Raw genomic sequence first — 230,686 nt, forward strand, 5'->3', positions numbered from 1 at the left:
TGTTTAATGCTTTGTGGAAGAATGTCCCAAGCACGCCATGAATTTTAGCTATAGTACTTATTAAAGGTAAGATTTACAGGTACGATCAACGCTATAATCATGGTAAGCACACCTATTCCAATAATATTGCCATATACATGATCCCTTTGGGCTATAAATGTCATGTTTTGGCTTGAAAGTAGAGGTATACACCGTGATCGACCCCGATGGCTTCCGCCCCAATGTTGGCATTATCATTGCCAATCCCGGCGGCCAGCTGCTCTGGGCAAGACGGTTGGGGCAAGACTCCTGGCAGTTTCCTCAAGGGGGAATAAACTCTGGAGAAACGCCACAGCAGGCTCTCTATCGTGAATTGGAAGAAGAGATAGGGCTTTGCGCTCAGGATGTCAGTCTCGTGGCGAGTACGCGTGGCTGGCTGAGGTACCGGTTACCCAAGCGAATGATACGCACTCATTCAAGGCCTTTGTGTATCGGTCAGAAACAGAAGTGGTTTCTACTTCAGATGCGTTGTAATGAAAAACGTATCTGTTTTGACTCCACCCCAAAACCGGAGTTTGATGGCTGGCGTTGGGTGAGTTATTGGTATCCGCTCGGGCAAGTGGTATCGTTCAAGCGTGAGGTATACAGAAAAGCCTTGCAAGAGCTGGCTCCACGTTTGCAGCAGCTGTCCAAATAAAAAGGCTGAGCGGCAATGTATGCCGTCTATTTTGGCCTTCTTGAATCGTACCAGGGATAAACGCGAGTCAGGCACCTCGTCACTCGAGGCGGGGATGTCTGCTTGTGTACAATTTTGCTCTATCGTCCTGCTTTTAACGGGTCGTGATTCATCCTGTGTGCAGATTGCCTTTTTCATGTTGGCACATCGCTTTATCCCCTTCCTGAAGTCAAAATATACCTCCCTGCACTTTCGACGCTCGCCAACACGATTGAACCCTCGTAGAATAGAGTTGCCGCCATTTTAATAGAAGTGCTTTGGTCAGGTTTACATTCGGATTCGGATTTGGATTTGATCAAGGAAGTAACTTTTGGCACTTCGAAAAGCGTCTGTATTCCATGTGTAAAGGCATGCAGAGCAGGAAGGAGATCCACAGCGTATGTTGCATTACCCCCATTTTGATCCGGTACTCGTCCGAATCGGCCCATTGGCAGTACATTGGTATGGCATTATGTACATGATCGGCTTCGTGGGCGCCTGGTTTCTAGCGAGGCACCGCGCTTATCGCATCGGATTATCCCGCGATGATGTAGGCGACATGATATTTTATGGCGCACTGGGCGTCGTGTTGGGGGGGCGCATAGGGTACGTTCTCTTTTACGGTGAGAGCTTCTTTGACCGTAATCCGCTTTGGGTCTTCAAGGTATGGGACGGAGGCATGAGCTTCCACGGAGGCCTGATTGGTGTACTGGTCGCTGCCTATGTTTTTGCTCGTCGACACAAGTTGCAATGGGTGCGCTTATTGGACTTTATCGCCCCCATCGTACCCATTGGATTGGGCGCCGGGCGTATCGGTAACTTTATCAATCAGGAACTCCCCGGGCGTATCAGCCACTTGCCATGGGCCATTGATTATCCCAAATACGGACCCGAGCCACGTCATCCTTCCGCTATCTATCAGTTCTTGACCGAAGGTGTTCTTCTTTTCACCATCCTGTGGATTGTCTCGCTTAAACCGCGCAAGCGTGGCTTGATATCAGGCCTCTTCATGCTGCTGTACGGTTGTTTTCGCTTTTTCACTGAATTCTTCCGTGAGCCGGACCCACAGTTGGGGTTCGTCGCCTTCGGATGGATGACGATGGGGCAGGTGTTATGTATTCCGATGATTATTATTGGAGCAGCGATCATTGCGTGGTCACGCAAGCAGCCTGTCGAATATCCCGTCGTCTCCGCGGCTGAATTATCCTCCACGCAGGCTACCCGGTAAGCGGTGCGTACGCCATACATTTGAGTAACGGAATTTTATCATGAGACCCTATCTTGATCTTCTCCAGACAGTACTGGACAAGGGGACAACCAAAACGGATAGAACCGGTGTAGGGACGCGTAGTATTTTTGGTCATCAGATGCGCTTTGATTTATCGGAAGGATTTCCGCTGGTAACCACGAAAAAGCTGCATTTACGTTCAATCATCCACGAACTCTTGTGGTTCCTGAAAGGGGATACCAATATCGCCTATTTGAAGGAAAATGGTGTTCGTATCTGGGATGAATGGGCAGACGAAAACGGCGATTTAGGTCCAGTGTATGGCTATCAGTGGCGCAGTTGGCCGGCACCTGACGGAAGCCATGTGGACCAGATCAGCAAGGTTGTTGAATCGATCCAGAAAACGCCGGATTCACGTCGTCTGATCGTCTCTGCATGGAACCCTGCGCTTGTCGATGAGATGGCTCTCCCTCCGTGCCACGCTCTTTTCCAGTTTTATGTGGCAGATGGCAAGCTTTCCTGTCAGCTTTATCAGCGCAGTGCCGATATTTTCCTTGGCGTTCCTTTCAATATTGCGAGCTATGCGTTGCTGACGCATATGGTGGCGCAAGTCTGTGATCTTGAAGTAGGGGATTTCGTCCACTCTCTTGGTGATGCGCATCTTTACCTGAACCACCTTGAACAGGCGGAAGAGCAACTCAAGCGTGAACCTCGCCCGCTACCGCGTTTGGTCCTCAACCCGGAAGTCAAAAATCTGTTCGATTTTCGTTTCGAAGATATCGCGATCGAAGGGTATGATCCTCACCCGCATATCAAGGCCCCTGTGGCTGTTTAATTCCGGAGCTTCAGACCATGGCTGTCAGTATTTCAATGATTGCTGCTCTTTCCACCAATCGTGTCATAGGTGTAGAGGGCAAGTTGCCCTGGTATCTGCCCGAAGATCTTAAATTCTTCAAAACGGTTACCAGTCACAAGCCTGTTATCATGGGGCGTGCGACCTTTGATTCGATCGGGAAACCGTTGCCCAATCGTTTTAACATCGTCATTACTCGTAACCCGGATTTTTCACATCCGGGCGTGCGTATCAGCCCCTCACTTCCCGAAGCGCTTGAAATGGCTAAGGGGCATGCCGAAATCGACGGTATCGATGAGGTCATGGTAATCGGAGGTGGGCAGATTTATGCTGCGGCAATGCCCTACGCGGATCATCTTTATCTGACACGCGTTGATGTCGACATTGAGGGAGATACTTTTTTCCCCGAGTTCAATACGAATGAATGGTCACTGGCTGAATCCATTCAGGGATCGCCGACAGAGCATCAACCCTCATATCGATTTGAGCGCTATGATCGTGTGGGCAAGCGGCATCAAGGCACGGTCGAATAAGCCGGGTTTTCATGCATTTGCAGCCACACCGCATGTGCATAGAAGCATATAAACACCGCCTGGAAAGGGCATTTTGGTGTTGAATGCTTGAGCACAGGGGAATCGACATTTATCCTATGTCTATAGGATCAAGCGTTCGGAATATTCTATGCTTGTAAAATCCGCATCCTGTAAAATGCCATTATGCGGAAAATAATCTGTATTTGCTCAAGGTCGTTATGTAGGCGGCCTGACAGGCACTACTGAACCCATTCGTTAATGATTAATGATTGGTGATGAGGTTCAGAGTCCATTTTGATAAAGGAGCGCAATATTGGCATTTCGTTTCCTTTATCTGTAAGTGTTCATTACGCGTTGTGATCAGTCTTGCTGTTTTCGACCAAGTGTATTCAGTGAGGTGCATAACCTGATGCGCTTTGTACAAACGCTATATTCGTAAAAGTGTGCTAACAAAACGTATGGGGTTGTGCGTTGATAATAAATAAACCATTTGCAGTAACCGGGGGCAGTCAAGGTGGCTGATCTGCTTGAAACGCTGATCGAATCTCTCGATCGTAACTCTGAGCGTGTCCTGAGCCAACTGGCGCAGGCAACGCAGCATATTCACTCCTTGCAGGAAGAGAACGCTGCTCTTCGTCAACAACTGCAACAGTTACAATCTCGTCAGGCAGCAGGTACATACACTGCGGCGGAACCTCGGCGTGTGGATACAGTAAGCTCTGTTGCCCATGCGGTAGAGGATACAGATGCGTCCAGTTGTTCACCTGATCATCTGCCAACGACACAGAATCTGTCGGCCTCCCCGCAGGTGCAGTCTGAACATAAGGGCTATTCAGATAATGCCCTTTCCCGAGAGAGAACTTCAACATCCATGGGTGAAGGGGAAGGTTCCCGATTACCCTCAGAACAAGAACATTCTGAAGATATGAGCGAAATTAGCGATCCGGCAACTATCCCGTCTGAAGAAGCTCCTGCATCGGGAGCTTCCATTTCGAAAGAACAACCTCCTTCACCACAGGCATTGCTCAAAGAGTGGTACAAGCGTTACCCCAACGCTTTCTTCAAAGCCCATACGCATCCGTTAAAAGTCGGGATTCACAAGGATTTGATCGAACGTGAACCCTGGTCTTCCAAGCTGATTCGTAGGGCACTGGCCAATTATGTGAATCTTCCTCGTTATCTGAAATCCGTACGGGTTGGGGTGACGCGGGTCGATCTCGACGGTCAGCCTGCTGGCGATATCGGCGAAGATGATGTTCGGCATGCGCGAGAACAGCTTGATCTGTTGCAAAAAAGGCGCGCCGAGCGCGAAGAACGTCACGCTGCCGAGCGGATGAACCGCAAGCTTGCACAATTGAACGAGCGCCTCGGCCACTAAATATGGCATAATGGCCGGGAAATAGTTGTCCTGCTAACTTTCTGGCGTGCCAAGCTCACGTGTCTGTGCATCCCGATAGGCAATTTATCCCATGTTTAGCTATAGTCATGTTTATCTATAGTTAGCCATGTTGAGGCACTGAGGGCTGAAGGGCTACTGGTCCTCGTACTTGATGAAGCTGGCGGAACCCTTGCATACGGCACTCTAAATCGCTGTCTTTTATCGTATTCAATCAAGGTTGAGCGAGCCGTTTGCTCTCGTGGACGGGTTATTGGCAATCTGCCCAGGCTAACTCCAAGGCTGAAAAGGGCTTCCTTCAGAGCCTGGCTCGGCAACGCTTGATAAAAAGCCGTGCCTGAAACTGGCAAAGGGAAATGCTCTAACGGCTGCACGAATGTGGGGAGCTGTAGAGCTATACTGGGCAATGTAACGCACCCTTGTCCAATGGCTTCGCCCGAACAGCGGAGGGAGTTCTTCAAATTATGTCCCATGAAGAATGATTGTCATTGCCCAATGTTTTTGGGCGGCGTGGGAAATTTACCCGATATTTTTGCATGGGCAGTTGGCTGTTAAGGAGTTTTCTTCTGCATGTACCTTCATGAATTGTCCTGGAACGGTGTCTATTTCAGCCCGATGATTGTTTACGCCATCATCAGCCTGGTTATTTCCCTTGCTCTTCGAATATTGATTTACAAGCTGCCTATTGGTCGTTTTATTCTTCAGGAAGCGTGGTTTGATGTGGCTCTTTTCATGTGTGTGTTGGTGGGAATTAATTATTTGGCGATCTATACCCCTTCCTTTTTGTCCTGAATACGGTGATTTTTGATGCGAACTCTAGCTCGACTGATTTTTACCTTTATCATGCTGGCGATTGCTGTCACCGCAGGTATCTGGATCTGGAAATACTATCAATACACTCCATGGACACGTGATGGCCGTGTTCGAGCTGATGTCATTACCATCGCACCTGATGTGTCTGGTTGGATTACGCAATTGAATGTGGCTGATAACACCTGGGTAAATACAGGTGATGTTATTTTCAGGATAGACTCCGCGCGTTACAAGGCGGCATTGGATCAGGCAAAAGCACAGGCAATGGAAGCCAAAATTACCTGGCAGCGGAGTCAGTCCGATTACCAACGCCGCCTGCAGCTTTCAAGCCAGTCGATTTCCCGTGAAGCTCTTGAAACCTATCAATTGAATGCCGCTGCTGCATACGCGACTTATCAAGCGGATCAGGCTGCTGTCGAAACCGCTCAAATCAACCTGGATCGTACAGTGTATCGTGCACCCTATTCGGGCTATGTCGTGAACCTGGCATTGCGACAGGGTGATTATGTCTCCAAAGGAGTGGCTGATCTATCCCTCATTCGCGCCGATTCATTCTATGTTACCGGTTACTTTGAAGAGACAAAAATTCCCAGTATTCGTCCGGGCATGAAAGCCGATATCTGGCTGATGAGTGGCAACAAGCGCTTGCAAGGGCATGTGGTCAGTATTGGACGGGGTATCTCGAATGATGATGCTTCTGCAGGGAATGAGCACCTGCCCAATGTGGCCCCGAGCTTCACGTGGGTACGCCTGGCGCAACGTATCCCTGTCGATGTTGTGTTTGATGCGGTGCCCAAAGATGTCATCCTGAGTTCAGGGATGACAGCAACGGTGCGTATCGTGCAACCGAAGCAACATCGAAACCAGTATTATAACAGCAATGTAACGCGGGGTACTTCCAGTAAAGATGCGACCCCTGAAGAAACCGTTGCTCCATCTACCACCACACACAATACTTCTGATGGTGTCAATCAGGGGGGTGGAAGTGGTCAGTCACCTTATCGTGTTGTGAACCCAAATAATTCCACCGGTTCGCCATCAGCCAACAGCGATGCCATTCAGCCAGCTACTCAAGGCTAAGGCATCATGTTTGATGTTATATTCAGTTCGATACTGACGGTCACTGGGGCGATGTATCTGCTTCAGATGCTTCTCCTGCCATTTAGTCCTGGATACTCGCAGGGCAGCTCTTTTCGCCATCTCTCTCAGCGGGGGGTAGGAATGATATCTACCACCTGCCCAAGGCGAGGGCCATTCTGGTGTATTTCGAAAAATCTTTCTGAAGTACCAATGTATCTGTCTGAAGTACCAATGTATCCGATAGAAGGGGAGATATTGCATTGATAATATTATCGGCCCTTTTACCGTTGAATAGCCATATGTTGTTTACATGCTTTCATGGCATGTTTGAGCCAGTAGTGTCGATTAACTTCGGGAGTAAGTGGAAATGACAGCCTCCACGTTCAAACTGAATCCGAAACTGGCTACTTTTCTGACCCCATCGCCCTTCGCTGTACAGTTCATGATCAAGGGCATAGTGGCCATGGCAGCCGCCCTCTATATCACAATCCTGCTTGATTATGATCGCCCATACTGGTCTCTGATTTCAGCCATTTTCCTGCAAATTCGCCCCGAAAGTGGTCAGGTGATCGAGAAAGGTATTTGTCAGCTAATCGGTAATCTTGGCGGTGGTGTTTTGGGGTTGACCATTATCGCTTTTTTTGTACAAGCCCCTCCGCTGGCCTTCGCCATGATGGCTATCATTGTCTTCATATTATCGATGCTCTCATCCATGACATCGAACATGAATGTGACGTATCTCTGCGCAATGGCTGCCATTGTAATGGTATTGGTGGTGGCAATTTCCGTTTCTTCAAATGTCACTAGCGACCATATCTTTGAAATTGCAATACAACGTGTCAGCGAGATCAGTATCGGTGCCATCTGTGCCACGCTTTCAAGCATGCTATTGTGGCCGCAACGAGTCCACCTGCAAATGGCCGGGCATGCGCGCACTCTTTTTGAGCAGACGCTGGATAGTATGCAAATTTACCTTGATCCGCAGGACAAGGCGAAGGAACGCCATGAGTCCCTGCTGTCGGTGATCAATGCTCTGCTTTTGCTTGAGTCCGATGCCAATCCCGTAGTATTTGAGGGGCCAGCTGGCCCCGGACGGGCCAGAGCCGCACACCTGTTGTCGCAACGAACCCTTAGCCTGATTGCTGAAATGCAGGTGTTGGGGCATTTTATCCGAGACCATCCGGATTGGATGGACGAAATGCTGCTGGAGACGTTCGAAGCATTAAGACAAGTCGTGAGCAAGGTAAGACAAGAGTCTGATCCCGGCTTGCGTCGGCAGTATATGGACGATTTTAGGAAATGGCTCAAAACCCAGGGCGCAGGTGAGCAACACACAGCTCTCCAACATAGAGCCATTCAAGCTGTTTCCGATGTGGCCCAACTGATTATCGTAATGGATGAAGCGGTGCAAGCTGTTGTATCGCCGCGTAACCGCAAGCTCAAGGCTGCGCGTCTTTCACGTTATCACGATGTCCTCTCGTGCATGATCATTGGCTTGCGTTCAACCATCATGTTTGGATTGGGGGTTTTGCTATGGATAGGAACGGGCTGGTCAGTTGCCTTTCTTTTGATGATACTGCCCGTGGTATTCAGCATCATGTTTGCGAATATGCCTACCATCATGATGCTCAAGAATTTGCTCAAAGGCATGACGTTGAGCATACCCGTTTATCTCTTGATCAATGGTTTGATCTTGAGTGCGGCGCCCAGTTTCTATGAAATCTTTATACTGGTTTTCTGTGCCCCTATGGTGGTTATATTGTTCGGGTTCACCTACCGACCCACCCTGGCGATCAGTCTTGGTTTTTGCCTGACCGCAATTATCATGACGATGCCCGGGAACCACATGAATTTCAATATTGCGAGTGCGCTCGAACGCGGGATAGCAATGTTGTTGGGTGTCTCCATCCTTTATCCGCTTTTTCTGTTAATCAAGAATCCCAGTTCTCTGATCATGCGTCGGCGGTTGATCAGCTCAACATCGAGTGATCTTGCTGTATTGAGCCTGAGAAGCGGGGACAATGCGCTTTCATGGTTCAATGGCCGAATGGTGACTCGAATCCAGCACATGGCGACATTTGAAGATAATGCCCCCGGGCAGCGTAATCTTATCGAACAGGGTTTGTTGGGACTTAACCTCGGGCACGTCATTATCAAGCAGGCGCATCAGCTGATGACGATCAGTCGCAATCCGCAGTTACCGGGTATGATGCGGCGCTGGCAGGAAGCCTTGGCCGTCGCTTACCGTTCAAGTGCATGGGGATTAAATGATGATCGTGAGTTTCTTGAGCTTAGCAGCGATATTTATCACTTGATGCGTCATGACAGGCACATGGATGAAACGCGTCTCAAGCGATTTGAAGGGTTATGTTATCGCATCGCAATCTCGCTCAGACGTAATGCCGGGGCGAGCGAATCTCAAATCGATCAGCTTCAGAAAGTGATGATTCACAAAGGCATTGATACGAATGATCCTGAAGTAGAAGCAGAAGCGACAGCCGCGACCACGGAGGAGGTTCACTCCAAATCGGATACCAAGGACGGTAGCCTGGGTAATGATCTAAACTCCGATCAAGCGAATTCGGCTGAGGAATCGCAAAATGAAAAGGCTTCTGAAGGGGAGTCCAGCCGCATGGATTCTCACAAGAACAATGTTGACGAAAATAAACAGCCGTCCAACAAAGAGGATAGCTCAAAGGATAACTCGGATGATGCGCCTTCCAGTGAGGGAGACGCATCTGATGATGAGCCACCCAATCGTCCACACTAGGCTGTGCCTTGCTGACGGACCCTTGGCTTCCCTGTCACCTGTAAACCATTATTATGTGGAAGCGGCTTACCCTCATCCATCAAACATTTCATGAATGTAATAAATCAATGGCGAATTCCCGAAAGGGGTTCGCCATTGATCATGTTTTATCAAAATGTAGTAATGCTTTGATGCTTATATCATTGGCGCGAACACAATGCCGCTGACCCATTAGCCAAGGCTAGCGTCTAATACCGCCAACTGAGCCTCTCAAGCGTAGGCGCTCAGTTGAGAGACTTCGGTGACGGCTTGCCAGGGCGCGAATTAGAGGATTGCCCTCGCGTGTGAATTCGAGCCGCTGTACATCTTCACTACTTAGCCATTTACGTTGCTGTGACATATCGATTCCTCCTCAGATTGAACGATACCGAACGTCTCTTTCCGCGGCTTTTCCCTGCTGTCTTTTTCACATATTTTGGCGGTGTGAGCCTACTATTTGGCCAATTCGATTTTTTGTCTGCCAAGTGTAATGTTAGCGTATAAATATTGCGTTATCTTGACGCTTACCAGACAATTTTCTTTCATCGTGTAGCGTTAGATGTTTTTTTGAAATGTTTTGCTCAATAACTAGGTCAGAGACACAGATACTCCTATACTGGTTATTTTGGGGCTGGAGTTGTTACTGATGAATGCATACAAGCTGTTAAGCCATATTGCTATTGGTGCCGCTCTGATCATGGATGGGTGCTGTACGACGTATGCTGCCAATGAGACAGTAAATGTACATTCACTCTCCTCGTTGGCAAATCGTGTTGATGCCGTTCAGCCAGCCGCTTCAACGGATCATGAGACAACTTCATCAGATGTGGACCATACGCAAGGGCAAGAGGGGAATACGTCTTCGTCTGTTGCTCGCTCGGTAGTTATGCCTACAGTAGTAGTGCCGAATGCAGCGGTGGCTAGAGCACTTATGGCATCACCCTCAGCACCAGTATCTGCGGAGCAAAGTCATGGCGTTGCATCTTCGTCTTCTGAAGGAGAGAAAGCGGATGCCTCCAGTTCGCAGGAAGCCCAGAGCCATTCATCCCCGCAGGAAAATACGCCATCTCACCCGGACCTGACGCCTACAGGGTATATTGAAGCGCTGATTGCACCTTTGAGTGTTGCGAGAGACCTTGGCAAAAATTGCCAGCAAGTACTCTCGTCCAATACGGGAAATCAGGATATTTGCGATCAGTTTGATCGCGCTGTGGATAACCTGGCTCAGGACCAGGCCAAAATTGAAAAAACAACACCACGGCCCAAGGACACAAAGAGCGTGGCGCCCGAGCTAATGAGTCATTTCAATCAGCTCTCGCAGCAACTGAATCAGGAGGTTCAATATCTGCGGGCTTATCGCGCTACCCAGAAGTAATCGGTAACTTTCGTTGCGATGGCTGGCCATTGCCTATCGATACGTGACATCGATGGTTGCCGTCGCGTTAAAAGGGCCCGCCTTAGGGGAGTTACTCAGCCATTTCAGCCCAGCCGTAAAGGTGTTTTTTACCTGAGTACCATTAACTATTCCAAGAGCAACGGGGTTGTTCATCTTGACCGCGCTGTTATTGTTGGCCGGGAAAATCTGTATACCAAAGCCACTGTTACTTTCCGGTAGAATAGTGTCTTCATCCTGCACGGGGTTATTGGTCGAAAAAGTGGCCTGGAGCGTTTCTCCCCGGCAGGCTTGGCCGCTCTCTGGTGAATCAAGGCTGGCAACAACACTGAAGGGACGCTCTTTGGCGATTGTCCCTGCCTGTGTGTTTCTATCAGCGGTAATCATCCCGAAATCTACCGTATTACCATCATTTCCCTCAATCGAGATTTGTGGGTTACAGGAGACAAACCTGACATTATTCAACCCACTGATATACGCGGTGTAATTTGAATCACTTGTAGTATGTAGTCCCGAGTTTCCGTCCACACGAAAGAGGCTGTAAGTGCCGGTATTGTTAACTTGGCTGGTGGCCGAAGGGGCGTTGCCGGTGGCTTCTATAAAAATGCTGTAGGTAATGGTCAGGGTCTGTGGCTGTGCGCAGCGAGGCGCAAAAATATTCCACCATTGCCCTGGTGCACTCCCTGGACCACGACAGGCATTAACCGAGGCGGGTGGAAGAGTGGCATAACCCAAGTCTGTGCGTGTCATGTTTTTAGGGATGATATCAATGCTCTGATAATTGACACCTACGGCAATGGAGTTATTAATGGTCCCGAGTTGATCGCCTGGGTTCCAGTAAAGATACGCGTCCTCACCGAAGGGAGAGTTATTGGTATCGTAACAGGTGACATTAACGCTATATGTGGGTGAACGCCAAAGAATCGTTCCCTGTTTTGCGTTGGCCGGTACGGTGATCTGATGATCCAGTATAGTGATATGGCGTGTGACTCCACCGTAATCACCTGCATAGCAGGACAACCCCCAACTGCTGGCAGGAAACAGGCATGGGAGCAGGCAAGTCAACAGTGTAGTCAGAAGGGGAAGTAGGTAACGGCTATTCATGGTTGTCGTCCAACGTTGGAGTACACTCAAGCGTAAGCGTGTCATAGCCCAATGAAGCCTTGTCAACAGGCGGTAGTCCCTTCACAGGTATCACACAAGATTGATCTGGGGCTTCTCCCCAACTCACTTTCAATGTTTGACCATTTTCGACACCCGTGACATAGGCTTGGCCATTTGGCCCAACGACACCCTGTGCCTGGTGGTCAGTACTGATGATATTTCCGCCCAGAGGTAGCGGGGAGCCATCCTGCAATTGTGATTGGATGAGTACATTTTGCCCGGACTGTGTCGCAAAATTCGCGCGTACGATAGCACCTCGTGTGGGTACGACCTGATCGGAGGTATCAGAAATATTCAAGCCCGGGGGAATATCCTGCAGGTTGAGTGCAATCTGATTTCTTCGGTAGGCACTCGCGCCACCAATAATGGCATATCCTGCATGATTCAGATGTACGCCCTGTTGATTGACAACACCCACGCCGTCCGCATTTTTTGCATGTACCAACACGGTGGTTGATTGCAATTGGCGTCCGAATGTAATGCCGCCGCCATGGATAATTGCGCCCCCCGAGAATCCCAGGGACGTTTGTGAATAATGTGCGCCTCTTGAGTATCCGGCATTAATATCACCATCTGCTCCCATATAGTCGCCACTTAAAGAGCCATTGGTTTCATTCGAACCGCTGTGACCGACTTGTGCGCTATAGTTCAAGCGATTGTCTGATAAGGCAGAGCCGCTGATGCCTGTTTGTACGGAGTTGTCACCCGGCGATTCATGCGTGGCACTTGCTGTCACGTAAGTCGGTGATGAAGAAGAGCCCAGCGGCATCGATATATTGAAGCCGAGTTCGCGCTGACTTCCACTGAAGCGGTTCAGCGTATATTGGACAAACACACCATAGCTGGCTCCTAGCGCATGACCGTTGTAACCGAGTTGCCAACTTCGTTGGGGGCGGCCATCGTGCCAATAATTCTGATTGCTCAGGTTAATGAACACCTGGTCACCGTTCCAGAGAGTTTGGGTCAGTGATAAATTCAACTGTGAACGCTTATTGTAGTAATCAGTAGAGTAGGTAGAGCGCCTTCTTGTCTTCGTCCAGTCAGGTACACCAATGTAGTCGTTTGGATCCGTATCGGTATAGTCATAGCGATAGTAGCCATTGTGCCATTGTGCACGTTGCGAAACGGCGTCAGATAAATCGTAATATCCGGGGGTCGAATAACGATACCCGATGATGTTGAACTGAGTGCCCCAGCTATTCAATGATTTTGAATAGAGAAATCGAAGGCTGCCTCCCGTACTGCTTTTACCGGTTGCAATATGGGTGTTGGCCACCGTGTAGTCCACGGATACGGCTCCCCACCGTCCAAGCCCTGAGCCTATGCCTATATTTGCGGCTTTATACCCCTTGGCGACGAGTATGCCACCAAAAGGGGTCAGATTACTGCTCATGCCACGCCCAGCGGTTAACTGAATAAAGGCAGGATGATAGTTGTCCTGAAAGCCGCCATTACGATAATGTCCTGCAGAAAACTGATATCGCCATAGCCCCTCGCGCAGCATATTGGGTACGGCTGAATATGATTGATCAAACTGATGGACCGAGCCATTGGATTCAATGACCCTCACATGCAGCGTGCCACTCAAACTGCTGGGGGTTATATCGTGGAGTGCAAAGGGCCCTGGAGAAACATTGGTGCTGTAGAGGGTATAACCATTTTGGATGATTTCGACTCGTGCATTGGTGGCCGCTGTTCCTCTAACAACAGGTGCATACATTTGCAGGCTGGCAGGTAATTGATCCTGGTCGCTGGAAAGTTGAATACCACGAAATCTCACACTGTCGAAGGTATCGTTTCCAGTGTAAGTATCGCCAATTTGAAGATCCGATCGCCAGTGGGGCAAGTCACGCTCAATCAGGTTTGACTGTGTCTGCCAGTGGGTTTTGCTGCCTGTATAGCTCGTTAGAATGCCACGATTACGATAACGCCATGCTCCGATATTGAAGCCACTGGTGAGCCCCATATAAAAATAGTTTTGACTGTGTTGCCCACTGTACTCGTTATGGGTTGCCGTCACGTCATAACTGAGCAGTCCTGCGGTGATACCTTCATCCCATAACCGATGAGGGACATTTCCACTGGGGATCTGGGTGAGATGAATTTGTGCAACGTCAATATCCAATTGCTGGCTACCCGAATCGTATGAGACCTGAGTATCAGCGAGCTCCTTCTCTAATGGATAGCACTGTGCGGTAAGGGCCGAGTTTTTGGGGAGACGAATGCCGTAACTCGTCAAGGTAGCGGCGGTCAGGCAGGGGACAACCCCTTTGTGGCTGTTGCGAACAAAAAGGACCGGACGCTGATCAACCTGATTGCCATTCAGGAAAACATTGAAATCATAAGTTCCGGGTAAAAGATTATCACCATCTTCCACCGAGGCGAGTGTTGCAGCGCTCGAGCCTGTCTGAAGAAATGCCGTGTTGAAGTGCTCATCAGCCAACACACCATCAGGCATGATGGCGATGCTGATCAATACAATTCCCAAATGACGTTTTTGAGCGCTGAGGGCCATTTGGCGTCTTCCGTTACTGTCCTGATGCGACGGCTGAATACGTGATTACTGCGTAGATGCCTCTACCTGTGCGTTGACATGGTCATAGCCGCCATAGTCATTGATATATTCAAATCCAAACGCATGATTTGTCGCCAGCGCTTTTGCCAATGCACCATGAAGAACTTCGGCGGTTTGCCCTGGATTGATCATGTCAGTATCGAAATTGGCCGTATGTTGTCCATCTTTGGCTGTTAAAGAAGCAAAAGTGATATGTAGGGGCGATGGGTTGCTGACATAAAGAGCATTGCCCTTCAATGTCCATTTGAGAGATTTTGAGGCATTATCCAGACTGGAATCGATCCCTGCTGGACGATAAAACAGCTTGATTCGTGTCCTGATCGCAATCTGGAGAACATTGGCCTGCTTCGCTTCAGGCGGAATTTCCTGAACGTTTACCCAAAACAGAGATTCCTTGTCACCTGGAAGCCCATGCCCCGAATAAATAAAGCGTAATGATGCATGGCGGCCTGGGGCCAGTTTCAGAAGAGGCGGAGTGACTATCATTGGAAGCCCTTTGGGGATTTGGGTTTGATCCCCCGTGTCCAACCAGCTCTGTACCATGTAAGGCTGCTTTGCGTTATTGACCAAATCCAATGTGGCGGCATTCGAATCGCCGGAATAAACGACTCGTGTTGAAAGTACCTGAATGGCCGCGTTTGCCGGTGTATAGGCAGTTATACATGACAGTAATAACGCTGAAGCTGTCAGGCTTTTTCGCAATGGTATCATTTATATTTCCCCCCTTAAGCAAGAAGTGCCGGAGGCTTTCCTCCGGCGATTTTACTTAACGATACTGGATGGCAAAGGTTGCATCCGCATTGGCATCACCTGCGCCAACGGTATCAGCATAAGACTCATACTGAGCCTTGAGGTTAGCCGTAGCTGTCTTGTCAGAACCGGCAGAGATAACTGATAGCCCAGAGGTGGGGGACTCCTCACTAATAGGATAAACGTTACCGCTTTCGTCAGTGATTTTAATGCCAACACCGGTAGCACCACCGGTCACCGCTAGAAGATCCGGATGTCCAGAAGGGTTGTTGCCATCAAAACGGACGGTGTAATTACCTGAATCACAGTTTTCAAATTTCAGCGTGAATGCTTTTGCAGGTGTTGTATCACCTGACTGCTGAAATTGGCTGCTGGGCCATCTTCCCAGATCAACGGTTTGATTGTTGGTATCAGAAGTTACGTCACAGCTTGATTTAACGATTTCACCCTTGAAGTGAACCGTTCCCGTTGCTGCCATGGATGGGGCAGAGGCTGCAGCACCTGCCAAAGCCAAGGAGATGAGAGAGTATTTAATCAGTTTCATTATTCAATCCCAGTGCATTATCCATAAGGATAAAAAGCCTGTTTATATATAACCCGGGTTTCCCCGAATTGGTATTCATTGAGAATGATATTTATCACTCATTACATTAAAGAATTAGTTTTAAATATGTCATGCCCGAATGAAGAAGGCGGTTATTATAGTGCAATTGAATAAAAAAATTCAATCCATACAAGTTTTGTTATATAAGTCTTATATTGGCAATATTTCTCCTTAAAGGGTCAGTAAGTTATCATTTTTCTTTTATTCGGCATGAATTGACTGTCTGTTCATGCACTTACGCGATTGTGTATGAGTGTATGACGTATGTAACATATTTTTATAAAAGAATATTATAACACTCATATTGATCGACATTTATTTTATATTCTTTGTCCAATAGATTATGTTTAGCACTTCAACCAAGCTCTCGCTATCAACTTTCGAGGAAGTCTTATTTTTTGCTTAATTTATTTGTTAAGAAAATATTATTTTTTAAGGTGTAGAAAAGGTTTTGATATCAACAATAAAAAGGCACTCTCTTGTTATAGAGAGTGCCTTGATTTTTATAAAGACATTAAAACGCTTACTGATTAATCTTGTATGGTGTGGGAATTAGTCTGATAGGGTGTGCGGGGTCGCATGGGTTCCTTCAAGTTGTGACAGGACAATCACGCGTGGATGGAAAGGCATCAGTGTATTCTTGTGTGCAATACTGACGAGTGTTGTTCCTGGCATACGCTCCTTGAGAAGCTGATAAAGTGATTGCTCTGCCGAGAGATCGAGGGCTGCAGTCGCTTCATCCAAAAATAGCCATTGCGGCCGACGTAATAGTGCACGTGCAAAAGAGATACGCTGTTTCTCGCCGGGGGAGAGTATTCTTTCCCAATGCGCTCGTGTTTCAAGTTCTTTTATCAATTGAGGCAAGCCTGCATCCCAAAGGACCTCTTCAAGCCTATCATCATTGTAATGATCAGCCATGGATGGATAGGCCAGTACCTCTTTCAGACTTCCTATCGGCAAATAGGGAGCTTGTGGAATAAAAAAAGTGGAGGTCGGCATGGTAACTTTGCCTTGCCAGAACGGCCAATTACCGCTCAATAACCCAAACAGAAGACTTTTGCCCGCACCCGAAGGGGCTTCAATCAGTGTATTTTCGCCCTTATTGAGAACCAGGTCATCAATTGTCAGTTTTGAGGTGCCATCCGGAAGCTTCAGTTCAAGACTGGATAACTCGGGCCTTGCGTTTTCTTCTTGCCTGAATAGTTGACCGGGGCGCTGGGTCGGCTCCGGTAATTTGTCCAGTGCATCATTAAAATTATCCAGACGCTCGATAACGGTTCGCCAATTGGCTAAACTCGAATAACTACTAACAAACCAACTAAGTGATGACTGTACATTGCCGAATGCCATACTGATTTGGCTCAAATTGCCCAAGGTAATCTGTTTGGCAAAGTATTGCGGAGCAGCGGCAAAGAGGGGAAAGATACTGGCCAAATTGGAAAAACCGCTATTATAACCAAGCAATCGTTTGTTGTATTTAATGAGTGCGCGTGTTGCCTCCCAGATAGCATGAAATCCTGTTTTTATTTGTTCACGTTCGGTGCTGTCACCCTTCATTTGTGCAATGGCTCTACCATTTTCACGCAAGCGCACCAGACCAAAGCGGAGGTTGGCCTCGACTTTCTGCTTATAATAGTTAATGGAAATCAGCTTGCGTCCGATAACATGGGCCAGCCAGTTACCCACAAAACTGTAAATAATAGCCACCCATACCATGTAATGGGTAATAACAACGGTATGCCCTCCCAGCGAGAATGTCAGGTTCCCGGAAATGTGCCACAGCATGCCGATAAAGCTGGCGAGTGTCAGAATAGAGCTGAACAATCCAATAAAGAGAGAAAGGCTCAGGTGGGTATAAGCGTCTATATCCTCGGTAATACGCTGGTCAGGGTTATCCGAGTAGTGGTGGTCCAATTCAAGTTGATAATAGCGTGAATGATTGACCCATTTATCGATGTAATGGAATGTGAGCCATCGCCGCCAACGCAATTGCAACAGGCTCTGAATGAAGTACTGAAATATCGCAATGGAAATAAATACGATCAGATAAATGAGAAAATAGAGAACCAATCTGGGGAACACACCGTCATCAAAGTTTTGCAATGCATTGAAAAGCTGACGATTCCAGTATGAGATGTAAACATTCAAACCCACCATTGCGACCGCCATCAGAAGTATGGCAATCATCATGGCGAGTGCACTCCATCTTTCTTCTGATGTCCAGTAGGGTTTGGTTAACTGCCATGATCTGCGTAGGAAGTGGGGGCGTATCATTACCCCACATATAGGCTGGATTTTTTTATTTTCCGTTTCCATTGTCTCTCTCCGACCACCGATATCCTTGTAGCTTTCTTCTTCACAAGAATATATAGCATGCAGGAAGGAGGGGAGATAGGGAAAAGTGGCGTTTGGGCGAGCACTCAAGTTTCACTTAAAAAAGAGTCATGAATGCTCGCCCTCTTCAATGAGACATCGGGAGGTGCTCCCTTGAGGAGCAATAGCCTATTTGGCATTCGCGGCCTGACGATGGCCCACCAGTGTCACCGTTCGTGGGTGGAAATGCGCCAATGTGTTTTTATGCGCGATACTGATAATGGTGGTATTCGGAAGACGCTCGATCAGCAACTGATAGAGCGATTGTTCAGCCGAGAGGTCCAAAGCGGCAGTGGCTTCATCCATAAACAACCATTGCGGTTTTTTAAGAAGCACGCGTGCGAAGGAGATACGCTGTTTTTCACCCGGTGACAAACGCCGCTCCCAGTGAGCTCGTTCATCCAGTTCATTGACAAGATGGGGCAACCCGACGCTACGAAGGACATCTTCCAACTGTTCACGTTGATATGCTTTGGTCTCTCCCGGATATGCGAGCACTTCAGAGAGCGTGCCTATAGGCAAATAAGGCGTTTGTGGGACGAAGAAAGTGGATGTTGGCATTCTCACCCGGCCTTTCCAGAAAGGCCAATTACCGGCCATGACGCCAAATAAAAGACTCTTGCCTGAACCGGAAGGTGCTTCTATAAGGGTATGCTCGCCTTTGTTAAGTATTAGCTCATCAACAGATAACATTGATGTTCCTTGAGGCAATGCAAGTTCAAGGTCATTGAGTTCCGGCCGTGTATTTTCACTGCTTTCATAGGATTGCCCTGGACGATGCATGGGCTCTGGAAGTTCATCAAGCGCAAGGTTGAAATTGTCCAGACGCTCAATTACCGCGCGCCAGCTGGTTAAATCCTGATAGCTGTTCACGAACCAGCTAAGAGAGGACTGTACATTGGTGAATGCAGATGAGGTCTGCATCAACGTGCCCAAGGTAATTTGTTTGGTGAAATACTGTGGCGCTGCGGCGAAAAGAGGAAAGACATTCCCCAGATTGAGAACACCGGTGGAATATCCCGTTAGCCTTTTTGTATAGGTAATCAATGCACGAGTGGCATACCAGATATCCTTGAAGCGGTCGGCAATTTGTGCTTTTTCAACCTCACCTCCATCCATTTGTGCTATAGCCCGCCCATTTTCACGCAGGCGAATCAATCCGAAGCGTAGATTGGCTTCCACTTTTTCTTTGTAATAGTTGATCGAAATAAGTTTTCTGCCGACCAGATGAGCAAGCCAGTTGGCGAGCATGCTATAAATGAAGGCCACCACAATCATATAGTGTGGAATTGAGAAATGGTGCCCGAACAGAGTGAAATCGAGGCTTCCTGATATGTGCCACAACATGATCAGGTAACTGACCAGAGTGATCACTGAACCGAATAATCCGATGAAAAGAGAGAGGCTCAAGTTCGTCAGGTTGTCGATGTCTTCTGTGATACGCTGGTCTGGGTTATCCGAGTATTGGGAGTTCAATTCCAGCTGGTAGTATCGGGAATGATTAATCCATTTACTTGAAAAGGCGTATGTTAACCATCGACGCCACCGCAGCTGTAAAAGGCTTTGGAAATAGTAGCCGAGCATGACCAACGCGATAAAAAAAGCCAATCCGATAAAAAAGGTTATGACCAGCCGGGGAAAGGCGCTGATATTATATTGTTGCAATGCATTATAAAAACGGCCATTCCAATTGGTCAGATAAACCTGGACTCCCACCACTGCCGCGTTCATTAATAATGTAGCAACCAATAGTAATAAGGCACTCCATCGTTCTTCCGATGTGAAATAGGGTTTTAGAAGATGCCAAGCGCGACGTATAAAATGGCGTCGTATTACTTTATTTGTAGAATCAATAGGTTGCATTGTTTCTCTCAGTATCGAACGTGATTTTATTTTGTTTGTAATGGTGTTGGAGCGCATTGAGTTGATTCTTTTTTGAAATTTTTTGTTGAATCACTCTCAGTTTCTCACGATTGGACGACACGTTATACATAATCCTTGGAAAAGTGTGTGTCACGTGTACCTTTTGGTTTGTCATTGTATTTCCACGAATGCCCAAGTAAATAACAGTGACTAGATGATTTTTCAATAATCTCATTACTGATGGCATATGTCCGGTGCAAACTTGACTTATTGTGGTTATAACACCATATCCTTTATATAACCGGTGTTCAGTCATCAACCAGCATGTAAGAGGGCGGCTTAACTTGGTAGTAAGGAGAGGACTATGGCAGGCGGATGGTCAAGAGATGGTGCAGTTCAGGATCAGATTGACAGCACAGTAGAAGATGCCGTGAGTGAAGCGCGCAGCCGTATGCAAAAAGGGCCGAGTCTTCAGTGGTGTGAAGAGTGTGGAGAGGAAATTCCCCAAGCACGCCGTGAGGCGGTTCCCGGTGTCAGGCTCTGTATTGAATGTCAGGCTGAGTGGGATCGCGCTCATCCGCATTCAACGGGTTTCAATCGGCGAGGCAGTAAAGACAGTCAATTGCGGTGATAGCCATTGTGTGCTCATTTTCGCTTTAGCATTGTGATAAACTATAGTCAGTGAAAACCACAGCCAATGAATAACGAAGCAAACTTTTGACCTCTTGTCATCTTTGCTCCTTTGTTTCAGGGGCACGATTGCTTTGCGACTGTCGCAATCGTTTCTACCGCTTTTTATCTCATATTTTCCATGAGGTGTTCCATGTCTTCTCACTTTCCTCAAGTGCGTATGCGTCGTTTGCGTCGTACACCACAAATGCGCCATACCTTCCGCGAAACACGGCTTGCTCCCGAACAGCTGGTTTACCCTATTTTTGTTGATGAAGGCACCGATGAGTTCAAGCCTATAGAGGGTATGCCGGGCCAATACCGAATTCCCGAGTCCCAACTGGCTAAAGAGGCTGAACGATTGGCCAAATTAGGCCTGACATCTATCATGCCATTCGGTATTTCCCACCATAAGGATGACATCGGTGGCGATGCATTGAAATCAGATGGTCTGGTTTCCCGGATGGTCTCCACGATTAAAGATGCCGTACCGGAAATGACGGTTATCCCTGATATCTGTTTCTGTGAATATACATCTCATGGACATTGTGGGGTAATCGCGCACGATACGGTTGATAATGATGCGACTATTGTGAATCTTGGCAAACAGTCTGTCATTGCGGCTCAAGCCGGCGCCGATATCATTGCACCGTCCGCAGCAATGGATGGGCAGATAGAAGCCATTCGCCTGGCATTGGATGAAGCTGGCTATTCGCACATACCGATCATGTCATATTCCACTAAAATGGCATCCGCACTTTATGGCCCATTCCGTGAAGCAGCGGGTAGTGAGCTTAAAGGCGATCGCAAACAGTATCAGATGGACCCGATGAATCGCCGTGAAGCACTTCGCGAATCATTGCTGGATCAGAATGAAGGTGCTGATATTTTGATGGTCAAGCCCGCGTTGGCTTACCTCGACATGATCGCGGATATTCGTCGTGAGAGCCTGTTGCCGTTGGCGGCGTATCAGGTGAGTGGTGAATATGCGATGATCCGCTTCGCTGGGCAGGCTGGTGTAATCAATGAAGAAGCTGTCATTCGTGAAACTCTGGGTTCGATTCGCCGTGCGGGTGCTGACCTTATCATGACTTACTTTGCGCCCGAGCTATTGGAGAAAGGCCTCTAAGAGTGTTCATTGTTCGCAGAACAGGCACTCACTGCATGATGTTTGGATGACATGCTAATCAGTTTATAGGGCATTAACGGACGAGCTATTAACAGAAAGACGTTAACAGAAAAAATGTTAACGGAAAGCCTTATGACAAGCATGATCCCGGTATAGAAGTATTTAACCGTTTTTAACGGGACACGAAAGCCGCCTCCTGGTAATCAACGGGGCGGTTTTTTGCGTGTGTGCCTCCGGCGACAAGGTAGACCGTACCGCCAGCCAGGTCATGTTCTGTCGCTGGATCAGGCATCCTTTGTCAACGGCTCTTTTTCCCATTCATGGGTAAGTAGCCCCATGATCATCGTATCCCAGCGCTGGTTTCCTACTTGGGCTGAAGAACGTCTAATACCTTCTTCCCTAAAACCGAGCCGGCGATAAGTTTTAACGGCTGCGCTGTTTTGAGGATAAACATTCAGCTCAACTCTTTTCAACCCATCCCGAACAAAGGCATGCTCCAATACCTGTTTGACCATGTGGCTTGCATAGCCCTTGCCCCGGTGGTCGGGTGCCACAATGACACGTGCGAGCCGGCCTACCTGGTTTTCCCAATCCAGTACCAGTTCCAAGTGCCCGATCAATTGACCATCGCTATCTTCCGCCATCCAGCAATGGCGCACGGGAAGCTGAGCCCTGCTTTCATCCAAAGTCTCTTTTAACACGGCATGCGTAAGAGGGTAGGGGACCAATGGGCCTGTCCAGAACACATGGGCTTCCCTGGATGTAATCCAGGACATCAGAAGATCAAAGTGGTGCTCTTCGAAAGGCAGTAAACGAATAGGCGATAACATTTTGGGCATCCGTTTTTTGGCATTGGTTTCTTGGTATAGACTTTTAGTATCGAATCGTTGGCGTTGGTTTTCTGGCATCAGGCATATCAACTTGGGCTTTCATCTACATTATGTATCAAAATGGCATTGAGGACCTGATCTTTAACTGATGTTGCCTATCGTCCTGGGCGTCAGTGGGGTAAGCTATCGGTACAAGAAAGATCATTACTCAAAAGGAGTCCTGTTATGAAAAATCGTGCGCTGGGAACCACGGGGTTGGAAGTGTCACCGCTGGTATTTGGTGGCAATGTGTTCGGTTGGACGGCAGACGAAAAAAAATCCTTTGACTTGCTGGATGCATGGCTAGAGGCCGGGTTCAATACCATCGATACCGCGGATGTCTATTCAGCATGGGCACCTGGTAATGAAGCGGGCACCTCCGAAGCCGTTATTGGCCGTTGGTTCAAGGCTCGCCCGGGAGCACGTGAAAAAGTCGTGTTGATTACCAAGGTAGGCGCAGAGCTTGCGCCGGACAAAAAGGGGCTATCCGCGCAATGGATTTCCAAAGCGGTAGATGATTCGCTACGTCGCTTGCAGACGGATTACATTGACCTTTATCTCTCACATTGGCCTGACCCCAACACGCCTTATGAGGAAACCCTGAGCGCCTATCAGAAGCTGTTGGATGCAGGCAAAATACGCTCAATCGGGGCCTCCAATTTAAATGCGGTTCAGTTGCAGGAATCACTGGATGTTGCCAAGCGTGAAGGATTACCCCGTTACGATGTTCTTCAGCCCGAATACAACCTTTACGATAGAAGTGGCTTTGAAGGTGCTTTGAGCGACTTGTGTATTCGTGAAAATATTGGTGTCATCACCTATTTCAGCCTGGCTTCCGGCTTTTTGTCAGGGAAGTATAAAAGCAAGGACGATATTGCGGGTACATCACGCGAGCAGTTCCTCGGCAAATATTTCGATGAGCGTGGTGTCAGCATCCTGACAGCATTGAAAGATGTGGCTGAGCGCAACCATGCAACGCCGGCAGAGGTCTCGTTGGCCTGGTTGATTTCACGCCCCGGTGTTACTGCGCCGATTGCAAGCGCCACGTCACTGGAGCAGTTGGCAAGTCTTGAAAAAGCGGCGCGTCTGGAGCTTTCTTCTGATGACATTGCTGCACTGACAGCTGCCAGCGCTTATTGATCATTCGATGTCGTTACTTGCATCCGACTCTCTCTCATCCGACTCTCCCTTCCAAGGGTAGCAGCCAGCTGATGGGCGGAGCTCGGGTGTAAAAATTGATGAAGGTGCAAGTCGCGTTTGAGTAATATGATTTTCATGTGTGCCTATTGTTCTCTTATTATCCGTTACAGGGAGCCTTCATTTGAAACAGTATCAGGAAACACTGCATAAAGATTATGGGCAGTGTCTGGATGTTGATGAGTTGATCTATGATGGTCGCTCCGACCACCAGGATCTGGTTATCTTTCATAACCCTTTCTTTGGCCGTGTCCTTGCCCTTGATGGTGCTATTCAGACAACGGAAAAGGATGAATTCATTTATCATGAAATGCTTACCCACGTTCCTGTGCTCGCTCACGGCAAGGTAAAAAAAGCATTGGTCGTTGGAGTAGGGGATGGCGGAATCATCCGTGAACTCACTCGGCATGCTGGTATTGATGAAATTGTTGCCGTCGAGATTGATCAGGCCGTGATTGACATGTGCCTGAAATACTTGCCGAATCATTCTGCGGGAAGTCTGGACGATCCACGCGTACGTCTGATTATTGATGATGGGCTCAGGTTTTTGGAAGAAACGGATGAAACGTTTGACGTGATCATTACGGACTCCACTGATCCCATCGGGCCTGCGGAGACGCTCTTTACCGAACGATTTTATGAGTTATGCAGGAACCGCCTCAACGAAGGAGGTATTCTTGCTACTCAGAATGGAGTGCCTTTCCTCCAGCCCGAGGAATTGAGCAATACCGCTAAACGGTTGGCACCGCATTTTCCCGGTTGGCATTTTTATCATGCAGCAATACCGACCTATGTCGGCGGCAGTATGAGTTTTGGTTGGGGGGCTTTGGACCCTGAATCGCGACGGGTACCCCTTGAAGAACTGGAACGTCGGTTTGCCGAGAGCGGCCTGAAAACACGTTACTATACCCCTGAAGTACATCAGGCAGCCTTTGCATTACCTCGCTACATGCTGGATCTGATCGGTCGCTAACGCCAATTGGTGCCTCTTGTCGTCGCCATATGTTGGATCCGGTTTCTGCGCAGTTCAGTACCCAGTTATCCGAACTTTTACGTACCGGAGAGGCCGTTGCCCTCCGGTACGATGACTGTTATTTGCCACTTGGGTAAACATGGATAATCAGGTACCGATATTATGCGCCAGCCACGCTTCCCGGCTGATCTCCCAACGCTCAACAGGAAGCGTGCCCCCTACCAGTGACATTTCCTCTGTACTAACCCAATGCATCCCTTCATTGATGGAAATGCGGCGTGATCCTTCGTTTTCTACTGCTTTGGTGATCGTCAAATGCGGTTGTTCGAGCGTGGTAAACCAGAAATAAGTGACAGCCTTGCAGGCTTCCGACATGTAGCCGTTGCGCCGCCATTGTGGGTCAAGCCAAAAACCACGGTTTTCCGTCTCGGATATACGAACAACGATCTCCCCTATAAAGGTATCTGGCGCTTCCTTGCGGTAAATTCCCCAATTCCACGAGTTGCCTTTGTTCATGGCCGGTATGGCGATGTTTTCGATATAGTCACGGGCACCCTCTTCAGGATAAGGCCAGGGTATATGACTGCCCAAATAACGTACAATGTCCCATTGGGGGAAAAGGTGCTGCATTTGCTCTGCTACTGCGGAGGATAACGGCTTCAGCAATAGGCGTTTGGTTTCAAGTACAGGTACATTCATATGGTGACGCTTGTCAGCTCCTTTATTATTGTCAGGTTAGTGGCAATTTCTTCATCACAGAGCACTCCTTATTCACTGCTGACAAGATGCTCGATTTGGGTAAGCAGTTCACCTTCCATTGGCAGCGCTTTTTCAGCCTTTAGGTTTATACAGCAATAGGTGACTTCTGCCTGCGCAATCAGTGTTTCATCGCGGTATATTGCATGCGTAAGCTTCCCGCTTTTCTTTCCTTGTGTGACGGGATGAAATGTCGATTCAACAACGAGTCGGTCATTCATATAAGCAGCCGTACGATAACTGATATTAATGTTAACGACGACAAAGGCAATGCCACGTTCGGTCATCCAGTGAAGAAATCCGCTATTGTCAAAAAGCTCCCACTGTGCGGTCTCGGTAAATTGTAGATAGCTCGCATTATTGACATGTTGATAGACGTCAATGTGATAGCCACGGACGGTCAACGGAAATCGATAAGCCACGGGAACTCCTGAAGGGGTGTATTTGATGAAAAAGAGAGCGATACCGGCTTTTGACCATCATGAGTCTATACCGGGCTAATGGGGAGTGCCATAGGTAAGCCTGGCAGTGTGACTAAGGCATAGTGTCAGGAATGAAAAGTCCGTGGGGGAGAAGACGGAGCTTCGCTGAATTTTGAGAAGCAAGGTAGGAAAAGAACAGAATGACCGTTATAGAATAAAATAAAAATAGAGCAAAAGGAAAGAAGGTCGATACCTGTTGGGCAACGACCCTTTCTGGACAGATGTAACATTAGCCCATTTGCTTTCAATGTTCCTTGTTTCTTATGTTCTCTGCTTTCTACGCTGAGCAAACTCAAGCGGGGATATCCCCCTAAGTTCGCAATACTCTTTGAGAGGGCCACGAATCAACAGGTCAGTCTGTTTGAGTGCATCAATGGAGGCGGCACCGACCATCGTCATTAATAATCGAATCTGTTTTTTCCAGTCTTCTAGTGTGGCAATCACACTTTCGGTGCCATGAGTGAGCAATTCATGCAGCACAAATCCGGATACCCCTACAGCCTTGGCGCCCAGCGCCAGTGCTTTAACGACATCAAGCGGCGTTCTGACCCCACCAGAGGCCAATAAAATAGTCTCCCCGCTCGGCGTATATGCAGACGTGCCTGCAACGAGACTGGCCTCCAGCAAGGAAGCCACTGCGGATTGCCCCCATCCCTCCAGATAGCCAAGTTCTCGCGCTTCACGACGCTGATTTTCTATCGCGATAAAGTTAGTCCCGCCGCGCCCACTGACATCAATAAGGGAAATACCCCTTGCCTGTAACGCTTGAATGGTTGCTTCGCTCATGCCAAAACCTACCTCTTTGGCGATGACAGGAACACTGACATGGCGTTTGATTTCGGCGATATTATCCAGCCAATGGGTAAAATCGCGGTCTCCCTCAGGCATGACCAGTTCCTGCGGCGCATTAATATGCACTTGTAGTGCATCGGCCTGGAGCATCTCAACAGCTTTTCTTGCGGCATCAGGTGCAGTACCCGCACCGACATTACCCATAATGAAACCGTCGGGATTCTGTTCCCTTAGAATACTAAAGGTGGGAGCCAGTTCGGGCTTTTTGAGCGCCGCACTTTGTGATCCTGTGGCAATGGCGACACCGGTTGCCCGCGCAACCTCACCCAGCGCCTGATTGATCTTGCCTGTATTGAGGCTTCCGCCGGTCATGCCATTGATATAGAAAGGCAATGGCCACTCGATATCGCCCAATTGTGTGATGAGGGAGACATGATCGCTGTTCACATTGGGTAGCGAGTGGTGAACGAAGTCAATATGATCAAAATCGTTGATTCTACGTTCTTGATACAGCGCTTCCGCATGAGCGACGTGATCATCCTTGCGTTGCGAATGGCTCATGCAGCATGCCTTTTTTCGTTATGTACCTTGAGAGAGAGGGGAAGAATACCGTTATAGGTCCATGCTTCCAACAGAGCCGCCATGTCATCATGGGCATGGAAAATGGCGATACCACAATCACCACCCCCTGCACCGGATGTTTTTGCAGCGCCCCCATAGTGCTCTGCTTCTTCACACAACAGGTGAAGTTCCGGTGTTTCAATATTGGTGGCAGCACTTTGACCCAGCGAATGAAGTAGCCGACGATAGACGCGAATCTGATCCTGAATTGATTGCGTATCCGCTTGATCAAAGGCATCGACCATCGCTTTCATGCAGGTCTTTGCACCTGCGAGAAACTCGTCATAATGTGTTTCACTGTTTCCTTTGCGGGACTGAACCATGGCAACGAGCGCCGGTGTTGAAGCGGGGGCGCCGGTCCATCCGATCAACAGCCGAAGATCCTGTGGGGCTTTCAAGTGGCGGATATCAAGATGAGGCCATTCACGCATCAGCATGTCCGTCACTGTTGCGTGCTCACGAGTGTCGCGCGCCCATTGACGATCGAACGCTGTATAGGCTATCCAGCCGCCATAGGCACTGGTCGCCAAATCACCACAGGAGCCATTGGGGTGAATATCGATTTGTGCCAATGCCGCCAGTTTAAAGAGCATCAAGGGCGAAAGTGCCAGAGCATAAAAACGCGCGAGCGCTTTGATCGTAGCTACTGTGACCGCACCACTTGAGCCCAGACCGTATTTGCGCCCGGATGAATCGTCCAGTTGGCTATCAATATCCAGATGGTAGAAGCCGAGCTCGCGCCCCTGCTCCATGGCATAGCGTTCGGTCACATCGATGGCTGAGAGCACATAGGAGAAAGGGTGTTCCTCCTGATCCAACACCAGACGTTGATCACCATTCCGGTGCCAGCGTACGGGTAGGCGTCCATATTGATTGGAGGTAAGCGAACCAGCCTTTTCGGAAGGGGTGAGCCGTACTCTCAAAAAACGGTCAACGGCGACGAGAATAGCTGTATTACCGGGCTCGATAACGGCGTATTCACCCGCTATGTACAGCTTACCCGGCGCTGTTTCCTCAATGACTGACACTCACCACCCTCCTGATGACTGATTTTGTGACTTGATACGTTATACGATGTGAAAGGTTTCTGACTTCATCACTAAATGGTGATGAGTGGCCGCTAGACTGACTTGATTTTGGCTGAAGTGAATCACATCTGTCGTACGACTGGACACGAGTACCCATTGTAACAAATATGTTTATAACACGTACGTATTAGCATGAAGAAGTCGAGGCACCTGATAGTATTAAGCGATTTCAATACCCGGGCCGGGAAGGGCAGTCAACAAAGCCTCTTCCGGGAAATCCCTGGCCAAGTGTTGGTGCAATACTGGCAAGGTGCTTTTACGTGTAATGATTTTGACGTTGGGACCCGCGTCCATGGTGAAGTAGCACTCATGGCCTTCGGCACGTAACTCGCGAACCCGTTGCATGGCCATTAAACTGCCTGCTTCCCAATAGCAAAAGGGCGGATTGGCACTGAGCATGGTGGCATGCATACGCATGGCACTTATTTCAGCCAGTTCGCCCACGCGCGTAAAATCGCCCTCAATAACTGCTTTTTCCATATCGACAAGACGCTGTTGCGCATCTTCTACCCATGCAGAATAAAAAGGAGAGGTTTCAACAGTGCGCTTCATTCCTTCTCGGCTCGAGACAGGCTTGTGCTTGGCATTGATCACGACCACCAGCATGGCAATTTCATCCAGCAAAGGAGACGTCAATGGGTAGGCATAGGAGCTTTCGTCGTCATCGCCGGCTTGCCACAGGGCAAAGCCTCCATAAATCGAGCGACTGGCAGAGCCAGAACCCTTGCGTGCGAGGCGTGAAAGTTCGCGATCATTAAGCTCAAGGCCAATGGCATGTGTAGCGGCGCCTGCCAGTGCAGCAAAGGCTGAAGCCGATGAGGCCAGCCCTGCTGCAGTGGGAACATGATTATGGGATTCAACGTGGGCTTGCCAATTGACACCCTTCATGTGCCGGATTTTGTCCAGAAACTGTTGGACCTTCAACAATGGAGTACCCGTAACGACTTCGCCGTCGAGCGTGACCGTATCCTCTCCCACCTGCTCCGAGAAACTGACCTCGGTGGTGGTATGGAATGCATCCAACGTAAGCGAAAGGCTGCCATTCATCGGTAGAATCAGTGAATCATCCTTTTTGCCCCAATATTTGCTCAGAGCGATATTACTGTGTGCCGTGGCGCGAGCCCGTCTGCTCATGAAAGGGTATCCTTGACCAAGTGTTCTGGTGCCTGATGGTTTTCAAAGGAGTGAATCCAGACGCGTTGCGCACCTGCCTGATACAAGGCATCCGAGACTTTGTCAGCACTCTGTGCATCACGGCAAAGTGCCAGCATGCAACCGCCACCGCCACCGCCGGTGAGCTTCGCGCCCAGTGCACCATGCTGGCGCGCAGCGTTAACCAGTGTTTCCAGCTCAGGACTGCTTACGCCCAGGCGGGATAGCGTTTCGTGTGCTGCATTGAAGGTCTTTCCAAGGGTTATCAGATCATCATTATCGATACTTCGTTTTGCCTCACGGGTGAGTTCACCCAGGTACTGTATCTCCGGTTCGACCTGATCGCGCTGTTGCTCAAATCTACGCCGTACCGCTGCCACGGTTTCCCGGGTTCCACCCTTGATGCCCGTATCTGCAATAACGATATAGCCCGAGAGCCTGATTTCCACATCGGTAAAGTTGCCCTGATGGAAATGGACGGCGTGTTGTGATGTCGTGGTAACAGCATCCAGTCCACTGGGTTTGCCATGGGCAATGCGTTCAGAGATTTGTACCAGATCGAATAGCGATTGACGGGTAAGCGGTGTGTCATGGAGGTCGTGAATTGCTTTTACAACCGCGCCTGCCACAGCCGCACTGGAGCCCATGCCGCGCTCAGCAGGGACTTCACTGTCAATATGAATCACTAGACCTTGTGTATCACTGTTCAGCTGCTCAAGACTGGCATCCAATGCTGCGCGGATACCTGACAGCGGCTGGGGGAGTTCACTCATGGGGCCATCGTAAATTCTGCTTTTGAACCATGCTGGCCCACTGCCTCGCGTGACACGGGCATGCATCGTGATGCCCAATAAAGGGATTGCGATGGCAGGTTCGCCATATACGACGGAATGTTCACCGATAAGAATGACTTTCCCGCTGGTCGTTCCGTAGCCGACTCGTTGGGAAAGTGTTCGCTGCTCGCGTTGCATTAGGTTGTTCCAGTACTCATGTGACCACACCCCGATCACGTCGCCCACCGGTACCGCTATTTCGCTGGCACCCCTATTCCTTCACCACCACTCGTTCTTCACCATCACTCGTTCGTCAGCACTACTCGATTTATCGCTACCGCTTTGCCGTGATCGTATCTTCAATAACGCTATTTTATCTGTATCGTTTATAACGTTTACCAGTGAAGCAATTATCTCCGCAAAACAATTGTCTCTGTACAACCATTATTCATTCCTGCGCAACAGGGATAATGGATCGGTGTCCTGCTCGGCCAGTGCAATCGCTGGCCGTCATGGTGACCGCTATTATCTGTGGCTGTATTGGAGCCGCCGATGTATTGCGCATGGCTTCAATAGTCAGGTATTTAGCGTTCGCGTTGGGCGTACATGGTCATGTTTGCCATAGGGTACACGATTCGAGGGGTGGACCGCATCTTTCATGGCAATCAAATTGCATTGGGTTGCAGGAATTTTTGATGTAATGGCGCGGAAAGGGAAATGGCAGGTAATCCTGATAAAAAGCTGGTATACTCTGCGCCCAAAAAATACCGTTGACCATGGGTAGAACATAGAGTCATGAATGGGCCATAAAGGTTGATTTCGCATTGCTGGCGAGTGTTTGTAGCTGGCATGAAGATTTTATCATCTGCATCGAAGTCTGTTCGTCCCCTATGATCTCATTCTCAACGTATCAGATATTCAACAAGCCATTTTCAAGTACATCTTGCATGTACATCACGGTCAGCCCTTTACGCGGGCACCTACTGTGGAGAAAACCATGACAACCGAGTCAGTGCAGGACGCATCCCTGAATAGCCACCCTTCTGTGGATACTCCGAATACCCGGTCCGATCACACCATGTCGGATACTTTGAGTGCAGAACACCCTATTGTGGTATCGGCACTTTATCAGTTCGTCCACCTGGACGATTTTGAAGCATTGAGAGATCCCTTGCGTGAATTCATGTTGAAGCATGATATCAAGGGTACATTATTGCTTGCGTTAGAAGGTATCAACGGTACTGTGTCCGGTTCACGGGAAGGAATTGATGCCCTGTTGTCATGGTTCGAACAGGATGGCCGCTTCAATGGGCTCGAATACAAGGAATCCTTTTGCAGCAAACATCCTTTTTATCGTACCAAGGTAAAACTCAAGAAAGAGATTGTAACGTTGGGTGTGGATGGGGTGGATCCCAATAGCAAAGTGGGCACTTATCTGGAACCGGAGGAGTGGAATCGCTTGCTGGAAGATCCTGAAGTTTTGCTGATCGATACGCGTAATGATTATGAAGTGGATATTGGCAGCTTTGATGGTGCAGTTGACCCGAAAACCAAAACATTCCGTGAATTTCCCGAGTATGTGAAGAACAATGTGGACCCAACCAGGGTTAAAAAGGTAGCCATGTTCTGCACGGGAGGAATTCGTTGTGAAAAAGCGTCCAGCTATATGTTGAGTGAGGGCTTCGAAGAGGTATATCACCTGAAAGGGGGAATACTTAACTACCTCAAGGAAATTCCTCAAAGCGAGAGTAAATGGCATGGCGAATGCTTTGTATTTGATAATCGTGTTGCGGTAAATCATGATCTTGCACAAGGTCAATATGACCAATGCCATGCGTGCCGGCATCCGGTGTCAAAAGAAGATCGTGAATCAGAACAGTATGTGCCGGGTATCAGCTGCCCATATTGCTGGGATTCATTGCCAGAAAAAACACGTAAAAGTGCTATCGAACGGCAGAAGCAGATTGACCTCGCCAAGGCACGTAACATGCCTCATCCCATTGGACATACACAGCGTTGAAGTAAACTCCAGCGTTCATGATAAAAAGGCAGCCTCTATGGGCTGCTTTTTTTATAGATTTTTTATAAGTAAAGTTCGACGCTTTCTTCATCCCGGCTATTTACCTTTCGTCTTATTCTTGAGTTTCCAAGCAGGGTTGAAAAGAATTTATTTCTCCTCGGGTATAGCCTGGGTTAGGCACCCTATATGGGTGGATTGATTAACGTAACCGGTTGCCAATCAAGGAACACCCGCGTTAAAACATTGCTCCCCCTATTAAAGCTTGGTACAAAAGTGCTATTGATAGCGCTTTTTCATGAATTGTTGAAATGGTTCAAGACGTATTTTCGCTGTATGAACTGCGATGATTGATGAATGAGTGCCATCAGGAACAGAATTCAGGAATGGTTAAGTATTCGTACAATCCTGTTTTGGTAATAACCAGATGGTAGGTGAGGGCAGATGAGTTTCGAATCGGTCAAGGCATTTCTCGCCCAAAGGGCACCTGAGGTACCGGTGACAGAGATCAGTGAAAGCACCGCTACGGTTGAAGAGGCAGCCAGGGCTTATGGGGTACGTCCCGGCCAAATAGCCAAGACACTCTCCTTCCGTATCGATGGTGGAAAACCTATCTTGATCGTCGCCCGTGGTGATACCCGGATCGATAACCGCAAAATTAAAAACACGTTTGGTGGCAAGGCCAAAATGCTCTCTGCCGATGAGGTTGTTGCCTATACCGGTCAACCCATCGGAGGCGTTTGTCCCTTCGACTTGCCCCAGTCCTTACCCGTCTATTGTGATGTTTCCCTTAAATCCTTTGAGGTTGTGATGCCCGCTGCAGGATCGACTCATAGCGCTGTAGAAATTTCGCCTGAACATTTGATGACACTGGTCAACGGTGAGTGGGTGGATGTGTGCAAATTGCCGGAGACATCTGTATGAGTGCCATTTCGTGGTTGGGGCTTATCGTTATCCTGCTTCATATTGCAGGCATTATCGCTGCGATTGATGCCGTGTTTCGTGCGCGAACAGCGCAAGGCTCTATTGCCTGGGCAGTATTGTTGATCAGTTTTCCCTACTTTGCGCTGATCCCTTACTTTATTTTCGGGAGTTCCCGGTTTGGTAATTACGTTCAGGCGCAGCGTAAGGAGAGAGAACGCCTGCGCGAACAGGCCGATGCATTACCCTGGCAACCCGACCTTTCCCACCAGGCTACCGGGAATTTGCCGGCGACGGCACGCCTGACCCACATGCCTACCATGGAAGGGCACACGGTCAAATTGTTGATAAATGGGGACGCCACGTTCAAGGCCATTTTTTCAGCGATCGAAAAAGCTCAGCATCATGTCATCGTGGAGTTTTTTACCGTTCTTGATGATGATCTCGGTGAACAGTTGTTTGAACGTTTGCTGGAGCGGGCGGCTGCCGGTGTGACGGTCTATTTTCTATGTGATGGAATCGGTAGCCATGCACTCCCGCATTCCGCGATTGCACGTCTACGGAAGGGAGGCGTGAAGGCATACAAGTTTGTGACTCAACGAGGTATTGGGGTCAATCGTTTTCAGGTCAACTTCAGGAATCACCGTAAGCTGGTCATTGTCGACGGAGAGTCAGCCTTCGTGGGGGGGCATAATGTCAGTGATCTTTACGTGGGGAAAAAACCGCCGTTATCCCCCTGGCGCGATACTCATATTGAAATTCATGGGCCCGTCATTGATTGTTTGCATTACTCTTTTGCCGAAGACTGGTTCTGGAGTGCCGGCGAATTACCGGAAATTCATACGTCCAGCCACGCTCATAAAGGAGGAATGTTGTGTCAGGCACTTCCGACAGGGCCTGCCGATCAGGTTGATATCTGCATTCAGCAGCTGTTGGAAATCATCGGCAAGGCGCAGCATCGCCTATGGATGAGCACGCCGTATCTGGTGCCTGATGAAGCAGTGATGGAGGCGTTGAAACTGGCGGTCAATCGTGGTGTAGACGTGCGCATAATTGTTCCCGCACGGGCGGACCATGAGATTGTGTATCTGGCCAGCCGCCTGAGCGTACGGCGTTGTATAGAGGCCGGAATGCGTATTTTCCGTTTTCAGCCCGGGTTCGTGCATCAAAAGGTATGGTTAATGGATGATGAGTGTGCCGTCATTGGTAGTGCTAACCTTGATAACCGTTCCATGCGTCTTAATTTTGAATTAATGGTCGCGACTTTCGACCCAACGTTTGCAGCGCAGGTCGCCGAGATGTTGGAGGATGATTTTTCAAAATCAAAAGAAGTGCGGCAGGCCCATCTGGATGCTGTCCCAAAATGGCATCAGATAGGGGAACATATAGCACATCTCTTTGCGCCGATTCTTTAAGAGACAAGCTGCTGCCGTTCGCGATATATCAGGACCAGATTGCGTACATAGATAAACAGGCCGGAGACCTGACCGAAAATAAAGACCGGGTCCCGCCGGTATAGTGCATAGGCCAGTAGCGTTATTCCTCCTGCGAGGCTGAACACCCAGAAGCTGACGGGTACGACACTCCGCTTGACTCGCTCACTGGCTAGCCACTGAATCAGAAAACGACAAGAGAAAAGAGTCTGTCCCAAAAAGCCCAGGCCTAACCATAGAATGGGTATTGACACGTCAAGCTCCTTCTTCCTGTCATGCGAATAAGCGATGAGTAACGAAGTTTCATGATCAACATAGCTTCATGGTAATGACAGCCTCATTTTGCCAGGGGGTTATCCAAAGTGCTGGATCGTAGTGTGCCGTCAGGTGTGAATATCGCGGTTTTTGAGGACGCTTTCACGTCCTTTGCTGGTCTTTCGCTCAGTGGCAGACGGCTTCGCCTGTTTAACCACATGACGCCTATCATATCGATGATTCCGACCCACAGACGATTATTCACGCCATAGTGCGAACGCCCATATTGGCGTGGACGATCATTTACAGGTAACGAAATACAATTCCGGCCTTGCCCCTGCATTAACGCGGGTAGAAAACGGTGCATATGATCGAAGTAGGGGAGAGCCAGAAAGGCATCCCTGCGCATGAGTTTGAGCCCGCACCCCGTATCAGGTGTATTGTCGCTCAGTAGGGAAGCACGAATACAATTGGCAGTTCGCGATGATATACGCTTAAGTAATGTAGCGCGCCGGTGGAATCGATACCCTGCTACCATATCAATATCAGACGCGCAGGCCTCTGCCAGCATGGCAGGGATATCTGCCGGATCATTTTGCCCGTCACCATCCAGGGTGACCAACCATTTTCCACGTGCGCTATGGGCCGCTTCCCATATCGAAGTACTTTGGCCCCTGGCATGGTCATGTTGAATGGTTTTCAGCTGTGGATGGCGACGGCTGAGGCGGGAAAGTAGCTCGCCCGTTTTATCTGTGGAAGCATCATCGACAACAATGATCTCGTATTCCCTTGTTGTGGCAATCTTCCTCATGGTATCGATGCTCCTTTCATGATAATGAATGCGTGTATTCCAAGGGGTCCCTTCTTTATCTGACTTGTCCTTTGTCGCGAAGAAACGCTCCAGTACCTGGATAATTTCATTCAACAATGCTTCAAGATTGTCGGCTTCATCCTTGGCAGGAATCAGCACTGAGAGTGTGAGGGGAAACATGTAAACTCCAGTTGTATAACGATAAAAAGTCAGTATTTTCAGTGGGTTATATATTTGCACGCCGTCAGGGATTGGTGATAAGGCCTTTTTTCAGGCTTTCAACAGAAGTGCCTCGATGATTGGGCGGGTGTGACTGTCTGTGTGATCATCCTGAATGCCCTGCTTTGATCAGCGATCTGGCGGGAATCAAAAGCAATGTCCTGCCTTCGAATTGAAATGTGTTGGCATACTGTGAATGCAATGCGCCTGCCGGAAAGTCACGAAGTGAGCCCACCAGCCAAAAATCCGGATGTTCTTCTGCATAGCGTATAAGTGAATTGCGCACTGTGTCGGAAACAAGGGGATGTTCAAGTCGGCCACTAAATTGAAATGTTGCCTGGTAATTACCGTCGATATAGGTAATAGACTTACCTTTTTGCTCCAACTGTGAGAGGGCATGGGAGACAGGCCCAATCTCATAACGAGACTGATACTCATGAATGAATTGGTGGGCAAGCAGGGTTTCGATGATGCCGATACCCAGCGCAATCAATACAGCGCGTAGGCGCACTGATGCTACTCGCGTCAGATGCCAGTAAGCGGCTGCAGCCACCAGTGAAATGGCAGCAGCAAAACTTACCCACTGTTCAAAGCTGGGTAAGAACGTATTCGGTCCTTTCAGTCTTATGAAAAACAGGCAGGCGAGGGTCAGCAGGATAAAAAGACAGGAAAAACGCTTAAGTCCCAACTGCTGACTTGCCTTCTCCTGCGCCACTGTTTTTTTGTCCTCAAGGGAGATCACGTGGCTGAGCTGTCGAGAGATGAGCAGTGCTACGGCGGGCATGAGCGGAACGAGGTAATGGAGCTGTTTGCCACTAATCAGTGAAAATATCGTAAAGGGAAGTGCCAGCCACCAAAACAGTAGAGATTGCCCTAACATGCGCGGCCGCCATAGTGGTAATTTCAGCCAGTAAACCTGATTGATCCAAAGGCACCACGGAAACAAAAGTACAGGCAACCAGGCCAGATACCACCAGATAGGGCGCGCATGGGGTGCCGCAGGGCCACTCAAACGATCCGCGGTTTGTCCCCACAGCAAACTGTGTGCAAAAACATGTCCTCCATAATGGGTTGCGGGAAGAGCCCAACAGGCCAATATCATCGCGGCAACAAAAATACAGGTAACGAGTCGCCCATAATACTGTTTCAGGGAGGCTGGCAGCTGTGTTGAGACTGGCTCGGAGGGTCTGCTATCGAACGGATGTCGCCACAAAGGTGCAGTCATCGCCACGGGTAAAAAAACGACGAAGGCAACAGGACCTTTCGTCAACAGGGCTGCGCCTAGCCAAAGTGCTGAAACAAACGTGCCTTTCCATGACATTTCACCCCTGCGCGTCAAGGGCTCTATGGCACCTACCACACAAGCGGTCAGCAGCACATCAAACATGACCAACTGGCTGAAGGCGGTCCATAGAGGAAGAGAAAACAGGATCAATTGGGCGAGGCGTGCTTCCTGCAATGAAGCACCGGTGTTACGTGCGATCCTGTAAAGTTTGATGGCCGCGATCAAGGAAGCCAGTGGTGCTATCAGTTTGGGCCACCACGAGGAGAGGCCAGTGAGGTGCCAACCGATTTCGATCAACCAGAACAATAAAGGCGGTTTATCCGCGTAGGGCTGTCCGTTCATCAAGGGAACCCACTGGGAATGAGCCTGCCACATTTCCCATGCCACTGAGACATAACGGGTTTCATCGATGGGAAGAATGGGGAGAGTAAGCGCGCCCACGACGGTCACTAACCAGACTGCCAGTACCCACCCGCCGAGAGTATCTTCCCTCAGCATTGCAGCGCTTATTGGATTGGCGTGAAGGGGGCTATATTCGTTGATAGAAATAGACTCGCGACGCATGTGGATTATCCTGTTGGCACTAAACATTGCCAGTCAGGTTATCAACGAACAGGTTAATTCAGCGTTAAGGGCCTGCAGCAGTGTCAGTCGCGCATGACAGTACCGAGTTGGAAGGAGCCTTTTTTCATAAGGGGTGGGGCGATTGGGCGTCTGGATGGAGCGGATCACGAACCTGGCGGTAAAACAAAAACGCTCCAGTCTTTCAACTGGAGCGTGTACAAGCGCTTTAACGTAATTTGATATCAATCCCTGGACGAAGAGGAGTCCTCGGAAGTCGAATTACTTTGCTTGCCATCATTGCTGACTTTGTTATTACTGGGTTTAGTATTACTGGCTTTGCTATTGCTCGTCTTTTGGCGATTGCCCGATGTTTTAGCACTCGCTTTCTTCTTGACAGTACCGTTGGTTTCAGACGATTTCTTTTCAGCCGCTGGCGTATTTTTATCGTCCTTTTCCTTTTGAGCGGATTTCTCTTTGGCGGGTGTGCTATTCCCTTGATGATCGGGTGTTACAGCGTCCCTGGCCTCGGTTTCCTGAGGCGCTTTTGGGGATGTTTCTGTCAGTGTGTCAGTTCGATGGGACATGGCTTCCTGCGTCTTCTGCGCCGTGGATGTATCCGCATTTCCCTTATCATCGGATGACGTGCTTTCTGCCTTGGCAGAAGCTGTAGGCGATTTCACGGACACTTCATCGGTAGCGGCTTGGCTGGACGTATCAGCGTCTTCGAATGCAAGCCCGAGTACCTTGTGAGTATGTGCACGTACTTTCTTCAGTAATTCGCCGTTCTCTGCCAGCAAGTCCGCTCGACCTGTGAAGATGTTGTCGAGTTTTCCTTGCCACTCTGAGCTGTAATAACGTTCCGAGAAACAACGTTCGAGTACCTGTAGCATAATGGAGACTGCCGTCGAGGCACCGGGCGAGGCGCCCAACAATGCAGCCAGTGAATTGTCGTCGTTGGATACGATTTCAGTACCGAACTGCAATTTACCGCCTTCGTCATCATCCTGCTTGATGATCTGAACGCGTTCACCCGCGACTTGCAAACGCCAGTCCTCATCACGTGCATCCGGATAGAAGTCACGCAGCGCTTCAACCCGCTGCTTGTGAGTCAGCATGACCTGACCGACCAAATATTTCACCAGTGGGAAATTACCCTTGGCGACGTCCAGTATAGGCATGAAGTTACTGAACGTGATGCTCAGGGGTAGATCAAGCAATGAACCTGTCTTCAGAAAGCGCGTAGTGAAGCCGGCAAAAGGGCCGAACAGCAGAGATTTCTTGCCATCCACAACACGGGTATCCAGGTGGGGCACAGACATCGGCGGGGCCCCTACAGAGGCTTTGCTGTACACTTTTGCCTGATGGCGAGAGACAATATCCGGATCATCGCAACGCAACCATTGCCCACTGACAGGAAAGCCTGCGTAACGGCGCGCTTCGCTGATGGCACTTTTTTGTAACAGCGTTAAAGCGGCCCCTCCTGCGCCGATAAAGACAAACCTGGCCTTGATCTGGCGTATTTCCTTACCTTCTTTATTGACGATATCAACGTACCAATTGCTGTTACCGTCCTGTGTCAGATTCTGCACTTTCTGGTTATAGGCAACCTTCACATCTTTTTCGCGTTCGAGATAGTCGAACAGCAGGCGCGTCAGAGCACCATAGTCAACATCCGCACCTTCTTCCACGCGTGTGGCAGCAAGAGGCGTATCCCCCGTACGGCCTTCGAATAACAAGGGCGCCCATTCCTTTATCTGCTCATTCTCTGTAGTGAACTTCATACTGGAAAAGCAGGGGTGAGCATGCATGGCAGAATAACGTTTGTTCAGAAATTCAACGTCGTCCTTGCCTTTTACAAAGCTGATGTGGGGAACGGGGTGAATGAAGCGATCAGGTGAGTCAATGGCATTCTGTTCTACCAGATACGCCCAGAGTTGTTTGGATTCTTCGAAAGAGGTGTTGATTTTGACCGCTTTGCTGATGTCGATGGAGCCATCTTTTTGCAGAGGTGTGTAGTTGAGCTCACACAATGCTGCGTGCCCTGTTCCAGCGTTGTTCCAGGCGTTCGAGCTTTCCTGGGCCGGACCGGCGAGCTGTTCAATGATCTGAATATTCAGATTCGGTTCAACCTGATGCAAAAGGGAAGCTAAAGTGGCACTCATGATACCTGCGCCTACGAGCAGGACATCTACCTCTTCCGTTGAAGTGGTCATACGATCAAGGCTCCCTATCTGGAAATGTCATATTGTACCAGCCAAGTGTAGTCAATCCATGAAGCGGTGCTCACGCATTAGCACATCCATCAGCCTCTAAATCATAAAGACTTCAGCGCTTACCCACATGTGAGCCGTATCGGTTAAACCGTGATGTCTACACCTGTCCTAGGCTGACTATTCTGTCACGTTTGAAGACAGATGTTGAGCCTCACTGCGGCCTTGGGTATGAAAGAAACGTGAATTAATGCCAATTCAGGTGAAACAAATTACGGAAGGCCCCATAACATGATAAATTTTTGATCAGTAAATGGGAAAATAGTGACCACTTTCACGAGTCTACACGCTATTGGCAATGTAAAAATTCAATAAAAGATGACACATTCCAATAAAAACAGCTTTTTTGAACGACATATTTCACAGATGACGGGAAGATCATGAGTACTTTGCGTAAAACGATCCTTAGTGAATTGGCAGTCAAGCCAAATATCGATGCTCAACAGGAAATCGCCCAGCGCGTCAGCTTCATTCAGGACTATATAAAGAAAAGCCATACCAAGGGGCTGGTGTTAGGCATTAGTGGAGGCCAGGATTCTGCTTTGGCAGGGCGGTTATGTCAGCTCGCTGTAGAGGGGCTGCGCAAGGAGGGGTACGAGGCTCATTTTTATGCGGTGCGTCTCCCTTATGGTGAACAGGCTGATGAAGCCGATGCGCAGATTGCCTTGAATTTTATTGCACCTGATTATCGAACAGTCATTAATGTCAAAGCCGCCGCTGATGCCAGCGCTGAAAGTGTCGCCAAGGCCTGGGCAGAGGCATTGCCCGATAAAAGCGAGTCGCGTCTGAGCGATTTTGTGCGTGGCAATATCAAGGCGCGTGAACGGATGGTAGCTCAGTATGCACTGTCCGGGCAGGTTGGGGCTCTTGTGGTGGGAACCGATCATGCAGCGGAAGCGGTCACGGGCTTTTTCACCAAATATGGTGATGGTGGGGTCGATATCACACCGCTCACCGGTTTAAGCAAGCGGCAGGGGGCCCAATTGTTGGCTGAACTGGGAGCACCGGCCAGTATTTCCAGTAAGGTACCGACGGCTGATCTTGAAGATGACCGCCCTGCATTGGCTGATGAAGAGGCGTTAGGTGTTCGCTATGCCGAGATTGATGATTATCTGGAAGGGAAAGAGGTGTCAGAGGCTGTTGCCAAGCGTATTGAGTCACTCTTCCTTGCAACACGTCACAAACGTACTGTCCCTGTCACGCCTCAGGATACCTGGTGGAAATAACCCTTGGTGAGAAGCGACGATTTTTACATGCATCGTGCCCTCGAACAGGCGCATCTTGCGGCAGAACAAGGTGAAGTTCCTGTTGGTGCAGTCGTGGTGAATAGTGCCGGTGATATTATTGGCCGCGGTTTTAATCAACCGATTGGTGCGGGGGATCCTTCCGCCCATGCTGAAATTATCGCCATGCGTCAGGCCGCGGAATATCTGGATAACTATCGTTTATTGGGCTGCACCCTGTACGTGACACTCGAACCATGCATGATGTGTTTGGGTGCGGTGATCAATGCGCGGCTTGCTCGTATTGTCTATGCCGCCCCTGAGCCTAAAACGGGGATGATTGAATCCAGGGCCAATCTGCTAATGCAGCCTTGGCATTCGCAGGTGCCTGCCGTTACTGGGGGGGTATTGGCCTCTCGTTCGAAACGCTTACTCAGGGATTTTTTCGCGTATAAGCGCGGGCACGGCGACACGGCGACCAGCGAGGATTCAGATTGAGTGGCTGATAGCCTTGGGCAAATAGCCAAAATGTGGGTAAAAAGCACTCCATTACGAGCATGGGGCTACCATTTGATGTCCACCTGTAACTTGCCAGTCTGGTCGGTTTTCTCCATTGCCCATGATGGCTTTTGTAGAAAATCGAGCGCCGGGCGAATAACGGGGTATGACAGCATGGCTTTTTGGTGCCTGAGGTGCATCGGCCTGATGCTGTGTCGTTATGATATTGCTCAGGCCCTTCCGACATCCTGAGCAGGCGTGCCTCCCATGACGTTCTGTTTTGATGCGTCACACCAATCGGCCATGTACACCACTGAAAAGGCGTTCGTCGAATATTGGCACGATGGTAAAGTTGGCTTCCCAAAGGCGTATTTCCGCAATGTCTGAGCCCTCGCCAATCGCCTTTCGAAGCGCTCAGGGGCGTTAGACTTCGCGCAGCGACACAAGGGATACCGTCCAACGCCATTACGACCTCTCTTACCCATGCTTCTTCCCCGGGGTGAAGTTCCAAAGCCTTTGCTTCATCCTGCCATACCCGTTCTTTCCCCTCGAAAAGAACTCGTAAACTGAATTCACCTAATGCTTTAAGGGCTACTGTCAATGAACCCTGAAGGGTCAACCAGTGCCTCTGTTCATGTGTGAGCGAGAAGGTAGCCTGATGCCAACGTGATGAAGGGTCAGGGTATCGTATTGCCGAAGGGGTATTCATACCGGTATAGATCCACTACTTGCGTAAAGTCGTACACAATAATGCAAGAGATTGACGAAAAGCGGAATGAGACAACGATGAAAATAAATTCAGCTTCCCTTCGCGACTCTCACCAGTTTCGAGTATCATATCGACCTTTCCAAGAGGACCGGTGAAGGGCTTCCGGTTTTCAACGATTACCTCCTTACATTCGCCATTTCGCTAGAGGCCACGTCGTCATGCTCGAACTGCAAGGCTCCCGTGCACTTTCCGAGTTCCGTCATGCCAAATTGTTGGATCGACTCCACGAGGTCACCCCCACGGTCCGCTCATTCACCGCCGAATACCGTTATTTCATTGAGGCAAAACGTTCGCTCGAAGCCTTCGAGCTTGAGCGTTTAAAAGAGCTCCTCAATGCGAATGAAGAAAGTCCACATCGGGAGGGCAGGCTTTATCTGGTCGTACCTCGACTGGGGACATTATCCCCCTGGTCCACCAAAGCCACTGATATCGTCCACAACTGTGGCCTTGAAGACGTGGTAAGGATCGAACGGGGTATCGCTTTCCATGTGGTTCTCGAGCACGAAGAAGCGAATGTCGAGGAAGGTGGCGAGGAAGCGACGGTAAATGCCGTTGCGGCCGTGTTGCATGACCGTATGACACAGACGGTTCTTTTCGATTCGTCAGATGCCGTACGTCTCTTCGACTTGCATCACCCCAGGCCCTTGAGCCAGGTGGATGTCATTGCTGAAGGGCTGCCGGCACTGGAAAAGGCCAACCGAACGCTTGGCTTGGCACTGGCGGATGATGAAATGGAATATCTGGTCAGCGCCTTCCAACGGCTGGGGCGTAATCCGACGGATGTTGAGCTGATGATGTTTGCACAGGCCAACTCCGAACATTGTCGTCACAAGATATTCAACGCGGATTGGACGATTGATGGCGAAGCTCAGCCTTATTCGCTGTTCAAGATGATACGTTACACCCATCAACAATCGCCGGCAGGCGTGCTCTCCGCCTATAGTGATAATGCCGCGATTATCGAGGGGCCCACAGCCGGGCGCTTCTTCGCACAACCTCACGATCAGGTATATGCGGCCACAAAAGAACCCGTCCATATTCTGATGAAAGTGGAAACGCACAACCATCCCACAGCGATTGCGCCTCACCCCGGTGCTGCCACGGGGGCGGGTGGGGAAATTCGTGATGAAGGTGCTACGGGTATTGGCGGGAAGCCCAAGGCCGGATTGACCGGTTTCAGTGTCTCCAATTTGCGTATTCCTGATTACACACATGCGTGGGAAAAGCCTGCCTATGGCTATCCTGAGCGTATCAAGTCAGCGCTCGATATCATGCTTGATGGGCCTATTGGGGGGGCGGCCTTCAACAATGAATTCGGGCGTCCCAATCTGACTGGTTACTTCCGTACCCTGGAAATGGATGCGCCCTCCGTGACAGGCGAACAACGTTATGGTTATCACAAACCCATCATGTTGGCAGGTGGCTATGGCAATATTCGTGACGCGCATGTGCATAAGGGGGAGATCCCCGTGGGGGCGAAGCTGATCGTGCTGGGGGGCCCTTCCATGCTGATCGGTTTGGGCGGTGGTGCTGCTTCGTCTGTTGCTTCGGGCGGTTCCGATGCATCCATTGATTTCGCTTCCGTTCAACGGGATAACCCCGAGATGGAGCGCCGTGCACAGGAAGTAATCGACCGCTGCTGGGCGTTGGGTGAGCAAAACCCGATCTGCTTTATTCACGACGTGGGTGCAGGTGGCCTCTCCAATGCCTTGCCAGAACTGGTGAAGGATGGTGGTCGTGGTGGCCTCTTCAATCTTGCCGACGTGCCCAATGATGAACCCGGGATGAGCCCGCTGGAGCTCTGGTGTAATGAATCACAGGAACGTTATGTGCTCGCAGTGGCACCCGAGCACATGGATGTTTTCGATGCTATCTGTACGCGTGAACGCGCCCCTTACGGGGTGGTAGGGGAAGCACTGGAAGCTCACCACCTGACGGTCAAGGATGGGCGTATCGAGCAGGGCGAGGATATTCCCCGTGAAGCCGATGTTTCCCTTGCTCGTGAAGAGACTCCCATTGATTTACCGATGGATGTGCTCTTCGGTAAACCGCCCAAAATGGCGCGTGAATACACCACAGAATCTGTCCATTTCCCTTTGCTGGAGCTGGATAGCGTCACGCTGGATGATGCGATGGAACGTGTGCTGACACTCCCTGCGGTAGCATCCAAGAGCTTCCTGATTACTATTGGTGACCGGTCCATTACCGGCATGGTGGCACGAGATCAAATGGTTGGGCCGTGGCAGACACCCGTCGCTGATTGCGCGGTAACCACCAGCACCTTTGATACCCTTGAAGGGGAAGCCATGGCGATTGGCGAACGCACGCCGACAGCCATTATCGACGCTGCAGCATCGGCCCGCATGGCAGTGGCTGAAGTGATTACCAATATGGCGGCAGCTCGCATCAATAAGTTGAGCGATATCCGGCTTTCAGCCAACTGGATGAGTGCAGCCGACCAACCCGGGCAGAATCAGGCGCTGTATCAGGCCGTCAAGGCGGTAGGTTTGGAACTTTGCCCAGCTCTCGGGATTGCCATCCCAGTGGGCAAGGATTCCATGTCCATGAGCACACGTTGGCAGGATGGCGATGAAGAGAAACGCGTTACAGCGCCGCTTTCCCTGATTACGACGGGCTTTAGCCCTGTCATGAATGCCATGCAGACGCTGACACCGGAGCTGACGCAAGAAAGCGGAACCGTTTTGCTATTGATCGATCTGGCGCGAGGCAAAACCCGCCTGGGTGGGTCTGCATTGGCTCAGGTGTACAAGCAGGTGGGCAGTGAAGTGCCGGATGTTGACTCCAGCGAGGATTTGGCCAACTTCTTTGCTGCTATCCAGCAGATGAACGAAAATCAGCATTTGCTGGCTTACCATGATAGAAGTGATGGCGGCTTAATGGTTACCCTGGCCGAAATGGCCTTTGCCAGCCGCGTAGGTTTGGATATCCAGCTCTCCCAGCTGACGAGGGAAAAAGAGAATGCCCTGAACGTTCTCTTCAATGAAGAGGCGGGGGCTGTTATTCAGGTACGCGAGAGCGACCTGATGGCAGTGAAAGGGGTATTGGAGCAGTATGGTCTGGATGATACCACCTTTGCGGTAGCGCGCTTGCGTGATGATGACCATATTGTTGTCACGCATCAGTCCGACGTATTACTGGATGTTGACCGCATTACCGCTCAACGACACTGGGCTGAAACCAGCTATCGTATTCAGGCTCTGCGTGATAACCCCGAGTGTGCGCAGCAGGAATTTGATGCGCTTCTGGACAGAGACGACCCGGGCCTTCATGCGTCCTTGAGCTTCGACCATGAAGAAGATGTGGCAGCACCTTATCTGAATCTGTCGACACGTCCACGTGTCGCAGTTTTGCGAGAGCAGGGTGTTAACGGGCATGTTGAAATGGCAGCCTGCTTTAATCAGGCCGGTTTCGATGCCGTTGATGTTCACATGTCGGATCTGCTGGAATCCCGTATCACGTTGGAATCGTTCAAAGGGTTGGTGGCCTGCGGTGGCTTCTCCTATGGGGATGTATTGGGTGCGGGCGGCGGTTGGGCCAAGTCTGTGTTATATCACAACGGTGTTCGTGACCAGTTCGCAGCCTTCTTTGAGCGTAACGACACTTTCTCTCTAGGGGTTTGTAATGGTTGCCAAATGTTGTCGCAGCTTTCCGAACTGATTCCGGGAACGGAGAACTGGCCGCGTTTCGTGCGTAACCGTTCCGAACAGTTCGAAGCTCGTGTTTCCATGGTCGAGATTGGTGAAACACCGTCCATCATGCTGAAAGACATGGCGGGTTCTCGCTTGCCGATTGCGGTTGCGCATGGGGAAGGGTTCGCACACTTCTCCAGCGATGAGCAACAGCAGCAGATTCAGACACAGGGTTTGGTTGCAGTGCGTTATACGGATAACTATGGCGAAGTGACTACCCGCTATCCTGCCAACCCCAATGGTTCACCAGAAGGTATCACGGGTCTGACGTCTGCGGATGGGCGTGCATTGATCATGATGCCGCACCCTGAACGCGTGTCCAGAGCCGTCACAAACTCCTGGCGCCCTGCTGAATGGACGCAGGAGGGGCCCTGGCTCAGGATGTTCCGCAATGCGCGTGTCTTTGTAGATTAGGCGACGAGATCCAACACGAAAACGGGCCACATTCATAAGCTGAATGCGGCCCGTCGATGTTTTGGGAAGGGATACATGTAGGGATAGCTTTGGTTAGTTCCGTTATAATGCTTGGTTGCTATTGTAAGGAGTGGATGCGCGGTTTATGTCTTCCCGTAAATAGGGATGGAAGTGTGTGTGGGCCGTATGAACGGATTGGGCGGCCGTTTTCCCTGTATTTTGTAGGTAGTCAGCAACAACGGTATGCCCGATCCCATAGCCGATCCACCTTGGGACGTTATCCGAGCCAAAGAACCACTCCCAGTGATTGTAGTCTGGATTATTCCATTCCTTATTGGCTTTTTTGAGGAAAGGTTCCAATTCACTCTTGGGTACCGTTTCCCAGGGGGCAGGTGGCGCCCCCGTGAGTTCTTGTGCAAAAAATCCGGCGAGCCCCTCTGATACGAGCGCTTCACCCAGGGTCTCACCATAGCCTGGGCCATCCCAGCGGGATGCATGGTGAAGCTCATGAGCAAAGGTGCTGGCCAGCTCCTCACGGATATCGACTTTATCAATAAGCACTTCCGGCGAAATAAAGAGATTGATCAACCCTGGCTCAAAGCATCCTCCACTGATAATGAGTTCCGGCATGCTGGAACGACTAGCTCTAACCGTGACATCCAGCGGCTGTAGAGGAATTTGTTGATCGGCCTTGTGATAAACCTCTTCGAGGATTTGGATGATCTGATCATGAATAGCAATGAGTGTTTCTCTGGCATCCAGAAGATGAATTTTCATTATGGTTATGCATCCTTAATCCAACTGCACGGAATAATACTGGAACCCTGTCATTGAATTTATGTCACTGGTGCTATTCCGGCAATCGCTTTCTTGACTGATGATTCTTATGTCTCCTGATACGCCTATTCTTCGTCCTTATCAGCAGGAATCTGTTCAACGCGTCATCGAGCATTTCAAAGGTAGCTCTGATCCTGCGGTTGTTGTACTGCCCACGGGGGCTGGCAAGTCGCTGGTAATTGCTGAACTGGCTCGGTTGGCACGTGGCCGAGTGCTTGTGTTGGCGCATGTGCGTGAACTGGTTGAACAAAACCATGCCAAGTATCGTGCCTATGGGCAGGAAGCCGATATTTTCAGCGCAGGCCTCGGGCGTAAAGAGAACCAGCGCCAGGTAGTCTTTGCTTCCGTGCAATCGGTCATTAATCGCCTGGAGGAATTTGCCACGGGTGATTTCACCTTACTGGTGATCGATGAATGCCATCGGGTGGATATCTTTGACACTCGGGCTGATGTGGATGAAGAAGCGATTACCGATGCTGATGCTGACGCTACGAATGAACGTCAAAGCCAGCAGGATGCGAATAGCCATGGGAAAAAACAGGCCGGGCGAAAGAATAAAAAATCAGTGTCCAGCTATCAGCGTGTCATTACAGCCCTCCGTCAATCCAATCCTTCTCTCAAAGTATTGGGGTTAACCGCTACGCCTTATCGTTTGGGGCAAGGTTTTATCTATCATCGCCATTATCATGGTTTCGTGCGCGGAAAAGAGGATGCTTTTTTTAAAGCCTGCGTGTATGAACTGCCCTTGCGATGGATGGTTAAGCAAGGGTATTTGACGAAGCCTGAACGCATTGATGTCGCCGTGGAGTCCTACGATTTCTCGCATTTGCTGCTGACGGATCAAGGCCGGTTTTCTCCGGGGGATGTTGCCTCCCGTACCGAGCACAAGCGTGTTACCCCGGGTATCGTGGCGGAAATTATCGAACGGGCAGAAGACCGCAAGGGCGTCATGATCTTCGCAGGCAGTGTAGATCATGCGAGGGAGGTTGTCGGATTACTTCCCCCAGACAATGCAGCTCTGATCACGGGGGAAACGCCTCTGGATGAACGAGCGCGTCTCATTGAGGCATTCAAACAGCAGCAGCTTAAGTTTTTGGTCAATGTTTCCGTGTTAACCACGGGATTTGATGCCCCGCACGTGGACCTGATTGCGATCCTGCGACCTACGGAATCTGTCAGCCTCTATCAACAGATTATCGGGCGTGGGTTAAGGCTGGCGGAGGGAAAGCAGAATTGTCTGATACTCGATTATGCAGGTAACCCATGGGATCTCTATGCGCCGGAAGTGAGCGAACCACGGCCGGCTGCCGATACCGAGATTGTTCAAGTGCCCTGTCCCTTGTGTGGATTTGCCAATCTGTTTTGGGGGCGACGGGACGGCGATATCGTACTTGAGCATTTTGGGCGACGGTGTCAGGGGTTGATAGAAGCCGACGGAACTTCCCCCAAAGGTATTCGGCTTCAGCAGTGTGATTACCGTTTTCGCTTCAGGGAGTGTCCGCATTGTGGTGCCGAAAATGATATTGCAGCACGACGTTGCCGTGAGTGTCAGGCGGCTTTGGTTGATGTCGATCGGCAGCTCAAGGAGATTCTTCGTCTGAAAGATGCGCGTGTTGTCAAAGTCGCGGCCATGCGCCTCTCCCGCCAGATGAATGGACGTGGCGTAGAGCGCCTCAAGGTTGATTATCTGGATGAAGAGGGGGAGGGCGTCAGTGAGTGGTTTGCGATGGAAACGCAGGCACAGCGCCAACTCTTTGAGGATGTTTATTTAACCCGTCACATGAAAGCGCCGGGTGTCACTTGGCACCCGGCTTCATTGGATGAAGTGCTGAATGGCATTGATCGCCTGCGAGCGCCTGATTTTGTGATAGCCCGCAAGGTAGGACGCTACTGGCAGGTCCGCCGCAAGGTGTTTGATTACGGGCTGCAAGGCGGGCGTCAGCAATTACCAGACAGCAGCGGAGCAGAAAGGGTGTATGTGGAGAGGTGAGGCTCAAGCCATATTGGCTTCACTTTCCTTCATGTATTTCTACTCATCATTGACACGAATGCTGGTGAGGAACAAAACGTCATATGTGCTGCAACTAGATAAGCTGGTTATAAACACACGTCGGGCAAAGCCACGGTCGGGTAAACGTCCCCTCTACATGTATTTTCCAAGCCGCCTAACGAAGCTTGAAACCTTGCTGTTCTACCATTAACCGCAATTTTTCTCTTCCTCCCATATAGTGCATGCTTGTCATAGATTCTGTGATGGCATCCGTCCATGTCTTTTCACTCATGCTCTGTGAGGCCCTGAAGGTTTGAGATGCTTCCTCGAATCCAGCAACGTATTTCTTGTAGCGCTCCTGTGCATAATGGTTGTGATGTAGCACCATTGCCTGTGCTGGGCGAGGGCGAATTTCAGTCATCACGTCAGGATCAGGAACACCCAAAGCCATTCCAAATACCACCATGCTATAGGGAGGCAATCCTATAATGTCAGCCACCTCCTGTGCAGCATTTCTCATCATGCCTAAATAAACAATACCCAACCCGAGTGATTCTGCTGCAATGGCTGCATTTTGCGCAGCCAGGGCAGCATCAATCGATGCCATTAAAAAAGAATCCAAATAGGAGAGCACAAAAGGATCATCACCCATGGCTGCCGTGATTTCTGCAGATCTGGAGGCATCGGCAATCCATAATAATAATGCAGGTGCTTCCTCCATGAGAGGAAGTCGTGTAGTTGGAATTGTACGAGCAATAGCCTCGGCAAGTGTTTTTTTCACCAAGGAATCAGTGACGGCAACGAGGCTCCATTGGTTGAGAGCTGAAGACGTCGAAGCCGATTGCGCTGCTGCGGTGAGTGTTTCCAATGTCCCTTCCGGAAGATCCTTTTGCAAGAAGTGTCTAACGGAGCGGTGGGATAGTATTGTCTCTATTTCCTTGGTCCAACGCAGTGTATCGGGTGCTTTCTGAGTCCCATAGCGTTGTTGAAGTAGAGATTCCTGATGTGTGTATGCTTTAGTCATTTTGTTTCTCTCAAGTTCACAATTGGAGCTGACTTAGCATACGTAATTTTCATGTTTCCATAATGGGTCAAAAGATGCCATCTTTATCCATGATTGTGTACAGTGGGTGTGGTTATTTATGGCTGTATCAATAGTGGTTGTCCCTTTGAAGTAATTTCCAACAGGTAATGAATCGATGGATCACTTGACGGCGATAAAAGCCTTCCAACGTATCGCTGAGGCAGGTTCGTTTACTCGTGCTGCTGCACAGTTGGAGATGCCACGTTCCTCATTGAGCAAAGCCCTGCGTGAATTGGAAAATCATCTTGGGGTACGTTTGCTCCAGCGTACTACTCGTTCTGTTTCTTTGACGATAGAGGGGGCAGAATATTACCGCCGAATCTCTGATATCGTTGCCCAGCTGGATGAGGCCGATCTGGCATTACGTGGAATGGGCGCAATGGCGCGAGGTCGTATACGGGTGGATATGCACTGTTCGTTGGCAGAGTTCGTCCTGATTCCACGAATGGATGATTTTCGACAACGCTACCCCGACATACAAATAGCATTGGGAATAACAGATCGGCCTGTGCGTTTGGTAGATGAAGGTGTTGATTGTGTAGTTCGTGCTGGCGCATTGAACGATTCTGCACTGATTGCACGTACTTTGTTCAATGACAGAGTCATCACCTGCGCCAGTCCACATTATTTGGCCCATCATGGCACACCTGACACACCACAATCATTGCAGGATGAACACCAGATTATAGGTTATTTTAGTGCCGAGACGAGTGAAATATGGCCCATGTGCTTTCGCCAGGAGGATACGGAATATCAGATTTCCCGCTTTGATATTGCAGCCAATAATAGTGCTGGCGTGATACGCATGATGTTGTCAGGGTTAGGAGTGGCGCAAATTCACGAATCGGTAGTCTCTCAATTTCTGGCCTCTGGTGAGCTCGTGACTTTGTTGGATAACTATTCGACATTCACTACCCCTGTTTCCGTCATCTATCCGTCGAGTAGGCAATTGAGTATGCGTGTCCGCATTTTTGTGGATTGGCTCGTTGAACAATTCGGGCACTAAAGGTTTAACAGCATTCGCTGTGATACGCGGGAATTTTCATGTCGAAACCCGTATGGGCTATTTTGACTGTTGTCCAGACAAAACCATTGGGCGAAATTGAGCAGGGTTGTTAAACTAGCTTATATATTCGCTTCTTTTGCCCATTTAGCCGAGTTCCCCATGAGTCTCGACGCTCCTCCCACCAATGAGTCTTCGCCAAACGGCGCTACCTCTGCTTCAACAGCAGGTGTGGCAGCATTGTTTGTTGCGCGTGTTGATGGGGAAGAGGTCAAGGAAATGCCTCAGGATCTTTATATTCCTCCTGAAGCATTACGTGTATTTCTGGAAACGTTCGAAGGGCCACTGGATCTTCTACTTTATTTGATTCGTCGGCAGAATCTGGATATTTTGGCCGTCAATGTGGCCGCGGTCACACATCAGTACATCGAGTACGTGGACATGATCGAGACCAGTGGGATTGATCTGGCGGCTGAATATCTGCTGATGGCAGCCATGTTGGCCGAGATCAAGTCACGAAGTCTGCTACCTCGTCAACCCAAAGAAGGGGACGACGAGGACGATGAAGATGATCCCACTGCTCTTCTGATCGAACGGTTGAAAGCCTATGAGCAGCTTAAGCTGACAGCTGAAACCCTCGATACCTTGCCGCGTATGGGAAGGGATTGGTTTAGTGCGAGTCCTGAGCTTCCACCAATTGAACAACGTCTTGTGCATCCCGACGTTTCACTGGATGAACTGTTATCGGCACTTGGGCGTTTGCTGAGTCGGGTGGAACTACGGCAAAGCCACCAGATCGAGCGTGAGACGCTTTCCACTCGGGAGCGTATGAGTACGATTATTGCACAACTTCACGCCGACCAGTTTACGCCCTTTGAGTCACTTTTTACGCTTGATGAAGGTAAGGCGGGTGTTGTAGTGACGTTCATGGCATTGTTGGAACTTTGCCGGGAGCAAATGATCGAAATCGTTCAAAATGCTGCACTTTCACCTATTCATGTCCGGCTTCGCGAGTCGGCAGGGGGCGATCCTTTTGCAGATGATAGCCCATTTGATGATGCTTCTACCGGTCAAAACAGGCCATCGGATGAAAGCCCTTATGACTGACGCCTTTATGATTAACTTTCTTCCGGCGATGAAAGTGTATTCGAAGATCAGGATGACCCATGACTGAACCTTCTTCGTCCCCTTCATTGGATCGCATTATTGAAGCGGCGTTATTAGCCAGTGGAGAACCGCTCGGGCTGGATCAGCTGCTGGTATTGTTCGATGAATATGAGCAACCCTCTCGGGGGGAGATTCGTGCAGCTCTCAGTGATATAGAACGGCGGCTTGAAGGGTCGGCCATGGCTCTGATCGAAAGTGCTTCCGGATTTCGTCTGGTGATTGACCATTCGCTCTCTCGGTGGGTGTCTCGCCTTTGGGAAGAGCGCCCGCAGCGCTATTCTCGAGCGTTGTTGGAAACGTTGGCATTGATTGCCTACCGGCAGCCGGTCACACGTGGGGACATCGAAGAGGTCAGAGGGGTTTCCATCAGTGCCACGATCATGAGGACGCTACATGAGCGTGGCTGGATTCGAGTGGTTGGGCATCGGGATGTGCCAGGGCGCCCAGCCGTCTATGCCACCACGCGTAGCTTCCTGGATGACCTGGGGTTACGGACATTGGAAGATTTACCGCCGATGGCCGAACTGGCTGAGCAATTTGCTGATGTGCCTGATGACACCACTGCATCCGAAGATGCTGAAACGTCTGCGGCCATGGCGGCTACTCAGGCGCTTCTGCAAAACACGAATGATGATTTGGAAGAAGATGAGCTGGATGCGGCTATGGATACGTCTCATCTGGAAATAACACGTCTGGATTTTGGCCAGATCAATGAGCGTTTGAATGAACGCATGCGTAACCGGAGCTCGGCTCATGTCGAAGCAGCGGACATCGAACATGATGAGTCTGCTGCTGAAGACGGGGTTGCTAGTATAGATGTTGATGAAAATGCGACTGAGCACTCTCTAGATCCCAATATGGGTATTCAGTCGAATGATACTGTCACTCAGTCACCTCATACCGAGCCCTCGGAGACGCCAATACACGACGGGAGGTCGTTGAATAAAGATGAATACTGAAAATAGTGAAAAGCTTCAGAAAGTACTTGCACGCGCCGGTTATGGTTCGCGCCGTGAAATGGAAGCGGCTATCAGCGATGGTCGCGTCAGCGTAAATGGAGAAGTAGCCACGCTGGGGGACCGTATCGAAGGAAACGAGCAAGTTAGCCTCGATGGTCGCCCGGTCACCTTGCGTAGTAATGAAGAGACGCCACGCCGCGTTATCATGTATAACAAGCCGGAAGGTGAGCTCTGCACGCGTAAGGACCCGGAAGGTCGCCGTACCGTGTTTGATCATTTACCTCGCCTGAAAGGAGAGCGCTGGATTGCGATTGGGCGTCTGGATATCAATACCAGCGGACTTTTGCTCTTCACGACGGACGGCGAATTGGCTAACCGTTTAATGCATCCCTCAACACAGATCGAGCGTGAATACGCCGTGCGTGTCATGGGAACGCCAACACCGGACAACATTCGAGCCATGGTTGAGGGTGTGACACTGGATGATGGCCCCGCACACTTCACGGATGTGCAGGAATTTGGTGGTGAAGGGGTGAATACCTGGTTCCACGTGGTGATTCTGGAAGGGCGTAACCGTGAAGTCCGCCGCTTGTGGGAATCGCAGGATTTGACGGTGAGCCGGCTCAAGCGAGTTCGTTACGGGAACGTCTTTCTTGATAAACGGGCCAAGGCCGGAGAGTGGACAGAACTGACGCAGGATGAAGTCGACGACCTTGCCCAGCTCGCTAATCTCCCTTTGCGTAAAACACCGGAGCTTACGCCGGACGAGAAAAACCGTTGGAGCCGTGACAAGAAAAAACGGCGTCCTGTAAGGGGATTGCGTGAACCTCATAGTCCTACTGCGCGCGAAAACCGTCGTGAGGCACTGAATTTTGGTCGTGATGATGAGCAAGAGTCACGTCGATCACATGATCCACGAAAAGGGCAGTCTCCTCGTGGAGGACGCGCTGGCTCTTCAAGTGAGAAGGCACGTGGTCGTTCCAACCGCTACCATAAATAGTCATAGTGGTAGGGGCAAAGATGTTGGCCTGAAGATTGAAAAGAGTAGGGATGAATGAAAGCGATATTGCCTTTTTTGAGCATCGCCAACAATTTATTCCACTCTTTTTAATCAAACACTTGCAACAAAGCGAGGGTGCGGGTATGATTTCCGCCCGTTGAGTAAGGGTCGTTAGCTCAGTTGGTAGAGCAGTTGGCTTTTAACCAATTGGTCGTAGGTTCGAATCCTACACGACCCACCACTCATCAATTACAGGCTGAAGAAATATCGAATTCTTCGTGTAATTATAGAAATATATCCAGATGTACAGAAAGCTATCCATGTATATGGATAAAATTCATCTGGGTGTATTGATAGAAGTTCAAGCAGAGAAAATGCGGATTGTTAAGGGTCGTTAGCTCAGTTGGTAGAGCAGTTGGCTTTTAACCAATTGGTCGTAGGTTCGAATCCTACACGACCCACCATAGCAACCGTGTTCATTTACCAATACTTGATATTAGTATTCGAGCTTGAGTATTATTCTGCTACATCCGGCGAAAAGCCGGTTTAACAAGGGTCGTTAGCTCAGTTGGTAGAGCAGTTGGCTTTTAACCAATTGGTCGTAGGTTCGAATCCTACACGACCCACCAGATTTAAAAACCCCAGCCAAGTGCTGGGGTTTTTGTTTTCAGGCAATCCTTTTTCTACGGTGCGTCTTCTATGCCCAGTTTCTGGATGATACGGTCATACAGATAGGCTTCAGGTCCCTTGATCGCTCGTTTCAGATTTTCAAGAAATTCTCTTTCCGGAAATTTGATGACCCCTGCCGCTTTATAGGCGTCCAGATCAATAGCGTACAGTTCTTCATCCCTGACAATAAAATTCTTGGTATTGAGACCTCGGCAGTGAATACCGGCTCTGAATAGCGTGACGATCAGTTCAACAAATTTTTCCTGCAATTCGGGGTGATCAGGGAGTAACTCTCGTAGTTGGCTCCCCTCGATATCACGGGTTTCCAGATAATAATTTTCAGCGATGAGTATTTCGGGGACACGGATACCCTGTTCGGTGAGCTGATGTGCCACCAGCGCAAAATTTTTCCCGGGATAGGGGCGGATATGTAAAAAGTACCTCAAACGGTCAAAACGCTTGGGTGAAAAGGTCTTGATGTAGACCTTTCGTCCACGATCATAATAAACGGTTGAATACTTCCCGCTTAAAACAAACTCCATAGAGGCTCCGACTTCAGGCGTACGCAATATATTCATTACTTGGTTTCTAGGGATTGTAGGGTTGTCACTATATAACAATTGTTTTCAAATGAGGCTGGCCACGTCGCGGATTGCAATGATGACAGGTGAATGGTGATTATTCACGTTGGCTGATGGTTTCGAACTGTGTTGTGCCTCAAGTGTTTGCTTGTATTAAGGCAGTTTAATTCATTGGCCGAAGGGTGTGTGAAGATTTAGGATGAAATCAGGGAAACCTGTACCTTGAGCATGTCGCTATATCATGGAGCGTCTGTAAAATATGGGGCTCAAGAGTGATTGTGCCCAAAGGGTAGCGGTAACTACTTTGACGTGGGTATTTTAATGCCCGAATTTTAACATCCAAGCTTTGACACTGATGGGGAGTTCGGTTGATGCCAGGGGTAGATGCGCCAGAGATCGTGCTACAGGTGGATGCAAGAGGGCTATCATGCCCTTTACCATTACTGAAGGCCAAGCAAGGCCTTGTGGGGCTGAGTGAAGGGGAGTGTTTGGAGCTGCTGGCTACGGATAGTGGCTCATGGGGTGACGTTGCCAGTTTTGCCGCGTTGAGCCACCATACACTCATCTCAAGAGAAGAAGAGGCGGGTGAATATCGCTTCGTTCTTCGCAAGGGCGTATGAGCTGTTTCAAAACACATACGACACTTCTTATACTCACCGGGCATTTTCAGCCCGGCTTGCCTGTTTCAGGACAAAACTGATGACTCTTCATCGTGAAGATCATGAAAGAGCCCGAGTAGCCTCCAAGACCTCTTCAGCATGTCCCTTTACTTTCACTTTGCGCCATTCCTGCGCCAGTTTGCCATCTTTATCGATCAGAAAAGTGCTACGCTCAATGCCCAGGTGAAGTTTGCCGTAGAGTTTTTTCTCCTTGATGACATCAAATTGTTTACAGAGTATTTCTTCCGGATCGCTGATGAGTTGAAAAGGAAACGCCTGTTTTTCACGAAAGTTTTCATGGCGTTTCAGTGTGTCGCGTGAAATACCGACAATGACGGTATTGGCTTCAGTAAACTGTTCGAACAAGCTGGCAAATGCCAGGCCTTCGTTTGTGCACCCCGGGGTAGAGTCACGTGGATAAAAATAGAGAACCAACTGCTTGCCTTTGTGGTCGGAAAGATGAAAGTCATCCTCACCGGTGATCCTTATGGGGCTACTTTCCTCTGAAGATGAAGCTGAAAGTGCTGTAAAATCGGGCGCAGGTTGGTTTAATTCAACGCTCATGAGAATCTCCGCAAGGCTGGCTGTGGCAAAATATCTCGTCATGAAGAGGTATTTGACCGGGTGAAAGGGCATCAATACCTAAAAGGTGGCTGTACAGCGAGAACGCTCAACAGTAACATTGGAGGCATTGAATTTCAGTCCCACTGAAGCAGGATAATGATCGAATGGATTATAATCCCTGTCGGGGTTTGGTCCAGCGGTTCCTGATCGATTGTAAATGAACACGGGTTCATGCCAAACGGCGCTTATAAAGGTTTGTAGAAGGGAGTAACACATGATCACTGGCAGTATGGTTGCCTTGATAACGCCAATGCGGCAAAACGGCGATATTGACTGGGATGCGCTGCGCCGCCTGGTAGACTTCCATCTTGAAAATGGCACTGATGGTATCGTGGCCGCTGGTACGACAGGTGAGCCTTCCACGATGACGTTTGATGAACATTTCAAGGTTATTGGTGCCATCGTGGAAGCCTGTGATGGTCGTATACCGGTCATTGCCGGTACAGGTGCGAATGCTACTTGGGAAGCTGTTGAACTGGCGAAAAAGGCGAAATCCCTCGGGGCATCCTACTGTTTATCGGTCACGCCCTATTACAACCGTCCTACACAGGAAGGGTTGTATCAGCATTTCCGTGCAGTCTCTGAAGTTGGTTTACCCGTCATCCTTTATAACGTGCCCAAGCGTACTGGGGTGGATCTCTCCAACGATACTGTCTTTCGTTTGGGCGAGCTTGAGAATATTGTCGGATACAAGGAAGCTACCGGTGATATCGATCGGGCCAAAGCATTGGTCGAACATTTCAAGGGGACTGATTTCGGTTTGTACTCTGGTGACGACCCGACCTGCTGTGAGTTTATGCTGGCCGGTGGTAATGGGGTGATTTCAGTTGCCGCCAACGTGGCACCGAAGCTCTATCATGACATGAGCGTAGCAGCGACGATGGGCGACGTGGACGTTGCTCGCGCCATCAATCGCCAATTGACACCACTGAACGACGCCATGGGTATCGAACCGAACCCGATTCCGGCAAAATGGGCACTTGCCCATATGGGGTATACCGAGGCAGGAATTCGTTTGCCACTGACCTGGCTTTCCGAGCAACATCACTCAACCGTCGCAGACTCTCTGAAGCTCGCCGGAGTTAAACAATAATGGTGCCCATGTTCAATTTGAAACGCTCTGCTCTGTTTGCTGTTCCAGCCATCGCCGTTCTTGTGCTCAGTGGGTGTGGTGGAACCAAGTATTACTCCGATCGTAACTACGAATACTATAACGCCAGGCTTGAAAAACCATTACAGTTACCGGCATCTCGTTATCAATCCGAATTCATTGATGCCATGCCAGTCCCTCAGGCAGCCGCACCCTTTGTGGCACCCAAAGGTCATTTTGTGACACCTCAGCCACCCGGAATGAATCAGCAGTTCAAACCGAGGGTATCCATAAGCCAGGCCAATAATCAGCGTTGGCTCGTAGTAAATGACACGCCTTCTGATGTATGGCCCAATCTGGTCGATTATGCTTCACAGCACGGTGGCGGAGTGAAGGCGACATTGCCACAGCAGGGCACGATCGAAACCAATAATTTCGTGATTGCTGTGCGTCAGGGTTCGGATACATCCTCTACTGATGTTTTCTGCCTGAAGAACAATACGACCAAAGAGTCCTGCATCAGCGGATTGAATAGTTATCTCTCCGAGCAGTCCGATAGTAATGCGACTGATGTTGATTCTGCGGACTAATGCGATTTTCGTCATTGGGCAGCGGTAGCAAGGGTAATGCTACGCTGGTCGAAAGTAACGAAGCACTGGTTCTGATTGACTGTGGTTTTGCGGCACGTGATGCTCTTGAACGAATGGCACGACTCGGGGTTGATCCGGCAAAAATAGATGCTTTGCTGATCACCCATGAGCATGGTGATCATCTGCGGGGTGTTAAAACCCTGGCCAAACGGTTGAAGCTTCCGGTGTATCTGACAGCTGGCACGTGGAAAGCCGGTGCAAGCAAGCTGGCAGGTTTGGAGCGTTTGCAGATCATCAATCCTGAGCAGCGTTTTGAAATCAGGGATATGACGATAGACCCTGTCACAGTTCCGCATGATGCGCGCGAGCCTGTCCAATATCGGCTTGAAGCCGCGGGTCGAGTGTTGGGGGTGCTAACGGATCTGGGCTATGCCACGTCACATGTGAAAAAGCGTTTCGGTGATTGTGATGGTCTTTTTCTTGAGTGTAATCATGACCGCCAGATGCTGGCAGAAGGGCCTTATCCCCCCAGCCTGAAGCGGCGTGTGGGTGGGCGTTGGGGGCACTTGGCAAATACTCAGGCGATCGAGCTACTGCAGGAATGGGGTACGGATCGACTTCAGAAGGTGATCGCATCTCACCTTTCCGAAAAGAATAATCGTCCCGAGTTGGCCCATGAAGCGCTTTCTGCACTTTTCGAGGCAGATGGCGCACGTTTCCAGGTGGCTGACCAGTTTTTGGGAATCGGATGGCATACATTGAGTCGCTCTAAAGCGCGAGAGCTATAGTCTGCTGTTGCTGGTTCGAGTACTGATTATTTTGGCAACAATGGTGCTGGATTCGCTTACGGCTTTTACAGGCATAATGTCTCAGGGATTAATCTTTAAGAGTGCTCACTGCCGACTAGAGCCCACGGCCGCGAGAAAAACCTTTTTAGATCTGTATTTTTGTCATTCAGTTGGCCACTATTACCAATTGTTTGTCCATCGTCTTACATCTTGACCATATACACCAAAGCCAATAGCGGCTCGGTATGGATGAGAAACATTTTCATAGGTTGTTTACTTACCGCTGACTTTTTACAGACAGCACTTCCCGGGGAAGCAGGAAATGGAAAAACGCGAAGAACTCTATGCGGGCAAGGCGAAGTCTATTTTCGCTACGGATGATTCTGATCTTTTGATCATGCATTTTCGTGATGATACCAGTGCCTTCGATGGTCAACGCATTGAGCAGCTTGAGCGCAAGGGCATGGTTAATAACAAATTCAATGCTTTCATCATGTCCAGGCTCCGCGATGCGGGCGTACCCGTTCATTTTGAGCGTGAGCTGAATAGCCAGGAGTCAGTCGTAAAACGCCTTCAAATGATTCCGGTGGAATGTGTTGTACGCAACGTTGCGGCAGGAAGTTTATGCCGACGTTTGGGGGTTGAGGAGGGCAAAACCCTGACACCGGCTACTTTCGAGCTGTTTTTGAAAAATGATGAATTGCATGATCCGATGATCAATGAGTCGCTTGCGATTACACTTGGGTACAGTACTCAAGAACAGTTGGAAGAGGCCAAGGCCATCTCACTCAAAGTGAATGACGTTCTCACCAAGTTGTTTGGTGAAGCGGGTATTTTGCTGGTGGACTACAAACTGGAGTTTGGTGTCTTCAATGGCAAGTTGTATCTGGGCGATGAGTTTTCGCCCGATGGTGCCCGTTTGTGGGATGCCAATACCCGTGAAAAGCTGGATAAGGATCGTTTCCGCAAGGGGTTGGGGGGGGTTATCGAAGCTTATGAAGAAGTTGGTCGCCGAATTGGTATTGCGTTCGACTAATTCCTGCTTCTTGCTGACGCATGGATACTGAGCACACTTCCATATCCCATGATGTGGAGGAGTTGCGACGAGTATAGAAGTAGCTTAAGGGCGCCCAATTCTGCCAGGACAGAGGGCGCCTTTTTCATTTTTCATGAGATGAAAAGCTCTCTATATCCACCACTTCGATCGTCAGAGTGGTGCCTTTCATTATTGCCCTGAAGCGGATGTCCTTGTCTACAAGCCGTACGCCGTAAATTCTTTCTTGATGGTGACTATCATCTGGCTGTGCTTTACATGCTCCAGCTTCATTCTTCTTTTGTGTTTTCGCTGTAGAACTTGATGTTCGATGATAGGCCGGGCGTGGATCCTGTGCCAATACTTCCACAATCAAGGCTTTTAAGGTGAGGGCATTTGTATCTCTTGCCAGTTGTTGGGCCGCTTTTTCTGAAAAGATTACGGGTAGCCGGGGCGGTGGCTTGGGTGCCCAGTCTGAATGTGCATCAGGTATGCTCTCGGCCCATGGTAGGTAGGGTTTGATATCGATGACGGGTGTACCGTTGACTAAATCATGTCCACGAATCCGTAGGCGTACACCGTTGCGTGTATCAGTGCCAATCAGTTCGACGAGGGATTGGCCCAAACGATTGGGACGATGCGTTGAGCGAGAGGCAAATACCCCCACTTTTTGGTTACCGCCCAACCTGGGAGGGCGGACGAGAGGGCGCCACTGGGTGGGACTCAAATGGAAAAGGAATGTGACCCATAAATGGCTATATGCCTCTATTCCCCTGATAGCATCTGCCTGCGCATATTCGTGAGCCAGCACGATCTCGGCCGTGGCAGAGGGGGCTAGGCCGGGTTGGCGTGGAATTCCGAATTTATCAGGATAGCATCCCTCGACATAGCCAATGGGGTCCAGAGTAAGTGCTGTCATGCAGTGAAATTTCCAGAAGCTAAATCGTTTGATGGGGAGGAACAATTTTATAATGGGAGATGTCGAATCGGTTTTGAGCGAAAACAGGTGAATGACGCCGTGTGTCGCGTTTGGTGATAACCTTTACCTTAAAATGTAGGTGTTAGCCCTGATTTTGCAGTGTTTCTCCGTTCAATTTATCATGCTCAGCCAGTGGGCAAGCTTTTTGATTTTATCACTGCTTATATCGTAACTGAATCTGATCGTTTTTGTTTTTGATCCCTGAATGAGACCTTTTCATGCCACAGACCTCTTCCCAGTCGACTTCCCCGGCTTCCCGACATGTACATCGACTGAGGGATGAATTTTTCAATGAACCCCAACGTAATCTATATACACTCGCATTGGGCTTTATAGTCATTGTGGCTGCCATTCTCACGATGATCTACTTTTCGGTGGAACATCATTCGCTCACCAATGGGCTACCAATTCTAATACTCATGATCATTTGGGCGCTCATCATGGGTATTCATTTACTTCGTCGCAAACGCAGTAATCCTGTCTTACGGCTTGAAAAATCACGCCTTCGCTATTTCGGAGGAATGATATTAGCGCCACGTTTGATAAGCATCGATTATGATGAGATCAAGTCAATTGAAAAGGGGCGGAATGGCAGCGCTGTTCGTTTGAGATTGAAAGAGAAAGGTAGGGTAAGAACGATTCCTATCGGCATGCTGCCTCGGGTAGAGCGTGATCGCTTTGTGGCATCTTTGAAGGAGCGGGTGTAACGAAAACTCTTTTCAAGGGTGAATGCGCGTTAAAAAACGTGTTATTCAACGATGACCATGTCCGGATATATCCGATTTGGCTCTCCTTTCACCCTCCAAGGGATTGTATAAAGCGAATACAGTTGGAAGCACTTCTAATTTGACTGGAGATTCCAACATGTATCCATCTTCATCTGCACTATTGCTCGTCGACGTTCAGCGTTCCTTTTTCTACTCGCCATACTGGCAATCAGATCACTTTCCTACGTTTAAACGCAATCTTCGTTCTCTGTTGGATGCCGCAGGGAATGTTGGGATACCACTCGTACGTATTCTACATAGTGAACCGAATAGCAATGGGCCTTTTGATCCCGTGTCAGGACACGTTGTGGCGATGGAAGAATTCGAGGACGCTGCTGACCTGCTCATTTACAAGCATGCCCACAATGCCTTTACCGGAACTGTTCTGGAAACATGGCTTCGTGAAAAGGGGATAAACCACCTATACATATGTGGCATTCGAACAGAGCAATGCTGTGAGACAACCACACGCGTTGCGAGTGATCTCGGCTTTACCGTCAGTTTTGTACTGGATGCGACACTAACGTTTGATATGTCTGTACTAGGAATTGATCTATCTGCTCAGGAAATTATCGCGAGAACGGCTGTTGTGCTCGATGGTCGTTTTGCAGAGGTGACATCCGTTGAGTCTTGCCTGAATAAATGGAGGCAATGAGTGATCCAATCCAGACCTGTCGTCGTCAAGGTGGTTGTTCAATCCGGTATTGTTCCGCTGGATCTGGTGGGACCATGTCAGGTATTGGAGAGTGCCAATCGTCTTGTTGATAGCGATCCACGCTTTTTCGGAATACCTCCCTTTCAAGTGGAATATATAGGTCCTTGCCCTGAAATAGAGTGGTGGGGAGGCTTGAATCTCTCTGGTATAGCGCCTTTACCTGATAGTTTGGATGATACGGATCTTCTATTGCTGCCAGGATTATATAGTAATGAGTCCCCTCATCCTGAAGTGGTAGGTTGGCTTGAAAACAAAGCCTTGAATGCACGAACTTGCATGGCTGTGTGCTCCGGTGCAATACAATTGGCTTTGGCGGGGCTATTGCGAGAACGTTCTGCAACAACACATCATTCCCTCTTTGAAATGTTGAAGAACATCGATCCAACTATCGATGTCAAACGAGGGAGTATTTATGTGGCGGACGGTAATATTATTACCAGTGCGGGTATATCAACAGGTATTGATACCCTATTAAATTGGGCAACGCATGTTGTCGGTAATGAGCTGGCCATTGCGATTGCCAGAGACCTGGTGTTGCCGTTGCGCAGAAGCAGTGATTTTCCCCAGCTAAGTTCGTGGCTTACAGGGCGCCAACATGCCGATAAAGCCGTTCATCTTGCTCAAAATCTAATCTCCATGAGTCCTGAGCGTTGCTGGACGATGTCACTATTATCAGAAAGAGTTGCGTTAGGGCCGCGCCAACTTTCGAGACGTTTTCGTGCTCATACGGGTTTGACCATTGGTGAGTATTATCGGCAAATTAGAATTGATCGCGCCACGATGTTGCTCAAGGAAACCACTATGCCAATTTCCCTGATTGCAGAAGCCCTGGGTTTTGGAGATGAGCGTCATTTCAGGCGGTTGTGGCAAAAAGAGAAAGGCATGAGTCCTGCCAGATGGAGGAAAAGAAACGCGTCTTTGAATGCGCAATCATATTTGTAGATAATTGCTTTAAAAAAGCCCCCGCACTCTTTACGAATGCAAGGGCTTTCGAGAATATGACGACAGTCAGTCAGTTGAATTATTCACTCGCTACATCATTGGCATTGCTGCGCATCTCACCCTCAACGGCATGATTTTCAATGGCCAGGTCAATGAGTCGGGTCAGCAATGGGGTATAGGAGAGGCCTGTCGCTTCCCAGAGCTTCGGATACATACTGATCCGTGTGAAACCGGGCAGAGTGTTGATTTCATTGACAATAACCTGACCTTCCGGTGTCAGGAAAACATCTACCCGTGCGAGCCCCAGACATTCCAGTACGTTGAAAGCCTTGAGCGCCGTTTGGCGGATCGCATCGGACTCTCGTTGGGTGATATTGGCAGGAATATCGACACTGGCCCCTGTTTGACTGATATATTTTGTGTCATATGAGTAGAATTCATCACTCAGGATAACTTCGCCGCATACGCTGGCTTCTGGTGTTTCATTCCCCAATACCGCGCATTCTATCTCGCGCCCATCAATACCCGTTTCAATCAGTACTTTTCGATCAAAGCGGAACGCGTCGTGAATGGCGGGGAGCAACTCTTCCTTGCTTTTGACTTTACTTACCCCAACCGATGAGCCCTGATTAACCGGCTTGACGAAGAGAGGAAGCCCCAGCTCGGCGATAACAGCATCCAGATCCAGTGTCTTTAATGACGATTTTTTGATGGTAATGAAGGGCGCTACCGCGATACCTGCGTCTCTTAACAGACGTTTGGTTATATCCTTGTCCATACAGGCCGCCGAGCCCAATACCCCTGAGCCTACCTGAGGGATATCCAGTATCTTCAAAAGCCCTTGTAATGAGCCATCTTCCCCTGTAGCGCCATGGACGATGGGGAACGCTACATCAATATTGGCAAAATCGGTTTGATGATCCTGTATCCTTAGCCATTCACCTTCAGGGCGGCCAGGCGCCAATGCCAGTTTATGATCGCTGTCTACCAATGCGATGGTACTTGGGTCATCTGCATTCTGTAGATAATCGGCGGCATCAGATAGCTGCCACTGACCATGGCGATCGATACCAATCAGCACGATCTCATACCGGGAACGGTCGAGCGCGTCATAAATATTACGGGCGGATTGCAGGGATACTTCATGTTCAGTGGATTTGCCACCAAAAATGAGTCCAATTCGAGTTTTAGTCATGATATCGCTTGTCATTAATGGACTTTTGAAGCAAGTTTACACGGCTTGTCGATGTCTTCCCAAGTCTTCTGGCAATAAATTATGAATTCAGGCATATGCTTGCTATCAACTCAATGGCACGTCGACCCACTGTTTGAAATAGGGGCGCTCGTGAAGCCGTCTTAACCATGCTTCCAATGCAGGAAGTGACGGGTGTTCGAGTGAGGGAATCAGGTTCCAACAGGCTACATAAGTCCCGACAGGGATATCTCCCAATCCGAACTCATTGCCACTGAACCAGCGGCTTTGTGCCAATGCTTCATTAACGATAACCATGGCCTGATTAAATTTTTCGCGGGCAGTTTGAATAAGTGCTGCGTTTTGCTCGGAACTGGGTGTTCTGACACATTGCCTGATGAGTGTGCTGTAGTGTGGCATTAGCGTTTGATTGGCCCAGTCCATCCACTTGTCGGCACTGGCACGGGCTTCCAGTGTCGCAGGTGAGAGGGTGGTATGTTCACCGTAACGTGCTACCAGATAGCGAATGATGCTATTGGATTCCCACAGGACAAAACCATCGTCTTCAATACAGGGAATCAGTCCATTTGGATTTTTTGCTTTGAATTCAGGAGTATTCACCACACCGAATTCACCACCCGCATCAATACGATCAAACTCGATACCCAACTCGCTAGCGCACCACAATACTTTCTTTACGTTGACTGAATTGGCTCTCCCCCAAATTTTTAGCATGGTGTCCTCCCTGACATCCTCTAGCCGATGCTACGTGACTCAGCATTTGTTATGTACTCATCGTTTATAGTACACGGAATCAACAGTTGCTCCTGATTTGTACCATGACCATGCCTCTATAGGGTGATGTTGACCGAAGAATTCTCTTTCGTAACATGTTTCGATCCCGGCAACCTGGCTCGCTGAGACTAATGTCTAAGGTGCCAATAGAGTGATAGTTTCTGGTATAAATATGCGGCGGAATATCGGTTGCACGGGCTAAAACATTGGGATCGTGCATATTTTATTGCGTTATTTCATTAGAAACATGGTCGAAAGAGAGGTGCCAGACTGGCAGCGAGCGGTTGATTACGGTATCTTTCCCCGCAATTATTGCTGGATGTGATTCAATGTAGTCGCACTGTGTGCGGTATACTATCTGGCATACGATTGCTGTTATGTCGCTGTTGAATTTGCTGAAATGTCGCACATTCTGTTCTATGCCCTTTCTACGTTAGAGTGATGCCACATTTCTATATTGGAATCCAATGAATCGAATGGCGCCATCCGTATGATGGCATATTCGTAGCTATTCATGGGATAATTCCTGTGTACAGCGGCGGGTTATCCTTGGCGCTTTTCCTGGAAAGCCGTATAGAAAATGTTCAGCCATAGGCGTCAGGTTATAGCTTGTTTGTAGCGGTAGCGACGAATGCATGAGCGTTCCAGTATCGCGCCTGCCGATTATTTCGGACACAATCGAATTTATACGGTGGAAGGGTCTACCTTTCGCCAATAGTGTATTCATGCTTCCAACAGGCTTGGAAGCCAGTATTGAAAACGCCGCTAATAGCGGTACGCGTACTTGATGGGTGTCAGGGCCGGGCATGCTCTCCATCAGTCAGGGTAAAGAAACCTTGCCTTTACAATAGGCAGGTTGCTAACCACTTCTGCGCGTTCACCACGAGTGACAGTGGTATTAGATCCAATTTCCCATTCGGAGACGCCCATGAATTTCGAGGCAACAGAAGACATCGATCCAATTGAAACCCAGGAGTGGCTAGACTCACTGGTTTCAGTGATGGATCGTGAAGGTGATGAGCGTGCTCGCTATCTACTCAGCCGTCTTGCCGATCGTTTGCGCCGTGATGGTATGCGCCCTGCGATCTCTCCCATTACCCCGCATCGCAACACGATTCCAGTCAATCGTGAAGCGCGTATGCCGGGGGACGTTTTTCTGCAACGCAAGATTCGCTCTGCCGTGCGCTGGAATAGCGTGGCACAGGTATTGCGTGCCAATGCCAAGCACAAGGGGTTGGGAGGGCACCTGGCCAGCTTCATGTCCAGTTGTACTCTCTATGAAGTCGGGTTCAATCACTTCTTCCGCGGTAACAAAGGGGAACAGAAGGGCGACATGGTCTATTTTCAGGGCCATATTGCACCGGGCATTTACTCCCGTTCCTACCTCGAAGGTCGCTTGACAGAAGAACAGCTTGATAACTTCCGTCAGGAAGTGGACGGCAATGGCCTTTCTTCCTATCCACACCCTTATTTGATGCCTGATTACTGGCAGTTCCCCACCGTATCCATGGGGCTTGGTCCGCTGACCGCCATTTATCAGGCGCGCATGATGAAATATCTTGATGCACGCGGCATTGAACCGGCAGGTGATCGAAAAGTCTGGGCGTTCCTTGGTGATGGTGAATGCGATGAGGTCGAGACGCTCGGTGCCATTCACGTTGCACGCCGCGAAAATCTGGATAACCTGATTTTTGTCATCAACTGTAACCTTCAACGTCTGGATGGTCCGGTACGTGGTAACGGCCGCATCATGGATGAATTGGAAGGCATGTTCCGTGGTGCCGACTGGAACGTCATCAAGGTGGTATGGGGCGGTTTATGGGATCGCCTCTTCGAAATGGACAAGAAAGGCTATCTACAGCGCACGATGGATAGCACTGTTGATGGTGAATATCAGAGTTACAAGGCGCAGGGCGGTAAATATAGCCGTGAGCATTTCTTCGGCAAGAGCGAAGAAACCCTCAAAATGGTAGAAAACCTTTCTGACGAGGAGATCTACAAGCTCAACCGTGGCGGTCACGATCCGCAGAAAGTTTATGCGGCGTATCATGAGGCCTTCCACAATGCCAATGGTCGACCCACTGTCATTCTTGCGCATACCGTCAAGGGTTATGGCATGGGTGGCGGGCATGGTGAAGCTGAAATGGAAGCGCACCAGGTCAAATCCATGGACAATGATGCGCTCAAGGGCTTCCGCGATCGTTTCGATATCCCTGTGACAGATGAAGAGCTGGCTCAGGGGATGCCTTATTATCGTCCCGAGGCTGACTCACCCGAGATGCGCTATCTGCAGGAACGTCGTGCTGCACTGAATGGCTATTTGCCTGAGCGCGAGGATGATTTCGAGGCGTTGGATATTCCCGCTCTGGATGACAAGATCTTCGCCAGCCAGACAAAAGGCACGGGTGAGCGTGAAATCTCTACCACGATGTCGTTCGTCCGTATTCTGCATGGCTTGCTCAAGGATAAAACGCTGGGTAAACGCGTTGTCCCCATCGTGCCAGATGAGTCACGTACGTTCGGGATGGAAGGGCTATTCCGTCAGGTCGGTATCTATGCCAATGAAGGGCAGAAGTACGAACCTGAAGACGCCGGTCAGATCATGTATTACCGTGAAGACCGTCAGGGGCAGATTCTTCAGGAAGGGATCAACGAAGCGGGCGCCATGTCGTCGTGGATCGCGGCTTCGACAGCCTATTCCAATTACGGTGAGCCACTCCTGCCATTCTACATCTACTACTCCATGTTCGGTTTCCAGCGTATTGGGGATCTCGCCTGGGCAGCGGGTGATATGCAGGCACGGGGCTTCCTGTTGGGCGGCACCGCTGGGCGTACGACATTGAATGGCGAGGGTCTGCAGCATCAGGACGGTCATAGTCTTGTGCTGGCCAGTACAATTCCCAACTGCCGTGCCTATGATCCGACTTATGCGCATGAAGTGGCTGTTATTGTACGTGATGGCCTCAAGCGGATGTATCAGGACAAGGAAAACTGCTTCTACTACCTGACACTGATGAACGAAAACTATGTTCATCCTGAAATTCCAGAAGGGAGTGAAGAGGGCATTATTCGGGGAATGTACCTGCTGAATGAGGCTACAGATAATGACGCTCCACGTGTTCAGCTGCTGGGCTCGGGTACCATTTTGCGTGAAGTGGAAGCGGCGGCAGAGCTGTTACATAATGATTTCAATGTGGCCGCTGATATCTGGAGTGTGACCAGCTTCAATGAATTACGTCGTGAGGCTTTGGCGTTGGATCGTCAGGCATTCCTTAATGTTGAAGAAGAGCCTGCCAAGCCCTGGGTAACGCAGTGTCTGGAAGGGCGAGAAGGCCCGGTCATCGCCAGTACCGATTACATGAAGCTTTATGCCGATTCTGTACGGGCATGGGTACCGGCCGACTATCACGTATTGGGCACTGATGGCTTCGGTCGTTCTGATACACGTGAAAAACTCCGTCATTTCTTTGAAGTCAATCGCTATTTTGTCGTGATCATGGCACTCAAGGCACTGGCTGATCAGGGTAAACTTGAGCGTCGTGTTGTGAAGGAAGCGATTGACAAGTACGGTATCGACCCCAGCAAACCTGACCCTCTGTATGTATAAGTAGTCGATATGAGGTGCATGTAGGAGCGGTTCGATTCAAATACATGCCCTGTGCATATCCACGACGCATATCAGGAGCATTCACGTGTGAAACTGTCAGGGTGAGTCATGGTTGTTTCACACGTATGCGATTTGCATACAAGGTTAATGACCCATTCAGCGAGAGTATGAGCTGATGAGAGGAGCGCTAAGTTGAGCAGCGAAATCATCAAGGTACCCGATATCGGGTCCGACGAGGCAGTCGAAATTATTGAAGTCTCGGTAAAAGAAGGCGATGAGGTATCCGCGGAAGATACCCTTATTACCCTTGAGTCCGACAAGGCCTCCATGGACATTCCTGCTCCCAAGGGTGGCAAGGTCAAGCGTTTGCTGGTTGCCGAAGGGGATAAGGTATCCACAGGTGACAGCATTGTCGAACTGGAAACTGATGCCAGTGAAAGTAGCGAACAGCGTGATGAATCTACTACTGCTGCTTCCGAGGCTTCCTCCAGGGAAGAGCCCACACAGGCAGAAACATCTGCGACAACTCAGCCTACATCCAAATCGGCTTCCACGAGCAGCGAGATTGATATTGTTGTCCCTGATATCGGCGATGAGGCGGCTGAGGTAATTGAAGTCGCGGTTTCTGCTGGAGCGGATATCGATGCTGAGGATACGCTGATCACTTTGGAGTCCGATAAGGCCTCCATGGATATCCCCAGTCCTGTTCAGGGGCATATCACGGCCATTACCGTCAAGGAAGGGGACAAGGTTTCCACTGGGGACGTGATTGGTCGTATGAAAGTTGCAGGCGATGAAACGTCTTCAGCAGTTGATTCGCAACCGGCTGGAGAAAGTCCGTCGTCTTCATCTGAAACTGCGGCAGGTGCTGTCTCTGAAGCTCCAACCACATCCGCACAGGCATCTTCCAGCGGAAAGGCCTCGGGAACAGAAACCAGGGAGCTTCGTGTCCCTGATATTGGCAGTGACGATGCAGTACCTGTGATCGAGGTAGCAGTCAGCGAAGGGGACTCACTGGAAGAAGAAGCCACCTTGCTCACACTGGAATCTGACAAGGCCTCCATGGATATTCCCAGTCCATATGCAGGCAAAGTGGTTTCTGTCGCTGTGAAGGAAGGGGATTCACTCAAGCAAGGCGATTTGATTGGTACGATCGAAGTCACGACGAGCGCACCGGCCGAGTCGAAAGCACAGCCGCAAGCAACGCCTGTCTCTGAAACGCAAAATGCTTCTACTGCTGCGTCAGCCCGTCAGTCCTCGGATGCTTCTGCCCAGCAGCGTGCTGCACGTGATGGATTCGAGCCCAGTACCGAGTCATTGAGTGAAGAGCAACGCAGCACACGTTCCAGTGTGCATGCCGGCCCAGCTGCTCGCCTATTGGGACGTGAACTTGGCGTTGATCTGACGAAAGTCACACCTACCGGCCCTCGCGGACGTGTTCTGAAAGAAGATATTCAGTCATACGTCAAGCAGGCATTGAAAACCGCACAGAGTGGTCAGTCAACGGCGGGTTCGGCTGCTTCTGGTGCAACGGGGGCGGGTATTCCGCCGATCCCGGCTGTCGATTTCTCTCAATTCGGTGAAATTGAAGAGAAGCCCATGGGCCGTTTGCTCAAGGCGGGGGCAACCAATCTGCATCGTAGCTGGCTGAATGTGCCACATGTGACGCAGTTTGATGAAGCCGATGTGACTGAGATGGAAGCATTCCGTCGTTCTGTCAAGGAAGAAGCTTTCCGTGAAGGAGCGAAGCTGACGCCGCTTCCTTTCATGATCAAGGCGGTGGCTTATGCGTTGAAAAAATTCCCGCAGTTCAATGTGTCACTACACCCTGAGGGTGACAAACTGATCTGGAAGAAGTACGTCAATATCGGTATTGCCGTTGATACTCCCGATGGTTTGATGGTGCCGGTGCTGCGTGATGCCGACAAGAAGAGCGTGATCGAGATTGCTATCGAATTTGCTGATCTTGCCAAACGGGCGCAGTCCAAGAAGCTGAAGCGTGAAGAAATGCAGGGGGGATGTTTTACCATCTCAAGCCTGGGGTCCATCGGAGGTACCGCCTTTACGCCAATCGTTAATGCACCTGAAGTGGCTATTCTGGGCATTTCACGGTCGCAAATGAAACCGGTCTGGAATGGTTCCGAGTTCAAGCCTCGCCTGATGATGCCGTTGAGCCTCTCGTATGATCACCGTGCCTTGAATGGTGCGGATGCAGCTCGATTCACGGCGTATCTTGCAACGCTGCTGAGTGATATTCGTCGTTTGACGCTGTAATACGCTCGCCACTCTCGCCACTATAGGGGCTGCCTAACCAGCCATAGAGTGATCACACCCTCCATTCATCTTGTTATATACAAGGTGAGTGGGGGGTGTTTTAGTTGCATGCCGCTATACGGAGTGTGGCGTATTACTGGGGGCGGTCAGGCCTTTATTTATTGCCAAAGCAGACGCACTGTTTTATTTAATTGCCAATGGCGCGCGTGTCATGAATTCGATGCAGATGTACAAGCGAAATTAATTGACTGTGACTGCCAGAAGTTCGTTGAAAACGTTATACTATGTGCTTTCACTATTCATACCAATCAGTTGATCAAGGAGCGCAGAGCGATGCGTTTGATTTTGTTGGGCGCCCCCGGTGCCGGTAAAGGTACGCAGGCCAAATTCATCTGTGAGCGCTTTTCCATTCCCCAGATTTCCACAGGCGACATGCTTCGTGCAGCTATCAAGGAAGGGAGCGAGCTTGGCCGTCAGGTAGAGCAGGTCATGAAAGAGGGTAAATTGGTCTCCGATGATCTGATTGTGGCGCTGGTAGAGGAACGTATTCGCCAACCGGATGCTCACAATGGCTTCCTTCTGGATGGATTCCCCAGAACCATTCCTCAGGCTGATGCGTTAAAACAGGCAGGTGTTCGCATTGATCATGTCGTCGAAATTGACGTCCCTGATGAAGAGATCGTGAAACGCCTTTCCGGTCGTCGCGTGCATCCTGACTCGGGTCGCGTTTATCACGTTGTCTATAATCCTCCACGCGAAGAAGGCATCGACAACGAAAGTGGTGAAGCTCTGATCCAACGCGACGATGACAAGCCGGACACCATTCGTAAACGTCTCGAGCAGTACCATGAGCAAACCGAGCCATTGGTTGGGTACTACAAGCAATGGTCAAAAGAGGCGCCTGAGCTTGCACCCAACTATATCCACGTCAATGGGGTAGGAGCACTGGATGCCATTCGTGCTCAACTTGTAGAAGCGCTGGAAGGCTAATCGCTGTATGAGCCTCACGCATATTCTTGCTTTGGATGCTTCCTCGCAGGCATGTTCGGTAGCGCTATGGTCGGGTACTCCGGAAGGGCAGATCTCCATGGTGCACCGTTGGGCGTTGGTGCCACGGCAGCATACCCAAAAGCTGCTGCCCATGGTGGATGAAGTCCTGAATGAAGCCGGTTGCAGGCTTAAGGAGGTAGATGCCTTTGCCTATGGGCACGGCCCCGGTTCCTTCACAGGTATTAGGGTTGCTTCGGGAATCGTACAAGGGCTGGCGATGGGGGCTAACAAGCCCCTGTTGGGTGTTTCGACATTGGAAGCGTTAGCATTGCAGGGGGCTGAAGAACTCCGGCAGCATCATCCCGCAGTTGATGGTCTACAGGTATTGGCGGCACTGGATGCCCGAATGGGTGAGCTGTACGTTGCCCCGTATCGGGTCAAGGCCGTGAATGGATGGATAACACCAGAGCCGTTGGATGAAGAACGTGTCCTCAAACCTGATACGCTGATTCTCCCAGAGGGGGAATACAGGGGGATAGGGGCCGGTTTGAATTACCTTGCTGACTTTCCCCATACTGCCCGTGAGCGCATCGTATCGGTAAATCCGACCGCTGAGCCAGATGCGTACTACATCTCCCTGTTGGCCGCGCAACGTTATTTTGCAGGGGAGGCCCGTCCTCCTGAAGAGGTCCAGCCTGTCTATCTGCGTAACAACGTGGCCTCTCGGTCCACCCGTGACCCGCTAGGCTGATCCCATGCCTGCTTCCCATACTATGTCTGTAAAAGCGCCCTACCACCTTGAGGAGACACCCGAAGGATTGGTGCTGATGTCGGATGATGCCGGTATGGGATCACCCTTACGAGTGGATTTTGTTTCAGGCAGGGCGCTCCATCGACGTAAATTTGGGGGTGGCAAAGGGCAATTAATCGCAAAGGCGTGTGGTTTCAAACCAGGTATCGTTCCCAATATCATTGATGCGACGGCTGGATTAGGTCGAGATGCCTTTGTTTTGGCAACATTGGGTGCCGAAGTATTGATGATCGAACGAGTACCTGTTATTGCGGCGCTGTTGGCAGATGGCTTGAAACGTGCTCAAGTGGATGAGGAAACGGCCGATATTGCAGCACGAATGGTACTTCGTCAGGGGAATGCAGTGACGGATATGGCAACGCTTGTTGCCAGTAGCCCTGTTCCCCCGGAAGTGATTCATCTTGATCCAATGTTTCCCCACCGGACGAAGAGTGCACTGGTCAAGAAAGAGATGCGTATATTTCGGGATCTGGCGGGCGCAGATGATGATGCCCACTTGTTATTGGAAGCCGCATTGGATGTAGCGACACATCGTGTCGTAGTCAAGCGGCCTAAAGGCGCACCTCCCATCGGAGGAAGGGCACCCAATCATATTATCGAAGAGAAAAACAGCCGCTACGATCTTTATGTTCATCGTGCGCTCTCACGCGTTTAATATGTATTTTCATGAATCATGATTTATGATTCGATCAAGCGGATCGAAGTTGTTTGAGCTGACCACATATTGGCATTACCAAATATGAATATAACGTGCATATGGCGTAATGCGAGGCTTTCCTATTGTTACATTACGGCTGTAACTTTTTGATTATAAAGTGTTTTAATGTTTTTTCGCGTGCTATATAAATTGCCTCTCCATTATATTGAATAATGCCATATATTCACTTCTTAAATTAAATGTTAAATTGAGCGTCCTTGGAACTTTCATTATTAAAATCATGGAGCGTCATTATGAAACGCATCGTATGCGCAGCAGCTATTGCACTTGCCTTTGGATCTTCTGCAGCGATGGCCTGCCCTGCAGGCACTCATCTGGTAGGCGGCACTAACTCTCACCACAAAGGCGGCTATTGCACGACTTCCGCTTCCGGAGCCAAATCCAGCGCTTCTCATCGTGCTCATCGCACTGAAGAACGTGCAAAGAGCCACGCACGCTCCACTGAAAAAAGTGCAAAAAGCCATGCACGTTCTACCGAAAAGAGCGCAAAAAGCCACGCTCGTTCTACTGAAAAGCACGCAAAGAAAGAAACGTCTCGTCTGAAGCATCGTAGCTCTTCTGCAGCACACCACGCTCGTAAATCTGCTTCCAAAGCCGAGAAATCTGCAAAATCCCATCTTTCCAGCCTGACACATCGTTCATAAGTAATGCTTATAACGTTACGAGAGATCAAATCGTCCTAATTGATCTCTCGTTATGCTGAAAGATTGATTCACCTGGAGGTGAATCCCGCACCCCGCCACTTGAGAGATATCGAGTGGCGGGGTGTTTTATTTTATTAAGAGTTAATGCCCCCTTATCCCCAACGCAACCAGTGATTCAAATAGCGGTCCTTACCCCAACCGGTGTGTTGGAAGGGTGGAATATTCCCTGTGATACAGAATAAAAAATGCCCCATCCAACAGATATGATATCCATTCAATGAGGCGCATTTAGATCAGTACTATTTTATATATCAAACCGCGTATCAAGCGGCATTTTTCTCATTCAAAAACCAAAAGCCACGCTGGCGTAGAATGTGCGCAAAGGCGCTGGTTCGTAATAGCGGCTGTTGGCATCGTTCACCCGGATATTGGAGTAATAATGGTGATTGAAGATGTTATCAAGCCCGGCTGAAAGCGTTAATGCCTGTTCATGCGGTAGTTTGAAGACATAACTTCCACGCAGGTTATAGACCGAGCTGGATTTTATTTTGACGGTATTGGCGTTGTCAGCATACATGTCACTGAGATACTGATTTTCTGCCGTAAGTCTCAGATTATCATGTTGCCAGTTCAGACGAGTGGACCACACGCGCTGGGGCAGGCCGGGCAAGCGGTTATGGCGCTGAATTGTCGTTCCGGCAAGGTTATCACTGAAACGTGCACGCATGTATGAATAATCGGTATCCGCACTAAAGCCTGCGCCCAGGTAGGTACCCACCCCTAGTTCCAGGCCTGTACGCCGTGTCCGCCCCGCATTTTGATAGTAGGTCTGCTCAAAGGCATTATTATAACCGACCAATTCATGTTTCGAGCGGATTGTGTATACATCCACCTGGTAATGTGTTTGCGTTGAGGGGAAGTCGCCACGCATACCGAGCTCATAATTGGTAGCACGCTGGGGCTTGATCGTAGAGTTGAAGCCAGCGTTACCATCTGGGCGAGCAAACTCGGTGAAGGTCGGTGTCTGGAAGGCGGTACCGATAGTGGCATAAGCTGCATGATGCTGCAGATATTGCCATGTGATGCCGTTGGAGTAGCTCCACTGATTGAAGCGGCGCCCTCCGGAGTTGGCCGAGTTTTGCCTGTCATGAATGGTGAGGTGGACATTGTCATAACGGACGCCGCTGGTGAGCGTCCAACGTGGCGCGAGTTTTATATCTGCTTCAGCAAATACACCGGCATCTGTACCGTTTTGTTCCTGATCGCCATTGCGGGGAATTCGTTTCCAGTGAGGCCAGCCATAGAATTTTGCATAGCGGTGGCGGTTGTCTTCCATCCGGGAAACATCTGTTCCCACGATGTAATGCACTGGCAGGCTGACAAGATGAAGATCATTGGCGTAGGTAGCACGTCCACCAAACTCATGGCGCACAAATTCGGGCACATTACCGGAGCCCGTTACTTTTGAGGGGAAGGGGAGTACCTGATAATACTTACGGCGACCGAACCATGTTGTTGCGTTGAGTTGGCCCCCTCCGAGGTCAGTATCTTCATAATGCAAACCGACGATTTGCTGGGATGTTTTGGAACGGGCATCCAATGGCACTGAATTAAAGTTGGACTGGCGGCGGTGGGCTTTCACCTGAGCCAATGTCAAGCCACCCGGATCTTCCGCTCTCGGCGATTCCATCACATTGCCAATAAGCGTCAATGACTGATTGTTCGTGAGTTGATATCCGACCTTACCATTGAACAAATAGCGCTTCACTTCAGAGTGATTACGGTAACCATCCTGCTTCAATGAAGTAAAACCTATACTGTGATTCCACTTTCCGTTTACGCCCGAATGGCTCACATGAAATTGACGCAGTCCATAGCTTCCACCCGTCATGCTAATGTGGCCGCCGGCATTTCTTTCACTCCCATCTGCAGTCGTGTAATTGATAACACCCCCCGCGGCATTTCCGTAAAGGACAGAAGCCGGGCCACGTAGCACCTGAACACTATCAACATCATTCAGATCCAGAGCGTCGATCTGGGACTGACCATCAGGCATGGTATAGGGAATGCCATCGATATTGATGGTAATCCCACGGATCCCGAATGCACTTCGTGCACCGAAGCCCCGCATCGAAATCTTTGGTCCTTGCGCATAGTTTTGATCATTCATCAGGAACACGCCGGGTATTTGACGCAGTGCTTCGTCAGGTTGAATCCCGGGGCCTGCTTCATGGATTTGTTGCGCATTAAGAACACTCACAGCACCCGGCGTGGTCAATAGAGGGCGCTCCAATCGTGTTGCAGTAACCTCGATGGGTGACAGGACCTGTGGTGATCGATCCGCGGGTGCCACCGGTATTTTTCGCTGCTGACTCGCCGAATGAGGGGCGAGTTCAGTACTGACAGTGCTTGCATAACTGTGGTAGGACCATGGCCCCAACGCAATCATGATGAGTGAGAGTTTCTTGTTCATCATTATCCCTTGTTTGTCCCTTGCTACTACTTTGGAGTAGCTATTCCTTGTTAGTTATACTTTTTCAGAAGTCATTTCAAGTAGGCAGCAAAGTCTACTTCTGCTGCTTAAATCATGATGGGCTTTAGATATTGCTTATGGACACGCTATTCATCGACATTCTTTCGTCAATACATTCACGAGTGAAAGGCTGTTCGTGATAGTGTGAGCCTTAACATGAGGGCGCGATATCATGTTGAGGAAAGCTTTGCCCTCAGCGATTTCCGCCACGACGCGTCCCTTTACGAGTGCCCCCTTTTTTTGCATTGGAAGGTCCCTTTTTTTCCTCTGGAGCACGGTAAAGAAGATAGAGATCAAGGCATAGCTCAGGTAATTGGTTAGCCATTTCGGTTGCTTTTTTAGGGGAATTGGCCAATGCCTCCAGGTCGGGGTCTTCATCCGAAAACAAGCAAGAAAGCGCCATGAATGGAAGTAATAACTGTGCGGCCTGTTCTTCTTTGGTGCCAAACCAGGCGTTTTCATCCAGAAAAACAGCTTCCATAAAGCCTGCACACCAGAGGCACACCGGGCTCTCCATTAGCTCATCTTCAACTTCAGGGTCGAAGGGCAGCTCTGGAAGCAATCCTCGCTCAAAGGCTTGAACGGCGTTATTATGCAATTGTTCCAAATAGCCCAGAATTTCGTCTCGTGTCGCATCATCCTTGAATTCGGGTTCTCCATTAAAGAGAATGGAAATCCAGGTGCCGGGTTCTGTTTTGGTGGGTGCGATGGCTAACGCAACCAGAAAACCGTGGGCCCCATATAGATCCAGTGCTTCAGGATCGACCTGATCCGATTCGAGAAAGTCATCGAGTATTTCCAGTACCTCATCATCCACAAGTGGAATCTGGTGTGTATCCTGAGTTTCCGATGATGAAGGCGCATTCATGGGCTTTGTCTCCCGCAAGGTAAATGGTTTCCGGCAATTAACCCGTGACTTTGTTCCAAAGCCTATGGAAACTCACAGTACTTAACTACCTGATGGCACCATTCTATCAAGCATGACAACTTATCAGCACGTTTCCACACAAAATTTCCTGACGCCTTATGCAGAAAAGGATAGCTCATATCTCCAGTCGCTCTCTTTATCTTTACTGCAAAACGCGGTTGAAGAGCAGGTAGAGCGATGTATGCAGCATGCGAAGACATTCTTTCCGACGTTACCCTCTCCATCTGTGTGGTTCGACTTACGCGGCAAGAGTGCCGGTCAGGCACACTTCGGTCGAAAAGGATTGCGCTTCAATATCATTTTGCTGCAACAGCACCCTCTGATTTTTCTGAATCAAGTGGTACCCCATGAAGTAGCGCACTGGGTCGTTCAGTATGGAATCTCACCTCGCGTTGCTCCCCATGGAAAAGAGTGGCGTTATATGATGACGCATCTTTTTGGCATACCCGCCGATGTAACACACCGTATGGATGTTTCCCGCGCCAGTCCATCGCCGTTTCTCTATCAGTGTCAATGTCGTGATGAGCATGGGCAGTTAGTCATGCATGCCTTTACTACAAGGCGCCATAATATGGTTGGAAAAGGGCGACGCTATGTGTGTAAGCGTTGTCGCTCAGAACTGGTCTTTTATAAACATGCACCTGCACCCTGAATATGCTTCGTGATTATCAACCAGTGTTATCAGGTGAAATATTGTATTACCGGGGGGCTTGCTCGTTATCTTCATTTACGAGTAAAGTCCTATGGCGAATTTTTTCAGATGAGTTACCGTGGCAAAAGTGGGAACCATGTTTCCGAAGGTGGTCTCATTCTGATAATAAAATCTGGCTCTATGTTTTTTGTTCCCAACGTTATATGTTAGTGAGCATGGCCTTTTGGTCGGAGTGATTCATCATCATTGGCGTAGGCTTTGCCTAACGGATAAAACGTATAAGGCCGGTATCGCTATATAGCGAAATTATAAATTATATGCATGGCGTTTATATTGATAAGTCGGTATTTCCAACTGGATCAATGCCGCTTGAAACGTCACTATAGCGTTATGATGTTATCAACAGCGATTTCGCATGAGCTGCGTAATCGCCATATTCTCATGCGTGTTGGGAGAGAGCTTTATGGTCTTGGCGCAAAAGTTTATTGTCGCAGACGATCACCCGCTATTTCGTGCAGCGTTGACCCAGGCCCTGGGGAATGTTGTGGAGAAAGCCGAAATTGTTGAGGCCGATACGATGGACGCGACAATGGCCGCCGTTCATCAGCATGTTGATGCAGATCTTATTCTGCTGGACCTGCATATGCCGGGCGCTCATGGTTATTCGGGGTTGATTCAGCTGCGTGGACAGGTGCCGGACATTCCCGTCGTTGTGGTTTCCGGGAGTGAAGAGCCTCATGTGGTACGTCGGGCGCTGGATTACGGTGCCTCTGGTTTTATTCCCAAATCATCTTCCCTTGAAACGATCAGTGAAGCCGTTCGTGCTGTGTTACAAGGTGAAGTTTGGTTACCTACAGGCTTGGCTGAAGCCCTGGGTGAAGCAGATGAGGAAGACGCTCGTTTTGCCGAGGCTATTGCGTCGCTGACGCCTCAGCAGTTCCGAGTATTGAACATGTTGAATGAAGGGCTGCTGAACAAGCAGATTGCCTATGACTTGAATGTGTCTGAAGCGACCATCAAAGCGCATGTGACGGCCATTTTGCGTAAACTGGGTGTGCACTCGCGTACACAGGCCGTTATCGCTGCTCAACGTCTTGAAATTGAGCCACCCAAGGTTGAAGACATTTAAAGCTTGTTCAAGGTGCCTTTAGTGAGAACGGCACTCGTATTACAACGATGATCATTGTGGCCCCATGGCGGGGTTTTCCGTCCGCAAAAGGCATGCTCACCTGGCATGCCTTTTTCTTTTTTGCGGCTTTAGTGAGCAGGATGACTACTGCCTGAATCTTCTCGCATTCCGTTTTGCTTGCAGCAGGCGAGTGAGCAGGGCGCGTAACGACGCCGGACGCAGGGGTTTATTCAGCAAATGGTAGCCGGCCCGGCGCACTAGATCAGCAACTTCCTCTGTTCTATCGGCTGTAACCACGATACCCGGGACTTCTTCCCGAATCTGTTCATTAATCGCTTCAAGCGCCATCAGGCCGGTAATTTCATTGTCGAGATGGTAATCCGCCAAAATGGCATCCGGTACACCATCCAGATTACGTAATACTGACTTCGCCCCGCCAATGGTTGTCGCCGTATAGACCTCGCATTCCCATCCCTCCAGAATGGCTCGCATACCTTCCAGTGTCAGTGTTTCATTATCAATACAAAGAATACGCGTTCCCTTGAGTTTATTTCCCGCCATGGCCCGCTTTTGTTGCGGTGTTTCACGCGTAATGCTTTCTCCCTTGAACCACGGGACCTGAAGAGAAAAAACAGTTCCCTTGCCCAATTGTGAGTGAACCTCCAAGGGATGATTCAACACTTTTGACATACGGTCAGAAATGGAGAGTCCAAGGCCAAGCCCTTTCTCACTTTCCCGATGGCGTGTTTGCTGGTCAAGCCGGCGGAATTCCTGGAAAATTTCGCTCTGTTTGGATTCGGGTATGCCTGGACCTGTATCCCAGACTTCCACGACGATATGCTGTCCGCGGCGACGACAGCCTAGTAAAACTCTGCCTTCCTGAGTGTATCTGAGTGCATTGGAGAGAAAGTTTTGCACGATGCGGCGTAACATTTGTGGATCTGAATCAATCACAGCATGCGTTTCCACAACATGGAATTCGAGTCCGCGTTCTGCGGCCATTACGTCAAACTGTGCCTGAAGAGGACGAAAGATTTCACTCAGGTCAAAGTGTTTACGCTTGGGCGTGAGTGCCCCTGCATCCAGTTTGGAAATATCCAGCAGAGTGCTTAACAGCTCTTCGGCAGACTGTAATGAATTATCGATATGGTTCAGCGTATTCATGTGCTCGCTGCCCACGAACTTTTGTGATAGGGCAGAAGTAAAGAGCCGGGCTGCATTGAGTGGCTGTAATAGGTCATGGCTGGCTGCGGCCAGGAAGCGAGTCTTCGATGCATTGGCCCCTTCGGCTACCAACATGGCCTGACGCAACGCCTGTTCCGCCTGAGCACGCACCGTATTTTCCTGTCGAAGCGCTTCGTTAACAGCGGAGAGTTCCTTGGTTCTTCCACGAACGCGTTCTTCCAGATGCTCATTGGTCTCTTTCAATGCGATTTCAGCCAGACGACGTTCGGTAATATCCTGATAGAGGGCGAAAAAACCCAATACGCGTGCGCCTACACCAAGGTGGGGGGTGTACGTCGCCAGCATGTAGTGAATACTGCCATCCTGATCATCAATCGAGAGCTCATAGTTGACTCGTTCACCTTCCAGTGCACGACGCACCCATGGAGCTCGCACTTTCCAGTCCCGATCAGTCATGACCTCGTCAGCATATTTGCCCATCGCTGACTTTCGATCAATCTGCATGAATGTTTCGTAGGCATGATTGGTAAATAAATAGCGGCACTTGGCATCAAAGTAGGCGATCAATGCAGGTACATTGTCAGTGTAGATGCGGATATTGCTTTCCGATTGCTTGAGCGCTTCTTCCGTTCGTTTCTGATCGGTAATGTCCTGATAGGTATAAACATAGCCACCCCCCGGCATGGGATAGCCCTGAATATCCAGCACGGTGCCATTATGGCGATGGCGTTGTGTATGGTGTGGAGCAGCGGTCTTCAATTCCGACATCAAGTGATTGACATGTTCCTCGACATTGCCGGGGCCATATTCCCCCAGCTCTGCATTGTAGCGAAACACTTTTTCGAAAGGAGTGCCGACACGTATAAGATTATCGGGGAAATCAAACAGCTCAATATAGCGACGGTTCCAGACCACCAGTTTCTGATCATGATCGACCACGCTGATCGCTTGATGAAGGTTTTCGATAGTGGATTGCAACAGCGTTCGATTGAACTCGAGCACCTGCGATGACTCGTCGATAATGGACACAACATCCGAGAGTTCGATCCCCCGGCGGGACAACGCCGAATTAATCACAATGCGTGCAGACGATGCCCCAATGGCTGTTGCCAACAGGCGCTCCGTGAATTGAATGGTATCGAATGTCGCATGTAAATTGATCGGAGGGGAGGTTTGATCACCACTCAAATTCAAGTGTTCGCGGAAGGCGCGGTCCACCTGTTCATCATTAAGGAAACGTTTGCTCAACCCTGTCAGGTCACCAATGGTCGTGGTTCCGGTTGAAGGGCGGTTCAGCGTAGGTTGCAGGCTGGCGCTGTCAACAAAGAGGGAAGCCTGTATCCTTTCGACGACCCTTGGGCGAGTAATCTGTGATATCAGAATATAGAAGAATAGGTTCCAGCCAATTGAGAGTAATACGCCTTGCGTGAAGGGGCTGGAAATATGAATGTTGAAGGGATGAAGCGGGCTCAGCCAACTCAGGCCGAATGGGCCTTGCGTATTGACTGACTCACTGATGACGCCGGCACGGATCAATGTGGGGAGTAGCAGTGTATAGGCCCATAATGCCAACCCTACGGTAATGCCTACGCTCACGCCGTAGCGATTGCCCCGTTTCCAGTAAAGCCCACCAATAAGTGCCGGTGCCAGCTGCGCCAATCCTGCCAATGATAACCAGCCCAATGCCGAAAGTGAGCTGGTACCCCCTGTCAGGCGGTTAACTCCATAAGCCATGGCAATAACCAGTATGATGATGCAACGGCGTATGCGTAAAAGCCAACGAGTATCATTGCCGCTCGTGCGATTGAACCAGCCGAGGTTGTGCATCAATGGGATGATGACCTCGTTGGAAATCATGATGGAAAGAGTCACACTGGCCATGACCACCATACCGCTACCAGCAGCAAATCCACCGATAAAAATGATCAGCCCCAGCCATTTGCTACCCAGCGTGAGGGGCAGGTTGAGGATATAGGTATCAGGATCAATATTGGTTGAGCCATACAGAGCTACCGTCAGATGCAGTACAGGGATAACACAGATGACGGCAATAAGCAGATAGAGCGGAAACAACCATCGGGCTCGGCGATCGTCGGCTTCATTCGTATGTTCGACCACCGTCATATGAAACTGCAAAGGCACGCAGAAGACTGCCAACATGGCCAGTAAAGTCTGTATCCATACACCATGTCCGAAGGGGTGCCCAGACTGGTAATCGATATCCATCGTGGGCATCGGATGATTATTGGCAATCGATAAATGCTCTTTCAAGCCTTCAATGCCATGCGTTCCAATCCATACGGCCACTACTGCAAGGATAATACCGGCAGTTATCTTCAGAATGGACTCGAAAGAGATGGATTGAATAATCCCATCATGGTGCTCAGTCGCATTCGTTTTGCGTGTTCCAAAGAAAATGGCAAACAGCGCCATGAAGAGAGAGAGATATAATGCGTTATCTCCCTTCACTGAAGTGCTGACGAAATCACTTCGAGAGGTAAAAATATTGAAGCTGAGCGACATTGCTTTCAGCTGCAAGGCAATATAGGGAAGAGTGGTCAGAAGCGCAGCCAATCCGCAGAAGGCGGCAAGGGCTTGTGATTTACCGTAGCGTGAGGCGATGAAGTCCGCCAGTGATGTGACATTCTGAAGCTTGGCTACCCGAATCATTTTCTGAATGACGGGCCAAAACAGCATAAAAGTGAGTATTGGCCCCAAAAAGATGGGCAGTTCGCCGTAGCTGTAACGTGCACCTTCGCCGACGGCGCCGAAGAGTGTCCAGGAGGTGCTGTAAACAGCCAGAGCCAGACTATAAACCACGGGGCGACGGTGAATGCCCCCGCGTTGCAATGCCAGGCGATCTCCCATCCATGCGATAGCAAACAAAAGGCCAATGTAGCCCAGTGAAATAACGATCAGTAGCCAGCCTTGAAACATGACACACTCCCTGTTGACGTACACGTGAGTGTAACAGTCTCTTGGCCTAAAAACGTCAGTTTCCACGATAATTGAACATGAATTCACGTGTGTATCCACACGGGCTTTGCGTCAATCCTGGTTGGCAATCGATGTCGGCAGGGAATGCCCTTGAATGAGTCGCCTCTTGTTTGCGATTGAAGACCGGACAGGAACGTGTTGTATTCAGCCTGATTTCGTCACCTCGGGGTTCAGTGGTATCATCTTGCGAATTGCCCTTTTTCCAGCTTTTTCAGTGAAAAACATGCCAACTTCCTCTTTCTTTACCGACAACGACATTTCTGCCGATAACGATCGTACGACATCGAATGTCGAGACTCCCCACCGCCCGGACACTTCGCAGAAAGGTGCGTCCCCTGACGTTCTTGCCCATGAGCTCAGCCCTACAGCAAGAGCACAATCCGAGGCTGAAGTAGTCAATGGAGACACTTCAGATGATGCCTCTCTTGACGCGGCCCAAGGCAGTGCAGCTCATCCTGATTTCGGTCATGATGCAGATGCGCCCAAGCGTCGTCGTGAATTCAATAAATTGCAAAAACGCCTGCGTCGCCTGGTGGGTAATGCGATTATCGATTATTCGATGATTGAAGAGGGCGATCGCATTATGGTGTGCCTCTCAGGGGGCAAAGATTCCTATACGATGTTAGAGGTACTACGAAGCCTTCAACGCAATGCGCCAATCAATTTCGAGCTGATTGCCGTTAACCTTGATCAAAAGCAGCCGGGATTCCCCGAGCATGTTCTTCCCGAGTACCTGAAAAAGACGGGGGTACGCTTCCACATCGTGGAACGGGATACCTATTCGATAGTGAAGGAGAAGGTGCCTGAAGGAAAAACGACCTGTGGGTTGTGCTCCCGTTTGCGTAGAGGAACACTTTATGGTTTCGCAGAGGAGATCGGTGCTACCAAGATCGCTTTGGGGCATCATCGTGATGATATTCTTGAAACCTTGTTCCTTAACATGTTTTTCGCCGGCAGTTTGAAAGCGATGCCGCCGAAATTATTGTCTGATGATGGTCGGCATATCGTTATCAGGCCGCTCTCATATGTGCCTGAAGCAGATATTATCGAATACGCCAATGCCATGCAGTTTCCGATTATCCCCTGTAACTTGTGTGGGAGTCAGGAAAATCTGCAGCGGCAAAACGTCAAGGAGATGCTGCAGAAGTGGAACAAAGAGCATCCGGGGCGCATTGAAACCATGTTCAAGGCGGTAACCAACATTGCACCTTCTCAATTGGCTGATCGGAATTTGTTTGATTTCAATCACCTTGAACAGAAGCGTCATGAGCGCTTGAAGGATCGAATTGATCTGCAGCCTATCGATGAAGGTGACGATTCACTCGACTGGCGTGTGATTCGTTAAATAGAGTGGTAATGTAAATAAACCCTCCATATGAGAAAAACTGTTTGACTTTCATGGGGGTATAGGTAAAATGCGCAGCCACATGAACGGGTGGTTAGCTCAGTTGGTAGAGCACCAGCCTTACAAGCTGGGGGTCACAGGTTCGAACCCTGTACCACCCACCATTCAAAATGTTGAACATCAGTTGAAATAGCTCGTTAAGCGGCTAGTCCGAACTGTTCATTTTGGATTGTGTTTTGAAAAGTTTAGTATGTTTTAAAATGTTCATGTCGCTGTTTCCTGATTTTCAGGAGCATTATCCAACGTGATTCATGTTGTTAATGTCATACAGATGTGTTTTGCACAAATGCTTTTTTGCATGGAAGTGGACCGGTAGTTCAGCTGGTTAGAATGCCGGCCTGTCACGCCGGAGGTCGCGGGTTCGAGTCCCGTCCGGTCCGCCATTATGCATCATGTAAAGCTAATGTATGATCTTTGACTAAAGATTGAGCGAAGAGTCGCAGATCGAGTGTTGTCACACGGTAATGGGATAACAGCTGTTTGGTTATTGTTTGATCATTGCATATTTATCATGGTATGAGTGCTCATTTTTGAGCGTGATTAGCGTGATTTCAAGTGGACCGGTAGTTCAGCTGGTTAGAATGCCGGCCTGTCACGCCGGAGGTCGCGGGTTCGAGTCCCGTCCGGTCCGCCATCATGATGCAATTACGATAATTGGACACCATCAGGTAGTTGTGGGTAGTATCCCCATTCCCGAGAACAGGGAATGCCTCTGATGGGTGGTTAGCTCAGTTGGTAGAGCACCAGCCTTACAAGCTGGGGGTCACAGGTTCGAACCCTGTACCACCCACCATTTAAAGTGTTGGCTCAATTTGAGTAACACCGAATCTCGGCAAGATTCAAATGGTTTTTCTTATGCGGACCGGTAGTTCAGCTGGTTAGAATGCCGGCCTGTCACGCCGGAGGTCGCGGGTTCGAGTCCCGTCCGGTCCGCCATTCATGATCTCCCCCCCCTGTATAATCTATCCCCTCGCTTTTTCCTGTTAAACCTTGTCCGTATAATTTTTTGCTTCATTGTGCTTCTAAACCAGGTCTTATCTGTAAACCCGATTGTATCTGTAAACCTGACCAGTGAACTTGTCGTGTGATCTCTGTGCCGAGTCAATATCGCTACATGTTGAGATACTTACCGTGCCTTTATTACCTGGCGGAGGGAATGCTACGCAACAGGATGCTGTTGTGAAGCGTCCAAAGGGAGGAGTGCGAGCGAGTGGCAGGGCGGCCAAATGTAGAGCGCCCAAAGGGGTATGATCCTGCAATAAAAACCACTCCGAAAAGTGGTTTTGTGTCCTGTTATGTATACATTATGAAAACCGGGGATCAAAAGGGAATATCATGTATATTGCCCATCCCATGTTCCCTGTCAATGTAGCTTGAGTTTTGGCTGCAACCATCGATTCAGTCGGTCTACAATCACCTTGGCGATAGTTCTTGGCCAACCGTATATGGCAAGCTGGTGCATGCGGTAAAGTGAAGTGTATGAGATTTTCGCCAGCCATCCTTCAACAAAGAACCCACGCATTGATGTCCCTCGCATAATGCTTCCGAATGTTTGAAATTTCGAAAGCGATACCAGCGAGCCCATATCCTTATAGATAAATGGTTTTAATTCATCCCCTCTTAGCAAGCGTTTGAAATTAGCCAGCAGTTGAGAGGACATTTGATGAGCCGCTTGAGCTCTGGGCGGTACGAATCGGTTTTGTGGTTGAGGACAGGCCGCACAATCACCAATCGCAAAAATGCGTGGATCATCAATACTTCGTAGTGTTTCCTCGACCAGCACCTGGTAATTGGGGCGCGTAGAAAGTCCCAGAGTTGAAAGAAGTCGGGGGCCTCTAACGCCTGCGGCCCACACCAGCAGATCAGCATTTATGCGTGCGCCTGTGGTAGTCTCGAAGCCTTTCTCATCCGCCTGTGATACCTGGGTGCCCGTGTGTATTTCGACACCTAATACTTGCAGCTGCCGATTCACTTTTTCACTGATACGTTCACCCAGAGCAGGCAGGATGCGTGGAGCCGCTTCTATCAGATGTACTTTCAAGCTATTGCGGGGAAAATCGTTGGCGTTGTAGCTATTCAGCATTTCGATTGCATTGAAAAGCTCGGCCGAGAGCTCAACCCCGGTTGCCCCTGCGCCTACAATAGCCACGGTCAAATCACTTCCCTCATGTTTCTCTGAACTGGCCGTACGAAGGAAGGTATTCAGCATTTCTCGACGAAAGTATTCAGCCTGTTGAGGGGAGTCCAGAAAGAAACAATGATCTTTTACCCCTGGCGTTCCAAAGTCGTTGGAGACGCTTCCCAATGCAAGTACCAGATAATCATACTCGATATGCCTTTCAGGCAATATTTGCTGATGTTTATCATCATTGATGGGGGCGAGGGTGACCTTTTGTGCCTCCCTGTTCAATCCGCTCATCGTACCGAGTTGGAAACGATAGTGATTGGACCTGGAGTGGCTTTGGTAAGATACCTGATCAAGATCAGTATCGATGGCCCCTACGGCGACTTCATGCAACAGGGGTTTCCAAATATGGGTTGGGTTGCGATCAACCAGAATAATGTCGGCTTTTTTTCGTCGTCCAAGCGCTCTTCCCAAACGGGTTGCCAACTCTATGCCTCCCGCACCACCGCCTACAATTACTATACGAGGAAGCGTCATACGTACTCCAGAGCAGTACAGTCATTAGAATTCTGTTTACAAGTTTAGCAGCATCTGATGCGGTATAGGGCGCTATCGCTTTCGACGATAGGGTAATATGACCCTCCAAATTGATCGAATGCGGGTGTGATAACTACCGTGTGGTTTCTAAATACTTCCAATGGGAACGTAATAGGCAGATATGTACTACATTAAGTCAATGAATGAGTTCATGCTGTTTAACCGCTAAGTGCAGGTAAAAATTGTGGAGATATGGGCGTATGAACTGAAAAGCACTGTTCTGAGCTCTCTTCTCAAAAGGGCTGATTTAATGACATCAGCCAAATGGTATTGAATAGAGGTTGAATAAGTGCAGGCGAAGGTAGTGAGACGTTAGGGGGGGTGTTAGGATACTGTATCTGATTTCAATGGTTATTTTGTTTTGCGCTTGAGACTTTTGTCTTTATGTAAGTTGCTTTCCTGTGAGTAAGTAATTTTTCTAACATTTTGTACATGTTTTTGATAAAAGGAGTACTGCGCGTGCATCCCGCACTCGATTCCATCCGACTCATCATCTGTGACCTTGATGGAACCTTGGTAAATTCCTTGCCGGATCTTTCCCATGCGCTCGACTCAATGTTGAAAGAGGCTGGATTCTCCCCCGCTGGCCAAGAGAAAGCCGCTATCTGGATTGGTAATGGTACACGCATGTTAGTGCGTCGAGCCCTGGTGGATGCTGGGCTTACCGAAGGCGATATTGATGCCCAGTTGGACAGGTATCTGGCGTCTTTCGACGCTCATTACGCCAACCATGTATGTGAACAATCCTACGTGTATGAAGGTGTGAGGGACTTTCTTCATATAAATAGGGAAGCCGGTTTTTTATTCGCGATCGTGACCAACAAGCCTAGCGTTTTTGTTGGCCCTATTCTCGAAACACTGGGCATAAACGATATTTTTGACGTTGTCGTTGGTGGAGACGAACTTGAGGCGAAAAAACCGGACCCCGCTCAGTTACACCATGTTTGTGATGTGCTGGGTATAGACCCGGAAAGCTGTTTGATGGTGGGGGATTCACGTAATGATATTCAGGCGGCCAAAAGTGTTCCCATGCGCTCTCTTGCAGTAACTTACGGATATAATCATGGAGAGCCGATAGAGCTTAGTGATCCGGATTGGCTGGTAGAATCCCTGGAGGATGTCGTTTGATGACCCAGTGTATAGTTGCGCTTACCGGATAACGTGATCCCGTTGAAGGGCGGGCAAGTGGCTGTTTCTTAAGGTCTAAAATTTCTGGATTGAAAATAAAGGAAGTAGCTTGCCTATGAGCTCTCGCTTTCTCCAAAGATTTAAATTTCTTCAGAAATTACAACCCTATGAAGTAAATCTGCCAAGATCAAAACGACCAAAAGCAAAACACGTCTTCGCTTCATGCCTCATGGTGCCAAGAGCTGCATCCCATCCTTGCAGACGGTATCATAAGTGCATGTCGTACTAAGTTGTACCCGTGTTTCTTGGCGTGGCTTGATCCGTGGTTTTCGCTCAAGGGAATACGGGATATAGCGCATGAATGCTTTGCATGCGTATCGTTTTCAATAAAAAGCAAGAAGACCGGCCTTTAAATAACAAATGAGCCGGCATTTAATACTGCCACAAGGATTTTAAAATGACGCCCGAGCGTTTTGCTGAACTTGCCGAGCAAGGTTATAACCGGATTCCCGTTACTCGGGAAATTCTGGCTGACCTTGATACTCCCCTCTCTACTTATCTCAAGTTGGCAGATGAACCTTGGACCTTTTTGCTCGAGTCGGTTCAAGGGGGCGAAAAGTGGGGGCGTTACTCCATTATTGGATTACCGTGTCGTGAACGTATTGAGGTCCATGACTTTACTGTTCAGCACTTCAGGGATGGTGAGCTTGTGGGTGCCAGTGAAGTGGAGGACCCCCTTGAGTGGATTGAACAGTTCCGCAAGACTATCAATGTACCTGAGGTCGGTAATACCGCCATGTTCGGTGGTGGTCTGGTGGGGTATTTCGGTTTTGAAACGGTGCGTTATATCGAGCCCAAGTTACGCAATAATATAAAACCGGATCCAATGAATATTCCTGACATCCTGTTATTGGTATGTCAGGAAGCGTTGATCTTTGACAATCTTTCAGGCCGGATAACGGTACTGACACATGCTGATCCCGCACAGCCTAATGCGTTGGGTCTGGCAAACAAACGGATAGACGATCTGGTTCGAGAACTGCGTGACCGAACAGTGTCATTGCGTAGCCCCGGTACAGGTCGAGTGATTGATGAAAACAATTTTTCGGGCAGTTTCACGGAACAAGGTTACAAAGAGGCTGTTGGAACCATTAAGCAGTACGTTCTTTCAGGCGATTTGATGCAATGTGTTCCTTCACAGCGCATGAGTATCGAATACAAGGCTACACCTTTGGATTTGTATCGGGCTCTTCGTACACTCAACCCGTCCCCCTATATGTATTTCTTCAATTTGGCTGACCACTATGTGGTGGGTTCTTCACCAGAGATACTGGCACGGCTGGAGGAAGGGGAAGTTACTGTACGTCCTATAGCCGGAACGCGGAAAAGAGGGCGGGATGCAGAGGAAGACCTTCAGCTTGAGCAGGAGCTGCTCTCCGATCCCAAGGAGCGAGCGGAACATGTCATGCTGATTGACCTGGGACGTAATGATGCGGGGCGTATCTGTATCGATGGTACCGTTAAACTGACGGATAAAATGACGATCGAACGATACTCGCATGTCATGCATATCGTCTCCAATGTCAATGGTCGGCTTCGTCCCGAGTTGGGTCCCATGGATGTGTTGCGAGCCACTTTCCCCGCCGGCACCGTCTCCGGGGCAGCCAAGGTGCGGGCCCTTGAAGTCATTAATGAAATAGAGCCAGTCAAGCGTAATATCTATTCAGGCGCGGTGGGCTATATTTCATGGCAAGGTAATATGGATACAGCGATTGCCATCCGTACCGGTGTAATCAAGGACGGGCAATTGCATGTTCAGGCGGGAGGGGGCATCGTGGCAGATTCCAATCCCGAGGATGAATGGCAGGAAACATTGAATAAACGTCGTGCGCTATTTACCGCTGCGGCCATGGCCGAAAAAGGTTTGGATGAACTGTAATCTTCGGCTTTTGCGTCATTCCCTGGCTTTATCAGCTTAGAGGCTAACGCTATCTCAACTTTGCCACTTAGTGAACAGGGCGAGAGGGAAGAGGGGCTGAGTACCAGATGAATAAGTGGTGTTTCTACTTGTCACTCGCCTTGAGTCGATGTTGAAAGGGTCTTTGCCCGGGAGGTATTTATTACTTATTTGCATTATACGTTGCTAGGGGTATTGGCATTGTTGCCTATGGCCAACCCTCTGACGAGTGTGTCGCTCATGTTGTCGCTTGGTGCAGAGCTTGATGCCACGGAGCGTCTTCGGCAGATCAAACGTTCAACTGTTTATATCATTCTGATCATGGTGGTTTGTTACTATGGGGGTAACTTCATCATGTCGGCTTTTGGTATTTCACTGCCGGGGTTACGTATCACCGGTGGCCTTGTCGTTGGCTATATTGGCTTTACCATGTTGTTCCCGAGCAGTCAGAGTGAAGAGGATGCCCAACATCAAATGTTGAGCAAAGAGGATAAGGAAAAGCCCCATGTGCGTGACTTATCCTTTGTACCTCTTGCTTTGCCCGGTACTGCAGGACCCGGAACGATAGCAGTCATTATTAGTGCTGCGGCGTCGGTAACTCCGGATCAGCGTTGGTCGTTAGCCTTGAATGCCGGTGTAATATCATCAATCATCATCATCGCGCTGATCTACTACATTGCCATGAAAGGGGCGACGGTCATTATGCGTGTTCTGGGAAAATCGGGCATTGATGCCATTTCCCGGCTGGTGGGCTTCCTGTTGATAGGAATGGGCGTACAATTTCTCGTTAATGGTATTAGCGTGATCGTTCAACAGGCATAAGGCGTTATAAAGGATATATATAGCCCCTGCAAAGTTTGCATTTTGTAGCAGGGTCTATATCCTTGCAGACTCAAGACGGTAGTCGCTGGTTGCTGTAATTGAACGGCAGCGGGCGGTCGTCTTTTTTTATTTGTAGATAACATTGTTTTGTCCGCTTTAAAGTCGATCGACTTTTAGTGAACTTACGACGAATCAAGCGTTGTGACATAACGCTATTGCGTATTCCAGCTTGTATGAATACGTCTGAGCAATGCGAAAACAGTCAGGTGCTTTGGTTTATCGCTTTGCATGTATCGTTTGGCAACAGAGCAATTGATCATCAATTAATCAGTAGTAGGCACTTTTGAAATACTACCCATATTGACCAGCCATGGTCGAATGGGAAGTTCGCGTGCTTTTTTTGCAGGAAGGTCATTGGCGTATTATCACCCGCAAAGGATGAATTACGTCTTTGGCTTTTTTTGATGGGCCACCAGGTATAAGAACGGTTATCAAAATGACAGAGGATGAACCTACACTCTCGATTTCACCGCGGGAAGAGTCCTGCGTGGGATTAATGATTGCTGCGATTGGTGTCGTATTTGGTGATATCGGTACCAGCCCCCTGTATGCGCTGAGAGAAGTACTTACTGGCGGCTATGGTGTAGCGGTAAATACAACCGGTATTTTGGGTGTATTGTCGCTTATCTTTTGGGCATTGGTTTGGGTAGTCGGATTCAAGTACCTGCTCTTTGTTACCCGCGCAGATAACCATGGGGAAGGAGGTATTCTTGCCCTCATGACACTGGTGAGAAGTGCCGTGAAAAAACGGCGTAGCAAGCACTTGCTGGTACTTCTTGGGTTGGCAGGTGCCGCGTTGCTATACGGTGACAGCATGATCACACCGGCAGTTTCCGTGCTCTCTTCCGTAGAAGGAATCAGTATCGCACACCCGGGGTTAACGCATTTTATCGTACCGGTTGCCATTGTGATTCTAATGCTGCTTTTTTTGATTCAGCCATTTGGAACAGAGCGCATTGGAAAGTTATTTGGTCCTGTGATCCTCGTCTGGTTTATTGTGCTGGCACTTGTTGGCCTGAGAGGTATCTGGATGGCTCCTGAAGTACTGATGGCCCTTAACCCCTTGCGGGCCATTTTCTTCTTCCGTGATAACCCTGGTGTGGGGATTTCCATTTTTTCTGCGATTACCCTGGCCATCACAGGGGCGGAGGCTCTGTATGCCGACATGGGGCATTTTGGCCGTAATACAATTGCAAGGGCGTGGTTGCTGATTGCATTTCCTGCATTGGTCCTTAACTATTTTGGTCAAGGCGGGTTAATTCTGTCCCATCAGGGAACGTTGCAGAATCCCTTCTATGAGCTTGTGCCTCACATGTTACTGCCTTATGTCATCATACTGGCGGCATTGGCATCCATTATTGCTTCGCAGGCTGTTATAACGGCAGCGTTCTCGATTAGCCAGCAGGCCATCAGTCTGGGCTATTTGCCACGGTTGCGCATTTTCCACACATCGAATGCATCCATCGGGCAAATCTACGTCCCTATTGTCAATTGGACGGTGATGATTGGCGTCATCATTCTGGTGTGCAGTTTCCGTAGCTCAGCCAACCTCGCTGCTGCCTATGGGGTGGCTGTGACGGGTACCATGTTGATCACCAGTCTGTTGATCTCGGTTGTAATGAATCGTCGCTGGCGCTGGTCATTGATTCGGGTCTTGCCGCTTTCGCTGTTATTCATTGCGGTTGATGTCCTTCTGTTTGGCTCGAATCTGGTGAAGTTTTTCCACGGGGGCATTGTTCCAATACTTATTGCCATCATCGCTTTCTGGCTGATGATGAGCTGGAATGGCGGTAAAAAACGTCTCTTGCGTGCGCTTATTCCTCTGGAGCGTTCACTTGGCGAATTCATTGAAGAGTTGCGTGAAAAGCGAATTACCCGTATTGAGGGGCAGGCCATTTACCTCAGTTCCCCCGGGAGTATGCTGCCAACGGCCCTGAGCCGAAATCTGGATCATAACAAGGTCATTCATGAGCAGATCGTGTTGGTGACTGTTCGTATATGTGATGTACCGCATCTCAAGCCTCGAGAGCGCTGTGAAGTCACGTTTCAGGAGCAGGGGGTCACCAGTACGGTACTGAAATTCGGTTTCATGGATAACCCCGATGTACCGGATACACTCGATCGGTTCAGTGAACATTTGGGACACTTGAATATCAATCGGGCCAGTTGGTTTGTTGGGCGTGAAACATTGATCGTGAACCAGCGTTTCCGCTGGAATAGTGCGATGTTTCGATTTATGCGCCGAAATGCCAGTGGGCCGATCAATACCTACAGCTTGCCAGCGCGACAGGTCGTTGAAATCGTTACTCAGGTGGGTTCATAAAAACGAAAACAAAGGTTCTGTTGTTCGGAAGAAGGCCTTTGGATGCAAATTTATACTATTTGTGAACACTGTTTTCTTATTTTGCTCTTATCATTGTTTGTATGAAGTCAGTAAGACCGAATTTGTACACACTGATGAGGTACGATATGAAAAAGTACATTGCTATTGCCGCGTTGGTATTTCCTTTGATGGGTATGTCAGGACTTACGAATGCTGATCCCATGGGCCCTCAGAATGGAAACATGGAAGGGCCTGCGCATGCTATGCACGCTGATGGAGGCCCACATGGCGGGCACGGGCATCACCTTCACGGTGGTGACCATAGTGGCCCTCAAGGTGGCCCCGGATATCAGGGAGGGCCGAATGGAGGCCCACAAGGTGGTTACGGATACGATCAAGGCCCAGGGCCTGACTATGGGTGGAAACAGGGTAATCGTATGCCATTGCACTATTTTCAGGACAATGGTAACTGGGTGAATTGGCAAGCGTATGGATTACCTCAGCCGCCGATGGGCCAGCACTGGATACATGCCAATGGCGCCTATTATTTGACGGCTGTAGCCACCGGTATCATTGCCAGTATCGTTATGCATCCGTGATTCCGCTATCTCAAGGCATATGCCTATCTCTATAACCCTGAGGTTTTGTAACCTCAGGGTTTTCCATGCGAACATTTCCGATTACCTATATAAAATATCCTGTCTTATTGATTTTAATGAATTTTACCTTTTCGCCTTTTTCGGTCAGGTAAATGCCTCCCTTATAAAACGTATTCCTGCCATTCACACATTTCGTAAGTACAATGGATTAAATTAATTTCATAAATGAACTAAAAAAATATAGCAAAAAGTTGTATATATTCGGCAGTGGTCACTATGGCAGATAGCGCGGTCAGGATAGAGTGAACTTCCCATTGTTCTACATAAGGTGCGACATTTTGCCCTATGTTTACACACGTTAAAGCCTCATTATTACCTTTACATCATTTCTCAAACACTCTATATTTTTCTTAAATAATATTACATTTGTGTATTAAATGTTGAGATTGCATGGTCATGTCATGTGCCATTAATCCTGCATCGTGTATTTCGTCCTTTTTTCGTTTGACTCCCATTACTCTGGTGTAACCCCTATTTACTTATGAACAAGTTTGAAAAGCGCTTCGCTGCTACAGAGAGTCACATTGAGGTCACCCGCCAGTCCTATCCGGCCTTTCCTCGGGAGTCAGCTATTGTTATCCGTTTGATCAAGCACCTCTACCGTGTTGTGCAGGATCAAACAAACGTGACATTACGCCCCTGGGAAGTTAACCATGCTGAATTCAACCTGCTGATGATGCTACATGGAACGAAAGGGCATTCCATGTCCCCCTCTGAATTAGGCGAGGCAGCTGGGGAAAAGCTCGCGAATATTACTCGTCTGATCAACCGTTTGACTGAAAAAGGGTTGATTCAACGTGCTCCCAATGATGAGGATCGACGCCGTGCTGTTGTCTCCCTGACACATGAAGGACTCGCCTGTGTACAGGAATTCCTGCCTCCCATCAGCCAATTGCTGGAGCAGGAAATGTGTGCGTTGACACGTCTTGAACAACACATGCTTGAGCTATTGCTGAAAAAAATGCTGACGGGGCTGGAAATGGGTGATCAACAGGATCAGGACGATGTCCAACACTTCTGAGACTGATACCCTCCCATCTCCTGAATGGCGTGCCAATCTGACGACGGCATTACGCCAGGAAAAAGCTACCTGGATCTTTGTATTCAGGGCATTGTTATCCCTGTTTTTAACAGGATGGTTGGCGATGCGATTCAGTTTGGCCTCTCCTTCTACGGCGATGCTTACCACGGTGCTGATACTGAATCGGCGCTCTGGAATGATCATTGCCAAAAGCTTTTACCGTGCGATAGGAACCGTTGTGGGGGGAATTGCCTCCATTGCATTGATTGCGCTGTTCAGCCAGCACCGGGAACTTTTCCTTCTGTCGTTTGGTGGTTGGATTGGCATATGCGCGGTTGCTGCCGGTTATCTGCGTAATTTCAAATCCTATGGCTTTCTTCTGGCGGGGTATACCACCTGCTTTATTACGCTAACGGTGTACAACACGCCCTTGAGTGTCTTCGATGCGACGGTAGCTCGAGGGAGTGAGGTCATGCTGGGCATTATCGTGACCACTATCGTGAATGAAGTGATTTTCCCCGAGCGTATGGGAAAGAGCCTGTGGAACCTGTTGGACCGCCAATTTGACGATCTTGTCGCTTACATGCGTATGGGCTTTCCCGATACGCTTTCAGCGGCCAGAGTCCAGGCCTTGCATACTGATTTTATTCGTCAGGCAGTTCAAATCGAAGACTTGCGCTCATCGGCCATTTTTGAAAGTACGGAAATTGCTGCACGTAGTACGTTTATTCAATATGTAAATCAGTGGTATATGCGTACCACGACCAGTTTTCACTCGTTTTATACACTGGTGGTTCGTATGAAAAAGGCGGGTCACGAACACAGTGTAGAAGAAGCCTTCAAGCTTTATGAGAGTTTATTGAAAGCGATAGGACAAAACCCCTGGGGTAATCGTCAGGCCGGCCTTTTATATGAACGACTGAGGGTTAGTGAGCAGGAAATCCGGGAAGGAGCAGCACAGGCCATGAGTCGTTTTGTCGTCAATTCAGACGAATATGTGGCTTTTGATGCACTGGTTGGTTTGTTACTTCGCATTATTGATGAACTCGAACATTACCTGAAGAGTCTGGATCGATTGCACAATGGGCGTTCTCGCCTGTTCCATTTGACCCATCCGCCTTTCAAGCGAATGACCGATATAGTGCCTAGTATCATCAATGGTGTGCGTTGTTTTTTGGCGATTGAGGCTATGGGGGCGTTCTGGATTTACTCCAACTGGCATTACGGGCCCAATGCACTGCTGAATACCGGTATGTATTGTGCGCTGTTTTCCAGCATGCCGAATCCAGCAAAAGTTACCCTGCAAGTGACCTACGGTTACGGTCTGGCGTGTATTGCTGCTTTTTTCTTTATCTTTCGAGTGATGCCTCTGACTGACAGCTATTACCCGGTCATGTTTGCGTCGTATGTGCCTTTTGTGATGCTGGCGTTTGTCGCGATGGCAAAACCCAAATATTTTGCGATAGGGCTTGGGTATGCCATTTGTATTGTATTTATTGTTGGCTTCAAGAACCCACCCGTCTACGACGTGGCGGGGTATCTCAATAATGCGATCGCGCAGATGATTGGGATGGCCAGTGCGGCTATTGCTTTTCTGTTATTACCGGCTGCCAGCACCCTGGGATGGGTAGCGAAGAGGGCTCATACCCAAATGCATCGTCTTGTAGGTTACGCTGCAGTCGAACCTCTGGAAGGTCTGCATGAGCGTTTTGAAAGTGGCAGTCGAGATCTCTTCAATCAGCTTCTGGGAACGACCAGCGCTGTCAACAGTAGCGAGCTGGTAAACCGCGCGTTGGCTATCAATGATGTAGGACAAACGCTGATAGAGATAAGAACCATTGTCGCCGAGCGACCTTTCCTGCCGGACGATATCGTTAAGGCCATACGTGCCACTATTCTAATGGTTTCCCTGTTCTATCGTAATCCTACACGGGAGCGTTATCTGAGTGCACTGAATAGTACGCGTAATACTGACCACATGATTCGTCCACTCAAGGATAAAGATGAAGAGTTGCGTCGACATTTCTATCTGCTTTATCAAGCGCTTCTGGATGCGGATGAGCACATGAGCTATGTCATCAAATAACGTGTTGTTTATTGATTTTCATCCACGACGAAGGAGGAGATAACGATGCCCCGAGAAATGGTATTGGGTGATGCACTGGTTCCCGGGCTATTGCTCGTTTTTTGTCTGGTACTGGCGTGCATGTGGCTGATTGACAAAGCGGCCGTCAAATACGGTGTGTATCGTTATGTCTGGCACCCCGCGCTCTTCCGACTATCGTTATTTACCGCTGTTTTTGCGTTGGTAGGGCTGATGCTGTGCTGATGAAAGCATCTGATACAACAGCCTGTATGGCCATGATAATGGCAGTAAACCTGTGTGCGCTGATCTTCCTTTCAGTAGGTAATACCAGGTTCAGTCATCGTGATTATTCTTTTTTATAGCAAGAGTATCCAATGAAATCGGTCAATTTTTTCAAGTGGGTCATCACTGGTGTGATGTTTATCATTGCCGTTTTACTGGCCTACGCATTGTGGAGTCACTATATGTACTCCCCATGGACGCGTGACGGGCGGATTCGGGTTGAGGTAACCAAAGTGTCTCCTGATATCAGTGGTCTGGTGACTGCTGTTAATGTTGAAGATAACCAATATGTGCATCGGGGCGACGTGCTAATGGTAATTGACCAGCAACGCTATGGCCTGGCACTGGATAATGCCAATACCCAATTGGCCCATGCGGTTGCCAATTACAATGAGGACGTTTCTGCTGTTAACGTGGCCAGGGCGACCGTTCAGGCACGTTACAGCAGCTTCCAAATGTATCAGGACCGTGCAGACCGCCGAGCCCGCTTATCAGCATTGGCAATTTCCAAAGAGGATTTGGCCGATGCGCAGTCGACCGCAGAGACAGCTGAATCCGAATGGCATCAGGCGCAAGCAGCACTTCAGCAACAACAGAATGTACTTGCCGTTGCGCAAGTGGTAATCAATCAGGCCAAAGTGGCTGTCAGTCAAGCCGAGTTAAATCTCAAGCGTACTGTGATTCGGGCACCCGCCGATGGTTACATGACGAATGTGACGGTGCGTGTAGGTGATTATGCCAATGCAGGTGCGCAACAAATGGCGCTTGTGGATAGTGATAGTTACTATATTTATGGTTATTTTGAAGAGACCAAACTACCAAACCTGCAAATAGGCGATAGAGCGGATATTCGGCTATTGTCGGGAGGAAGGGCGCTTCACGGCACCGTAACGGGTATTGCCCGTGCGATTGCAGATACAGAAAATACCAATAGCAATAATCAACTGTTGAATGTGAACCCTACCTTCGATTGGGTGAGGCTCGCTCAACGGGTCCCTGTACGTATAGCGATTGATACACGGCATATGCCAAAAGGTACTTTGCTTGTAGCAGGAATGACCGCAACGGTGATTCTACATCCGGGCAGCGCCAAATCTGACGACAATGCTCCTGATATATCTACAGTCAGTCACTCTGCTGATCACTAAAATATTGGGATGTGCAAGTCAGTATTGCATATCATGAATAGATCATGTTTTCCCTCGGGCCCTCTGATGCACGTTGTAAGAGGGCCTATTTCTCTTTAATTCCCTGTCGGTCTATCAGCCTCCTTTCTCATCCCACATGATTTGTTGATTCTTCAGGATACTTTGGTATCTGTAGCGGCTGTGCGAGGACCATTAAGGGTTAGCCGCTCAATTCCCTTACCCAAATCCTCTCCGGTAGGCGCCTGAAAGATCTTAAGGTTAAAGTGCGCAAAGATCGCATAGATGTATTCGGAAAGTTCAGCTTGTACTTCCTCGAAATCCATCCAAAATACCTTGGAAGTAAAGCAGTATATTTCGACGGGTAACCCTTCCGATGTAGGCGCCAGATAACGCACCAGAATGTACATGTTACTGACAATGTCATCGCGGTTTTTCAAATAGTGCAGAATATGGGCACGCATCAGTCCCAGATTGGTAATTCCCGCATTAATCAATTCCTGAGCGCTCATCGACAGCAGGCGGGTAGGGGACAAGGCATCTTCGTCTTCTTGAACATGCGTTTGGTCGATACCTTTCTCTGGCATTTCACCCGACATGAAAGTGGCGCGTAGGTGCTTGAGGAGTTCGTCCGTTGCAAAACCAATACTGTTCTGGTCAACAAAGAAACTACGTTTTATTCGTCTTCCTCCGGAAGAGAACATCGGTTGCCAGTTAATCCATGATTCCGTGATGAAATTACGCATGGGTACGCGGGCAATCGTGTTGTCCCAATTACGGATCTTGACGGTATGCAATGCGATATCGATCACTTCACCATTGATGTTTTCTACTGGTATTTCGACCCAATCGCCGAGCGAAATCGCCTTGGAGGAGGATATCTGTATATTGGCAACGAATGAGAGGATGGTATGTTGAAAAATCAACATCAGAACAGCCGCCGCCGCACCGAACCCGGACAAAATGATGCCCGGTGGGCGGCCAGTCAACGTGGCAAGCACCAGAATAATGGTCAGAATGACCAATATGATTTTACTGAGCTGGACGTAGCCTTTTATAGACCGATATTGAACCTTGCTTTTTTTCGACCAGATTGAATTTATTGCATCCAGTAATTCACTCAATAATAGCGCCACACAGATGATGCAGAAAATGGTGCTTCCCAATCGCAGGGCATTATCCAGAAAAGAGGGAAGGCCAGTTAGCAGGTTTAGACAGCCCGCAAAGACCAGCGTTGCGGCCAGTAATGCAATACGACGTGTGACAGTTACATCTTTCTGGTGGACCGTATGATTACGCAGAATGAAGCGTTTGACACTCGTGCGCAGGAAAATGCGTGATAACCAGTACGTGATCGTGCTGATCAGTAACAGCCCAACGATAGCAATGATGGTGTAGGCAAGTTCATTATGCCAAAGCCACAGAATGGACGAATGAATGATATGCATGAGGTGCGCCTCCTTGTGGGAATGACTCATCCATGCATAAGTCCCAACCGGGCAGATAACAAAGGATGAACTGATAGATGCATACAGTACTGTTAAATATCAGGCTATTGTCGATTTTGAGGAAGGAACCTGCAAGTAACGTGGTGATAACGGGTTTTTTTTTTCGTAAACCCCTTTAATACTCCGTGGCAATATACAGGGGGATAATCTGCTCGGCATGTTGCCACGGAGTAGGTTGAGCCATGTAGCTCAAGGGTCTGTAGCCAATGGTATTAGCTGATGGAAACTCACTGTGCTAGCTGATCACTGTGCCAGTTGAATAGTCCCATTTGCCTTTTCCGCTGGCTTTCCTTTTGCTTCTATCGTTGTAATGGCTTTGTTGGAGTCCCAATGTTGTTCACTTGAATACTGAGTGCCTGTTTTAGGATCGCTCCAACTCAGAGTGAACGTCTCCGGTGTGATTTCGACGACAGAGAAAGGTGCACGATAAACCGTATGGTGACCAGCATGTACGTCCACTACTTTGTCATCGTTGAATACCAGACGGAAGTGCTGTTTACCCGCTGTCAGCGCAGCAGCGGAACCTAATGGTGGGTAAGGCGCATAGACCTTCCACTCTGCTTCATGTTTGAAGACCTTGGCGCTCATCTCCAGTGAAGATGTGTCACCGTAAGTGGGGTAAGCATCCTTCATCGTCTTGACAATACTATCAACCGTAGAGTCCTGCTTTTCAAAGGCGGCTTTAAAGCGTTGTAAGTAAGTACGATCCGCATCCAATACCGAAGGGGAATAGTCGGCTTTCACATAATGGGCAGGAATGATCTGTTTGGGATGTAACGTTTCGATGACATCAAGACGGTGCAACCACTCGTCTATTCCTTTTACATTCTGAGTATCCGCCAGCCAAATGTGTTGGCCTTGCTGGAATTCCCCCCCACCGACAACCGTACGTGTGGAAGGAATCCACAGGAAGCTGTGCTGGGGATCCTTACGATGTTTGATGATGTCGATACGCTGGCCATCAAGCTCGAGGCTATCGCGGTTGTAGGCGGTAGGCGTTATCAATTGGGTGGGAGCATCATCCCCCAGGGCTTTTTTCCATTCCTGTAGTTTTTGATCCTTGGAGGCATTGATCAGATACGCTGTTTCCGGCGTCGACAGAATGGGCGTATCGGGGAATGCTTCTTTAAGTACCTGCAAGCCAAAGTAGTAGTCAGGATCATTGTAGGAAATGAAAATGGCTTTCAGATGTTTTCCTGAATGCTTGATCAAATCCACGACTTTGCGGGCATTCGATGGCTGAAACTGTGCATCAACCAGAATGGCGTCCCTGTTACCGGTGATAAGGGTGGACGTGATAGGGAAAATGCCATTTGTCGTCGGATTGAATGTCTGGATCTGCAAATGTTTCGCCTGATGTGATGTTACCCCGGCCTGCTCGGTTGAGGCCTGTGCAGGGAGTATTGAGGTAGCCAACAATGTGGATGCGGCCAACGCGCCAAGAGATGTAACGAGTAGTGTATGTGCTGATTTCATCATTTTTACCATGTCATGTAATAAGTGGTCGTAATCAGTGATGGTATGGCGTCAACGACCGGGTAGGTGAGTCACACAGTAATAGTAGGTGCTGGAGAAGTCTTGAGGGACATTCTTCCTTCAATTCCTTTTCTCCTGATTTTTCCCCGGACGTTGTAGAGCATAGAAGTAAACATGCAATGATGTAAGTACGTACAAAAATGTAAGTGTAGGGTAGGCGACGGAGGTTAGAAAAAACGGCTTGCTCATGACATGTCTCTGAACACACGGGCTGGCCTGTAATGGCATGAATTACGTTTGGAGCATTGGCTCTTTCCAAAAGGGCCGTTTTCCAGAAGGGCCTTTTTTCGGTAAGACTGTTCTTGTTCGTTAGGGGAATAGCCTTTCATCGAAGGATCTGTTGCCTTTCGAGTATTGACTGCAAGGCTCAGGAGTAGCACTATATCTGCATGATTTTATTTTCCATTATATATCCTCAGGTTCAGGCAGACGGGTGGCGTGCTTTTCCAAGTGCGGCGTCTTCCCCTGTCTAAAGGGTTTATATGGAATGAAATGAAGATGCCGCCCACTGAGGCGGCATTTTTGTGCTGGGGCAGTGGGCAGGCAGCTATTATGAACAGAAAGCATCTATGCACTACTGCATATCCGAGCAAGAGAGGTTTTATCATGAAAGTTTTGATGATCGACAATTACGATAGCTTTACCTACAACATCGTCCAGTATCTGGGTGAGTTGGGTGCTGATGTCCAGACTATTCGTAATGATGCACTCAGTATAGACGAGATTGATGCGCTGGATTTTACGCATCTGGTTGTCTCTCCCGGCCCATGCTCGCCGAATGAAGCCGGTGTCTCCACTGCCTTGATCAAACATTTTGCGGGTCGTAAACCCATTCTTGGAGTGTGTCTGGGACATCAGGCCATTGGACAGGTATTTGGCGGCAAAGTAGTGCGTGCCCCTCAAGTCATGCATGGCAAAACATCATTGGTATCCCATGATGGGAGAGGAGTGTTCGAAGGGCTGGAAAACCCGTTGGAAGTGACTCGGTACCACTCTTTGGTGGTAGAAGCCGATAGCCTGCCGGAATGCCTTGAAGTGTCTGCGGTCACCGTTGAAGAGGATATTACACCTGGCTTGATCATGGGGCTTCGTCACAAGACGTTCGAAATTGAAGGCGTACAGTTCCACCCCGAATCGATTCTTTCCCGACAAGGGCATGAAATGTTGGCCAATTTCCTCAAGCGTACCAGTCCGATGCGGGAAGATACGTCCGCGGAAAAAGCATCAGCCTAGGTTATATGTTCTGAGTTCGAGATATTGTCCAAAAATGTGGCTGGCTTGCGCTTGTCTGGTTTCTGACGGAGCGTGCCATTGTATAATCGTTGCGCATAAATCTCTGATCGGAAAAATCGGGTTCAAGTCACATTACTATAAAAGCATGGTTTGAATCGCATCGTCATAACACACGACGCTGAAGGCGAATAATTCGGTATGAATGCAACACCACAAAAGAATGCAGCTGATCCTGCACAATCACCGCTCGAATTCAGTGCAGTACTGAAACGTATCATTGCGGGTGAGTCACTTTCCTCTCCGGAAATGTACGAGCTAATGCGACTGATCATGCAGGGCCAAATGAGTGATGCCCGAATGGGGGCTTTGCTGACAGCATTATCGGTCAAGGGTGAAACAAGCCGGGAAATTTCGGCCGCCGCTCAAGCCATGCGCGACCTGATGCATCCCGTCTCCATTTTGAATCATTCTGCTGTCGATATAGTGGGTACCGGCGGTGATGGTGCGAATCTTTTCAATGTCTCGACGGCTGCCAGTTTCGTTGCGGCTGCAGCAGGCGTAACGGTGGCCAAACATGGAAATCGTAGCGTTTCATCGTCCTCAGGCAGTGCTGATCTTCTTGAATCTGCAGGTATTTTCCTTGGGTTGAATAATGAACAAGTGGCCCGCTGTATTAATGAAGTGGGTATCGGTTTCATGTTTGCTCCCAATCATCATCCAGCGATGCGGTTTGCCGGGCCTGTCCGCCGCGATTTGGGCGTTAAAACACTCTTTAATGTGCTTGGCCCGTTGACCAATCCAGCAGGCGTGCATCATCAAGTGGTGGGTGTTTACGATAAGCGTTTGATTGGTGTTCTGGCTGAAGCTTTTCAACATCTGAATAGTCAACATGCGCTGGTGGTTCACTCAGCGGAAGGATTGGATGAGTTGTCTATTGCCGAGAGCAGTTTTATTGCTGAACTCAAGGGCGGTGATATTCATCATTACACCATCACGCCTGAATCAGTCGGGTTACGAGCAGCCTCGCTTGATAGTCTGAAAGTGGTGACGACGACCGAAAGCTTCCAGCGTGTCATGTCTGCACTCAATAATGAGCCAGGCCCCGCTCGTGATATGGTGGCATTGAACGCTGGCGCGGCCATTTATGCTGCCGATCAAGCTGCTTCTTTAAAAGAGGGCGTCACACAGGCATTGTCTGTCATGGCTTCCGGCGAGGCTTTGAAAAAACTGCATCAACTCGCCGAATTTACACAGCAATTTGCATAGGGAGCAATCGCATGTCTGCCTTGCCAACCGTATTAAGTCGTATTTTGAATCGAAAAAGAGAAGAGATAGAAGCACGTCGCTCTGAAAGGCCTCAAACACTGTTGGAATCTCAATTACAGGAAGCACCTGCTACACGTGGTTTTGTTAACGCTTTGCGTTCAAAAATAGCGGCCGGTGACCCTGCTGTCATTGCCGAGGTTAAAAAAGCATCGCCTTCCAAGGGCATTATTCGTGAACATTTTGATCCTGCAAGCATCGCCCAAAGTTATGAAAAAGGGGGGGCGGCCTGTCTGTCTGTGCTAACCGATGTCGACTTTTTTCAGGGAAGTGATCAGGCCCTTATTAATGCACGTGCGGCATGCAACTTGCCTGTTCTGCGCAAGGATTTCATTATTGATGAATACCAGCTTTATGAATCGCGCGTTCTTGGCGCAGATTGCATCTTGCTGATCGTCGCTGCTCTTGATGATCAAGCGCTGGCTTCTCTTCACAGCAAGGCCACTGAACTGGGACTGGATGTGTTGGTGGAGGCCCATAATGAAGAAGAGCTGGATCGGGCTTTGGCGCTCAACCTCGATCTGGTGGGCGTCAATAACAGGGATCTTCATACCTTCCATACCACCCTGGATGTGACCTTCAATCTATTGCCTAAAATTCCTCAAGGCGTGACGTTGGTGACGGAGTCAGGCGTGATGGGGCATGAAGATGTGGAGCGTCTTCGTGCGGCAGATGTGAATGCGTTTCTGGTAGGGGAGCGTTTCATGCGAGAAGAGAATCCGGGCGAAGGCCTTCAACGGTTGTTTTTTCAAGGATAATCATCCTTGATACTGTACTTGGCCTGTCGCCCTGGATGGGTAGTGGTTGAATATATGCGGTGGTTTGATGTGTATTGTTGAGCGTGTGCATCACACAAAAAATGGGATGGCCCCTAGTGGGTACCATCCCGTTTTTTTTATAATGAGCGGACTAATCGCCTGCCGCGTACTATCCTTCGTGTTTCAGGACGACGACGGCCTCAGCGGTCTGCATTTGGAATGTCAGGGTTTCCTGTAGATAGAGCTCTACGGATTCTGCATCGTGTTGCAGGTAGCCGATGGAAATATCCTGCCCCAACCATAGGTCGAAGTCGCCCCCACGGGTAGAGACCACTAGCCCGCCTTTCAATGACTGGCTCCAAATGATAGGCACTTCGACCAGCTGTTCCAGACGGCGCAGTACGGGGTAGCCATCATCGGCACTACCGGAAGCTTTGGTGTAGGCTTCAGTGCCCAATACGAGCGCATACGGGCCATTTACTCCAGCCTGACGCAACTGGGTAAGTGCCTGAGCAACAGCATTGGGATAGTCGGACGCAGATTCAGGTAATGTGATGATGTCATTGCTGGTTTCCGGCAGAATACCATCAATACCGCCATCTTCATAACCGTTGAAGATAAGGGAATCCTCAGCAAAAGAGAGTTTTTGAGCAGCATCTTTCAGGGGTTGCCAATCAGAGTCACTGGAACCACGAGCGACGTCGTTGATGGCATCACGGGTTAGCTTGAAGGGAATTCGCAGCTCGATCACCGGATTAACCTGGCGTTTAAGCGTACGCACACCATCGACAACAGGTGAAACCAGTTGGGTGTGGCCCTTGCCCACGGCAGAGAGATCAAATCCCTGCGGTTCATGGACATCCACTATTTGACGGCCACCCAGATATTTTTTTAGTGTCCGAGAAGCCTCTTCCTCAATTTCTGCCCAGGCAGAAGGGGATATAGGGGCCAATTCGCGATATAGGTTATTCATTGCATTCTTCCTGTATTGGCAAGATAGTCCGTAGCATTAATAAAGCATTATCCTTGGATAATGAAGCTATCGGCACTTATCCCTGTTGATAGGGGGATTGTCTATTTGACTGGCTTCAGTGAACCAATATTCAGTGATCCGGTAGCGGCTGATTTTTCTGGTGAAGATTGAACATCGTTGGAATGTGGGGATGTTTCGTTTTCTTCGACCAGCGGCTCACCAGAACTCAAGGCATCGAGCAGATCGGCGGTAGGAACGAAAAAGAGTCCCCCTGTAATGGCCGTGCTAACATCAAGAATACGGTCATAGTTGCCCGGCGGCAGGCCAATAAACATGTTATTAAGCATGGTTTCTATACGGTCCGGGTCCCTGCCGTAGCCAATGAAATAGGTGCCGTATTCTGCATTTCCCGGGCTACCAAACGGCATATTGTCGCGCAGGATCTCAAGGGCATTCCCTTCACTGTCCTCAATGTTGGTAAGTACATTGTGGGCATAGCTCGCCTTTTCCTCATCGGCAAACTCGATATCCGACAGCTTGTGACGGCCGATGATAGTCTCCTGATGCTCTACGGGCATCCGATCCCAGGTTTTCATGTCATGTAGATATTTTTGAACGATGACATAGCTACTGCCCTGGAAAAAAGGGTCTTCGTCACTGACTAATACAGCTTCATTTAAGGCAGTACCTACCGGATTTTCGGTACCATCAACAAAACCGAGCAGATCACGATTATCGAAGAATTTGAATCCCTGAGTTTCGTCTTCAACTTTAACGCGATCACCCAAGGTATTCATGATGTGGTGGGCCAGCTCGAAGCAATAGTCTTGTGTAGCTGCACGGATATGCAGCAAGATATCTCCCGGTGTAGAAGGCGCGAGGTGTACGCCTTGAATTTCCCTGAAAGGGTGTAATCCCTTGGGTTTGATGCCCGGGTTTAGATGCTCCCATAGGTGGGCACCTATACCAATAACACAACTTAGCCCTGCATTCTTGTTACGAAAGCCTACTGCTTTAACGAGAGACGGGAGGGTACCGAAGAAATCCCGTACGGTAGCGAGCGTTTCATCATCGTAATTGCACGAGAGCGTAAGGAAGGTCGCGCAACGTGTAAGTGAGCCTTCAACGTCTTGACTATTCATTGGACTGTTTTTCTACCTTGAAGAAATAAGGCAGCGTTCATTCAGACGCGCCAACAGGTGTTTTTTCAGAATCCGGGCAGCAAGCGAGTCCACAAGATGCGTTGTTATTCGAATAGAGCTGTACAACGCATGGAAAAAAAGCACACTGACCAAGATCAGACTGAGGGAAGCTTCATTAGACTTGCATTCCCCGCATCCTGCCTAACTGAATACTAAAAGCTGTATTTGAGTCATGTAGGGACTCAAGTTTTATTCGATAATAGCACGCACTTCAGCAACCGAAAATGAGAGAAACCGAGCAACCCAATATCCAACATTTCGGACATGCCGATGCTCACCCGGGTGTGCCTTCAGTTTTCAATTTATGCGTGAGGTCGGGCTCGAATGATTTGAACAGCGTAGGATCATCAGTAATGACACTGTTGACCCCCAGTTTCCACCAGGGTTTGAACGCCTTGGGGTCATTGACGGTGTAACAGATCAAATCGAGCGCCATTTGTTGTGTCTCTTCCACAATAGCCGGATACAAATTTTCCCAGTTGGCGATGACACAGGCTGCACCAATGCGCTCAACATCCCAACGCCACACACGAGGGACTTTATCATCGTATCGTATGCCGAGATTCAGCGCGGGTGCCAGATGGCGTGCCCGATACAAGGCATCCTGGTTCATGCTCGCCACCAGAAGTTTTTCTTTTGGAAGTGAATCGTGCAGTAGTGGAATAACGTGTTCGGTAAGGCGGATCGGGTTTCGCGCAGTACTGACTTTTAACTCCAGAATCAGCCCCAAGTCCAGCGCGCTTACAAGCGCCAGTACTTCCTTGAGTGTTGCAATGCGCTCGCCGTTAAAGTCGGCTGAAAACCAGCCGCCCACATCAAAGCGTTGTGCTTCTTCCAGGGTGATTTCCTGCAGGAAAGCCCGGCTATTACTGCAGCGTGCCATATGAGCATCATGCCAGATAACCGGTGTTCCATCAGCCAATAGCTGTACCTCAAGTTCTATCCATGAGATACCTGCCTCTGCTGCTGCCTTGATAGCAGATAGCGTATTTTCGGGAGCTACAGCAGCATAACCACGGTGAGCAATAAAACGGGGCAATAACATGTGGATTCCTGCCGGTCGAGTTAGATTTTGCTGAAAGAGACTGTAAAATGTCTCCTATACTATTCCAATATTGTTATTCCATTGAAGACTTTCTCTGCTGTAATTTCAGCTGGTCACCCTTTTGCCAGCGTTACTTCGGAGACTGATACTGATGCTTTATTGAAAAGTGTATGTTACCTGTTTGTTTTAGCTCCAGTATATCAGATGGTGTTGAAGGCCTTTGGCACGGTGTCATTGTGCGAAGAACACCTCTGACCCTGTTGGAGATTGATGTCTTTTATTATAGGACTCTGCCAACTGGAGGGGACTTAATATAGGCTGTTAATACACTTGGACGGCAAGATTTCATCTCACAATGGTTTAGCATTTATGACTGCCCCCGATACGTATTTGCTTATACGTATCCAATACTGGTTGCTATAAAAATGAAAAAACTGATCGAAGTGACGGATAACCATGAGCGCGATGCATGTGTGGCACTCATGTGTGCTGAAGTATACGGCCACAAGGCGGGGCTTAAACCGTTATTGCATTACACTGAAGTTATGAAAAGTCTTCTTCCCAATTTTGCTGCACGTGTAGTTGCATTGGCAGAGGACGACAAGTTGCTATCAACCGCGTTGCTTGTGGTTGAAGAGCAAGGCAAGGCGGTATCCCTGGAATTGATGGCTACTCCTGGTCATCTCAGAGGGAAGGGGTATGCGCGTGAGTTGCTTGAGCGGTTGACCAAAACCACTGCAATGCGTGTCGAGACGAGTGATCCCTATCTGGAAGGGTTTTTCACAACCTTTGGTTTTTCTCGTTGGATGGACAAAGTGGGTGCGAAAAATACGCGTATTGGAGTGAATAAACGCTACCCGTTCAAGGATTCAGAAAGTATGGATGATTTAGTGACAGTGGATGAAAACGTTATCATTCGAAACTTCAAAAGAGATGCGGGGTCTTTTGAATATTACACTCAGCGTTTTGTGGATGGTGTTGAGCGTTCCAAGGAGTATTTTGCTTAATTAAAGATCTATTTCTATCTGTCCGGTTGATCTTTATGAGTCTTTATCCCCAAGTGAAGCATGAGTTCTATTCGATCTTTTGGTCTATACAAATCCTTGGGCGGGGCAATGCAATCATATAAAAAGCGCGCCTGAACCAGACGCGCTTTTTTCTGCTTAAAGGATTAGATCGGCGCAAACACCTTTTCAGGCACAGGGCTCAAGTCAGTCTGAGCCTCACCCGAGGTTTTTGCTTTGTAGTAATCCGCTGTACTTTTGGCAAGAGGCTGCTTGTTTCTTACTTTGTCAGCCAGTTTTTCAGCCATCATGATCGTGGTGGCATTCAAATTACCCGTTACAATCAGCGGCATTAGGGAGGCATCAATAACACGTAAACCTTCCATACCATGCACACGACCTTCGCCATCGACTACGGCCATGTTATCGTCGCCCATACGGCAGCTCCCGCAGGGGTGATAGGCCGTTTCTGCATGCTCACGAACGAATGCATCGAGTTCTTCATCCGTCTGCTTATCGGCACCGGGCGCGATCTCCTTGCCACGGTATTTATCGAATGCCGGCTGGGCAAAAATTTCACGTGTTTTACGGATGCAGGCGCGAAACTCCACCCAATCCTGAGGATCGCTCATGTAGTTGAACAGAATGCTGGGCGCTGCTTCCGGATCACGTGAGGTAATCTTGACGCGTCCTCGGCTTCTGGAGCGCATGGAGCCGACATGTGCCTGAAAACCATGTGCCTCAGCAGCACTCTTACCGTTATAGCTGATCGCAATCGGCAGAAAGTGATACTGGATGTTGGGCCATGGCTCGGACTCATCAGTACGAATAAATCCACCTGCTTCGAACTGGTTACTGGCACCTAATCCGGTCCCCTTGAACATCCACTCGGCACCAATTTTAGGTTGGTTAACAAGTTTTAGCGCAGGGTACAGAGAGATTGGCTCCTTGCACTCATACTGGATGTACATTTCCAGATGGTCTTGCAGATTCTTGCCCACACCGGGAAGTGCATGCACCACAGGAATATCCAACTCTTTCAACCATTCGGGATCACCTACACCTGAGCGCTGAAGCAGGGCAGGGGAGGCAATGGCACCTGAGCATACCAGCACTTCCTTGCGTGCCTTCACTTCGGTATGTTCACCGTCTTTCAGGTATGTCACACCCACAGCCCGCTTGCCTTCAAAGAGGATACGATCGGTGGTGGCATGTGTTTGAATTGTCAGATTGGCACGTTGTTTGGCGGTATCCAGATACCCCCGTGCTGTTGACGCACGACGCCCTTTCTTAGTGACGGTACGATCCATGGGACCGAAGCCTTCCTGGCGATACCCATTCAGATCATCTGTTTCAGCGTATCCGGCTTCCTTGGCGGCTTCAACGAACGCACGGTTCAACGGATGATCATCAACGTTGGATGTTGCTACTGACACTGGGCCATTGCCACCATGATAATCGTTGGGGCCGATATCCCGCGTTTCTGCCTTGCGGTAGTAGGGAAGGCAATCGGCATAGCTCCAGTCCTGCAAGCCGGGTTGTTCTGCCCAGTTTTCCAGATCCATGGCGTTACCGCGGATATAGCACATCCCGTTAATCAGGGAGGAACCACCTAGCCCTTTACCTCGACCGCATTCCATTCGGCGGTTATCCATAAAGGGTTCTGGATCGGTTTCATACGCCCAGTTATAACGTTTTCCCTGAAGGGGGTAGGCCAGTGCCGCGGGCATCTGGGTACGAAAATCCATACGATAATCGGGGCCACCTGCTTCCAGAAGAAGCACAGAAACACTGGGGTCTTCCGTCAGGCGTGTTGCCAGAACGTTACCAGCGGAACCAGCACCTACGATAATATAGTCAAACTCACGAATATGATCAGCCATAGAATACTCCTTGTCCTGATACCTGTTGCTTGGCAACAGGCACCCATTTAGTTGAAGGCACGCCCCGGTGCGGCAGTACCGGGGCGGACGGACGGTGTGTAAGTCCAGCCTTAGAATGCCGGTGGGAATTCGCCCATTTCGATTAGAACGGATTTGTTTTTGGTGAAGTGCTGAAGAGTTTCAGCGCCGTTCTCAAAACCGACACCAGATTGTTTATAGCCACCGACGGGCATTTCCGCCGGGGATTCACCCCAGGTATTTACCCAGCAAATACCCGCTTCGATTTTATGAATGACACGATGAGCGCGGTTCAGGCTTTCGGTGAAAATACCGGCAGCCAAACCATAGGTAGTGTCATTGGCGCGACGAATCACTTCTTCTTCATCGTCAAAGGCCAGGATGGACATGGCCGGCCCGAAAATTTCTTCCTGCACAATACGCATACCATCAGTGCAATCTGTGTAGACAGTGGGCTCGACATAAGCGCCTTTGCCAAAATCACCTTCGGTTATACGATGACCGCCAACGAGGCATTTGGCACCATCTTCTTTTGCAATATCGAAGTAGGAGAGTACTTTTTCCATGTGTTCAAAGCTGACCAGTGGCCCGAAATTGGTATCCGCTTTCAGAGGGTCACCTGTTTTGATACGTTTGACGCGCTCAAGCACCTTGGCCTCGAATGCTTCCTTGACCGAGCGTTCAACAAAGACACGTGTTCCGTTGGTGCATACCTGACCGGTTGAGAAGAAGTTCGCAACCATCGCTCCATCTGCAGCACGGTCCAGATCAGAATCAGCAAAGACGATTAGAGGAGATTTACCCCCCAGCTCCATGGTGACTTCTTTCAGTGAAGAAGCGGCAGACGCCGACATGACTTTCTTGCCGGTACCTACTTCACCCGTAAAGGAGATTTTGTCGATTTTCGGATGGTTGGTGAGTGCAATGCCGACTTCTGCAGCACCATGAACCACGTTGAAAACACCGTCCGGAACGCCTGCTTCAGTATAGATTTTGGCAAGTTCCATGGCCGTCAAGGGAGTGACTTCACTGGGTTTGAAGACCATGGCGTTACCTGCAGCCAAAGCCGGTGCAGATTTCCACAATGCGATCTGAATCGGATAGTTCCAGGCACCGATAGCGCCACAAATACCGATGGGTTCACGACGAGTGTAGAAAAACGCAGAGTCACGCAGTGGTTGTTGGACACCCTCGAAAGAGAGAATAGCGCCTGCAAAATATTCGAGGACATCCGCTCCAGTAACGATATCCACTTCCTTGGTTTCAGAAATGGCTTTACCTGTATCCAGCGTTTCAAGGTGTGCCAGTTCGTCATTACGTTCACGCAGAATATCTACGGCACGACGTAGAATGCGAGAGCGTTCAATGGCCGTCATGGCTGCCCAGACGCGTTGACCTTCAATAGCAGCATCTACCGCGCTGTCGACATCGGCACTGGAGGCTTCCTGCACGTGCGCCAGTACTTCACCGTTTGCCGGGTTGATAGTGTCGAACGTTTTTTGTGATGTGGCATCAACGGTTTTGCCATTGATATAAAGAGAAACAGTAGAGGGTGTGCTCATGGTTCGACTCCTGGAATCTGTGTTACCCAATCAGGGGGTGGCCTGAGGGAGTGAGTGTTCGGGATTCGTTTTTTCTGATCTGCGTATGGTTCTTATATGCTGCTGAACCTGGAAATATGCAGCAGTACGGTGATTCATGAGACTGACGTCATTAATGTTGACGTGGTGTCAGCTGATCCCATGCGTAACTGGTAGCGATACGTACGGCAGCATCAATATCGAAGCGTTCCGGCATCAGTGCGCCCCTTAGCCACAACCCATCAATTAATGCCGCGAGTCCACGGGCAGCATCGCGAGCCTGTACAAGAGGTAATCGCCGGCTGAATTGATAGCTCAAATTGGAGTATAGACGACGATCATTAACTGCTTGTAATCGCTTCAGTTGGGGGTGATGCATACTGGACACCCAAAAGGCCAACCAGGTCTTGATGGCCGTTTCGCTTAACTGTGATCGGTCAAAATTTCCTTCGATAATCGCGCGGATATTACCTTCGGTATCCTCAGGTGAAACCGATTTTCGGCGGTGTGCAACCGCTGTCTGCAATTCTGTTAGCACTTCGCGCATCGTGGCTTCGATCAAGCCATCCTTGCCACCGAAGTAGTGACTGATAATGCCTGATGACACCCCAGCCTTTTTGGCTATTCGCGCGATGGTGGTGTCTTCGAGACCATAATGCTCAATGGAGAAAAGCGTAGCGTCTATCAGCTGCTTGCGGCGTATGGGTTCCATTCCTACTTTGGGCATGCATCACCTCCACCTGACTGATATTTGACGATATGGTTCAAGTGTAGCGTATTTTAATTGAACGTTCAATCAATAAAAGAGACGAGCTTCATCGAAGGAGTGAGAAAGGCCCAGGTAAAATCGCTCTAAAGTAAGGCAGTGTAGTGTAAGTCAGGTGTAGGTGAAGTGGTTTAGGTTAGGTTGTACGTAAGGTGTAGTTAAAACAGTAAAACAGTAAAACAGTTGCGTGGCTTCGTAGTATGACTCCATGGTACAAAGAAAATGTTGTGAGGGAGAAGAACAGGGGATGCGAGGGGGAAGTAGCGAGCAGAAGTAATAAGTAAGTGTGTGATAAGCAATCAATAATAACCCTAATTGATTATTCAGGAATACATGACCGTGTTGATGATACCGCCCGAACAACAAATGACTGTTTTGAAGGATTGGTTACTGCAGGATGAATGGCGATTGCAAATCATGAAAACCGTTGCTCAGCTGAATTTGCCTCAAGGGTGTGTGGCTGCAGGTTTTGTCAGAAATCTGATTTGGGATCATCTACATGGCTATAAGACCGCAACGCCTCTGGATGATATTGACGTTATCTACTTCGATCCTAATGCCACTGAAAGTGAGCGCGATATCCATTATGAAGTGCAGCTGAAGCAGCTATTACCAGCACGTTGGTCAGTCAAAAATCAGGCACGCATGCATATGCGCAATCATCATTCACCCTATGTGTCCACTGCCGATGCCATGCGTCACTGGGTAGAGGTTGAAACTGCGGCAGGCGCCTATTGGCAGCCACTGGAAGAAGAAGCTGGCAATACGGGGCATAGTTCAATACGGCAAGGTGACATTGAAATTGTTGCTCCTTTTGGCTTAACGGCCAATTTTGCCGGGAGTATTACATTCAATACAGTTGCTCCCAATCGTATTGCTTTCAAAGAGCGCATGAGTAGGAAGAGATGGAAGACGCTTTGGCCCGAACTGATAATAAAACACGATGGGGATGGTTATAATATATTAAGTGATCCTTGTGGTGTTTAGCCATCCGTTATTCTGAATAATCATCCCAAACGGTTATCACGCAGTTATATAAAAGGGTGCTGAAAACCGCTAAACAGCGTTTGTGAACTCTTTTAAGGAAACTCATATTGCGAAATGATGTCATAGAAAGTGGACGATATTTGTTTTGTTCCTGTTGTTTCCGGTTCTTATGGTTCTCTGTTGATGAAGTATACTTGGCTTAATGTAAATGTTGGGTATGTATTAATTCGATCAGGGTAAAAACAGGCATAAACATACAAAATGTTCTACCTTTACATTTAGGTTCCCATGTAACTTACGCTGTTTTTCTGAAATTTTGTTAAGGAGTGACACATGAGCGGAAAGTTTGAAATTTTCAAGGCCACCAATGGCAAATTTCATTTCCATCTGAAAGCAGGTAATGGCGAAATCATCCTCTCCAGTCAAGGGTACAGTACCAAGTCCGCTTGTCAGAATGGTATCGCGTCTGTTCAGAAAAACAGTCCAAGTGATGAACATTATGAACGTTTGACGGCCAAGGATGATTCCCCTTATTTTCATTTGAAAGCTGCAAACCAGCAAATTATCGGTAGCAGTGAAATGTACAAATCCGTACAAGCGCGTGATAAAGGTATTGAGTCGGTTAAAACCAATGGTTCGACCACCACCATCAAGGATTTGACTGAAGAATAATCAGCTTACATCCTCTGGTATATAGCCAAAAAAGCGGATATCACTGTTGTGAATCCGCTTTTTTATGCTCTTTTTTTCTTCAGTGATAGACGCCGTTTTGTAAGTGCTTATGGCTGGTGTCGCTGTTTGAGTGAAGGTTGAAGGGGCGCACTTATGTCGATTTTTCATAGCGCAGGGCAGAGGTAGCGTAAAAGGGTGGTGCGATCCAGCGCGAAACTTGCGTTGCCAATAGTGCAGTGGCCATTAGCGCAATAATAAGGGCGTGTCCATCTGTCATCTCGGTAACGATGATAAAAGAGGTAATCGGGGCCTGCGTCGCAGCAGATAAATAACCCACCATGGCAATTGCTATCAGTACCGGTAGAGGAACGCTGAAGAAAATATCATGTATCAGGCTGCCAAACCCGGCGCCTATTGAGAGGGATGGGGCGAAGATTCCTCCTGGTATACCGGGAAGGTAAGACAAAACCATGGTCGCCATTTTGTAGAATGGATAGAGTACGGGTAACTGGTAGTCATTATTGTCCAGCAGGCTGCGTGCCTGTTCATAACCACTGCCATAAGTGCTTCCATGTGAAATGATGCCGATAATTGCCAACAGAAGGCCGCACAGTGCAGCAAAGCGGATAGGATACTGTTGTCGAAGCCGATGCATTGGCGCAGGCATCCAGTGAGCCGCATGGAGCGCCAGCCAGGCGAACCCTCCGCCTGCCGCCCCCGTAATGACAGCCGTTAGTACAATGGCGGGTACCATTAGCCATGAAAAGTCATGGGTATTGATATTCCCGAAATAAGTATAGTTGCCATCGATCCCCAGTGAGACCACACCTGCAAGAATAATGGTGGTCACAATGGTGGTACTGGCACGGCGGGAAAAGCTGTGAAGGAGCTCTTCTATGGCAAACATGATGCCAGCGAGGGGGGTGTTGAATGCCGCCGAGAGTCCTGCCGATGCACCTGACAGGGTGAGCTGACGCTCCAGTGCGGTATTGCTGTGAGGGTATAACCGCCGCAACTGATACATAATGGCAGCCCCTACCTGTACGGTGGGGCCTTCCCGCCCAATGGTGAATCCCCCCAGGATCGCCATAAACGAAACCAGTATCTTTCCTATCGCGATGTGTGGAAGTAGTAGCCGATTGCCCAAATGTTCACCCGGCGCTTCCAGCGTTGCGACTACCTGCGGAATTCCGCTTCCTTCAGCACCATTGAAGTAACGCCGCGTAATCCATGTGCCTAATGCCGCGACGGTAGGTGTCAGTATCAGCGGAAACCAAAAGCCTATTCCCAGCATCAGTTTGAAGATATCGTAGCCCCAATCAATCAGCTTGGCATACATTACCGCCACCAGCCCGACAATAATCGCGCCTGACCACAAGATGCCATACTGATACCACAAGTGCCTTGCCTGATGTTTGAATGAATGTTTTGAAAACGGGTTATACATAGTGATGGGGACTGGAATTCAACGTTCAGTGATAAGGATAGTAGTGTAAATAATCACGCTGCAGGGCTGATCACGTTCGAATGAGTGCTACTGGGTAAGAGGCACCATGACATCGTGTTGTTTCACCTGATTTTCAAGAATGTTCTGCGCCATCTTTTTCAAGTGTGGGTCCGTGCCATGGTTAATTTCTGCCTTGGCATAGGCAATGGCGCGCAGGTGATGGGCATCCATGAGTCGGGCAAACTCTTCATCGGTTGATGATGTTGAAGGCGCCTGAAATGCTTCTCTTGCATGACTATCCGCAGTAGCCAGTGCGTTTGTGACGGCATTTGCCACAGCAGAAGGGACGTTGGGATTTGCCTTCGTTGTAACGGGTTGGCTTCGATCTGAATGGGCAACGATGCCCGCAGCAATATTCCGCAATACGGGATTATACCCACGCGCCAATTCGATGCGTGAGAGTTCTACTCCACTGAAATGCTGGGGTAAAAGAAAACTGGCAAAATCCTGGTCGACTGAACCTACAGGCGGCTGGGATTCAATCCTTTCTACATAACTGTTTTTTGCTTTGGAAAATATATCAGTTGTGGCTGCCAGTGCTGTAGTACCCAATACCAGCTGCGCAACAAAAATCAGGCTTAACAGTCGTAGGACGTTCATCAGTGAGTATCCCCGTTTGGCGATCGCATATAACATGTTGTTCAAGAGTATGGTGCTTTGAACCAGAAGCAGGCGATGACGACCTCCTATACTACACCAAATCTCAGGGGAGGATTCTTCAATATATCATAACGGATACGTTCTCCTTTTCTTTATAAGTGTTATAAGTCCTGGTTAACACTTTTTGCAGATACCATTTTACATTTGGTTGATGAAACAGCCGTCAAGGTAAAGTTACGTATAAGGGCGACCTGTCGTAATTTTTCCTGTCTTGGGAATCGGGCAGACACACCTATGGCAGAGCATGATCACGCCAACATGGCATTTGAAAATGGGCATTTGAAAATGAAAGTAAAAAAGGCTGATGGGGTAAGAGTGTTATAGCTGCGTGCTTGCAGGTCGTCTATATGTATTGGTATGTTCTGAAAACGACATGCCTATATTTTTTTCGAGGGTTCTCCCTATACTCGGACTCATAATAAAAGGGCATGTACATACACGAATGCCCTGAATACACGAAGCCACTTCCAATAATAGGAATAACAATGAAAACAAACTCTGGTGAACTCAAGCAAAAGTTGGGCTTGCTTGATCTGACGCTTTTGGGTGTCGGGTCAATGATCGGATCAGGTTGGCTTTTTGCAGCAGCAAAAACCGCGGGATATGCTGGAACCAATGCAGGCTGGGCATGGGTAATCGGGGCCTTGATCATTTTGGTCATTGCCCTTGTGTTTGCTGAAATTGCGGCTGCATTACCGCGAGCCGGTGGCTTTGTCCGTTATCCGAACTTCACGCATGGGAATGTCGTTGGTTTCGTCATAGGCCTGAGTGCCTTGTTGGCCTATACCAGTACGGCAGGGGTAGAAGCAGAAGCAGTACGAGAGTATGCCGTCTATTGGTGGCCGGCACTTGGGAATGCTGCCGGTAATCCGACTGCCCTCGGGTTTGCACTTCAGATTGGGCTGTTGGTCGTTTTCTTCCTGATCAACTACTGGAGCGTAAAAACCTTTGGTCGTGTGAATACGGTCGTGACCACCTTCAAGTTTGTAGTACCTCTCATGGTACTGGTCACGTTGTATGCCTATTTCAACGGTTCGAATTTCCATGAAGCGCCCCCCACCACGGGTTTGCATGGTATTTTCAGCTCATTGACCGGTGCGGGTATCGCATTTTCCTATCTGGGGTTCCGTCAGGCGGTAGACTTTGCCAGTGAAGCCCGCAACCCTCAGCGTGATATTCCTTTGGCCATCATGATCGCCCTGGCTATTGCATTCATCGTCTATCTACTGCTTCAGTATGCCTATATCGGGTCTGTTCCCAATGACGTATTGACGCAGCATGGATGGGATGGCATTGCTGCGCTGTATCACTCTCCCTTCGCTGATGTGGCAGTTCACCTTGGGGTGACATGGCTGGTGACCCTGATTCTGGTCGATGCCGTTATCTCCCCCGCCGGTACAGGAAATGTGTTCCTTGCGGGTGCCAGTCGTGTATTGTTTGCCTGGGCGCGTAATGGTCATCTGTTTGAAATTTTCGGCAAGATTGATGAAAAATCAGGTGTTCCGCGTGGTGCTTTATGGTTGTCCCTGATTCTTTCCATTCTATGGATGTTGCCGTCCAACTTTCAGGCCTGGGGTGGTTTGATCTCAGCCTGTACCTCGGCCATGGTATTCACTTATCTACCGGGGCCCGTATGTTTGGCGGTATTTCGCAAGAAAGCGCCAAACATGCCTTTGCCTTTCCGGTTGCCTGCCTATCAGGTGATTGCTCCCATTACGTTTATCTGTAGTTCCTTGCTGGTGTACTGGAGTGGTTGGGCAGCCAATGAAGTGTTGCTGGGTGTATTGATCGTCGCCTGGGTTGTCTACTCGATTTTTGGTCGTAGCAAGGTAAAAGGGGGAGGGGATGTATCCTCCGCTGTCTGGATGCTTGTGTATTACGTTGGTATGTATTTTATTTCGTACTTTGGCAGCTTTGATGGAACAGGTGCATTGTCCAGCCCCTGGGACATTATCCTGACAGCCGTTCTGTCACTGATATGCTACTACTGGGGTGTTGCCAGCAGTTTGAAAACACTGCGCATTGAAGGTGAATAAACCTCCATTGGCCGACGCTCACGAATAATTCTTTATTCGCGCTCGTTGGGGCCTATAGGTAGCCCTATCCTTACAGGCCGTTAAATGAAGCCGGGTACTGCTTTTGCAGTCCCGGTTTTTTTATGCGTGATATTGACCTGTCAGTTTTTCTTGACAGGTCATCTTTTTTATACGATATATACATGTGTAAGTTTTTTATTACACATGAAAGATGGAGCACTATGAAATTGACTGCCGAGATGCTGTCCAGCCAGCTGGCCGCCATTGCCAGTCCCCAACGCATGCGAATTCTTGCATGCCTGGCGGATGAGGCAGTGCACGTGAGCGAACTCGCTCGACGCGTGGGTATGTCCAGGCCATTGCTGTACATGCATCTCACCAAACTTGAGGAAGCAGGATTTGTATCCAGCACTATGGCGCTTTCAGAGAGCGGCAAGGCACTCAAGTTTTTCAGTATTCAACCCTTTGATATCCATGTCACACCCAATGCGATTGTGCAGGCAGTTCATGCGGAAAATTCGGATATTTCAGCCATATCCACGAAAGAAGATTAAACCAGGGAGATCCAACATGTGGGATAACATTACATTTACAGCAGTTCTATTGATGCTGGCCTTTGTAACAGCCACTATCGCCCCCGCAACGGTGTCGGGAGCATTGGTACCCTCAGCAGTGGCTACGTCAGGTGCCAGTATGCTGCCTGCTCCAACAGCATCGTCAACCATGATTTAAAACGATAACGAAAAGGGAGATACAGTATGGATTATAACGGCATGTTGTTTTTGTTGATCTTTGTCGTCCTTGCCTTGGGGTGGGGCATCAAGGTCTCCATTCAGGCATATTTCCGCGGCCGAACCATGATGTCTGAAGCCAATAATGAAGAGATCGAAAGCGCCTTGATCAATTATGCAGAAGTGAATCGCCAGTTATTGGAGCGATTGGCGAAGCTTGATCACATGGATGAGCGCCTTGCCAGGATTGAGAAGACACTGGATGAGATACCTTCCTGACCACATCATGTATGCCAGATGCTCGAAGTACTAAAGGGATTAATAGGGAAACGACAATGATAATGATAATGCCCAATACTCTTACTATTAGCTCAATAAAAAAAACGGTTGATACAAATACAAAGAGTCATAAGAAGTTTGGAAAGGCCATTCTTCCTGCGCTCAAATATATGGTATCTGTTGCAGGTGCGTTGGTGAGTATGCATGTAATGGCGTCGACATCGCCGTTTGATGATGCCAGTGAATATGCACATACACCCTGGCAACAAGCCCATGGCTACCCTTACCGTAAATCGTTCACCCTTGATCAATTCAGCTCGATTGTGACCTCGGGTTCAGTGGATATAGTGGTCTTCAAAGCACCGATACCTCAAGTGATCGTGGCCTCAAAGCACCATCGGGATCTGGACAAGGTGAGTATTCGAAACCGTAATGGTACGCTGACTATTGGCAGCAATATATCTTCTGGTTTCCACCTGTTCGGTTTTTTATACCCTAGTGGGAGCGACTCGACGGTTGTCGCTATTTCTACCCCCGCATTGTCACGCCTTAAAAACCGTGGAAGCGGTGATACCTATATTCATTTTTCCACTCCGGAGGCGTTGACGTTGAGCACGGTGGGTGATGGGGATCTCACCTATGAGGGAGACAGTCAACGCCTGACCCTACAATTGCAAGGATCAGGTGATGGGCACGTAATTGCTCACGTTGAACAACTTGTTGCCGATTTGTCAGGTTCAGGCGATCTGAAACTTGGGGGACAGGGTAATGCGTTGGATCTTACCTTGAATGGTTCTGGTGATGCAGATACGCGGCATTTCCTTGTGCCTTCAGTAACACTTCAGTCAATGGGCTCCGGGGATGCACATATTTATGCTGCTGAAACACTGCAGGGGAAAGTGATGGGCTCTGGCGATTTGACCATTTATGGTCACCCGGAGACCAAAGACCTTGGCTCGAACGGAGCTGGGGATATTGCTCACGCACGCTGAGTCATAAAGTCTTTTATATCGGCTGCGGCGCCAGGAGAGGGCATGTTTTATTTTTTTATGTGTCCTGTTACGTAGCAATCCACTCTATCGCTTTGGTGGGGGATGCGCCTAAGGCAGCGAAGATTGGAAGAGGAAAGGTGTGAGACTCAGATGCGAGAGGCCCGATGGGTCGCCTTGCGATAAGGTCGCACCATCGAGCCCCGTTTTTACGTTTCTCGTTGAAAATATCTCTGACTGGTCTGCGTATATTACTCAGGCTTCGGGCAGGGGATGACTGTCAATGAACGGACTCCCTGAGCGCCATGAATCAGTACCCCCTGTATATCAGCTGTTGCTGATGGCCCCGTCATCAATACGCAGTAGTTGACTTCATGGAAGTCGGGGCGGGCATACATCTCATGCAGGTTATAGACAATATCCTTTGGATCAAGTAATGCGACCAGATGTTGTGGGAAATAGCCCAATGTATTGATCTTGAATTCGTCCTCGCTGATCCACAAAGAGCCTGTTTCTGCAACACCGTATCGGGCTCTCACTACACCCACATCCACCGGTTCCAGATCAGCCGGTGTCTTGAATTCGCTCAGGTCATAATCGGACGTGACCTCGGGTACGACTGAACAAAATCTGCTCCCCTTCGGAAATAGTGTACGTACGTTATCCTCAATGGAGACAGATTCGGCAGGCTTTTGCCAGACACCGCCCATGAGAGTCAGTGTCTTTTCAAAATCGGCGGCTGTTCCTTTTTTCCCCTCATTGAAGTGAGGGACCTCAGGGTGCTCGGTTTTTGTACGACCGGCCCGGCGAATGCGCTCAAGTATGGCGTCACGACTACTCATTTTTCCTCTCCTGATTCATTCCTTTTCTTCCTGTTGGCTTTGTACCACTGATGGAAGGTCTGTTTGGGAGGCTCTGGATTTTCACGATGGCGCCCCCAAACATTCAGTGGTAGATAAGTCAACGAACGGGGAAGGATTTTGAGTGCCTTGTCAGCAGCAACGACGGCCGTCCGATAAATAAACGGGTGCTTGAGAACCTGTGCTGCACCCATCATTGAGGCAGATTTCGAAAAAGAGAGTTCGTGTTGTTCAGCGACAATACGCCGCCACTTGTAGATTTGCTCGTGTATATTGATACGCACCGGGCAAACATTGGTACAGCTGCCATTCAGTGTAGATGCAAAGGGCAGTGTGCTGTATTTCTTCAGATTAAACGTAGGGTCAATGATTGCACCAATAGGTCCTGAATACACGCCTCCATAACTCAAGCCTCCACTACGGCGATACACCGGGCAGGTATTCATGCACGCGCTGCAACGGATACATTTCAGTGAATACCAGAAATCATCCATGGCCAAACGTTCACTACGGCCGTTATCCACCAGAATGAAGTGCATTTCACCGCCTTTACGTGGGCCACGGAAGTGCGATGTATACTGAGTGATAGGGGAACCCAGTGCGCTGCGTGAAAGCATGCGAATGAACACGCCCAGATCTTCCTGTCGGGGGATCAGCTTTTCAATACCGATAGAAGCAATGTGAAGAGGGGGAACATTCGAAGAGAGATCGGCGTTGCCTTCGTTGGTACATACGACCACTTGCCCCGTTTCTGCTACGGCAAAGTTGCAGCCTGTCATGCCGGCACCGGCTTTTTGGAAGATGGGGCGCGTGGCTAAACGCTGCTGCCAGGCCAGGTAGTGGGCATCCTGATTATTGGGGTCGGTATGCAAGGTTTTGGCAAATACACGAGCCACATCCGATGTCAGCTTGTGTACGGCCGGCACTACAATATGACTGGGCATTTGGTCATCCAACTGCTGTATGCGTTCGCCCAGATCCGATTCCACTACCTCAATGCCACGTTCTTTGAGGTAGGGGCGCATTTCACACTCTTCAGTCAGCATGGATTTGCTTTTGATGAGTGTATCAACCTTATGTTCGCTCAGAATTTCGTGAACGATTCGGTTGTGTTCTTCAGCATCCTTTGCCCAGTGTACAATGACACCATTGGCTGTGGCGTTCTGCTCGAATTGCTGCAGATAATGATCAAGATGGCTAAGCGTGTGTTCTTTTATCTCTGAGGCCAGTGTCCGCAAGGTTTGCCATTCAGGGATCGCATGCATTTGTGCATCGCGCCCCTTGCGAAGATCCCACAATTTGGCATCGTGAAATTTAACATGTTCTTCCGAAGCCAGAAACTTGCGTGAATTGGCGACATGGTCGACGGGTTTCATGCGGTTTCTCCATTCAGAATCTGGGCAATATGGATGAATTTGAGATCGAGCCCCAGTCGTTGCGAACAGCCTTTCTGGTGCATTAGGCAGGAGGAATCCGCCGAGACGATATATTCCGCACCTGCCTGTTTATGATCTTTCACTTTGTCGTTACCCATTCTGACGGATACCGGCTCTTCACCGACAGAGAAAGTTCCTCCGAAACCACAGCATTCATCCGGCCGTTTGGGTTGAACGAATTCGATATCTTCCACCATGTCCAGCAAGTCCATGGGTTTGGAAAAAAAGGGCTCGTCTATTTCCGACATGGAGGCCGTTCTAAGTGAACGCAGGGTTCCGCAACTATTGTGCAGACCCACCCGGTGGGGAAAACGCGGTTTCCAAGGCAGTTCTTTCACCTTGAGTACGTCATGAAGAAATTCGACGAGTTCATAGGTATTTTCACGAACACGGAGTACGTCGTCGGTTTGTTCTATAGCATCGAGGTTGTCTCGAACATGATGAGTACAACTACCGGAGGGAGAAACGATATAGTCGAAATTGGCAAAGTTTTTTACAAACAGTCTTTCAGTCGCCGCGGCATCCTTTTGGCATCCGCTATTGGCCATGGGTTGCCCGCAGCAGGTCTGATTGGGAGGATAACTGACCTCGCAGCCGAGTTTTTCGAGAAGTTCGAGTGTGGCGATACCCACTTCCGGATAGAAGGCATCGATAAAGCACGGTATAAACAACGCTACTTTCATGGGATTAACCCTTCATAAGCCTGATCACGGTCGATGCCTGTTGGTCAGCGGTGCGCTGATTCAAACATCCTGATTTTAATATATGCTGCTTTTGATATAGGTCGGTTTACGGACTATTGCTGACGGCCATGTTGCCGCTCATATCAATCGTGATGAATCGATTTGCTATTTACTGGTCGATTGCAAGCCGGTTTTTGGCCGTTTCGGGGTCACTGCCTGTACTCAGGGGTATTGCCTGTTGTTATGGCATTCCCTGGGGTTCGCACATGAGCCCTTTGTACTGGCTCAGGGAATCGGGCTGCCACACCCGGTTGTGGAGTCAGGATAGTTCATTAAGAGAAAATTAGCCTGAATACCATCATTTCATTTAATGATGTCTTCATGAATCATTCCTTTGTTCAATACCTACGATAACGTGTATGTTGAATCAAGATATTGGCGGATGGTGTTGGCGGCTATCTTGTAATTACTGAATGTCATGCCATGTTATCGTTACGAAAATAATGAGTATTCGAATAATCGTTATTCAAACCACCGTTATGTAGCTATTCAAATTACACGTAATTGAACGACAGCTATTCGAACTAGAGTTGATAGAGCCAGAATAGCTAGTACGAAGGTTGTCAAAACGATGGTTGTCAAAACGACGGGTGTCAAAACTGCATGGGTTACTGAACCCATGAGTCGCTCTTCATGACGGTGAGCTGACAAGGAAGACCTGGATTGTCCATTCCCTCGCACGGCCATGTTTTGAAATGGCACGATCTTGAAGGGCCACGATCTTGAAAGACCACGATCTTGAAAGACCATAGCCTTGAATCGCCATGAAGAGCAGTAACAAGTAACACAATGCGATGGCTTATAACATGTCTGCCAGTGTGCCGTTTGCAACCATCAGTTTGGGGTTATCGGCGTAGTCGACGGGGATAGCGACCACTGATGGCCCTTTGGTCTGTATGGCGTCACGCAGGGTATCGTGCAACTCTTCCGCAGAGTTGACAGCAAACCCGGCAGCACCCATGGATTCGGCATAGGTTTTGAAATCGATATCACCGAATTCGACACCAGAAGGGCGACCATATTTTTTGTCTTCCTGAATCTTGACCATGTTGTAATGATTGTCGATCCAGATAATATGCATAATGTTGCAGCCCAGACGTACCGCGGTTTCAAGCTCCATACTGGATTGCATGAAACTGCCGTCACCTGAAACAGAGATAATTTTTTCATCCGGACGTACCAATGCCGCTGCAATAGCCCAGGGGAGGGCGACACCCATGGTTTGCTGGCCGTTACTGATCAGTAACTGACGTGGTCTGAAGCTGTTCAGGTAGCGCGCAATCCAGATGTGGAAGCTGCCCATGTCCACACACATGGTGACGTTTTCTTCCAGCAGCTGCTGTAGCTCATTGACAATCTTGAGTGGATGAACGGGGCTACCAGTGACTTTACTGGCTCGTTCGGACAATGCATTGCGTTCTTCATGGATACGTGACAGAAGCTGCTGCGCGGCGCTGGTGAGTTCACGTGAATCGAGCAGCGGCGTCAGTGCGCTCAGACTTTCAGCAATATCACCAATCACTTCAACCGTTGGCTGGTAGCTGTTATCAATCTCGGCTTCGAGTGAATCCAGATGAATCAGGGTGTGCTGATTCTGACCATTCCATTTGAAGGGTTCATACTCGGCCGGATTGTAACCAATGGTAAGAACAACGTCTGCTTCTTTCAGAAGTTCATCGCCGGGCTGATTGGGCCAGAGGCCAATACGTCCTGTATATAGATTCAGATTTTCGCGTTTGAGGGTACCTGCTGACTGGAAGGTACCCGTTACGGGCATTTTGCAATGGCTCAACAAGTGGTGAAGCGCTTCTGCATGCGTCGGAACACTGGCTTCCAGGCCAACAAGGATAGCCGGTTGTTTGGCATTATTGAGCAGCTTGGCCGCCTCTTCCAATGAAGCCCGACTTCCTGCACCTCGGCGCGGAGAAGTGGCTTTTACCATTTTCTGATCTGCCACATCGGTATTCATGATGTCATCGGGTAGGGCGAGGAATGCGGCACCGGGGCGTCCACCTTCAGCGATACGCAGCGTATTGGACAATGCTTCGGAAATAACTTCGGGAGAGGTAATTTCGGCCGAGTGTTTGGTCACTGGTTGAAACAGGCTGACTGTGTCCAGTGTCTGGTGTACCTGTTTCAGGCGGTCAGACAGTTTAACCACACCTCCCAATGCCAGCATGGGATCGCCTTCCGTATTGGCAGTGACGAGCCCTGTGGTCAGGTTGGTACAACCGGGGCCAGAGGTTACCAGTGCCACTCCGGCTTTGCCTGTCAAACGACCCACGGCACCGGCCATAAAGGCAGCATTTGCTTCGTGGCGAGTAACGACAGTGGTAATGGAGGAGTCTTCAAGCGCATCAAAAACACGGTCAACCTTCGCACCGGGAATGCCGAAAACCCACTTTACGCCATGGGCTTCAAGCTGGCGAATAATGAGATCGGCCCCACTGGTACGTGGTTTTGAACCCAGTGCCTGCCCTGTTTTTTCACCCTTTGTATTTGAAACTGTATTCGAAATTATATCTGACATTTCTTGACCCGTACTATGTCTATTTGACACTCACGTTCAATGACTGTGTCTTCCTGAATAGTGAATTCAACAGCAGATTTTGAACGTGTTTGCCTATGACGATACTCATGAGAGCATCGCCATAATGTTTAAGAAAGAAGTCGAGAGTCTTTGGATCAGGCTTCGGCTTTACGAATGGCTGCGTCAATATCTTCAGGATAGAGATCAGCGTTCAGGAAGTCCTGATTGCCGGGTAGATCTATGCGAAGTTTACTGACGATACCGAGCTGCAATCTGGCATTCTTCAAGCGGTATTCGAGGACGTGTCCGCCCCCATCACGCTTATCAGAGATATAGTGGATGTGGTAGCCAGCGACATTGACACCTTGCAGGTAGGGCGGACATCTGAACCCGATCATGGTGCCGTGAGTGTCATTGAAATCGAACGTGGGCTGTTCTGCGATGGCTTCCAGCATGGGCTTGTACGGACGTTCCTGACGCGGAACGGTACGTGTCCTGACCAGTTCGAATTCGCCATCCAGTCGAATGGCACAAAACAGATTGGGAGAGGGAACAAGCTTGTCGATGAGCGTTTCCACGTCTTCGTGAGTCATGGATTCTTCAAGTTCAAGCTCGACGGTTGGGCGAAACCACGTCACTACAGCGAAGGGGGTCTGCTGGTCTTCGGATGTCTCGCTGGCGGAGCCATCCGAACGCAGCTGATAGGATTCCTTGTCAAAGGCAATGAGCTCGCCATCGAGGTCATTAAAGGTTCCCAGGCCGAAATCACCATGGGTAAACAGTTCTTTTAACGTGGTATCTCCTTCGTATACACCCGCAATCAACCCGCTCATCAGAGAGGTTTGATACACTTCAATATCAGTAGCCGGTGCGAGTGAGTGCTCCGGATTGTTGGCCATATAGCTGGCAGCAATCTGTTCAGCACAATTACAAGTGGTATTGGTCATAACATAAGCCCAATCAAATGTGTCCGCCCTTGATAAACATCGTCAAGGATTTTGTTATGGGAATATTATGGGATTTCTCGTGATATTAGTCCAATATATAGATTGTACGTTTTTGAGATTTTTTTGATATGGATCTAAGGCAGCTGAAATATTTCCTCGCCGTTGCTGAAACACTGCACTTTACGCGAGCCGCTGAGCATTTGGGGATAGCTCAACCTCCTTTAAGCCAGCAGATTCGCAAACTGGAAGATGAAGTGGGCGCGCAGCTTTTTCATCGCTTGAGCCGTGGTGTGGAGCTGACTGAAGCGGGTAAGCGTTTACAGGAAGATGCGCGTCACGTGATTGAGTCAGCTGATCAAGCCATGATCAATGCTCAACGTGCTGCGCGGGGGATTACGGGGCGAATCCGACTGGGTTTTGCCTCGTCCTCTGTGTTCCATTCCAATATCGCATTGGCTTTGCGCGTCTTTCGCTCTCGTTATCCTTCTGTTGAACTTTCCCCCCATGAAAGCGATTCACCCTCACTGGTGGAGGCTGTATGTGAAAGCCGACTGGATGCGGCATTCGTACGTTTACCCAGCCTGAGAGATGATCTGCGCTACGATATAGTGGCTCGTGAGCCATTGCGCTGGGTACTTCCTGCAGAGCACCCGTTGGCGGGGGCCGAATCGGTGTCACCCGTGGATGTCATGCAGGATCCACTGATCATGTCTCCCTCCTGGACGAGCCCGGCACTGTATGAAACGCTGCTGAATGTCTATCGTGAATCGGGGATCGAACCTCAACTCGCACAGGAAGCCCCTCAGGTTTCTTCGTGCCCTTATTTGGTAGCCAGTGGCTTTGGCATTAGCCTGATTCCGCAGTCGGTATGTCAGGTTCGTCATGAAGGCGTCAGTTATCCGGCTCTGAATCCTCATTCTCCCTTGATTGACATTGTTTTGGTAACACGTCGTTTCGAACATTCGCCTACTATTCGTAACATGGCCAATGTTGTTCATCATGAGTTCCATGAGCAATTCAAAGAGGCTGAACGAACTGCTTGAGAGCCTGGAGAGGCATGTTCAGGCAAATGGCGCGTAGAGATGTGGCTGGCTGAATTGCCTGGCGTGCAGCTGTGGCAATACAGGAGGTGTGTGAGATGATCCATTCCCCGAAAAAGCGCGCCGCAACCATGTTGGAAGGGCACTCTTCGGACAAACAGGCAGTGAAGAGGCAAAAGGGCGCTTTGACACTGGAGAAGCAGGGCCTCGAGTGTATCTCGGAAGAACAGCGTACTGCTCGGCCTGCCCAGCTCTTCTGGCCCTGGTTCTCATCGAATGTTTCTGTGTTCAGCATGAGTTATGGCGCCTTTCTCTTAGGGTTTGGGATTTCCCCCTTGCAAGCTATCCTTGCGGGTGTCGTTGGCATCGTGATTAGTTTTTTGCTCTGTGGATTGGTCAGCATTGCGGGTAAACGTGCGAGTGTTCCCACGATGGTTTTGTCACGGGCGACCTTCGGTGTATATGGTCAGCGGATTGCGGGTGTCATTTCATGGATGACATCATTGGGTTGGGAAACCTTTCTGGCCATCGCTGCTGTATTGGCAACGGCGACAGTCTTCGAGGCATTGGGCTGGGGGCATGGGAAGCCTATATTATTAGTGGCGACGTTGGTCGTCGCAGGTGTCATCACCCTTATGGCGGTATTGGGCTATCACGCCATTATGCGGTTACAGGCAGTTCTGACCTGGGTCACTGGTATCGCTACGGTTATTTTTCTCTTGTTGATCTTTCCTGATATTCATTGGGAAACACTGCGTCAGCAGACATCTTCTGGCCCGTTGTCGGCAGTTATCGGTGCGAGTGTCATGACCATGACGGGGTTTGGTCTTGGGTGGATAAATATCGCTGCCGACTGGACACGGTACCAGTCCCGCAAGGCGAACGATGGTGCTATCGTTTTCTGGAATGTAATAGGGGGCTCTACAGCGCCGATAGTGCTTGTCATTGCAGGAACGTTGCTCGCAGGCTCTTCTGAAGCGCTTTCACGACATATGGGTAATGATCCTGTGGGTACGCTGGTCTCGTTGTTACCCATATGGGCGCTTATCCCTTTTTGGATCATTGCCTTGCTGACATTGGTGTCGGGTGCAGTGCTCGGCATTTATTCATCCGGCCTGACATTGTTGAGCCTCGGTTTGCGTGTATCACGGCCCTGGGCGGCAGGTATTGATGCCATGTTGCTCACACTGGGGACCTTAGGTGTCGTTTTCTTTTCAACAGGCTTTCTTGCACCTTTTCAGAGCTTTTTGCTGACTCTGGGCGTGCCTCTGGCGGGGTGGGCCGGCCTGGTTATGGCTGATACGTTATGTAGAAAGTCACCTTATCAGACACAGGCTTTTTATGACCCCCAAGGACTTTATGGCCGCTATGATTTCTGTGCACTCGCCATTCTATCGGTAGCCTCTCTTACTGGATGGGGTCTGGTAGTGAATGGATTTTCAACACAAGCTCACTGGAATGATTGGCAAGGGTATTTACTTTGGTTGGTGGGCGGCAAGAGTGCACTTTGGGCCTCAGCCAATGTCGGGGTGCCTGTCGCGTTAGTCATTGGCATGGCAGGAGGGCTTTTTCTCGGAAGAAGAAAAATTGTTTGGCAAGAGCGCACAGGGCATTATTAAATTAATATTAGAATAAAACCGGAATTTGGTTTTTACTTTAATTCTGTAGTAGTAGGTTGCTTAATAAATGCTTATATAATAGGCCTTCTTTAATATATATAGTCATCTGATAGTTATCGGTATTTTAGCGTGAGAAGTGTTATAAAAAACTATTGTATTGAGTATCCCAATGTACACGGATTATTGATGCACTTTTCACAGTAAGCCATTACAAAAACGCCGGTGAAATATTCCCCGGCGTTTTTGTTATCAAGATCAATACCACAAGCTTAAGGATCTGTAGCCTTCAACACTAGAGTCTTGTGGAGGGTATTGTATATCAGATGGTGAGCCGCCTCCCGGTTGAATGGCGGTGTTACCATAACTGTTGGCTACCTGTTGGGTTGTGGCTTTTGGAGCCTCTGCGCTTGTAGTGCCACCGGCGACTGCCTTTAGTTCAGTATGATTCAGCTCTTTCATTTATCATTACCTCTTGTGCAACAATAATGGGATTAAATTCATGGTGTTAAGATAAACATAACAATTCCACGAACTAACCATACCTGCAATATGTGGTATCCAAATTGCACATTGGAGTATAGAAAATATTTGAAAAGATGAAAATAATTATCATTGCCGTAAGAATAATAATAACCTATTGAAAAGACAGTATGTTATTGGTTCAGCCATGAGGTTATACATAAAAAATCTAAGGGAGAATGATAGGTATGCAATCTATATTATTAATATTTGATTAATGAATAACGGTAAAAGACGGATGACAGAAGTGTGGGTGGGGTACGATTCGCTTTTGTAGGATGCTTGTGCGTATGAGAAATTATATGCGGAGTATGTTAGGCAGATTATTTTATCTTGCCAATTTATCGATATTCGATAGGCGAGTATATAGAATGCCTTTGAGAATAAGGCGAGAGGCAAAAATGGTGGCTCCCCGAACAGGACTCGAACCTGTGACCCAATGATTAACAGTCATTTGCTCTACCAACTGAGCTATCGGGGAATAGAGATATGCGATGAAAAACAATTCATCGTTGTAGATTGTACTTGGCTCCCCGAACAGGACTCGAACCTGTGACCCAATGATTAACAGTCATTTGCTCTACCAACTGAGCTATCGGGGAACTTCCTAAGTACGCGGCGTAGTATACAGGGCTAATCTTGTACGTCAATACCCGGAATAAAATTCTTTATCTTCTTGTTCCTTAAGGAGTTAATTTAAACTTTTGTTGTCTCTACTTTTACAGCTTATGCATTTCCTGTTTCACTGAAGGAACATTGGCAGGTTCACTCAGGTATGCAGTTTTATCATCAATCAAGGAGACAGCATGACTTCCCTTATCCGCCTTCCCATGCGTAATGTGATCGCAGCAGCGTTGATCGGTTCGGCTGCTTTTATGGCGCAATCAGCGCTTGCCGATTCCCCGAATCAGATCCATGTCAGTGCGCAGGGCTCTGTAAATGTTCCGCCTGACATGGCGACGCTGAATGCAAATCTTGAAGAACAGACACCTGGCGTTCCCCGTGACAGTAGCAATGGGGTTGATGCACAGGCATTGACGAAGGCGAGAAACCAGCTTGAACACCGTTTCAGTGGCTTATATCAGAAAATTCGGGCAGCAGGCATTCCTGAAAAGGATATCCAAGCGGGTTCGCTAACGGTTCAGCAGGATCAATATTCAGTTAATCAGTCCAGTGATTCGAAAAACAGTACCCCAATGGTAAGAACCCGGTTGAGTCGTCCGCTGACGCTAACCATCCATGATCTGGACAAAGTGCCCGCGGTGTTGAATGCCCTGACGGCCGCAGGTGTGAATCAGCTTTCCGGGGTCAATTATGGGTTATCCCATCCTGAAAAGGCTCAGGATGAAGCATTACATCAGGCTGTTGCCCGTGCGCTGGATAAGGCGCGCATCATGGCGAGTACTCTTGGGGTTTCATTGGGTGATGTCATGAATGTGGAACAGGAAGGAGGGCAAATTTATCATCCCATGATGATGATGGCGCGCAGTGCCGCTCCTGCACAGGCCGATGGCAATGCTCCCGCGGACTATCATCAGGGTGAAATCAATCAGAAAACCACGGTGAATATTGTCTGGGGAATACGTCAATAAACGCGTGAGGTGATTGTTTGTCTGTTTATCGGTGGCGTGGTGTTGCCTTGATGATAAACAGGTGAAGAAAAACCGCGCCCTTCGTGAACATGGAGGGCGCGGTTTTGTTTGTTAATGCCGGGTCGGTGTAGCCAAATCAAGGTTGACAGGTGCATCGAACCTTAGCTGTGGTTTGGTGGTGACTGGGGCATCATCTTCCACAATTGTGAATGAGAAGTTTCGTGCCTTTAATGTCCCGTAGCCTCGGTGTACCAGGCCAAAGTGAATGCTTTCGTCCCATTCATTCACTTTCAGTACAATACTCCGAGTGACCCAATCATGTGAGCCGATGAGCGCGCCTTTTTGCTCATGATTGAACAGGTTGTCGAAGCTTGATATCTCACCCGTGCTGGTATTGATTCTTAACCAGATACTGGTTTGATCAGCATCCAGGCTACTGACTTCTGCACTAAAACGTATTTTCCTGCCGCGATATGCTTGTGCTGAAATACTCTGCATAACAACGCCATAGGTATCGCTCATATTGATGCCGGATGATGGCTGGAAGAGGTTTTCGATCACACATACATTAGGTTCATCCGGTGACAATCCTATACGATAAATCTCCGGTGATGTATGGGACGAAATCCTCCATCCTTCGGGAAGAGGGAGCAAATCGGGCGCGTCAGTGATTTGCTTCATTTTGGCAGCAAGAATATTCCAGTTCATCGCACCGAATTGTTGGGCGACCAACTCCAGACTTTGGGCGTGTGAGATATCAATCCCGCTTTTGGCAAGCGACTGGCGTAGAGCCTTGGCCATGACTTTTGGATTGATATTCGTAAGTGAAGGCATGTTGTAGATCTCCGATCCGAGGACGACGAGATAGCTCTACAGCGCTCGCATTGCTGAAAAGTCGTCCGAGAAACAAGAGATTCCTGAAAGAAGTGGATTCCCTGTTCACCTTCCCTTTCGTTGTTAACGCATAAGGGGCGAGCGGCAGGCCAGAGAAAGCCTTTTGTTTAATGTATCAATTTTCTTCGGAAATGCAATACTTGATGTGTTGATCGTGGATACAGGGTGCCTGCTCGTTCAGAAAGGGCATGGTGCGTCTTTGATAAATCTATTGCCATGCCTCTATCCAATGATACTTTCCTGCTGCTTAACTTTCCTCAATAGTATGCCACCACCTCTACCCTGTACCCCCTTGACTACGGCGCCATCATTATTCGGTGCTCTCGTAACAATGCCTGCAATGGGTGTTCCAGTGTTGTTTGAGAAAAGCGTTTTACCTGACTACGGCAAGAGTATCCTGTTGCCAACAGTTGTTCGTTGTTGTCGGTTTTTTCTACCTTGGGTTCCCACGAAAGGGCATAAATATGCCTTGAAGTATCGCGGTTGCGCGCCTCATGCCCATAGGTCCCGGACATGCCACAACAGCCGGAATTTTCAATGGAAAGCGTAAGCCCAAAAGCCTCGAAAAGTGTTTGCCAGGCTGATAGGGCGCCTGCGGTTGTCGTTTTCTCGGTACAGTGAGCCATCAGGCGATAGTGAGTGTCCGTGCTTGTATTCTGTTTTAACGGCACGTTAATCTCATCCTTGTGCGATGCGAGCCATTCTTGCAATAGCGCGACTTTGGGCGCTTTCTTGGAGGTGAGCACCTTGGCGTACTCCTGACGATAGACGAGGGTCATCGCGGGATCGATTCCGACCAGCTCCACACCTGTATCGGCCAGTGCATTGAGGCGGATGCTTTGTTGGTCAACCACCTTTCGGAAGCGGTCAAGAAAGCCGTAGACCTGTAAAGGTTTGCCATTGGCTGCATAAGGGCTAACAAATACCTGTACGTTCAGCCGGTGGAGTAATTCAATAATATCCCTGACGACCGCAGTATCGAAATAGGTCGTGAAAGCATCCTGAACAATGACGAGTGATCTTTTCTTTTCGTCCTCGCTGAGCTGGTTCAATCGTTCTGGCGTGGCCGTTTCAATACCCCAGGCGGTCAGCTGTTTTGCCAATGGCGCTCGAGTCAACGCTGGCATATCTACCAATCCAATGATTTTCTCGACACTGCGTGACACGGGGCGCCAGCTCGCGACAGTGTTATACGCTGCTGCCATGGGGGCGAGATAGGGAATGAAGGCTTCCAGTGAAGCCACTACGTAGTCTCTTGGCGCGCGCAGGTATCGCTGATGATAGAGGGATAGAAACTCGGAGCGAAAGTCAGGTACGCTGACTTTGACCGGACACTGTCCTGCGCATGATTTACACGCCAAACATCCCGCCATGGCATCGTAGACTTCATGAGAAAAAGCATCGGTATCTTTGCCCAGATAGCGTTGCCAGGTGGCTCGGGCACGTTCAAGGAAATGCTTTAAAGTATGTGCTACTCGTTTGTTGCCGGATACTTGCTGAGGCGAATAAGGCCCTTGTGAGGTGAGGGGTGCCTTGGCCTGTTGCTGCCTTAACAGCCATTCCTTGAAGAGTGTGGCCCTCCCTTTGGGGGAATGTATGCGATTACGTGTGCCTTTCCAGGAAGGGCACATGGCATCGTTCGGATCGTAATTGAAGCAGGCACCGTTACCATTGCAATGCATCGCGGCACCATAATATTGCCACACCGCTTTATCAAGCTGGCGGTCCCGTTCCCCTCGGGTAGGGACTTCATCTATTTTCAATAATTGCCATTTATCAACTGCATTGATATCTGAAGAATGTTCTATCGAGCTAACCTGTTCTTCACGATTTGGCAGAGGGGTAGCAATTTTACCTGGATTCATCTGGTTGTAGGGGTCACATGCTGTTTTGATTTCCTGCAATAGAGGATAAAGCGCTCCGAAGAATGCGGGTGAATATTCGGATCGTACCCCCTTGCCATGTTCACCCCACAGTAACCCCCCATAATGTTGAGTCAATTTGACGACTTCGTCACTGATAATACGAATGAGTTTTGCCTGTTCCGGATCTTTCATATCAATAGCAGGGCGCACATGCAGAACACCTGCATCAACATGACCAAACATGCCGTAACTCAATTGATGGTGATCCAACAAATCACGAAAGTCAGCGATATAATCCGCCAGTTGTTCCGGTGGTACCGCTGTATCTTCAACGAAGGGAATAGGGCGCTTTTCCCCTTCAACATTCCCCAATAATCCTACCGAGCGTTTACGCATGGCATACACGGTGGACATTTCTCCGCGCCCCCATGCAACGGTGCTACCCAAACGTTCAACCGCCGGGTCACTATCAAGGTGAGCCTGAAAATGTGTGACAACCTCTTCAAGTTCTTCAGCTGTCTCGGCATTGAATTCGACCAGATTGATGCCGGCCGTTGGTGTGTCTCCTTCGGGAAAATAGGGAGCGACCTTTTCCCACACCATATCTTGCATGGCGAGCCCCAACACTTTGCTGTCGATTGTTTCGATAGACGTGGGGCGCGTTTTGGCTTTCATCAATGCCGTGGCATCCCGCAGTGCATCCATGAAGGAGGCATAGCGTACGTTTACCAGAGCAGAATGTTTGGGTAGCGGGAGTACATTCAGCGTGGCTTCAACAATAAACCCCAGAGAGCCTTCCGAACCACACAGGAGGCTTCGCAGGTCCAGACGCCCTTGTTCATCACGCAAATGTGCCAGGTCATAGCCGGTCAGAAAACGGTTCAAAGGGGGGAATCGTTCAATGATGGCATCATGATGACGATCGTAAATAGTACGTGTTGTTTCAATCAAACGACCTACAGCGCCTTCCTGCTGAACGAGTTCTTCCTCTTCCGAGTGTTCGAGGACTTTGGCTTCGAAGCGCTCCCCCCCCAGTAGTACGGTATCCAGGCTGATGACATGGTCGCGTGTTTTGCCGTATTCGCAACTTCCCTGACCACTGGCATCGGTATTGATCATGCCGCCCAGGGTGGCACGATTCGAAGTTGATAGCTCTGGTGCGAAAAAAAGGCCGTAGGGTTTGAGTGCCGCATTTAGCTGATCCTTGACGACACCGCTTTGTACGCGTACTTGACGATTTTCGACATCAATATCAAGAATTGCATTCATGTGGCGACTCATGTCAACCACAATACTTCTGGAGAGAGACTGTCCGTTGGTACCTGTCCCACCCCCTCGCGCATTGAATTCAAGCGTTCGGAATGCTGCATCTGCACTTAAACGGGCAATCAGCTCGACATCATGGGACGATGTGGGAAATACCACCAACTGGGGAAAGCGCTGATAGATGGAGTTATCGGTGGAAAAAACTGTTCGCTGTGCCTCTGTATGATCGATTTCACCCATAAAGCCGGATGATTCAAGTTCGCTTGCAAATCGAGCGTAAATGGAATCCTTGGAATGAATGGGGGTATCAGACAGAAGGGCAGGCATAGTGATCTCCAGGGCGTAACAGTGTTTTTATTTTAGAGGAATAGTCGAAGAGGGTCACTTCATGAATGCGCAGGGGGAGGCCGTGGGAAGGAAAATGCGTGGATATTCTGGTTTGGCCCGAGTCCAGACAAAAAAATGCCCCGCACTTGGCGAGGCATTTTGATTTGCAGATCTGGCCGTTATTAGAAACGGAAAGTCAGACCAGCACCAACGCGGAGAGGGTTGAAGTAACGGTTGTAACCGAAATTACCCTTCATTTTGTTGGGGGAGTATTGAACGTTAACGTTGGCTGCGAGCCAGCTGGTCAGGTAGTAGTCCAGACCAACCTGAGCGGTCGGAGACCAGATGCTGCTTTCAAGTTTACCGTTGATGCCGTTATGCAGCTGACCACGATGAGTAACGTCGAAGTAAGTCGCACCAACACCGATGTAAGGCTGAACCTGGCTAGCATCGCCACCCAGTGGGTAGTATTGACCCAACAGAGTGTAGGCTTCGTACTTGGCGTTTACAGATTTACCACCGAAACGAGAGTGGAAGTTCTGCTTCTGCCAAGGAGCGTTGAATTCAACACCGAATTTGTCAGTGAATTTCCAACCCAGAGCAGCTGCCCAGCTATGGCTGTTCTTGGCGTGTGAAAGGGGAGCGGTTTTGATGTAGTTACCACGTACATAGAAATCGCCCAGGTTGCCATAGGCCATGGCCTGTTGAGCACCCAAGATAGCACCACCAGCAACCAGTGCAGCGGTAAGAACCTTTGCAGTTTTCATAATAATATGTCCTTTAAGTCCCTTGTAAAGATATATCCCTACATCCGATTTTTATGGTTGGCTTGAGGCGAACCCCGGCTAAGGATAGATCAATCCAAACAATATGCCTTCTGTTCATTCCTTGATAAAGAAGCTCTGGCTCCTGAACGAGTACTCCACTAGGCTCACGTATGGCTGTTGTGAGGGCACTGCTTGATCAAGAGGGCAACTCCAGTAAATGATCAGTGAAATGACATTTTAGCAAGCAACCCGCATACTATAGAAAACAGTGTTCGTTTTGTCATGTATTTAAGCCAAAAAAAAATGATTTTTTTTGTTCAGAAAAGTTACAGATTCATAACTACCTGAAAAAAAATACATTTTAAGATTTGGTGTCAGACATGATCTTGATCAAGTCCAATACAGACACTACCGTTGTACCATATTCCATTAACTGTATTCTGGAATTGCTCACCTGTCAGGAATCACCTGCTAAAGCTTAGGCTAAACAGGTGCCCCTGTCTTCCTGCTAGAGGATATTTATACTTACAGCTACGCCGTAAGTAGTAAAGTCATCCATTAGTACGGTGCAACACGTACCTGTGAACCTGAGCCAATCAGGCGTACACGTTGGCCAACGTGGTAGCTGTTATCGGCAGCCTGTACGATAACGAGGCTTTGTCCGTCATCACGTTTGACCTGAACTTCCATGCCATTGGTGTTTTGTGTTGAGTTCTGCACCTGATTACCCACCAGTGCCCCCCCCACTGCACCAGCAGCAGTAGCAAGATCGCGGCCACTGCCATTACCGAATACATGGCCGAGGAAGCCACCCAGTACGCCACCGCTAAGTGCACCAAAACCGTTTTTATCCTGGTCCTGGATTTTGACGCCACGGATGGAAGTGATAGTGCCATAACTGACGGCCTGGGCTCCCATCACTGTTGAACCGGAATAGGTATTACCGTTGTAGGCTTCGTTGGCACAACCACCCAAAGCAAGGGTGGCGAGCAACGCAACGCCAGCCATTTTCAAACCTGCTTTCATTTGATGAACCTCCTGTTTATCAGCGATTCTCCGAAGATTATTCACATTACTTAATCTGGAGACAGATCCATTACACATGAACCCGAATGAAAACGCTGTTCAATAACTCGATTCTAGCGTTAAAAAGTTAAAAAGGCTACTGCCATTATTTCGTTTCTTCTATTAAACCCATATTCATGACAGGCCTGAATATAAGGGAATCAGCGTGGCTACACTGCAATATACATTAATTATCGCTTTCACCGATAAGTGAAAGGCTACCACGCTGGAGGAGTCCGATAATAACGTCAGCCACGTCAGGATCATCCAGTATATCTGACTCAATAGGGGTCGCTGGATCAGCCAAGCTCTGGGCCACTTCAAGGCGTGTATCCAAACCATCACCATCCACGAATAGCGTAGCACGACCATTTTCTTTGGGCGCATAAGCAAACCGTGATCCCAAAGAGCGCTCAAGAAATGCCCCTTCATTCAATTGTGCAATCACATCATCCACCCTGATAGCCTCTTCAGAAGCAACCAACTGGTCAGGGTACTTGGTTTGGGTCATATAGCGTCCAAACCATTGCGTCAATTGTGTTTTGTCATCCAGTCGATCAAGGATCAACTGACGCATGCGCTCAATGGCGGCATCATCCAGCAGCGCTGGATCCTGCTCGCTCAGTTCAGGGTCAGCGTACCTATCACTGGCAGTCAACTGTTCCCCTCGATAATCCGCCCATGAGGTCACTGCTTCATCGGCAGACGGGGCTCGGAAGCCTATGGAGTACGTCAGGCAGTCATTCGATGTACTTACCCCGTGGTGTGCATAACGAGGGGGAAGGTAAAGCATGTCACCTGGTTCGAGTATCCAGTCTTCGCCTTCGACGACATCGAATTCCTTTAGAATTCGCAAGCCAATACCTTCGACAATGGCGGCTTTTTCACCCTTGAAACCGCCCAACTGCCAATGACGCTTACCACTGCCTTGCAGGAGGAAAACATCATAGTTGTCGACATGAGGCCCAACGTTACCGCCCACAGGCGCGTAACTGATCATGATGTCATCCAGCCGCCAGCGTGGAATGAACGAAAATTGCTCCAGTAGCTCTGCCACTTCCGGAACATAGTGATCGACTGCCTGTACCAGTAGTGTCCAGTCTTTTTCCGGTAAGTTCGCGAAGGTTTCTTCGTCAAAAGGCCCATGACTGACTTGCCATGGTTTACCATTCTTGCCCACACTTTCAATCAGACGTGACTCGACATCTTCTTCGCAGGAGAGGCCAGCCAGTTCATCCGGCGATAGGGGAGACTCGAAATCCGGGATCGCCTGACGGATAAGTAATGGTTTCTTTTGCCAGTACTCAGCTAGAAAGCGTTCAACTGTCAGGTTTCCCAGAACGTGTTGATTCATTTGATACGTCCTCGTTCATCATATTGATGGACTTGTTCTGCTGCATTGCCTGTATAGGTGGCGGGCGTCAGTTGCTTGAGTGACAGTTTTACGTCCTCAGGGAGTGTCAATGTATCGATAAAGTCAGCAAATCCCTGTTGATCGATCGTGCGTCCTCGTGTCAGTGCCTTGAGTTTTTCATAAGGCTTTTCGATTCCGTAACGACGCATGACGGTTTGAATCGGCTCCGCCAGCACTTCCCAGCTATGGTCCAGATCTTCGGCAAGGCGTGCTGGGTTGGACTCCAGTATGCTGATCCCCTTCAGGGTGGACTGATAACCAATAACAGCATGGGCCAACCCCGTACCCAATGAGCGTAAAACGGTAGAGTCCGTGAGATCTCGTTGCCAGCGGGAAATAGGTAATTTTTGTGCAAGATGGGTCAGTAGTGCATTGCTGACGCCGAAATTGCCTTCTCCATTTTCAAAATCGATGGGGTTGACTTTATGCGGCATCGTGGATGAACCAATTTCCCCTTCTACTGTACGCTGTTTGAAATAGCCGAGTGATATATAGCCCCAGATATCGCGGTTGAAATCAATCAGAATGGTATTGAAGCGGATAATGGCATCAAAGAGCTCAGCAATGTAGTCGTGGGGTTCAATCTGAGTCGTATAAGGGTTGAAGGTAAGCCCCAGCGAAGTGATAAAGGCTTCCGCATTGGCATCCCAGTCAATCTCGGGGTAGGCCGCCAAGTGGGCGTTGTAATTACCAACGGCCCCGTTGATCTTGCCGAGTAATTCGACACTTTCCACTTGCCTGAGTTGGCGTTTGAGGCGATAGGCAACATTAGCCATCTCTTTACCCAGCGTGGTTGGACTGGCTGTCTGACCATGCGTACGTGAGAGCATGGGTTGCTCTGCATGTAGTTGAGCCAATGCTTCAATGGCCTCTACCATCTTGCGCATGAAGGGCAGAACAGTGCTGTCCAGACCGCCACGTAACATAAGTGCATGGGAAAGGTTGTTGATGTCTTCGCTGGTGCAGGCAAAATGTACGAATTCGCCTTTATTCGCGAGTTCGGGGAAGTCTGCAATTTGCTCTTTGATGTAATATTCGATCGCTTTTACGTCGTGATTGGTTGTACGCTCGATCTCTTTGATGCGTGCTGCTTTTTCCGGCGTAAAATCCGTAATCATCCGATTGATGAAGGTCGTGGCTTCAGCTGACAGCGGATGCAATTCCTCAATCCCCGGGTGATTGGCAAGTTGTTCGAGCCAGCGCAATTCAACAGTCAAACGAGCATGCATTAGCCCGAATTCACTGAAGTACGGGCGAAGATCATCCACTTTGCTGGCATAGCGACCGTCAATCGGTGAAAGGGCTGTCAGTGTAGAAAGTTCCATCAGGCATTCCAGAAATAGTCAGGAGAAAGAGATAAAGTTAACGGTTACTGATCCTTCGAGGCGTACAGGGAAATTCCACAAGGAAATACGCCGTTTATGCTGTGTATCGCCGTTTATGCTGTGTATATAGTACTCATGTTCAAGCGCTGTTGATATTGAAGCCGAATCATTTTGACGGTGCTGATGATCTTCACGTCATCGTGTTCTGGCGCATATCGGTACAGAATGCCCCGCATCACGATGGCAACGACATGAGAGATTGCCTGATTTGCTTGCGAGCCAATAATAGCTGCCATCGGCGTCCACCTTCATGGCGCCACAGTACCGCAAAACGAATACCTGTTAACAGGATCGCTCGAATTCTGTCGGCCATATGCGTGGATGACATCAGATCAGGATTACCATGTACAACAATCCGGTAACGTAATGTGGATAACGTATTCTGATAAAGCTCACCTAACGCCAGAATGACATTCTCATGCGTAGGGCCGAAATGTTCGGCCTGTTGATGAATGCGCTCAAGCCTTTCCGATAGGGTGTTGAGCATGGCCCGGTCGCGCCTCATTCGATGGGCCAACATGAGCATCGACATCGCGTAGCGCGTCACCTCTGAGGAGGGATTGTTGGATTCCAGCAATTTGCTTGCTGTTCGAATGCCGGTACTTAAATGAGCGATGTCATGGCCGTAAATGGCTTCAAACGAGGTCGGATTAGGTTCGACTGTCGCATGGATGAGCGTCTCCCATGCCTGCTGGTTGTAGTGCCCTGTGCGGGCAAGCTCATCAACTACCACGGCCGCTTGAAACACGCCACTGAGCGCCAGTGCACGGCGCTGTTCTTCATTCATTGGGCATACTCTTTTTCAACGAAATCGATACAAGTGTTACTCGCCGTGGCCTGTGTAATGATGGCGCCCCCCAGGCATTCCTCACCACTATAGAGTACTAATGATTGACCCGGTGTGATGGCCCGTTGTGGATCATCAAAGATGACATGCACACCGCCATCTTCACCAAGTGTTACGGTACAAGGCTGGTCACTTTGTCGATAACGTACTTTAGCTGTTAACGGAAGGCCGCTTTCTATACCTTGTGGGGGAGCCGCTGCAATCCACTCAACGGGCTCACTATCCAATTCATCCGCATACAAAAGCGTATGGTGTTTGCCCTGAACCGCAATCAATACATTACGGTCAAGCGCTTTCTGCGCAACGTACCAGGGCGCTTCAGGGTGATGGGGAAGGCCTCCAATACCCAACCCCTGGCGCTGACCGATGGTGTAATACATCAATCCAATGTGTTCGCCGATTTTTTCACCTTCAGGTGTCTGAATTTCACCCGGCTGTGCTGGCAGGTACTCCTGCAGGAATTCAGTAAATCGCCTTTCACCGATAAAACAAATACCGGTGGAATCCTTTTTACGTGCCGTAGCCAATTCCAGCTCTTCGGCGATGGCTCGCACTGTGCTTTTTTCCATTTCGCCCAGAGGAAAAAGGCTTTTTTCAAGTGCCTGATGGGGCACTGCATAGAGGAAGTAGCTTTGGTCCTTATTGACGTCACGCCCTTTGTACAAATGGCCGTTGCTGTCACCACGGACGTAGTGACCTGTCGCAATCAGGTTAGCGCCCAACATTTGCGCATAATCCAGAAAAACCTTGAACTTGATTTCACGGTTACACAGGATATCGGGATTTGGCGTTCGTCCTGAGCGATACTCGTTCAGGAAATGTTCGAAAACGTTGTCCCAATATTCACTGGCAAAATTGGCTGTATGCAAGGGGATACCGAGGCGGTCACAAACTGCCTGTGCATCTGCCATATCAGTTTTGGCGGTGCAGTATTCAGTGCCGTCATCTTCATCCCAATTCTTCATGAACAGGCCTTCGACCTGAAATCCCTGATGAATCAGCAGTGCGGCGGTGACCGACGAGTCAACTCCTCCCGACATCCCCACGATGACTTTGGTATCGCCAATGGCACCATTTACCAGCCGCGGATCATGGCTATAGTCGGGGATTGCCCCTGATGACAATGAATGTATGTGTGATACAGATGAAGATTTCATAGGAGGGTATCCCGTGATACAAGTTTCACTGTGTTGCCTGCATGCAGTTGGAAGCCCGGCTACCCGTTATGAAGAGACCGGAGATATTATGCCGAAACCAAGGTAAGGCTGGATCCGAACGGCAAGTTGGAAAACCATGTTTACGTTTGCTTTTCCTTTTTGCTTCTGAACGTGCTTGCCTGCATATGGTTTATCGGCAACAGTGGCGAAATCTTTAATAAAATTTGTGCCATTATACCTGAAGAGTGGCGTGGACTTAACAGCCGTTTTCCATGTGTCATGTGTGTAGTCGAAGACGTTACTCACACTGAAATAAGCCATGCCTACTCTTTTATTGAGGACGTTTATTTCGCTGGAGCATCAATTTTGTTAAGCGCAACAATTTCGTTAAGAGCAACTATCCAAGAGCAACTATCCAAGAGCAACTATCTCGCCATGAGCGTCTATTCAGACAGAGGGAATCTTGTGTTTCGTGCCTGTGTCCTCGCTGTGCTATCTAGGCCCATGGGTTTAGTGGGGGATGCTCACTTTTTGCTTCCACTTCGAAGATTTTTCCCATGTGATTGCCTGTCATTCGCATGCCTTGATGTTGCTCTTTGACGGCGATGTCCTGCATCTGAAGTTGAATGCCTGCCTTTCGGGTAGTGCCTGTTTGCAGGACGCCCGTTACGCCCGGGCGGCGGAGCCTCGGCGGTAACTTTTCGGTATTCGCCTTGCGGTAACCCATCCAGTGCCCACGGGCCGATAGCAACGCGTATCAGGCGGAGAGTGGGGTGACCGATGTGGGCTGTCATGCGTCGCACCTGACGGTTACGTCCTTCACTGATGACAATTTCAAGCCATTGTGTAGGTATATTGGCTCGAAAGCGCACGGGAGGGTATCTTGCCGGTACGTCGGGAGGAGGTATCAGTTTGACTTCAGCAGGCCGCGTTTTGCCATCCTTAAGCTCAACGCCTTGTCTCAATGCGTTCAGTGCGCTTTCATCCGGTATGTTCTCGACTTGCACCCAGTAACGCTTTTTCATTTTATGTTTTGGGTCTGTGATGTGATGTGCTAATGCACCATCGGCCGTTAACAATAAAAGCCCTTCACTGTCGTAATCGAGGCGCCCCGCTGCATAAATGTCTGGGATTTCAATAAATGCTGCGAGCGTTGAACGTGGCCCGTTTGCCGGCGGTGCGCTGTCGGTGAATTGGCAAAGCACCTGAAAGGGTTTGTTAAAGAGGTAGAGATCACTCATTGGATTCACACCGTAGACACTGTTAGCACGAGAAGGTATTCACGCGCTGTTTCTGTCGATTAATAGATCTTTTGATTGATTGTTTCTTTTGGGTATATGGTAACGTATGTGATCCTCGCTATAATATGAGTGTCTCTTCTTTTTATTTACCTTGTTTAAACGTCATGTTGGCATATTGCCCTCTTTGACGCCTGATGTTTTGCTTAATCCTGATATTATGCTTAATACAGGTGGTTGCCTCTGCTGTCAGGGCTTGTATTTGAGGTAAATCGTCTCCATATCTCAAACAAGTGTTTCCTCCTGATTATGAAAACAGCCGTTTAATGGTGTGGTATTCGCAATTGTGGTGTCTGAAAAAGTAGCACCCGAAAAAGCGGCATCCGCAAAATGGTATTTCAGATTTCGACATTTGAAAATGGAGTAACTCCATGCCTCTGTTAGCGCCCGTGAGTCATGCTGTAAGCTGTGGCGGTGGGGTGTATATGTCGATGGTTAATTGTGTGTGATATTCCTTTCTTTCCGTTTTCTGATATGAAACTGATGGACAAATATCACGTTTTTTGAACTTTCTGCTTGTATTCATCGGTTTGGCCTCTTATGTTCGAAGAAACAGGATTTGTTGATGTCACTGAAATCTCGTTTGTACTGTCTGATTATCAGGCGTTCGAAGAGAGTCATGTATTCGAACCTCGGGCGCAGGCAGATGAGCCAGGTGCAGATTACGGGGATAACGTAGAGGAGCAGGTGAGCGAACCTGAGTTGGCGGAACCCCCTATGTATCAGGTCATTTTGTTGAATGATGATTACACGCCGATGGAGTTCGTTGTCGAGATTTTGCAGACATTCTTCTCAATGGACCAGGAAAAGGCTGTACAGGTAATGCTGGCTGTTCATACTCAAGGCAAGGCAACGTGCGGGATCTTTACCCGCGATGTTGCGGAAACAAAGGCACATCTCGTTAATGAATATGCGCGAGAGTGTCAACATCCATTGTTATGTGACGTTGATCGGGTGGAATAAGCCATCCCGATGGCCAGAGGGGGCTCTTATGTTGAGTAAGGAACTGGAACTAACCCTTAATACGGCCTTTACCGTGGCGCGATCAAAGCGCCATGAGTTCATGACCGTCGAACATCTTTTATTGTCCTTGCTGGATAATGCATCCGCTGTGGACGTCCTGCGTGCTTGCGGTGCCAATGTGGATAAACTGCGCACCGACCTGCAGGATTTCATTTCCGCGACAACTCCGCTTATTCCTGAAGAACAGACCGAACGTGAAACCCAGCCAACGTTGGGTTTTCAGCGTGTGTTGCAGCGCGCGGTTTTCCATGTTCAGTCCTCCGGGAAAAGTGAGGTCTCCGGCGCCAACGTATTGGTTGCGATTTTCTCGGAACAGGAAAGTCAGGCCGTTTACTTCCTGAAGCAGCAGAATGTTGCCCGGGTGGATGCCGTCAATTACATCGCGCACGGTATTTCCAAGGTCGCGGGGCATGACCAGTCCGGTCAGGGCAGCCAGCGTAGTGGTGAAGAGTCTGAAGAAGGTGGTGCTGATCCCGGTTCTCATCCGCTGACAGGCTTTGCAACCAATCTGAACGAACAGGCTCGAATGGGGCGTATTGACCCCTTGATTGGTCGGGATCATGAGCTGGAACGTGTAATTCAGATACTGGCGCGTCGTCGCAAAAACAATCCGCTGTTGGTAGGTGAGGCTGGCGTTGGTAAAACGGCCATTGCTGAAGGGCTTGCCAAGCGAATTGTTGAAGAGCAGGTGCCGGACGTCATCAAGGACGCCGTGGTCTACTCGCTGGACATGGGGGCCTTGTTGGCAGGTACCAAATATCGCGGTGACTTTGAAAAACGCCTCAAGGCACTACTTAATGAACTGAAAAAAGAGCCGGATTCAATTCTGTTCATTGATGAAATCCATACCATCATTGGGGCGGGTGCGGCTTCAGGTGGCGTGATGGACGCGTCCAACCTGCTTAAACCGCTGCTCTCTTCCGGGGAGCTGCGTTGCATTGGCTCAACGACGTTCCAGGAATTCCGGGGCATTTTCGAAAAGGACCGTGCGTTGGCACGTCGTTTCCAGAAAGTGGATGTGCCGGAACCTTCAGTCGAGGACACCATTCGTATCCTGAAAGGGCTGCGCGGGCGTTTCGAAGAGCATCATCAGTTGAAATACACGGATGGTGCGATGGAAGCCGCTGTTCAGCTTTCGGACCGGTACATTAATGATCGTCATTTGCCTGACAAGGCAATCGATGTGATTGACGAGGCGGGTGCGCATCAGCACCTGTTACCGGCTGAAGCGCGCTTGTCCACCATTGATGTTGAGCAGATTGAGTCAATTGTGGCTTCCATTGCACGTATTCCGCCGAAGAGCGTCTCGAATTCGGATCGTCAGTTGTTGGCGAATCTGGAACGTGATCTCAAAATGCTGGTATTCGGTCAGGATGAGGCCATTGAAGGTCTGGCAGCCGCTATCAAACTGTCTCGCGCGGGCCTGAATTCACCGGATAAACCAGTAGGTAGTTTCCTCTTCGCCGGACCAACCGGGGTGGGGAAAACCGAAGTGGCCAAGCAATTGGCGCAACTGATGGGTGTGGAACTACTGCGTTTCGATATGTCTGAATATATGGAACGTCATACTGTATCCCGCCTGATCGGTGCACCGCCCGGGTATGTAGGCTACGATCAGGGGGGGCTGTTGACCGAAGCTGTTACTAAACAGCCTCACAGTGTGTTGCTTCTGGATGAAATCGAGAAAGCACATCCAGAGGTCTTCAACATTCTGTTGCAGGTGATGGATAACGGTAAGTTGACGGATAACAATGGGCGTGAAGCCGATTTTCGTAATGTGATTGTTATCATGACCTCCAATGCCGGAGCGGAGGAAGCATCACGCCGTTCTATCGGTTTCCAGCATCAGGACAATTCCACGGATGCCATGGAAGTGATTCGCAAGACGTTTACACCTGAATTCCGTAACCGTCTGGATGGTATCATTCAGTTCCATGGGCTGGATGCGCAGATTGTTCGTAGCGTCGTCGACAAGTTCCTTGTTGAGCTTCAGGCGCAGCTGGATGAAAAACGTGTACAGTTGGATGTGAATGAAGAGGCTCGTGCCTGGCTTGCTGAACATGGATATGATCCGGCCATGGGCGCGCGCCCGATGGCTCGCCTCATTCAGGAACAGCTGAAGAAACCCTTGGCTGAGATGATCCTGTTTGGCGACCTGGCGGATCAGGGTGGAACCGTTCATGTGAGTGTCGAAAACGACAAGCTTCACATTGGTTCTGAAGCGGCAGTAGCGTCTGAGTCCGAGGAGTAGTTGTTGCTGATAGGGTCATTAGCGCGCTAACTGTGGTAGAAGAATAGGGTAGGTGATCAGGTGTATTCTCCTTCCAATATAACTTCTGAACTGCTCGATGACATCTAAACTGCTCGGTGTATCACTGGGCTTCACTGAAAAGGTCTTCCTTCGGGAAGGCCTTTTTTTATGTAAACGGTTTCAATATGAATTGTTTGGCAAGAAGAGGGCGCTGATCTTGAATGACAGGCTGAAGGCGCGCATAAAAAAGGCGAAACATCACTGTTTCGCCTTTTTGCCGCGCTTGATGGGTAGATTTGGCTACCCGACCGCCATTAACGGGCGCGGTATACGATGCGTCCCTTGGACAGGTCGTAAGGAGTCAGCTCCACCTTTACTTTGTCGCCTGTCAGGATACGAATGTAGTTCTTGCGCATTTTGCCGGAAATATGGGCAGTCACAATATGACCATTTTCCAGCTCTACGCGGAACATGGTATTGGGCAGGGTGTCAACAACAACACCTTCCATTTCAATATGGTCTTCACGTGCCATGTAGGCCTTTCCTCCAAGGATAATTCAGTTCGAACTTGCAAAGCGCGCCAGTTGTTTACCCTTCTATAATTCGGGGGAAACAAAACAAGGCGATAATGATAAGCAGCAGGTGCGAAGAGCGGGGTGACGTGTGTCGATTATGCCCTGATAGCTGCATGACTACGCTTTTCATCGCCGCGAGCGAAGTTCATTACCGCATGATTAAGAGGGCGGGTCGCTTGTCGGCGTGGCAAGAGTGGCGAGATTATGCCATATTTCAGGCATGGGGCAAAGTGGATTATTGTTTTAGTTGAATGATTAATCAAGACGATGCCATTGGCGATTTTCGAGATATTCCAGTGGTCTATAGTTTCCCTTGTAGTTCATCTTTGGGCTGGCGTTGATCCAATACCCTAGATAGACATATGGAAGCGCCATCTTACGGGCCTGTTCTATCTGCCACAAAATGGCAAAGCTGCCAAGCGATCGACGTTCATATTCACGTTCGGGGGCGAAAAACGTATAGATGGCCGATATCCCATCTTCCAGTAGATCGACTACCGCGACAGCTACAAGCTCTTCTTTCAGACGGAATTCAATCATACGTGAGAAAGAGAATGAAGAGGTTAGAAACGAACGGTATTGTGCTTCATCCGGTGGGAACATGTCGCCATCCGTATGTCTGCCATTGATATAACGCTGATACAAGGCAAAATGCGTTTCGTTGAATATGGCGGGAACGATATGGGTTGTGAGATCAGCATTACGATTGGCCGTTTTGCGTTGGGTTCGATCGGGCTGAAATACATCCACAGGAATACGGGCTGACAGGCATGCCTGACACTCTGAGCAATGTGGGCGATACAGATGTAGACCGCTACGACGAAATCCTTTATCTGTCAGGGCCTGATAAAGCGCATCAGTGACATCCCTTTCCGGATCCAGAAAGAGTGTACTGGCGTTATTACCGTCAATGTAGCTGCACGAGTGCTCGGGCGTTATGAAAAAACGTAGAGTTGGATCTCGAAAGAGTATTTCTTCCAAACTCATGGCAATTGCCTCATCGTGTCTTTGGCGTGATAGTTATTCATGCTTGAATTGTCGTAATCGATAGATTTAGTCTACCTTTGTAATCCAACGTTATTCAACATTATTGTTAATGCTACTGATGTCGTTAATGAGTGATTCGCCTGTAAATTCGTCCCTGAGAGAAATCGCCATAAACAGAGTTCCCCTCGCATTCAAGAAAGCCCCCTCTTTTAGACCTGCTTGATTATCGGCCACGTTTACTAAAAGTTTAGCGAGCAATCATAATTTCACCGCATGAATTTGGCGCAAATGTATCAAAAACCAAATTGGGCACGATATGGCGTAATATCGGCTTTCCATGACGAGGGTTTTTCGCTGCGAAGAGCAGCAATCAGGAGTTGCAATTCGTGGTAATTCGTTCCGGAGGACGACGTGCTGGGCGCGATAGCGTGTCTGCTGGATGCAAAATGAGTTTGCGTAATAGCGGTATTCTCAAATGCGTTTTTTTCTGTCTGATCTTCAATCATGGGAACGGCACGTATGGATGACGTTAACTGCTGACAAAACGCGTTGCGGGAAATTTCTTCTGCGCCCAGGCTTTCCAAATGGGGCGTATGCATTTGGCAGTCAATCAGATCAAATCCGGCGAGATCAAGTAAGCGTGTAAAAAGGGTAAATGCTACTTTCGAGGCATCATTCATGCGTGAAAACATGGATTCACCAAAAAAGACAGTACCAAGTGCCACTCCATAGAGCCCACCGACAAGACTGTCTTCGTGCCACACTTCCACGGAGTGTGCGTACCCAAGCTGATGCAGCCTGATATAGGCGTCCATCATGTCATCAGTAATCCATGTGCCATCATCATGACCCGTTGCACAGGCGTGGATGATTCGGTGGAAATCATGATCTATGGTGACGCAGAAGCCACCATTACGGATACGCTTCTTTAGACTGCGTGTAATTCGTAACGAGTCGGGGAAGAGCACCATGCGAGGATCGGGTGACCACCACAGTAGGGGCTCTCCAGGGCTATACCATGGAAAAATGCCACGCTGGTAGGCCGTCAATAGCCATTCAGGGGTAAGCCTTCCGCCAGCTGCCAATAAACCGGATGGTTGTTCCATCGCATCGTCGACCGAAGGGAAGTCCGGGGCGTCGGTGGTGTCATCCAGCCATGGCAATAATGTGGGCACAGGCATGCTCCTTCGCATAACGAAAACATAGGGTGATTCGCACACTAACAAGATTGAAAAAGGGAGATTGTCTTTTCATTTTTCCTCCCCATAAAATGCACAAATAGAATACGCTACTGACGGGTTCAGCAAAACCATCTTCCCTAATACCCATGAAGGCAGAAGCATACGTGTGAAGCGCGAGGGAGCAACCACTCTTCGATTGAAAGTATTCCATTCGCTTGAAACATTCATCGGTTCACTGTTTCCTGCTAGGATAATGCCTTTAATGTGATATTTTTCGCCATCTGACAAAGTGTTACAGACACCTGAATAGCAAATGTTGTATAAGTAACGGCTTGTTTGAGTGTGGGGGAGGGCGGTTATTGTCTCTTTTTCCTCTTGTGTCGGTGCGGATTTTAGTCTGAAAGTCACGGGTTTTTATCTGAAACTGAATGTGGACATGGAGCGGCTAAAAGAGTGGTATTTCGCTCTTCTCATCTGCGTCAGTATATGATGATATATACAGGTAACGCCTTGTTGATAAGTACATATGAGCAATGCAGCTCAATTTTTTCGTACGTTGCAATAAAGAAGATGAAAATTACGCAGAAAGCAATGTGTTGTAAGGAATTACGTGTAGGCAACCACGCATAAATAGGCAACCACGCATAAAAATGGCACGTCAGAGTCGGTGCTCCAAATTGGTTGCTTCAAATAGATAGCATGGTGTAGATACGCAGCGCCAATGGGAAAGCGAAAGAGTGGCTTTTCATGGATGGCATTGATGAACGTCAGGATTGATCCAATTCACCATGGCAGCAACGGGTTTAGACCGTGATTGGCTGCCCTGGGTTGCTGGGAAATCAGCAGTTTCAAGCGGTGATACCCTCCAACGAAGGCGTGTTACCCATATGATAGAGCGTCTGGTATGGCGCGTAGGGGATTTACATTGAGTGTCAAAAAAAGACCACAATCATCTACAAGTCGCAAAAGCAGGCCGGTCCAGACACGCAAGGCAAAAGCCCGTCAATCTCAGACCAAGAAGGCGGTGAATAAGAGCTCGCCGCAAGCTCGTAGTAATGCCAGAGCCTCAAAGCGCGCTGTGACTCAGGGCAAGCGTCAGCAGGCGCTGGCGCGTTCTACCGAGCGAACACAGCATGAAGCATCGGAGCGCTTTAGTCGTACGCTTCAGGGGACCACCAAAGAGGGTGTGGCTATTGTCATGCTCGCTATCTGTGCTTTCCTGTTGCTGGCACTATGCAGTTATTCAAGCGCTGATCCTGGTTGGTCCAGTAGTGGTCCGCAAGCGGGCGTCAGTAACTGGATGGGCCAGACCGGTGCATTAATCTCCAATTATTTGCTCTCCTTTTTGGGGACGTCTTCCCTGTGGATTCCCGCACTGTTTGGTTTCATGGGCTGGCGTCTTTTTTCGATAGATGCGGCTGTACTGGTTTGGGATCCCATGCGGCTGGGGATACGATTTGTCGGTTTGATACTGACGCTGACAGGCTCTTCAGTCCTCTTTGATCTGTCGCCACTCTCTGATTATGCCAATTTGCCTTCCAAGGCTGGTGGCATTGTAGGCCAACAGATGTCTCAGGATATTGGCAACATGTTTGGCCATTATGGCACGGTGCTGGCCGCTTTGGTCATGCTGTTGTGTGGTATGCCTCTATTGTTCAACCGGTCGTGGGGGAATATTGCTCAGGCTGTTGGTACCGCAGCAAGCCAGTTCGCACTGTTTCTCATGGTCAAGGCCAAATGGATTCGTGCCAAGCTTGATCGGAAATCGCAGGATTCCGCGGATGATGATATTTCCCTGGAAAAAGACGCCAGTGCATACTCTCCCGAGCAGTCCGAGGACGATATTCTTTTCCAGGAAAGTGAAAAACGTCAGGGGAATCGTATCCTTGCGGCATTGCGTCGGGTGGGTGAGTTTTTCAAGCGTGATAGCCGGCGTGCTCCTTTATTGCCTTATGGTGAAGAGCATCCCGATGCCTATCATGATGACTCCGCTCATGGGGTGAATAGTCTTCACGCCTCTGGCACGCAGGAATATGGTGGCCGGGAATATGACCGCCGCCCTCCATCCGACTACGACAGTTATCCACGGGGCACTGAAGATCCCTATAGCTACCATGATGATACACGTCCCCATGATATTCCATGGGAGGAAGTAGACCACATGCCTTCACGTCGAACTCGTGATGATCTGCGTGAACAGGACCCGTATGTGCAGGCCCGGTATGAGGACAATACTTCTTATGGTGACGCGTTTGATTCAGATCGGCGTAAGCCTTCTCGTTACGACGATTGGCCATTGCGTCATATTGGTGAATATCAGTCCAATGCACGTCATGATGCCCCCGATGAAGAAGCGTCGGATGTTTATGCAACGCCGGGGGCGTCTGCCTATGGGGATCATGGTTCTCATCGATATGGTGATTCAGTAGAAACACGCTCAAGGGAAACATCGCCTCCTGTTTCCGATGCTGAACCATCTGAGCCTCACAGCGCCTGGCCAAAACATCATGCGGCTTATTTCTCTTCACGTCCGCCTGTAACGGTCGATAGTTTGAAGGCTCATGACTCCAGATCCACTGATCGTCATGAAGATAACGCAACATTGTGGGGTAGCCCTGCATCTTCAGTATCTTCCGAGTCCGCCACAGGTTTTCAAAGCGGCGATAATAGTGCGAGTGAAGTATCGCATGGTCATACCTCTGGGCTAGAAAAGGCCGCCACAGGTCATGCAGCAATGGGAAGTGCCCGTGATACAGTGCGTACCACAGGGAATGATGCTGGCAATGGCTCAATACCTGCCGAGGGATCGCCCTCCAATGTTATCCAGCTGAATCGGTTTGCAAAATCAGGTCCGCAACGTCCTTCTGTATCTTCCGCCGTAGAGCCAGGCTCTTCGTCAGAAGCAACTTCTGCGGCTGCCCGGCAGGATTCGGGGTCCTCAGACCATGTGCCGCATTCAGGCGAACATTTGTTGCCGACGGACTATGCGCCTACTTTTGACAAAGAGTTACGGGCTTCTGATGCTCATGAAGACACAACGCGTGCTCACGAAGATACAGCGCGCGAGAATAGTGCGGGTGACGATCATGCGCCGACTTCTGCGGATAAAGTATCTCGTGAAGGCCTGACGAATACGTCTTTTGATACTCGGGATTCGCAATCAGAGAGGGAGCGGGCGTGGGATACCGAAGGAGATGTGACGCGTCGGCGCATACCTGAAGCATTTTCGGCACATTCATCTGCTTCTGATGGATCTCAAACTGAAGCTTCTCACCCCGAAGCATTCCGCACAGATGAAGGCGCATCTCCCGCTTCTGATGATGCTCAGTCTGGAAATTTGCCGACCAACGCAGGGCAGTCAGACATAACGCCTGATATGGGGAATGCCTCTTCGGCGGTTGGCGCCTCACCCTTGCCAAACAAACCCCGTATTCGTGTCGGGGGGAACCAATCTTACCCTGCCAGCACGAGTGAGAACGGCAGTGAGACGAGTGCAGAACGTGGCTATCAATCATCCGTGTCCTCCACGGCTGCACATGAAAATACGCCACGTACTCCGGAGGCCCCCTGGGGCACGCCCAATGCTTCACATAGGAATCATCAAAGTCAGAACGAAGGTGATTCTGTCCATGACGGGCAGGCTAATACGGGGACGTCTCAGCTTGCATCCATGGAACGTCAAGGGCATAACGCGGAATTTCAAGAGCACAAAGAGGGTGAGAAAGGCCTTTTCGGTAATAAACCAGAGGAGGCTACAGATGAGCTGGCTGCTGTGCAGCCGGTTGCACCGGAAACATCTGCCCCCCCACAACGGCCTGTAGAGCAACCGCCCATAGCTTCCGCTCAGCCGCCATCGCCGTCGAGTGCATCAGTGTCTGAAACACCTGTCGGTGGGGCTGCTCCCTTGAAAGTGTGGACAGTGGATCAATTGCAAAATCAAGGCGGCAATGGAGATTCCATTGCGCTCGAGGGCGAAATGCCGTCTACACGTCTACTTACGCCAGCCGATGAAGCCCAGCCTTCCTATACACAGGAAGAACTGGACGAGATGGGTAACCTGTTGGAAACCCGCCTGCATGAATTTGGCGTCAAGGCTACCGTGGTGAAGGTTTCTCCTGGCCCAGTCATTACGCGTTTTGAAATTGAACCGGCGGCAGGCGTCAAAAGCTCCAAGATCAGTAATCTCGATAAGGATCTGGCGCGTTCACTGCTGGTGAAAAGTGTCAGGGTCATTGAGGTTATTCAGGGGCGTTCCACTGTCGGTATAGAGATTCCGAATCCCAAACGTGCAATGATTCGTCTGCGTCAGGTCCTTGAGTCACCGGTCTATGAAGATGCCAAATCGCCGGTGACCGTTGCATTGGGGCAAAATATCAGTGGCCAACCTGTGGTCGCTGATCTTGGCAAGATGCCTCATGTGTTAGTGGCTGGTACCACCGGTTCCGGTAAGTCCGTTGGTGTCAATGCCATGTTGATTTCCATGTTGCTGAAATCAACACCGGAAGAGGTCAGGATGATTCTGATTGACCCGAAAATGCTGGAATTGTCGGTCTACGACGACATTCCGCATCTATTGGCACCGGTGGTGACCGACATGAAAGAGGCTGCCAACTCATTGCGTTGGTGTGTGGCCGAAATGGAGCGCCGTTACAAACTGATGTCCAAAATGGGCGTACGTAATATTGCCGGCTTCAACGCGCGTCTGGATGAAGCGCATGCAGCAGGGGCTCAGATTGCTGATCCGCTGTGGGACCCGGAACCATGGCAGGCGAGCCAACCTCATCCAATGTTGGAAAAGCTCCCTTACATCGTCGTCGTCATTGATGAATTTGCCGACATGTTCATGATTGTGGGCAAGAAGGTGGAAGAACTTATTGCGCGCCTGGCCCAGAAAGCACGTGCAGCAGGGATTCATCTGGTTCTGGCAACACAGCGTCCTTCCGTGGATGTGGTTACCGGATTGATTAAGGCAAATATTCCGTCCCGTATCGCTTTTCAGGTTTCATCCAAAATCGATTCGCGCACCATCCTTGATCAGGGTGGGGCTGAGAGCCTGTTGGGGCATGGTGATATGCTCTATTTGGCTGGTGGTGCAGGTACTCCTGTACGTGTTCATGGTGCCTTCGTGGACGATGATGAGGTTCACCGTGTCGTTGAAGACTGGCGTGCCCGTGGCAAGCCTGAATATGTTGAGGAAATCCTCTCTGGTGATGTGAGTGCGGATGCGTTGACTGGGCTCGAGTCCGAAGGGGATGGCAATTCTGATGCCGAGCAGGATGTTCTTTATGATGAAGCCGTTGCTTTTGTGACGAAAGCACAGCGTGTATCCGTGTCCTCTGTACAACGTAACTTCAAGATAGGCTACAACCGTGCTTCGCGATTGGTTGAAGCGATGGAAAAGGCGGGTGTTGTATCAAGCATGGGAACCAACGGTGCTCGTGAAGTATTGGTGTCAGCACCGCCACGTGATTGACACGCTGTCCGATGGCGAACCTGTTGCCAATATCAGGGCGTAATGCCTTGGGCATTTGCCCTGGGGTATGATTGCAAAAGTGTCATGGTCCAATGCCTTATGATGCTCTTTTGCAGATGGATACATTAGTGTCCACATACCCTAAATCTGACAAAGTCACATACCGGTGGGGAATAAATCGGGAAAAATTGAACAAGGACTTGTTTCAGGCGTCCAATACCCACATCTCTTGTACATCGTTTTTCAAATACATCGTTTTGCAAGTACATCGTTTCGTTGAAAGGAATCGAATGATGCAGTTACGTAATCTGACAATTGGCATACTGGGTGGACTTTCACTGGCAGTGGCCTTACCCACAATGGTCACGCCTGTCATGGCTGATCCAAATCCTGCACAGCAGCTGACTCAACTGCTCGAACCTCTGCATACCTACTCCGCTGATTTCCATCAGGACATTCAGGGGGACAATGGTCAGGCTCAGCAAAGTTCGACTGGTCATATGTGGCTCGCGCGTCCGGGCAAATTCCGCTGGGTGGTGAATGAGCCCTATGCACAGACGGTTGTTTCCGATGGGCAGAAAGTCTATCTCTACGATCCGGATCTTGAGCAGGTAACTGTTCGAAAACTCGATCCCCGTGTTTCAGAAACTCCGGCATTGCTCCTGTCCGGCAGTGCTGATCAGCTGACCCACGACTACAATGTAAGTGAAACCAACGGTAACTCAGCGCATATCTTTACCCTTACGCCGAAATCCCACGGTAGCCTGTTTCAGTCGCTGGATATGACATTCACGGGTAATACGCTGACATCCTTGAATCTAACGGATGCAACCGGGCAGAAAACCGTTATCAGCTTCAATCATGTCAAACCCAATGAGTCAATTGATCCGTCCCGTTTCGTTTTCCATATTCCAAAAGGCGCTGATGTAGAAAATCAGTAGTGGAAAGGAAATCCGATAAGAATCAGGTGAGACACGCAGTTGAAGGCATGCATCATGCCGATCCATTTCCAGTGAGTGAGGAAAAGCCAACATGATGAATAGCGACATGTTCGCTAATGCACAGCCGCCGGGCCAGCCCTTGGCAGCAAGGATGCGCCCTCATTCACTGGATGATTATATTGGTCAACAGCATTTGTTGGGAGAAGGAAAGCCACTCCGACAGGCACTGGTACGGGACCAGCTCTACTCGATGATTTTCTGGGGCCCGCCGGGAGTGGGTAAGACCACTCTGGCCCGCCTATTAGCAGAATATACTCAGGCACACTTTGCGACTTTGTCTGCGGTATCCGCGGGTGTGAAGGATATTCGTGAAGCTGCTGAGCAAGCGCAAATTCGCGCATCGAACGGGACACGCACACTGCTTTTTGTTGACGAGGTTCATCGTTTTAATAAAGCGCAGCAGGATGCCTTTTTGCCCTGGGTGGAAGAGGGGGTCTTCATCTTCGTCGGGGCTACCACGGAAAATCCCTCGTTTGAGTTGAATAATGCGCTTCTATCCCGTGCACGGGTGCATGTCCTCAAGCCTCTTTCTCAGGATGAATTACTGCTTGTTATCGACCGGGCACTGACCAGTCCCGCAGGATTGGGTAATGAGTCCCTGGATGTTCCGCAGGATATCCGTGAGCTCTTGGCGCAGGCGGCTGATGGGGATGCCCGTCGTGTGCTTAATTTATTGGAAATCTCTGCGGATCTTGCCAATGCGGATGATGCTTCGCCAACTGTTATTAGTCGCGAGGTGATCGAAGAGGCCCTGGGAGAGAGCACCCGCCGGTTTGATCAGGGTGGTGAATATTTCTATGATCAGATTTCAGCGTTGCATAAGTCAGTTCGCGGCTCTCACCCTGATGCGGCGCTTTACTGGTTGTGTCGCATGCTGGACGGCGGCGCTGATCCCCGTTATCTGGCGCGGCGCATTGTTCGTATGGCATGGGAAGATATTGGTTTGGCTGATCCTCGAGCCATGCAGATCGCGAATGATGCGGCTACGACGTATGAGCGCCTGGGTAGTCCGGAAGGGGAGCTGGCACTGGGGCAGGCCGTCATCTATCTGTCGGTGGCCGCAAAAAGTAACGCTGGCTACAACGCGTACAATCAGGCACGTGCCTTTGTGAGCAAGGATGTCGGCACCAGTGAAGTTCCCGTTCACCTGCGTAATGCGCCGACACGCCTCATGAAAGAATTGGGCTATGGTCATGACTATCGGTACGCGCATGACGAGCCCAATGCCTACGCTGCTGGGGAGGACTATTTCCCTGAAGGCATTGAAGAACCTGGCTGGTATCAACCGACGCCACGAGGTTTGGAGATCAAGATCGGTAGTAAGCTTGATCAATTGAAACAGTGGGATGAAGAGGCGAAGCATCAGCAATAGTGCGAGTTACAGGATATTTTGTACGAGACAGTGTTGAAATAAATGTGCACTATAGGGACTCAATTCCCCCTTTTATGGAAAAGGCTTATACTGTTGTGAAATTCGTAGCCTCTTTGTACACGCGTACATAATATATATGTATGTGTATAGCGTATTCATTCTTTCCAATCCTTGTTTGCCACCATGTCATCAATACCCTTAAGCGCCAATTCAGCACATCCTGATATGATGCCCATGACGGCAGGGGCGGATGAGGCCCCTATACTGGTATTTGATTCGGGCGTGGGTGGATTGTCTGTCGTGGCGCATTTGAAAGCGCTATTACCTGATAGTGTATTGGCCTATGCCTGTGATAATGCGGCGCTTCCTTATGGAACAAAGCCTGATGAATGGCTTATCAAGCGTATTGTTAATGTTTGCCAACAGGCTGTTTTGCAAAGTGGTGCGAAAGCGCTGGTGGTCGCATGTAACACAGCAAGTACGCTTGCGTTGGATGAATTGCGTGCCGTGCTGGATATTCCGGTAGTGGGTACCGTACCCGCGATCAAGCCTGCGGCCGTATTGAGTCGCTCCAAGGTCATCGGCCTGTTGGCAACGTCTGCTACATTAAAACGTGCGTACACTGATAACCTGATAGATCGTTTTGCATCCGAAGCACGTGTTATCAAAATCTCGGGTGATCCACTCGTATTACAGGCAGAGCGTTGGTTGGCTGGGCAGGCACCTGATTTGGCAGACATCCAGTCTGCCATCGCCCCTTTGTTTGATGATCCAGCGCTGGATACCGTTGTATTGGGCTGTACCCATTTTCCTCTATTGCGTGCTTATTTCGAGCAATTGGCCCCGCGCAGGATTCAGTGGGTAGATTCCGGCGCAGCCATTGCCCAGCGAACTGCCTCGGTAATCTCTGGGGTTACTCCCTTGGCATCGGCGGCAATGGCTTCTTCTTCATTATCACATCCTCTTCATACTATCGTGTCTCCCACCATGGCGGTGGAGATGGCCAGGCATATGGATAGCGGGGGGGGAGGCGAAAATGATGCCGGGCCGGATATATTTCCTGATGCTCCCGTTTCGTATGGGGAGTTTCAGCATGAAACCTGTAGAGAAAAAGCCTCGAATATTCCTGCGGACATATCGTTAGCAGCATTGGAAACGGCAGATCACGCGCTTCCGGGGTTTCTTAGTTTTGCGACCGATCCCGAACGCGCGGGTTTGGCCGATGCGCTCGAACGCTATAGGTTTACTCACCCCCGTATTATCGAGTGCCACTAACATTATCTATTCACTATAATCTCTTTACCACTATCCTGCTCAATACCCTCATATTCAATGCGATGATATTCAACACACGCTGTTTTTATTCAAGATAAGCAGGGGTCGCTTGGAATATCCTGAGCCTGTCCGGTACCAGTGCACAGTTGCATCACTTTTCACCGAGCCGCGTGTCATATCGTTACCCCTCGCGTGTAAATTTGGTAAGATATGCCTCCTGTAACAAGGGGCTGTCATGTCTGATTGGACGTCTGGTCTTTCCTGTCTTTCGTCAGCTGTTTGATACTCTTCACCCGCTTTATTTATTTTATAGATTAGTATTTATAAGGTCATACCATATCTATCACTGTTACTGATATGGGTAGCCATCTAGCCCGAGGTCCTCTTGAGTATTCCTATTGTCGATCCGTCCCTCTATGACACGCAGCTTGAAGAAAAACGCCAGCGTTTAATCGAGCAGTTTTCACGCTTTGACGTATCGACGGTCGAGGTTTATCCATCGGTGCCTGAACATTATCGAATGAGGGCTGAGTTCAGGATTTGGCATTCTGGTGATGATTTATACTATGCCATGTTCAAGGTCGATCCCGAGAATCCCAAACAGCGCGAAGTCATTCGACTGGACCAGTATGCGGTTGCTAGCCAGCGCATTAATGAACTCATGCCACAACTGCGTGAAGCCCTATTGAAGAGTGATGTTCTACGCCATCGCATTTTTCAGGTCGAGTTTCTCACGACCCTTCAGGGGGAGGCATTGGTTACCCTGATTTATCATCGTCCGCTGGATGATGTCTGGGAGGCAGAGGCCAGAGCGTTGGAAGCGGCGCTGGGGGTATACATTATTGGACGCTCCCGCAAACAACGCATTGTTCTGACCCAGGATTTTGTGACCGAACACCTCAATGTAGATGGCAAAACCTTTCACTATCAGCAGGTCGAAAACAGCTTCACCCAGCCCAATGCAGTGATTGCCGCTTCCATGCTGAGCTGGGCCCGCTCCGTGACCGCTCCTGATGCTGATGAATACAATACCCATGCATCCAAACGTGATCTGGTTGAGCTTTACTGTGGTAATGGGCACTTTTCCATTGCCCTGGCAGAAAACTTCCACCGTGTTCTGGCGACAGAAATCTCACGTACCTCTGTCGCTTCAGCGCAATATAATCTGGCTGAAAACGGTGTAACAAATACCATCATCGCCCGTATGTCTGCTGAAGAATTTTCCCGTGCGCTTTCTGGCGAGCACCGTGGTCGTCGAGCCTCGGCGTGGGAGCTGGATAACTATGACTTCGGTACTGTGCTGGTTGATCCTCCACGTGCCGGGTTGGATGAAAACAGCTGTGAAGAGCTCACGCGCTATGACAGGATTGTCTATATTTCATGTAACCCTGATACCTTATGCCGTGACCTGGAGCGTCTGATGCCCACACATCGTGTTTTACGCTTTGCGCTGTTCGATCAATTTCCCTATACGCATCATTGCGAATGTGGTGTCTTGCTGGAGAAACATTGAGCGGATACCTGCCGTCAGGGAGGGGCTATTCTGTCATTCAGCTTCAAATGATCATCTATACGTTCACCTGCATTTTCGGTGCGAAAATCACTGATCAGAACAGGTTATTGGAGGTAACGTGCCGGAAGCCATGATTACTGCGTTATATTGTTATCCGGTCAAAAGTCTGGGGGGAATAGAGCTGTCTTCCTGTCCGTTAGGTGAAGAGGGGCTTTTATGGGACCGACGTTGGATGCTGGTCGATTCAGCCGGGCGCTTCCTGACACAGCGGCAGCTTCCAGCGCTAGCGGCTATCAAAACACGCCTGCTTCCTCATGAGCTACAACTCATCGCACCAAATGGGCGCCGTTTGCAGATTCCCCTTGCTGTGACAGACGGGCCCATTGTTCAAACCAAAGTGCATGGGAATTCTTGTGCGGGGATCGATGAAGGAGATGAAGCTGCCTCATGGTTTGAAGAACAAATGGGAGATCAGTGGTCGCACGGCATTCGATTGCTGCGTTTTATTGCAGACAGCCCGCTTCATCGCGACGCAACCCGCAGGATAGGGGTGAACTCATTGGCCCGTGCAGGTATGTCGGATATTGTGGCTCATACAGGCTTTGCGGATGGTTACCCTTTATTGATTACCTCGACCCGCACGTTGCAGCTTCTTAATCAGGTGCTTCAGGAACACTCGCACTTACCGGTCGAGATGTCCCGATTTCGACCCAATATCGTGGTCAGTGATTTGGCGCCATTTGAGGAATACCGGCATGCCTGGTTTCGGCTCAAGGGCTCTCCGCTTCTCTTATGGGCGGGTAAACCGTGTGAACGCTGCCCAGTGATCAAAGTGGATCAGAGCATCGGTGAAATTGCAGACCGTCAGGAGCCACTCGCGTTGCTGAGAACTTTCGGGCCAATCGCCGATAAAGCCATTTTCGGTATGAATGCATTGCCATTCAACCTGCCTGCAGTGCGTGAAAGGGTGGTATTACATGTGGGAGATGTGTTTGAACTCCATGATAAAATGCCCAGCGCCTCGTAGGGTCGATACAGCAATGTTAAATCTTAAGGCCAGTGGTTTGAGCCTTGGCGTTATGGGAGAAAATTACCTGCAACCTTAACAGTTTTTCGATCCTTGCAGGCATCAATATTGCGGTACCATATGACTGGCGCTTGATCATTTTTTATTAATCACTCGGACCTATTATGTATTCTCTTCTTCGCCCCTGGTTATTCAAACTGGATCCTGAAACGGCACATGCTGTGACCTTGAAGTCCCTTGATCTGCTGTACAAGGCAGGGGCCCTGAAAGGGAATCTGATCGAGGCGCCTGTTGAGCTGATGGGATTGCGTTTCCCTAACCGAGTAGGACTGGCGGCCGGGTTGGATAAAAATGGTGATCATGTGGATGCACTGGGTGCTCTGGGATTCGGATTCGTGGAAGTGGGTACGGTGACTCCCAAGCCTCAGGCAGGGAATGATAAGCCCCGTTTGTTTCGCTTGCCCGAACGAGAGGCCATCATCAACCGGATGGGATTTAATAATTTCGGGGTCGACCATTTGGTTGAGCAGATAAAAGCGTCCCGTTACAAGAGCGATGCTCTCGGCATAGTGGGTATTAACATAGGCAAGAATCTGACTACGTCTGTTGAAAACGCTGTCGATGATTATCTGACGTGCCTGCGCAAGGTGCATGCCCATGCCGACTACGTGACCGTGAATTTGTCTTCACCCAATACGCCCGGGTTACGTAACTTGCAGTTTGGCGATGTGCTCAACAACCTGCTTGCAGCCCTAAAGGAAGAGAGCCACCGACTGGATGCAGAACGTGAAAAACCGCTGCCCTTGATTGTCAAGATTGCGCCGGATTTGAGCGACGATGAGATCGGCTTGATAGCGAAATCACTCGAGAGTAATCATATTGATGCAGTGATTGCGACCAATACGACGCTTGATCGCCAGAGGGTAGCAGGTGTGCCACATGCCAATGAGGCGGGTGGTTTGTCCGGGCTTCCAGTGGAGGACGCATCCAACCATGTGATACGTCAACTGCGGACACACTTGCCGCAACTGCCTATCATCGGCGTTGGCGGTATCCTTGACGGTGAAGGTGCTCTCGCGAAAAGAGAGGCCGGGGCTGATCTTGTTCAGTTATATAGTGGCCTGATTTATCAGGGCCCGGCATTAATCAAAGAGTGCGTTAGAGTATTGGCGTAAGTGTTTCAGGCAAGCACATTCGGGTTGCGATGGATGTTCGAAACACCTCGGTAACCGCTTTTTTGGTCATCTTGCCCCTCTTGCCATCCTGATAACCAGGCTTCACGAAAAGAGGGGCGTTTTCTCTGGCAGGATTCCTGCGGATGGCCTGTAAATCCGGCCCTGTATCCATGCAAATAAGCTGATTTGGACGAATGGCGTTTTTGGCTTTTCATAAGAACCTCGTGGAAGATCTTGCGCGAAAGACAAGGGCAGCGTTATGGCCCTGATAGTGCTGGGCTGAATATCCCCATGCGGTTTGGGCCGCCCCACGCCACTGACGTTAAATGGATAACGCTATTGGGCAGATTATTCACAGTTGGCTTGAATCATGTAACGGATCATGTTTGCCCAATAATCAGTGGATTTACTGTTTTAGGCTTTTTTACTGGCGCTGTCGATGCGCCATTGGTTATTTTTTAGACTATTTTTTTATTTGAACAGAGGTGTTAAGTACTCCATGTCGTACTGCTCTCTGTACTAAACCTCCTTTTGAGTGACTGGTAGATTTATGACAACCACTTTTTCCCATGCCTTCTTTGCAAGCTGCCCTAAAGGTATTGAACTTCTTCTGGCAGATGAGTTGGCACAGTTGGGAGCCTCGATCACCGGTACCACTGTGGCGGGTGTTCAAGGCACTGCCTCATTGGAGGTACTGTACAGTAGCTGCCTGAACTCGCGCCTTGCCAATCGGATCATTCTGAAAGTCGTTGAAGACAATACCGTCAGCTCGGCTGACGATCTCCATGATGTCGTACAGGATGTGCCATGGGTAGAGCATATGGCGGGAGGTTGTCGGATTCGTGTCGATTTCCATGGGCAATCCGACGCCATCCGTCATACCCGGTTTGGCGCACAGGTCGTCAAGGATGGTATTGTCGATGCGATGATGGATGCCGGGTTGAAACGTCCTCAGGTAGACCTGGAGTGGCCGGAGTTACGTATTTATGCCCACCTTCACCGTGAACGCCTGATGGTCGGTATTGATCTTTCGGGCGATAGTCTCCATATGCGCGGTTATCGTCTGGAAGGGGGCAAGGCACCGCTCAAGGAGAATCTGGCTGCAGCCTTGCTCATTCGAGCCGGTTGGCCCGAGCGTGCTGCAAAAGGAGAGGTGTTGGTCGATCCAATGTGTGGATCAGGCACGCTATTGATAGAAGGGGCATTGATGGCCGCTGATATCGCACCTAACCTGTGGCGCCGCCAATTCGGTTTTGAAGGATGGGAAGGCCACGATGAGGTGCTGTGGAAAAAGGTATTGCAGGTAGCCCGTGAGCGCGCTACACGCGGCAAGAGCGCGATTCGTAGTTCTTTCATTGGTCAGGATGCGGATGCCCGTGCGCTAGAAGCAGCGGGGGCCAATGCTCGCAGGGCGGGTGTCGATCAGTTCATGACACTGGCACGTGGGGATCTTTCCCATTTACAGGCCCCTGCGGGGGAGCCCTCAGGTCTGGTCATTACCAACCCTCCCTACGGTGAACGTATCGGTGATGTTCCCGCGTTGATTCCTCTCTACAGCACGCTCGGTGAGCGTATGCGAACGCAGTTCGGTGGTTGGCGACTGGCGCTTTTTACGGGTAATCCTGAGTTGGGGCACCGCACGGGGCTCAAGGCCCATAAGCAGTATGCTTTCCGCAATGGAGCCATTGATTGCAAACTGTTGCTGATTGATGTTTTTGATAAAAAGCAGCGAGAGGAAATACAGAGCAAACGCCATGCTGAAAATGGGGAGGAAGCCTCTTCACAAGCGGATAAAGGTGCTCAGTCATTAGGCGTAACAGATAATGAGGACGCCCACCAGGCAGATCATCATCATATCAGCGAAGGCGCACAGATGTTCGCCAATCGTTTGCGTAAAAACCGCAAACGCCTCGGTAAATGGCTGAAACGCACGGGTGAGCAGTGCTATCGCCTCTACGATGCGGATATGCCTGAATATGCCTTGGCGATTGATATTTATGGCCCATGGGTACATGTGCAGGAGTATGCACCGCCCCGTTCAATTGACCCTCGCGATGCCGAACGCCGCTTGCATGATGCATTGGCGGTACTTCCCGGTGTGTTAGAGGTGGCGTCCGATGCTATTTTCCTGAAAACACGCCGTCGCCAGAGCGGCAAGGCGCAGTATCAACGCCATGGTCACACCCAACAGAAAATGCGCATTGAAGAAGAGGGTGCAGCGTTCTGGGTGAACTTGCGTGATTATCTTGATACCGGACTTTTTCTTGATCACCGGCCTGTTCGTCGCAGACTCAAACAGATGGCTGCCGGTAAACGCTTCCTCAACCTTTTCTGTTACACCGCTACAGCCACGGTTCAGGCTGCGTTGGGGGGTGCCAGAGAATCCATCAGTGTTGATATGTCGAATACCTACCTGGAATGGGCAAAGGAAAACTTCAAGCTCAATAAAATGGATGAACGGCGTCACACGCTGGTACGTGATGATTGTTTGGAATGGCTCAAGCATGAGCGAGGATATTTCGACCTGATTTTCATGGACCCGCCGACGTTTTCCAACTCCAAGAAAATGGCCGCAACGCTGGATGTGCAGCGCGATCACATACAAATGATTGATGCTGCGATGGCACGTTTGGCGAAAAAAGGGACGCTGGTCTTTTCCAATAATCAGCGGAAGTTTGTGTTGGACAGTGGAGTGAAGGAAAAATATCAGGTTGAGGATATCAGTCGACAGACACTAGACCCTGATTTTGAACGTCGGCCCGACATCCACCACGCGTTTCTCATTCGGCACAGGGGATAAATCCGGCGCCGGCAATTTTAGTCAGGCTCAGCGCTTCTTTGATTGTAGCGGGTAAATCAGGCCCGCTTTGTGTACCGCTACTTTTTACCGATTACTCTTTTTCCAATGCTGCCATCTGATCCAGTGCCTGTTGGCCTTCGCTACTGGCACTGGAGGTTTCCAGCACCTTGTGAAAGCCACGAGACGCCTGAATATGGGCAATATTCTCGATCATCAGGTCGGCTTCTTCCCGTGTTTGTGCAACGTCGTGGCGAAGGCCACCAAAACGTGTGCCTTTCTGCCCCCACGCTCGACTGACCATCCAGTCACCAAACATGTCCTGATGTAAATGTACGAGGACGTAGTCGTGCTCATGTTCCCAACGAATAATCATGCCTAACCTCTAAAATTCGGCCTCCAACGATCAAAGGCTGATAACGTTGTCGTATTCGTACAATTATATCCTGTATGGAACAGGCGTGCAGAGGTTCCCGTCGTATTGTTGGAAATAAGCGCTGTCAGGAATATCAGCCCTTATTCTCTCGATACTGACATTGATACCGATACTGACTGATAGGGGAAAGAGAGGAAAAAAGAAAGCAAGTCGATGTGAATGTTATGGCGTGAGACAGGGCAACCGTTATCCAAAACCGTTACCCTGTCGTTGGCAGATTATGGGTAATAAGCCGAGTTTCTCAATGCTGAGATACGCGTTTCCAGTGGCGGATGGCTTGAAAACAATTGCTGCAGCCAATCACGTGTCTGGCCTTGTGTAATGGCCATGGCCGTCATGGACTCCGGCATCTGGTCCGGGAGCTGGCTTCCCTGTTTAAGGCGTATCAGCGCATTGATCATCGCATCTGTTCCGGCCAGTTGGGCACCTGCCGCATCGGCACGAAATTCACGCCAACGAGAGAACCAGGCCACTACGATACTGGCCGCTACACCAAAGACCAGTTCGAGGACGGTAACGACCACGAAATAGGCGATAAATCCCATACCCTGGCCTTCTTCATTGTCGCGCGAGATAAACGAACTGATGACCTGAGCCACGATACGCGCCAAAAACATGACAAAGGTATTCACGACCCCCTGGATCAGGGCGAGCGTTACCATGTCACCATTGGCGACGTGGCCGATTTCATGGCCGATGACAGCCCGTACCTCTTCTGGCCTCATCTGTTGTAATAATCCGAGTGACACAGACACCAGCGCAGCATTCTTGTTCCAACCCGTCGCAAAGGCATTGACTTGCTCGGCCGGGAAAATACCCACTTCCGGCATTTTAATGCCTGCCTTGTGTGCAAGGTCTGCGACTGTATCCAGCAACCATTGTTCATTGCTATTGGCCGGATGTGTGATCACGCGTGTATTGGTGCTCCATTTTGCCATGGGCTTCGAGAGCAGCAGGGATATGAATGACCCAATCATCCCCATCACAAAACAGCCCACTAGAAGCGCAGTCATATTGCCGCCAGTATAGTGATAGAAATAGCTGTCTATCCCCAGCAACCGCAGCGTAATACTGGCGACCAGCACAACTGCCAGGTTCGTTATCAAAAAGAGGACAATCCTCATCATGTGTTGGTTCTCCCTCTACCTCTCATTAAATTCATTCATTAAATTCGTTGATCAGACATCTGATGCTTTGACATCTATATGGAGGCATTTCATCGGGATTTCTTGTGGTATTAAGTTTGAGTTAAAAAAACAAATCATGTTTCCATTCCTTGTTGGAATAGTCATTTCAGGTGACGCTGGGGGGGGAATAATACGCATCAGGCTTGTCTGATACATGCTTGATACAAAATCCGCGAGTCTGCCGATACGATGGGATAAAAGACGGTTAGCTACCGAAATGCCTCACTAAAGCTTGAGCTTGGCGATTTTATGGCGAGTTGGCGCCTAAAAGCGGTAATCAAGTGACAGGTAAGTAGAGTTTGTCGTGCGATTAACAACAGAAATCTGACCTTCTACTGTTAATCGCTTGATTCAATTCTCCTTAGGAGATATAGCGCGAAAATTAGCGACGCCGTGCCAGGAATCGCGCAAAACGATCCAGTGCTTCATTCAGTACATCGACCTGTGGCAATGTGACCAATCGGATATGATCCGTTCCGGCCCAGTTGAATGCGCTGCCATGTGCCAACAGGATTTTCTCTTCTAGCAGAAGGTCCAACATCAGTTGTTCATCGTCCTTGATGTCGTATACCTCCGGGTCAAGACGCATGAACATGTACAGCGCACCCTTGGGTTTGACACAGCTGACGCCGGGTATCTCATTCAGTTTTTTCCAGGCCACATCACGTTGTGCCAGTAGGCGGCCGCCCGGGAGGACGAGGTCATTGATGGACTGATATCCACCCAAAGCCGTTTGGATAATGTATTGTGCAGGCACATTGGAACACATGCGCATGGACGCCAGCATGTTCAGCCCCTGAATGAAGTCGCCGGCAGTACTTTTATCACCCGAAATAATCAACCAGCCTGCACGGAAGCCGGCGCAGCGGTAATTTTTTGACAGGCCATTCAGGGTGAGTACCAGTACATCATCAGCGAGCGAAGCCGTGCTGATATGCTTGACGCCGTCATAAAGAATTTTGTCGTAAATTTCGTCGGAGAAAACAATCAGGTCGTTCTCTCTTGCTACCTGCAGGATATTTTCCAAAATACGCTTGGAATAAACAGCCCCCGTCGGGTTGTTCGGATTGATGAGGACAATAGCCTTCGATTGTGGAGTGATCTTGGCACGAATGTCTTCGATATCCGGTTCCCAGCCTTTCTCTTCATCACAAAGATAATGAACAGCCTTGCCGCCAGCCAGATTGGTTGCTGCAGTCCACAGAGGGTAGTCCGGGGAGGGAAGAAGGACTTCGTCACCGTTATCAAGCAGCGCTTGCATTGACATCATGATTAGCTCGGATACCCCGTTACCAATGATGATATCCTCGATATCCACGCCCTTGATATTCTTCAGCTGTGATTCATGTTGTACCGCCTTGCGAGCGGAGTAGATGCCCTTTGAATCGCTATAGCCTTCTGCCTGTGGCAAGTGCCGCATCATGTCCTGAATGATTTCCTGTGGCGTTTCAAAGCCGAAGGGCGCAGGGTTACCAATGTTCAATTTGAGAATGCGTTGACCTTCGTTTTCCAGCCGCTTCGCATGCTCGAGCACTGGGCCTCGTATATCGTAGGAGACGTGTTCGAGTTTCTTTGACTTGGTAATCTGCTTTTTCATGATGGCGTATTACACTCTGGGAAATCGTACTTTTATCAACAGTACGTTAAATGTATGGTGCTGGAATGAATCCTGAGCTGATCCAATACTGCTCCAGCAAATTCTACCTTTCTGAACGCTGCCTCACAGGCAAGGTACGCAAGCGGTTGCTTTAAGCGTGCTTTTTCCATGCAGTACGCTCAAGCATACGATTCTGAGCCTTCAATTCAAAGTAGAAACTGCATGAATATAAAAGAATTATTTATCCGAAGAGGAACTCGGATCATCCTCTTCGCCTAAAGGTTCTTCTGAAGGAATATCACTGGGGGCTTCCAATGTAATTCTTCCCAATTTGCCTTCCCGTAATTCATGTAGCAGTACTTCGGCACCACGATGAAGGTCCACGATTCCGCCGCTTTTCAGTCCACCCCGTTTCCTGGCAATCTCTTCCAGAATGGCAGTTCCATCGTAGCCTGCCTGTGCCATCAGATCCGTAAAGGCCGGGCCATCGGTTTCGACCGCCGAAGCGTGTTCTGATGCACCTTCACACCCTTGTGCATCTTTATACAAAAGGAGCTCTTTCAGTTTATAGCGTGCTGTCAAAGCTTGTGGATAGCGCCGTGCCAGCTCGGCTGCCGTGATTGAGCCTACATCAATATAGTCCAGCGCCGTGTCACGAATCGCACCACTGGCCGCCAGGCGATATGCGCTCGCCTGATCCTCTATTTTGGGCCACAGCACCCCGGGGGTATCTGTCAACGCAATACCGCTATCAAGTCGGATGATTTGCTGGCGTTTCGTCACTGCCGGTTCATTACCCACCTTGGCTATCTTGCGACCCGCCAGATTATTGATCAGTGTTGACTTGCCGACGTTGGGTATTCCCATGACCATCACGCGAATATCGCGATCAGCACGCACTTGCCCGGCAAGCTCACGACAAAGCACTGGGATACGCTTGAGTGCTTTTTTATCGCTTGTCACCATGGGGAGAGCACGCGTATCAGGTTGTTGGTCGAAAAAGGTTTGCCATTCCGTTGTGATGGATGGATCTGCCAAATCCTCCCGAGACAGGATTTTCAGAACCGGTTTATGCCTGATCAGTTCAGCCAGCATTGGATTGGCGCTGGAGTAGGGAAGGCGGCCATCGACGACCTCGATCACTACATCGATAGCGGGCAGCGCCTTTTGAATTTCGCGCCGTGCCTTGTTCATGTGTCCTGGAAACCAACCAAGCATGTTTTTACCTGTTGTGAAAAATATGACTGTGTAAAATTAAAATAAACTGCGCTGACTGAGCCTGCCTGATCTGGCTTTTCTCCAGGGGGAGAGAAAGAGAGCTACTGTGCGTCTTCGTCGGGAACAAATTTCATCGCGACGGAGTTGATGCAATAGCGCAATCCCGTTGTTTCCCTCGGGCCGTCAGGGAAAACGTGGCCCAAGTGAGAGTCACAACGTCGGCACGTTACCTCGACCCGACGCATGCCATGGCTGGTATCCATGTGCTCCTCAACAGCGGCATCTGCCAATGGCCTGTCGAAGCTGGGCCATCCGCAATGTGATTCAAATTTATCGTCATTGCGGAAAAGTGGTGCGCCACAGGCAATACAGTGAAAGGTACCGCGAATGGGAGAAACCTCGTAATCGCCACTAAAGGGACGCTCTGTGCCCGCCTGGCGGGTGACATGGTATTGTTCAGGTGTCAGGCGTTCGCGCCACTCGGCATCCGTTAATGTCACTTTGTCATCGTTGCTCATCGCTAGCCTCATTCTCGACAGTCTTTATAGTGATAATCGTTATAGTAATGTTCATCAGTGAAGCAATGCTCATCAATGAAGATGGGTACCGTGCTTTCTTACTATATAGGTATTATAAGGCTTTCGAGCCCCACGATCATTATCAGCGATATGTTTACGCCAATTGAGTGATAACTCACTGATTGGCATGGGGTTTGAAACATCGTGTGAGCGTATCCGCGGTGCGATTCACTCTGTTTTTTTAGTTGACAGTGGAGTAGTAACTCAGTAATATGCGCGCCACTTGTTACGGAGGGGCCGCATGGTAACGTCCGTAGTCAGATAAGTCCCGTTCGTCTAGTGGCCTAGGACACCGCCCTTTCACGGCGGTAACAAGGGTTCGAACCCCTTACGGGACGCCATCCAGTCTAATGACTCGGCGGGAATAGCTCAGTTGGTAGAGCGCCACCTTGCCAAGGTGGAGGTCGCGAGTTCGAGCCTCGTTTCCCGCTCCAAATTGTGCAATAGAGATATCCTGATTGTTTGGATATCTCTGTTTGAAAAAGGAGCCCAAGGGCTCCTTTTTTTGTTTGGCTCACCTATTCAGGAGAATGGTGAGAATAACGTTGAAGAATACAAAGAACAAAAATACTTAATATTCTGTTGTATCTTTCCGGGAAGACAAGTAGTCGAGCAAGGCGCGTAGGGGTGGCCGCATCTGTTTTCGACTCGGGTAATAAAGGTAGAAGCCTGGAAAGGCAGGAGTCCATTCCTTTAATAGCTGTACTAGATGGCCACTGGTCAGAAAGGGATCAACCTGGTGGGAAAATTGATATGTGATGCCCACACCATCAAGCGCCAGTTGCGTCAGCATTTCCGGTTCATCGGTGATAATCGGGCCTTCCACATTTATTTCGCATGATTTCCCGTCGCGCTGGAACTCCCAGCGATAGACACTGTCATCACTTGGGCGTCGGTATGTAAGGCAGCGATGATGCCGTAAATCACGTGGTTCCTGTATGATTGAATGCCGCTCTATATATGAAGGTGAGGCGACCACTTTCATCTGCAGGCGCTTGCTTAGTCTCACTGCGATCATATCCTGATCCAGTTGTTCACCCAGCCTGATCCCCGCATCAAACCCAGCGTCTACAATATCGATCAATGCATCATTGGTAACCACGTCTACCTGAATATGAGGGTGCTTTTTGAGAAATTCGCTCAATAACGGGGCCAAATAATGAACGGCTGAGATTCGAGCGGCATTCAGTCGAATATGACCCGAGGTTCTTTGTGTCGTCAATGCATCGTGTACGGCTATATCCAAGCCTTCAAGGGCGGGTTTAAGATGTATCATCATGCGTTTGGCTGCCTCGGTAGGCGACACGCTTCGCGTTGTTCTATTCAACAAGCGCAGTTCCAGACGTTCTTCAAGATCTCGAATCATCAGGCTCAACGTTGACGTTGTTATACCTAAATGTGCTGCCGCTTTGGTGAAACTTCCCTGTTCTATCACCATGGCCAGCGCTTGTAGTTGGGTAAATTCACGACCACGCATTATTGTGTTTTTCCATAATAGTGACTGTAATAATTTCGATATTATCAAACTGTACTTGTGTCATTACCATCAACGCGTAGTAAATCATCATGTTGACGGAAAAAGACTATGCATAACTTTGCAGGCAAGAACTTTCTGATTACAGGGGCCAGTAGGGGGATCGGATTATCAGGTGCCTTGACCGCTATATCTGCGGGAGCGCGTGTTATCGCTACCGGTCATGATAGAAAACACCTCAAGGCGCTTGATGGATTACTACCTCAGGATTCCATTGCGGTATATAACGATGCGGGAAGTCCTGATACAGGTGAATGCCTTGCCAGGGTAGTCGAGACATTTGGGCCTTTGGATGGTATTTGGTTCAATGCAGGCTATGCATTTCTGCAAGAAATGGATCAAGTTGATAGCCATTCTTTTGATGCTCTTATGGACGTGAATGTACGTGGACCGGTGCTTCAACTTGCGGCATTGTCCCGTTATCTTGTCGATGGTGCTTCTGTTGTTGTCACCTCGTCTACCTCCGCTTATGAGGGTGCCCCCACGACAGACGTGTATGCGGCAACCAAGGGCGCTCTGGTTTCTCTGGTACGTTGTTGGGCATCGACCCTGGGCTCAAGAGGTATACGTGTCAATGCGCTGTTACCCGGTCCGATTCAGAGCGGCTTTCGCGATTTCATGGCGCCCGAACAACGTACGGCTTTTGAAGCTGGCGTACTCAATCAACTGGTAATCAAACGAATCGGTAGTGCACAGGAAGCGGCAAATGTAGCTTTGTTCCTGTTATCCGACCATTCGTCGTTTGTGACCGGCTCGCAGTACTTTGTTGATGGTGGGCTAACGATGGTGTAGCGAGCGACCCATTAGAGGTTTCCTATCGGTTAAATGACCATGGCAGTTAACCATATAACTGATATTGGGTCGCTTCCCCTGGTTTACGTCTCTGCTGACAATCCGGTTTTACTGCGCACAAAATTTCGCGGAAGGGGTTGCCAATTGATTTAGCTTGGTCCATAATGCACGCCGTTCTTCTGGAGTAGGGGAAAGAAAATCTCCTATTTATTAGCAGGTTACCTTCAATTCAGTATTTAAGAATGTAGGTTATACCTGTTCAGGAAAACATCAGGATATTATATCCTACGGCATACGTCCCATTCGTCTAGTGGTCTAGGACACCGCCCTTTCACGGCGGTAACAGGGGTTCGAACCCCCTATGGGACGCCACTTCTGATGATGCTATTGCGTTCGTGTAATGCATTCAGTGAGTGCGGGAATAGCTCAGTTGGTAGAGCGCCACCTTGCCAAGGTGGAGGTCGCGAGTTCGAGCCTCGTTTCCCGCTCCAATATTTTTATCCCCCCTTATATTGCTACACTCTATTTTACGCAGTTAGTGAATTTACCTTTTTTCCTTTCTTGACTTTCTCTCTTCCATGGTTTTTCTTCTATAGCTTCCCAGCGATATTTTATAGTTTTCCAGCGATATTTTTCGACGAATTTTGCTTCGTCTGCTGATACGCTATTCCTTTCCTGTTCCTCTCTTGTCCCTTTATGGAATCGGCTATACCCATGAATAGTGCTCCCGAGAATGGTTTTTTAACGAAGGGTGATTCAACCTATAGGGCTTCCAAAAAAATCCCTATCACACTCTTGACCGGATTTTTGGGAAGTGGGAAAACGACGGTGCTGAATTATTGGCTCCAACAACCAGCGTTGGCTGATACCCTGGTCATCATTAATGAATATGGTGAAGTCTCTCTGGATCATCAACTGGTGATTTCAAGTACCGAGCAAGTCGTAATGGCCATGGAGAACGGCTGTCTATGTTGCTCTGTTCGCCACGATTTGATTCAGACATTGAATGACAGTCATTGGCGTTTTTCACGTGAGGGAAAGCGGCAATTTCGGCGTGTTCTGATAGAGACAACCGGGTTGGCTGATCCTGCTTCGATTATCCATACGTTGACGACGCACCCGCAGTTGGTCCGTAAATATCAGTTGGAAACAGTGGTGACGACGGTTGATACGCTGACAGCGGAAACCACACTTGATCATTATGAAGAAGCGCGTCGGCAGGTCGCTGTAGCAGACGTACTATTGCTGACCAAAGGCGATCTGGTGGGTGAAGAAAAAAAGAATGCAGTGTTTCAACGCCTTCAAGGTAAACACTCTGCCGCGAAAATGATCTTTGTGGAAGAGGGTGCGGTAAATCCTCAGGATATTTTCAATAAAGGGATATACTCACCCGAGGCAGGTCTTTACGCGGGGACTTCAGGCGCTAGTCCGACAAGTACATCTTTTCACTTTTTTCCCTCTACGCAGACCTTGCAGGCAAGCGATGTTGTCGATCTCCCTTTCCATCATAATGATGGCATCCAGACATTGACCCTTGTTATTGAGAAGCCTATTCGACGAGAGCGGCTGGAAGGTTGGTTAGCCCATATGCAGGCTACTTATGGTAGTCATATATTACGTATGAAGGGGATAGTGAATCTGGAGGGGAAAGAGGTGCCGTACGTGATTCATGGTGTCCAACATCAACTCTTTCCACCAGCGCCATTACCAGTAGGGGCAGTTGAGGATCATTTCTCACGCATAGTATTTATTACGAATGACATCGAATGCGCTGAAATGCAGGCGCAGTTGGATGATTTTCGTGCGCAGATCATGGCATCTTGAGGATTTTGCCAGGGCAGGCTACATGGGTGGTGCAGGGGGTAGTCAAAGTCTGAAATGATATCTTCAGGCGTTAGCCCAATGGTTAGGCATAAAAAAACCCGACTAAGCGCCGGGATATCAAAAGGGATCTTTGCAAGGAACAATTATCTATATTGACTGGCCTGTTCCGGATTAGTTCAAAATTTTCCGATATTTTCTTAAATTTTTTCCTCAAGAGGTGTGAGCGAGGCCATGGTGCGTGCTTCTACACCCAAATCATTCCAATAAGCAGGGTGGCAGCTGAAGATCAAAATCTGGTGACGGCTTGATGCATCATAAAGAATGCGCTTCATTTGAGTCAGCCGTTCACTGTCAGCGTTCACCAGCGCATCGTCGAGAATCAGTAAAGTGGGGTGCCCCGAGGCTTTTAGAAGGTCGGCATAGGCCAAGCGGCTGATCACGCCCAGCTGTTCACGTGCGCCAAAACTTAGTTGTTCAATATCACCCGCACTTTCGCCCTGTCCTTGCAAACGTTTCAGTGCTTGTGGAATCAGCTGTTCGTTCAGTGTCAATTGAGCCTCTGGAAATAGTAAGCGCAGATAGTGGTTGATCTTCTCCAGAAGGGGGGCCTGCAATTGCTGAACCAGTTGTTGGCGCTTGCTTTGTAACTTGCCCAACAGAAGGTTGAGAGCGGCTTCCCTTCGCTTGAATTCTTCACAGCGTTGACTTGCTTGTGCCTGTTTGGGGGCCAGGTGCGCTACTTGTTCTTCAAGCCCTTGTGCTCCCAGATTTTCCAAGAGTGTTTCGAGCTTGATTTGCCGGTTTTTTCTGTCCTGTTGTGCTTGCAGAAAGTGTTGCAAACTTTGGTTCAAGCGTTGAACATCCTGCTCCAATAGAGAGGGGTTTACGTCTTTCAATTCTGTTTGCAGGGTAGCCAAATGTTTTTCATATGTTGTGATTTCGGCTTTCAATGAGACAGATGCTGTGCTTAATTCACGCTGTCTGGTCACGCGTTCTTCGGACGCCAGCTTTTGTTGCGCACGTTCCAGTTCCGCCTGAAGTATTTGCACGGTGGCGGTTGTCCCTTCTAGAGCGACCTGAGCCTGATGCAGTAACGTATTTTTTTCATCCAGACGTGTTTTGAGGCTTGCTTCTTCCTGTTCCAACGTGTGAATGTCAGTCGCTGCGACCGGTAGTTGATTCGTAGTGTCGTCATTTCCGCTCGGGTTTGCCTTGTCGGATGTTTCGAAGTCAGAAGTATCAATGGCGGATAGCTGCTGTTGGAGTGTGTCAGCCTCATGTTGTAATTGAAGGTGCGTGGTTTTCAATGCATCGAGCCCTTCAGGTGCCTGTGCTTCCAACCGTGTTCGTGCATGAAAGGTCTCGCGTTCAAGCTCACGGTAGTCATCCAGTCGTTTTTTGGCGTCTTCCAGTGAGGTAACGCCCAATGTTTCAAGAAGAGTGCCTACCTGTGCTTCCTGTGCCTGTTTCTGATCCACCAACGAATCCAGGTCGCTGTTGCCTGGTGTTAGTGTAATTTCCCCAATATCAGGCAGCACTAGTGTTTCAGTGTCCAACAGTCGATATTGGCCAGCTCCTTCAATGGTGGTATTACCCAACGTGAGCCTTTGCCCTTCATTAAGACGATACGTTAATAAAGGCGCCTTACTGTTAAGCTGTATGGTTAGATGAGTCAGCTGCTGCTGCGCAGATTCCAGCTGATTAACAGCATTGGCATCAATCGCTACCTTGTACAGTTTCGCTTCAAGTGCCTTTAACGCCTTTTGTGCTTTTTCAACGGTGGAAATCCGGTTTTCGAGCTGAGAGATTTGTTGTTTGGTCTGCGCCTGTTGCTGCCTGAGGCTCTGCCATCTTTCTTTATTACGTGCAGATACAAGCGAGTGACGCTGTTTTTTCAAAGCCTCTTTCAAGGATTGCACATGTTCTTCAAGTTTGATGCGTGCCGTATCCTGCGCTGTCAGTGTCGCCTGCTTTTCTTCCAACACCTGCTGACGTTGCTGTTGCTCCCGGACATCATTGTCATGGGCGAGTAATTGTTCGATGACTTCGCTATGCCGCTGCTTTCGTTGCGCCAATTGTTGGTGCTGTTCGTCAAGTTCCCTTTGCTGACGTTGTACATCAGCCAGTTTCGTTTCTGCTTCGTTGAGTTGCCGGGTCAGTTGGCCCTGCCGGTCTTCCTGCTCATCCGCACGAATGTCGTTGTGGAGACGTGCCAATTCATCCACGTAGGACTCATATGCAGTAATCTGTGCCTTAAGGGCGGCAATTTCATCGGTCAAGGATGCTTTTTCGCTTAACGCTTGAGCATATTCCCCTCGGGGTTTTCGGTTAGCCGGCGTTACTAATTCATTCCGCAGGTTTTCGACCTGCTGGATCAGCTGATCCCCACTGGAAGAGGAAACCTCGCCCACCATGGATTCCAACACGCTGCGGATTCTATCCGATGCATGGCTGACAGGGGCAGCGATGTCCTGTGCTTCCCCCTGTTGAATCCAAAGCAGGCCAGGGATACCTTGCTGTGCAGGTTTGCTGTTCCCTTTGGCAGCATAAGTAAAGCCAAGAAGGGACTCCAGCCGTTGTTCAGCATCATCACCCTCGTAGGTAGTACCATCGATCGTTAGCACACAGCGCTTTTTAGCCATGAAACTTTTTAACAGCCGGTACTGTTTTCCTTCATGTGTGAAGCGGATATCGACAGTTGGCGCCGTGTTGCCTTGCTGCCAGGGTTGCAGATATTCCAACTTGCTGGAGCGATAACGCTCGAAAAAAGCGCTACGTATGGCGGTTACCAGCGTACTCTTTCCTGCTTCATTCGGGCCGACAAAAAGATTCAGCCCGGGTGTCAGATGATCTACCGTGAACGTGTGGGAAAAGCGTTTGAATTCACTGAGGGTCAGCGATTGTAATTCCATCAATGGTGCTCCTCGTGTTTGCCTTGCGCCAACAGGTCGGCAAGGATCACCAATGCATCTCTTGCAGTTTGGGGGTGTTCATCATTTTGGGGGGAAGAGGGGGGAACTTCCTGTTCTTCACGTAGCTCCTGAATAACTGCCCCAACATAACCATCGGCGGCCAGCTGTACGATGTCCTGCTCGCTGGGCATGATACGAAGTTCGTGCATGGAAACATCAAATGCACGAGCAACGCCTTGCGCTTGCCCAGTGGCCTGAGCGATACGTTGATAGGCTTCTATCGTTACACTGCCGGTCAGATTGAGATCCACTACGGCGTGAGCATCCAGCCCTTCCAACCAATGGAGTAATGCATCCATGTCGCTTTCAATATTGAGCGTGAAGGCATGCGCAGTCCACTGGAACTGCCCCGATCTGAGTGGTGTAACAACGGGGATGGCGGTGGGAGAGGCCAATTCAACCAGTAATACCTGACCACTTTCATTGTTACGAAAACGATCCGGTTCAGGCGTACCCGAATACCAGGTGCGGTCGTTGATTTGCATCATGCCGTGCCAATCGCCCAGCGCCAAATATGAAAGGTGGGCCTTTTCTGCACGCTGGGGATCAATCGGGTTGGCGGCATCGATGTCACTATCCAATAGCCCCGTGACACTCCCATGAGCGACACCGACGCGATAAAAGCCGTCTGGTGTAGTGGCGTGATCAAACCAGGCTGTCAGATCCTGATAAGTATGGCGCTGCGTTAGCGGGGCTGGAAGAATGGATAGTTGAAGATCCTCGAAATAAAGGGGCTCCGCCTGAGTACAGACAACAACATCCTCGGGAATGATGCCCATACGGTGTGCCTGTGTCCACACTGACTCTACCAGAGCCGCATCATGGTTACCCGGGATCATAATCCATGGCCCATCAAAGGCCTTTAATGCATTGAAGAGACGACGCACAGTTTTGTCAGCCACTGTTTGAGCATCGAACACATCGCCAGCGACTACGACCGCATCCACGCTATGTTCACTCGCAAGGCGGGCGATGTTCTCGACACATTGAATGCGCGCTTCAGAAAGAAACAGGGCATCATCGGGATCAAATTGCCCGAAAGGTTTGCCTATTTGCCAATCAGCGGTGTGTAGAATCTTCAGCAAGAGGAGCTCCAGCAGGTTTTAATTTATGACTAGTTTACCGTGTCATACTCCTTTTTGGAGGAGATAAACCGGCCTTTTTATCCCTGCTTTATGACCTCGACAAATATACTCGTCCTATTGTCTGTTTTCGAAACGGGTTACACGATGGTTGAAACCATCATCGTAAGCGTTGTGCTGGTGGTTGAAATAATGTGCTGGTGGTTGAAATAAGCAGGTGGTTGAAATAAATAGCAGGGAATACGTAACTTCCCGGAAACGTAGTGGCAGTCACATCAATGTCGTAATGTCCTGCCAACCATAAGCGCAATCGATCAGGGTAATATCGCCCCGCTGATCTTCTTTTTTGAGCACGTTTTCGCCTCCCAGACTTTCGTAAAAATCCCGAGCCTTACGATTGCTATCCAGCACCCAGAGCGCCGCACGGCGTGTTCCCTGAGCGTGCAGACTTTCCGCCATCCGGGCCATGAGCCCTCGACCAAACCCCAGTTTCTGGTAAGCACGAAGAATATATATGGCTTGAAATTCACCTTCATATCCTGACTCAAGCAGCGTTTGATCCCGCTGAGGGCTACAGCAGGCAAATCCCACTATCAGCCTATGGGCTTCGCGGATGAACTCTGCCACGAAAACGTGCATACCCGTTAAAAGAAGTGGCATCTCCGTGGAGGGTGTGGGCTGGGAATCAGTTGTCGGTTGCGAGCTCAAAACCCGATGCCAGAATGTTTCCCGCTTTTTGAAACTGAGTTTGTCCAGCATCGCCTGGGGTAATATCTCGGTATAGGTTTCACGCCAAGAGGCGACGTGAATTAACGCAATGGCATGGGCGTCTTCCACAGTGGCCGGGCGGATGAGGAGCTCGTGCGCATCGAAATGAGGCTTGGTCGTTTTATTTTGAGGGGCCATCGAAGGTGATCTCCCTTGTTTCCCTACGAATATGATTTTTATGTAAAAAAAGCTTGCCAAGTGCCAATATTATATGAATAATACGCCGCGTTGTTGAGCGACACAGCTCAGCGGCTTATGCGTCCCATTCGTCTAGTGGTCTAGGACACCGCCCTTTCACGGCGGTAACAGGGGTTCGAACCCCCTATGGGACGCCACTCAATTTTTCCATGTCCTGTATAGATTATTCAATCTATCGCCATCCCTACACAGCCAGATTCCTCAATCATAGCGCCTCCGTTTTGCATCATCCCTGTTTTTTCTACATCCGCCGTTTGTTTGTCATGGCCTGTCTTTAGCGAAAGCAATTAATTCAATACGTTCTTCATACTGCTGATCTTTTTTGCCTAACCGCTCCATCTTGCGTCTTCCATCATGCTATCAACAGCAATGCGTGTACAAGCTTTACTCAGGTGGAAAGGGCATTATCCCAATCCCGTTATGTTGTTCGCATGGTAGCGGCAGACTATGGAACCATCAGTACATGGAAGCGTCATTACAGAGTCGTGTAAGAGTGTAAATTCCATGAGGTACAGAAGATGGGTGAATGGCTTATAAAGAAAAATAGCAAAGTGAGGGGACAGGGAGAAACGTGCCAGCCTTCCAAGCGCCTGTATCGCTCATGAGGCTGTGTTTACAAGTCCATGCAAGGTTTATATCAATATTCATTAAGCGTATATACGATATTTGCGTTAAAATAGTGCCCTTTTCCCGTGGCGGTATCTTCAGGCGGTCCCTTTTTATACTGCCTTATGTACGTGTTTTTGAAACCTTGTGTGAAAGGCACGTCAGTTGAAGATTTTTACCGGTTTTCCCATGGCAACTATTGTCGTATCCACGCGCTTTGTTATAGGCGTACCACACACCCTTACGCGTGCTGATGTGTGGCGACGAAGAAAGTTATCCATCGGCAATGCCGCGATACGCTTACCCTCGGGTTTATATCTTTTGATGAGGCGCCTTACTCGGTATGAGCGTGTTTCATTCACATCATCGTTTATGACAGGAGCCGATAATGGCAGAAGAAGCCCTCTCCATTCGAGGCCTGACCAAGGTTTACGCCAATCAGCATACTGCCTTGAAGGGAATTGATCTGGATGTCGCCGCAGGCGACTTCTTTGCCTTGCTGGGCCCTAACGGGGCAGGCAAGTCGACGACCCTGGGGATTGTTTCTTCCATGGTCAACAAGACGAGTGGCACCGTCAAAATCTTTGGCATTGATATCGACAAGGATTTCTCCAGGGCGAAGTATGCCCTCGGCGTAGTGCCGCAGGAATTCAATTTCAATCCCTTTGAAACGGTTGAAAATATCGTGCTGGCGCAAGCCGGTTTTTACGGTATCCCGCGGCGCCAGGCATATCCTCGTGCGCAGCAATTGCTTGAAGATCTGGGCCTGGGAGACAAGCGCCAGCAACAGGCCAGAACGTTATCCGGCGGTATGAAACGCCGCCTGATGATTGCGCGGGCGCTGATTCATAAGCCGCGCCTGCTGATTCTTGACGAACCAACTGCCGGTGTCGATATCGAACTTCGCCGCAGTATGTGGGAATACATGGAGCGTATTAATGCGGAGGAGGGAACGACTATCATCCTCACGACGCACTATTTGGAAGAGGCTGAGGCGTTGTGCCGCAACATCGCCATCATTGATCAGGGGGAGATCGTCAAGCACTCCAGTATGCAGGATCTCCTTGGGGAGCTGGATGTTGAAAGCCTGATCCTCGACTTGAACGAACCACTGGAGGGGGTACCCGACATCCCCGGTTTTGCCGTCGAGAAAATGGAAAACGACAACCAGTTGGCACTCTCCGTGAAGCGTGGACAGCACATCAATGATGCGTTTGATGCGCTTTCACAGCAGGGGATCAAGGTCAACTCCATGCGTAATCGTAGTAACCGGTTGGAAGAACTCTTTGTTTCGCTGGTTGACCACAAGCATTCACAAGGGGGAATCCGTTAAATGTCAGCGCAACAAATCTTCACGGCCTTTTGGACTATTCTGGCGCGCGAGATACGTCGGTTTACCCGTATCTGGCCGCAAACGCTCTTGCCGCCTTCCATTACGATGGCCATGTACTTCCTGATTTTCGGCAATCTGGTCGGGTCTCGTATCGGGACAATGGATGGGTTTCCCTATATCGACTATATCGTGCCCGGGCTGATCATGATGTCGGTGATCACCAATAGCTACTCCAACGTGGCATCCTCGTTTTTCGGTACCAAGTTCCAACGATCCATTGAAGAGTTGATTGTCTCCCCAATGCCCAACTGGGTCATTCTACTGGGCTACGTGGCAGGGGGCTCGGCTCGTGGTCTGTTGGTCGGGTTGATCGTGACCTGTGTGTCACTGTTTTTTACACACCTGCCTATCATGCATCCCTTGCTGACCATTCTGGTCGTGGTGCTGACAGCGCTCTTGTTTTCAACCGGCGGCTTTATCAATGCATTGCTGGGGAACAAGTTTGATGATATCTCCATTGTGCCAGTTTTTGTGTTGACGCCACTGACGTATTTGGGAGGGGTGTTCTATTCCATTCATACGCTACCGGTCTTTTGGCAGCATGTTTCAAAACTCAATCCGATTCTTTATATGGTGAATACGTTCCGTTATGGCATTTTGGGAACCTCGGATATCGCGGTAGGCTGGGCACTCTTGGCTATTGTTGTGTTTAACGTTGTACTCTTCGCCATTACGTTGAGAATGCTGAATCGAGGCAAGGGGATTCGTCACTAATGAGTGAACATTCTGAAACACCTGAAAACACGGGGAAACTGCTGGATGAAGCGCCTTTGGGGCATACCTCTGCTTACCCTTCCCACTATGATGCCGGGCTGCTTTTTCCTATCCCCAGAAGTAGTAATAGGGCATCGTTAGGTCTTGCAGAGGGGGAGGAACTTCCCTTTGTCGGGCTGGACTTGTGGCAGGCTTTTGAGGTTTCCTGGCTTGATATGAAGGGCAAGCCCATCGTTCGTTTGGCGCGTTTTGCCATTCCTGCAAATTCGGAAAATCTGATTGAGTCCAAGTCATTCAAGTTGTATCTGAATGGCTATAACCAGACGCGTTTCCATAGCGAAGGTGATGTACAGGAACGCCTTGAGTGGGATCTGACCGATGCTACCGGTGCCGAGGTGGTCGTCACATTATACAAACTTGGGGATAAGGCTTTTTCAGTACAGGAAGTGGAAGGTACCTGTATTGATGACCTTCCTGTTGAGATCAGCGAATATGAACCAGATGCTGACTTACTAGGCTGTGATGCTGCGCAGATTGTTGAAGAGAATCTGTGTTCACATCTTCTGAAATCCAATTGTCCTGTGACTGGGCAGCCGGATTGGGGGAGTGTGGAGATTTTTTATCGCGGGCCACGCCTTTCACGGGAAGGGTTACTCAAGTACATTGTGTCCTACCGCGGGCATCAGGATTTTCATGAGCATTGTGTTGAACGGATCTATCAGGATCTGTACGCCTGCCTCAAGCCGGATTATTTAGCTGTGATGGCCCGTTATACACGGCGTGGTGGGTTGGATATCAACCCTTGCAGAGCCAGTAGTTTTGATGCATTGAATCCAAAATGGCTGGAAGGTAGAACCAGTCGTCAGTAAATCGTAACAATGACTCACCTCGTCGTGATCATTACTCAGCTTTTTACGTTCGAAGCTGGGAACGATTACATGGCACCGATCCAGTATTGTGTGGGGATACGAGTGCAAGGAGGCTCAGATGTCCGCATGACGTGTTTTATTGATGTATGGTCTTTGAAAAACACGATGACGAGGGTGGTGAGCGTATCGGTACGACGAACAAAGAGTGATTGCTTGTCAGCAGTTGCCTTTCTCACGAAATGCCATTCACGATAAATCCAGGCCAACCTACAAATCACTCGAGCAATGGAGAGTCAGATTGATGGATACAACGACGCTGTTACTTGAACGGCGCTCACATGGAAAGGTCAGCGGCCCTGAACCGACCCGCGAGCAGCTTGATCTGATGTATCGGGCAGCTCTGCGAGCTCCGGATCACAAATCGCTGGCGCCTTTTCGCTTTGTAGAATTGAAGGGAAAAGGGCGCGAGCGGTTGGGTGAACTTTGTATTCAGGCGGAAAAATCGCGCAAACCTGAATCGAGTGAAGAACATCTTCAATCCATCCGGGATAAATGTTTGCGTGCGCCAGTCATCATTGCGGTGATCGCCAAAGTGCAGGATAACCCGAAAGTGCCCCGGGTCGAGCAGGTGGTGACGGCCGGATGCGCAGCGCAGGCGATGCTCTATGCTGCCTACGCTGAAGGGTTGGGCGCCATGTGGCGTACCGGTGATTTTGCCTACCATCCAACGGTGCGGGAAGCCTTTGGTCTTACCCCCATGGATGAGCTGGTGGGCTTTCTCTATATCGGGCAGAAAGTAGGTGAAGATAAACCTGTGCATCCATTGGACCCTGCTGACTTTGTTGATCACTGGGACTCGTAATGCGCTCTCGCCGTTCAGTATCCCGAATAAATTTTAGTCGCTAAAACGTTGAAAAAGCTTGCAAACGGCGCGTTCGCAGGATAAAGTATGCGCCGTTCAATTGGCCCACGGGCCAAGAGCAGGAGAGGTGTCCGAGTGGTCGAAGGAGCACGCCTGGAAAGTGTGTAAGTCGCAAGGCTTCGAGGGTTCGAATCCCTCCCTCTCCGCCACTTAATTCAGAAAAAGCCGTCCCTTATGGGGCGGCTTTTTTTATGTCCGCAGTGTTAAGTCTGGATTTTCACTGAAAGCCTGCGGTTTTCATAAGCCGATTGCTGTTTTTATGTGGCAATAAAGTCACTTTCAATGCATGTAATTTTATAAGACGAAAGTTGTGACTAAATAAGCCTTGTTGAGTAAAAAAAAGGTTGAAAAAACAGCAATTCTGTAAAAAAGCAAACAAATTTACGTTTTTACTAAGACTTTTGGCTAGCAGCATGTTGCTAAGTTTACGAACATAGGGTACCAATACGTCTGTTAATCAATTCATTGTTGGTTCTGATCAGATGTTTCATGTCCTTTTATCATATTGGGGCCGACCAAAAGGTAGTCAGGAGAGAGAGTTGTGAGAATTGGAGTCGTTGGTTTAGGAAGAATGGGCGGTAACATTGCACGCCGCTTGCTTAAACACGGTCATGAATGTGCCGTTTTTGATGCCAACCCTGCATCAGTCAAGCAGCTCTCAGAAGCGGGTGCTGATGGTGTTGATTCCCTCGAAGCGCTGGTCAAGGCACTTCCTGCACCGCGTACTATTTGGCTGATGTTGCCTGCGGGTGAAATCACCAACTCTACGCTGAAAGCCCTTGAAGGCTATCTTGAAAGTGGTGATACCGTCATTGAAGGCGGCAATGCCTTCTACAAGGACGATATTGCCCGCTCCGAACATCTGGCCGGAAAAGGTATCAACTACCTCGACGTGGGTGTTTCCGGGGGCGTGTGGGGGCTTGAGCGCGGTTATTGCATGATGATCGGTGGCAAGAAGGAAGTGTTCGAAAAACACGACCCCATCTTCGCGACCCTGGCCCCCGGTGAAGGCGAGATCGAGAAAACACCAGGTCGTGAAACGCGTGATCCTCGTGTTCTGCAAGGCTACCTCTACTGTGGTCCTGTCGGTTCCGGTCACTTCGTGAAAATGGTTCACAACGGTATCGAATATGGCATGATGCAGGCGTATGCAGAAGGCTTTGACATCATGCGTAACAAAAACCAGGAAAGCCTGCCTGCCAATCAGCGCTATGACCTCGATATGGCAGATATCGCGGAAGTATGGCGTCGTGGTAGTGTTGTTTCTTCCTGGTTGCTCGACCTCATCTCCATTTCTCTGGCCAAGGATGAGTCGCTGGATGAATTCAGTGGTCAGGTAAACGATTCAGGTGAAGGGCGTTGGACCATTGAAGCCGCCATTGAAGAGGCTGTACCAGCCAATGTGCTGACAGCATCTCTTTTCACCCGCTTCCGTTCTCGCTCAGGGAATACCTATGGTGAGAAACTGCTTTCAGCCATGCGTAACCAGTTTGGCGGTCACGTCGAAAGCAAGTAAAATCCCGTGTAGCGTCTGACGTGTCGGGCTGGAAAGGCCTGTTCTCGAGTTGAGAGCAGGCCTTTTTGCGTTCATTTTGATACGACCCGTTTTTGTACAACGCCATGCAATACTGACAAACACCAAAGACACAACTTCAAGGGGTAACACTTGATGGCAGACTGGGACGTCATCATTATCGGGGCAGGCGCAGCAGGCATGATGTGTGCCGCCACGGCAGGATATCAGGGGAAGCGGGTTCTTCTGCTTGATCACGCCAAGCGGGCAGGTAAAAAGATTTTGATGTCGGGTGGAGGGCGGTGTAATTTTACCAATCTGGATGCTTCACCTTCCCACTATTTCTCCGATAATCCCCATTTTTGTATTTCTGCCTTGAAGCGCTATACCCCTTATGATTTTCTTGAACTGGTTGAGCGTCATGGCATAGATCATGTCGAGAAGGCACCTGGCCAACTGTTTTGTGCGGATTCGTCCAAACCTATTGTCGAGATGCTGTTAACCGAATGTGAGTGGGCAGGGGTGACACTGGAATTGGCGACTTCCATTGATGGCATTCATAAACGTGAAGGTCTCTTTGAGCTCACTACACACAAGGGAAATATCACTGCAGAAAAAGTGGTTGTTGCGACAGGTGGGCTTTCGATTCCAACAATGGGGGCTACCGGTTTTGGCTATGAAGTTGCTCGCCAGTTTGGCCTTGCGGTTCTTCCTACCCGACCAGCATTGGTGCCTTTCACCTTAACCTCCCACTGGAAAGCTTTTTTCGACGCATTAGCCGGTATTTCTGTGCCCGTATCAGTAACGTGTAATGGTGTGACTTACCGGGAAGCCCTGTTGATCACGCACCGTGGATTGTCTGGTCCGGCGATGCTCAAGGCGTCCAGCCATTGGTTACCGGGCGATAGTTTGTTCATCAACTGGTTGGATAAAAGTGATAGCCTTGAGGAATTGAAAGAATTTCGACAGGCTCATCCTCGAAAGACCCTTCAGGGTTGGTTAACTCATTATTTCTCCAAGCGGCTCGCGCAGGCATGGGCGAATTCTCTTTCACAAGATACTGGCATGAGCCCGACTTCACCGTTGGCAGAGTGGGGCAATGCAGCATTGGAAGAGGTGGCTCACCGTATGGAACACTGTGAAATCAAACCGGCGGGTACGGAAGGCTGGCGTACCGCCGAGGTGACCATGGGGGGTGTTGAAACCCGGGCTATTTCATCCAAAACCATGGAAGCCAATGACATCTCCGGCCTCTATTTTATCGGTGAAGTACTGGACGTGACGGGGCAGCTTGGGGGGTACAACTTCCAATGGGCGTGGGCATCCGGTGTCGCCTGTGGCCTAAGCATTTAGGCCTAAACATTCGATTAATCAAAAAAGAACCCACGTCCTCGGAAGAGGATACGTGGGTGGATTTAGGGGACGGCGTGCCTTTTGATTCTGCCCTCTGTTTCTCTCTTCCATGAGAGGGCATTACCCAGCCATAACCCTGTTATAAACTATACCCGTGCTAATAACTAAAGCCGTGTTAATAACTAAAGCCGTGCTAATAACGACAGTTATGCTAGAAGCTATAGTCATGTTATAGAAGACGGCGTACATTTCGGGCCAATGCATAGAAGCCGATACCTTTGCGCGCTATCCTGACCAACTTGTGAGGACTGCGTTTAAGGTAACGTGCCAAGACCACGCCGCCCACCAGTAGAATCGGCTTTTTAAAATACATTAGCCGGGATGCAGCATGGTCAAAAGAGGCCGTTGCATTCAGCCACTCCTCGTTGGCCTCGCGTAATTGACGGCGATTTTGCTGGATTCGCTGTTCAAGAATACGACGCTGTTGAGCAAGTGAACGAGGTTTGTCTGCCATCAGTCTTTATCCCTTTGAAGCTGACGTCCCATCGAATGCTTGTCCAATTCCTCTTCAATATCTGACTTGTCTTCACTCATGAGTGAAAGCGTGGTGCGAAGAAGCGTTGGGCGGCTGGCAAGCACCTTGACTCTAATAGCGAGAATAATGGCCAGGCCGAGCAGGACACCTGCTGCACAGCCAATGGCCAGCAGACGATGCGTATCCCAGAAATAGACCACAATCCACAGGATGACCATACCGATACCAAAGAGCCCCAACAGAACGGCAACGAAGGTATTGATCAGCAATGAAAAAAAGCGGTCTCGCTCTTCCTGCAGTTCAACGACTGCCAGGCGAAGCCGAGCCTCACCTGCGCTCAATAAAGTGGCGATGAGCCGTTTTGAGGCATTGAAGACGGAGACAGCGGGGCCTGTGCGTTTTTCAGCCATTAACGTCGTCCTATAAGAATACCAATGGCAAAACCAGCGACTGCCGCGATTCCAACGCCGCGCCATGGGTTATCCTGTACATAGGAATCTGCGCACTGAAAAGCGTCGCGACCATGTTCCTGGATGGTCTCCTGACCGGATTTCAGACGATCCCGAATATTGTTGCCATGTTTTTGAAAACGTTCTTTCACTTCAGCGAGACGTGAGCCGGCTTCATCACGAAGTTGGTCCAGCTGTTCGGCTGAATCATCGGCACTGGAGGAGATGAACTGCTCCAGCGTATCTGACAGAGTGCGGATATCATCTTCCAACTGCTCGATGGAACGTGCACTCTGATCCTTGATCTCTTTTTTTGAAGCCATGGTTCAATACTCCCAACGTGTGTGATCAACCTGCCAATGTACTTGTCTAGTAATAAGTGAGCCCAGTAGTAAGTATTTTAGATCTTTACCAAAGGCACGGTAAATTTCACCGTGTTTTTCTATAACAAGCACTTATCGTGAGTTTTAGGTATAGCGGTAGTGCCTTGTATTTGCAAGCCTTCTTTCCACTATTAGATGAGGTGGAAGACTCTGGAATGAGAAGAGTTACGCGTGAGTGACATGCTATTCACGTATATAGAAAAAAGATTACATAGTGCTACATAACCTGTAAGCGGATCCTGTTCTCGAACAGGTGATCGTTTGCTCTGCAGCAGGTAATGGATAGAAAATTGATGTTGGGGTTTGGTAAGCAAGAGGTATTGATCATGCCTCCCATCGCTGTGCTACAGATTGATATTATTGAACGAGATACCGATCCCAAAACGCTGAACATGATGATTGTAATCGATCATGCTTTCACCATAACCATTGTAATATTGCAAGTAACCATGCAATTTCGACCATAGCGGGAAGGAGTATTCGAGCTGATTGCCATAATGCCCTTTGCCCGGGTTGCCAACAATGGACCAGGTAAATTCATTGTTATCACGTGTGTAGGCAAACATGATGCGCGCATAGCCCACGTAGTCTTCAATGGAAGGATTGTTGTCACTCGATTTTGATTCTGGAATTCGCCACCATGGACGTACGCTGATTTCCATTGGGCCCCGTGCAAATACTGATTCCAGAAAGAGGCGGTTCCAGCTGCGTGAGATAGGGTCGGAACGGCCATTGGATTCATGAACAAAGCCAAAGGAGTTTGATGTATTGGTCCAGCCCAGAAACGACTTGTTATTAGTAAACTGGACAAACAGCTCTGGTTCGTAATTGGTCTCTCGGAAGGGAGAGGACGCCGAAGAATTATAGGCCTGCCACCATGAGCGCTGGGTATAGGCAACATACAGATTACCATTGTGATGGTAGAGGTTATGCCACAGGCGTGCCTTGATACTGAGCTGGAACTTGATTTCATTATGATCAGGTGAACTGTTTGGCGCGACCTGATGGAAATTGCGCTGATTCAGATGGTCAGTATTATACGCGATCGGCAGGATATAGTTGCGCCGATAGGTCGAGAGCGATAAGGGATTGTTCTCTGCCTGACGTTCGAAGTAGGTTTGTGCAGCTCGTTCGCGTTCCAGATCGGTCATTGGTACGGCTTGAGCCTGATAATACTGGTTGATCGTTTGGTGAGCCTGTTCCGAAACTTTCAGGGTATGAGCATCTGCACCCGAGGTTGTCCTGCTCGCGGGGGGCTGGGCTGTTTTTGAATGTGCTGGAGGTAACGGCGTGGACAGCCGATCAGAGAGGTCAGAATCCGGACGCTGAGCAATCATCCCGTTCAGAAGGGGGCTCCCTGTTGTATCCGATGACACATCCTTCGCATGATCATTCTTGTTGACAGAAGCCAGACCCGTTGTGGTGGACGCATGGGTTGTCTTGCCGATAGAGGCATCGTAGACAGGCACATGCCTTGTGTCATGCATGTTGAGGTTGCTTTCGCCGGGTGCCAAAATTCTGTTCAACGTCGGACTGGTGCCTGAGGTGTCTGCTGTACCAGGGAGAAGAGGATTGAAACTGAAGCCAAGGCCTACACGATTCACACGGTGATTGTAATCAATCAGGCTTTCACCATACCCGTTGTAATATTGAATCATGCCACGTATTCGCCCCCAGAGGGGGAAGGTATAGTCCACTTCAGTACCCAGGCGCCCGGTAAAAGGATTCCCCATCGCATTGATTGAAAATTCCTGATCGCCCTGCGTGGTGTAGAGCACTCCTATCTGACCATATCCCAAATACTTTTCAATATTGGGATTGTTATCACTTTTATGGGAATCTGGAATACGCCACCAGGGCTTAAGCGAAATGGCCCATGGGCCACGCTGTAAGATAGCCTCTGCATACAGGCGGTTCCAGCTGCGCGATGCCGTATATTTTTCATCATGAACATTTCCGCCACGCCCGTTGGATTGATGAAGGAAACCAATTCTGTTGATGGTGTTCACCCAACCAAAATAGCGTTTGTGATTGGTAAAGCGCAGAAAGAGTTCGGGCTCGTAGTTTGTCTCTCGGAAGGGGGCGGAATCCTTGGCGTTATATGCTTGCCACAAGGAAAATTGTGTGTAACCGAGGTAAAGATCGCCATTGTTGTTGAACAGGTTTTGCCCCAGCGCCACTTTCAGACTGATCTGGTACTTGACTTCGGTGTGTTGTGGAGAGTAGTTGCCTGCTGCACGGTAAGCCTGAAGGTTAGGCAAGTGCTTGTCGTAATCGAAAGGTAAAAAATAGTTGGGTAAATAGGTCGAAATGGCCAGCGGATTGGCGTTTGCCTCTGAATCCAACTGTAGCGTCTTTTGTGCCAACGCCTGAGATTGCTGTTCAGGCGTTGGCTCTGCCAAGGCATGCCCCTGTACTCCCTCGGCCCTTGCAGGTGAGGTCATGGCGATAAGCATCACTTCTACTATCAAGGACAGCAGCAAACGTGATGATGGGGCAGATACTGACATTTTTTACTCTTTTGGCTCTCTAACTGTAAAAGACGCTGGCTGTGAACGACCTTGGCCTATTAATGACGTAATAGCTACTTTATTTATTAATGGTTTTGATTTATCGATGGTTTTAATTTATTGATGGTTTTGCTTCCTGAACCTGTTATCGCTCGATATGAGGACGACCTGATGCTGCTGCAACACAGGACACGGCGAGCATCCCTCAATGCTGAATTATGGTGCTACGTACCCGGTTCGCCAGTAAATATCCCGATAAAGGTATAGCGAATAGAGTATTTCATGGACATGGATGTCGCTACTATTTCATAAGTGCTATCTCATAAATCCCATTTTATAAATGCTATTTCATCGGTACTGTCTCACAGATACTGGCTAACAGGAACTATTTCACAGGAACTATTCTAGAGCTTTGTATTTCGGGACAGTGTACATGTTCTGAGTATTCAAAAAATGGTTTACAGGACTGCCTGTGGGTCGTTAATTCATTGAAACTGGCAAATCGAAACTGACAAATCATCATTTGTGGTCGTTAGTGTGAATGTGTACCGCCCACGGATTTATGCGTCGTAGATGCAGAATTTTTCGACGCGAATTGCTTTACGGTACTTTCCTCCTCCAGTACCGTGAGGATGCCGCAGTGTTCACCCTGGCGTTCCCCTCCACAATACCCTTGTAATTCGACCAACTGATTTCGCAATGCCTGCAGTTCACCGATGCGATTCTCGACATGCTGGAGGTGTTCATTGATGAGCCCCGATACCTGGCGGCATTGATCTGTTGATATATCGCGCAAGCCGAGGAGGGCACGAATTTCATCAAGCGTCATATCCAGCGCGCGGCAACGGCGGATAAAACGCATCCGCTCAAGATGATGTTCTCCATAAAGGCGGTAATTACCCCGGCTACGTATCGGCGTTGGTAACAAACCCTCACGCTCATAATACCGAATGGTTTCAACTGCACAGTCCATCTGTTTGGCCAATTCGCCTATTTTCATTGGATCTTTCATACCATCGGATACCGTCATTGTGCGGGTGGAATCGGTATCAGTTTCAGTTGAACAGTTTTCGATAGTATCCATCTGCGGTACTTTATTGTTTTTTTTATGGTCCATGGCTTGACCCTGTAGCAGTTGTAGAGTGTTAACTATGCCGTATTAAAGGTAAAACGCAAGAAAAATCAAAGGTGTCATGTAACAAGATACGCCTGACACTCTGATTGAGGAGCGGACAATGAGTCATACCCATCACCAGGCTTCAGATAAATCTGGAGATAGCCAGCAGGCCCCTGATCATTCCCATTCTCATACCCATGGGGATTCGCACGATCACGGGGGCTCACATGGACATTCCCACAGCCACGGGCATGGACATTCTCATGTGGGCGAAGTGACTGCCGATAGTGAGCAACGCGTATTCTGGGCCATGTTGATCACACTCGCTTTTATGGTAGTGGAGATTCTGACCGGGCTGTTCAGCCATTCGTTGGCGCTGATTTCGGATGGTATCCATATGTTGAGTGATGCTTTCTCGCTGGGCCTGGCGCTTTTCGCATTCCGTCTGAGCCGGCGCCCATCCAATGCGCGTCATAGTTATGGTTATCAGCGTATTCAGGTATTGTCAGCCTTTACCAATGGATTGGTATTGTTACTGATCGGCCTATGGATTGTGATTGAAGCAATAGAACGACTGTTTTCACCGGAAAATGTGGCCGCAACCCCCATGCTCGTGGTAGCGATTATCGGATTGATCGTGAATGGCGTGTCATTCTGGATTTTGGAGGGGGGCGAACACGACAATATCAACCTGAAAGGGGCTGCCTTGCATGTGATGGGGGATTTGCTCGGTTCGGCAGCTGCAATAATTGCGGCCATCATCATTAAGTTGACCGGTTTTAATGAAGCAGATCCGCTGCTCTCCATTCTTGCCTGTATTTTGATTTTACGAAGTTCCTATGCCGTACTGCGTCGCTCTTCCCATATTTTACTGGAAGGGGCACCTGAGAAAGTTGTCCCTGACGACGTGCGACAGACCCTGGGTAGTGTCGAAGGGGTTACCAGTGTCCATGATCTGCATTTATGGAGTCTGACGGATAACGATATTCTGTTGACTGCCCATTTGGTTATTGTAGAAGAGCGGGTCGATAATCGTGTTTTGGCCGAAGCCCATCAAATGTTGGCCGAGCACTTCGGGATCGAGCATGCGACGTTGCAGATCGAGAAAGCCGGCCCGGGAAATGAAGAGGCTTGTTCCCATGGTGTGCTTCATCCCTGATCCGTCAAGCGGGTGACGATGTTGCAGGTTGCTCGCCCTTGAGTGAGGAAGCCCTACGACTTGTCGCATCCACCCTCCAATATTCAGGAACTCCTTTTTTTACAGCACTTCTTATGATTTACAGCACTTCTTATGATTTATAGCACTTCTTATAGCTAGCACTGCACTTCATTGGCGCGGTGTTTTTTTATATCCAGAGGAGGGTATCCATTGGCTCTGCTAACTGCATGCCGCCCTCCGTAATTCACCTCACCATGAGTGAATGGCCTAGTGGCAAGCATAACTTCTTTGTTTTCCTTTCGTAATAATACTGCCAGTTTGCGCCTCTCTTCAGGTAAACTTGCGCTTTTATATTTATACTCTTTTCATTGGCTCATCCCCTTATCCAGTTTATGGCAGTATGACTGCTGGCTATCGGTCCATAGTCCACTAGGCCTAGTCCACTAGGCATAGTTCACCGGGCATTTGACAATTCGGTATTACATCGATACATCCGATGAACGATTGAATGTATGAAATGAGTTGATGAATCCAGCAGTAATATGACATTTTCAGTCATGATTTTTTTGGTGGTCATGGTTTTTGGCAATGGTTGTTATGTCCGGATCTGCTCCGGTCACTATGATTCTTGAATGAGGCGGTTCTGTGTCCCAAGTGCGTTGTCCGGTAACGGTTCCAGCTCCGTTATCCATCCTGATCTCTCTTTTTGCCATGTTGGCCGTAGCACTGTTTTGCATGACGCCTGCACGGGCGATTACGGCCCAGGGGCTAATGGTAAAGGAGATCACCCAGTTACAGAATAATTCAGAGAGTGATACCCAAAGCGGGCCAAGTCAGGATATCACGGCAGCTCAGCAGCAACTTGCTTTGCTCAAACAGCAGAACAGTGATCTATCTGCTCAGATAGAACAGGCACCGCAAACGCTGGCACGGCTTCAAACTCAACTTCATCAATGGGACAATCAAGCACCGCCTTCACTGGATGAAAGCAGTGTATCCGGGCTTTCACTGGACACACTGGAAAATCGTCTGATCGATTCTTTCAATGCACTGGAACAGCTACAACAAACCTTTGGTGATGCCAATCGCCAGGTGACGGTAACTCAAATGTTACCTGATCGTGCGCAAGTCCAGATTGCCAGCCTGCAAAGCCAGTTGCAGCAAGTACGACGTTCGCTCGCTGATAATGCCAATGGATCGTCGAAGCAAGAGGTCGAGCTTAATAACCTTCAATCACAGATTCTCCAGCAACAACTTGAATTGAATCAGCAGCAGTTGATCAATAATCCGCAGTTGCGTGACCTCGCCATGGCTCAGCGTGACCTGGCCGCACGTAAATTGGATCAAGGGCAGCAGGAGATTCAGTTGCTCCAAAAGGCAGTCGCCAGAAAACGGTCACAATTGAGTCGTGAAACCGCACAACAGGCAGCCGCTGGAGCATCAGGGAAGGCATCCAGTAATCTTGACAATCCGTTGGTACGTGCAGCTGTGGAAGATAACAGTCGCTGGGCGGATCAGCTGGTAACGGTCACCAATTCCGTTAATCGAATGATTCAGGAGAGCATCAATGTTCGTAGCCAGCTGGACACGGTTCAGCAAATACAAAGCAACCTGAATGATCAGGTTGCCGCTGTGCGAGGTAGTGTGCTGCTCTCCATGTTATTACGCCAACAACGTGACGCATTGCCGCCATTGGTGCCACGGCCCCGTTTAAGTGATCAGATCGCCAACATTCGTCTGCAACAATTCAACCTGATGCAACAGCGGGAAGCGCTTAGTGATGTTGGCAGCTATGTCAGTCAACAACTCGGACAGCTGTCCGCCAAAACACAAGGCAACACGCATCCAACGCCACAGTTGACCAAAACGTTGGGAACGTTATACAGCACTCAACGTTCATTACTGGATCAACTGGATCGTGAATACGGCAGCCTGTTAACACTTTCCATTGATACGCAACTGAATCAGCAACAGCTGAATCAGCTGGGTAATTCCGTACGTGCCAGGATCGATGAACAGCTGTTCTGGATCGCCAGTGGGCAGCCGCTGGGGTGGACATGGATGAAGCAACTACCGCACAGGTTAAAAGCGGAGCTGATTAGCCCCAGTTGGCGCCATGGATTGGAAGATTTGTTCGAAGTACCTTCATTGTGGACCGTGTGTGTTTTGCCAATGATTGTGCTGTTGATTGCATTGAGCGTCTTCAGACCGCGTATTCAACGCCACCTATACAAACTCCAATCCCAGGTGGGGCATATTCGTCGTGACACACAATGGCACACGCCACAGGCGATTCTACTGAATCTGGTACTGTCCATTCGTGGCCCTTTATTGATGGCGTCTGTGGGGTTAGGCCTTCGACTATCAGGAAGTAGTGGCGGGTTTGTATTGGGCGGTGCCTTACTCACCGCCGCCTTTGCCTGGGGGTATTTCTCCTGGGCACGACGATTACTACTGGATCGTGGGGTCGCTTCGCATCATTTCCATTGGCCCGTCAGTTACGTGCGTCGCTTGCGGGTATTGATCACGCAATTGGGTATCGCCAGTGTGCCGGTGGTATTGGTGATTTACGTGATTCAGCACATGGGCACCAGCCTTGTGGACCAGCCGATTCCGCTGGTGATCGTTTTGGTTGGTTACGTGGCCATGAGCGTCCTTCTCGCGAAAATCATACTGGCACATGTGCCTGAAATAGGGGCACGCCTTTTCCGCCTCCTTCTGGGCATTTTATTGTCATTGGTGCCGCTGTTTCTGGCAGGCCTCATTATTGCCGGCTTTGAATATACGGCTGTTCGTTTGACACCGCGTTTCGTGACTACCATCTACCTGCTCGGACTGTGGGTCATGGTGGAATCAGCTGTGGTCAGGGGGTTGGCTGTTGCCGCTCGGCGCTTGAAATTCCGCCGTGCATTGGATCGTCGACGTTCCCAAACACAATCACAATCCAGTGAAAATAATGAGTTACCGGAAGAGCCTCCGCTCGATATGGATCAGGTCAACAAGCAATCGCTACGCTTGTCCAAAATGGTATTGGTACTGATCTTTATCGGCTTCTTTTATGTTGTATGGCATGACCTGCTTGGCGTTTTGTCGTTCCTGAAAACCGTCGATTTGTGGCAGGTGGATCAGGCAGGGGCTTCGGGCACACAAGTGGAAAATATTTCCCTCGGCAGCGTGTGTTTGGCCATCATCACCTTTGGTTTGACATGGTTCATGTCGCGTAACCTGCCGGGTATGCTGGAAGTCATGGTGTTATCGCGCCTTCAGCTCAAGGCAGGCATGGCTTACGCACTTTCGGCATTGCTCTCCTATACGATTCTGGGTGTGGGCATTGTGCTTTCCCTTGGAATGCTGGGGCTCACCTGGGCAAAACTGCAATGGTTGATTGCGGCATTGGGTGTCGGTCTGGGGTTTGGGTTGCAGGAAATCTTTGCCAACTTTATTTCCGGCCTGATTATTCTTTTTGAACGCCCGGTGCGCATTGGAGATACGATCACGTTGAATCAAATGGATGGCACGGTCAGTCGTATTCGTATTCGCGCAACTACGGTGGTGGATTTCGACAACAAGGAAATGATCATCCCCAACAAGACATTTATTACTGACCGCCTGATCAACTGGTCACTTTCAGACAACATAACGCGTATTGTGATGATCTACTCCATTAGTCAGGCAGAAGATACGGAAACGGTTCGCCGTATGCTGTTGGATATCGCACATGAAAATCCACGTGTACGTAAAGAGCCTGAGGCGACGGCATTCTGTATGTCAGCTGATAGCGAATCACTGAAATTCGAGTTGCGTGTCTACGTAAGTGAAATAGCCGAGCGCCTGCCTGTTCGGGATGAAATCAACCGAAAAGTATCGGAGACATTCAAGGCGCAGGGTATACGTATTGCCTTCCAGCAAATGGATGTCTGGCTTCATAACAGCCAGGGGGAATCTCGCCGGGTCGAAAGCAAAAAGGCAGAGGATGTTCCCAAACTGGGCAACTAGCCTAAAGTTACGCCCCCAGTGATGTAGGGATGATGCCCGGGCGGGGCGGTAGTGCTACTGCTACTGTTTTCAGGCTTTACGCCGCGCCAGCATCAGCCATTCCTGATTGCCATCACTTCCGATGAGAGTACTGGGCTGCCAGTCCAATACGGTAAAACCGGAAGTCTCAGCGGCGGCGGTCAGCTTTAGCCTGACCTTGTCATGCAGATGTTCCCCCCGGACAATACCGCCGGCACTCAACTCATCCCGACTCAGTTCGAACTGGGGTTTCACCAGACTGAAGAGAAGGGCATCTGAAGGCAAATGTTTCGCAATTTCGCCCAGTATTAACGTTTGGGAGATGAACGAAACATCCATCATGGCCGCATCGAATCCGTCCGGGGCCGCATTGTGCAATACATCTACGGGCAGTTGCCTCGCATTCACACCTTCCAGGCAGATAACGCGAGGATCGTTCTTTAACTGCGGTTCCAATTGATCATGCCCGACCTCTATACCCACTACTTTGGAAGCGCCGAAGGCGAGCGCACAGTCCGTAAAACCACCGGTGGACTGACCGATATCGAGGAGCGTCATTCCCTTGAGAGAAAGATGGTGGGCCTTGAGTAAACCCTCCAGTTTCAGCCCTGAACGCGAGACATAGCGTTCTTCAGGATCTTCTTCAATATCAAAATGTGTGGTTGGGGAAAGTTTTTCACTAGGACGCTTGATGTCACGAAGATGTTGATTACCGTTCCCATCGACCACTTGTTTTTTTACTCGCCCTTTCTTGATCAAGCGCTGTGCCCGATTACGGGAACGTACCAATCCCAATTCAACCAAAAGTTGATCCGCACGAAGTAAATTCCTTTGAAGAACGTCGTCTGGTGTGTTGCTTATGTCTGAGGATGATGCTGCCTGCTTTACCGAAGTACCCGATGCACCCTCGACTACCTCTGCTGTCTCGTGCGAGCAAGCAGAGGAGGTATTCGGTGATTCACTTCGCAGCGCATCATCCGGTGTAGGATTGGTAGAAGGTGAGTGGGCAGAAGGCATCGTGGCTCCGGATAGAATGACGGCTGTGGGGGTGCTCTGGCAATATTCGGCTTAGGGATATTGGGCCTGAATACGTGCGATCATGATATGATTCCCCCTCAATAACGTTAACACCGTGAGTGTAGCCTCCCCCTGAAGGGAAGGGTGGCAGGCTCCCCAATCCGGTGATTATACCATTCTCATGGCTTTGATTTCATGGGGAGAACGCACGAAAGGACATTATAGATGGCCTCGCTGAATCTCGGCCAATGGATGTTGGAAACAAGAGTTTTGATGAGTTGGGCTTGCTGTTGTCCGACACAGTTGGTAGTATATGCCCTCACTTGATAAGGCGCTGCCAACGCGCTGTTTTTCAAGTGAAATTCGAATATCTGCCTTTAGGCATTTTATCGATATTATGGTGGCCCTTTTCGGTCCTCCCGCAACGTGAAGTCGCAAACCCCGCCAGGCCCGGAAGGGAGCAACGGTAGTGATGGAGTCGTGTGCCGGGATGTGGCTGATCAGGGCCGCCTCCATTTCCAGCGTACATTTCTCATCTTTACTTCCTCGTTAGCCTGCCTCTGCTTGAACAGCGCGTTTTGTTTCCTTTCCATCGAAGGCTTGGGTTTTTATCGAATACCTCCATATCAGTGATGGATATTGATTCTTCAAAATATCCAATCCGGCTACGAGCCTGTTGTGGGCATGCGGTTCGCCGAGGTCTGTATTTCATTCTATTATTCTTGATCAACGGTTCACGTTATAGTGCTCAAATAGTGTATTATGGAGCCCTATTTGTTCGCCAATTCTCTTCGCACATTATTCGCCTTTCAAGGTAACCGAGTGTGCAGGGTATGACATGCCGTTTCATGCTATCTGGCATCGATTCAGTCGACAGGGAAAACATTCGTCTACATGAGTTATCAGGTTCTGGCCCGTAAATGGCGCCCGCGTAATTTTCATCAATTGGTCGGGCAGGAACATGTTGCCCGAGCCTTGATCAACGCGCTTGATCAGGGACGGCTTCATCACGCTTATCTGTTCACGGGAACACGCGGGGTGGGTAAAACAACGATTGCGCGTATTCTTGCCAAATGTCTGAATTGTGAACAGGGAGTAACGTCGTCCCCCTGTGGCGTTTGTGAAGCTTGCGTCGCCATTGATGAAAACCGCTTTGTAGATCTGATCGAAGTCGATGCGGCCTCACGTACAAAAGTGGAAGATACCCGCGAATTGCTGGATAACGTGCAATACGCCCCCACACAGGGTCGCTTCAAGGTTTACCTGATAGACGAAGTGCACATGCTCTCTTCCCACAGTTTCAATGCCTTGTTGAAAACGCTGGAAGAGCCGCCGCCCCATGTTAAATTCCTGCTGGCCACTACCGATCCGCAAAAACTGCCTATTACGGTGCTTTCCCGGTGTTTGCAGTTTGCCCTCAAGGCGATGTCGCCTGAGCGGGTTGTAGAGCACCTTACCCATATACTAGGCGCTGAAAGCATTCCTTTTGATGAGCAAGCCTTATGGTTGTTGGGGCGCGCTGCCGATGGCTCGATGCGAGATGCGCTCTCCCTTACGGATCAGGCTATTGCATTCGGGCATGGGCAGGTAAGGGATGGCGATGTCAAGGCAATGCTGGGCACGTTGGATCAGGGGTATATCATTGCACTGGCTGAAGCGTTGTCTCGTGTTGATGCATTGGATGTCCTCCAACAAGTAGCGCGGTTGGCGGAGCAGGCCCCCGACTTTTCTGCAGTATTGAACGAACTTTCCAGCCTGTTTCACCGCTTGGCCATTGCTCAGATGGTGCCCGAGGCATTGGACAATGGTTATGGGGATCGCGATGCGCTGTTATCTTTGGCGGGCCATTTTCGTGCCGAGGACGTGCAACTGTACTATCAGATCGCTTTGAATGGGCGCTCTGAAATGGCATCGTCCCCCGACGCACGTGCGGCGCTGGAGATGACGCTCTTGCGCATGTTGGCTTTCCGCCCACAGGGGGTACCCAAGCCTCCGGAAGTCGAGTTGCCGATTCGTCAGCGTGATGCACGTCAGGTGGGTCAGGGCGGTGCTTCCACTACAGAACATCAATCCCAGGGGGATGATGAGGAACCTGTGCCTGCGGGTGAGGTGCCTTCTCATCGCCTGGCATCATCTACACAATCTGTTGCTGCAAAGAATTCCGTTGTGCCTCCTGAGGATGTGCTTCGTCCATCAACGGACGTTCCAGTTCAACCGGTGGATGACCGCGATGCAGGTCACGCTAGCCGTATGGCTGGCAGCGCTTCGACGAGGGGCTTTTCAGCAGGCGATGATTCTGCAGCTGACTCAGGCAATGCATACTCGCATGAGCGAGCCGCGCTGAGTAGTGCTGCCCCTTCACCGGTGACGCCTTCGTCCCCTGCCGCGCCATCAAACGCTACAACGCCAAATACTCTATCAGAGGCTCATGGAAGGGAAGCTCCCGCCGTAGAACCACCCCCGTGGGGTGAGGCGCCGTCGTATTCGTCTAATCAGTCAACACCGATCGATCATCTGCCATATGGTTCACCACAGGCGCCAAATGCAAAGGCATCAGAGTCATCGGAAAAGATATCTACTGATGCTGCTTCATCGTCCAATCATTCCTCTGATGTGGTGCAGAAGGAGGCAGCGTCTTCACCTTCAGATCATCAAGCCCATAAAAATCAGGAAGCCCAGGCTAACTACTCGGGTGATGTGTCTTCCTCACGGGCGCATACGTCTGCTGTTCAGCCTTCGGGCAGTGAAGATCAGGATGATGATGACGATGATTCGTATACCGAATATGCAGCCCTTGAGCCCAGTAATGATGTGAGTGAAGCCTTTTCACAGGCTTTGGACGAGAGTCCGGTAGACACACCTGAAGCGTCGGAAGTATCTGCTACTGAGGCACAGTCGGATTACCAGTTGCCTGAAGGAACAGTGATTGATCACGCAGTATGGCTGACACTCTATCCCCACATTCACCTGGGGGGGATCACCGGTAATTTAATCGCCAACTGCATTGTCATGTCTGACCAAAACAATCATCTGGCATTGCGGCTGGATCCTACACAGGCGGCAATGAATGCGGACATCCACACGCGTCGGCTTGAAAACGAACTGAAACGGCTGGGTGCGCCCCGTTCTGTTAGCATTACCCCCGGTGATATTGATCCTGCGATTGAAACCCCACATATTCGTGCGCAGCGTTTTCAACGAGAACGTCGCCAACGAGCGGTTGAAGCATTGCAAGGTGACCCTCATATACAGGTACTTATGGAACAATTCGGCGCGCGATTGCTCGAAGAGAGCGTCGAGTCTCGCGAATAAACGGTCAGGCTCGAATGTGTTGGCAGTGCGGGTATGGCTCGACAATTCAGCGTTATCATTCCGCCATTGCTGAAATGTTGGCACGTTGGCCGGGTGCGGAACGATTAATATTGTAGGAAGCGGTAGGTATTTATACACCTTTATCGCGCCATTATTTCAAGGAGTATTTCATGTTTAAAGGTGGCATGGGTGGCCTGATGAAGCAGGCTCAGCAAATGCAGGAAAAAATGCAAAAGGTGCAGGAAGAGATCGCCGAGCAGGAAGTCGAAGGCGTTTCCGGTGCAGGTATGGTCACTGTTCGCATGAATGGTCGTCACGACGTGCTCAGCATTAATCTGGACCCTTCTGTCATGAAAGAAGAGAAAGAGTTTCTTGAAGATTTGTTGGCCGCTGCGGTGAATGATGCTGTTCACAAGGTAGAAATGAGCTCTAAAGCACGTATGGCGGAAGCTACTGATGGTATGAATCTGCCGGAAGGTTTCAAATTACCGTTCTAAGAGGTAATGGTGAGTTACGCCAAGTACTGACGTGTCAGCATAACGGGGCGTTTGGCTATCAGGGCTTTGTCATGTTGGTAGTGAATACGCCTCTGGCGATGTGCTATACGGTAGAGCCGTTCAGGCCCTCTGAAAAACCAGGGTAAAGATAGAGATTTATACCGTTATCTTTTTAGGGCGCGGCTGTATAGTAGACCCATTTCATATGTCGATCAGAGCACGTAACGGTTGTTGGACCGGTTCTGCCCTGGGTTCAATCACTGTGCTGGCAATGGCACTGCATCATGTTTTACGGAGCATGTTGCAGAATAGTTGTTTATTTGTTGCAGAGTAGTTGTTTATTGCCAGCGTATTTGAATGTGATTGACGCCATTAGTACGCGGCTTGGCGCTATTATCGTGACTTCCATATTATGGACTTACAGCTGCCCATATGGTGCGCCATGGGTGGGGCAGGGTGATTAACACCTATCAGACACATGTTCAAAAGAGCATCCCTCAAGCGCACTTGAAAAGCGATTGAGTGATGGATTTGACGAAAGCATCCAAAGTCAATGTCTGAAGAATTGTCTCAAGACAGTACTTGTAGAAAGCACTTAAAAAGCATCTAAAGAGATCGCCATGGCCTTTTCACCCCTTTTCGAACAATTGTTGGATGCATTGCGAGTACTTCCTGGCGTCGGCCCAAAAAGTGCCCAGCGTATGGCATTGCACCTTTTGGAGCGGGATCGTCTGGGAGGTGAACGTATCGCCACAGCGCTTGGGGAGGCATTAGAACGTATCGGTTACTGCCAGCACTGCCGTAATTTATCCGAACATGCCCTATGTGAACTTTGCGCCAATCCAAAACGCGATGACCGCTTGATGTGTGTGGTAGAATCACCGGCTGACCTGATGGCTATCGAAGAGGCGGGTGGTTTCCGAGGGCGCTATTTTGTACTGCACGGACACTTGTCCCCCCTGGATGGTATCGGGCCCGAGGAAATAGGTCTGGAACTTCTGGAAGAGGAAGTCGAACGCCTGTGTCAGCTGGAAGCACCTTTAGAAGAAGTTATTTTAGCCACTAACCCCACCATTGAGGGGGAAGCTACAGCACACTATATTTCTGAGCTGTTGGTCGCACATGGTGTTAAATGTTCACGCCTGGCCTATGGGATGCCGATGGGAGGGGAGCTTGAGTATGTTGATGGTGGCACGCTCTCCCGGGCATTCAATGGGCGCCAGCCCTTTTCCTCGGAATCATGATCCTGACGCTCGCTGCGTTCTTGCGTCGTCCAGTATTTATCATTCATTCAGATAGCGTGGTATTCACGCTGTTTTTTGTGTATTAGAGCATCATTCCCATGGCTGATGTATCGTCAATGACGCACTGGATTGATGATCCCAGTGCACTGGATGCTGTTTGTCAGCATTTAAAAAATAGTCGGGTCATCGCGCTGGATACTGAATTCATGCGTGAAACAACGTTTCATGCCATTCCTGCTCTGATTCAGTTGAGTGATGGCGTATCGGTATGGCTTATCGATCCGGTAGCGATAGCGGCAACACCCGCCTTTCAGCAGTTAATGCAATCATCCGATACTCTCAAACTGATACATGCCTGTAGTGAAGATCTGGAAGTATTGGCCCAGTGGGGCGGTTGTGTGCCGACACCCTTGATGGATACACAAATAGCCGAATCATTGCTAGGGCCAATACCCGCCATGGGTTACCAAAAGCTGGTCGAGAAGTATTTGGCCATTCCTTTGGACAAGGGGGCGACTCGTTCCGATTGGTTGAAACGTCCGCTGTCATCCACGCAATACGAGTACGCTGCACTGGATGTGCTTTATTTGCCGGCCATCTGGGCGTTGCAAAAAAAGGCGCTGGAAAAAAAAGAGCGTCTTGCCTGGGTATTAGAAGATTGCCAACGGTTGATTGAGAGTGCTGAGGCGCCTTCTGACTATTCGCAGTATTACTTGCGTCACCGGAATGCATGGAAGTTATCGAAACGTGCGTTGGGCGTCTTTGCTGCCTTGTGTGAATGGCGTGAAACACAGGTACGAGAGCGCGATATTCCAAGGAACTGGTTGGTGTCGGATGCTGTTCTCTTCGAAATGGCTGAGAAAATGCCACGGGACAAGGCTGGCCTGGCGACGATACGAGAACTCAAACGGTCTGTCATCAAACAGGATGGCAACCGCTTACTGGCGATCATCTCGCAGGCATTGAAAAATAAACGAGACGTAGTCACGTTGGCATCACCCGTTACGCCATTCTACCGTCAGGCTCAAAAAGTACTGAAAGGTAAGGTGAAACAACAGGCGGAAGCTCTTGATGTGGCGCCGGAGGTATTGGTGCGTCGCCGCGATTACGATGATTGGATTGTAGCGGCAGCTCATGATCCCCAAAAGCTTGATGAGTGTTCGCTGGGGGGGTGGCGTGGTGAATTACTCGATACAACATTCAGGCAGTCCCTGAGCAATCCCTCAGCATCCTGAGCAGAAATTTACATGTTACTTGTCCACACAGCATTGTAGGCGGGTAATTCATGGGGCGGGATAATGTGAGATACCCGAAAAACGAGTAGATTAAACATTTCATGACCAAAGAGCATCATTCATAAAGGCAATATATCATCGCGATATCGCTCTTGGTGTAGAAAATCGGGAAGAAGGAGGTTCAGGTAACGATGTCAGAAAAAATCATGTGTCAGGTATACGCGAGCTCTCGTTGGGAAGAGATGTACTTGTATGTTGAGCGCGACAATGACCTGTCATCATTGCCTGCAGAATTGTGGGAACGCTTTGGTACGCCTCGGCCTGTTCTTGTTGTCTTGCTGACAGAATCACGTAAATTGGCACGTGTAGATGTCAGGGAGGTCATGGAGGCTATTGAAAGCAAGGGCTTTTACTTGCAGATGCCACCGAACCCTGACTTTTCCATTCATGCCGTCAGATGATTTTCCCCAACGGTTTTCATCCCCATACCCTGACATACGATACACAAACCCCATGACCGCTTCCGACTCTCATTTCAGTCACCTGCCAGAGTGCCAAACCTCGTCGTGTGAGGAGTCCTCTTCCAATGGGCATCACAACAACGGGAAAGATCAAAGTACACCCTTACGTGAGCATTTTTGGGAACGGTTCACACTGGACGAGTTGACGGATACAGAGTGGGAAGCCTTGTGTGACGGATGCGGGCGTTGTTGCCTCATGAAGATGGAAGATCCGGATACCGGGGAAGTTGCCTTGCTCGATGTCTCATGCAGCTTACTGGATACTGAAAGCTGCCAATGCAGTGACTATGAGCACCGCTTCGAACGTGTTCCCGAATGTACGCAATTGACACGTGAGAACCTGCCTGCCTTTAATTGGCTGCCGGGAAGCTGCGCATATCGGCGTATGGCAGAAGGGCGGGGATTGGCAGGCTGGCACCCGTTGATTGCTGGCAATACCCAACGCATGCATCGCAAGGGCATTAGTGTGAAAGGTATTGCCATCTCTGAAAATGAAGTCGATGAAGAGGATTTCGAAGAGCATATCATTGCCATTCTTCGTTAAACGCCCAGGTAAAGGCGTTATTCCCCCACCTTGCCTTTGGCAATTGCATGTTTGCTTCTTCTCGGCAGCTTGAGCTCACTCACTACTACGCCAAGGACTATCAGCCCTGCACCCAATAAGCTGATAGCGGGCAGTCGGTCACCGGCCAAACGGCCAAACAACCCTCCCCATACTGGTTCACCTGCATAAATCAACGTTGCGCGAGTCGCAGTGACAGCACGTTGAGCCCAATTCATTGCCCATTGAATGAGGATGCTGGCTGCCCCCAAAGCCAATCCCGTGGAAACCCATATCCAGGAGAATGCGGGAATGGATTCTTTGGCGACTGGCATTAATGCGAAAGAGAGTAAACTTGCCATCAAAAGCTGGATCGTGGTGACGTTGCGCACATTGACATTACCCGCAAATTGGCCGATCAAAATGATCTCCCCTGCAATGGCGATGGTGCACAGTAATGTATAAATTTCGCCTCGGCTGATGCTGAAATCACCCAGCCCCTGATTGGAGAGCAGTATCAACCCACTAAAGGCCAACAATACCCCCAACCAGCCCATGAGGCTCAATGAACGTCTGAAAATAACCCATTGGAGTATCGGCACAATGGGAACATAGAGTGCCGTCATAAAGGCGGAACGACTACTGCTGATGGTTTGTAATCCCATGGTTTGCAGACCATAACCCAATGTGATGCAGACACCGATACTCAAACCGGCGATCCACTCCAGTCGAGTAATATGTTTCAGTGAGTTACGGAATAGCGCAAGGCTGATCAATCCAGCAGTGCCGAAGCGAACTCCCACAAAAAACAAGGGGCCACACACCTGCATAGAGGCATGTATAAGAAAGAATGAAGCGCCCCAGATTGCCGTAATGCCAATGAGAACCAGCTCTCTTTTATTCAAGCCTTTATGTGAAGTAGGGGAAACGGATGAATGTGACATAGAGCGCCATCCTTATACAGCTGTGTTGCGGAAGTCGTCGGCTTATGTGGTGACGATTTAAAATAATTGTTTGCATAGACTATCACTTTTTGGAGAGCCTTACTTTTTATGTCGTTTTTTTCAGCCAAAGGACAAAGACGGGGCGTATGACGTCGCTTATTAGTCACGCTAGAGCTGAGCCAGGTGGGCAATTACTCTGATTAGCCAGGGGTAAGTACAGTGACGGTGGTAAATATTGCTTGGTGTCGGCAGATACACGCCTTTAGGGGGGATATTATGAGGTGTCACATGGAAAGGCGTATGGCGGTGTTTTTCTCAGTAACGATAAATCAGTCCGCACGTGGTCGCTCTGAATTCCATTCATTTTCTGTTATTTGTGGAATTCAGAGCTCAAGGGAACGGGATGCCTAGCGTCTTTAAACTGGCCGTGTCAGACCTTCCTGCATGGTCTCGGCCACGAGTTCCCCATTTTGATTGAAGACTTCTCCGCGGCTTAGGCCACGTGCATTCCCTGCCCACGGGCTATACATGCGATAGCAATGCCATTGGCTGAGGTCCAGATCCTTGTGGAACCAAATGGCATGGTCAATGGTGGCCAAACGCACATCCTTTTGCGGTTGCTTGCCATGATGAACCAGTGCTGTTGCCAGAAGGTCAAGGTCAGAGGCATACGCCAGAATCTGACGATGTAGAACAGGGTCCTGGGGTGCATCACCGCGGATTCTAAACCAGATCGCCTGACGTGATTCTTCGGGATCAATCTCGCAACGAATAATATCCAGTGGGATCAAAGGTACACGCTTAACGATCGTGTCATGGCCCTGCGCAATCAACTCTTCTGCAGTGGGGAGCCCTTCAGGAAGCTGAGGTGTCTGATGTTTCAACTCTTTCTTTTCTTCAATCTGGTAAGAAGCACTACAGAAGAAAATGGGCTTGCCATGCTGGATGGCGGTAACACGGCGGGTCGAAAAACTACCTCCATCACGAGTTTGATCGACTTCGTATACCACTGGATGTTTTGCGTCTCCTGGCCTTAGGAAATAGCCATGCAATGAGTGAACCTTGCGTTCCGGTACGACGTTATGACTGGCTGCCGTGAGCGCCTGTGCCAAAACGTGTCCACCGAAGAGCTGGGGTAAGCCCAAATCCAGGCTACGTCCTCGAAACAGATTGACTTCCAGGGGTTCCAGTGTCAGTAACTCGACAATACCCGGACTGGATGATGACATTGTAGATTTATCTCCTCACGCGTAGTACGCGCGATCTCTCTGGCTGTATATTATTCGACTATGTTATTGGTCAAGGACCTTTCGTGGCTATCGGTATGGCCAATCCCTGCTCATCATTCAACTATAAATGCTGAATATACTTCATTTGAACGTTTAATTTTACCCTCAGCTTCATGCTTACGATGCCACTTTGGTCTATTCGATGTGAATTAACTGCACGTATATGGATTGGGATGCGGGCTATCCGATCGTGCGCATCCGCTACCTATCCATTTTCAGCTTTCGATTATCAGCTTACTGCCTGGTTTTTCCTGTATTGAACTGGAGCGCCCAGATTAGAAAAGCATCCTGACGCGCACTTTCTTTCAATGCCGAAAAGCGACCGGCGGCCCCCCCATGGCCAGCATCCATATCCGTAAACAGCATGACAGGGCCTCTGTCAGGGTGGGTTTCGTTTACCCGGGCAAACCATTTGGCGGGTTCCCAATAGGGTACACGTGAGTCATGCCAACTGCCTTGAATCAACATGGGGGGATACCCATGATCCAACATGTTATCCAGGGGGGAATAGCGAAGAAGACGCTCATGAACCTCAGGCTCTCCGGGATTTCCCCACTCCTGATACTCAGACGTTGTCAAGGGGAGGTCAGGGTTCTGCATGGTGCGCACCACGTCCAGAAAAGGAACATCCAATACAGCTGCACAAAAGGCTCCAGGCGCCTTGTTCAGGCAGGCGCCGACCAGCAAACCACCGGCACTGGCACCGTAGGCGGCAATGCGCTCAGGGACACTGATACCCGCTTCCACCAATGCATTTCGAGCGGTCAGGAAGTCACTGAAACTATTTTCCTTATGGGCAAGCTTGCCGGACAAATACCAGGGTTCCCCCCGTTCACTCCCACCGCGCACGTGGGCTACCGCGAAAATGACACCGTGTGCCAGCAATTCAAGACGCTGCACGGAAAACCATGGATCAAGAGCTTCGCCATACGCGCCATAACCATACAAGAGTGTTGGATGTGGCTGCCCGCTCTTGGCCATGTCCTTACGCATGATGACCGAGACAGGAATCTGTTCCCCATCCCCGGCAGTGGCCCAAATGCGCCAACTCACCAGATCATCCGGCTGGAGGTCTCCATGTACGATTTGCTGTTTCAGTATCTTGCGTTCAGTTGTGTCCAGATTGTACGACACGCTGCGGGAGGGCGTCGTAAATGACTCTTCATGCAAACGCAGGGTGCGATCATGGAAGCGCAGGCTGCCATCAATATTCAGGCTTATCGGTGTTTCATTCAGCTCGATGTCCTCATCGCGAAGATAACACTCTGGTGAATGAGCTGCCTTTAGTGAAACTGTATCCGAGGGTACTTCTTTTGTGAGTTCGATAATACGCAAAAGGGGCTGTGCTTGCCGGTGATCGCGGCTGCTGATCACGATTCCCCAATCAAACGCATCCAGCCCTTCTAGTGTCAATTCTTCATCTGCTACCAGCCACGGGTGCCAGTGACCGGGCTTGTCTTCAGCCGCAACATCAATCTGGAAATGACGATGATCGCGATTATGCAACACATAAAAAATACCTGGCCGATGCTCAAGGCTATATTCAAGGCCTGACGCCCGTGGCAGAACACACTGCAGCGGCGTGAGAGGGGAATCCGCAGGGATCAGATGACTTTCACTGGTATCCTTGGCAACGCTTTCAACGACTAACCACGCCAATGATCGGGTTTTACCGACACTGACAGTAAATTCGCTGTCTTTCTCTTCAAACAACAGGGTTTTTTCGCGTGTGACAATATCCAGTGCAAATACCCGGTTCGGGCGCTGTGTGGCATCGACCGCAGTATAAAGAAGCGTACGATTATCTTCGGCCCAGATAACGTCACCCGCCATCTCTTCGACCAATAACTCGGCTTTCCCCTCTGGTAACCGCCTGATATAGAGATCGAAGTACTCTGCACCTTCGGTATCGAGCGTCCATGCCATGAAATTTTCATCGGAAGATAGAGCTATGTCACCAAGTTCGATAAAATCATGATCCTGTGAAAGCTGCTGGAGATCCAAAAGGGTCTCAATCTGTTCGGGATGTCCATTGGGATGTCGGTACCAGGCAGGGTAATCATCCGTCTTACCGATATGGCTCCAATAGGTATAGTGCTCTTGCGGAATATGCAGGCTTTCAGAGGCCAGTTCGCGACGTGATAGCTGTGAGCGATAAAGTTCTTCTGCGAACTCTGCCAGAGGTGCGCTACACTGTTCACTCGCGGTGTTGGAATCCTTCAGGAATTGCTCGACTTCCCGATTCTGAGTGTTTTCCAGCCAGAGCCATTGAGGGTCATCAGTACGAGCATATTGTTTAATAACCCGACCAAGCGGGCGTGTATCTAGGGAACTTGGTAACGAAAGTGCTTTCATAGTACCTGGCAAAGAGAAAATCAGTGAATCAACGTGTTCATCACCCGGTTTACAGCGGATATCACGCAGGTGGTGTCGTGTAAGTACAGGGATGATCAGTGGGCTGTTTAGTGCTCCATTTTACGCACATTGTTATTACTGGTTGAATAAACGGGTACGCATCCTGTCGTGAAACGTTGCGAAGTCAAAGTGTTGGAGCTTATTCAGTGTTACTGTCAAATTCATTGCCCTTGTTGTGGCTTTATTACGCCATATTGTCATTGATCGTGCTGGTTGCCGGCTATTTTGCGATAGGCTTTTTGCCGCGCCTGTTGCGTTGGACCATAACAGGGCTCGTCGCCGGGATCATCTGGACACCCTGGATATTCAATATTGCTGCCACGCATGACAGCCCCGCGTATACCGGGTTAGCACCTGCAGTCATTAATGTGGCGATGGATGTTCTCGCGCACCGCGGTGGCACATCCTTTATCGTTTTGCTGGTGGGGGCCGTTATTGGTGCCGTGCTGGGTGCTACCTTGGCAGTAAGGACGAGAAAAAGCAAACCTTCCAGGAAGGATCACAACGCCCAGGCCAGCAAAGGGAAAACAGGTGCTGCCCAGGGTAACAAGCAGCGCCCTCAGGAACCGACGCTTTAAGCTTTTTCCTGCTCCCATCCTTTTGTACGATTGCGTTGCTGGATTGCTCATCTCGGCGATGAGCCACCCCAAGCGAATATACGATGGGAGCAGGGCTCGCGCTATGTGCTCGAATCGTCTGGCTTTCTCTTTCTGATGCCTGACTCCCTCCGGTGACTGCGCATTGCGGTCCAGTCAAGCGCTAGTCCATGATATTCTTCCTATCAGTGATATACGGGTCACCTGCATTCTATCGGATACCTGCGCTATACTGATCGTCGCAACATATTTTCCCGAATGAAGCTTCATATGACCGGCGTACACGGCTTTCCTGGTATTCAGTTTTCAGAAGTCAGGGATCGCATTCTCGCCGTCTACTTTCTTCTTGTCTTTATTTAACATCATCGATTCACGAGGTTGCTTTGAGCAATAGTGCTTCTTCCAGTGATACATCCATCCATCACATGCAGCCGCAGGCTAATGAACGTTCTCAGCTCGCAGCGCTTGAAATGCAACTGAAGAGTGTGACGTTAAAGGATCAGCATGCGCTTGGAAAACGGCTGGAAGGGTTACAACGGCGACTGGAACGGCAGCAACCGATTGACCGCGGCCTGCTAGAGGCCCGAAAGCATGTGGAAAAAAGCCGTCGGCAAGTAGAAGTGCGTGAAGCCCAACCCTTGAGCATTCGTTATCCCGAAGGGCTTCCCGTCAGTGCCAGGCACGATACCATCATGGCGGCATTGAAGGAGCATCAGGTCATCATAGTCGCCGGCGAAACCGGTTCTGGTAAAACAACCCAGTTACCCAAAATGTGCCTTGAGCTTGGTTTGGGCACGCGGGGCATAATAGGTCATACCCAGCCACGCCGTTTGGCGGCGCGTTCGGTGGCCGCCCGTTTGGCGGAAGAGCTGGAAACGCCCTTGGGAAGTGCCGTTGGTTACCAGATGCGCTTCAGCGATAATACGGGCCCGGAAACGCGCGTCAAGTTAATGACAGACGGTATTTTGCTGGCCGAAACACAGCATGATCCTGACTTGCTCAAATATGATGCCATTATCATTGATGAGGCTCATGAACGCAGCCTGAATATCGATTTCCTGTTGGGCTATCTGAAGCGTTTGCTGGCACGCCGTGCTGATCTCAAAGTTATTATCACTTCTGCGACCATTGATCTTGAGCGTTTTTCTCACCATTTCGCCAAAGAGGTAAATGGTAAGGATGTGCCTGCCCCCATTATCGAAGTATCCGGTCGTACGTTCGATGTGGATACTCTGTATCGTCCTTTGGTCAGAGCAGGGGAAGATGAAGAAGATATCAGCCTTCAGGAAGGCATTCTTCAAGCGGTAGAAGAGATCGAAACACTGGAGCGTGAGCGCCATTGGTTTCAGGGGCCGAGGGATATACTTGTTTTTCTTCCCGGTGAACGCGAGATTCGAGAAACCGCTGATACCTTGCGCCGCGCCCAGTTGCGCCATACCGAGGTGCTACCCCTTTATGCGCGGTTGTCCGCCAGCGAACAGAATCGTGTTTTTGCCAGCCATGCAGGGCGGCGTATCGTACTGGCGACGAACGTCGCAGAAACATCGCTGACCGTCCCGGGAATTCGTTATGTAATCGATCCCGGTCTGGCGCGTATCAGTCGTTACAGCTATCGTGCCAAAATCCAGCGTCTGCCCATCGAACCCATTAGTCAGGCCAGTGCGGATCAACGCAAGGGACGCTGTGGTCGTGTGGCCGAGGGAATATGCATTCGCCTCTATTCGGAAGAGGATTTTCTATCACGGCCAGCGTTTACCGACCCGGAGATCAAGCGCACCAATCTGGCAGCGGTTATTCTGTCCATGCTAGCGCTCAAACTGGGCGATATTGCTCGGTTTCCCTTTATTGATCCCCCCGATGCGCGTTTTGTGCGCGATGGCTTTCGTTTGTTGGAAGAACTGGAAGCGGTAGAACAACAGAAAATCACCCATCTGGGACGCCAATTGGCTCGCTTACCGATTGATCCACGACTGGCCCGTATGGTGCTGGCAGGGGACAAGATAGGATGTTTGCGGGAAATTCTGGTCGTGGTGAGTGCGCTGGCTGTGCAGGACCCGCGTGAGCGCCCAGCTGAAAAGCGTGAAGCTGCGGATCAGGCACACCGTGAGTGGGCTGACCCTGCCTCTGATTTTGCGGCATGGATCAATTTATGGAACGGTTTCAATACGGCGCGTGAAGAGTTGTCTTCCTCGGCGTTAAGGCGTTGGTGTCGTACTCACTATCTGAACTATATGCGCTTGCGTGAGTGGCATGATACCTATCGACAATTGCGCCAACTGGCACGAGAGTTGGGATTGGGTACTCTTAAGGTCAGTGAGGAGGTCGATTATGAAAAACTGCATCGTGCCTTACTTACGGGGCTGCTCTCCCATCTGGGGACGCTCTCGGAAGGGCGTGAATATCTGGGTGCGCGTAATCGCAAGTTCATGATTCATCCGTCTTCATATCTGAAGAAAAAAACACCGAAATGGATCATGGCCTTTGAATTGCTTGAAACATCCCGCCTTTTTGCGCGTGAAGTTGCCAGTATCAGGCCTGAATGGATTGAAGAGGCAGGAAAGCATCTACTGAAGCGAAGCCATTCCGAACCCCATTGGGAAAGTAAACGTGGGCAAGTCGTTGCGTTGGAAAGCGCTACTCTGTTTGGTTTGCCCGTGTATGCGCGAAGGCGAGTAGGGTATGGCAAAATCAATCCGCTGGAAGCGCGCGATATCTTTATTCGAAGTGGTTTGGTAGAAGGTGAATTACGTACCAACGCTCGTTTCATGGCGCATAATCAGGCGCTGGTGGAGGAGGTCGAGACGCTGGAAGATAAAGCTCGGAGGCGTGATATTCTGGTAGACGATGAAGAGCTTTATCAGTTCTACGACGAACGCCTGCCTGAAGGGATTTCTGATAGTCGCTCCTTTGAGCGTTGGCGCAAGAAAGAAGAAGCGAAGGATCCTCATATCCTCTTTGCGGATAAAAATACCCTGATGGCACGTGATGCCACCGAGGTCACGGAAAACGATTATCCTGAAGCCCTTCAACTGAACCGTGTTGAATTACCCTTGGGATACCATTTCGCACCCGGTCAGCGTGATGATGGGGTAACCATGACCGTGCCAGTGGTGATGCTTAAAACCCTGCCGCGGGCGCGTCTGGATTGGCTTGTCCCCGGCCTTCGTCGGGAAAAGGCCATTGCATTGTTAAAAGGCTTGCCCAAGCAGTATCGCCGGCAGGTGGTGCCGATTCCTGACTGGGTGGATGCCGCATTGGAGGCCATTACACCGTGTGAAAGCCTGATGGGGGAGGCTCTGGGTGATTTCCTGCGGCAAAAAACCGGGGTGAGGATTCCTGCCGAATTGTGGCAGGAGGTTGAGTTACCTTCACATCTTCAGCTCAATATTCGAGTGGTCGATGCCACCGGAAAACTATTGGGCCATGGACGCGATATCGATCAACTGATTCAGCAATTCTCGCAACAGGCGAATGCGGCTGAGCAAATGCCGGCCGCGGGTAAGGATTCGAACACACCGCCTCAGCCATTAACGCAATGGCCGGCCACCCCTCTACCTGAAAAAGAAGAGCAGGTTCAGGCGGGGATTCGTGTGACTCTTTACCCTGCGTTGACCGATGCTGGGGAAGGGCTTGCGGTCAAACAATTTGATTATCCCGAGACGGCACATGCGCAACATCGGCAAGGGGTTAAAAAAGCGGCCATGCTGGCGTTGCCTGAGCTTTACTCGACTTATGCGCGGTCGAAGGCAATCGAACCTCTGGCGGTGATGTACACCCAGGTAGGGCAAAAAAAGGATTTGGTGGATGATCTAATGAATGCGCTCTTTCTCGAGGCATTTGCCCATGACCCACTTCCCCGCACTGCTGAAGCCATGTCGCAGCGCATAGCTGAGCGTAAAAGTGAATTGCACTCCATTTTTCAACACCTTACCCATCTCTTGGCTGAAGTGTTAAGAGAAGTGCTTGATCTTCAGCGAATGATCAAGAAAGCCAGAATTGGCCTGGATGTAGCGCGTAGTTATGCTGACGTCAAAGCGCAATTGGCGAATCTTGTATATAAAGGCTTTATTGCTGATGCAGGCAATTGGCTGGAAGAATATCCTCGCTATTTGAACGGTGCGCGAATTCGATTAGAGAAGGTCGCGCGTGAGGTACGGCGTGATCAGTTGGCCATGGACGAGATCCAAACACTGGAATCACGTTTCAATGAACGTGCTACGCGGATGAAAGAGAGCGGTATAACTGAACCCTGGCTTAATGAGTTTTTCTGGCAATTACAGGAACTAAGAGTATCCTTGTTTGCCCAACAGCTTGGCACGGTGGAGCCCGTATCCGTTAAGCGACTCGAAAAGCGATGGAAAGAATCCATCAAGGAATTTGCCTGAGATTTCAAAGCCAGGATACCAACTTTCTGTTAAACTGGCATTAGTTGTGCTGCTAACTATTCGGTTGGTCAAATGCACACATAAAATCCCATGGAATGAAAAAAGTACAGAATACTGGGGAACACTATGAAGGTTTTGTCTAAGCTGCTGGTCATTGCCACAGCCTCTGTGGTTTTGAGCGGCTGTACAGGGATGTATACCAAAAACGGTACACCGAATGATCCCTGGCAGGGCTTCAACCGTGGCGTTTTTGCGTTTAACGACACGCTGGATCATTATGCGCTGCGCCCCATTGCACAAGGGTATCAGGATGTGACTCCTCATCCGGTTCGTGAAGGGGTGGGTAACTTCTTTAGTAACCTGAGTGATGTCGGTAATACAGTTAACGGTGTATTGCAGGGTAACCCTGCCATCGCTGGTACTTCTTTCCTGCGTTTGTTGATAAACTCGACGCTTGGGGTGGGTGGTTTGCTTGATCCTGCAGGGGATATGGGCATCCATCAGCGCAGTGAAGATATGGGTAAAACGCTGGCGGCATGGGGCTTCAAGTCTGGTCCTTTCCTGATGTTACCGCTATTGGGGCCAAGCGATTTGCGTGATACTGCCGGCTTGCCTGTGGATTGGTATACCAATGTCGCTACCTATATCAATAACAACTATGCCAAGTGGGGGCTTTACTTCGTAGACCTCGTTAACACACGTGCCTCACTGTTGGGTGATGACAATCTTGTACATGGTGACCGCTATATCTTCATTCGTGATGCATGGATGCAACATCGTCAGTTTGAAATTGATGGTGGCAAGATATCTCAGGATCCGTTCGCGGCAGGTGCCAGTGATTTCGATACCGGTGATCCGTCATCGGACAGTGCTTCCAGTACTAGTACGCAAGGTAATACGCCGAGCGCTGGTCAAACCGAAAAGTAATTCAGTAGGCTAAAAAGGCCCAAATCGGTCATACGGCCGGTTTGGGCCTTTTGTTTATCCGGCATTTCCCTGGAGTAAAGAGTTGAAGACCATTCGTTCCAATCATCTTGCGCTGATGGTAGCCGCTATCACCGCATTGGCTCCCTTTGGCATTGATGCTTACCTACCCGCTATACCCGCCCTGGCGTCACACCTTGGGGCCTCTATCCATCTGACATCAACCTCTATCAGCATATTCCTTGTTGGATTTGCAGTTGGACAGTTGGTGTTCGGGCCATTGTCGGATCGAATAGGGCGCCGTCCGGTACTGATCTTCGGTACGCTCATTTTTATGGCCGCGTGTGTTGGGCTGATCTTTGTCTCTTCTCTTGAAATGTTATGGGTATTGCGCTTCGTACAGGCAATCGGTGGGGGTGCCTGTGTAGTGAACTCCTCAGCCATTGTGCGTGACCGTTTTTCCGGTCAGGAGGCAGCTCGAGTGTTCTCCACAATGGTCATGATTCTGATGTTGGCACCTTTGGTTGCGCCTACTCTGGGGAGCCTACTGCTTTACCTGCAGGGCTGGCAGCTGGTTTTCGGTTTTCTATTCCTTTATGCGTTGCTGGTACTACTGATTGTCGTGTTCTTTTTGCCGGAAACCCGCGAACGTCCGCAGCAACCTCCCTCTGCTTTGATGGTAATAAAGCATTATGGTGAAGTCCTGACTCATCGTGCTGCCGTAGGCTATATGTGTGCTGTTGCGATGTCCTTCGCTGGCATGTTTGCCTTTATTACCAGCTCGCCTTACGTTTATATGGGCTATTATCATGTATCACCGGCTCTTTACCCGGTACTTTTTGGCGCCAATATCGTGGTTATGGCGGGTTCCAACCAGCTGAATATACGCCTCTTGAAGCATGTGTCAGCGCGCAGGATCATGAAAGTCGGTCTGGCTATTCAGCTTGTTACGGCGGCCTTGCTGGTGCTATGTATCGCAATGGGCATCGATAGACTCTGGATGGTGGTTGTTCTTGTCATGCTTTTTGTCGGTACACTTGGTTTGGTTTCTGCCAATGCTACCTCCAATATGCTGGATTTTTTCCCGCATATGAGTGCCACGGCCAATGCCGTGCAAGGCAGTATTCAATTTACCGCGGGTGCCTTATCGGGTGGTATCCTTGGGACGCTTGGTCAGAAAGGGGTATTACCCATGGCGATGATGATGATGATCACGGCGTTATTGGCTAATGTACTGGTACGCTGGCTTTCCGAGCGTCGAATGGAAAAACAGGTAGTAGTGGAGAATAACCCGTCATAAGAAGCACGCAGTGTTATGTAGGTAGTATAAGGGTAGAGGGTAATCAGCGCGTAGTGGTCATGGATAGTAGTATATCAATGCTTGTAATCAGTGGCTGTAAGCAATTGCTCGTAGTAAGCAGTGGGGCTTGGTATAACACAGTGGGTTGTAATAAAAATGAGCAGTAATAAGTAGGTTGAAACGAATTCTGCAGTGGACAGTGCTCTAAACGTATCTGTACACATGGATCATGGCGGTTACTTTGCAAAGCGAGAAGGTTATGTCGAAACCTGTACCGGATGATAAAAACGTCCAGACAACACGTTCACAGGAGACTTCAGCTTCTTCTGGCCAATCGGGAAGGTTGTTGGTTGTTGTGGCGGCGTTGTTTATTATTATTGGTGGCCTGAAATTGGGGAGTGACCTTGTCATTCCTATCTTACTGAGCCTTTTTGTCGCCGTTCTATTGGCCCAACCCACACGTTGGTTAACCAAAAAGAAGGTGCCCCCTACACTGGCTGTTCTAATTGTTATCGTTGTGGCATGCGTTTTATTCGGATTGGTGTCATTACTGATTGGCTCCCAGTTGGCTCAATTCAGTGATCAAATGCCGATGTTTGCACATCGCCTTAGCGCTCTCTACAACCAGGGCCTGTCTACTGTGCAGCATTGGGGCTTACCGGTGGATCGTAATGAAATTTCCCAACGTTTTGATCCTTCCCAATTGGTTCACTATGTACCTTCATTACTCAGCAGTGTAGGCAGTACGCTGTCACAAACGGTCGTCATTATAATCATGGCTGTGTTCATGATTTTTGAAATTCTGGATTTCCCCAAGAAACTCAGTGCCGCTTTCTCACAGGCAGAAAACAGTATTGAACAGTTCACCCAGTTTTCGAATAGCCTGACACGTTATTTGATCGTTAAATGTGAAGTCGGTCTAATATGCGGTGTGGCAACCACAATTGCCTGCTGGTGTCTGGGTGTGCAGTTTGCGCTAATTTGGGGGGTGTTGGCGTTTATGCTTAACTTTATCCCTAATATTGGTGCTTTTTTGTCAGCCATTCCGCCAGTTCTGTTAACGTTGGTAATGCCGGATGGCGGCTTCGTGACCGCCATTATCTTGGCCGCCATTCTATTCACCGTACACTTTACGGCCGGTAATCTTATCGAACCTCGTTTGATGGGGCATGCCTTGGGTATTTCTACCCTGATGGCCTTTATGTCCCTGATTATATGGGGGTGGATACTGGGGCCCATTGGCCTGATCCTGTCAGTGCCCCTGACCATGTCCCTCAAAATCGTATGCGAGTGCCATCCAAGTACACGTTGGTTTTCCGTCATGATTGGCCCTGCTGATGAGCACGAACCAAAAAAGAAGGATTCTAAAAATCAGCCTGGCAAAAATCAAAAGTCTAAAACAGGCTGAAACTGCCTATGGGTTAAATGGACTGATGTGAAAAAAGGGTAGGGTAAGATATGAAATAGTAGTGAGCAGGATAAGCGAGGGTAGCATTGAAGTAGTGAGCCTTGAAAACAGTGCACAAGGTATGCTCTCAATATTTTGCTCTTAAGGATTTTCCCAACCCCATCAAAAAAGCCGTGAGGCAGTGCCCCACGGCTTTTTTGCCAATGTCACAGGTTTTCACCCAGACATTACAGCCCGTCAAAAGGCTGACTGATCAAGCGTTTTGATCAATGAACTGCGCCAGCTGCGTTTTGGATTGAGCGCCTACCAGTGAGGCGATCTTGCTACCATCCTTGAACATGATGACGGTAGGCACACCGCGTACACCTTGTTCAGAAGCAATGTCAGCAGCATCATCAACATTGATGCTCACCACTTTCAGGTTATCTGAACGTTCTTCGGCAACCTCTTCAACAACAGGGGCCATCATTTTACAAGGACCACACCAGGGTGCCCAGAATTTCAATAGTACAGGTTTGTCAGACTGCAGAACTTCCTGATCGAAATTGCTGCTGGTGACATCTACGTTATTGGCCATCTCGACCTCCATAATTAATGACAGGCGTTTCGGTTGAAGCGCGTCGGATACGTTGATCATATCACTGATGCGCTGTGGGGCAAACCATCACCTTGATGCAACAAACTATCGCCTCGATGCAATAAACTAAGCGCCTTGATGCGATACACTAGGCGCTTGATGCAAACGCACTAGGAAAACTGATTCTCTCCCAATGCTGTAAATCGATCAATATCGTCTGACTGAATTCCTTTACCTTTCAGCTAGAGTAAATAAATGCTGTAAGTCGATTCTCTTCGAAACATGTTTTTAAAAAAAGAATTTAAAAGCGTAGTTTATTCCCAGCCCCAAAAGCAGCAACGTAAGAATCCAGCGTAACAGGTTGGCCGGCATTCGTTGTGCAATGACTGCACCAAGGTGAATAGCAGGCACTGAGCCAATCAGCAATGCAACAAGAAGTGTGAAGTCAACATTGCCCATCAGTAAATGGCCACCCCCTGCCACAAAGGTCAAGGGTACGGCATGCGCCAGGTCAGTACCGACAATTTTATTGGGTGTCAGACGTGAGTAGAGAAGGAGTAATACGGCTGTACCAAAAACTCCCGCGCCGACTGATGAAAGCGTGACACACACACCCAGAATGACACCGGAAAGAATGGTGAGAGGCGTTGCGTAACGGCTAACCCAGGCATCATGACGTTGTGCCAGGCGCGTTAGCGGTGTACGTAATATCAGTAAAATGGCAGTGACGACCAGCATTATACCCAACATACCCGTCAGTAAAGAGGCGTAGGCATGTTTGTCAGCTGAAAAATGGTGCAGTAGCGCAATAGTGACAAAAGTGGCTGGCAAGCTTCCGCAGCACAGCCTTGCCATGATCGCCCAATCCACATTGCCGCGGCGCTGATGACTAATCAATCCACTGATCTTGGTAATGGCGGCATACAACAAATCTGTACCGATAGCCATTTGAGGCGGAATCCCCATTGCCAAAAGGAGCGGCGTCATCAATGACCCGCCCCCTACGCCTGTACACCCCATCAAAATGCCGACCCCGGCGCCGGCTATGATGTAAAACAGAAATTGTGTTAAATGCATATCACGCTCTTTGGGAAATAACCTGACCGATTGGTCATGTAAGCATATAGTAATAACGAGGAAGCAAATTAAAGCTATAATGTTATAGCTTAAAAGACTGATTGTTCATGATTTTATTCCTTGATAGCATTAGCCAATAAAATCGGCCTCTGAGGAGCATTCAGCGTTGAAACTTCAACAATTGCGTTATGTCTGGGAAGTCTCCCGTCATAATCTTAATGTTTCGGCTACTGCCCAGAGCCTTTTTACTTCTCAGCCGGGAATTTCCAAGCAAATCCGATTGCTGGAAGGTGAACTGGGGGTGGAAATCTTCGCTCGAAGCGGTAAACATCTCACTCGCGTCACCCCTGCGGGGCAATCCGTGATCGATTTGGCGGGGCAGGTGTTGCGCACCGTCGAAAATATCAAGCAGGTAGCACAGGAACACAGCGATGACCGCCGCGGTGAGCTCACCATTGCCACCACCCATACGCAGGCTCGTTATGCATTGCCAGAGGTCATTCATGCCTTTGGTGAACGGTATCCCGGTATTACCCTTCACATGCATCAAAGTGACCCGCGTCAAATTGCCCAGTTGGTAGTCGATGGCAAGGCAGATTTCGCTATTTGCACGGAAGCACTCTCCCTTTATAACGACTTGGTTATTCTTCCTTTATATCGCTGGAACCGCAGTATTCTTGTGCCTGAAGATCATCCTTTTGCAAAACTACAAGAGGGCGAGTTGACACTGGATATGCTGGCCACTGTGCCTCTGGTTACCTACACCAAAGGCTTTACCGGGCGTTCCCGACTCGATGACGCCTTTCGAGCCAAAGGGTTAACCGCCAATGTCGTACTAACGGCAGCCGATGCAGATGTGATCAAGACGTACGTCAAGCTGGGGATGGGTGTGGGTATCGTGGCGCACATGGCTGCAGAGGAATATACGCCGGGACTGGTTGCTGTGGATGCTTCCCATTTGTTTGATTACTCATTGACCAGTGTTGGTATTCGACGTGGCACATTCCTGCGCCGTTATATGCTTGATTTCCTTGAGCGTCTTGCTCCGCATCTTGACAGGGATCGTGTTGAGGCAGCCATGATGTCAGGTATCGGCGAAGAGTCGGCCGTATTCGACAATGTAGAAATTCCGATTCGGTGAATGTAGCCACCATTTTTCTACTTTTTTCGACGCGGCATATGGTTTTGCCCACATAAAGTGACGGCAGTTTACAGTTTCACAACAGTTTAGCGCTGTCACTCTGTGCGTGTTCAAGGCACTATAAGTATACAAGTAAGGGTGGCCTGAATACCCTGATGAATTATTTCGGGCATGAGTGCAGAGGCGGTGAGGGTAGTGCGCCTGAAGAGTGTCAGGAAGCACTCTGACTGTGCATGCTCACATGGCTTGAAGAGTGCACAGGCAGGGTTTGACCGGTATCCATTTATGCCACTCACATTCACACAGCACAGAGACGAGTTTCTGTATGGATCGTAGATCACTACTTAAAGCTTCATTGGCGGTCGCCACCTATTGTGGTGTGCCGTCTCTGGCGGGATACACCAACTCCGCCGTCGCCGCAGAGTCATCGATTGCCGATGGAAAGCCTTTATCCTTCAGCTTCGATATACTGAAACAACATGCTCAACAATTGTCTTCTGAGGATTATGGTGGTGCGCCTTCCCCCTTACCGGCCACGCTAGCGAATCTGGACCCGCTTTCCTATCAGAAAATCCAGTATGATCCCGATCATTCACTGTGGCACAATCTCAGAAATCGCACGCTGGATGTGCAGTTCTTTCACGTTGGCATGGGCTTCAAGCGTCGTGTGCGCATGTTCTCATTGGATCCGGCTACACATAAATCCCGTGAGATACATTTCCGTCCTGATCTCTTTGCCTATAAAGGAACAGGAGTGGATGTCAGCCAGATCAGCCATGACCAACAGCTGGGTTTTGCCGGTTTCCGGGTCTTCGAAAAACCGCAGCTGGACAGCCATGACTTTCTGTCATTTTTAGGTGCGAGCTACTTTCGTGCTGATGGTGGGGACGGTCAATATGGTCTTTCAGCACGTGGATTGGCCATTGATACCTTTTACCAGAATAAGGCGGAAGAGTTTCCTGACTTCGTCGCGTTCTGGATTGAAACCCCTGAACCCTCCTCTGCGACGACATTTACCGTTTACGCCTTGCTTGATAGCCCCAGTGCAACAGGTGCCTACCGTTTCGTAATGCATTGCGACAATGGCAAAGTACGCATGGATATTGACGCCAACATCTATGCACGTGAGGATATTGGGCAGCTTGGTGTGGCACCCATGACCAGTATGTTCAGTTGTGGCACCAATGATCGCCGTGCCTGCATGACCTTCCACCCTCAGATTCACGACTCTGACCGCTTGTCCATGTGGCGCGGAAATGGTGAATGGATTTGTCGCCCGCTGGATAATCCTGAGCATATTCAATTCAACGCTTTTGCTGATGAAAATCCCAAGGGCTTTGGATTACTGCAGTTGGACCGTGATTTCGCCTCTTATCAGGATACGGTCGATGGCTATAATCGTCGTCCCTCCTTATGGGTCGAGCCCCGTAGCGAGTGGGGCAAAGGGTCGATTGACCTGATGGAACTGCCGACGACGGGTGAAACACTGGACAATATCGTTTGTTTCTGGAATCCCGCCGAAGCGATCAAGAAGGGCAGTGCCCATCACTTTGCCTACCGCCTTTATTGGTCACCTACACCGCCGTTCAAATCACCTCTGGCGAACGTGTATGCGACACGCGATGGCATTGGTGGCTTTACCGAAGGGTGGGCACCGGGCGAGCACTGGCCGACTACCTGGGCTCGTCGTTTTGCCGTTGATTTCGTTGGTGACACTTTGAATCTGCCTGAAGGACAGGGTATTGATCCACAGATTTCCGTGTCATCAGGTGAAGCCAAGTCTATACAGGTTCTGCAGATACCAGAGATAAAAGGGTACCGTGTGCTGTTCGATTGGTATCCCAACAATGCCTCTACAGACCCAGTCAATATGCGCCTGTACCTTAAATCCTCTGCGGGTAATACGTTAAGTGAAACCTGGTTGTACCAGTACTTTCCCCCTGCGCCCGCAGACCGTCGCTATCCGGACTGGCCTGCTGGCAAGCATGATTGATACAGAGTTTCCACCCGTATGAATCAATTGGATGAAATGCGCGCATTTGCCGCTGTCGTTGATACCTTGAGTATTACTGAAGCGGCAATCCGACTTGGGCAATCCAAGCAGGTGATCAGTAAACGCCTGCAAAATTTGGAGGCCAGGCTAGGGGTACGATTATTGAATCGTACAACCCGGCGTATCCATCCAACGGCGCTTGGGCTGGAGTATGCAGAGCAGGTCAATGACATCCTGGCACGAATTGATGACGCCGAGCGTCAGGTTGGCCTGCAGCGCGATACGGTGAGGGGGAATTTGCGGGTAACGGCTCCCATGAGCTTCACCCTGATCCGTCTGCGCGAAGTGGTGGCTGAATTTGTGAAAGCGCATCCGGAGGTATCGCTCACGCTTGAATTGAATGACAAGTGTGTCGATCTTCTGGATGTGGGGTTCGACATGGCCATCAGGGTAGGGGATTTGGCCGATTCATCGTTGGTTGCCCGGCGATTGTGTCAATTTTCGACGGTTACCTGTGCCAGTCCGGAGTATCTGCAAAAAAATGCTGCTCCAGAGCGCCTCGAACAATTGCATGATCATCAGTGCCTTGCCTATGGACATCAGCCACAGGCGCTGTGGCACTTTTCTCAGGATCAGCACAAAATTCACTTGCCGATCAAGGGTAATTTTCATGCCAATAATGGTGAAATGCTGTGTGATATGGCAGTAGCTGGCTTGGGAATTACGCAACTTCCCAGTTTTATCGTCGAACAGGCGCTTAGTGAAGGCAAACTGGTGCCTGTACTGGAAGCGTTCAACCCTGGAAGTTCTGCGGTCAGTGCGGTGTATCCTCAACACAAGGAAGCCTCATGCCCAATGAGAGCTTTTATCGACTTTCTACTCGACAAGTTGGAAGATCATGAGTAAGTGTTAGAAGAACGGCTTACCAATAGGAGTGTGTTAGTCCACTATTGGGCTAAATAGTCAACGTACGGCCAGTCCTATGTTTTTATTTCCTTTCGCGCCTTTTTTGTCTATTATTTCCTACCGGTTTTTCTGAGAAACTATTCATTAAGCTAGTTTGCAGGTTGGCTAATGGGTATCAGGCACGATTTTATCGGCCTTTTGTGTGTAGCGTTAATCTGTGTTTGCCTACTTTCGGCAAAGCTGTTTGTGTTTTGCTTTATGTATTGTATCGGCGGTATTGACGACCTATTCATCGTATCAAAATGTATATTAAATACATTAACTTCAAGGCATTCCAGGTTTGTTTTGAAAACGAATAACGGCTCTTTACTATATTATAAAGAATGAGTACAACACCTGTTTTTTCAAGGGCGATACTGTAATCATACACTTTCATTCGTCTGAACATTGCGTCTGATAATCCTTGGTAAGGAAAGTATTATAAATATTTGAGCTAATAAAAAAAGGAGGTTTTTATAAAAAAATAGGTAACACTTGCCTGATAAATGCTTTTGATATTCGTCAATATGCGAATTAAATAATAAATGATAACAGGAGAGTAAAGTGTTTCTATCCCTACGGTATGTCATCAAGTCCGTCCCACACACCTTGTTATTCTTCTATATCCTCTTTCTGCTCTTTGGAGCCATTCTTCCCAGTATCAATATTTACCTGACTGGTTATCTGGTGAATGCACTACAACATAATCATCAGTTGAATACACCACTGATTGTCGCGGTGGCGCTTTGGTGTTTTTCGCTTTATGGATCGCAACTGCTGGCCCCGCTGACCAACCTGTTTCAAGGTGATATTTCAGATTTAAGTACGCGGTATTTTAACCAAAAAATTATTTCCTGTATCAATCAGACTAATTCCATTACGCTCTTTGAAGACAAGAAAAAATATGAGGAGCTAGTGCTCCTGCGTGAACAGTCAAATTATCGACCTCACAATTTTATTATAAATCTTACCTATGTCGTTCAGTCACTGGTAGTAACGGTGAGTGTACTGAGTGTCCTTATCCATTTTTCCGGTGTGGGACTAGCATTGTGTGTGCTTTCGGTATTGCCCACACTGATTATTAATTTCAAACAGCAGGGTAAACTGTGGAGACTGGTTTTTGTGAATGCCAGGGAATCAGTCACCATGCGTTATATTTATCAGATTTGTACACAAAGAGGGATTACGCAGGAAATAAAACTTTTTGGTTTGGGTGATTATTTACTCGAAAAATATACGGCAGCGGCTCAGCGTTTACATATCAATATGCATAAACAACGCTTATGGGCCCTTGCAGTGCCATTACCGGTCATGCTCTTTAGCTATTGCGTGCTATTTTATGGTGTGTACACCTTTCTGGGTGGATTGATGACTCATCAATTCAATACCAGCCGCATGGTAATGGCTTTTCAGTCCATCGCAGTACTCAAATCTGATCTTGATCAGCTTTCCGTTCACTCTTCGTTATTGTATTCCTGCAAAAGGTTTTTCCAAACGTTCCATTCCTTCATCGCTGACCATGAAGATCCAGTCAAGGGGGGGAGTCGCCAGCTTACAGACAAGGGGCCTTTGAGTGTTACATTTGATCGTCTGAGTTTTACTTACCCGGACCAGAATGAGCCTGCATTGAAGGACGTGTCATTTAGCATTCCGGCAGGCCAAAAGATCGCCATCCTGGGTGTAAACGGAAGCGGAAAGACGACGCTGATTAAACTCCTGTTACGTATGTATGCCTTTAGTCATGGCAATATTTTTATCGATAACACACCTATAGACACATTGGATGTGCACGCCTATCGTGAACGGATTTCCACGGTGGTACAGGATTTTGGCAAGTATGAATTTACGGTGAGCGAAAATATTCTGTTTGATGAAGAAGGGAATGTAACGCTCACTCCGCATGTCAATTCATTGCTATCTACCGTAGAGTTTCCCTATGCTGCAAACAAACAGCTGGGCAAACAGTTTGGCGGGGACGATCTTTCACAAGGGCAATGGCAAAAGTTGTCAGTCGCGAGAGCACTTCACCGGGAAGCAGGTCTTTTCATCTTTGATGAATTCTCAGCCGCCCTTGATCCGGTTATCGAATACAAGCTTTTCAATGAAATTCTTGCTCTTTCAGCCACTGTGATTGCGGTCACTCACCGTTTGGGAAAAATCAAGTCATTCGACAGGATTGTCGTTATGAATGAGGGGCGGATTGCCGAGGATGGGGATTTCGAAACACTGATGGCTCATCAGGGGTTATTTGCAGAAATGTGGCATGCACAGTTTGGCGAGTCCAGCGCCGCCTAGACGAAAAAGCCGTGGCAATTGCCACGGCTTCTGTTTTTAGTCTGACGGAACGTTTCTATCAAACAATCTTCGGTGTCAGGGCTTCAGCCATTCAGTGTGGAAAGTGCCTTCTTTATCGAGGCGCTTGTATGTATGCGCACCAAAGAAATCACGCTGCGCCTGAATCAGGTTGGCAGGCAATTTTTCGGAGCGATAGCTGTCATAGTAGGCGATCGCTGAAGAGAAGGTGGGCGTCGGAATACCCTGCTGAACAGCATAGGAGACAACATCACGCAGTGCAGCCTGATATTCGTCTGCAATCCCTTTGAAGTAAGGTGCCAACAGCAGATTGTCCAACTGCGGATCTTCCTGGTAGGCGTCGGTGATCTTCTGCAGGAAGCGAGCGCGGATGATGCAGCCAGCACGGAAGATTTTGGCAATTTCGCCGTAGTTCAGATCCCAGCCGTAGTCTTCTGAGGCAGATTTGTACTGTGCAAAACCCTGCGCATAGGAAACGATCTTGCTCAGGTAGAGGGCACGACGTACTTTTTCGATAAATTCCTTACGATCACCTTCGAACGGCTTGGGCGTCGGGCCACTTAGAACGTTGGAGGCTTTTACACGCTGTTCTTTCAGTGCAGAGATAAAACGTGCAAATACGGACTCAGTAATCAGGGGCAGCGGTACGCCGAAGTCCAGCGCACTTTTACTGGTCCATTTACCTGTTCCTTTTTGACCGGCGGAATCAAGGATCACGTCGACAACATAGTTATCGGTTTCATCATCCTTTTTAGTGAAAATTTTGGAGGTGATATCGATCAGATAGCTGTCGAGTTCACCTTTGTTCCAGTCAGCAAATACTTCTGCCAGTTCTTCAT

General features: G+C 49.3%; 180 protein-coding genes, 16 tRNA genes, 1 other RNA gene and 3 pseudogenes (1 of these 200 cut by a window edge). 118 read left to right on the plus strand and 82 right to left on the minus strand.

Going from position 1 to position 230,686, the window contains the following annotated elements:
* Nucleotides 1–193 precede the first annotated feature (193 nt).
* From LMG33818_RS05500 to LMG33818_RS05535, 8 genes are all read left to right on the plus strand, one after another.
* Entirely contained in the window at nt 194–676 is a 483-nt protein-coding gene (locus tag LMG33818_RS05500; RefSeq protein WP_442322365.1) for an RNA pyrophosphohydrolase, read from the plus strand.
* Nucleotides 677–1,094: 418 nt separating this feature from the next.
* Nucleotides 1,095–1,922 carry a prolipoprotein diacylglyceryl transferase gene (gene lgt / locus LMG33818_RS05505; RefSeq protein ID WP_442322366.1) on the plus strand — a complete coding sequence of 276 codons (828 nt, stop codon included), beginning with the start codon at nt 1,095–1,097 and terminating at the stop codon, nt 1,920–1,922.
* Between the two features lie 40 nt (nt 1,923–1,962).
* Nucleotides 1,963–2,757: a thymidylate synthase gene (locus LMG33818_RS05510; protein ID WP_442322367.1), complete on the plus strand. Its 795-nt coding sequence runs from the start codon at nt 1,963–1,965 to the stop codon at nt 2,755–2,757.
* 17 nt (nt 2,758–2,774) lie between these two features.
* On the plus strand, nt 2,775–3,308 hold the full coding sequence (locus LMG33818_RS05515) for a dihydrofolate reductase (protein WP_442322368.1): 534 nt from the start codon (nt 2,775–2,777) through the stop codon (nt 3,306–3,308).
* Between the two features lie 514 nt (nt 3,309–3,822).
* Nucleotides 3,823–4,686 (plus strand): ProQ/FINO family protein, encoded by an 864-nt coding sequence (locus LMG33818_RS05520; protein WP_442322369.1) that lies wholly within the window; start codon nt 3,823–3,825, stop codon nt 4,684–4,686.
* 588 nt (nt 4,687–5,274) lie between these two features.
* Nucleotides 5,275–5,496: a DUF1656 domain-containing protein gene (locus LMG33818_RS05525; protein WP_442322370.1), complete on the plus strand. Its 222-nt coding sequence runs from the start codon at nt 5,275–5,277 to the stop codon at nt 5,494–5,496.
* A gap of 15 nt (nt 5,497–5,511) precedes the next feature.
* Complete coding sequence (locus tag LMG33818_RS05530; protein WP_442322371.1) at nt 5,512–6,597, plus strand: efflux RND transporter periplasmic adaptor subunit; 1,086 nt, start codon at nt 5,512–5,514, stop codon at nt 6,595–6,597.
* 367 nt (nt 6,598–6,964) lie between these two features.
* Nucleotides 6,965–9,367: an FUSC family protein gene (locus tag LMG33818_RS05535; RefSeq protein ID WP_442322372.1), complete on the plus strand. Its 2,403-nt coding sequence runs from the start codon at nt 6,965–6,967 to the stop codon at nt 9,365–9,367.
* A 220-nt stretch (nt 9,368–9,587) separates the two neighbouring features.
* Here the strand turns inward: LMG33818_RS05535 and LMG33818_RS05540 are convergent, their stop codons facing one another.
* Complete coding sequence (locus LMG33818_RS05540; protein WP_442322373.1) at nt 9,588–9,746, minus strand: hypothetical protein; 159 nt, start codon at nt 9,744–9,746, stop codon at nt 9,588–9,590.
* Nucleotides 9,747–10,031: 285 nt separating this feature from the next.
* On the opposite strand from LMG33818_RS05540, the gene LMG33818_RS05545 reads away from it, so the two are divergent.
* Nucleotides 10,032–10,760: a hypothetical protein gene (locus tag LMG33818_RS05545; RefSeq protein ID WP_442322374.1), complete on the plus strand. Its 729-nt coding sequence runs from the start codon at nt 10,032–10,034 to the stop codon at nt 10,758–10,760.
* Between the two features lie 33 nt (nt 10,761–10,793).
* Here LMG33818_RS05545 and LMG33818_RS05550 read toward each other — a convergent pair whose 3' ends face one another.
* The 6 genes from LMG33818_RS05550 to LMG33818_RS05575 form a co-directional block, all read right to left on the minus strand.
* Nucleotides 10,794–11,927 carry a fimbrial protein gene (locus LMG33818_RS05550; protein WP_442322375.1) on the minus strand — a complete coding sequence of 378 codons (1,134 nt, stop codon included), beginning with the start codon at nt 11,925–11,927 and terminating at the stop codon, nt 10,794–10,796.
* Entirely contained in the window at nt 11,875–14,457 is a 2,583-nt protein-coding gene (locus LMG33818_RS05555) for a fimbria/pilus outer membrane usher protein (RefSeq protein WP_442322376.1), read from the minus strand. Before LMG33818_RS05555 ends, LMG33818_RS05550 begins: the two co-directional genes overlap by 53 nt.
* Before the next feature lie 45 nt (nt 14,458–14,502).
* Nucleotides 14,503–15,228, minus strand: coding sequence for a fimbrial biogenesis chaperone (locus tag LMG33818_RS05560; protein ID WP_442322377.1), 726 nt, complete (start codon nt 15,226–15,228; stop codon nt 14,503–14,505).
* 55 nt (nt 15,229–15,283) lie between these two features.
* Nucleotides 15,284–15,811, minus strand: a complete 528-nt coding sequence (locus LMG33818_RS05565; RefSeq protein WP_442322378.1) for a fimbrial protein — start codon at nt 15,809–15,811, stop codon at nt 15,284–15,286.
* A gap of 612 nt (nt 15,812–16,423) precedes the next feature.
* Nucleotides 16,424–18,187, minus strand: a complete 1,764-nt coding sequence (locus tag LMG33818_RS05570) for an ABC transporter ATP-binding protein/permease (protein WP_442322379.1) — start codon at nt 18,185–18,187, stop codon at nt 16,424–16,426.
* Nucleotides 18,188–18,373: 186 nt separating this feature from the next.
* Complete coding sequence (locus LMG33818_RS05575) at nt 18,374–20,107, minus strand: ABC transporter ATP-binding protein/permease (protein ID WP_442322380.1); 1,734 nt, start codon at nt 20,105–20,107, stop codon at nt 18,374–18,376.
* Nucleotides 20,108–20,471: 364 nt separating this feature from the next.
* On the opposite strand from LMG33818_RS05575, the gene LMG33818_RS05580 reads away from it, so the two are divergent.
* Together LMG33818_RS05580 and hemB are read left to right on the plus strand one after the other, a co-directional pair.
* Nucleotides 20,472–20,738: a DksA/TraR family C4-type zinc finger protein gene (locus LMG33818_RS05580; protein WP_442322381.1), complete on the plus strand. Its 267-nt coding sequence runs from the start codon at nt 20,472–20,474 to the stop codon at nt 20,736–20,738.
* A gap of 192 nt (nt 20,739–20,930) precedes the next feature.
* A complete protein-coding gene (gene hemB / locus LMG33818_RS05585) occupies nt 20,931–21,905 on the plus strand; it encodes a porphobilinogen synthase (protein ID WP_442322382.1) in 975 nt (324 codons plus the stop codon).
* A gap of 284 nt (nt 21,906–22,189) precedes the next feature.
* On the opposite strand, the gene LMG33818_RS05590 is transcribed toward hemB, so the two are convergent.
* The gene (locus LMG33818_RS05590) at nt 22,190–22,735 is read right to left on the minus strand and encodes a GNAT family N-acetyltransferase (protein WP_442322383.1); all 546 of its coding nucleotides are present in this window, start codon (nt 22,733–22,735) and stop codon (nt 22,190–22,192) included.
* A 225-nt stretch (nt 22,736–22,960) separates the two neighbouring features.
* Here LMG33818_RS05590 and LMG33818_RS05595 point away from each other — a divergent pair, with 225 nt between their 5' ends.
* Nucleotides 22,961–23,914 (plus strand): aldo/keto reductase, encoded by a 954-nt coding sequence (locus tag LMG33818_RS05595; protein WP_442322384.1) that lies wholly within the window; start codon nt 22,961–22,963, stop codon nt 23,912–23,914.
* A gap of 181 nt (nt 23,915–24,095) precedes the next feature.
* Nucleotides 24,096–24,944 carry a polyamine aminopropyltransferase gene (speE, locus tag LMG33818_RS05600; protein ID WP_442322385.1) on the plus strand — a complete coding sequence of 283 codons (849 nt, stop codon included), beginning with the start codon at nt 24,096–24,098 and terminating at the stop codon, nt 24,942–24,944.
* Nucleotides 24,945–25,091: 147 nt separating this feature from the next.
* Here speE and LMG33818_RS05605 read toward each other — a convergent pair whose 3' ends face one another.
* The 6 genes from LMG33818_RS05605 to mvk all read right to left on the minus strand — a co-directional run bounded on the left by LMG33818_RS05605 (nt 25,092) and on the right by mvk (nt 30,806).
* Nucleotides 25,092–25,643, minus strand: coding sequence for a GNAT family N-acetyltransferase (locus LMG33818_RS05605; RefSeq protein ID WP_442322386.1), 552 nt, complete (start codon nt 25,641–25,643; stop codon nt 25,092–25,094).
* Nucleotides 25,644–25,711: 68 nt separating this feature from the next.
* Nucleotides 25,712–26,122, minus strand: a complete 411-nt coding sequence (locus LMG33818_RS05610) for an acyl-CoA thioesterase (protein ID WP_442322387.1) — start codon at nt 26,120–26,122, stop codon at nt 25,712–25,714.
* Nucleotides 26,123–26,443: 321 nt separating this feature from the next.
* Nucleotides 26,444–27,535, minus strand: a complete 1,092-nt coding sequence (fni, locus tag LMG33818_RS05615; RefSeq protein ID WP_442322388.1) for a type 2 isopentenyl-diphosphate Delta-isomerase — start codon at nt 27,533–27,535, stop codon at nt 26,444–26,446.
* Nucleotides 27,532–28,623: a phosphomevalonate kinase gene (locus LMG33818_RS05620; RefSeq protein WP_442322389.1), complete on the minus strand. Its 1,092-nt coding sequence runs from the start codon at nt 28,621–28,623 to the stop codon at nt 27,532–27,534. Before LMG33818_RS05620 ends, fni begins: the two co-directional genes overlap by 4 nt.
* 219 nt (nt 28,624–28,842) lie before the next feature.
* The gene (gene mvaD / locus LMG33818_RS05625; RefSeq protein WP_442322390.1) at nt 28,843–29,817 is read right to left on the minus strand and encodes a diphosphomevalonate decarboxylase; all 975 of its coding nucleotides are present in this window, start codon (nt 29,815–29,817) and stop codon (nt 28,843–28,845) included.
* Entirely contained in the window at nt 29,814–30,806 is a 993-nt protein-coding gene (mvk, locus tag LMG33818_RS05630) for a mevalonate kinase (RefSeq protein WP_442322391.1), read from the minus strand. The genes mvaD and mvk overlap by 4 nt, the downstream gene beginning before the upstream one ends.
* Before the next feature lie 4 nt (nt 30,807–30,810).
* Between mvk and LMG33818_RS05635 the strand changes: the two genes are divergently transcribed.
* The 4 genes from LMG33818_RS05635 (at nt 30,811) to cls (ending at nt 34,961) form a co-directional block, all read left to right on the plus strand.
* Nucleotides 30,811–31,233 carry a hypothetical protein gene (locus LMG33818_RS05635; protein ID WP_442322392.1) on the plus strand — a complete coding sequence of 141 codons (423 nt, stop codon included), beginning with the start codon at nt 30,811–30,813 and terminating at the stop codon, nt 31,231–31,233.
* Nucleotides 31,234–31,686: 453 nt separating this feature from the next.
* Nucleotides 31,687–32,628: an oxygen-dependent tRNA uridine(34) hydroxylase TrhO gene (gene trhO, locus LMG33818_RS05640; protein WP_442322600.1), complete on the plus strand. Its 942-nt coding sequence runs from the start codon at nt 31,687–31,689 to the stop codon at nt 32,626–32,628.
* Between the two features lie 441 nt (nt 32,629–33,069).
* Nucleotides 33,070–33,549, plus strand: a complete 480-nt coding sequence (locus LMG33818_RS05645) for a YbaK/EbsC family protein (RefSeq protein WP_442322393.1) — start codon at nt 33,070–33,072, stop codon at nt 33,547–33,549.
* The gene (gene cls / locus LMG33818_RS05650) at nt 33,546–34,961 is read left to right on the plus strand and encodes a cardiolipin synthase (RefSeq protein WP_442322394.1); all 1,416 of its coding nucleotides are present in this window, start codon (nt 33,546–33,548) and stop codon (nt 34,959–34,961) included. Before LMG33818_RS05645 ends, cls begins: the two co-directional genes overlap by 4 nt.
* On the opposite strand, the gene LMG33818_RS05655 is transcribed toward cls, so the two are convergent.
* From LMG33818_RS05655 to mqo, 4 genes are all read right to left on the minus strand, one after another.
* Nucleotides 34,958–35,233, minus strand: coding sequence for a lipid-A-disaccharide synthase N-terminal domain-containing protein (locus LMG33818_RS05655; RefSeq protein WP_442322395.1), 276 nt, complete (start codon nt 35,231–35,233; stop codon nt 34,958–34,960). The two genes, cls and LMG33818_RS05655, sit on opposite strands and share 4 nt — an antisense overlap.
* A gap of 83 nt (nt 35,234–35,316) precedes the next feature.
* Nucleotides 35,317–36,225 (minus strand): glycosyltransferase family 2 protein, encoded by a 909-nt coding sequence (locus tag LMG33818_RS05660; RefSeq protein WP_442322396.1) that lies wholly within the window; start codon nt 36,223–36,225, stop codon nt 35,317–35,319.
* A gap of 145 nt (nt 36,226–36,370) precedes the next feature.
* Nucleotides 36,371–38,113: an ArnT family glycosyltransferase gene (locus LMG33818_RS05665; RefSeq protein ID WP_442322397.1), complete on the minus strand. Its 1,743-nt coding sequence runs from the start codon at nt 38,111–38,113 to the stop codon at nt 36,371–36,373.
* Between the two features lie 242 nt (nt 38,114–38,355).
* On the minus strand, nt 38,356–40,326 hold the full coding sequence (gene mqo / locus LMG33818_RS05670) for a malate dehydrogenase (quinone) (RefSeq protein WP_442322398.1): 1,971 nt from the start codon (nt 40,324–40,326) through the stop codon (nt 38,356–38,358).
* 437 nt (nt 40,327–40,763) lie between these two features.
* Between mqo and nadE the strand changes: the two genes are divergently transcribed.
* Entirely contained in the window at nt 40,764–41,609 is an 846-nt protein-coding gene (nadE, locus tag LMG33818_RS05675) for an NAD(+) synthase (protein ID WP_442322399.1), read from the plus strand.
* Nucleotides 41,610–41,615: 6 nt separating this feature from the next.
* Entirely contained in the window at nt 41,616–42,104 is a 489-nt protein-coding gene (gene tadA, locus LMG33818_RS05680) for a tRNA adenosine(34) deaminase TadA (protein ID WP_442322400.1), read from the plus strand.
* Here the strand turns inward: tadA and LMG33818_RS05685 are convergent.
* Nucleotides 42,040–42,813 carry a chorismate--pyruvate lyase family protein gene (locus LMG33818_RS05685; RefSeq protein ID WP_442322401.1) on the minus strand — a complete coding sequence of 258 codons (774 nt, stop codon included), beginning with the start codon at nt 42,811–42,813 and terminating at the stop codon, nt 42,040–42,042. The two genes, tadA and LMG33818_RS05685, sit on opposite strands and share 65 nt — an antisense overlap.
* A gap of 218 nt (nt 42,814–43,031) precedes the next feature.
* Between LMG33818_RS05685 and purL the strand changes: the two genes are divergently transcribed.
* On the plus strand, nt 43,032–46,997 hold the full coding sequence (gene purL / locus LMG33818_RS05690) for a phosphoribosylformylglycinamidine synthase (RefSeq protein WP_442322402.1): 3,966 nt from the start codon (nt 43,032–43,034) through the stop codon (nt 46,995–46,997).
* Nucleotides 46,998–47,099: 102 nt separating this feature from the next.
* Here purL and LMG33818_RS05695 read toward each other — a convergent pair whose 3' ends face one another.
* On the minus strand, nt 47,100–47,774 hold the full coding sequence (locus LMG33818_RS05695; protein WP_442322403.1) for a DUF2268 domain-containing putative Zn-dependent protease: 675 nt from the start codon (nt 47,772–47,774) through the stop codon (nt 47,100–47,102).
* A gap of 100 nt (nt 47,775–47,874) precedes the next feature.
* On the opposite strand from LMG33818_RS05695, the gene LMG33818_RS05700 reads away from it, so the two are divergent.
* A complete protein-coding gene (locus LMG33818_RS05700; protein ID WP_503128950.1) occupies nt 47,875–49,824 on the plus strand; it encodes a DEAD/DEAH box helicase family protein in 1,950 nt (649 codons plus the stop codon).
* Nucleotides 49,825–49,999: 175 nt separating this feature from the next.
* On the opposite strand, the gene LMG33818_RS05705 is transcribed toward LMG33818_RS05700, so the two are convergent.
* Nucleotides 50,000–50,848, minus strand: a complete 849-nt coding sequence (locus LMG33818_RS05705) for a nitroreductase family protein (protein WP_442322405.1) — start codon at nt 50,846–50,848, stop codon at nt 50,000–50,002.
* Between the two features lie 175 nt (nt 50,849–51,023).
* Between LMG33818_RS05705 and LMG33818_RS05710 the strand changes: the two genes are divergently transcribed.
* The 7 genes from LMG33818_RS05710 (at nt 51,024) to LMG33818_RS05740 (ending at nt 55,666) form a co-directional block, all read left to right on the plus strand.
* A complete protein-coding gene (locus tag LMG33818_RS05710; protein WP_442322406.1) occupies nt 51,024–51,914 on the plus strand; it encodes a LysR family transcriptional regulator in 891 nt (296 codons plus the stop codon).
* A gap of 159 nt (nt 51,915–52,073) precedes the next feature.
* The gene (locus LMG33818_RS05715) at nt 52,074–53,018 is read left to right on the plus strand and encodes a segregation and condensation protein A (protein WP_442322407.1); all 945 of its coding nucleotides are present in this window, start codon (nt 52,074–52,076) and stop codon (nt 53,016–53,018) included.
* A 59-nt stretch (nt 53,019–53,077) separates the two neighbouring features.
* Nucleotides 53,078–54,037 carry an SMC-Scp complex subunit ScpB gene (gene scpB / locus LMG33818_RS05720; RefSeq protein ID WP_442322408.1) on the plus strand — a complete coding sequence of 320 codons (960 nt, stop codon included), beginning with the start codon at nt 53,078–53,080 and terminating at the stop codon, nt 54,035–54,037.
* Entirely contained in the window at nt 54,027–55,037 is a 1,011-nt protein-coding gene (rluB, locus tag LMG33818_RS05725) for a 23S rRNA pseudouridine(2605) synthase RluB (protein WP_442322409.1), read from the plus strand. The genes scpB and rluB overlap by 11 nt, the downstream gene beginning before the upstream one ends.
* 165 nt (nt 55,038–55,202) lie before the next feature.
* A tRNA-Lys gene (locus tag LMG33818_RS05730) sits at nt 55,203–55,278 on the plus strand.
* A 147-nt stretch (nt 55,279–55,425) separates the two neighbouring features.
* A tRNA-Lys gene (locus LMG33818_RS05735) sits at nt 55,426–55,501 on the plus strand.
* Between the two features lie 89 nt (nt 55,502–55,590).
* Nucleotides 55,591–55,666: transfer RNA gene (locus LMG33818_RS05740), tRNA-Lys, on the plus strand.
* A 54-nt stretch (nt 55,667–55,720) separates the two neighbouring features.
* On the opposite strand, the gene LMG33818_RS05745 is transcribed toward LMG33818_RS05740, so the two are convergent.
* Nucleotides 55,721–56,284, minus strand: coding sequence for a BUD32 family EKC/KEOPS complex subunit (locus tag LMG33818_RS05745; RefSeq protein ID WP_442322410.1), 564 nt, complete (start codon nt 56,282–56,284; stop codon nt 55,721–55,723).
* Between the two features lie 374 nt (nt 56,285–56,658).
* On the opposite strand from LMG33818_RS05745, the gene LMG33818_RS05750 reads away from it, so the two are divergent.
* Nucleotides 56,659–56,907 carry a sulfurtransferase TusA family protein gene (locus LMG33818_RS05750; protein WP_442322411.1) on the plus strand — a complete coding sequence of 83 codons (249 nt, stop codon included), beginning with the start codon at nt 56,659–56,661 and terminating at the stop codon, nt 56,905–56,907.
* A gap of 99 nt (nt 56,908–57,006) precedes the next feature.
* Here the strand turns inward: LMG33818_RS05750 and LMG33818_RS05755 are convergent, their stop codons facing one another.
* A complete protein-coding gene (locus LMG33818_RS05755) occupies nt 57,007–57,510 on the minus strand; it encodes a peroxiredoxin (protein ID WP_442322412.1) in 504 nt (167 codons plus the stop codon).
* 274 nt (nt 57,511–57,784) lie between these two features.
* Here LMG33818_RS05755 and dapA point away from each other — a divergent pair, with 274 nt between their 5' ends.
* From dapA to purC, 4 genes are all read left to right on the plus strand, one after another.
* Nucleotides 57,785–58,663 (plus strand): 4-hydroxy-tetrahydrodipicolinate synthase, encoded by an 879-nt coding sequence (gene dapA / locus LMG33818_RS05760; protein ID WP_442322413.1) that lies wholly within the window; start codon nt 57,785–57,787, stop codon nt 58,661–58,663.
* Complete coding sequence (locus LMG33818_RS05765) at nt 58,663–59,250, plus strand: hypothetical protein (RefSeq protein ID WP_442322414.1); 588 nt, start codon at nt 58,663–58,665, stop codon at nt 59,248–59,250. The genes dapA and LMG33818_RS05765 overlap by 1 nt, the downstream gene beginning before the upstream one ends.
* A complete protein-coding gene (locus LMG33818_RS05770; RefSeq protein WP_442322415.1) occupies nt 59,250–60,038 on the plus strand; it encodes an MBL fold metallo-hydrolase in 789 nt (262 codons plus the stop codon). The genes LMG33818_RS05765 and LMG33818_RS05770 overlap by 1 nt, the downstream gene beginning before the upstream one ends.
* Before the next feature lie 322 nt (nt 60,039–60,360).
* Nucleotides 60,361–61,074 carry a phosphoribosylaminoimidazolesuccinocarboxamide synthase gene (gene purC, locus LMG33818_RS05775; RefSeq protein WP_442322416.1) on the plus strand — a complete coding sequence of 238 codons (714 nt, stop codon included), beginning with the start codon at nt 60,361–60,363 and terminating at the stop codon, nt 61,072–61,074.
* A gap of 124 nt (nt 61,075–61,198) precedes the next feature.
* On the opposite strand, the gene tsaA is transcribed toward purC, so the two are convergent.
* Nucleotides 61,199–61,990 (minus strand): tRNA (N6-threonylcarbamoyladenosine(37)-N6)-methyltransferase TrmO, encoded by a 792-nt coding sequence (tsaA, locus tag LMG33818_RS05780; protein ID WP_442322417.1) that lies wholly within the window; start codon nt 61,988–61,990, stop codon nt 61,199–61,201.
* Between the two features lie 278 nt (nt 61,991–62,268).
* Here tsaA and LMG33818_RS05785 point away from each other — a divergent pair, with 278 nt between their 5' ends.
* The 3 genes from LMG33818_RS05785 to LMG33818_RS05795 all read left to right on the plus strand — a co-directional run bounded on the left by LMG33818_RS05785 (nt 62,269) and on the right by LMG33818_RS05795 (nt 64,474).
* Nucleotides 62,269–62,757, plus strand: a complete 489-nt coding sequence (locus LMG33818_RS05785) for a hypothetical protein (protein ID WP_442322418.1) — start codon at nt 62,269–62,271, stop codon at nt 62,755–62,757.
* A gap of 157 nt (nt 62,758–62,914) precedes the next feature.
* Complete coding sequence (locus tag LMG33818_RS05790) at nt 62,915–63,472, plus strand: cysteine hydrolase family protein (protein WP_442322419.1); 558 nt, start codon at nt 62,915–62,917, stop codon at nt 63,470–63,472.
* Entirely contained in the window at nt 63,473–64,474 is a 1,002-nt protein-coding gene (locus LMG33818_RS05795) for a GlxA family transcriptional regulator (protein WP_442322420.1), read from the plus strand.
* 79 nt (nt 64,475–64,553) lie between these two features.
* Here LMG33818_RS05795 and ddlA read toward each other — a convergent pair whose 3' ends face one another.
* Both ddlA and LMG33818_RS05805 read right to left on the minus strand, forming a co-directional pair.
* Nucleotides 64,554–65,669 (minus strand): D-alanine--D-alanine ligase, encoded by a 1,116-nt coding sequence (ddlA, locus tag LMG33818_RS05800; protein WP_442322421.1) that lies wholly within the window; start codon nt 65,667–65,669, stop codon nt 64,554–64,556.
* A gap of 105 nt (nt 65,670–65,774) precedes the next feature.
* Complete coding sequence (locus LMG33818_RS05805; RefSeq protein WP_442322422.1) at nt 65,775–66,401, minus strand: glutathione S-transferase family protein; 627 nt, start codon at nt 66,399–66,401, stop codon at nt 65,775–65,777.
* 988 nt (nt 66,402–67,389) lie between these two features.
* Between LMG33818_RS05805 and aceE the strand changes: the two genes are divergently transcribed.
* The 6 genes from aceE to LMG33818_RS05835 all read left to right on the plus strand — a co-directional run bounded on the left by aceE (nt 67,390) and on the right by LMG33818_RS05835 (nt 75,505).
* Entirely contained in the window at nt 67,390–70,068 is a 2,679-nt protein-coding gene (gene aceE, locus LMG33818_RS05810) for a pyruvate dehydrogenase (acetyl-transferring), homodimeric type (protein ID WP_442322423.1), read from the plus strand.
* Between the two features lie 192 nt (nt 70,069–70,260).
* Nucleotides 70,261–72,342, plus strand: a complete 2,082-nt coding sequence (gene aceF, locus LMG33818_RS05815) for a dihydrolipoyllysine-residue acetyltransferase (RefSeq protein ID WP_442322424.1) — start codon at nt 70,261–70,263, stop codon at nt 72,340–72,342.
* 333 nt (nt 72,343–72,675) lie between these two features.
* Nucleotides 72,676–73,332, plus strand: coding sequence for an adenylate kinase (adk, locus tag LMG33818_RS05820; RefSeq protein WP_442322425.1), 657 nt, complete (start codon nt 72,676–72,678; stop codon nt 73,330–73,332).
* A gap of 7 nt (nt 73,333–73,339) precedes the next feature.
* The gene (tsaB, locus tag LMG33818_RS05825) at nt 73,340–74,083 is read left to right on the plus strand and encodes a tRNA (adenosine(37)-N6)-threonylcarbamoyltransferase complex dimerization subunit type 1 TsaB (protein WP_442322426.1); all 744 of its coding nucleotides are present in this window, start codon (nt 73,340–73,342) and stop codon (nt 74,081–74,083) included.
* Nucleotides 74,084–74,087: 4 nt separating this feature from the next.
* Entirely contained in the window at nt 74,088–74,798 is a 711-nt protein-coding gene (locus LMG33818_RS05830; protein WP_442322427.1) for a class I SAM-dependent methyltransferase, read from the plus strand.
* Between the two features lie 296 nt (nt 74,799–75,094).
* Nucleotides 75,095–75,505, plus strand: coding sequence for a hypothetical protein (locus tag LMG33818_RS05835; RefSeq protein ID WP_442322428.1), 411 nt, complete (start codon nt 75,095–75,097; stop codon nt 75,503–75,505).
* Nucleotides 75,506–75,848: 343 nt separating this feature from the next.
* Here the strand turns inward: LMG33818_RS05835 and LMG33818_RS05840 are convergent, their stop codons facing one another.
* Both LMG33818_RS05840 and LMG33818_RS05845 read right to left on the minus strand, forming a co-directional pair.
* Entirely contained in the window at nt 75,849–77,981 is a 2,133-nt protein-coding gene (locus LMG33818_RS05840) for a TonB-dependent receptor family protein (RefSeq protein ID WP_442322429.1), read from the minus strand.
* A gap of 250 nt (nt 77,982–78,231) precedes the next feature.
* Nucleotides 78,232–78,906 (minus strand): YecA/YgfB family protein, encoded by a 675-nt coding sequence (locus LMG33818_RS05845; protein WP_442322430.1) that lies wholly within the window; start codon nt 78,904–78,906, stop codon nt 78,232–78,234.
* A gap of 112 nt (nt 78,907–79,018) precedes the next feature.
* Between LMG33818_RS05845 and LMG33818_RS05850 the strand changes: the two genes are divergently transcribed.
* Nucleotides 79,019–79,618 (plus strand): SprT family zinc-dependent metalloprotease, encoded by a 600-nt coding sequence (locus LMG33818_RS05850; protein WP_442322431.1) that lies wholly within the window; start codon nt 79,019–79,021, stop codon nt 79,616–79,618.
* A gap of 463 nt (nt 79,619–80,081) precedes the next feature.
* The gene (locus LMG33818_RS05855; protein ID WP_442322432.1) at nt 80,082–80,747 is read left to right on the plus strand and encodes a response regulator; all 666 of its coding nucleotides are present in this window, start codon (nt 80,082–80,084) and stop codon (nt 80,745–80,747) included.
* A 144-nt stretch (nt 80,748–80,891) separates the two neighbouring features.
* Here the strand turns inward: LMG33818_RS05855 and LMG33818_RS05860 are convergent, their stop codons facing one another.
* On the minus strand, nt 80,892–84,869 hold the full coding sequence (locus LMG33818_RS05860) for a hybrid sensor histidine kinase/response regulator (protein ID WP_442322433.1): 3,978 nt from the start codon (nt 84,867–84,869) through the stop codon (nt 80,892–80,894).
* Nucleotides 84,870–85,413: 544 nt separating this feature from the next.
* Between LMG33818_RS05860 and ttcA the strand changes: the two are divergent.
* From ttcA to LMG33818_RS05890, 6 genes and pseudogenes are all read left to right on the plus strand, one after another.
* Nucleotides 85,414–86,274: pseudogene (ttcA, locus tag LMG33818_RS05865) on the plus strand (tRNA 2-thiocytidine(32) synthetase TtcA); the annotation flags it as partial.
* Nucleotides 86,275–86,362: 88 nt separating this feature from the next.
* Nucleotides 86,363–86,438, plus strand: a tRNA-Val gene (locus LMG33818_RS05870).
* A 202-nt stretch (nt 86,439–86,640) separates the two neighbouring features.
* Nucleotides 86,641–86,717: transfer RNA gene (locus LMG33818_RS05875), tRNA-Asp, on the plus strand.
* Nucleotides 86,718–86,891: 174 nt separating this feature from the next.
* Nucleotides 86,892–86,968 (plus strand) — tRNA-Asp (locus LMG33818_RS05880).
* A gap of 83 nt (nt 86,969–87,051) precedes the next feature.
* A tRNA-Val gene (locus LMG33818_RS05885) sits at nt 87,052–87,127 on the plus strand.
* 66 nt (nt 87,128–87,193) lie between these two features.
* Nucleotides 87,194–87,270: transfer RNA gene (locus LMG33818_RS05890), tRNA-Asp, on the plus strand.
* Between the two features lie 427 nt (nt 87,271–87,697).
* Here the strand turns inward: LMG33818_RS05890 and LMG33818_RS05895 are convergent.
* Complete coding sequence (locus LMG33818_RS05895; RefSeq protein WP_442322434.1) at nt 87,698–88,996, minus strand: NAD(P)/FAD-dependent oxidoreductase; 1,299 nt, start codon at nt 88,994–88,996, stop codon at nt 87,698–87,700.
* A gap of 519 nt (nt 88,997–89,515) precedes the next feature.
* Between LMG33818_RS05895 and LMG33818_RS05900 the strand changes: the two genes are divergently transcribed.
* The 9 genes from LMG33818_RS05900 (at nt 89,516) to LMG33818_RS05940 (ending at nt 100,542) form a co-directional block, all read left to right on the plus strand.
* Complete coding sequence (locus LMG33818_RS05900) at nt 89,516–90,184, plus strand: phosphoglycolate phosphatase (RefSeq protein WP_442322435.1); 669 nt, start codon at nt 89,516–89,518, stop codon at nt 90,182–90,184.
* Nucleotides 90,185–90,641: 457 nt separating this feature from the next.
* The gene (trpE, locus tag LMG33818_RS05905) at nt 90,642–92,123 is read left to right on the plus strand and encodes an anthranilate synthase component I (protein ID WP_442322436.1); all 1,482 of its coding nucleotides are present in this window, start codon (nt 90,642–90,644) and stop codon (nt 92,121–92,123) included.
* 189 nt (nt 92,124–92,312) lie between these two features.
* Entirely contained in the window at nt 92,313–92,963 is a 651-nt protein-coding gene (locus LMG33818_RS05910; protein WP_442322437.1) for a MarC family NAAT transporter, read from the plus strand.
* A gap of 496 nt (nt 92,964–93,459) precedes the next feature.
* Nucleotides 93,460–95,346, plus strand: a complete 1,887-nt coding sequence (locus tag LMG33818_RS05915; RefSeq protein WP_442322438.1) for a potassium transporter Kup — start codon at nt 93,460–93,462, stop codon at nt 95,344–95,346.
* A gap of 146 nt (nt 95,347–95,492) precedes the next feature.
* The gene (locus LMG33818_RS05920) at nt 95,493–95,945 is read left to right on the plus strand and encodes an RcnB family protein (RefSeq protein ID WP_442322439.1); all 453 of its coding nucleotides are present in this window, start codon (nt 95,493–95,495) and stop codon (nt 95,943–95,945) included.
* Between the two features lie 541 nt (nt 95,946–96,486).
* Complete coding sequence (locus tag LMG33818_RS05925) at nt 96,487–97,026, plus strand: MarR family winged helix-turn-helix transcriptional regulator (RefSeq protein ID WP_442322440.1); 540 nt, start codon at nt 96,487–96,489, stop codon at nt 97,024–97,026.
* The gene (locus LMG33818_RS05930) at nt 97,010–99,112 is read left to right on the plus strand and encodes an FUSC family protein (protein ID WP_442322441.1); all 2,103 of its coding nucleotides are present in this window, start codon (nt 97,010–97,012) and stop codon (nt 99,110–99,112) included. Before LMG33818_RS05925 ends, LMG33818_RS05930 begins: the two co-directional genes overlap by 17 nt.
* A gap of 45 nt (nt 99,113–99,157) precedes the next feature.
* The gene (locus LMG33818_RS05935) at nt 99,158–99,355 is read left to right on the plus strand and encodes a DUF1656 domain-containing protein (protein WP_442322442.1); all 198 of its coding nucleotides are present in this window, start codon (nt 99,158–99,160) and stop codon (nt 99,353–99,355) included.
* A 131-nt stretch (nt 99,356–99,486) separates the two neighbouring features.
* Nucleotides 99,487–100,542 (plus strand): HlyD family secretion protein, encoded by a 1,056-nt coding sequence (locus tag LMG33818_RS05940; protein WP_442322443.1) that lies wholly within the window; start codon nt 99,487–99,489, stop codon nt 100,540–100,542.
* Nucleotides 100,543–100,694: 152 nt separating this feature from the next.
* Here LMG33818_RS05940 and LMG33818_RS05945 read toward each other — a convergent pair whose 3' ends face one another.
* A complete protein-coding gene (locus tag LMG33818_RS05945; RefSeq protein ID WP_442322444.1) occupies nt 100,695–101,987 on the minus strand; it encodes a mechanosensitive ion channel family protein in 1,293 nt (430 codons plus the stop codon).
* A 303-nt stretch (nt 101,988–102,290) separates the two neighbouring features.
* Nucleotides 102,291–103,523: an MBL fold metallo-hydrolase gene (locus LMG33818_RS05950; RefSeq protein WP_442322445.1), complete on the minus strand. Its 1,233-nt coding sequence runs from the start codon at nt 103,521–103,523 to the stop codon at nt 102,291–102,293.
* 666 nt (nt 103,524–104,189) lie between these two features.
* Here LMG33818_RS05950 and LMG33818_RS05955 point away from each other — a divergent pair.
* The 3 genes from LMG33818_RS05955 (at nt 104,190) to trpC (ending at nt 106,897) form a co-directional block, all read left to right on the plus strand.
* Complete coding sequence (locus LMG33818_RS05955) at nt 104,190–104,816, plus strand: anthranilate synthase component II (protein ID WP_442322446.1); 627 nt, start codon at nt 104,190–104,192, stop codon at nt 104,814–104,816.
* 198 nt (nt 104,817–105,014) lie between these two features.
* Nucleotides 105,015–106,082 carry an anthranilate phosphoribosyltransferase gene (trpD, locus tag LMG33818_RS05960; protein ID WP_442322447.1) on the plus strand — a complete coding sequence of 356 codons (1,068 nt, stop codon included), beginning with the start codon at nt 105,015–105,017 and terminating at the stop codon, nt 106,080–106,082.
* A gap of 11 nt (nt 106,083–106,093) precedes the next feature.
* A complete protein-coding gene (gene trpC, locus LMG33818_RS05965) occupies nt 106,094–106,897 on the plus strand; it encodes an indole-3-glycerol phosphate synthase TrpC (protein WP_442322448.1) in 804 nt (267 codons plus the stop codon).
* Between the two features lie 169 nt (nt 106,898–107,066).
* On the opposite strand, the gene LMG33818_RS05970 is transcribed toward trpC, so the two are convergent.
* The 3 genes from LMG33818_RS05970 to LMG33818_RS05980 form a co-directional block, all read right to left on the minus strand.
* The gene (locus LMG33818_RS05970) at nt 107,067–107,870 is read right to left on the minus strand and encodes a family 1 encapsulin nanocompartment shell protein (RefSeq protein ID WP_442322449.1); all 804 of its coding nucleotides are present in this window, start codon (nt 107,868–107,870) and stop codon (nt 107,067–107,069) included.
* A gap of 101 nt (nt 107,871–107,971) precedes the next feature.
* Nucleotides 107,972–109,012 (minus strand): Dyp-type peroxidase, encoded by a 1,041-nt coding sequence (locus LMG33818_RS05975; RefSeq protein WP_442322450.1) that lies wholly within the window; start codon nt 109,010–109,012, stop codon nt 107,972–107,974.
* Nucleotides 109,013–109,346: 334 nt separating this feature from the next.
* Nucleotides 109,347–110,117: a glycerophosphodiester phosphodiesterase family protein gene (locus LMG33818_RS05980; protein WP_442322451.1), complete on the minus strand. Its 771-nt coding sequence runs from the start codon at nt 110,115–110,117 to the stop codon at nt 109,347–109,349.
* A gap of 425 nt (nt 110,118–110,542) precedes the next feature.
* Between LMG33818_RS05980 and LMG33818_RS05985 the strand changes: the two genes are divergently transcribed.
* Nucleotides 110,543–111,124 (plus strand): GNAT family N-acetyltransferase, encoded by a 582-nt coding sequence (locus LMG33818_RS05985; RefSeq protein ID WP_442322452.1) that lies wholly within the window; start codon nt 110,543–110,545, stop codon nt 111,122–111,124.
* 164 nt (nt 111,125–111,288) lie between these two features.
* Here the strand turns inward: LMG33818_RS05985 and betA are convergent, their stop codons facing one another.
* From betA to betI, 3 genes are all read right to left on the minus strand, one after another.
* A complete protein-coding gene (gene betA, locus LMG33818_RS05990; RefSeq protein ID WP_442322453.1) occupies nt 111,289–113,004 on the minus strand; it encodes a choline dehydrogenase in 1,716 nt (571 codons plus the stop codon).
* A 110-nt stretch (nt 113,005–113,114) separates the two neighbouring features.
* Nucleotides 113,115–114,584 (minus strand): betaine-aldehyde dehydrogenase, encoded by a 1,470-nt coding sequence (betB, locus tag LMG33818_RS05995; protein WP_442322454.1) that lies wholly within the window; start codon nt 114,582–114,584, stop codon nt 113,115–113,117.
* A 151-nt stretch (nt 114,585–114,735) separates the two neighbouring features.
* Entirely contained in the window at nt 114,736–115,329 is a 594-nt protein-coding gene (betI, locus tag LMG33818_RS06000) for a transcriptional regulator BetI (RefSeq protein WP_442322455.1), read from the minus strand.
* Between the two features lie 384 nt (nt 115,330–115,713).
* Here betI and LMG33818_RS06005 point away from each other — a divergent pair, with 384 nt between their 5' ends.
* Nucleotides 115,714–116,355: a nucleotidyltransferase family protein gene (locus LMG33818_RS06005; RefSeq protein ID WP_442322601.1), complete on the plus strand. Its 642-nt coding sequence runs from the start codon at nt 115,714–115,716 to the stop codon at nt 116,353–116,355.
* A gap of 333 nt (nt 116,356–116,688) precedes the next feature.
* Nucleotides 116,689–117,027, plus strand: coding sequence for a YegP family protein (locus LMG33818_RS06010; protein ID WP_442322456.1), 339 nt, complete (start codon nt 116,689–116,691; stop codon nt 117,025–117,027).
* Between the two features lie 151 nt (nt 117,028–117,178).
* Here the strand turns inward: LMG33818_RS06010 and LMG33818_RS06015 are convergent, their stop codons facing one another.
* Nucleotides 117,179–118,426, minus strand: a complete 1,248-nt coding sequence (locus tag LMG33818_RS06015) for a chloride channel protein (protein ID WP_442322457.1) — start codon at nt 118,424–118,426, stop codon at nt 117,179–117,181.
* 135 nt (nt 118,427–118,561) lie between these two features.
* Nucleotides 118,562–119,134: a DUF305 domain-containing protein gene (locus LMG33818_RS06020; protein WP_442322458.1), complete on the minus strand. Its 573-nt coding sequence runs from the start codon at nt 119,132–119,134 to the stop codon at nt 118,562–118,564.
* Between the two features lie 545 nt (nt 119,135–119,679).
* Here LMG33818_RS06020 and LMG33818_RS06025 point away from each other — a divergent pair.
* The 5 genes from LMG33818_RS06025 (at nt 119,680) to LMG33818_RS06045 (ending at nt 123,232) form a co-directional block, all read left to right on the plus strand.
* Complete coding sequence (locus tag LMG33818_RS06025) at nt 119,680–121,230, plus strand: APC family permease (RefSeq protein WP_442322459.1); 1,551 nt, start codon at nt 119,680–119,682, stop codon at nt 121,228–121,230.
* A gap of 221 nt (nt 121,231–121,451) precedes the next feature.
* Nucleotides 121,452–121,784, plus strand: coding sequence for an ArsR/SmtB family transcription factor (locus tag LMG33818_RS06030; protein ID WP_442322460.1), 333 nt, complete (start codon nt 121,452–121,454; stop codon nt 121,782–121,784).
* 16 nt (nt 121,785–121,800) lie between these two features.
* Entirely contained in the window at nt 121,801–121,962 is a 162-nt protein-coding gene (locus tag LMG33818_RS06035; RefSeq protein WP_442322461.1) for a hypothetical protein, read from the plus strand.
* 26 nt (nt 121,963–121,988) lie between these two features.
* Nucleotides 121,989–122,240 (plus strand): hypothetical protein, encoded by a 252-nt coding sequence (locus tag LMG33818_RS06040; RefSeq protein WP_442322462.1) that lies wholly within the window; start codon nt 121,989–121,991, stop codon nt 122,238–122,240.
* A gap of 68 nt (nt 122,241–122,308) precedes the next feature.
* Nucleotides 122,309–123,232 carry a head GIN domain-containing protein gene (locus LMG33818_RS06045; RefSeq protein WP_442322463.1) on the plus strand — a complete coding sequence of 308 codons (924 nt, stop codon included), beginning with the start codon at nt 122,309–122,311 and terminating at the stop codon, nt 123,230–123,232.
* 248 nt (nt 123,233–123,480) lie between these two features.
* On the opposite strand, the gene LMG33818_RS06050 is transcribed toward LMG33818_RS06045, so the two are convergent.
* The 5 genes from LMG33818_RS06050 to budA all read right to left on the minus strand — a co-directional run bounded on the left by LMG33818_RS06050 (nt 123,481) and on the right by budA (nt 129,745).
* Entirely contained in the window at nt 123,481–124,071 is a 591-nt protein-coding gene (locus LMG33818_RS06050; RefSeq protein WP_442322464.1) for a LutC/YkgG family protein, read from the minus strand.
* Nucleotides 124,068–125,465: a lactate utilization protein B gene (locus tag LMG33818_RS06055; protein ID WP_442322465.1), complete on the minus strand. Its 1,398-nt coding sequence runs from the start codon at nt 125,463–125,465 to the stop codon at nt 124,068–124,070. The genes LMG33818_RS06050 and LMG33818_RS06055 overlap by 4 nt, the downstream gene beginning before the upstream one ends.
* Complete coding sequence (locus tag LMG33818_RS06060) at nt 125,462–126,208, minus strand: (Fe-S)-binding protein (RefSeq protein ID WP_442322466.1); 747 nt, start codon at nt 126,206–126,208, stop codon at nt 125,462–125,464. Before LMG33818_RS06060 ends, LMG33818_RS06055 begins: the two co-directional genes overlap by 4 nt.
* An 859-nt stretch (nt 126,209–127,067) precedes the next feature.
* Nucleotides 127,068–128,798 (minus strand): acetolactate synthase AlsS, encoded by a 1,731-nt coding sequence (gene alsS / locus LMG33818_RS06065; RefSeq protein ID WP_442322467.1) that lies wholly within the window; start codon nt 128,796–128,798, stop codon nt 127,068–127,070.
* Between the two features lie 155 nt (nt 128,799–128,953).
* Nucleotides 128,954–129,745 (minus strand): acetolactate decarboxylase, encoded by a 792-nt coding sequence (budA, locus tag LMG33818_RS06070; RefSeq protein WP_442322468.1) that lies wholly within the window; start codon nt 129,743–129,745, stop codon nt 128,954–128,956.
* Between the two features lie 128 nt (nt 129,746–129,873).
* Between budA and LMG33818_RS06075 the strand changes: the two genes are divergently transcribed.
* Nucleotides 129,874–130,788: a LysR family transcriptional regulator gene (locus LMG33818_RS06075; protein ID WP_442322469.1), complete on the plus strand. Its 915-nt coding sequence runs from the start codon at nt 129,874–129,876 to the stop codon at nt 130,786–130,788.
* Between the two features lie 95 nt (nt 130,789–130,883).
* The gene (locus LMG33818_RS06080) at nt 130,884–132,404 is read left to right on the plus strand and encodes a purine-cytosine permease family protein (RefSeq protein WP_442322470.1); all 1,521 of its coding nucleotides are present in this window, start codon (nt 130,884–130,886) and stop codon (nt 132,402–132,404) included.
* Between the two features lie 924 nt (nt 132,405–133,328).
* Here the strand turns inward: LMG33818_RS06080 and LMG33818_RS06085 are convergent.
* Nucleotides 133,329–133,404: transfer RNA gene (locus LMG33818_RS06085), tRNA-Asn, on the minus strand.
* 45 nt (nt 133,405–133,449) lie between these two features.
* Nucleotides 133,450–133,525: transfer RNA gene (locus LMG33818_RS06090), tRNA-Asn, on the minus strand.
* A gap of 204 nt (nt 133,526–133,729) precedes the next feature.
* Between LMG33818_RS06090 and LMG33818_RS06095 the strand changes: the two genes are divergently transcribed.
* The gene (locus LMG33818_RS06095) at nt 133,730–134,515 is read left to right on the plus strand and encodes an SIMPL domain-containing protein (RefSeq protein WP_442322471.1); all 786 of its coding nucleotides are present in this window, start codon (nt 133,730–133,732) and stop codon (nt 134,513–134,515) included.
* 111 nt (nt 134,516–134,626) lie between these two features.
* Here LMG33818_RS06095 and LMG33818_RS06100 read toward each other — a convergent pair whose 3' ends face one another.
* From LMG33818_RS06100 to LMG33818_RS06145, 10 genes are all read right to left on the minus strand, one after another.
* Nucleotides 134,627–135,349, minus strand: a complete 723-nt coding sequence (locus LMG33818_RS06100; RefSeq protein ID WP_442322472.1) for a glyoxalase superfamily protein — start codon at nt 135,347–135,349, stop codon at nt 134,627–134,629.
* 356 nt (nt 135,350–135,705) lie between these two features.
* The gene (ydiJ, locus tag LMG33818_RS06105) at nt 135,706–138,867 is read right to left on the minus strand and encodes a D-2-hydroxyglutarate dehydrogenase YdiJ (RefSeq protein WP_442322473.1); all 3,162 of its coding nucleotides are present in this window, start codon (nt 138,865–138,867) and stop codon (nt 135,706–135,708) included.
* Nucleotides 138,868–139,049: 182 nt separating this feature from the next.
* Complete coding sequence (locus LMG33818_RS06110) at nt 139,050–139,634, minus strand: OmpW/AlkL family protein (protein ID WP_442322474.1); 585 nt, start codon at nt 139,632–139,634, stop codon at nt 139,050–139,052.
* A gap of 558 nt (nt 139,635–140,192) precedes the next feature.
* Complete coding sequence (locus LMG33818_RS06115; RefSeq protein ID WP_442322475.1) at nt 140,193–140,660, minus strand: outer membrane lipoprotein; 468 nt, start codon at nt 140,658–140,660, stop codon at nt 140,193–140,195.
* A gap of 226 nt (nt 140,661–140,886) precedes the next feature.
* Complete coding sequence (locus tag LMG33818_RS06120; RefSeq protein ID WP_442322476.1) at nt 140,887–142,053, minus strand: JmjC domain-containing protein; 1,167 nt, start codon at nt 142,051–142,053, stop codon at nt 140,887–140,889.
* Nucleotides 142,050–143,438 carry an adenylosuccinate lyase gene (purB, locus tag LMG33818_RS06125; RefSeq protein ID WP_442322477.1) on the minus strand — a complete coding sequence of 463 codons (1,389 nt, stop codon included), beginning with the start codon at nt 143,436–143,438 and terminating at the stop codon, nt 142,050–142,052. Before purB ends, LMG33818_RS06120 begins: the two co-directional genes overlap by 4 nt.
* Before the next feature lie 235 nt (nt 143,439–143,673).
* A complete protein-coding gene (hflD, locus tag LMG33818_RS06130; protein WP_442322478.1) occupies nt 143,674–144,285 on the minus strand; it encodes a high frequency lysogenization protein HflD in 612 nt (203 codons plus the stop codon).
* Entirely contained in the window at nt 144,282–145,502 is a 1,221-nt protein-coding gene (gene mnmA / locus LMG33818_RS06135; protein WP_442322479.1) for a tRNA 2-thiouridine(34) synthase MnmA, read from the minus strand. Before mnmA ends, hflD begins: the two co-directional genes overlap by 4 nt.
* 66 nt (nt 145,503–145,568) lie before the next feature.
* Nucleotides 145,569–145,823 (minus strand): hypothetical protein, encoded by a 255-nt coding sequence (locus tag LMG33818_RS06140; protein WP_442322480.1) that lies wholly within the window; start codon nt 145,821–145,823, stop codon nt 145,569–145,571.
* A 203-nt stretch (nt 145,824–146,026) separates the two neighbouring features.
* A complete protein-coding gene (locus LMG33818_RS06145; RefSeq protein WP_442322481.1) occupies nt 146,027–146,743 on the minus strand; it encodes a pseudouridine synthase in 717 nt (238 codons plus the stop codon).
* Nucleotides 146,744–147,340: 597 nt separating this feature from the next.
* Here LMG33818_RS06145 and clpS point away from each other — a divergent pair.
* Nucleotides 147,341–147,763 carry an ATP-dependent Clp protease adapter ClpS gene (gene clpS, locus LMG33818_RS06150; RefSeq protein WP_442322482.1) on the plus strand — a complete coding sequence of 141 codons (423 nt, stop codon included), beginning with the start codon at nt 147,341–147,343 and terminating at the stop codon, nt 147,761–147,763.
* A gap of 28 nt (nt 147,764–147,791) precedes the next feature.
* The gene (gene clpA, locus LMG33818_RS06155; RefSeq protein WP_442322483.1) at nt 147,792–150,074 is read left to right on the plus strand and encodes an ATP-dependent Clp protease ATP-binding subunit ClpA; all 2,283 of its coding nucleotides are present in this window, start codon (nt 147,792–147,794) and stop codon (nt 150,072–150,074) included.
* 314 nt (nt 150,075–150,388) lie between these two features.
* Here clpA and infA read toward each other — a convergent pair whose 3' ends face one another.
* From infA to aat, 3 genes are all read right to left on the minus strand, one after another.
* A complete protein-coding gene (infA, locus tag LMG33818_RS06160; RefSeq protein WP_442322484.1) occupies nt 150,389–150,607 on the minus strand; it encodes a translation initiation factor IF-1 in 219 nt (72 codons plus the stop codon).
* Nucleotides 150,608–150,904: 297 nt separating this feature from the next.
* A complete protein-coding gene (locus LMG33818_RS06165; protein ID WP_442322485.1) occupies nt 150,905–151,636 on the minus strand; it encodes an arginyltransferase in 732 nt (243 codons plus the stop codon).
* 293 nt (nt 151,637–151,929) lie between these two features.
* Entirely contained in the window at nt 151,930–152,811 is an 882-nt protein-coding gene (aat, locus tag LMG33818_RS06170; RefSeq protein WP_442322486.1) for a leucyl/phenylalanyl-tRNA--protein transferase, read from the minus strand.
* 910 nt (nt 152,812–153,721) lie between these two features.
* On the opposite strand from aat, the pseudogene LMG33818_RS06175 reads away from it, so the two are divergent.
* The 8 genes and pseudogenes from LMG33818_RS06175 to LMG33818_RS06210 form a co-directional block, all read left to right on the plus strand.
* Nucleotides 153,722–154,495 (plus strand): annotated as a pseudogene (locus tag LMG33818_RS06175) (DNA translocase FtsK 4TM domain-containing protein); the annotation flags it as partial.
* 2,232 nt (nt 154,496–156,727) lie between these two features.
* Nucleotides 156,728–158,290: pseudogene (locus tag LMG33818_RS06180) on the plus strand (DNA translocase FtsK); the annotation flags it as partial.
* Between the two features lie 290 nt (nt 158,291–158,580).
* Entirely contained in the window at nt 158,581–159,231 is a 651-nt protein-coding gene (gene lolA, locus LMG33818_RS06185; RefSeq protein WP_442322487.1) for an outer membrane lipoprotein periplasmic chaperone LolA, read from the plus strand.
* Nucleotides 159,232–159,325: 94 nt separating this feature from the next.
* Nucleotides 159,326–160,663, plus strand: a complete 1,338-nt coding sequence (locus LMG33818_RS06190) for a replication-associated recombination protein A (protein WP_442322602.1) — start codon at nt 159,326–159,328, stop codon at nt 160,661–160,663.
* Between the two features lie 183 nt (nt 160,664–160,846).
* A complete protein-coding gene (murI, locus tag LMG33818_RS06195; RefSeq protein ID WP_442322488.1) occupies nt 160,847–161,938 on the plus strand; it encodes a glutamate racemase in 1,092 nt (363 codons plus the stop codon).
* A 385-nt stretch (nt 161,939–162,323) separates the two neighbouring features.
* Complete coding sequence (gene trmA, locus LMG33818_RS06200; RefSeq protein WP_442322489.1) at nt 162,324–163,451, plus strand: tRNA (uridine(54)-C5)-methyltransferase TrmA; 1,128 nt, start codon at nt 162,324–162,326, stop codon at nt 163,449–163,451.
* Between the two features lie 130 nt (nt 163,452–163,581).
* Nucleotides 163,582–164,478, plus strand: a complete 897-nt coding sequence (locus LMG33818_RS06205) for an MOSC domain-containing protein (RefSeq protein WP_442322490.1) — start codon at nt 163,582–163,584, stop codon at nt 164,476–164,478.
* Between the two features lie 164 nt (nt 164,479–164,642).
* On the plus strand, nt 164,643–165,653 hold the full coding sequence (locus LMG33818_RS06210) for a quinone-dependent dihydroorotate dehydrogenase (RefSeq protein ID WP_442322491.1): 1,011 nt from the start codon (nt 164,643–164,645) through the stop codon (nt 165,651–165,653).
* A 5-nt stretch (nt 165,654–165,658) separates the two neighbouring features.
* On the opposite strand, the gene rmf is transcribed toward LMG33818_RS06210, so the two are convergent.
* Nucleotides 165,659–165,868 (minus strand): ribosome modulation factor, encoded by a 210-nt coding sequence (gene rmf / locus LMG33818_RS06215; RefSeq protein WP_442322492.1) that lies wholly within the window; start codon nt 165,866–165,868, stop codon nt 165,659–165,661.
* A 335-nt stretch (nt 165,869–166,203) separates the two neighbouring features.
* On the opposite strand from rmf, the gene rlmKL reads away from it, so the two are divergent.
* Nucleotides 166,204–168,453, plus strand: a complete 2,250-nt coding sequence (gene rlmKL, locus LMG33818_RS06220) for a bifunctional 23S rRNA (guanine(2069)-N(7))-methyltransferase RlmK/23S rRNA (guanine(2445)-N(2))-methyltransferase RlmL (RefSeq protein ID WP_442322493.1) — start codon at nt 166,204–166,206, stop codon at nt 168,451–168,453.
* Between the two features lie 91 nt (nt 168,454–168,544).
* On the opposite strand, the gene LMG33818_RS06225 is transcribed toward rlmKL, so the two are convergent.
* From LMG33818_RS06225 to msrB, 5 genes are all read right to left on the minus strand, one after another.
* Nucleotides 168,545–168,826, minus strand: coding sequence for a hypothetical protein (locus LMG33818_RS06225; protein ID WP_442322494.1), 282 nt, complete (start codon nt 168,824–168,826; stop codon nt 168,545–168,547).
* A gap of 278 nt (nt 168,827–169,104) precedes the next feature.
* Nucleotides 169,105–170,013 (minus strand): protease HtpX, encoded by a 909-nt coding sequence (gene htpX / locus LMG33818_RS06230; protein WP_442322495.1) that lies wholly within the window; start codon nt 170,011–170,013, stop codon nt 169,105–169,107.
* Nucleotides 170,014–170,455: 442 nt separating this feature from the next.
* Nucleotides 170,456–171,670, minus strand: coding sequence for a pyridoxal phosphate-dependent aminotransferase (locus LMG33818_RS06235; RefSeq protein WP_442322496.1), 1,215 nt, complete (start codon nt 171,668–171,670; stop codon nt 170,456–170,458).
* A 237-nt stretch (nt 171,671–171,907) separates the two neighbouring features.
* Nucleotides 171,908–172,888 (minus strand): ribosome biogenesis GTPase YlqF, encoded by a 981-nt coding sequence (ylqF, locus tag LMG33818_RS06240; protein ID WP_442322497.1) that lies wholly within the window; start codon nt 172,886–172,888, stop codon nt 171,908–171,910.
* Between the two features lie 101 nt (nt 172,889–172,989).
* Nucleotides 172,990–173,406 (minus strand): peptide-methionine (R)-S-oxide reductase MsrB, encoded by a 417-nt coding sequence (msrB, locus tag LMG33818_RS06245; protein WP_442322498.1) that lies wholly within the window; start codon nt 173,404–173,406, stop codon nt 172,990–172,992.
* 325 nt (nt 173,407–173,731) lie between these two features.
* On the opposite strand from msrB, the gene LMG33818_RS06250 reads away from it, so the two are divergent.
* Nucleotides 173,732–173,807: transfer RNA gene (locus tag LMG33818_RS06250), tRNA-Glu, on the plus strand.
* A gap of 17 nt (nt 173,808–173,824) precedes the next feature.
* Nucleotides 173,825–173,900, plus strand: a tRNA-Gly gene (locus tag LMG33818_RS06255).
* Between the two features lie 137 nt (nt 173,901–174,037).
* Here the strand turns inward: LMG33818_RS06255 and LMG33818_RS06260 are convergent.
* Entirely contained in the window at nt 174,038–174,943 is a 906-nt protein-coding gene (locus LMG33818_RS06260) for a LysR family transcriptional regulator (protein ID WP_442322499.1), read from the minus strand.
* Nucleotides 174,944–175,051: 108 nt separating this feature from the next.
* Here LMG33818_RS06260 and LMG33818_RS06265 point away from each other — a divergent pair, with 108 nt between their 5' ends.
* From LMG33818_RS06265 to LMG33818_RS06280, 4 genes are all read left to right on the plus strand, one after another.
* Nucleotides 175,052–175,792, plus strand: coding sequence for an SDR family NAD(P)-dependent oxidoreductase (locus tag LMG33818_RS06265; RefSeq protein WP_442322500.1), 741 nt, complete (start codon nt 175,052–175,054; stop codon nt 175,790–175,792).
* Between the two features lie 296 nt (nt 175,793–176,088).
* Nucleotides 176,089–176,164: transfer RNA gene (locus tag LMG33818_RS06270), tRNA-Glu, on the plus strand.
* Between the two features lie 43 nt (nt 176,165–176,207).
* Nucleotides 176,208–176,283 (plus strand) — tRNA-Gly (locus LMG33818_RS06275).
* Between the two features lie 223 nt (nt 176,284–176,506).
* Nucleotides 176,507–177,616, plus strand: a complete 1,110-nt coding sequence (locus LMG33818_RS06280) for a CobW family GTP-binding protein (RefSeq protein ID WP_442322501.1) — start codon at nt 176,507–176,509, stop codon at nt 177,614–177,616.
* A 197-nt stretch (nt 177,617–177,813) separates the two neighbouring features.
* Here LMG33818_RS06280 and LMG33818_RS06285 read toward each other — a convergent pair whose 3' ends face one another.
* From LMG33818_RS06285 to LMG33818_RS06295, 3 genes are all read right to left on the minus strand, one after another.
* Nucleotides 177,814–180,528: an AAA family ATPase gene (locus LMG33818_RS06285; protein WP_442322502.1), complete on the minus strand. Its 2,715-nt coding sequence runs from the start codon at nt 180,526–180,528 to the stop codon at nt 177,814–177,816.
* Nucleotides 180,528–181,673 carry a metallophosphoesterase family protein gene (locus LMG33818_RS06290; protein WP_442322503.1) on the minus strand — a complete coding sequence of 382 codons (1,146 nt, stop codon included), beginning with the start codon at nt 181,671–181,673 and terminating at the stop codon, nt 180,528–180,530. Before LMG33818_RS06290 ends, LMG33818_RS06285 begins: the two co-directional genes overlap by 1 nt.
* A 267-nt stretch (nt 181,674–181,940) precedes the next feature.
* The gene (locus LMG33818_RS06295; RefSeq protein ID WP_442322504.1) at nt 181,941–182,576 is read right to left on the minus strand and encodes a GNAT family N-acetyltransferase; all 636 of its coding nucleotides are present in this window, start codon (nt 182,574–182,576) and stop codon (nt 181,941–181,943) included.
* Between the two features lie 121 nt (nt 182,577–182,697).
* On the opposite strand from LMG33818_RS06295, the gene LMG33818_RS06300 reads away from it, so the two are divergent.
* From LMG33818_RS06300 to LMG33818_RS06335, 8 genes are all read left to right on the plus strand, one after another.
* Nucleotides 182,698–182,773, plus strand: a tRNA-Glu gene (locus LMG33818_RS06300).
* 857 nt (nt 182,774–183,630) lie between these two features.
* Complete coding sequence (locus LMG33818_RS06305) at nt 183,631–184,575, plus strand: ABC transporter ATP-binding protein (protein WP_442322505.1); 945 nt, start codon at nt 183,631–183,633, stop codon at nt 184,573–184,575.
* Complete coding sequence (locus LMG33818_RS06310; protein WP_442322506.1) at nt 184,576–185,349, plus strand: ABC transporter permease; 774 nt, start codon at nt 184,576–184,578, stop codon at nt 185,347–185,349.
* Complete coding sequence (queF, locus tag LMG33818_RS06315; protein WP_442322507.1) at nt 185,349–186,218, plus strand: NADPH-dependent 7-cyano-7-deazaguanine reductase QueF; 870 nt, start codon at nt 185,349–185,351, stop codon at nt 186,216–186,218. The genes LMG33818_RS06310 and queF overlap by 1 nt, the downstream gene beginning before the upstream one ends.
* 301 nt (nt 186,219–186,519) lie before the next feature.
* Complete coding sequence (locus LMG33818_RS06320; protein ID WP_442322508.1) at nt 186,520–187,080, plus strand: nitroreductase family protein; 561 nt, start codon at nt 186,520–186,522, stop codon at nt 187,078–187,080.
* Between the two features lie 121 nt (nt 187,081–187,201).
* A tRNA-Ser gene (locus LMG33818_RS06325) sits at nt 187,202–187,289 on the plus strand.
* A 392-nt stretch (nt 187,290–187,681) separates the two neighbouring features.
* Nucleotides 187,682–188,656 carry a phosphogluconate dehydrogenase (NAD(+)-dependent, decarboxylating) gene (gene gnd, locus LMG33818_RS06330; RefSeq protein ID WP_442322509.1) on the plus strand — a complete coding sequence of 325 codons (975 nt, stop codon included), beginning with the start codon at nt 187,682–187,684 and terminating at the stop codon, nt 188,654–188,656.
* Between the two features lie 153 nt (nt 188,657–188,809).
* Nucleotides 188,810–190,006: a BaiN/RdsA family NAD(P)/FAD-dependent oxidoreductase gene (locus LMG33818_RS06335; protein ID WP_442322510.1), complete on the plus strand. Its 1,197-nt coding sequence runs from the start codon at nt 188,810–188,812 to the stop codon at nt 190,004–190,006.
* 229 nt (nt 190,007–190,235) lie between these two features.
* Here the strand turns inward: LMG33818_RS06335 and LMG33818_RS06340 are convergent, their stop codons facing one another.
* The 4 genes from LMG33818_RS06340 to LMG33818_RS06355 all read right to left on the minus strand — a co-directional run bounded on the left by LMG33818_RS06340 (nt 190,236) and on the right by LMG33818_RS06355 (nt 193,817).
* Nucleotides 190,236–190,520: a YqjK-like family protein gene (locus LMG33818_RS06340; protein ID WP_442322511.1), complete on the minus strand. Its 285-nt coding sequence runs from the start codon at nt 190,518–190,520 to the stop codon at nt 190,236–190,238.
* Nucleotides 190,520–190,951 (minus strand): phage holin family protein, encoded by a 432-nt coding sequence (locus tag LMG33818_RS06345; protein WP_442322512.1) that lies wholly within the window; start codon nt 190,949–190,951, stop codon nt 190,520–190,522. Before LMG33818_RS06345 ends, LMG33818_RS06340 begins: the two co-directional genes overlap by 1 nt.
* Nucleotides 190,951–191,313: an ElaB/YgaM/YqjD family protein gene (locus tag LMG33818_RS06350; protein WP_442322513.1), complete on the minus strand. Its 363-nt coding sequence runs from the start codon at nt 191,311–191,313 to the stop codon at nt 190,951–190,953. Before LMG33818_RS06350 ends, LMG33818_RS06345 begins: the two co-directional genes overlap by 1 nt.
* Before the next feature lie 404 nt (nt 191,314–191,717).
* On the minus strand, nt 191,718–193,817 hold the full coding sequence (locus LMG33818_RS06355; RefSeq protein ID WP_442322514.1) for a phospholipase A: 2,100 nt from the start codon (nt 193,815–193,817) through the stop codon (nt 191,718–191,720).
* On the opposite strand from LMG33818_RS06355, the gene LMG33818_RS06360 reads away from it, so the two are divergent.
* A complete protein-coding gene (locus LMG33818_RS06360) occupies nt 193,816–194,007 on the plus strand; it encodes a hypothetical protein (RefSeq protein WP_442322515.1) in 192 nt (63 codons plus the stop codon). The two genes, LMG33818_RS06355 and LMG33818_RS06360, sit on opposite strands and share 2 nt — an antisense overlap.
* Before the next feature lie 408 nt (nt 194,008–194,415).
* Here LMG33818_RS06360 and cadR read toward each other — a convergent pair whose 3' ends face one another.
* On the minus strand, nt 194,416–195,000 hold the full coding sequence (gene cadR, locus LMG33818_RS06365; protein WP_442322516.1) for a Cd(II)/Pb(II)-responsive transcriptional regulator: 585 nt from the start codon (nt 194,998–195,000) through the stop codon (nt 194,416–194,418).
* Between the two features lie 118 nt (nt 195,001–195,118).
* Here cadR and LMG33818_RS06370 point away from each other — a divergent pair, with 118 nt between their 5' ends.
* Together LMG33818_RS06370 and mscK are read left to right on the plus strand one after the other, a co-directional pair.
* On the plus strand, nt 195,119–196,159 hold the full coding sequence (locus LMG33818_RS06370) for a cation diffusion facilitator family transporter (protein WP_442322517.1): 1,041 nt from the start codon (nt 195,119–195,121) through the stop codon (nt 196,157–196,159).
* 645 nt (nt 196,160–196,804) lie between these two features.
* A complete protein-coding gene (gene mscK / locus LMG33818_RS06375) occupies nt 196,805–200,155 on the plus strand; it encodes a mechanosensitive channel MscK (RefSeq protein ID WP_442322518.1) in 3,351 nt (1,116 codons plus the stop codon).
* Between the two features lie 69 nt (nt 200,156–200,224).
* Here the strand turns inward: mscK and LMG33818_RS06380 are convergent, their stop codons facing one another.
* Complete coding sequence (locus tag LMG33818_RS06380) at nt 200,225–201,034, minus strand: TlyA family RNA methyltransferase (protein ID WP_442322603.1); 810 nt, start codon at nt 201,032–201,034, stop codon at nt 200,225–200,227.
* Between LMG33818_RS06380 and LMG33818_RS06385 the strand changes: the two genes are divergently transcribed.
* The 8 genes from LMG33818_RS06385 (at nt 201,033) to LMG33818_RS06420 (ending at nt 208,543) form a co-directional block, all read left to right on the plus strand.
* Nucleotides 201,033–201,245 carry a hypothetical protein gene (locus LMG33818_RS06385; protein ID WP_442322605.1) on the plus strand — a complete coding sequence of 71 codons (213 nt, stop codon included), beginning with the start codon at nt 201,033–201,035 and terminating at the stop codon, nt 201,243–201,245. The genes LMG33818_RS06380 and LMG33818_RS06385 overlap by 2 nt on opposite strands.
* Nucleotides 201,246–201,598: 353 nt before the next feature.
* An RNA gene (gene ffs / locus LMG33818_RS06390) (signal recognition particle sRNA small type) lies at nt 201,599–201,695 on the plus strand.
* Nucleotides 201,696–202,084: 389 nt separating this feature from the next.
* On the plus strand, nt 202,085–204,502 hold the full coding sequence (dnaX, locus tag LMG33818_RS06395; protein WP_442322520.1) for a DNA polymerase III subunit gamma/tau: 2,418 nt from the start codon (nt 202,085–202,087) through the stop codon (nt 204,500–204,502).
* Nucleotides 204,503–204,672: 170 nt separating this feature from the next.
* Entirely contained in the window at nt 204,673–204,999 is a 327-nt protein-coding gene (locus LMG33818_RS06400; RefSeq protein ID WP_442322521.1) for a YbaB/EbfC family nucleoid-associated protein, read from the plus strand.
* A gap of 620 nt (nt 205,000–205,619) precedes the next feature.
* Nucleotides 205,620–206,243, plus strand: coding sequence for a recombination mediator RecR (gene recR / locus LMG33818_RS06405; protein ID WP_442322522.1), 624 nt, complete (start codon nt 205,620–205,622; stop codon nt 206,241–206,243).
* Nucleotides 206,244–206,341: 98 nt separating this feature from the next.
* Nucleotides 206,342–207,478, plus strand: a complete 1,137-nt coding sequence (rnd, locus tag LMG33818_RS06410) for a ribonuclease D (protein ID WP_442322523.1) — start codon at nt 206,342–206,344, stop codon at nt 207,476–207,478.
* A gap of 191 nt (nt 207,479–207,669) precedes the next feature.
* Nucleotides 207,670–207,939: a YcgL domain-containing protein gene (locus LMG33818_RS06415; protein WP_442322524.1), complete on the plus strand. Its 270-nt coding sequence runs from the start codon at nt 207,670–207,672 to the stop codon at nt 207,937–207,939.
* A gap of 52 nt (nt 207,940–207,991) precedes the next feature.
* Complete coding sequence (locus tag LMG33818_RS06420) at nt 207,992–208,543, plus strand: YcgN family cysteine cluster protein (protein ID WP_442322525.1); 552 nt, start codon at nt 207,992–207,994, stop codon at nt 208,541–208,543.
* A gap of 17 nt (nt 208,544–208,560) precedes the next feature.
* Here the strand turns inward: LMG33818_RS06420 and LMG33818_RS06425 are convergent, their stop codons facing one another.
* The 3 genes from LMG33818_RS06425 to LMG33818_RS06435 form a co-directional block, all read right to left on the minus strand.
* Nucleotides 208,561–209,484: a DMT family transporter gene (locus LMG33818_RS06425; protein WP_442322526.1), complete on the minus strand. Its 924-nt coding sequence runs from the start codon at nt 209,482–209,484 to the stop codon at nt 208,561–208,563.
* A gap of 416 nt (nt 209,485–209,900) precedes the next feature.
* Nucleotides 209,901–210,713 carry an acyl-CoA thioesterase gene (locus tag LMG33818_RS06430; protein ID WP_442322527.1) on the minus strand — a complete coding sequence of 271 codons (813 nt, stop codon included), beginning with the start codon at nt 210,711–210,713 and terminating at the stop codon, nt 209,901–209,903.
* Between the two features lie 294 nt (nt 210,714–211,007).
* Nucleotides 211,008–213,140, minus strand: a complete 2,133-nt coding sequence (locus tag LMG33818_RS06435) for a S9 family peptidase (protein WP_442322528.1) — start codon at nt 213,138–213,140, stop codon at nt 211,008–211,010.
* Nucleotides 213,141–213,334: 194 nt separating this feature from the next.
* Here LMG33818_RS06435 and LMG33818_RS06440 point away from each other — a divergent pair, with 194 nt between their 5' ends.
* From LMG33818_RS06440 to LMG33818_RS06460, 5 genes are all read left to right on the plus strand, one after another.
* Nucleotides 213,335–213,766 carry a hypothetical protein gene (locus tag LMG33818_RS06440; protein WP_442322529.1) on the plus strand — a complete coding sequence of 144 codons (432 nt, stop codon included), beginning with the start codon at nt 213,335–213,337 and terminating at the stop codon, nt 213,764–213,766.
* Nucleotides 213,767–214,209: 443 nt separating this feature from the next.
* Nucleotides 214,210–218,169, plus strand: coding sequence for an ATP-dependent RNA helicase HrpA (hrpA, locus tag LMG33818_RS06445; protein ID WP_442322604.1), 3,960 nt, complete (start codon nt 214,210–214,212; stop codon nt 218,167–218,169).
* A gap of 126 nt (nt 218,170–218,295) precedes the next feature.
* On the plus strand, nt 218,296–219,096 hold the full coding sequence (locus LMG33818_RS06450; RefSeq protein ID WP_442322530.1) for an MlaA family lipoprotein: 801 nt from the start codon (nt 218,296–218,298) through the stop codon (nt 219,094–219,096).
* Between the two features lie 82 nt (nt 219,097–219,178).
* Nucleotides 219,179–220,393, plus strand: coding sequence for a Bcr/CflA family multidrug efflux MFS transporter (locus LMG33818_RS06455; RefSeq protein ID WP_442322531.1), 1,215 nt, complete (start codon nt 219,179–219,181; stop codon nt 220,391–220,393).
* 259 nt (nt 220,394–220,652) lie between these two features.
* Nucleotides 220,653–221,801: an AI-2E family transporter gene (locus LMG33818_RS06460; protein ID WP_442322532.1), complete on the plus strand. Its 1,149-nt coding sequence runs from the start codon at nt 220,653–220,655 to the stop codon at nt 221,799–221,801.
* Nucleotides 221,802–222,054: 253 nt separating this feature from the next.
* Here the strand turns inward: LMG33818_RS06460 and trxA are convergent, their stop codons facing one another.
* On the minus strand, nt 222,055–222,378 hold the full coding sequence (gene trxA / locus LMG33818_RS06465; RefSeq protein WP_442322533.1) for a thioredoxin: 324 nt from the start codon (nt 222,376–222,378) through the stop codon (nt 222,055–222,057).
* 288 nt (nt 222,379–222,666) lie between these two features.
* Nucleotides 222,667–223,455 (minus strand): sulfite exporter TauE/SafE family protein, encoded by a 789-nt coding sequence (locus LMG33818_RS06470; protein WP_442322534.1) that lies wholly within the window; start codon nt 223,453–223,455, stop codon nt 222,667–222,669.
* A gap of 166 nt (nt 223,456–223,621) precedes the next feature.
* Here LMG33818_RS06470 and cysB point away from each other — a divergent pair, with 166 nt between their 5' ends.
* The 4 genes from cysB (at nt 223,622) to LMG33818_RS06490 (ending at nt 229,829) form a co-directional block, all read left to right on the plus strand.
* Nucleotides 223,622–224,596 (plus strand): HTH-type transcriptional regulator CysB, encoded by a 975-nt coding sequence (cysB, locus tag LMG33818_RS06475; protein WP_442322535.1) that lies wholly within the window; start codon nt 223,622–223,624, stop codon nt 224,594–224,596.
* Nucleotides 224,597–224,921: 325 nt separating this feature from the next.
* Complete coding sequence (locus tag LMG33818_RS06480) at nt 224,922–226,589, plus strand: OpgD/OpgG family glucan biosynthesis protein (protein ID WP_442322536.1); 1,668 nt, start codon at nt 224,922–224,924, stop codon at nt 226,587–226,589.
* A gap of 18 nt (nt 226,590–226,607) precedes the next feature.
* Nucleotides 226,608–227,495 carry a LysR family transcriptional regulator gene (locus tag LMG33818_RS06485; protein ID WP_442322537.1) on the plus strand — a complete coding sequence of 296 codons (888 nt, stop codon included), beginning with the start codon at nt 226,608–226,610 and terminating at the stop codon, nt 227,493–227,495.
* Between the two features lie 603 nt (nt 227,496–228,098).
* A complete protein-coding gene (locus LMG33818_RS06490; protein WP_442322538.1) occupies nt 228,099–229,829 on the plus strand; it encodes an ATP-binding cassette domain-containing protein in 1,731 nt (576 codons plus the stop codon).
* 75 nt (nt 229,830–229,904) lie between these two features.
* Here the strand turns inward: LMG33818_RS06490 and gnd (LMG33818_RS06495) are convergent, their stop codons facing one another.
* Nucleotides 229,905–230,686, minus strand: partial view of an NADP-dependent phosphogluconate dehydrogenase gene (gene gnd / locus LMG33818_RS06495; RefSeq protein ID WP_442322539.1) — the 3' portion only. It continues 637 nt past the right edge of the window; 782 of the gene's 1,419 nt are visible here — the last part of the coding sequence; the start codon falls outside the window, past its right edge; its stop codon occupies nt 229,905–229,907.

The organism is Cernens ardua, from assembly GCF_051251085.1.
In the GTDB taxonomy this organism is placed as follows: Bacteria; Pseudomonadota; Gammaproteobacteria; order Pseudomonadales; family Halomonadaceae; genus Cernens; species Cernens ardua.

Excerpts from the sequence above, each read along its gene's own strand:
- lgt (WP_442322366.1), top strand. The coding sequence starts at position 1,095 with ATGTTGCATTACCCCCATTTTGATCCGGTACTCGTCCGAATCGGCCCA.
- LMG33818_RS05510 (WP_442322367.1), top strand. The coding sequence starts at position 1,963 with ATGAGACCCTATCTTGATCTTCTCCAGACAGTACTGGACAAGGGGACA.
- LMG33818_RS05515 (WP_442322368.1), top strand. The coding sequence starts at position 2,775 with ATGGCTGTCAGTATTTCAATGATTGCTGCTCTTTCCACCAATCGTGTC.
- LMG33818_RS05525 (WP_442322370.1), top strand. The coding sequence starts at position 5,275 with ATGTACCTTCATGAATTGTCCTGGAACGGTGTCTATTTCAGCCCGATG.
- LMG33818_RS05530 (WP_442322371.1), top strand. The coding sequence starts at position 5,512 with ATGCGAACTCTAGCTCGACTGATTTTTACCTTTATCATGCTGGCGATT.
- LMG33818_RS05535 (WP_442322372.1), top strand. The coding sequence starts at position 6,965 with ATGACAGCCTCCACGTTCAAACTGAATCCGAAACTGGCTACTTTTCTG.
- LMG33818_RS05540 (WP_442322373.1), bottom strand. The coding sequence starts at position 9,746 with ATGTCACAGCAACGTAAATGGCTAAGTAGTGAAGATGTACAGCGGCTC.
- LMG33818_RS05545 (WP_442322374.1), top strand. The coding sequence starts at position 10,032 with ATGAATGCATACAAGCTGTTAAGCCATATTGCTATTGGTGCCGCTCTG.
- LMG33818_RS05550 (WP_442322375.1), bottom strand. The coding sequence starts at position 11,927 with ATGACACGCTTACGCTTGAGTGTACTCCAACGTTGGACGACAACCATG.
- LMG33818_RS05555 (WP_442322376.1), bottom strand. The coding sequence starts at position 14,457 with ATGGCCCTCAGCGCTCAAAAACGTCATTTGGGAATTGTATTGATCAGC.
- LMG33818_RS05560 (WP_442322377.1), bottom strand. The coding sequence starts at position 15,228 with ATGATACCATTGCGAAAAAGCCTGACAGCTTCAGCGTTATTACTGTCA.
- LMG33818_RS05565 (WP_442322378.1), bottom strand. The coding sequence starts at position 15,811 with ATGAAACTGATTAAATACTCTCTCATCTCCTTGGCTTTGGCAGGTGCT.
- LMG33818_RS05570 (WP_442322379.1), bottom strand. The coding sequence starts at position 18,187 with ATGGAAACGGAAAATAAAAAAATCCAGCCTATATGTGGGGTAATGATA.
- LMG33818_RS05575 (WP_442322380.1), bottom strand. The coding sequence starts at position 20,107 with ATGCAACCTATTGATTCTACAAATAAAGTAATACGACGCCATTTTATA.
- LMG33818_RS05580 (WP_442322381.1), top strand. The coding sequence starts at position 20,472 with ATGGCAGGCGGATGGTCAAGAGATGGTGCAGTTCAGGATCAGATTGAC.
- hemB (WP_442322382.1), top strand. The coding sequence starts at position 20,931 with ATGTCTTCTCACTTTCCTCAAGTGCGTATGCGTCGTTTGCGTCGTACA.
- LMG33818_RS05590 (WP_442322383.1), bottom strand. The coding sequence starts at position 22,735 with ATGTTATCGCCTATTCGTTTACTGCCTTTCGAAGAGCACCACTTTGAT.
- LMG33818_RS05595 (WP_442322384.1), top strand. The coding sequence starts at position 22,961 with ATGAAAAATCGTGCGCTGGGAACCACGGGGTTGGAAGTGTCACCGCTG.
- LMG33818_RS05605 (WP_442322386.1), bottom strand. The coding sequence starts at position 25,643 with ATGAATGTACCTGTACTTGAAACCAAACGCCTATTGCTGAAGCCGTTA.
- fni (WP_442322388.1), bottom strand. The coding sequence starts at position 27,535 with ATGAGCCATTCGCAACGCAAGGATGATCACGTCGCTCATGCGGAAGCG.
- mvaD (WP_442322390.1), bottom strand. The coding sequence starts at position 29,817 with ATGAGCAGACGGGCTCGCGCCACGGCACACAGTAATATCGCTCTGAGC.
- mvk (WP_442322391.1), bottom strand. The coding sequence starts at position 30,806 with ATGCAACGCGAGCAGCGAACACTTTCCCAACGAGTCGGCTACGGAACG.
- trhO (WP_442322600.1), top strand. The coding sequence starts at position 31,687 with ATGTCGGATACTTTGAGTGCAGAACACCCTATTGTGGTATCGGCACTT.
- LMG33818_RS05645 (WP_442322393.1), top strand. The coding sequence starts at position 33,070 with ATGAGTTTCGAATCGGTCAAGGCATTTCTCGCCCAAAGGGCACCTGAG.
- cls (WP_442322394.1), top strand. The coding sequence starts at position 33,546 with ATGAGTGCCATTTCGTGGTTGGGGCTTATCGTTATCCTGCTTCATATT.
- LMG33818_RS05660 (WP_442322396.1), bottom strand. The coding sequence starts at position 36,225 with ATGTTTCCCCTCACACTCTCAGTGCTGATTCCTGCCAAGGATGAAGCC.
- LMG33818_RS05665 (WP_442322397.1), bottom strand. The coding sequence starts at position 38,113 with ATGCGTCGCGAGTCTATTTCTATCAACGAATATAGCCCCCTTCACGCC.
- mqo (WP_442322398.1), bottom strand. The coding sequence starts at position 40,326 with ATGACCACTTCAACGGAAGAGGTAGATGTCCTGCTCGTAGGCGCAGGT.
- nadE (WP_442322399.1), top strand. The coding sequence starts at position 40,764 with ATGAGTACTTTGCGTAAAACGATCCTTAGTGAATTGGCAGTCAAGCCA.
- LMG33818_RS05685 (WP_442322401.1), bottom strand. The coding sequence starts at position 42,813 with ATGAATACCCCTTCGGCAATACGATACCCTGACCCTTCATCACGTTGG.
- purL (WP_442322402.1), top strand. The coding sequence starts at position 43,032 with ATGCTCGAACTGCAAGGCTCCCGTGCACTTTCCGAGTTCCGTCATGCC.
- LMG33818_RS05695 (WP_442322403.1), bottom strand. The coding sequence starts at position 47,774 with ATGAAAATTCATCTTCTGGATGCCAGAGAAACACTCATTGCTATTCAT.
- LMG33818_RS05700 (WP_503128950.1), top strand. The coding sequence starts at position 47,875 with ATGATTCTTATGTCTCCTGATACGCCTATTCTTCGTCCTTATCAGCAG.
- LMG33818_RS05705 (WP_442322405.1), bottom strand. The coding sequence starts at position 50,848 with ATGACTAAAGCATACACACATCAGGAATCTCTACTTCAACAACGCTAT.
- LMG33818_RS05710 (WP_442322406.1), top strand. The coding sequence starts at position 51,024 with ATGGATCACTTGACGGCGATAAAAGCCTTCCAACGTATCGCTGAGGCA.
- LMG33818_RS05715 (WP_442322407.1), top strand. The coding sequence starts at position 52,074 with ATGAGTCTCGACGCTCCTCCCACCAATGAGTCTTCGCCAAACGGCGCT.
- scpB (WP_442322408.1), top strand. The coding sequence starts at position 53,078 with ATGACTGAACCTTCTTCGTCCCCTTCATTGGATCGCATTATTGAAGCG.
- rluB (WP_442322409.1), top strand. The coding sequence starts at position 54,027 with ATGAATACTGAAAATAGTGAAAAGCTTCAGAAAGTACTTGCACGCGCC.
- LMG33818_RS05745 (WP_442322410.1), bottom strand. The coding sequence starts at position 56,284 with ATGAATATATTGCGTACGCCTGAAGTCGGAGCCTCTATGGAGTTTGTT.
- LMG33818_RS05750 (WP_442322411.1), top strand. The coding sequence starts at position 56,659 with ATGCCAGGGGTAGATGCGCCAGAGATCGTGCTACAGGTGGATGCAAGA.
- LMG33818_RS05755 (WP_442322412.1), bottom strand. The coding sequence starts at position 57,510 with ATGAGCGTTGAATTAAACCAACCTGCGCCCGATTTTACAGCACTTTCA.
- dapA (WP_442322413.1), top strand. The coding sequence starts at position 57,785 with ATGATCACTGGCAGTATGGTTGCCTTGATAACGCCAATGCGGCAAAAC.
- LMG33818_RS05765 (WP_442322414.1), top strand. The coding sequence starts at position 58,663 with ATGGTGCCCATGTTCAATTTGAAACGCTCTGCTCTGTTTGCTGTTCCA.
- LMG33818_RS05770 (WP_442322415.1), top strand. The coding sequence starts at position 59,250 with ATGCGATTTTCGTCATTGGGCAGCGGTAGCAAGGGTAATGCTACGCTG.
- purC (WP_442322416.1), top strand. The coding sequence starts at position 60,361 with ATGGAAAAACGCGAAGAACTCTATGCGGGCAAGGCGAAGTCTATTTTC.
- tsaA (WP_442322417.1), bottom strand. The coding sequence starts at position 61,990 with ATGACAGCACTTACTCTGGACCCCATTGGCTATGTCGAGGGATGCTAT.
- LMG33818_RS05785 (WP_442322418.1), top strand. The coding sequence starts at position 62,269 with ATGCCACAGACCTCTTCCCAGTCGACTTCCCCGGCTTCCCGACATGTA.
- LMG33818_RS05790 (WP_442322419.1), top strand. The coding sequence starts at position 62,915 with ATGTATCCATCTTCATCTGCACTATTGCTCGTCGACGTTCAGCGTTCC.
- ddlA (WP_442322421.1), bottom strand. The coding sequence starts at position 65,669 with ATGACTAAAACTCGAATTGGACTCATTTTTGGTGGCAAATCCACTGAA.
- LMG33818_RS05805 (WP_442322422.1), bottom strand. The coding sequence starts at position 66,401 with ATGCTAAAAATTTGGGGGAGAGCCAATTCAGTCAACGTAAAGAAAGTA.
- aceE (WP_442322423.1), top strand. The coding sequence starts at position 67,390 with ATGAATTTCGAGGCAACAGAAGACATCGATCCAATTGAAACCCAGGAG.
- adk (WP_442322425.1), top strand. The coding sequence starts at position 72,676 with ATGCGTTTGATTTTGTTGGGCGCCCCCGGTGCCGGTAAAGGTACGCAG.
- tsaB (WP_442322426.1), top strand. The coding sequence starts at position 73,340 with ATGAGCCTCACGCATATTCTTGCTTTGGATGCTTCCTCGCAGGCATGT.
- LMG33818_RS05830 (WP_442322427.1), top strand. The coding sequence starts at position 74,088 with ATGCCTGCTTCCCATACTATGTCTGTAAAAGCGCCCTACCACCTTGAG.
- LMG33818_RS05835 (WP_442322428.1), top strand. The coding sequence starts at position 75,095 with ATGAAACGCATCGTATGCGCAGCAGCTATTGCACTTGCCTTTGGATCT.
- LMG33818_RS05840 (WP_442322429.1), bottom strand. The coding sequence starts at position 77,981 with ATGATGAACAAGAAACTCTCACTCATCATGATTGCGTTGGGGCCATGG.
- LMG33818_RS05845 (WP_442322430.1), bottom strand. The coding sequence starts at position 78,906 with ATGAATGCGCCTTCATCATCGGAAACTCAGGATACACACCAGATTCCA.
- LMG33818_RS05850 (WP_442322431.1), top strand. The coding sequence starts at position 79,019 with ATGACAACTTATCAGCACGTTTCCACACAAAATTTCCTGACGCCTTAT.
- LMG33818_RS05855 (WP_442322432.1), top strand. The coding sequence starts at position 80,082 with ATGGTCTTGGCGCAAAAGTTTATTGTCGCAGACGATCACCCGCTATTT.
- LMG33818_RS05860 (WP_442322433.1), bottom strand. The coding sequence starts at position 84,869 with ATGTTTCAAGGCTGGCTACTGATCGTTATTTCACTGGGCTACATTGGC.
- LMG33818_RS05895 (WP_442322434.1), bottom strand. The coding sequence starts at position 88,996 with ATGACGCTTCCTCGTATAGTAATTGTAGGCGGTGGTGCGGGAGGCATA.
- trpE (WP_442322436.1), top strand. The coding sequence starts at position 90,642 with ATGACGCCCGAGCGTTTTGCTGAACTTGCCGAGCAAGGTTATAACCGG.
- LMG33818_RS05915 (WP_442322438.1), top strand. The coding sequence starts at position 93,460 with ATGACAGAGGATGAACCTACACTCTCGATTTCACCGCGGGAAGAGTCC.
- LMG33818_RS05920 (WP_442322439.1), top strand. The coding sequence starts at position 95,493 with ATGAAAAAGTACATTGCTATTGCCGCGTTGGTATTTCCTTTGATGGGT.
- LMG33818_RS05925 (WP_442322440.1), top strand. The coding sequence starts at position 96,487 with ATGAACAAGTTTGAAAAGCGCTTCGCTGCTACAGAGAGTCACATTGAG.
- LMG33818_RS05930 (WP_442322441.1), top strand. The coding sequence starts at position 97,010 with ATGTCCAACACTTCTGAGACTGATACCCTCCCATCTCCTGAATGGCGT.
- LMG33818_RS05935 (WP_442322442.1), top strand. The coding sequence starts at position 99,158 with ATGCCCCGAGAAATGGTATTGGGTGATGCACTGGTTCCCGGGCTATTG.
- LMG33818_RS05940 (WP_442322443.1), top strand. The coding sequence starts at position 99,487 with ATGAAATCGGTCAATTTTTTCAAGTGGGTCATCACTGGTGTGATGTTT.
- LMG33818_RS05945 (WP_442322444.1), bottom strand. The coding sequence starts at position 101,987 with ATGCATATCATTCATTCGTCCATTCTGTGGCTTTGGCATAATGAACTT.
- LMG33818_RS05950 (WP_442322445.1), bottom strand. The coding sequence starts at position 103,523 with ATGAAATCAGCACATACACTACTCGTTACATCTCTTGGCGCGTTGGCC.
- LMG33818_RS05955 (WP_442322446.1), top strand. The coding sequence starts at position 104,190 with ATGAAAGTTTTGATGATCGACAATTACGATAGCTTTACCTACAACATC.
- trpD (WP_442322447.1), top strand. The coding sequence starts at position 105,015 with ATGAATGCAACACCACAAAAGAATGCAGCTGATCCTGCACAATCACCG.
- trpC (WP_442322448.1), top strand. The coding sequence starts at position 106,094 with ATGTCTGCCTTGCCAACCGTATTAAGTCGTATTTTGAATCGAAAAAGA.
- LMG33818_RS05970 (WP_442322449.1), bottom strand. The coding sequence starts at position 107,870 with ATGAATAACCTATATCGCGAATTGGCCCCTATATCCCCTTCTGCCTGG.
- LMG33818_RS05975 (WP_442322450.1), bottom strand. The coding sequence starts at position 109,012 with ATGAATAGTCAAGACGTTGAAGGCTCACTTACACGTTGCGCGACCTTC.
- LMG33818_RS05980 (WP_442322451.1), bottom strand. The coding sequence starts at position 110,117 with ATGTTATTGCCCCGTTTTATTGCTCACCGTGGTTATGCTGCTGTAGCT.
- LMG33818_RS05985 (WP_442322452.1), top strand. The coding sequence starts at position 110,543 with ATGAAAAAACTGATCGAAGTGACGGATAACCATGAGCGCGATGCATGT.
- betA (WP_442322453.1), bottom strand. The coding sequence starts at position 113,004 with ATGGCTGATCATATTCGTGAGTTTGACTATATTATCGTAGGTGCTGGT.
- betB (WP_442322454.1), bottom strand. The coding sequence starts at position 114,584 with ATGAGCACACCCTCTACTGTTTCTCTTTATATCAATGGCAAAACCGTT.
- betI (WP_442322455.1), bottom strand. The coding sequence starts at position 115,329 with ATGCCCAAAGTAGGAATGGAACCCATACGCCGCAAGCAGCTGATAGAC.
- LMG33818_RS06005 (WP_442322601.1), top strand. The coding sequence starts at position 115,714 with ATGATACCGCCCGAACAACAAATGACTGTTTTGAAGGATTGGTTACTG.
- LMG33818_RS06010 (WP_442322456.1), top strand. The coding sequence starts at position 116,689 with ATGAGCGGAAAGTTTGAAATTTTCAAGGCCACCAATGGCAAATTTCAT.
- LMG33818_RS06020 (WP_442322458.1), bottom strand. The coding sequence starts at position 119,134 with ATGAACGTCCTACGACTGTTAAGCCTGATTTTTGTTGCGCAGCTGGTA.
- LMG33818_RS06025 (WP_442322459.1), top strand. The coding sequence starts at position 119,680 with ATGAAAACAAACTCTGGTGAACTCAAGCAAAAGTTGGGCTTGCTTGAT.
- LMG33818_RS06030 (WP_442322460.1), top strand. The coding sequence starts at position 121,452 with ATGAAATTGACTGCCGAGATGCTGTCCAGCCAGCTGGCCGCCATTGCC.
- LMG33818_RS06035 (WP_442322461.1), top strand. The coding sequence starts at position 121,801 with ATGTGGGATAACATTACATTTACAGCAGTTCTATTGATGCTGGCCTTT.
- LMG33818_RS06040 (WP_442322462.1), top strand. The coding sequence starts at position 121,989 with ATGGATTATAACGGCATGTTGTTTTTGTTGATCTTTGTCGTCCTTGCC.
- LMG33818_RS06045 (WP_442322463.1), top strand. The coding sequence starts at position 122,309 with ATGCCCAATACTCTTACTATTAGCTCAATAAAAAAAACGGTTGATACA.
- LMG33818_RS06050 (WP_442322464.1), bottom strand. The coding sequence starts at position 124,071 with ATGAGTAGTCGTGACGCCATACTTGAGCGCATTCGCCGGGCCGGTCGT.
- LMG33818_RS06055 (WP_442322465.1), bottom strand. The coding sequence starts at position 125,465 with ATGAAACCCGTCGACCATGTCGCCAATTCACGCAAGTTTCTGGCTTCG.
- LMG33818_RS06060 (WP_442322466.1), bottom strand. The coding sequence starts at position 126,208 with ATGAAAGTAGCGTTGTTTATACCGTGCTTTATCGATGCCTTCTATCCG.
- alsS (WP_442322467.1), bottom strand. The coding sequence starts at position 128,798 with ATGTCAGATATAATTTCGAATACAGTTTCAAATACAAAGGGTGAAAAA.
- budA (WP_442322468.1), bottom strand. The coding sequence starts at position 129,745 with ATGACCAATACCACTTGTAATTGTGCTGAACAGATTGCTGCCAGCTAT.
- LMG33818_RS06075 (WP_442322469.1), top strand. The coding sequence starts at position 129,874 with ATGGATCTAAGGCAGCTGAAATATTTCCTCGCCGTTGCTGAAACACTG.
- LMG33818_RS06080 (WP_442322470.1), top strand. The coding sequence starts at position 130,884 with ATGATCCATTCCCCGAAAAAGCGCGCCGCAACCATGTTGGAAGGGCAC.
- LMG33818_RS06095 (WP_442322471.1), top strand. The coding sequence starts at position 133,730 with ATGACTTCCCTTATCCGCCTTCCCATGCGTAATGTGATCGCAGCAGCG.
- LMG33818_RS06100 (WP_442322472.1), bottom strand. The coding sequence starts at position 135,349 with ATGCCTTCACTTACGAATATCAATCCAAAAGTCATGGCCAAGGCTCTA.
- ydiJ (WP_442322473.1), bottom strand. The coding sequence starts at position 138,867 with ATGCCTGCCCTTCTGTCTGATACCCCCATTCATTCCAAGGATTCCATT.
- LMG33818_RS06110 (WP_442322474.1), bottom strand. The coding sequence starts at position 139,634 with ATGAAAACTGCAAAGGTTCTTACCGCTGCACTGGTTGCTGGTGGTGCT.
- LMG33818_RS06115 (WP_442322475.1), bottom strand. The coding sequence starts at position 140,660 with ATGAAAGCAGGTTTGAAAATGGCTGGCGTTGCGTTGCTCGCCACCCTT.
- LMG33818_RS06120 (WP_442322476.1), bottom strand. The coding sequence starts at position 142,053 with ATGAATCAACACGTTCTGGGAAACCTGACAGTTGAACGCTTTCTAGCT.
- purB (WP_442322477.1), bottom strand. The coding sequence starts at position 143,438 with ATGGAACTTTCTACACTGACAGCCCTTTCACCGATTGACGGTCGCTAT.
- hflD (WP_442322478.1), bottom strand. The coding sequence starts at position 144,285 with ATGAATGAAGAACAGCGCCGTGCACTGGCGCTCAGTGGCGTGTTTCAA.
- mnmA (WP_442322479.1), bottom strand. The coding sequence starts at position 145,502 with ATGAAATCTTCATCTGTATCACACATACATTCATTGTCATCAGGGGCA.
- LMG33818_RS06140 (WP_442322480.1), bottom strand. The coding sequence starts at position 145,823 with ATGGCTTATTTCAGTGTGAGTAACGTCTTCGACTACACACATGACACA.
- LMG33818_RS06145 (WP_442322481.1), bottom strand. The coding sequence starts at position 146,743 with ATGAGTGATCTCTACCTCTTTAACAAACCCTTTCAGGTGCTTTGCCAA.
- clpS (WP_442322482.1), top strand. The coding sequence starts at position 147,341 with ATGTTCGAAGAAACAGGATTTGTTGATGTCACTGAAATCTCGTTTGTA.
- clpA (WP_442322483.1), top strand. The coding sequence starts at position 147,792 with ATGTTGAGTAAGGAACTGGAACTAACCCTTAATACGGCCTTTACCGTG.
- infA (WP_442322484.1), bottom strand. The coding sequence starts at position 150,607 with ATGGCACGTGAAGACCATATTGAAATGGAAGGTGTTGTTGTTGACACC.
- LMG33818_RS06165 (WP_442322485.1), bottom strand. The coding sequence starts at position 151,636 with ATGAGTTTGGAAGAAATACTCTTTCGAGATCCAACTCTACGTTTTTTC.
- lolA (WP_442322487.1), top strand. The coding sequence starts at position 158,581 with ATGATGCAGTTACGTAATCTGACAATTGGCATACTGGGTGGACTTTCA.
- LMG33818_RS06190 (WP_442322602.1), top strand. The coding sequence starts at position 159,326 with ATGAATAGCGACATGTTCGCTAATGCACAGCCGCCGGGCCAGCCCTTG.
- murI (WP_442322488.1), top strand. The coding sequence starts at position 160,847 with ATGTCATCAATACCCTTAAGCGCCAATTCAGCACATCCTGATATGATG.
- LMG33818_RS06205 (WP_442322490.1), top strand. The coding sequence starts at position 163,582 with ATGATTACTGCGTTATATTGTTATCCGGTCAAAAGTCTGGGGGGAATA.
- LMG33818_RS06210 (WP_442322491.1), top strand. The coding sequence starts at position 164,643 with ATGTATTCTCTTCTTCGCCCCTGGTTATTCAAACTGGATCCTGAAACG.
- rmf (WP_442322492.1), bottom strand. The coding sequence starts at position 165,868 with ATGAAAAGCCAAAAACGCCATTCGTCCAAATCAGCTTATTTGCATGGA.
- rlmKL (WP_442322493.1), top strand. The coding sequence starts at position 166,204 with ATGACAACCACTTTTTCCCATGCCTTCTTTGCAAGCTGCCCTAAAGGT.
- LMG33818_RS06225 (WP_442322494.1), bottom strand. The coding sequence starts at position 168,826 with ATGATTATTCGTTGGGAACATGAGCACGACTACGTCCTCGTACATTTA.
- htpX (WP_442322495.1), bottom strand. The coding sequence starts at position 170,013 with ATGATGAGGATTGTCCTCTTTTTGATAACGAACCTGGCAGTTGTGCTG.
- LMG33818_RS06235 (WP_442322496.1), bottom strand. The coding sequence starts at position 171,670 with ATGAAAAAGCAGATTACCAAGTCAAAGAAACTCGAACACGTCTCCTAC.
- ylqF (WP_442322497.1), bottom strand. The coding sequence starts at position 172,888 with ATGCTTGGTTGGTTTCCAGGACACATGAACAAGGCACGGCGCGAAATT.
- msrB (WP_442322498.1), bottom strand. The coding sequence starts at position 173,406 with ATGAGCAACGATGACAAAGTGACATTAACGGATGCCGAGTGGCGCGAA.
- LMG33818_RS06260 (WP_442322499.1), bottom strand. The coding sequence starts at position 174,943 with ATGCGTGGTCGTGAATTTACCCAACTACAAGCGCTGGCCATGGTGATA.
- LMG33818_RS06265 (WP_442322500.1), top strand. The coding sequence starts at position 175,052 with ATGCATAACTTTGCAGGCAAGAACTTTCTGATTACAGGGGCCAGTAGG.
- LMG33818_RS06280 (WP_442322501.1), top strand. The coding sequence starts at position 176,507 with ATGAATAGTGCTCCCGAGAATGGTTTTTTAACGAAGGGTGATTCAACC.
- LMG33818_RS06285 (WP_442322502.1), bottom strand. The coding sequence starts at position 180,528 with ATGGAATTACAATCGCTGACCCTCAGTGAATTCAAACGCTTTTCCCAC.
- LMG33818_RS06295 (WP_442322504.1), bottom strand. The coding sequence starts at position 182,576 with ATGGCCCCTCAAAATAAAACGACCAAGCCTCATTTCGATGCGCACGAG.
- LMG33818_RS06305 (WP_442322505.1), top strand. The coding sequence starts at position 183,631 with ATGGCAGAAGAAGCCCTCTCCATTCGAGGCCTGACCAAGGTTTACGCC.
- LMG33818_RS06310 (WP_442322506.1), top strand. The coding sequence starts at position 184,576 with ATGTCAGCGCAACAAATCTTCACGGCCTTTTGGACTATTCTGGCGCGC.
- queF (WP_442322507.1), top strand. The coding sequence starts at position 185,349 with ATGAGTGAACATTCTGAAACACCTGAAAACACGGGGAAACTGCTGGAT.
- LMG33818_RS06320 (WP_442322508.1), top strand. The coding sequence starts at position 186,520 with ATGGATACAACGACGCTGTTACTTGAACGGCGCTCACATGGAAAGGTC.
- LMG33818_RS06335 (WP_442322510.1), top strand. The coding sequence starts at position 188,810 with ATGGCAGACTGGGACGTCATCATTATCGGGGCAGGCGCAGCAGGCATG.
- LMG33818_RS06340 (WP_442322511.1), bottom strand. The coding sequence starts at position 190,520 with ATGGCAGACAAACCTCGTTCACTTGCTCAACAGCGTCGTATTCTTGAA.
- LMG33818_RS06345 (WP_442322512.1), bottom strand. The coding sequence starts at position 190,951 with ATGGCTGAAAAACGCACAGGCCCCGCTGTCTCCGTCTTCAATGCCTCA.
- LMG33818_RS06350 (WP_442322513.1), bottom strand. The coding sequence starts at position 191,313 with ATGGCTTCAAAAAAAGAGATCAAGGATCAGAGTGCACGTTCCATCGAG.
- LMG33818_RS06360 (WP_442322515.1), top strand. The coding sequence starts at position 193,816 with ATGGCGATAAGCATCACTTCTACTATCAAGGACAGCAGCAAACGTGAT.
- LMG33818_RS06355 (WP_442322514.1), bottom strand. The coding sequence starts at position 193,817 with ATGACCTCACCTGCAAGGGCCGAGGGAGTACAGGGGCATGCCTTGGCA.
- cadR (WP_442322516.1), bottom strand. The coding sequence starts at position 195,000 with ATGGACCATAAAAAAAACAATAAAGTACCGCAGATGGATACTATCGAA.
- LMG33818_RS06370 (WP_442322517.1), top strand. The coding sequence starts at position 195,119 with ATGAGTCATACCCATCACCAGGCTTCAGATAAATCTGGAGATAGCCAG.
- LMG33818_RS06385 (WP_442322605.1), top strand. The coding sequence starts at position 201,033 with ATGTCTGAGGATGATGCTGCCTGCTTTACCGAAGTACCCGATGCACCC.
- dnaX (WP_442322520.1), top strand. The coding sequence starts at position 202,085 with ATGAGTTATCAGGTTCTGGCCCGTAAATGGCGCCCGCGTAATTTTCAT.
- LMG33818_RS06400 (WP_442322521.1), top strand. The coding sequence starts at position 204,673 with ATGTTTAAAGGTGGCATGGGTGGCCTGATGAAGCAGGCTCAGCAAATG.
- recR (WP_442322522.1), top strand. The coding sequence starts at position 205,620 with ATGGCCTTTTCACCCCTTTTCGAACAATTGTTGGATGCATTGCGAGTA.
- rnd (WP_442322523.1), top strand. The coding sequence starts at position 206,342 with ATGGCTGATGTATCGTCAATGACGCACTGGATTGATGATCCCAGTGCA.
- LMG33818_RS06415 (WP_442322524.1), top strand. The coding sequence starts at position 207,670 with ATGTCAGAAAAAATCATGTGTCAGGTATACGCGAGCTCTCGTTGGGAA.
- LMG33818_RS06420 (WP_442322525.1), top strand. The coding sequence starts at position 207,992 with ATGACCGCTTCCGACTCTCATTTCAGTCACCTGCCAGAGTGCCAAACC.
- LMG33818_RS06425 (WP_442322526.1), bottom strand. The coding sequence starts at position 209,484 with ATGTCACATTCATCCGTTTCCCCTACTTCACATAAAGGCTTGAATAAA.
- LMG33818_RS06430 (WP_442322527.1), bottom strand. The coding sequence starts at position 210,713 with ATGTCATCATCCAGTCCGGGTATTGTCGAGTTACTGACACTGGAACCC.
- hrpA (WP_442322604.1), top strand. The coding sequence starts at position 214,210 with ATGCAGCCGCAGGCTAATGAACGTTCTCAGCTCGCAGCGCTTGAAATG.
- LMG33818_RS06450 (WP_442322530.1), top strand. The coding sequence starts at position 218,296 with ATGAAGGTTTTGTCTAAGCTGCTGGTCATTGCCACAGCCTCTGTGGTT.
- LMG33818_RS06460 (WP_442322532.1), top strand. The coding sequence starts at position 220,653 with ATGTCGAAACCTGTACCGGATGATAAAAACGTCCAGACAACACGTTCA.
- trxA (WP_442322533.1), bottom strand. The coding sequence starts at position 222,378 with ATGGCCAATAACGTAGATGTCACCAGCAGCAATTTCGATCAGGAAGTT.
- LMG33818_RS06470 (WP_442322534.1), bottom strand. The coding sequence starts at position 223,455 with ATGCATTTAACACAATTTCTGTTTTACATCATAGCCGGCGCCGGGGTC.
- LMG33818_RS06480 (WP_442322536.1), top strand. The coding sequence starts at position 224,922 with ATGGATCGTAGATCACTACTTAAAGCTTCATTGGCGGTCGCCACCTAT.
- LMG33818_RS06485 (WP_442322537.1), top strand. The coding sequence starts at position 226,608 with ATGAATCAATTGGATGAAATGCGCGCATTTGCCGCTGTCGTTGATACC.